Annotated in this window: 207 protein-coding genes, 3 tRNA genes and 3 pseudogenes; 128 read left to right on the top strand and 85 right to left on the bottom strand. The window is 41.0% G+C overall.

Annotated features, from left to right (window positions below):
* Positions 1–147 precede the first annotated feature (147 nt).
* Complete coding sequence (locus AC570I_RS13085) at positions 148–840, top strand: hypothetical protein (RefSeq protein WP_497405766.1); 693 nt, start codon at positions 148–150, stop codon at positions 838–840.
* Positions 841–924: 84 nt separating this feature from the next.
* Here the strand turns inward: AC570I_RS13085 and AC570I_RS13090 are convergent, their stop codons facing one another.
* A complete protein-coding gene (locus tag AC570I_RS13090) occupies positions 925–1,515 on the bottom strand; it encodes a GIN domain-containing protein (RefSeq protein ID WP_497405767.1) in 591 nt (196 codons plus the stop codon).
* A gap of 302 nt (positions 1,516–1,817) precedes the next feature.
* Positions 1,818–1,967: a lmo0937 family membrane protein gene (locus tag AC570I_RS13095; protein WP_156166733.1), complete on the bottom strand. Its 150-nt coding sequence runs from the start codon at positions 1,965–1,967 to the stop codon at positions 1,818–1,820.
* A gap of 699 nt (positions 1,968–2,666) precedes the next feature.
* Between AC570I_RS13095 and AC570I_RS13100 the strand changes: the two genes are divergently transcribed.
* Entirely contained in the window at positions 2,667–3,695 is a 1,029-nt protein-coding gene (locus tag AC570I_RS13100; protein ID WP_047799437.1) for a LacI family DNA-binding transcriptional regulator, read from the top strand.
* A gap of 70 nt (positions 3,696–3,765) precedes the next feature.
* Positions 3,766–3,945 (top strand): hypothetical protein, encoded by a 180-nt coding sequence (locus AC570I_RS13105; protein ID WP_156166732.1) that lies wholly within the window; start codon positions 3,766–3,768, stop codon positions 3,943–3,945.
* An 89-nt stretch (positions 3,946–4,034) separates the two neighbouring features.
* Here AC570I_RS13105 and AC570I_RS13110 read toward each other — a convergent pair whose 3' ends face one another.
* On the bottom strand, positions 4,035–4,490 hold the full coding sequence (locus tag AC570I_RS13110; protein ID WP_497405768.1) for a GNAT family N-acetyltransferase: 456 nt from the start codon (positions 4,488–4,490) through the stop codon (positions 4,035–4,037).
* Between the two features lie 148 nt (positions 4,491–4,638).
* On the bottom strand, positions 4,639–6,504 hold the full coding sequence (locus tag AC570I_RS13115) for a TonB-dependent receptor plug domain-containing protein (RefSeq protein ID WP_497405769.1): 1,866 nt from the start codon (positions 6,502–6,504) through the stop codon (positions 4,639–4,641).
* A 12-nt stretch (positions 6,505–6,516) separates the two neighbouring features.
* On the opposite strand from AC570I_RS13115, the gene AC570I_RS13120 reads away from it, so the two are divergent.
* From AC570I_RS13120 to AC570I_RS13130, 3 genes are all read left to right on the top strand, one after another.
* Complete coding sequence (locus AC570I_RS13120) at positions 6,517–8,061, top strand: aminotransferase-like domain-containing protein (RefSeq protein ID WP_497405770.1); 1,545 nt, start codon at positions 6,517–6,519, stop codon at positions 8,059–8,061.
* A gap of 101 nt (positions 8,062–8,162) precedes the next feature.
* Complete coding sequence (locus tag AC570I_RS13125; protein ID WP_497405771.1) at positions 8,163–8,933, top strand: carbonic anhydrase family protein; 771 nt, start codon at positions 8,163–8,165, stop codon at positions 8,931–8,933.
* Between the two features lie 142 nt (positions 8,934–9,075).
* Positions 9,076–10,722 carry a sulfatase family protein gene (locus AC570I_RS13130; protein WP_497405772.1) on the top strand — a complete coding sequence of 549 codons (1,647 nt, stop codon included), beginning with the start codon at positions 9,076–9,078 and terminating at the stop codon, positions 10,720–10,722.
* A gap of 61 nt (positions 10,723–10,783) precedes the next feature.
* Here the strand turns inward: AC570I_RS13130 and AC570I_RS13135 are convergent, their stop codons facing one another.
* The 9 genes and pseudogenes from AC570I_RS13135 to AC570I_RS13175 form a co-directional block, all read right to left on the bottom strand.
* A complete protein-coding gene (locus AC570I_RS13135) occupies positions 10,784–11,512 on the bottom strand; it encodes an esterase family protein (protein WP_497405773.1) in 729 nt (242 codons plus the stop codon).
* A 51-nt stretch (positions 11,513–11,563) separates the two neighbouring features.
* Positions 11,564–12,169 (bottom strand): GDSL-type esterase/lipase family protein, encoded by a 606-nt coding sequence (locus tag AC570I_RS13140; protein WP_497405774.1) that lies wholly within the window; start codon positions 12,167–12,169, stop codon positions 11,564–11,566.
* Positions 12,170–12,307: 138 nt separating this feature from the next.
* Positions 12,308–13,165: a metallophosphoesterase family protein gene (locus AC570I_RS13145; protein ID WP_497406129.1), complete on the bottom strand. Its 858-nt coding sequence runs from the start codon at positions 13,163–13,165 to the stop codon at positions 12,308–12,310.
* 42 nt (positions 13,166–13,207) lie between these two features.
* A pseudogene (locus tag AC570I_RS13150) lies at positions 13,208–13,411 on the bottom strand (fibronectin type III domain-containing protein); the annotation flags it as partial.
* Positions 13,412–13,432: 21 nt separating this feature from the next.
* Positions 13,433–13,585 (bottom strand): hypothetical protein, encoded by a 153-nt coding sequence (locus AC570I_RS13155; RefSeq protein ID WP_497405775.1) that lies wholly within the window; start codon positions 13,583–13,585, stop codon positions 13,433–13,435.
* Between the two features lie 7 nt (positions 13,586–13,592).
* Entirely contained in the window at positions 13,593–13,847 is a 255-nt protein-coding gene (locus AC570I_RS13160) for a hypothetical protein (protein ID WP_497405776.1), read from the bottom strand.
* A gap of 21 nt (positions 13,848–13,868) precedes the next feature.
* Complete coding sequence (locus tag AC570I_RS13165) at positions 13,869–16,652, bottom strand: TonB-dependent receptor (RefSeq protein WP_497405777.1); 2,784 nt, start codon at positions 16,650–16,652, stop codon at positions 13,869–13,871.
* Positions 16,653–16,765: 113 nt separating this feature from the next.
* Positions 16,766–17,758 carry a FecR family protein gene (locus AC570I_RS13170; RefSeq protein ID WP_497405778.1) on the bottom strand — a complete coding sequence of 331 codons (993 nt, stop codon included), beginning with the start codon at positions 17,756–17,758 and terminating at the stop codon, positions 16,766–16,768.
* A 76-nt stretch (positions 17,759–17,834) separates the two neighbouring features.
* The gene (locus AC570I_RS13175; protein ID WP_497405779.1) at positions 17,835–18,380 is read right to left on the bottom strand and encodes a sigma-70 family RNA polymerase sigma factor; all 546 of its coding nucleotides are present in this window, start codon (positions 18,378–18,380) and stop codon (positions 17,835–17,837) included.
* A gap of 383 nt (positions 18,381–18,763) precedes the next feature.
* On the opposite strand from AC570I_RS13175, the gene AC570I_RS13180 reads away from it, so the two are divergent.
* From AC570I_RS13180 to AC570I_RS13200, 5 genes are all read left to right on the top strand, one after another.
* On the top strand, positions 18,764–19,324 hold the full coding sequence (locus AC570I_RS13180) for an RNA polymerase sigma-70 factor (RefSeq protein ID WP_497405780.1): 561 nt from the start codon (positions 18,764–18,766) through the stop codon (positions 19,322–19,324).
* Positions 19,325–19,392: 68 nt separating this feature from the next.
* Positions 19,393–20,328 (top strand): FecR family protein, encoded by a 936-nt coding sequence (locus tag AC570I_RS13185; RefSeq protein ID WP_497405781.1) that lies wholly within the window; start codon positions 19,393–19,395, stop codon positions 20,326–20,328.
* Between the two features lie 61 nt (positions 20,329–20,389).
* On the top strand, positions 20,390–23,737 hold the full coding sequence (locus AC570I_RS13190) for a SusC/RagA family TonB-linked outer membrane protein (protein ID WP_497405782.1): 3,348 nt from the start codon (positions 20,390–20,392) through the stop codon (positions 23,735–23,737).
* A gap of 14 nt (positions 23,738–23,751) precedes the next feature.
* Entirely contained in the window at positions 23,752–25,275 is a 1,524-nt protein-coding gene (locus tag AC570I_RS13195; protein ID WP_497405783.1) for a RagB/SusD family nutrient uptake outer membrane protein, read from the top strand.
* On the top strand, positions 25,269–27,122 hold the full coding sequence (locus AC570I_RS13200) for an alkaline phosphatase (protein ID WP_497405784.1): 1,854 nt from the start codon (positions 25,269–25,271) through the stop codon (positions 27,120–27,122). Before AC570I_RS13195 ends, AC570I_RS13200 begins: the two co-directional genes overlap by 7 nt.
* Positions 27,123–27,171: 49 nt before the next feature.
* Here the strand turns inward: AC570I_RS13200 and AC570I_RS13205 are convergent, their stop codons facing one another.
* Positions 27,172–27,996, bottom strand: coding sequence for a response regulator transcription factor (locus tag AC570I_RS13205; RefSeq protein WP_497405785.1), 825 nt, complete (start codon positions 27,994–27,996; stop codon positions 27,172–27,174).
* A complete protein-coding gene (locus tag AC570I_RS13210) occupies positions 27,981–31,154 on the bottom strand; it encodes a ligand-binding sensor domain-containing protein (RefSeq protein ID WP_497405786.1) in 3,174 nt (1,057 codons plus the stop codon). The genes AC570I_RS13205 and AC570I_RS13210 overlap by 16 nt, the downstream gene beginning before the upstream one ends.
* Before the next feature lie 230 nt (positions 31,155–31,384).
* Here AC570I_RS13210 and AC570I_RS13215 point away from each other — a divergent pair, with 230 nt between their 5' ends.
* From AC570I_RS13215 to AC570I_RS13265, 11 genes are all read left to right on the top strand, one after another.
* Positions 31,385–34,591 carry a SusC/RagA family TonB-linked outer membrane protein gene (locus tag AC570I_RS13215; protein WP_497405787.1) on the top strand — a complete coding sequence of 1,069 codons (3,207 nt, stop codon included), beginning with the start codon at positions 31,385–31,387 and terminating at the stop codon, positions 34,589–34,591.
* A 15-nt stretch (positions 34,592–34,606) separates the two neighbouring features.
* Positions 34,607–36,502, top strand: a complete 1,896-nt coding sequence (locus AC570I_RS13220) for a RagB/SusD family nutrient uptake outer membrane protein (protein ID WP_497405788.1) — start codon at positions 34,607–34,609, stop codon at positions 36,500–36,502.
* Positions 36,503–36,515: 13 nt separating this feature from the next.
* Positions 36,516–37,220 carry a DUF3823 domain-containing protein gene (locus AC570I_RS13225; RefSeq protein ID WP_497405789.1) on the top strand — a complete coding sequence of 235 codons (705 nt, stop codon included), beginning with the start codon at positions 36,516–36,518 and terminating at the stop codon, positions 37,218–37,220.
* Positions 37,221–37,271: 51 nt separating this feature from the next.
* Positions 37,272–38,294: a glycoside hydrolase family 43 protein gene (locus AC570I_RS13230; RefSeq protein ID WP_497405790.1), complete on the top strand. Its 1,023-nt coding sequence runs from the start codon at positions 37,272–37,274 to the stop codon at positions 38,292–38,294.
* Between the two features lie 16 nt (positions 38,295–38,310).
* Positions 38,311–39,390, top strand: a complete 1,080-nt coding sequence (locus AC570I_RS13235) for a cellulase family glycosylhydrolase (protein WP_497405791.1) — start codon at positions 38,311–38,313, stop codon at positions 39,388–39,390.
* 62 nt (positions 39,391–39,452) lie between these two features.
* Positions 39,453–41,306 (top strand): glycoside hydrolase family 2 TIM barrel-domain containing protein, encoded by a 1,854-nt coding sequence (locus AC570I_RS13240; RefSeq protein WP_497405792.1) that lies wholly within the window; start codon positions 39,453–39,455, stop codon positions 41,304–41,306.
* Positions 41,307–41,757: 451 nt separating this feature from the next.
* On the top strand, positions 41,758–42,294 hold the full coding sequence (locus AC570I_RS13245) for a hypothetical protein (RefSeq protein WP_497405793.1): 537 nt from the start codon (positions 41,758–41,760) through the stop codon (positions 42,292–42,294).
* On the top strand, positions 42,273–43,139 hold the full coding sequence (locus AC570I_RS13250; protein WP_497405794.1) for an ABC transporter ATP-binding protein: 867 nt from the start codon (positions 42,273–42,275) through the stop codon (positions 43,137–43,139). Before AC570I_RS13245 ends, AC570I_RS13250 begins: the two co-directional genes overlap by 22 nt.
* Positions 43,123–43,953 carry a DUF2705 family protein gene (locus AC570I_RS13255; protein ID WP_497405795.1) on the top strand — a complete coding sequence of 277 codons (831 nt, stop codon included), beginning with the start codon at positions 43,123–43,125 and terminating at the stop codon, positions 43,951–43,953. The genes AC570I_RS13250 and AC570I_RS13255 overlap by 17 nt, the downstream gene beginning before the upstream one ends.
* Positions 43,950–44,597, top strand: a complete 648-nt coding sequence (locus tag AC570I_RS13260) for a hypothetical protein (protein ID WP_497405796.1) — start codon at positions 43,950–43,952, stop codon at positions 44,595–44,597. Before AC570I_RS13255 ends, AC570I_RS13260 begins: the two co-directional genes overlap by 4 nt.
* Positions 44,598–44,676: 79 nt before the next feature.
* Positions 44,677–45,828 carry a sensor histidine kinase gene (locus AC570I_RS13265; protein ID WP_497405797.1) on the top strand — a complete coding sequence of 384 codons (1,152 nt, stop codon included), beginning with the start codon at positions 44,677–44,679 and terminating at the stop codon, positions 45,826–45,828.
* Between the two features lie 91 nt (positions 45,829–45,919).
* Here AC570I_RS13265 and AC570I_RS13270 read toward each other — a convergent pair whose 3' ends face one another.
* The 7 genes from AC570I_RS13270 to AC570I_RS13300 form a co-directional block, all read right to left on the bottom strand.
* Positions 45,920–46,924, bottom strand: a complete 1,005-nt coding sequence (locus AC570I_RS13270) for an SDR family oxidoreductase (RefSeq protein WP_497405798.1) — start codon at positions 46,922–46,924, stop codon at positions 45,920–45,922.
* A 130-nt stretch (positions 46,925–47,054) separates the two neighbouring features.
* Positions 47,055–47,897, bottom strand: coding sequence for an SDR family oxidoreductase (locus AC570I_RS13275; protein WP_497405799.1), 843 nt, complete (start codon positions 47,895–47,897; stop codon positions 47,055–47,057).
* A gap of 208 nt (positions 47,898–48,105) precedes the next feature.
* The gene (locus AC570I_RS13280) at positions 48,106–49,710 is read right to left on the bottom strand and encodes a hypothetical protein (protein WP_497405800.1); all 1,605 of its coding nucleotides are present in this window, start codon (positions 49,708–49,710) and stop codon (positions 48,106–48,108) included.
* On the bottom strand, positions 49,707–51,569 hold the full coding sequence (locus AC570I_RS13285) for a glycosyltransferase family 2 protein (protein ID WP_497405801.1): 1,863 nt from the start codon (positions 51,567–51,569) through the stop codon (positions 49,707–49,709). Before AC570I_RS13285 ends, AC570I_RS13280 begins: the two co-directional genes overlap by 4 nt.
* A 1-nt stretch (position 51,570) precedes the next feature.
* Complete coding sequence (locus tag AC570I_RS13290; RefSeq protein WP_497405802.1) at positions 51,571–52,407, bottom strand: hypothetical protein; 837 nt, start codon at positions 52,405–52,407, stop codon at positions 51,571–51,573.
* A gap of 7 nt (positions 52,408–52,414) precedes the next feature.
* Positions 52,415–54,403 carry a cellulose biosynthesis cyclic di-GMP-binding regulatory protein BcsB gene (locus AC570I_RS13295; RefSeq protein ID WP_497405803.1) on the bottom strand — a complete coding sequence of 663 codons (1,989 nt, stop codon included), beginning with the start codon at positions 54,401–54,403 and terminating at the stop codon, positions 52,415–52,417.
* A gap of 15 nt (positions 54,404–54,418) precedes the next feature.
* Complete coding sequence (locus tag AC570I_RS13300; RefSeq protein ID WP_497405804.1) at positions 54,419–55,786, bottom strand: histidine kinase; 1,368 nt, start codon at positions 55,784–55,786, stop codon at positions 54,419–54,421.
* Positions 55,787–55,832: 46 nt separating this feature from the next.
* Here AC570I_RS13300 and AC570I_RS13305 point away from each other — a divergent pair, with 46 nt between their 5' ends.
* The 6 genes from AC570I_RS13305 to AC570I_RS13330 all read left to right on the top strand — a co-directional run bounded on the left by AC570I_RS13305 (position 55,833) and on the right by AC570I_RS13330 (position 62,265).
* A complete protein-coding gene (locus AC570I_RS13305; protein WP_497405805.1) occupies positions 55,833–56,918 on the top strand; it encodes a glycoside hydrolase family 5 protein in 1,086 nt (361 codons plus the stop codon).
* A 196-nt stretch (positions 56,919–57,114) separates the two neighbouring features.
* Positions 57,115–58,101, top strand: coding sequence for a 2-hydroxyacid dehydrogenase (locus tag AC570I_RS13310; RefSeq protein ID WP_497405806.1), 987 nt, complete (start codon positions 57,115–57,117; stop codon positions 58,099–58,101).
* Positions 58,098–59,351 carry an MFS transporter gene (locus tag AC570I_RS13315; RefSeq protein WP_497405807.1) on the top strand — a complete coding sequence of 418 codons (1,254 nt, stop codon included), beginning with the start codon at positions 58,098–58,100 and terminating at the stop codon, positions 59,349–59,351. Before AC570I_RS13310 ends, AC570I_RS13315 begins: the two co-directional genes overlap by 4 nt.
* Before the next feature lie 206 nt (positions 59,352–59,557).
* Entirely contained in the window at positions 59,558–60,148 is a 591-nt protein-coding gene (locus AC570I_RS13320) for a Crp/Fnr family transcriptional regulator (RefSeq protein WP_497405808.1), read from the top strand.
* A 131-nt stretch (positions 60,149–60,279) separates the two neighbouring features.
* Positions 60,280–61,473 carry an MFS transporter gene (locus tag AC570I_RS13325; RefSeq protein ID WP_497405809.1) on the top strand — a complete coding sequence of 398 codons (1,194 nt, stop codon included), beginning with the start codon at positions 60,280–60,282 and terminating at the stop codon, positions 61,471–61,473.
* A 141-nt stretch (positions 61,474–61,614) separates the two neighbouring features.
* Entirely contained in the window at positions 61,615–62,265 is a 651-nt protein-coding gene (locus tag AC570I_RS13330; protein WP_497405810.1) for a hypothetical protein, read from the top strand.
* A 91-nt stretch (positions 62,266–62,356) separates the two neighbouring features.
* On the opposite strand, the gene AC570I_RS13335 is transcribed toward AC570I_RS13330, so the two are convergent.
* Positions 62,357–63,343: a gluconolaconase gene (locus AC570I_RS13335; RefSeq protein WP_497405811.1), complete on the bottom strand. Its 987-nt coding sequence runs from the start codon at positions 63,341–63,343 to the stop codon at positions 62,357–62,359.
* Between the two features lies 1 nt (position 63,344).
* Positions 63,345–64,535: a PQQ-dependent sugar dehydrogenase gene (locus AC570I_RS13340; RefSeq protein WP_497405812.1), complete on the bottom strand. Its 1,191-nt coding sequence runs from the start codon at positions 64,533–64,535 to the stop codon at positions 63,345–63,347.
* A 332-nt stretch (positions 64,536–64,867) separates the two neighbouring features.
* On the opposite strand from AC570I_RS13340, the gene AC570I_RS13345 reads away from it, so the two are divergent.
* The 13 genes and pseudogenes from AC570I_RS13345 to AC570I_RS13405 all read left to right on the top strand — a co-directional run bounded on the left by AC570I_RS13345 (position 64,868) and on the right by AC570I_RS13405 (position 78,137).
* A complete protein-coding gene (locus AC570I_RS13345; RefSeq protein WP_497405813.1) occupies positions 64,868–65,992 on the top strand; it encodes a hypothetical protein in 1,125 nt (374 codons plus the stop codon).
* Positions 65,993–66,591: 599 nt separating this feature from the next.
* A complete protein-coding gene (locus AC570I_RS13350) occupies positions 66,592–67,692 on the top strand; it encodes a phage late control D family protein (protein ID WP_497405814.1) in 1,101 nt (366 codons plus the stop codon).
* A gap of 12 nt (positions 67,693–67,704) precedes the next feature.
* Positions 67,705–68,262 (top strand): annotated as a pseudogene (locus AC570I_RS13355) (phage baseplate assembly protein V); the annotation flags it as partial.
* Positions 68,263–68,314: 52 nt separating this feature from the next.
* Positions 68,315–68,572 (top strand): PAAR domain-containing protein, encoded by a 258-nt coding sequence (locus AC570I_RS13360; protein ID WP_497405815.1) that lies wholly within the window; start codon positions 68,315–68,317, stop codon positions 68,570–68,572.
* Between the two features lie 186 nt (positions 68,573–68,758).
* Positions 68,759–69,523, top strand: a complete 765-nt coding sequence (locus AC570I_RS13365; RefSeq protein ID WP_497405816.1) for an SDR family NAD(P)-dependent oxidoreductase — start codon at positions 68,759–68,761, stop codon at positions 69,521–69,523.
* Positions 69,524–69,556: 33 nt separating this feature from the next.
* Entirely contained in the window at positions 69,557–70,468 is a 912-nt protein-coding gene (locus tag AC570I_RS13370) for a helix-turn-helix domain-containing protein (protein ID WP_497405817.1), read from the top strand.
* 196 nt (positions 70,469–70,664) lie between these two features.
* Complete coding sequence (locus AC570I_RS13375) at positions 70,665–71,177, top strand: hypothetical protein (protein WP_497405818.1); 513 nt, start codon at positions 70,665–70,667, stop codon at positions 71,175–71,177.
* 29 nt (positions 71,178–71,206) lie between these two features.
* A complete protein-coding gene (locus tag AC570I_RS13380) occupies positions 71,207–71,386 on the top strand; it encodes a helix-turn-helix domain-containing protein (RefSeq protein WP_497405819.1) in 180 nt (59 codons plus the stop codon).
* An 82-nt stretch (positions 71,387–71,468) separates the two neighbouring features.
* Positions 71,469–72,344, top strand: a complete 876-nt coding sequence (locus AC570I_RS13385; RefSeq protein ID WP_497405820.1) for an ABC transporter ATP-binding protein — start codon at positions 71,469–71,471, stop codon at positions 72,342–72,344.
* A 3-nt stretch (positions 72,345–72,347) separates the two neighbouring features.
* A complete protein-coding gene (locus AC570I_RS13390) occupies positions 72,348–75,527 on the top strand; it encodes a M1 family aminopeptidase (protein ID WP_497405821.1) in 3,180 nt (1,059 codons plus the stop codon).
* A gap of 106 nt (positions 75,528–75,633) precedes the next feature.
* Entirely contained in the window at positions 75,634–76,545 is a 912-nt protein-coding gene (locus AC570I_RS13395) for a helix-turn-helix domain-containing protein (RefSeq protein WP_497405822.1), read from the top strand.
* 81 nt (positions 76,546–76,626) lie between these two features.
* Complete coding sequence (locus AC570I_RS13400; protein WP_497405823.1) at positions 76,627–77,373, top strand: glucose 1-dehydrogenase; 747 nt, start codon at positions 76,627–76,629, stop codon at positions 77,371–77,373.
* A 74-nt stretch (positions 77,374–77,447) separates the two neighbouring features.
* On the top strand, positions 77,448–78,137 hold the full coding sequence (locus AC570I_RS13405) for a DUF429 domain-containing protein (RefSeq protein WP_497405824.1): 690 nt from the start codon (positions 77,448–77,450) through the stop codon (positions 78,135–78,137).
* A gap of 244 nt (positions 78,138–78,381) precedes the next feature.
* On the opposite strand, the gene AC570I_RS13410 is transcribed toward AC570I_RS13405, so the two are convergent.
* Positions 78,382–79,275, bottom strand: coding sequence for a helix-turn-helix domain-containing protein (locus AC570I_RS13410; RefSeq protein WP_497405825.1), 894 nt, complete (start codon positions 79,273–79,275; stop codon positions 78,382–78,384).
* A gap of 289 nt (positions 79,276–79,564) precedes the next feature.
* Between AC570I_RS13410 and AC570I_RS13415 the strand changes: the two genes are divergently transcribed.
* The 7 genes from AC570I_RS13415 (at position 79,565) to AC570I_RS13445 (ending at position 91,497) form a co-directional block, all read left to right on the top strand.
* Positions 79,565–80,155, top strand: a complete 591-nt coding sequence (locus AC570I_RS13415; protein ID WP_497405826.1) for an RNA polymerase sigma factor — start codon at positions 79,565–79,567, stop codon at positions 80,153–80,155.
* A 302-nt stretch (positions 80,156–80,457) separates the two neighbouring features.
* On the top strand, positions 80,458–81,564 hold the full coding sequence (locus tag AC570I_RS13420) for a FecR family protein (RefSeq protein ID WP_497405827.1): 1,107 nt from the start codon (positions 80,458–80,460) through the stop codon (positions 81,562–81,564).
* A gap of 105 nt (positions 81,565–81,669) precedes the next feature.
* The gene (locus AC570I_RS13425) at positions 81,670–84,990 is read left to right on the top strand and encodes a TonB-dependent receptor (RefSeq protein WP_497405828.1); all 3,321 of its coding nucleotides are present in this window, start codon (positions 81,670–81,672) and stop codon (positions 84,988–84,990) included.
* A gap of 9 nt (positions 84,991–84,999) precedes the next feature.
* Complete coding sequence (locus AC570I_RS13430) at positions 85,000–86,409, top strand: RagB/SusD family nutrient uptake outer membrane protein (RefSeq protein ID WP_497405829.1); 1,410 nt, start codon at positions 85,000–85,002, stop codon at positions 86,407–86,409.
* 7 nt (positions 86,410–86,416) lie between these two features.
* On the top strand, positions 86,417–88,984 hold the full coding sequence (locus AC570I_RS13435; protein WP_497405830.1) for a zinc-dependent metalloprotease: 2,568 nt from the start codon (positions 86,417–86,419) through the stop codon (positions 88,982–88,984).
* Between the two features lie 83 nt (positions 88,985–89,067).
* Positions 89,068–90,342: an amidohydrolase family protein gene (locus AC570I_RS13440; RefSeq protein ID WP_497405831.1), complete on the top strand. Its 1,275-nt coding sequence runs from the start codon at positions 89,068–89,070 to the stop codon at positions 90,340–90,342.
* A gap of 39 nt (positions 90,343–90,381) precedes the next feature.
* Positions 90,382–91,497 (top strand): TlpA family protein disulfide reductase, encoded by a 1,116-nt coding sequence (locus tag AC570I_RS13445; RefSeq protein WP_497405832.1) that lies wholly within the window; start codon positions 90,382–90,384, stop codon positions 91,495–91,497.
* Positions 91,498–91,806: 309 nt separating this feature from the next.
* On the opposite strand, the gene AC570I_RS13450 is transcribed toward AC570I_RS13445, so the two are convergent.
* Complete coding sequence (locus AC570I_RS13450) at positions 91,807–92,625, bottom strand: SDR family NAD(P)-dependent oxidoreductase (RefSeq protein ID WP_497405833.1); 819 nt, start codon at positions 92,623–92,625, stop codon at positions 91,807–91,809.
* Between the two features lie 170 nt (positions 92,626–92,795).
* Here AC570I_RS13450 and AC570I_RS13455 point away from each other — a divergent pair, with 170 nt between their 5' ends.
* The 3 genes from AC570I_RS13455 (at position 92,796) to AC570I_RS13465 (ending at position 95,953) form a co-directional block, all read left to right on the top strand.
* The gene (locus tag AC570I_RS13455) at positions 92,796–92,975 is read left to right on the top strand and encodes a hypothetical protein (RefSeq protein ID WP_497405834.1); all 180 of its coding nucleotides are present in this window, start codon (positions 92,796–92,798) and stop codon (positions 92,973–92,975) included.
* A 16-nt stretch (positions 92,976–92,991) separates the two neighbouring features.
* Positions 92,992–93,813 (top strand): transporter, encoded by an 822-nt coding sequence (locus AC570I_RS13460; protein ID WP_497405835.1) that lies wholly within the window; start codon positions 92,992–92,994, stop codon positions 93,811–93,813.
* Between the two features lie 196 nt (positions 93,814–94,009).
* Positions 94,010–95,953 carry an ATP-binding protein gene (locus tag AC570I_RS13465; RefSeq protein ID WP_497405836.1) on the top strand — a complete coding sequence of 648 codons (1,944 nt, stop codon included), beginning with the start codon at positions 94,010–94,012 and terminating at the stop codon, positions 95,951–95,953.
* A gap of 194 nt (positions 95,954–96,147) precedes the next feature.
* Here AC570I_RS13465 and AC570I_RS13470 read toward each other — a convergent pair whose 3' ends face one another.
* Positions 96,148–96,552 (bottom strand): GlcG/HbpS family heme-binding protein, encoded by a 405-nt coding sequence (locus AC570I_RS13470; RefSeq protein WP_497405837.1) that lies wholly within the window; start codon positions 96,550–96,552, stop codon positions 96,148–96,150.
* A 432-nt stretch (positions 96,553–96,984) separates the two neighbouring features.
* Between AC570I_RS13470 and AC570I_RS13475 the strand changes: the two genes are divergently transcribed.
* A tRNA-Arg gene (locus AC570I_RS13475) sits at positions 96,985–97,056 on the top strand.
* A gap of 470 nt (positions 97,057–97,526) precedes the next feature.
* Positions 97,527–98,858 carry a Gfo/Idh/MocA family protein gene (locus AC570I_RS13480; RefSeq protein WP_497405838.1) on the top strand — a complete coding sequence of 444 codons (1,332 nt, stop codon included), beginning with the start codon at positions 97,527–97,529 and terminating at the stop codon, positions 98,856–98,858.
* A 180-nt stretch (positions 98,859–99,038) separates the two neighbouring features.
* On the opposite strand, the gene AC570I_RS13485 is transcribed toward AC570I_RS13480, so the two are convergent.
* Genes AC570I_RS13485 through AC570I_RS13495 form a run of 3 tightly spaced genes read right to left on the bottom strand, consistent with a single transcriptional unit; the run spans position 99,039 to position 101,387 of the window.
* The gene (locus AC570I_RS13485; protein ID WP_497405839.1) at positions 99,039–99,809 is read right to left on the bottom strand and encodes an alpha/beta fold hydrolase; all 771 of its coding nucleotides are present in this window, start codon (positions 99,807–99,809) and stop codon (positions 99,039–99,041) included.
* Positions 99,809–100,618 (bottom strand): SDR family NAD(P)-dependent oxidoreductase, encoded by an 810-nt coding sequence (locus AC570I_RS13490; protein WP_497405840.1) that lies wholly within the window; start codon positions 100,616–100,618, stop codon positions 99,809–99,811. The genes AC570I_RS13485 and AC570I_RS13490 overlap by 1 nt, the downstream gene beginning before the upstream one ends.
* A 52-nt stretch (positions 100,619–100,670) precedes the next feature.
* Complete coding sequence (locus AC570I_RS13495) at positions 100,671–101,387, bottom strand: DUF3891 family protein (RefSeq protein WP_497405841.1); 717 nt, start codon at positions 101,385–101,387, stop codon at positions 100,671–100,673.
* A 218-nt stretch (positions 101,388–101,605) separates the two neighbouring features.
* Between AC570I_RS13495 and infC the strand changes: the two genes are divergently transcribed.
* Positions 101,606–102,175 (top strand): translation initiation factor IF-3, encoded by a 570-nt coding sequence (gene infC / locus AC570I_RS13500; protein WP_497406130.1) that lies wholly within the window; start codon positions 101,606–101,608, stop codon positions 102,173–102,175.
* 112 nt (positions 102,176–102,287) lie between these two features.
* On the opposite strand, the gene AC570I_RS13505 is transcribed toward infC, so the two are convergent.
* Entirely contained in the window at positions 102,288–102,749 is a 462-nt protein-coding gene (locus tag AC570I_RS13505) for a PA2169 family four-helix-bundle protein (RefSeq protein WP_047799391.1), read from the bottom strand.
* Between the two features lie 303 nt (positions 102,750–103,052).
* Here AC570I_RS13505 and AC570I_RS13510 point away from each other — a divergent pair, with 303 nt between their 5' ends.
* The 3 genes from AC570I_RS13510 (at position 103,053) to AC570I_RS13520 (ending at position 107,059) form a co-directional block, all read left to right on the top strand.
* Positions 103,053–104,879: an ABC transporter ATP-binding protein gene (locus AC570I_RS13510; protein ID WP_497405842.1), complete on the top strand. Its 1,827-nt coding sequence runs from the start codon at positions 103,053–103,055 to the stop codon at positions 104,877–104,879.
* Between the two features lie 186 nt (positions 104,880–105,065).
* On the top strand, positions 105,066–106,442 hold the full coding sequence (gene mgtE / locus AC570I_RS13515) for a magnesium transporter (RefSeq protein ID WP_497405843.1): 1,377 nt from the start codon (positions 105,066–105,068) through the stop codon (positions 106,440–106,442).
* 5 nt (positions 106,443–106,447) lie between these two features.
* A complete protein-coding gene (locus AC570I_RS13520; protein WP_316800635.1) occupies positions 106,448–107,059 on the top strand; it encodes an HAD hydrolase-like protein in 612 nt (203 codons plus the stop codon).
* Positions 107,060–107,113: 54 nt separating this feature from the next.
* Here AC570I_RS13520 and ychF read toward each other — a convergent pair whose 3' ends face one another.
* Positions 107,114–108,214: a redox-regulated ATPase YchF gene (ychF, locus tag AC570I_RS13525; RefSeq protein WP_497405844.1), complete on the bottom strand. Its 1,101-nt coding sequence runs from the start codon at positions 108,212–108,214 to the stop codon at positions 107,114–107,116.
* A 182-nt stretch (positions 108,215–108,396) separates the two neighbouring features.
* On the opposite strand from ychF, the gene AC570I_RS13530 reads away from it, so the two are divergent.
* Positions 108,397–108,858 carry a hypothetical protein gene (locus tag AC570I_RS13530; protein WP_497405845.1) on the top strand — a complete coding sequence of 154 codons (462 nt, stop codon included), beginning with the start codon at positions 108,397–108,399 and terminating at the stop codon, positions 108,856–108,858.
* A gap of 77 nt (positions 108,859–108,935) precedes the next feature.
* Here AC570I_RS13530 and AC570I_RS13535 read toward each other — a convergent pair whose 3' ends face one another.
* Together AC570I_RS13535 and AC570I_RS13540 are read right to left on the bottom strand one after the other, a co-directional pair.
* Positions 108,936–109,259, bottom strand: a complete 324-nt coding sequence (locus AC570I_RS13535; RefSeq protein ID WP_047799385.1) for a DUF3276 family protein — start codon at positions 109,257–109,259, stop codon at positions 108,936–108,938.
* 68 nt (positions 109,260–109,327) lie between these two features.
* Positions 109,328–111,118, bottom strand: coding sequence for an ABC transporter ATP-binding protein (locus AC570I_RS13540; RefSeq protein ID WP_497405846.1), 1,791 nt, complete (start codon positions 111,116–111,118; stop codon positions 109,328–109,330).
* Between the two features lie 108 nt (positions 111,119–111,226).
* On the opposite strand from AC570I_RS13540, the gene AC570I_RS13545 reads away from it, so the two are divergent.
* From AC570I_RS13545 to AC570I_RS13580, 8 genes are all read left to right on the top strand, one after another.
* Positions 111,227–112,315, top strand: coding sequence for a Glu/Leu/Phe/Val family dehydrogenase (locus AC570I_RS13545; RefSeq protein ID WP_497405847.1), 1,089 nt, complete (start codon positions 111,227–111,229; stop codon positions 112,313–112,315).
* 47 nt (positions 112,316–112,362) lie between these two features.
* Positions 112,363–113,313: a transcription antitermination factor NusB gene (nusB, locus tag AC570I_RS13550; RefSeq protein ID WP_047799382.1), complete on the top strand. Its 951-nt coding sequence runs from the start codon at positions 112,363–112,365 to the stop codon at positions 113,311–113,313.
* Between the two features lies 1 nt (position 113,314).
* The gene (locus AC570I_RS13555) at positions 113,315–113,761 is read left to right on the top strand and encodes a DUF1573 domain-containing protein (RefSeq protein WP_497405848.1); all 447 of its coding nucleotides are present in this window, start codon (positions 113,315–113,317) and stop codon (positions 113,759–113,761) included.
* 51 nt (positions 113,762–113,812) lie between these two features.
* Positions 113,813–114,133, top strand: coding sequence for a preprotein translocase subunit YajC (yajC, locus tag AC570I_RS13560; protein ID WP_047799380.1), 321 nt, complete (start codon positions 113,813–113,815; stop codon positions 114,131–114,133).
* A 115-nt stretch (positions 114,134–114,248) separates the two neighbouring features.
* Complete coding sequence (locus tag AC570I_RS13565) at positions 114,249–115,196, top strand: YbbR-like domain-containing protein (RefSeq protein WP_497405849.1); 948 nt, start codon at positions 114,249–114,251, stop codon at positions 115,194–115,196.
* A complete protein-coding gene (coaE, locus tag AC570I_RS13570; RefSeq protein WP_497405850.1) occupies positions 115,196–115,810 on the top strand; it encodes a dephospho-CoA kinase in 615 nt (204 codons plus the stop codon). Before AC570I_RS13565 ends, coaE begins: the two co-directional genes overlap by 1 nt.
* 68 nt (positions 115,811–115,878) lie before the next feature.
* A complete protein-coding gene (locus AC570I_RS13575) occupies positions 115,879–116,826 on the top strand; it encodes an exonuclease (protein ID WP_497405851.1) in 948 nt (315 codons plus the stop codon).
* Positions 116,827–116,909: 83 nt separating this feature from the next.
* Positions 116,910–117,053 (top strand): C1orf53 family protein, encoded by a 144-nt coding sequence (locus tag AC570I_RS13580; protein WP_197082394.1) that lies wholly within the window; start codon positions 116,910–116,912, stop codon positions 117,051–117,053.
* A gap of 5 nt (positions 117,054–117,058) precedes the next feature.
* On the opposite strand, the gene AC570I_RS13585 is transcribed toward AC570I_RS13580, so the two are convergent.
* From AC570I_RS13585 to AC570I_RS13595, 3 genes are read right to left on the bottom strand one after another with little or no spacing between them, the layout of a single operon-like run.
* Positions 117,059–117,775: a ZIP family metal transporter gene (locus AC570I_RS13585; protein WP_497405852.1), complete on the bottom strand. Its 717-nt coding sequence runs from the start codon at positions 117,773–117,775 to the stop codon at positions 117,059–117,061.
* Positions 117,775–118,338 carry a phosphatase PAP2 family protein gene (locus tag AC570I_RS13590; RefSeq protein WP_497405853.1) on the bottom strand — a complete coding sequence of 188 codons (564 nt, stop codon included), beginning with the start codon at positions 118,336–118,338 and terminating at the stop codon, positions 117,775–117,777. Before AC570I_RS13590 ends, AC570I_RS13585 begins: the two co-directional genes overlap by 1 nt.
* Entirely contained in the window at positions 118,335–119,066 is a 732-nt protein-coding gene (locus AC570I_RS13595) for a class I SAM-dependent methyltransferase (RefSeq protein WP_497405854.1), read from the bottom strand. Before AC570I_RS13595 ends, AC570I_RS13590 begins: the two co-directional genes overlap by 4 nt.
* Positions 119,067–119,227: 161 nt before the next feature.
* Here AC570I_RS13595 and AC570I_RS13600 point away from each other — a divergent pair, with 161 nt between their 5' ends.
* The 3 genes from AC570I_RS13600 (at position 119,228) to AC570I_RS13610 (ending at position 121,077) form a co-directional block, all read left to right on the top strand.
* Complete coding sequence (locus tag AC570I_RS13600; RefSeq protein ID WP_497405855.1) at positions 119,228–119,908, top strand: DNA alkylation repair protein; 681 nt, start codon at positions 119,228–119,230, stop codon at positions 119,906–119,908.
* A gap of 79 nt (positions 119,909–119,987) precedes the next feature.
* Entirely contained in the window at positions 119,988–120,710 is a 723-nt protein-coding gene (locus AC570I_RS13605) for a pirin family protein (protein WP_497405856.1), read from the top strand.
* A gap of 64 nt (positions 120,711–120,774) precedes the next feature.
* On the top strand, positions 120,775–121,077 hold the full coding sequence (locus AC570I_RS13610) for a hypothetical protein (RefSeq protein WP_497405857.1): 303 nt from the start codon (positions 120,775–120,777) through the stop codon (positions 121,075–121,077).
* A 14-nt stretch (positions 121,078–121,091) separates the two neighbouring features.
* Here AC570I_RS13610 and AC570I_RS13615 read toward each other — a convergent pair whose 3' ends face one another.
* The 5 genes from AC570I_RS13615 to tgt form a co-directional block, all read right to left on the bottom strand.
* Entirely contained in the window at positions 121,092–121,373 is a 282-nt protein-coding gene (locus tag AC570I_RS13615; RefSeq protein ID WP_047799370.1) for a LapA family protein, read from the bottom strand.
* 4 nt (positions 121,374–121,377) lie between these two features.
* Positions 121,378–124,182, bottom strand: coding sequence for a TolB-like translocation protein (locus tag AC570I_RS13620; RefSeq protein ID WP_497405858.1), 2,805 nt, complete (start codon positions 124,180–124,182; stop codon positions 121,378–121,380).
* Positions 124,183–125,464: 1,282 nt separating this feature from the next.
* Positions 125,465–126,343, bottom strand: a complete 879-nt coding sequence (locus tag AC570I_RS13625) for a DMT family transporter (protein WP_497405859.1) — start codon at positions 126,341–126,343, stop codon at positions 125,465–125,467.
* 3 nt (positions 126,344–126,346) lie between these two features.
* Positions 126,347–127,450 (bottom strand): LptF/LptG family permease, encoded by a 1,104-nt coding sequence (locus tag AC570I_RS13630; protein ID WP_497405860.1) that lies wholly within the window; start codon positions 127,448–127,450, stop codon positions 126,347–126,349.
* Positions 127,451–127,452: 2 nt separating this feature from the next.
* Positions 127,453–128,583, bottom strand: a complete 1,131-nt coding sequence (tgt, locus tag AC570I_RS13635; protein ID WP_497405861.1) for a tRNA guanosine(34) transglycosylase Tgt — start codon at positions 128,581–128,583, stop codon at positions 127,453–127,455.
* Positions 128,584–128,811: 228 nt separating this feature from the next.
* Between tgt and AC570I_RS13640 the strand changes: the two genes are divergently transcribed.
* Entirely contained in the window at positions 128,812–129,939 is a 1,128-nt protein-coding gene (locus AC570I_RS13640) for a glycosyltransferase (protein WP_497405862.1), read from the top strand.
* A 23-nt stretch (positions 129,940–129,962) separates the two neighbouring features.
* Positions 129,963–130,598: a 16S rRNA (guanine(527)-N(7))-methyltransferase RsmG gene (gene rsmG / locus AC570I_RS13645; RefSeq protein ID WP_497405863.1), complete on the top strand. Its 636-nt coding sequence runs from the start codon at positions 129,963–129,965 to the stop codon at positions 130,596–130,598.
* A 48-nt stretch (positions 130,599–130,646) separates the two neighbouring features.
* Here the strand turns inward: rsmG and AC570I_RS13650 are convergent, their stop codons facing one another.
* From AC570I_RS13650 to AC570I_RS13660, 3 genes are read right to left on the bottom strand one after another with little or no spacing between them, the layout of a single operon-like run.
* Positions 130,647–131,621, bottom strand: a complete 975-nt coding sequence (locus AC570I_RS13650) for a M28 family peptidase (RefSeq protein WP_497405864.1) — start codon at positions 131,619–131,621, stop codon at positions 130,647–130,649.
* A 41-nt stretch (positions 131,622–131,662) separates the two neighbouring features.
* Positions 131,663–135,202 (bottom strand): chromosome segregation protein SMC, encoded by a 3,540-nt coding sequence (gene smc / locus AC570I_RS13655; protein WP_497405865.1) that lies wholly within the window; start codon positions 135,200–135,202, stop codon positions 131,663–131,665.
* 44 nt (positions 135,203–135,246) lie between these two features.
* The gene (locus tag AC570I_RS13660; RefSeq protein ID WP_497405866.1) at positions 135,247–137,544 is read right to left on the bottom strand and encodes an ATP-dependent helicase; all 2,298 of its coding nucleotides are present in this window, start codon (positions 137,542–137,544) and stop codon (positions 135,247–135,249) included.
* 139 nt (positions 137,545–137,683) lie between these two features.
* On the opposite strand from AC570I_RS13660, the gene AC570I_RS13665 reads away from it, so the two are divergent.
* On the top strand, positions 137,684–138,007 hold the full coding sequence (locus AC570I_RS13665; protein WP_497405867.1) for a DUF493 domain-containing protein: 324 nt from the start codon (positions 137,684–137,686) through the stop codon (positions 138,005–138,007).
* Positions 138,008–138,031: 24 nt separating this feature from the next.
* On the opposite strand, the gene AC570I_RS13670 is transcribed toward AC570I_RS13665, so the two are convergent.
* The gene (locus AC570I_RS13670) at positions 138,032–139,006 is read right to left on the bottom strand and encodes an SGNH/GDSL hydrolase family protein (protein ID WP_497405868.1); all 975 of its coding nucleotides are present in this window, start codon (positions 139,004–139,006) and stop codon (positions 138,032–138,034) included.
* Positions 139,007–139,273: 267 nt separating this feature from the next.
* Here AC570I_RS13670 and AC570I_RS13675 point away from each other — a divergent pair, with 267 nt between their 5' ends.
* From AC570I_RS13675 to AC570I_RS13700, 6 genes are all read left to right on the top strand, one after another.
* Complete coding sequence (locus tag AC570I_RS13675; protein ID WP_497405869.1) at positions 139,274–140,644, top strand: dipeptidase; 1,371 nt, start codon at positions 139,274–139,276, stop codon at positions 140,642–140,644.
* Positions 140,645–140,871: 227 nt separating this feature from the next.
* Complete coding sequence (glmM, locus tag AC570I_RS13680; protein ID WP_497405870.1) at positions 140,872–142,260, top strand: phosphoglucosamine mutase; 1,389 nt, start codon at positions 140,872–140,874, stop codon at positions 142,258–142,260.
* 3 nt (positions 142,261–142,263) lie between these two features.
* Positions 142,264–143,412 (top strand): cysteine desulfurase family protein, encoded by a 1,149-nt coding sequence (locus tag AC570I_RS13685; protein WP_497405871.1) that lies wholly within the window; start codon positions 142,264–142,266, stop codon positions 143,410–143,412.
* Positions 143,413–143,967: 555 nt separating this feature from the next.
* Complete coding sequence (locus tag AC570I_RS13690; protein ID WP_047799358.1) at positions 143,968–144,171, top strand: hypothetical protein; 204 nt, start codon at positions 143,968–143,970, stop codon at positions 144,169–144,171.
* A gap of 208 nt (positions 144,172–144,379) precedes the next feature.
* Positions 144,380–145,702 (top strand): cytochrome ubiquinol oxidase subunit I, encoded by a 1,323-nt coding sequence (locus AC570I_RS13695; protein WP_497405872.1) that lies wholly within the window; start codon positions 144,380–144,382, stop codon positions 145,700–145,702.
* Between the two features lie 2 nt (positions 145,703–145,704).
* A complete protein-coding gene (locus AC570I_RS13700) occupies positions 145,705–146,709 on the top strand; it encodes a cytochrome d ubiquinol oxidase subunit II (RefSeq protein WP_047799356.1) in 1,005 nt (334 codons plus the stop codon).
* Positions 146,710–146,789: 80 nt separating this feature from the next.
* Here the strand turns inward: AC570I_RS13700 and AC570I_RS13705 are convergent, their stop codons facing one another.
* Entirely contained in the window at positions 146,790–148,337 is a 1,548-nt protein-coding gene (locus AC570I_RS13705) for a M20/M25/M40 family metallo-hydrolase (RefSeq protein WP_497405873.1), read from the bottom strand.
* 209 nt (positions 148,338–148,546) lie between these two features.
* Entirely contained in the window at positions 148,547–149,392 is an 846-nt protein-coding gene (gene accD, locus AC570I_RS13710) for an acetyl-CoA carboxylase, carboxyltransferase subunit beta (protein WP_497405874.1), read from the bottom strand.
* A gap of 308 nt (positions 149,393–149,700) precedes the next feature.
* Here accD and fbaA point away from each other — a divergent pair, with 308 nt between their 5' ends.
* The 3 genes from fbaA (at position 149,701) to AC570I_RS13725 (ending at position 151,825) form a co-directional block, all read left to right on the top strand.
* On the top strand, positions 149,701–150,780 hold the full coding sequence (gene fbaA / locus AC570I_RS13715) for a class II fructose-bisphosphate aldolase (RefSeq protein ID WP_047799353.1): 1,080 nt from the start codon (positions 149,701–149,703) through the stop codon (positions 150,778–150,780).
* Positions 150,781–150,920: 140 nt separating this feature from the next.
* Positions 150,921–151,403: a low affinity iron permease family protein gene (locus AC570I_RS13720; RefSeq protein ID WP_047799352.1), complete on the top strand. Its 483-nt coding sequence runs from the start codon at positions 150,921–150,923 to the stop codon at positions 151,401–151,403.
* The gene (locus AC570I_RS13725; RefSeq protein ID WP_497405875.1) at positions 151,403–151,825 is read left to right on the top strand and encodes a GNAT family N-acetyltransferase; all 423 of its coding nucleotides are present in this window, start codon (positions 151,403–151,405) and stop codon (positions 151,823–151,825) included. The genes AC570I_RS13720 and AC570I_RS13725 overlap by 1 nt, the downstream gene beginning before the upstream one ends.
* A gap of 21 nt (positions 151,826–151,846) precedes the next feature.
* On the opposite strand, the gene AC570I_RS13730 is transcribed toward AC570I_RS13725, so the two are convergent.
* The 5 genes from AC570I_RS13730 to AC570I_RS13750 form a co-directional block, all read right to left on the bottom strand.
* Positions 151,847–152,707: a hydroxymethylglutaryl-CoA lyase gene (locus AC570I_RS13730; protein ID WP_497405876.1), complete on the bottom strand. Its 861-nt coding sequence runs from the start codon at positions 152,705–152,707 to the stop codon at positions 151,847–151,849.
* A gap of 70 nt (positions 152,708–152,777) precedes the next feature.
* The gene (locus AC570I_RS13735) at positions 152,778–154,082 is read right to left on the bottom strand and encodes an NAD(P)/FAD-dependent oxidoreductase (RefSeq protein ID WP_497405877.1); all 1,305 of its coding nucleotides are present in this window, start codon (positions 154,080–154,082) and stop codon (positions 152,778–152,780) included.
* A 193-nt stretch (positions 154,083–154,275) separates the two neighbouring features.
* Entirely contained in the window at positions 154,276–157,257 is a 2,982-nt protein-coding gene (gene secDF / locus AC570I_RS13740; protein WP_497405878.1) for a protein translocase subunit SecDF, read from the bottom strand.
* 181 nt (positions 157,258–157,438) lie between these two features.
* Positions 157,439–157,954 (bottom strand): dihydrofolate reductase, encoded by a 516-nt coding sequence (locus tag AC570I_RS13745; protein WP_047799347.1) that lies wholly within the window; start codon positions 157,952–157,954, stop codon positions 157,439–157,441.
* A gap of 29 nt (positions 157,955–157,983) precedes the next feature.
* Entirely contained in the window at positions 157,984–158,778 is a 795-nt protein-coding gene (locus AC570I_RS13750; protein ID WP_497405879.1) for a thymidylate synthase, read from the bottom strand.
* Positions 158,779–158,971: 193 nt separating this feature from the next.
* On the opposite strand from AC570I_RS13750, the gene ispE reads away from it, so the two are divergent.
* From ispE to AC570I_RS13770, 4 genes are all read left to right on the top strand, one after another.
* Positions 158,972–159,775 carry a 4-(cytidine 5'-diphospho)-2-C-methyl-D-erythritol kinase gene (gene ispE, locus AC570I_RS13755; RefSeq protein WP_047799345.1) on the top strand — a complete coding sequence of 268 codons (804 nt, stop codon included), beginning with the start codon at positions 158,972–158,974 and terminating at the stop codon, positions 159,773–159,775.
* Between the two features lie 72 nt (positions 159,776–159,847).
* On the top strand, positions 159,848–160,270 hold the full coding sequence (locus AC570I_RS13760; RefSeq protein WP_047799344.1) for an OsmC family protein: 423 nt from the start codon (positions 159,848–159,850) through the stop codon (positions 160,268–160,270).
* A 93-nt stretch (positions 160,271–160,363) separates the two neighbouring features.
* Positions 160,364–161,530, top strand: a complete 1,167-nt coding sequence (locus AC570I_RS13765) for an O-succinylhomoserine sulfhydrylase (protein WP_047799343.1) — start codon at positions 160,364–160,366, stop codon at positions 161,528–161,530.
* Positions 161,531–161,662: 132 nt separating this feature from the next.
* Positions 161,663–162,643: a glycoside hydrolase family 43 protein gene (locus AC570I_RS13770; protein ID WP_497405880.1), complete on the top strand. Its 981-nt coding sequence runs from the start codon at positions 161,663–161,665 to the stop codon at positions 162,641–162,643.
* On the opposite strand, the gene AC570I_RS13775 is transcribed toward AC570I_RS13770, so the two are convergent.
* The gene (locus AC570I_RS13775; RefSeq protein ID WP_497405881.1) at positions 162,636–163,853 is read right to left on the bottom strand and encodes an MFS transporter; all 1,218 of its coding nucleotides are present in this window, start codon (positions 163,851–163,853) and stop codon (positions 162,636–162,638) included. The genes AC570I_RS13770 and AC570I_RS13775 overlap by 8 nt on opposite strands.
* Before the next feature lie 96 nt (positions 163,854–163,949).
* Here AC570I_RS13775 and AC570I_RS13780 point away from each other — a divergent pair, with 96 nt between their 5' ends.
* Positions 163,950–164,831 carry a glycoside hydrolase family 25 protein gene (locus AC570I_RS13780; protein ID WP_047799340.1) on the top strand — a complete coding sequence of 294 codons (882 nt, stop codon included), beginning with the start codon at positions 163,950–163,952 and terminating at the stop codon, positions 164,829–164,831.
* A gap of 31 nt (positions 164,832–164,862) precedes the next feature.
* Here the strand turns inward: AC570I_RS13780 and AC570I_RS13785 are convergent, their stop codons facing one another.
* The gene (locus AC570I_RS13785; RefSeq protein WP_497405882.1) at positions 164,863–165,960 is read right to left on the bottom strand and encodes a mandelate racemase/muconate lactonizing enzyme family protein; all 1,098 of its coding nucleotides are present in this window, start codon (positions 165,958–165,960) and stop codon (positions 164,863–164,865) included.
* 156 nt (positions 165,961–166,116) lie between these two features.
* Between AC570I_RS13785 and AC570I_RS13790 the strand changes: the two genes are divergently transcribed.
* Positions 166,117–168,126: a thioredoxin domain-containing protein gene (locus AC570I_RS13790; RefSeq protein ID WP_497405883.1), complete on the top strand. Its 2,010-nt coding sequence runs from the start codon at positions 166,117–166,119 to the stop codon at positions 168,124–168,126.
* 10 nt (positions 168,127–168,136) lie between these two features.
* Positions 168,137–168,643, top strand: a complete 507-nt coding sequence (locus tag AC570I_RS13795; protein ID WP_047799337.1) for an FKBP-type peptidyl-prolyl cis-trans isomerase — start codon at positions 168,137–168,139, stop codon at positions 168,641–168,643.
* 134 nt (positions 168,644–168,777) lie between these two features.
* Here the strand turns inward: AC570I_RS13795 and AC570I_RS13800 are convergent, their stop codons facing one another.
* From AC570I_RS13800 to AC570I_RS13815, 4 genes are all read right to left on the bottom strand, one after another.
* Positions 168,778–170,079 carry a hypothetical protein gene (locus AC570I_RS13800; protein ID WP_497405884.1) on the bottom strand — a complete coding sequence of 434 codons (1,302 nt, stop codon included), beginning with the start codon at positions 170,077–170,079 and terminating at the stop codon, positions 168,778–168,780.
* Positions 170,072–170,575 carry an RNA polymerase sigma factor gene (locus AC570I_RS13805; RefSeq protein WP_497405885.1) on the bottom strand — a complete coding sequence of 168 codons (504 nt, stop codon included), beginning with the start codon at positions 170,573–170,575 and terminating at the stop codon, positions 170,072–170,074. The genes AC570I_RS13800 and AC570I_RS13805 overlap by 8 nt, the downstream gene beginning before the upstream one ends.
* Before the next feature lie 176 nt (positions 170,576–170,751).
* Entirely contained in the window at positions 170,752–171,459 is a 708-nt protein-coding gene (locus AC570I_RS13810; protein ID WP_047799334.1) for a DUF4397 domain-containing protein, read from the bottom strand.
* Between the two features lie 167 nt (positions 171,460–171,626).
* Positions 171,627–173,249 carry an ABC-F family ATP-binding cassette domain-containing protein gene (locus tag AC570I_RS13815; RefSeq protein ID WP_047799333.1) on the bottom strand — a complete coding sequence of 541 codons (1,623 nt, stop codon included), beginning with the start codon at positions 173,247–173,249 and terminating at the stop codon, positions 171,627–171,629.
* 118 nt (positions 173,250–173,367) lie between these two features.
* Here AC570I_RS13815 and AC570I_RS13820 point away from each other — a divergent pair, with 118 nt between their 5' ends.
* The 7 genes from AC570I_RS13820 (at position 173,368) to AC570I_RS13850 (ending at position 179,208) form a co-directional block, all read left to right on the top strand.
* Complete coding sequence (locus tag AC570I_RS13820; protein ID WP_497405886.1) at positions 173,368–173,940, top strand: nitroreductase family protein; 573 nt, start codon at positions 173,368–173,370, stop codon at positions 173,938–173,940.
* A gap of 66 nt (positions 173,941–174,006) precedes the next feature.
* Positions 174,007–174,459, top strand: coding sequence for a 3-oxoacyl-ACP synthase (locus AC570I_RS13825; protein ID WP_497405887.1), 453 nt, complete (start codon positions 174,007–174,009; stop codon positions 174,457–174,459).
* A gap of 146 nt (positions 174,460–174,605) precedes the next feature.
* A tRNA-Leu gene (locus AC570I_RS13830) sits at positions 174,606–174,687 on the top strand.
* 71 nt (positions 174,688–174,758) lie between these two features.
* Entirely contained in the window at positions 174,759–176,105 is a 1,347-nt protein-coding gene (gene tig / locus AC570I_RS13835; protein WP_497405888.1) for a trigger factor, read from the top strand.
* Between the two features lie 219 nt (positions 176,106–176,324).
* Positions 176,325–177,032, top strand: a complete 708-nt coding sequence (gene clpP / locus AC570I_RS13840) for an ATP-dependent Clp endopeptidase proteolytic subunit ClpP (RefSeq protein WP_497405889.1) — start codon at positions 176,325–176,327, stop codon at positions 177,030–177,032.
* Positions 177,016–178,254, top strand: coding sequence for an ATP-dependent Clp protease ATP-binding subunit ClpX (gene clpX / locus AC570I_RS13845; protein WP_497405890.1), 1,239 nt, complete (start codon positions 177,016–177,018; stop codon positions 178,252–178,254). The genes clpP and clpX overlap by 17 nt, the downstream gene beginning before the upstream one ends.
* 93 nt (positions 178,255–178,347) lie before the next feature.
* A complete protein-coding gene (locus tag AC570I_RS13850; RefSeq protein WP_047799561.1) occupies positions 178,348–179,208 on the top strand; it encodes an AMP nucleosidase in 861 nt (286 codons plus the stop codon).
* Positions 179,209–179,620: 412 nt separating this feature from the next.
* On the opposite strand, the gene AC570I_RS13855 is transcribed toward AC570I_RS13850, so the two are convergent.
* Positions 179,621–180,481, bottom strand: coding sequence for a sigma-70 family RNA polymerase sigma factor (locus AC570I_RS13855; RefSeq protein ID WP_047799327.1), 861 nt, complete (start codon positions 180,479–180,481; stop codon positions 179,621–179,623).
* A gap of 442 nt (positions 180,482–180,923) precedes the next feature.
* On the opposite strand from AC570I_RS13855, the gene AC570I_RS13860 reads away from it, so the two are divergent.
* Together AC570I_RS13860 and AC570I_RS13865 are read left to right on the top strand one after the other, a co-directional pair.
* On the top strand, positions 180,924–181,511 hold the full coding sequence (locus tag AC570I_RS13860; RefSeq protein WP_497405891.1) for a hypothetical protein: 588 nt from the start codon (positions 180,924–180,926) through the stop codon (positions 181,509–181,511).
* A 12-nt stretch (positions 181,512–181,523) separates the two neighbouring features.
* Positions 181,524–181,736 (top strand): helix-turn-helix domain-containing protein, encoded by a 213-nt coding sequence (locus AC570I_RS13865; protein WP_497405892.1) that lies wholly within the window; start codon positions 181,524–181,526, stop codon positions 181,734–181,736.
* Between the two features lie 148 nt (positions 181,737–181,884).
* On the opposite strand, the gene sucC is transcribed toward AC570I_RS13865, so the two are convergent.
* The 5 genes from sucC to AC570I_RS13890 all read right to left on the bottom strand — a co-directional run bounded on the left by sucC (position 181,885) and on the right by AC570I_RS13890 (position 186,215).
* Positions 181,885–183,084, bottom strand: coding sequence for an ADP-forming succinate--CoA ligase subunit beta (gene sucC / locus AC570I_RS13870; RefSeq protein ID WP_047799323.1), 1,200 nt, complete (start codon positions 183,082–183,084; stop codon positions 181,885–181,887).
* Positions 183,085–183,193: 109 nt separating this feature from the next.
* Positions 183,194–183,502, bottom strand: coding sequence for a hypothetical protein (locus AC570I_RS13875; RefSeq protein ID WP_497405893.1), 309 nt, complete (start codon positions 183,500–183,502; stop codon positions 183,194–183,196).
* Between the two features lie 141 nt (positions 183,503–183,643).
* A complete protein-coding gene (locus AC570I_RS13880) occupies positions 183,644–185,203 on the bottom strand; it encodes a DUF4153 domain-containing protein (protein WP_497405894.1) in 1,560 nt (519 codons plus the stop codon).
* Between the two features lie 78 nt (positions 185,204–185,281).
* Complete coding sequence (locus AC570I_RS13885) at positions 185,282–185,578, bottom strand: winged helix-turn-helix domain-containing protein (RefSeq protein ID WP_047799320.1); 297 nt, start codon at positions 185,576–185,578, stop codon at positions 185,282–185,284.
* Between the two features lies 1 nt (position 185,579).
* A complete protein-coding gene (locus tag AC570I_RS13890) occupies positions 185,580–186,215 on the bottom strand; it encodes a hypothetical protein (RefSeq protein WP_047799319.1) in 636 nt (211 codons plus the stop codon).
* Positions 186,216–186,391: 176 nt separating this feature from the next.
* On the opposite strand from AC570I_RS13890, the gene AC570I_RS13895 reads away from it, so the two are divergent.
* From AC570I_RS13895 to AC570I_RS13925, 7 genes are all read left to right on the top strand, one after another.
* On the top strand, positions 186,392–187,042 hold the full coding sequence (locus tag AC570I_RS13895) for an ABC transporter ATP-binding protein (RefSeq protein ID WP_047799318.1): 651 nt from the start codon (positions 186,392–186,394) through the stop codon (positions 187,040–187,042).
* 60 nt (positions 187,043–187,102) lie between these two features.
* The gene (locus AC570I_RS13900; RefSeq protein ID WP_497405895.1) at positions 187,103–187,582 is read left to right on the top strand and encodes a hypothetical protein; all 480 of its coding nucleotides are present in this window, start codon (positions 187,103–187,105) and stop codon (positions 187,580–187,582) included.
* 1 nt (position 187,583) lies between these two features.
* Positions 187,584–188,189 (top strand): HAD hydrolase-like protein, encoded by a 606-nt coding sequence (locus AC570I_RS13905; protein WP_497405896.1) that lies wholly within the window; start codon positions 187,584–187,586, stop codon positions 188,187–188,189.
* A 5-nt stretch (positions 188,190–188,194) separates the two neighbouring features.
* On the top strand, positions 188,195–189,658 hold the full coding sequence (locus tag AC570I_RS13910) for a S41 family peptidase (RefSeq protein WP_497405897.1): 1,464 nt from the start codon (positions 188,195–188,197) through the stop codon (positions 189,656–189,658).
* Positions 189,659–189,794: 136 nt separating this feature from the next.
* A complete protein-coding gene (locus AC570I_RS13915; RefSeq protein WP_497405898.1) occupies positions 189,795–190,061 on the top strand; it encodes a hypothetical protein in 267 nt (88 codons plus the stop codon).
* 60 nt (positions 190,062–190,121) lie between these two features.
* Positions 190,122–191,216, top strand: coding sequence for a DNA-processing protein DprA (gene dprA / locus AC570I_RS13920; RefSeq protein ID WP_497405899.1), 1,095 nt, complete (start codon positions 190,122–190,124; stop codon positions 191,214–191,216).
* Positions 191,217–191,387: 171 nt separating this feature from the next.
* Complete coding sequence (locus AC570I_RS13925) at positions 191,388–192,749, top strand: pyridoxal-phosphate dependent enzyme (RefSeq protein ID WP_497405900.1); 1,362 nt, start codon at positions 191,388–191,390, stop codon at positions 192,747–192,749.
* Between the two features lie 95 nt (positions 192,750–192,844).
* Here the strand turns inward: AC570I_RS13925 and murA are convergent, their stop codons facing one another.
* From murA to AC570I_RS13955, 6 genes are all read right to left on the bottom strand, one after another.
* Complete coding sequence (gene murA, locus AC570I_RS13930; RefSeq protein WP_047799311.1) at positions 192,845–194,170, bottom strand: UDP-N-acetylglucosamine 1-carboxyvinyltransferase; 1,326 nt, start codon at positions 194,168–194,170, stop codon at positions 192,845–192,847.
* A gap of 93 nt (positions 194,171–194,263) precedes the next feature.
* Positions 194,264–194,956 (bottom strand): DUF4290 domain-containing protein, encoded by a 693-nt coding sequence (locus tag AC570I_RS13935; RefSeq protein ID WP_047799310.1) that lies wholly within the window; start codon positions 194,954–194,956, stop codon positions 194,264–194,266.
* Between the two features lie 184 nt (positions 194,957–195,140).
* The gene (locus AC570I_RS13940) at positions 195,141–195,638 is read right to left on the bottom strand and encodes a SixA phosphatase family protein (RefSeq protein ID WP_497405901.1); all 498 of its coding nucleotides are present in this window, start codon (positions 195,636–195,638) and stop codon (positions 195,141–195,143) included.
* Complete coding sequence (locus tag AC570I_RS13945; protein ID WP_497405902.1) at positions 195,631–196,662, bottom strand: glycosyltransferase family 9 protein; 1,032 nt, start codon at positions 196,660–196,662, stop codon at positions 195,631–195,633. Before AC570I_RS13945 ends, AC570I_RS13940 begins: the two co-directional genes overlap by 8 nt.
* Positions 196,663–196,684: 22 nt before the next feature.
* Positions 196,685–197,287, bottom strand: a complete 603-nt coding sequence (locus tag AC570I_RS13950; RefSeq protein WP_497405903.1) for a DUF4254 domain-containing protein — start codon at positions 197,285–197,287, stop codon at positions 196,685–196,687.
* A gap of 115 nt (positions 197,288–197,402) precedes the next feature.
* Positions 197,403–199,079 (bottom strand): helix-hairpin-helix domain-containing protein, encoded by a 1,677-nt coding sequence (locus AC570I_RS13955; RefSeq protein ID WP_497405904.1) that lies wholly within the window; start codon positions 199,077–199,079, stop codon positions 197,403–197,405.
* Positions 199,080–199,166: 87 nt separating this feature from the next.
* On the opposite strand from AC570I_RS13955, the gene AC570I_RS13960 reads away from it, so the two are divergent.
* On the top strand, positions 199,167–199,793 hold the full coding sequence (locus AC570I_RS13960; RefSeq protein WP_497405905.1) for a hypothetical protein: 627 nt from the start codon (positions 199,167–199,169) through the stop codon (positions 199,791–199,793).
* Between the two features lie 64 nt (positions 199,794–199,857).
* Here the strand turns inward: AC570I_RS13960 and sppA are convergent, their stop codons facing one another.
* Complete coding sequence (gene sppA, locus AC570I_RS13965; protein ID WP_497405906.1) at positions 199,858–201,624, bottom strand: signal peptide peptidase SppA; 1,767 nt, start codon at positions 201,622–201,624, stop codon at positions 199,858–199,860.
* A gap of 38 nt (positions 201,625–201,662) precedes the next feature.
* On the opposite strand from sppA, the gene folK reads away from it, so the two are divergent.
* A complete protein-coding gene (folK, locus tag AC570I_RS13970) occupies positions 201,663–202,169 on the top strand; it encodes a 2-amino-4-hydroxy-6-hydroxymethyldihydropteridine diphosphokinase (RefSeq protein WP_497405907.1) in 507 nt (168 codons plus the stop codon).
* Between the two features lie 92 nt (positions 202,170–202,261).
* Entirely contained in the window at positions 202,262–202,564 is a 303-nt protein-coding gene (locus AC570I_RS13975; protein WP_497405908.1) for an Hpt domain-containing protein, read from the top strand.
* Positions 202,565–202,603: 39 nt separating this feature from the next.
* On the opposite strand, the gene pssA is transcribed toward AC570I_RS13975, so the two are convergent.
* Positions 202,604–203,293 carry a CDP-diacylglycerol--serine O-phosphatidyltransferase gene (pssA, locus tag AC570I_RS13980; protein WP_497405909.1) on the bottom strand — a complete coding sequence of 230 codons (690 nt, stop codon included), beginning with the start codon at positions 203,291–203,293 and terminating at the stop codon, positions 202,604–202,606.
* 75 nt (positions 203,294–203,368) lie between these two features.
* Positions 203,369–205,072, bottom strand: a complete 1,704-nt coding sequence (gene rho / locus AC570I_RS13985; protein ID WP_497405910.1) for a transcription termination factor Rho — start codon at positions 205,070–205,072, stop codon at positions 203,369–203,371.
* A 422-nt stretch (positions 205,073–205,494) separates the two neighbouring features.
* On the opposite strand from rho, the gene pyrF reads away from it, so the two are divergent.
* The 5 genes from pyrF (at position 205,495) to AC570I_RS14010 (ending at position 209,273) form a co-directional block, all read left to right on the top strand.
* Complete coding sequence (pyrF, locus tag AC570I_RS13990; protein WP_047799298.1) at positions 205,495–206,325, top strand: orotidine-5'-phosphate decarboxylase; 831 nt, start codon at positions 205,495–205,497, stop codon at positions 206,323–206,325.
* An 83-nt stretch (positions 206,326–206,408) separates the two neighbouring features.
* The gene (locus AC570I_RS13995; protein ID WP_497405911.1) at positions 206,409–207,311 is read left to right on the top strand and encodes a DMT family transporter; all 903 of its coding nucleotides are present in this window, start codon (positions 206,409–206,411) and stop codon (positions 207,309–207,311) included.
* 97 nt (positions 207,312–207,408) lie between these two features.
* The gene (locus tag AC570I_RS14000) at positions 207,409–208,692 is read left to right on the top strand and encodes a DUF2851 family protein (protein ID WP_497405912.1); all 1,284 of its coding nucleotides are present in this window, start codon (positions 207,409–207,411) and stop codon (positions 208,690–208,692) included.
* 25 nt (positions 208,693–208,717) lie between these two features.
* Positions 208,718–208,939, top strand: a complete 222-nt coding sequence (locus AC570I_RS14005) for a hypothetical protein (RefSeq protein WP_156166729.1) — start codon at positions 208,718–208,720, stop codon at positions 208,937–208,939.
* A 115-nt stretch (positions 208,940–209,054) separates the two neighbouring features.
* Positions 209,055–209,273 (top strand): PspC domain-containing protein, encoded by a 219-nt coding sequence (locus AC570I_RS14010; protein ID WP_047799560.1) that lies wholly within the window; start codon positions 209,055–209,057, stop codon positions 209,271–209,273.
* Between the two features lie 3 nt (positions 209,274–209,276).
* Here AC570I_RS14010 and AC570I_RS14015 read toward each other — a convergent pair whose 3' ends face one another.
* Positions 209,277–209,930, bottom strand: coding sequence for an ankyrin repeat domain-containing protein (locus tag AC570I_RS14015; protein WP_047799294.1), 654 nt, complete (start codon positions 209,928–209,930; stop codon positions 209,277–209,279).
* Positions 209,931–210,331: 401 nt separating this feature from the next.
* Between AC570I_RS14015 and AC570I_RS14020 the strand changes: the two genes are divergently transcribed.
* From AC570I_RS14020 to AC570I_RS14040, 5 genes are all read left to right on the top strand, one after another.
* Positions 210,332–212,959 carry an FtsK/SpoIIIE family DNA translocase gene (locus tag AC570I_RS14020; protein WP_497405913.1) on the top strand — a complete coding sequence of 876 codons (2,628 nt, stop codon included), beginning with the start codon at positions 210,332–210,334 and terminating at the stop codon, positions 212,957–212,959.
* A gap of 58 nt (positions 212,960–213,017) precedes the next feature.
* On the top strand, positions 213,018–213,668 hold the full coding sequence (gene lolA1, locus AC570I_RS14025) for an outer membrane lipoprotein periplasmic chaperone LolA1 (protein WP_497405914.1): 651 nt from the start codon (positions 213,018–213,020) through the stop codon (positions 213,666–213,668).
* Between the two features lie 120 nt (positions 213,669–213,788).
* A complete protein-coding gene (locus AC570I_RS14030; RefSeq protein WP_047799291.1) occupies positions 213,789–214,061 on the top strand; it encodes a hypothetical protein in 273 nt (90 codons plus the stop codon).
* Positions 214,062–214,109: 48 nt separating this feature from the next.
* Positions 214,110–214,874 (top strand): MBL fold metallo-hydrolase, encoded by a 765-nt coding sequence (locus AC570I_RS14035; RefSeq protein ID WP_497405915.1) that lies wholly within the window; start codon positions 214,110–214,112, stop codon positions 214,872–214,874.
* 45 nt (positions 214,875–214,919) lie between these two features.
* A tRNA-Leu gene (locus AC570I_RS14040) sits at positions 214,920–215,003 on the top strand.
* Positions 215,004–215,066: 63 nt separating this feature from the next.
* Here AC570I_RS14040 and AC570I_RS14045 read toward each other — a convergent pair.
* The 5 genes and pseudogenes from AC570I_RS14045 to AC570I_RS14065 all read right to left on the bottom strand — a co-directional run bounded on the left by AC570I_RS14045 (position 215,067) and on the right by AC570I_RS14065 (position 217,293).
* The gene (locus AC570I_RS14045; RefSeq protein WP_497405916.1) at positions 215,067–215,252 is read right to left on the bottom strand and encodes a hypothetical protein; all 186 of its coding nucleotides are present in this window, start codon (positions 215,250–215,252) and stop codon (positions 215,067–215,069) included.
* 217 nt (positions 215,253–215,469) lie between these two features.
* Positions 215,470–216,135, bottom strand: coding sequence for a DUF429 domain-containing protein (locus AC570I_RS14050; RefSeq protein WP_497405917.1), 666 nt, complete (start codon positions 216,133–216,135; stop codon positions 215,470–215,472).
* A gap of 15 nt (positions 216,136–216,150) precedes the next feature.
* Positions 216,151–216,324, bottom strand: a pseudogene (locus AC570I_RS14055) (DUF2461 family protein); the annotation flags it as partial.
* Positions 216,325–216,367: 43 nt separating this feature from the next.
* The gene (locus AC570I_RS14060; RefSeq protein WP_497405918.1) at positions 216,368–216,838 is read right to left on the bottom strand and encodes a DUF1905 domain-containing protein; all 471 of its coding nucleotides are present in this window, start codon (positions 216,836–216,838) and stop codon (positions 216,368–216,370) included.
* A 41-nt stretch (positions 216,839–216,879) separates the two neighbouring features.
* Positions 216,880–217,293: a winged helix-turn-helix transcriptional regulator gene (locus AC570I_RS14065; protein WP_497405919.1), complete on the bottom strand. Its 414-nt coding sequence runs from the start codon at positions 217,291–217,293 to the stop codon at positions 216,880–216,882.
* A gap of 95 nt (positions 217,294–217,388) precedes the next feature.
* Here AC570I_RS14065 and AC570I_RS14070 point away from each other — a divergent pair, with 95 nt between their 5' ends.
* The 4 genes from AC570I_RS14070 to AC570I_RS14085 are packed head-to-tail and all read left to right on the top strand — an operon-like array spanning position 217,389 to position 221,028.
* Complete coding sequence (locus AC570I_RS14070; protein WP_497405920.1) at positions 217,389–218,483, top strand: alkene reductase; 1,095 nt, start codon at positions 217,389–217,391, stop codon at positions 218,481–218,483.
* 26 nt (positions 218,484–218,509) lie between these two features.
* On the top strand, positions 218,510–219,238 hold the full coding sequence (locus tag AC570I_RS14075) for an SDR family oxidoreductase (protein WP_497405921.1): 729 nt from the start codon (positions 218,510–218,512) through the stop codon (positions 219,236–219,238).
* Positions 219,239–219,250: 12 nt separating this feature from the next.
* Positions 219,251–220,018: an SDR family oxidoreductase gene (locus AC570I_RS14080; RefSeq protein ID WP_497405922.1), complete on the top strand. Its 768-nt coding sequence runs from the start codon at positions 219,251–219,253 to the stop codon at positions 220,016–220,018.
* Positions 220,019–220,026: 8 nt separating this feature from the next.
* The gene (locus AC570I_RS14085; protein ID WP_497405923.1) at positions 220,027–221,028 is read left to right on the top strand and encodes an NADP-dependent oxidoreductase; all 1,002 of its coding nucleotides are present in this window, start codon (positions 220,027–220,029) and stop codon (positions 221,026–221,028) included.
* A gap of 77 nt (positions 221,029–221,105) precedes the next feature.
* On the opposite strand, the gene AC570I_RS14090 is transcribed toward AC570I_RS14085, so the two are convergent.
* Positions 221,106–221,906: an SDR family NAD(P)-dependent oxidoreductase gene (locus tag AC570I_RS14090; RefSeq protein ID WP_497405924.1), complete on the bottom strand. Its 801-nt coding sequence runs from the start codon at positions 221,904–221,906 to the stop codon at positions 221,106–221,108.
* Positions 221,907–222,233: 327 nt separating this feature from the next.
* On the opposite strand from AC570I_RS14090, the gene AC570I_RS14095 reads away from it, so the two are divergent.
* Both AC570I_RS14095 and AC570I_RS14100 read left to right on the top strand, forming a co-directional pair.
* Positions 222,234–222,467: a hypothetical protein gene (locus tag AC570I_RS14095; RefSeq protein ID WP_497405925.1), complete on the top strand. Its 234-nt coding sequence runs from the start codon at positions 222,234–222,236 to the stop codon at positions 222,465–222,467.
* 235 nt (positions 222,468–222,702) lie between these two features.
* Complete coding sequence (locus tag AC570I_RS14100) at positions 222,703–223,539, top strand: alpha/beta fold hydrolase (RefSeq protein WP_497405926.1); 837 nt, start codon at positions 222,703–222,705, stop codon at positions 223,537–223,539.
* A 92-nt stretch (positions 223,540–223,631) separates the two neighbouring features.
* Here the strand turns inward: AC570I_RS14100 and AC570I_RS14105 are convergent, their stop codons facing one another.
* Entirely contained in the window at positions 223,632–224,339 is a 708-nt protein-coding gene (locus AC570I_RS14105) for a RibD family protein (protein WP_497405927.1), read from the bottom strand.
* 357 nt (positions 224,340–224,696) lie between these two features.
* Here AC570I_RS14105 and AC570I_RS14110 point away from each other — a divergent pair, with 357 nt between their 5' ends.
* From AC570I_RS14110 to AC570I_RS14120, 3 genes are all read left to right on the top strand, one after another.
* A complete protein-coding gene (locus AC570I_RS14110) occupies positions 224,697–225,164 on the top strand; it encodes a ferritin-like domain-containing protein (RefSeq protein ID WP_047799280.1) in 468 nt (155 codons plus the stop codon).
* Positions 225,165–225,406: 242 nt separating this feature from the next.
* A complete protein-coding gene (locus AC570I_RS14115; RefSeq protein WP_497405928.1) occupies positions 225,407–225,709 on the top strand; it encodes a hypothetical protein in 303 nt (100 codons plus the stop codon).
* Between the two features lie 131 nt (positions 225,710–225,840).
* The gene (locus tag AC570I_RS14120) at positions 225,841–226,155 is read left to right on the top strand and encodes a hypothetical protein (RefSeq protein WP_497405929.1); all 315 of its coding nucleotides are present in this window, start codon (positions 225,841–225,843) and stop codon (positions 226,153–226,155) included.
* A gap of 218 nt (positions 226,156–226,373) precedes the next feature.
* On the opposite strand, the gene AC570I_RS14125 is transcribed toward AC570I_RS14120, so the two are convergent.
* Together AC570I_RS14125 and AC570I_RS14130 are read right to left on the bottom strand one after the other, a co-directional pair.
* Entirely contained in the window at positions 226,374–227,195 is an 822-nt protein-coding gene (locus AC570I_RS14125) for an XAC2610-related protein (RefSeq protein WP_497405930.1), read from the bottom strand.
* 78 nt (positions 227,196–227,273) lie between these two features.
* Positions 227,274–227,804, bottom strand: coding sequence for an NAD(P)H-dependent oxidoreductase (locus tag AC570I_RS14130; RefSeq protein ID WP_497405931.1), 531 nt, complete (start codon positions 227,802–227,804; stop codon positions 227,274–227,276).
* A 92-nt stretch (positions 227,805–227,896) separates the two neighbouring features.
* On the opposite strand from AC570I_RS14130, the gene AC570I_RS14135 reads away from it, so the two are divergent.
* Both AC570I_RS14135 and AC570I_RS14140 read left to right on the top strand, forming a co-directional pair.
* Positions 227,897–228,262, top strand: a complete 366-nt coding sequence (locus AC570I_RS14135; RefSeq protein WP_047799276.1) for a winged helix-turn-helix transcriptional regulator — start codon at positions 227,897–227,899, stop codon at positions 228,260–228,262.
* 200 nt (positions 228,263–228,462) lie between these two features.
* Positions 228,463–230,103, top strand: a complete 1,641-nt coding sequence (locus AC570I_RS14140) for a beta-N-acetylhexosaminidase (protein ID WP_497405932.1) — start codon at positions 228,463–228,465, stop codon at positions 230,101–230,103.
* A 10-nt stretch (positions 230,104–230,113) separates the two neighbouring features.
* Here the strand turns inward: AC570I_RS14140 and AC570I_RS14145 are convergent, their stop codons facing one another.
* Positions 230,114–230,599 (bottom strand): cyclophilin-like fold protein, encoded by a 486-nt coding sequence (locus tag AC570I_RS14145; RefSeq protein WP_497405933.1) that lies wholly within the window; start codon positions 230,597–230,599, stop codon positions 230,114–230,116.
* Positions 230,600–230,686 lie beyond the last annotated feature (87 nt).

Raw genomic sequence — 230,686 nt, forward strand, 5'->3', positions numbered from 1 at the left:
CTCGCTTAAAAGATTTTCGGATGATCAATCTGGTTTTCAAAACTAGCTTTTTAATCGATTTTTTCAGCTATCGCTAAAATTATTTGTAAAAAATTAGAATTCAGATATCTTTGAAAAGGAAACTAATTTTAACTAACGCTCTAAAACATGAGGAAGATTTTATCCGCCTTGTTTGTAGTGGTTGTATGCCAATTTTCGAACCAGGCAAATGCCCAGCAAAACCAAACTACATCTAAATTCAGAATCGCCCTTAACGGCGGTTACAGCTACCGGTTAGGAAAGGTAGCCGATAATGTACCTGCATCGCTAAAACAATACATCAGGGGGCTGAAATCCGGATATCATTTCGGTGCTGATGTTCACTATTTTTTTGCCGAGTGGGGGGTAGGAGTCAGTTACAATGCCTTCAAGTCGTCTAACGAGATTGGAAATGTCACTACTCCAACTGCCAATGGGACAACCATTTCGGGTACACTTAAAGATAACATCACCATCAGTTTTATCGGTCCGAGCCTGGGCGGTCGCCACATCAGCCGGAACGGGAAGCACGTTCTTGTTGGAGACATTGCATTGGGTTATCTCAGCTATGAGGACGAGGCGAGCCTGTCAGGCAACTACCATACTTATGGTGCAACGTTAGGAAGTAACCTTGGATTTGCTTATGATTATCAGGTGGCAAAAAACATATATATAGGTGCTAAATTAGGCTTCGTAACCGGAACGATTAAAAAAATGAAGTATACCTCAGGAACTACAGAAACAACGTTAACGTTTAATGATGGAGAAGCAGAAAGCCTTGGCCATGTAGACATTTCTGCCGGAATAAAATTCAATTTATAGTGTTTAAACAGTATTGCAGAAAGCTTCATGCGAAAGAAAGGCGATCAATTGATCGCCTTTCTTTGCACTAATATTTTTTATTGCTTATTTACTCAACGCGGCTACGGCATTTTCAGCGCTGAAGCTTGTTTTTGTTTTTGCTGCCGTGAATTTATTCATGGTTAGTTTCTGGCTGGCGCCCATAACCAGATTGTGCTCACCAGTTGATCCGCTTAAGATCAAATCAGCATTGTCTTCAATCACAGTATATAAACCTTCTGAGCGTGAATTCAGCTCCAAAGCTGCATTTCCACTTAAGAAAACCTGAAGATATTTGGTGTTTAACATTCCTTCAGTTTTTACCTTTGCATTGTCACCTGCCTGGATTCTGAAGAGGTCGTTCACAAACACGGTTACTTTTGCCGGAGCATTATCAGTAGAAACAATTTCCAGTGCGTCGCCATTCTGCAATACCTTAACGCGGCCGCTATTGTCGTCGTTATAGCTTACACCTGTGCGTGTTCCCTGAACGATGGTTACTTCTACGTTGCCATTCACTTTAATGCGTTTAAAGTTTAACGATTTTGTTGCATGAACCGGTTTAATGGTTTCAGCTGCGCTGGTTGACAATACTGCTGAAGTTGATAATACTAAAGCTAAAGAAGAGGCGAATAATGTGTTGAAAAGAGTTTTCATATGCTTTTGATTTAAATTCTATATAATGTTTTTATTGATTGTTCTGATGATAAGACGTCATGAAGCGCAAAACGTTGCAGCAATAAATGCTGCATTATACCAGCCTTGCGCACTAATCGACGAACGCCCGATATTTGAAGACCAAAAGGAATTTAACGGATAAGCTGTTAGGGAGGATGCAATTACCCGGAGGAGATATGCAAAAAAAAAGTGCCCCATGCAGGGGCACTTAAAAATATGTTTCTGAAGATAACTCTCCGGATGCATGAATGCTGTTGCCGTTCATTCGGCCTGTTTCAGAACTATCTTCCTACTAGTAAACGCCAAACCACTGCGATAACAGCAATAACCAATAAAGAGTGAATAATTCCTCCGGTATAGTATCCGCCAAGGAAACTAATTAACCAGATGATAACCAATACTACTGCGATGATATAAAGTAAATTTCCCATAATTGCTTTCTTTTCTAGTTCTAACAGAACATGCCCTAAAATGTTTAGAAAATATGTTTTTAAAGCGGAAATGGAGTTTGCAGGCAGAGAGCAACTGGTTGTGCTATCCATACAAATTAAAGCCCTTGATGCGGCTTAAGAAGAAGATTTGAGGTAAACAAGCTAGTTAATCACATTGATCATGATAAACATTGCTCGTCTTTCTCATCCCCGCTAAGTTTCCATATGCACGCAAGCCAAACAAAAACAGCAGTGGAAATACCTAATTCAGGGTCAGCTAGTTTAAAGGAAGAAAAAAGAGCAACTGCTGATACTGCAGATGCGAAAAGATATGGGAGTAATTTTTTTATTTTCATAATAAGTGTAGTTAAATACCCTAAATCAAAAACTTGTCCATTTTTTAATAAAAACAGTATGAAACACTAATATTATATTAGTTTGACATTTTGACTAAAAAAGTCAGGAATGTACCCTTGGTAAGGCTGCAATATGAGGCGAAAATATGTCAGTAAATTCCTGAAAAAAGTGACAGTTTTACAAGACTGAACTAATTATTGGTCAGGTTTTTTCCTTTTTATTCTGCATGTGCGCCAAGAATACTTATTTTAGCGATATTCGCTATTTAACACACGGCCCTAGGCTTTCGCTATCGTACAGTGTCGTGGTTAAAACGGAATAAAGATTAGTTTAACGAGTTTAATGAGTAAAAGAATATCAATCAAAGACATTGCTGAAAAGGTAGGCGCTTCAGTAACAACAGTTTCCTTTGTGGTGAACGGAAAGGCAGCGGAGAAAAACATCAGCAAGGCTTTGACAGAAAAAATCAAGAAAGTTGTTGCTGAACTTGGCTATCAACCCAGTTCATTAGCCAGAAGTTTGCGTACCGGCAAATCAAAAATTATAGGCTTCCTGGTAGATGATATCTCGAAACCTTTCTTTTCGGAAATTGCCAAATTTATAGATGAGAAAGCTTCGGCCAGCGGCTATAAAATTATTTTTAGCAGTACAGGAAACGACCAGAACCGGGCAGCAGAAATTCTTAAAATATTTCAGGACAGGCATGTGGATGGTTATATTATTGCGCTGGCTGAGGGCATAGAGACAGAAGTGATCAACCTGATCAATTCCGGAGCTCCTGTGGTACTCTTTGACCGCTATCTGCCTGAATTAAATGTAGACTATGTGCTTACGGATAATTTCAGCTCAACTCAAAATGCGACCAGGCACTTGCTGGACAATAAATTTGATAAGATTGGCTTTATTACCATCGATACCGATCAGCGCCAGATGCTCGATCGATTGGCAGGTTATGAAGAAATGATTGCGCCTTTCCATGAGCCCAGGGTATTGAAGGTGAAATATGAAAACTCAGCATCTTCACAACAACAGATCAAAAACTTTATTTCAGAAAATCCCGATTTAAAGGCATTACTTTTCGCGGCTAACTACCTCACCATGGATGGATTGAAGTTATCGAAAAATGAAGAGGGAAACCCGTTGAATAATAAAGCTATCCTTTCATTTGATGATTTTGAGTTACTGGAGTACGTAAGTCCATCTATAACTGCCGTTGAACAGCCTATTCAGGATATTGCTGAATATATTATTAAGCTGCTCATTAAAAAAATGAATATTCAGTCTACCGACAGGAAGCCTGAACCTCAAATGGTTAAACTAGGTACAAAACTTAACATAAGACAGTCTACAGCAGCACTTCAGAATAAATAATTCATATTTAAGGTTTTTAGCAAGAAGCCAGGGTTATTGCGGTCAGCATGTTGACGCAATATCCCTGGCTTTGCTTTTTCTCACCATCCTGGAAACTATCGATGCCTCAAAGAGGCTAGGTATTCCTGATCAGTTGCTCAATGTAGGTACAGGGCTGGCTCCGGATTTGGTCACACTTTGGTCGGGTACAATTGTCACAAGCCCGACCAATCCCCGACTAAAGCCCGACCGAACAGTGACGCAGGGCTAAAGGATGGCAGAAAAATATACCCCCCTGAACAGGCTCTACCTGTATGGAAATGTTAAAATTTAATAAGCAGGTATGTTGGTGGCGTAAAATTAGTGCGCAGGCCTGAACACCATTTCAAGATGAGGGATGCCATCTTCCATAAACTCAATATCGGTTTCTTCAAAGCCCAGGCGGGCGTAAAACTCCTTTGCATAGGTTTGAGCGCCTATTCTGATGGCTGCAGCACCATAAATTTCCCGACTTTTATCAATGGCAGCCTGCATCAGCAGTTTTCCTGCGCCAGTTCCCCTTACGGATGAGTGGGTAATTACCCGGCCGATTGATACTTCATCGAAAGACAAGCCAGCAGGAACAAGACGTGCGTATGCTACCAGCATCTCATCTTTAAACATCATCAAATGGTGGCAATGCTGATCCTTACCATCTGCATCCTGATAGTTGCAGTTTTGTTCTACAACAAATACCTCATTTCTTAAACGTAAAATATGATAAAGTTCATTTACGCTCAGTGCTTCGAAAGCCTTGAAAATATTCCGGTAGCTCATTTAGGGTTAATTTTGTATTAAAAAAAAGCTGGATGTAATTATTACATCCAGCTCCAAAGATACTTTTATTCCTGATGCGTAAAAATGTTGTTTTTGCATCAACTAATGCTTTTACTTCATCACAATGGGCATGGAAGCAAGGCTTAAATTATAAAGTACTAAACTTAACACCCAAACTCCACCAGCGCGATGGCAGGGGTATAGTTCCGATTTCGAAATACTGGGTGTTGAAAATGTTTTGTGCATCTACGTAAACGGTAAACTTATCTATTGCCTGACTAATTCTGAAGTCGTTGATCCAGTAGGATGCACCCGACAGTCGCTGGTTTAATCTGGTGGCAAATAAAACCGATGAGCCTTTGTGTTTAAAATCAACCGTATTGGTAAGCTGGTGTTTTAAAGATGACAGCTGATATTTATAGGCCTGACCGGCCTGCATATCTTTAAACTCCGATTCCAGGTATGAGTAGGCCAATCCGATATTAAGTCTCGAACTGCCGCCGATTTCTTCGGCATGATTGGTCCGGATGTTTATGCCTTTTGTAACCATAAGTCCCACATTGTTCGCCTGCCATGGTTCGCTGGTGGTACTGCGAATCCAGTCGATAAACTGATCTATTCTTCTGTAAAAGAAGTTGGAATTGATGGTGAGTTTTTTCTCCAGGATTTTGAATCCTATTTCACTTTGAAAAGCGTTTTCCGGCCTCACATCGGGGTTTCCGATATTTCCGGGGCGCTGGCTTAAGTAAAGGTCGGTAAAGGAAGGTAGCCGCTGACTGGTTCCGAAGGCGCCCACAATTTTCAAAATATTGCTTAGTTCATAGCTTGCGTCCAATCCCGGATATACCTGCCATTTGTAAGAAGAATTGTAATTGATATAAGTACCTGCATTTACATTTAGTTTTTGCAGCAGATTGGTTTTGTACTGTGCGTAAAAACCCAGGTTCTCGCGGCGGTGTTTACCAATGTTTGAGGAATTAATGTCTTCATTTCTGAATTCTGTTCCAAAGGCCAGTTCACCGGTATTGGTTTTGTATGCACTGGATACTTCGGCCGCAAAGGTGTTTGTGCTATGTTTGCTCACGCCTGCATCAGGATTTATTTTTCCAAAATAGCGATAATCGTCGAAGTTGTAACGATAACTTAAACGTGAATTTAGTGACCACCGCGCAGACAAGAGGTGTGAAGATTGTATTGCTGCCAAAGTAGTTTGTACGGTTTCAATGGCATTTTTATCGCTTGGTGCCGCGTAAAAAGCATTTGCTCCGAATTCATTTTTTGTGTAGCCAAATGATGCATTGATTTCATTCAGGCTATCTATCTGAAAATTTCCCTGATAAAATAACCGGGTATTGTCGAACTGCGTATTGAAACGGTAGCCGTTGCTTTTATCCTGCGACCCGTAAAAAGAGTGTTGTTGCTGCTTTTTGCTGAGTACCGCCCCAAGCTGTATTCCGGCATTGTAAAAGGTTTTGCCTGTTCCTTCTGTATCTTTTTCGAAGTTGGTTCCGGCATGCGTATCAACCAGGACACCTGATTTAACCGGCTTTTTAGTGATGATGTTGATGGCTCCTGTGAGGCTGTTAATACCATAGATTCTTGCTGCCGGGCCTCTCACTACTTCGATACGTTCGATGGCCGCAACGGGGATAGGCAAATTGAGCATATTGTGTGCGGTTTGCGAATCGATAATTTTAGTGCCATTAAGCAACACAACGGTTTGCTCAAAACTTCCACCATCCACACTGATGTCGGCCTGCCCTCCGAAGGGTCCGCGCTGTCTTAAATCGATCCCGTTTGCGTATTGCAAAAGTTCTTGCAATGTACGGGCCGGTAATTTTGCAATCATAGCCTGATCGATGATATAAACATTTCTGTTTTGTTTGGAAACGGGGGTTTTAAATCCATTCTCATTAATCACTACATCGTTCATATTGATTACAGTGTCGCGCTTTTGTTGTGCGTAAACACTGATGGCCCAACTCAAAATTATAATCAGGTAAATTTTTTTCATTTCGTTATTTTTTTGCAAAAATACTACCTTGCCGTACCACTAAAGTATGCCAGTTTCAATAAAATGGATAGTCCGGTTCAAATTCCTTTTAAAAGTTTCATTCGACTTAATGCAGACGACGCTACTGCGATTTATCTACAAATCGTTTTTGGCTTCATTAAAGCCATCCAGCTGGGACAATTACCCGAGGGCACGAAACTGCCGGGAACCAGAGTACTGTGCAAGTTATTAGCCGTTAACCGGAATACGCTGATCAAAGCCTTCGGAGATTTAGAATCGCAGGGATTTATTGAAATTCTGCCCAATAAAGGGACATTCATTCTATCGAATCAGAAACAAGCGCTACCTAAACCAGAACATTCAGGAACGCCTGGGAATGAAAATACACCTGAAACCGGTTTTACATTCACACACTCATCCATTCTAGAGAGCCCCATCGAAATCAGTGAATTACCTCTTCAGTTTAATGATGGGTGGCCCGACCAGCGCCTGATCGATCATGGGGCTGTTGCGCGGATTTATGTTTCGAAGCTTAAAAGCCATAACAGAAAATTGCAGCTGGGCTATGTCGAAACTGAAGTTCAGCTGGCACTTAAAAAGCAAGTATCAAATTACCTGAATCTTACGCGTGGATTAAGGATTTCCGGCCTACAGTTAATCCACACAAGCAATCATGCAACCAGTCTTTTTCTGGTGATGAAACTGCTGATTGTTGCGGGAGATGTTGTGGTGGTGGCTTCGCCTGGCTACTATTCGGCAAATATGACCATAACAGACAGCGGAGCAGACGTTATTTCTATACCTGTTGATGAGGAGGGGATTGATACTTCCTATCTTCGAAAAATTTGTGATAACCAGAAGGTGCGGGTCGTTTACCTGAACTCAGTTTATCATTATCCAACTACTGTATCGCTGAGTGCAAAAAGGCGTATCGAAATACTGGAGCTTTCCAGCCTGTATGGTTTTGTGATCGTGGAAGATGATTATGATTTTGATTTTCATTTTGATAACAATCCCATCCTGCCTTTGGCAACTATGGATGCTGCAGCCCGGGTAGTTTATATTGGCTCATTCGACAGGTCGCTACCCGCTGGTTTTGGCTGTGGCTTTGTGTCCGGACCTGCTACCTTTATCTCCGAACTTGAAAAGCACCAGCGATTACTGGAGCCAAAGTTGGATATCATTAAAATGCTCGCATTAATCGATTGGATTAAGGAAGGGGACGTTTACCGGCTTTTGAAGAAAAACAAGCGTTTATACACAATACGGAGGGATCATTTAGCTGCACTACTGAATGATAAACTCGGTAAATATATTGATTTTACATTGCCATCACGGGGCCTGGCGCTCTGGGTGCAGTGGGTTGATGGGGTCAATCTGATTAAGTTGCGAAACAAATGTGCGGAGCAGGGATTATTTATGCCTAAAACTATTTTATATCAATCCAGAAATATTACTGCCACCAGGCTGGGCTTTGGAAGTATGAATGCACTGGAGCTTGCTCAGGCAGTAGATATACTTGCCCGGGCATTTGAGGACCTTCTAGATCAGAAATAACGGATTAACTTTATTGCATGTGTCTATAGTCCATATGTTTATGTTTTAATTGACGGAGATTTTTTTATACTTTTAGTTTAATAAACTTAATCAATATCACCATGAAAAAGATTTTTTCCACTTTTCCAGTGTTTATTATGCTGGTTTTCTTATTTGGGGCCTGTAATAATACCCCTGAACAGAAGTCTCAGGCAACAGCAAAAGAAATTTCTTCAGATGATTCGATAGAGATCGATAGTAGCGATGTATTGGAAAATAAGGTACTCAGTAAAGAGCAGCAGGCCCTGCTTAAACCGGAAGATGTACTTGCTTTGTTGAAAGATGGAAATGAGGATTTTGTGGAAGACAGGCTTACGGTGAGGAATACTTCAGAGCGTGTTCGTCAGGCTGCGTTAGGGCAATACCCAAAAGCTGTTATCCTTTCATGTATTGATTCGAGGGTGCCGGTTGAGGATGTTTTTCACCGCGGTATAGGTGATGTTTTTGTCGGCCGGGTTGCGGGAAATGTGCTCAATACCGATCAGCTGGCCAGTATGGAATATAGCTGTAAAGTATCCGGAGCAAAGCTGGTTCTCGTTTTAGGACATGAACATTGCGGTGCAGTTAAATCGGCTATAGATGATGTTAAACTTGGAAACATTACCAGTTTGCTGGCAAAAATAAAGCCTGCAGTGCTTGCGGCGAAGGCTGAAGGTGACAGGACATCAAAAAATGAAGCCTATGTACATGCTGTGTGCATCGAAAACGTGAAACAAATTACAGCAGATATACGGAAGCTGAGCCCTGTGCTTGCCGAAATGGAAAAGAATAAGGAGATCATTATTAAGGGAGCAGTATATGCGATGGATTCTGGGAAAGTTACCTACCTGTAAATTACAGATCAGTCGACAATAAATGGATGAATATCTGTAGCAACGGATATTCATCCTAGATCTTTAACGTTAAGTCTACTATTTTGGTAGTTTTTAAAATTCTTTTATATATTTGGCGCATAATGATAGCGGCATTTGGAATATGAAAAACTATCGTAATTTTCTAAGCACCCTGATTGGGTTCATCAGTGTATGTGGATCTGCTCAGCAACTAAAGGCTCAGCAAATCCCGAACAGGCCTAATATTATTTTTATCCTTTCTGATGATCATGCTTATCAAACCGTTGGAGCTTATGGTGCTAAAATCGCAAAGACGCCGAACATCGACCGGCTCGCGAAGCAAGGCGTCCGGTTCAATAATGCCGTCGTTACTAATGCCATTTGCGGACCGAGCCGTGCAACACTTTTAACAGGTAAGTATAGCCATAAAAATGGTTATCCGTTAAATGAGCAGAAGTTTGATACCAACCAGACATTATTTTCTGTTCTGCTTCAGCAGGCCAATTATCAAACTGCCTGGCTGGGTAAATGGCACCTGGGCAATCTGCCTAAAGGATTTGATTATTATAATATCCTGAACGGACAGGGGCAGTATTTCAATCCGGATTTCATTAGTTCGGCAGGGGATACAACACAAAAAGAAGGCTATGTAACCAATATCATTACCGATCTGACCAAACAATGGATTGAAAAGCGCGACCCCTCTAAACCATTTTTTTTGGTGGTTGGTGAAAAAGCGACTCACCGTTCGTGGGAGCCTGATCTTCAGGATCTGGGTGCCTATGATAAAATTAAGTTTCCGCTACCTTCTACTTTTTATGATCGCTATGAAACCCGTTTAGCGGCAAAAGATCAGGATATGACGATTGATAAAACCATGAACCTGACCAGCGATCTGAAAGTCCATGCAAGTTTCGACAAACCCGCAGCGAATGCGCCATCGCAAAAGGAATTGAATAAGCTTTTCCAGGCAGCCAAAACACCGGAAGAAAAAGCCGCACTGCAGAAGCAATTCGGATCGAGGCAGTTTGGCAGGTTGAACGATGAACAGCGCCAAGCTTACGCAGCTTATTATGGCAAGGTTACACGGGAGTTTGATTCATTGCAACTGGAGGGAAAAGCTTTGGTAGAATGGAAGTTTCAGCGGTATATGAAAGACTATCTTGCCACAGCCAATTCGCTCGACCGCAATATCGGTAAGATTCTGGATTATTTGGATGAGAGTGGATTAAGTGAAAATACGATTGTGATTTATGCTTCTGATAATGGTTTTTATATGGGAGAGCATGGCTGGTTCGACAAACGTTTCGTTTATGAAGAATCCATCCATGTACCCATGATTGTTCGTTACCCGAAACTTACCAAGGCAGGTACCACCACTGATAAAATTGTGCTGAATAACGACTGGGCTCCAACCATTTTAGATGCAGCGGGTATTAAAGTGCCTGCCGATATGCAAGGTAAATCTTTACTTCCTTTGCTAAAAAATGAAAAGGCAGTTACTAACTGGAGAAAAGATGCCTATTACCATTACTATGAATTTCCACAGCCTCACCATGTGCATCCGCATTTTGGAATCAGAAGCGACCGTTATACCCTTGCACGTTTTTATGGTGAGGTGAACAGCTGGGAGTTGTTTGACAATCAATCAGATCCAAAACAAGTTAAAAATATCTATGGACAAAAAGGACAGGAGAAATTAACGGCTGATCTGAAAGCAAAACTTAAAAAACTGATTGTCGAATTTGACGATCAGGAAGCACTAAAGATTTTTGATCAAAAGATTTAGTGATATTCCGCAGATTCTCGGATTGAAATAATATCATCTGAAAATCTGCGGCAAAAAGAAGTCAGATGTAAACGGGTGCCATTTTGCGCCAGAAATAAGGGCGGTGTGCATCACTCTCCCAGGTGTGGCACTCGTTTCTGATTCCCTTTTCCCAAAGCAGCGCGCTCAGCTGATGATTTTCCGGTAAAAACGGATCTGTTTCGCCAACAGCCAGAATAATCTCCATTTGTTTAAGCTGATTGAGCAGGAGGCTGTCGTTTAGATTGGCGAGATATTGTGTGGGCATATTGAAATATACCTTCTCGTTGTGAAAACCATTAAGCAAATCCTTATAATGTCCGGGGGTATGGGTAAGGTCGTAGCGGCCGCTGATGCCTACCGTTTTATTAAACAGGGTAGGGTATTTAAGCGCCAGGTTAACCGCATGATAAGCGCCCATGCTGAAACCCGCTGTGGCCATTGCGGCATTGCTGTTTTTCTGCTGAATAAGTGGAATAACTTCTCCGAGCAGGTATTGTTCATATTGCAGGTGGCGCTCAATTCTTACCGAGGGGAAAACATCATCGTTGTAAAAACTTTCGCGGTCAATGCTGTCTACGCAGAATACCTGAATAGTCCCGCTTTCAATTTTTGGACTTAAAGCAGCTATGATTCCCCAATTTTCATAATCGTAAAAGCGGGCCATACGGGTAGGGAAAAGTAATACAGGGCTACCTCCATGACCAAAAATGAGGAGCTCCATATCGCGTTGGAGATTTTGGCTAAACCATTTATGGTATTCCCTGTTCATGTTTGCCTATTGCTTTTGAGGGAAAATTAGTGACAACTTATTACCTGCGTGTTAATAAATTGGTAATGAATTATTTAGTTTCTGCGTAATGATTTCTTTCCACAACTGATATCCGGATGGCGTAAGGTGAAGTCCGTCGTCTTGAAAAAAGGAAGGTTCGGGGTTTCCAGCCTTGTTGAGCATTTTCGTAAACACATCAATAAAGGTCCAGTTGTTTTGCAGTTTAATAATCTCGCTCTCAATCAGGTTATTGGCATAACGAAACTGATCGGCCTGATGCCAGCGGCTCAGGCTAGGTTTCAGTGAAACAAAAAAGCAGGGGATGTCTCCGAATTTTAATGTGGCCATTACCATCAGCTGTTTAAAGAAAATAAAGACTTCTTCAGGATGACGGCCATCACCCAGGTCATTGTCGCCGGCATAAAATACAAATGCCTGCGGATTGAACTCCGTGAATATGCGATCGAAAAACCACACGCAGGCCGCGAGGGTAGAACCTCCGAAACCAAAGTTAGTAACCCTGCGATCGGGAAAATCAGATTTCAGGCTGTCCCACATGCGGATGGAAGAACTGCCATAAAATATAATACCCGGATCAGCCTTATTTCCACGTTGCCTGTTTTCAAGTTGCTTAACCTCATCTTCGTACCAATACATATCCTGCTAATATAAAAATTAGCAGAGCGTAAACGAAAATTTATATGTTAAGTTTATGTTGCTGCAGTAAAAAAAAGGGGCACCCTAAACATTGGTAATCCAACCAGCCGTATCAGATGCCCCGGGAGCGTAATTAATTTATTTCTTTTTTCTTAAATCGGTAAATTCTGCCGCCTGGTTTTTTGATTTCTTTTTGAGTTTAAACTCGTCGAAAACTTCTCCCGATGCTTTGTAAGCCGTATACTTCAGGTCTTCACCATCAACAGAAATGATCTGGAATAATTGTGTATCCTCAGCAAAAACATCCATCCATTTGGGGTTTACATCAACCTTATACATTTTTGGTCCGGCAACTGAAACCACATACATCGGTCCGCCTACCTTTCCCGATGTGCCAAAAGGAAGATTTTGTCCGCGGCTATAGGTATGGTCGTGTCCCTGCAATAGCAGGTCTACATGATATTTATCGAATAAGGGCTTGAACAGCTCCCTGAATTCTTTGTTATCACGCCCTTTTGCCGTTGAATAAATGGGATGGTGATAGGTGATCATGGTCCATTTTTGGGGATTGTTCTTCAATACCTCTTCCAGCCATTTTGCCTGTATTTTCATGGAGTTGGAATCCAGTACAATCATTTGAGAGTTGAGGGAAATGATGCGTACATTGGAATAATCAGTATAATAAACCGATTCTTTCAAGCCTTCCGGACCGTTTTGCGGCAGGGTATATTGCGCTTGCCAGTGTGGATCAAGGGTAAGTGCTTTTTGTTCGTCGCGAAAATATTCATGATTGCCTGATGAAGGAATACTGGGGATCATCCCGTTGATAAATCCGCCTCCAAAATGCCATTCGCCCCATTCGTTGTCATTGTTAGAACGGTTGATTAAATCTCCGGCATGTACAATGAAGCGGGCATCGCCGTGGGTAGCAAATGCTTTTCTGATTACCCTCGACCATTTGGATCTGATGTCATTCTGCGCATCACCGAGATAGATGAATGAAAAAGGCTGAACCTTTGCCGGTCCAGTTTTAAACTGGAACCATTCGCTCCAGTTTTGTCCGTCGCCCACACGGTAGGTGTATACCTGATCGGGCTGTAACTGATCGAAGGTTACACTGTGGTAATTTGCGGCTTCGTATTCTTTGCCTTTCAGCACGGTACCGCTTGCCGTATATTCTTTTGATGCGGGTTTTTCGAGCTTTGGCGAACTGTTTTCGGCCAGGATTTGTGCAAAGCTGGTTTTAACAGTTGAATCGGTTCTTCAGGTTACCGACTGTGTGGTTGCCGGATCGCCAGACCAGGTTAAGATAATCCGGTCGGGTATTGCTGTAGCTTTGAACGACTGTGCTGCACTTCGCTGATAAGTACTGCATAGGATAGCCAGAAGGCTTATTTTTAAGATAATTCTTTTCATTTGTAGTTTAATAAAACGGGGTATATTTAAAGCCGATGTTCGCCCATGATGAGTAATATTTATGGTCATTTGGCCTTCCGTCGCCATAATCAAGTATAATCTGGGCATTGTTGATGTTGCTGATACCCATAAAGATTGAAAAGTGTTTGTTGATTTTTTGCGATGCAGAGAAATCTAACTGAACTCTTCCTTTTTCCATTAAATCGTTGGCTTCTGTTTCGGCAAGCTCGGAGATAAATGTATCATAGAAATTAAGTGACAAACGACCTGAGAAACCATATTTCTAGTAAGACAGGGAAGCGTTTCCAACCTTCGGGCGCATAGACGGCAACCTTACGGTACGTTCACTCACCACACCCGGCACCTTAAACTTTGACTGGATCTGGGTGAAATTTCCATAAACCCCAAATCCGTTTAAAAAACCGGGAAGGAAGGTAAGTTGTTGTTGCCATGCAATCTCATAACCATATACATGGGCGTTGGCTCCATTTACCGTTTGGGTAACCTGATAACCATTGAAACTACCTCCCACCTGCGTATAAATGCTCTCATAGATATAGTTTTCAATGTTTTTATAGAACACTCCACCAGAGATCAGACCCAATGATTTTAAATAGTGCTCAAAAAGGAAGTCGACGTTGGTTGAAGTCGCCTGGTCGAGATCAGGGTTACCGATTTTCATTCGTTTACGGCGTGGTTCCACTTCCTGCCATGGCACTAAATCATAATAGCCCGGGCGTGATAGCGATCTTGTTACGGCTGCACGAAGGTTGGTGCGCTGACTGAGCGCATATTTTAAATTTAAACTTGGGAAAAAGCCGGCAAATGATGATGCCGTATTCACTTTGTTTGTGCTTACGTAATTTCCGGTATTATCAAAATTTACAATGTTACCATTGTAGTTAAACCCGGTGCGTTCATACCTTATACCAGTAATGATATCCAGTTTATCGAGCGTAAGTTTTCCCATACCGTAGCCGGCTGCCAGGTTTTCACTTCCGCTGTATGAATCCGGATCGGTATTCTGGCGGATGTAAGTCACATTTTCAACGAAAAGCGATTTGTTATTCTGGTAATATTGCTCCATCAGATAACCGTCTGAAATTGCTCCCGACAGGTTATAGTTTCCGTCGAAATACTGCTCACGTTCGTAGTTACCCAGGAAATTGGAGAGGGATAAGGTTCCGCTTTTTAAGGTGTACTGGTAATAGCTGCGGGTGTGATCATCTTCTTTATATTTATAGCGTCCGCCGAACTTAATGTTTAGCTTGTTTTTCGGACTTAAATCGAAGGTACGTTCAATATTTGCAGAGGCCTGTCCGTCTTTGTCGTGCGCAATCTGATGGCGGTTGGTATAGTAATTTGTGGTATACTTTGATGCGTCGTTTGGATTTACGTTTCCAAAATCGAATTGTAGCGCCCTTGGATTGGAAACGTCTAATGCTGCTGATAAACCGGAGTAGTTAAAATAACCATCAAAATAAAGTGGCTGATCGTATAGCCCTTCCGAATAGGTAAAATCCACATTGGCTTTCCAGTCATTGAAATCTGTTTTATAGCCCAGGGAGAAGGTGGTTAAATCGCGGTTGTAATTTCTGGGTGTACCGCTGGAGCCAATGCTTACACCTGTAACGTGGTTAAGGTCACTATAATCGCCTATGCTGTAGCTTTTTGTTCCCCTGGTTTGCAACTCGTAGAACTTATTATAGGATGCGCGTAAATAAATCTGGCTTTTTTCTGTAGGAAAGAAATCCAGTTCTGCCTGTAAACCCAGGTTTTCCCGTCGCAGGTCAGTTCCTTCCAGTTCCAGGTTAGAGAGCAATACTTTTTCTTCACCGTTAATTTCATAGGTATCATAATCTTTCTGCACGCGGTCTTCGCCACTGAAACTTTTGCTGTAATTGATTCCAGCCAGGTAAGCCCATTTATTACGGCGTTTGCCATAAGTTAATGAACCATCTATGTTTTGCTTATCCACAAGGAAGTTATGCCCGAATGATCCTTTAAGCTGAAGTTGCTCCTGACCTTGTTTAGGTGTTTTCGAAATGATATTTACAGATCCTGATGTTCCGTCTGCATCCATATCAGGTGTTAAGGTTTTGTTTACCTCTATAGCTTCTACAGTGGAGGATAAAATACCATTCAGGTCAATTTCTCTTGAACTGGTGGAGGTTGATGGCAATCTGTTTCCGTTCAGGGTTACCGAACCCATCGACTGATCGAGTCCTCTGATGATGATGTTTCTGGGTAAACCATAACTGTAATCCATGGCTATCCCCGGAACCCGCTGCATGGCTTCACCTACCGTGGCATCAGGAAAACGCTCAATCTGCTCTTCTGAGAGTACATATTTAATGTTATCGGCATTGCGCATATTGCTGAGCGCAACAGCCTCACCACGTCTGATCCCATTGATTGTAATCCCCTTCATTTCATTGCTTAAACCAGATATTTTAATTTCAACTGAAGTGGTTTTATTCTCTTCAATGCTGATGCTGTATTCGGTTGTATTGTATCCGATATAGGTAACAACAAGGGTAGCCTTTCCGGCAGTAACGTTGTCAATAATGAAGTAGCCATTCACATCGGTTGTAAATTTCCGGTTGGCGCCTTTTAAAATTACATTGGCATAGGGCAGGGTTTTGTCATTCTCCTTATCCTTGATGTAGCCTACAATGCTACCCGGTTTGGCAATTTTCGCTGCCACAGGTTTGTTTTTAAGGATCAGCATGCCGCTTTCTTCGATCATCATCAAATGGCTTTGCTGTAGCAATGTGGCTAAAATAAGTCGCGCCGATTGCTGATGATTATTGACTGAAACTTTCTGACTGGTATTTTCCGTATTGGTATAGATGAAATTAACACCTGTTTTCCGCTCTATTTGTTTAAGCACATCTTTAAGAGGCATGTTCCTGGCATTCAGGCTGATTTTGGTATCCAGACCGGTTTGCCCACTGGCTTCCGTTGCCTGTAGGAGATTAATAAAGAGGATAGATGTGATGATGTAAATCAGGCTTATTCGCATAATTATTTTCACAGGGCGGCTAGCCCCATTAAAATTTTTCATAAATTTGGGTGTGTTTAAATGTTCGTATTTATTCATATTTCTGATTGATCCTGGTTTGGTAGCTGGTGATCAATCTTTTTAAGGCCGTTTCCGTTTGCCGCGGGACCGGCTTTTTAGTTTTCGTTACATGTGTTTCCTCCTTTAAGATAAATAGTTTGATTGGTTTGTTTTATCTGAATGTTCATCACGGTATGAATCGTTTTTAGGATAGACTGAAGGTCTTTATTTTCGAAACGAGCGGTAAGCTTACAGTTTGAAACTTCAAGTGCCTTCAGGTTAAATGCTACATTGAATCTTCTGGATAATGAAGCGAATACCTCTTTAACAGGTGTTTGTTCAAAGGTTAACGTACCGTTTGTCCACTCATCAGCACGCTCCCTGATTGGCGTTACAGCCTGAAAGTGCTGAGAAAGGGTGTCGAAAGTCAGGCGCTGGTTCCTGGTTAGCAATACAGGTTCGGTTGCCTCAACAGCATTTTTTAATACACCTACTTTACCAGATTTCACACTTACTTTGATTTCCTTCTCGTTATGATAGGCCCGGATGTTAAAGCTGGTGCCGTAAACAACCGTTTTAATTTTTCCGGATTCAACTACAAAGGGATGTTTTTCCTGATGTTGAACATCAAAAAAAGCTTCTCCCGAGAGTTTGATCAACCTGTTTTTCTGCTGGTTAAATTCCCTGCTATAGCTGATCTGGCTCCCTGCATTTAGCACCACTACGGAGCTATCGGGCAGGGTGAAAGAAATGATTTTACCTTTAGGGGCAACTACGCTAACCCAGGCCGGGGATTCTCCAGTTGCTTTATTATTGACGGAGTATATTCCGAATACCAGTAATGCGGCAGCACACGCGGCCGCAATTCCATATCCCCATAATGCTTTCACTTTTCTCAGGGGCTTTACCTGCTTATTTTCCTGCACAGGAACAGAAAATGTTTCCTGAGGTTGGAGCTTACCGGTCATTTCCCAGAGTATCGCTACTTCTTCGTATTTTTTTTGATGTTCGGCGCCTTCGGCTAGCCAGGCATCAAGCTCTTGTTTAGAATGGTGGCTTTCCTGTCCGGTAAGCCGTTTAATGATATGATGCCAGATTTCGTCTTTCATTTGTAGATGGGTCTTCAGGGTTAAAGACAGATCTCGTTCAGGAAAATACGGGCTGGTCAGGTTAAGTTTCGGTTAACTAACCATTAAAAAAATGTTGGCAGTTTTCGTGGATAAATTTCATGCTTTTAGCCAGATGATCTTCAACAGTACGCGTGGAAATTTGAAGCAGCTCGGCAATTTCGGCATAGTTGAAACCTTCAATTCGATGCATTTTAAACACCAGCCGGCGCTTTTCGGGGAGTTCCTGAATCAGGTTTTGGAGGAAGAGCTGTTGCGGATGATCTTCTGTCGCAAACCCGGGAGGCTGAAGCTGATCAGAAAGCAGTGTCAATTCTTCGGTATCCAGGTAACTGACTGTTTTTTTATGCTGTCCGCCGAGATGGTTGAAAGAAGCATTTTTTACAGAGCGGAAAAGATAGGCTTTTGGATTTAATATCTCCTGGTCGGTATTCCATAGTTTAATAAAAATATCATTAACTATACTGGAAGATGCTTCGTTATCATTGAGGTAGTAGTTGGCATAATTTTTCAATATAGAGGCCCACCTTTTATAGAGCAACTCAATTTGCCGGGACAGATCTTCCTGACTTTTTTGGGGTTCGGTTTTTATTAGCGTTTCCACCTTGTGATATTCTTTTCAAAGAATGAAAGAAAATGTTAATCAGATGTTAACTGCAGGTTATGCTATCGAAATTCTTGTTTGAAAACGCATTTTGCAGGGTGTGAAACGCATTTTGACCCAATAAACAACCATTGAAGTTAAGAATATTACTTTTAATATTTTCTTAATACAGGCTTTATATAACGCCATTACTTTTGTGGCATAAAATATTTGGTTAGTATTTTAAAAGTTTAGGTTAGTTGATAAGAAAAGGTCACAATGGATGTTGTGACCTTTTTATTTTTAGTGTCAGTTCCGGTTCTGTTCATTTCCATTTTAAGCTTCACGATTAGTTAATGATAACTGAATATAGGCAAACTAGTTTTGCCGGCAGTAAGCTAATCATGTTGAACGAAACACTCATATCTTCACTTCGTAATCACGATCATAAAGCAATGGATCAGTTATTCAACCTCTACTGGGAGTTTGTATTTGATGCTGCCTTTAAGAAAACGGGTGATGAGGAGGTTGCACAGGATATCACTCAGGAGATTTTCATCTCCCTCTGGGAAAACAGGTCTTCCCTCGATATTGCTGGTAGTTTGCAGGGATATTTATACGGGGCAGTAAAATACAGGGTCATCAATTATTTCAGGTCTCAGGCGATTAGAAACGGGCATCAGGCAGAGCTAAGCTACCTGTTAAATCATCAGCAAATGCCCGATACTGATGCCAGACTTATTTTAAAAGACTTAAATCACGATGTTGAGCAGGCATTGGCCCGTTTACCCGAACGGATGCGACTGGTGGTTTCCATGAGCAGAAAGCAGGATCGTTCTGTAAAAGAAATTGCGCTCGAACTTGGCGTTTCGGCGCAAACGGTAAAAAACCAGATCACCGCTGCCATGAAAATCTTGCGCGAAAATCTTTCTTATATCCTGTTTATAGCTTTCCTGCTTTCTTAACCTAAACTTAACTTATCGATAACAAGTTTGGTTAGTACCATTCTGCATTTGAACTGACATCTATTCAAATGACACCAGACGAAGCAGCCCTATTGTTGCAAAAATATTTAGACGGAAATACCAGTGAAGAAGAAACCACTCTTGTAGAGGATTGGTACGGAATGCTTTCTTCAAACCAGAACATTTCCCAAGAACGTAAATTAATAGTTGCTGAAAATATGCGTGCGCATATCAGGGTTGCTATTCAGGTTCACGGGAGACGAAATCCTGCATTATTGTACAATATCTGGTTCAGGCTGGCTGCTATGTTGCTGGTTTTGGTATCTGTAGGATTAATCTTCCTGAACCTTCACCATTCAGCCTCATCTGAACTGACCGTTACCACGAAAGCCAACGAACGTAAAGAAGTTACCCTTCCTGACGGCTCGAAAGTAACCATGGAGGCTCTGTCTGAAATCAGCTATCCCGTTCATTTTTCTTCAGCAACAAGGGTGATGAAGCTGATAAAGGGTGATGCATTTTTTGCTATTCAGCATGATGAAAAAAGGCCATTTCGGGTTCAGCTGCAATCGAAAATGGAGATCAGGGTATTGGGAACCTCCTTCAGAATCAGGGATGTAAAACAAGACGATTTATTAAAGATCACGGTGGCCACGGGCAAGGTAGAGATTCGTAAAGATGCACTTGCGATAGATACCTTAATTAAAGGGGAAGAAATGGCTTTTCATAAAAAACTTGGCCAGGCATCAGTTTATCCCTCAAACGCACCGAACATTGTAGAACTGTCTTTCAACGGCAGCTCGCTCCAGGAAGTCATCCAGAAGCTGGAATACGTGTATAGCATCAGCATCCAGGTGAGTGATCCGAAGTTACTGAAGTTAAAATGTACTGCTCACTTCAACAGTTCGCAAACTGCAGATGAGATCCTGGAAATTCTCTGTAGCCTGCATCACCTCAAACTGAATACATCCAACAATCATAAAACATTTAAAATTCATAAATAAATGAACAGACAACCATAGTAGTATGCTAACAAATTTATTCATCCAAACAATAATCAAACAAATGAAAACAACCTCAGTCAAGAGGACAGAATCTCTCGATCACATCATGAAATACTCATGCATAACCTTTAGCATTCTCTGCATCTTCTGCAGCTCACTTTTTGCATCTGCCGGCATGGCGCAGCGGTTGGAGAAAAGCAAAATCAATATTCAAATCAACAGGGGTCGCCGGTTGATCGAAATCATCCGTCAGATCGAATCTGCATCCGGTTTGAGCTTTGTGTATAATCCGGATTTACTTCAGGAGAAAAATACTGCTGTAAGCGGTGAATTTAGAATGGAGCCGGTAAGGTCTTTACTGGATAAACTCGGATTAAGTGTAACAGAACGTGGCGAATATGTGATTCTAAACAATGTCACCTTTAACAAACCCGATCGTATTGTAAGTGGAACAGTAAGAGATTCTACAGGCCTGGCGCTCCCGGGCGTAACTGTAAAGGTTTTGGGCACGCAGGCCGGAACCATTACGGATGCCAACGGGGCTTACCGCATAGAAGTTGGTGCCGGAACGGTACTTTCTTTCTCCATGATTGGTTATACCACCAAAGAAGTAACGGTAGGAGATAACCAGAGCATTAATGTAACGCTGAGCGAGGAACGTTCGCGTTTAGCCGACCTTGTTGTGGTTGGTTACGGTACACAAAAGAAAGAAACCCTTACAGGAGCGGTAAGCATCGCTTCGCTGGATAAACTCTCTTCGCGATCGTTGAACAGTGTTGCCGAGGTTTTGGCTGGTAAAGCACCCGGGGTAATTGTAACCAATGAAGGGGGCGATCCAACATCAGCCCCACGGATCAATATCAGAGGTGGTGGTGGCATCAATGGCGAAAGTGTTTTGTATGTTATCGACGGATCCATCTTTCTGGGTACACCGCAACTTAATCCGAATGATATTGAGTCTATCTCGGTATTGAAAGATGGAGCGAGTGCAATATACGGTGCCAGGGCATCGGGCGGGGTAATTTTGATTACAACCAAAAAAGGCAAAAAAGGCAAAATGCAGATCAGCTTTGATGCAAAAGTTGGTCAGCAGAGTGCCTGGCGCAAGCTGGAACCTCTAAATGCCACACAACGTGCGCAGGTGGCGGCAACGGCTGCTAAAAATGGCGGAACAGCTATACTTCCGGCATTTGATCCTGCTAAATATCCTGATGGACAGGTAACCAGAACCAACTGGATGGACGAAGTTTTCAGGGACGCATTGCTACAGGATTATAGTGCTGCCATCAATGGCGGAAATGAGAAGTCGAACTTTTACATGAGCTTCAACTACCGCGATGCGGAAGGCATTGTGCTGAATACCCAGACCAAACGCTATAACTTCCGGATCAATTCGGAGCACGAACTTGCCTCATGGCTGAAAGTGGGTGAAAACCTTTCTTACAGCAGTACAAACGGCAACGGGGCAAATACAAGCAGCGATTATACAGGAGTACTGCTATCAGCAATTTATTATCCTACCAATGGTACCCCTTACAATGCGGATGGAAGCTTTGCCGGATTGCCAGGCGGACAGTATGCCGGTGACTATGGCGATATTGTGAATCCTGTTGCTGAATTACAGCGTATCGATATCAATAACCCGGTAAATGTATTGATGGTAAACCCTTATGCAACCCTTCAGCTGGCAAAAGGATTAAGCTTCAGGTCGAACCTGAGTATCACCAAAACCTTTTCCCAGTATAAAAGCTTTACACCAAAACGCCCGGAAGTGGGTAAGCCTGTGCTCAGCAACAGCCTTTCAGAAAGTTCAGGCCAGTCTAACGATTTCTTAACCGAACAGGTATTAAATTATAAAACTGATCTTGCTGCACATCATCTTGATTTCACGGCGGGATATTCGTTCCAGAAAACAAAAAGCAGCAGCTTATCGGCAAGCGGATCAGGATTTGATGATGAATCGGCACAATACAGGTACCTGGTGAATGCAACTGTCATTCAGCCATCTTACAGTGCTTTTGAGGCCACATCTTTACTTTCCTTATTTGCCAGAGCCAATTATAATTACAAGGAAAAATACCTGATATCCTTGATTGGACGCCGGGATGGTTCATCATTGTTGCCAAAAGAAAACAGGTTTAGGAACTACGGATCGATATCCGCAGGCTGGGCCGTAAACAAAGAAAATTTCCTGCAATCTGCTACCTGGTTATCTGAATTAAAACTAAGGGCCAGTTACGGCTTGCTGGGTAATCTGGCTGGATTGTCACCATCGGCGGTAAATCCCCTATTAAGCAGTACACAAGCTTATTTCGGACAAACGCCAACTTTGCAAAATGGTTACATCCAGACTATTCTGGCCAATAAAAACCAGGAGTGGGCACAGAGTAAACAAACCAATATCGGTATCGACGTGACGGTTTTCAACAGGTTAAGTCTGGTAGCAGATTATTTCGTGAAGGATATTGACAAGATGATTTTAACGCGGACGCTTCCGGGAACTGCAGGTTTGAATACGCAAACCATCAATGCAGGTTTATCGAGAGACAAAGGCTTTGAGCTCGGTCTGACCTACAACAGCGATAAAAACGCTGCGTTCAATTACTCTGTTAATGCTACTCTAACTAAAGTGAACAACAAGCTGGTTGAACTGACATCGGGTTTAGAAACTATCGCGCTTTCCACTACCTTCAGAAACGAACTGACCCCGTTAATGCATAAAGTTGGCCAGCCGTTGTATAGCTACTACGTATTGAAAACAGACGGTATATTTCAGAGCCAGGCTGAAGCAGATAATTACAAGGGTTCAAACGGACAAAAGATTCAGCCTAATGCCAAGGCGGGTGACTTCAAGTTCGTGGATATGAACGGTGACGGATCTATTGATGGAAAAGACCGTTATTTTGCGGGAAGTGCTTACCCTGATTTTTCTTACGGATTAAGCTTTAACGCAAACTATAAAAACTTCGATTTCAACATTATGGCCCAGGGTGTACAGGGCAATAAATTGTTCAATGCGGTGAAAAGGACAACTTATAGTGCAAGTGGTCCATCTTACAACAAACTGGTGGGTATTTTAGATGCCTGGAGCCCGGAGAATCCAAACGGTAAAGTGCCAATTATTTCTACCAGCGATGCCAATGGAAACTTCAATGCCTCAGATTTTTACATTGAGGACGGCTCTTATTTGCGTATCCGCAACGTAACGCTCGGTTACAGCTTACCCAAATCATTAACCAGTAAAATCAGAACCGGTGCGGTGAGGATATACGCTACGGGGAACAACCTGTTTACCATTACCGATTATTCGGGCTTCGATCCGGAGATTGGTCTTTCGAACAACGGGCTTGATGTGGGTAAATATCCGCAGGCCAGAAGTTTCATGCTTGGTTTAAGTGTTAACCTTTAATCGATTCAAAACATATGAAAACATCTTTAAAATATATAGCAGTACTGGCAGTAACTGTATTTGCGGCTTGTACAAAACAACTTGATATTGCACCTGAAGGTGCACCATCGGCACAGAATTTCTGGAAAACCAAAGAAGACGCGATCAAGGCAGAAGCGGGTATGTATGAAAATTACAATGCTGAAGATTTCTACGGGCGTGGCATGTTCTGGTTTATCAATGCGAGTGACGATATGGTTACCGGCCGGAACAAACCTGAGGGCGATAACATTAAGAATTTTAACCGCAGCTACATAGGTGGCGGATATACCGAAACGCAATGGAGTATGCGTTATGCCATTATTAAACGGGCAAATGATATCATCATCAATGTTCCTGCCATTAATATGGACGAAAGTTTAAAGAAGCAGATTATTGGCGATGCTTATTTCAATGCGGGGCTGGTTTATTTTCAGCTTGCAGCGAATTATGGCAATGATAAGGCCGGGGTACCAATTGTTACCCCTGAAGCTGACCCGGCTATACCGGTTGGGCGTGCTAAAAATGTGAACGAAAACTATGATTATATCATTTCCTTATTGCTTAAGGCAGCCGATAATCTTCCTTTGTTCACTACCATGAAAGCAACCGATTATGGTAAGGCGCACAAAACTGCAGCATGGGCCTATCTTTCTAAAGTTTATCTTTACAAGAAAGACTATGCAAACGCAGCAAAATATGCAGACATGGTGATTACCTCTGGTCAGCATGATTTAGTTACCACAGGTTTTTCCGATGTTTTCAAGGCCTCAAATAACTGGTCTAAAGAATATATCTGGTCGGTTGTATGTACACCTAACGGTGGTGGCACCGGTTGGGGAAGTAAATTGCCGGGTGTTATGCTAACGAATAAAGCCTGGGGCATTTATAATGGCTGGGGTTATTATTTGCCAACCAAAGAGCTTTATGATTCCTATGAGGCAGGCGACCAGCGTCGTGAAGCCACCATTTTAAAACCGGGCGATAAATTTATGTTTTTCGGTGCGGAGCGTAGTTTTACCAAAGATGCCGGAGCCACTTCAAATTATCAGTTTAAGAAATATATGGAGCCTTTTACCTATGCAAATCCGATTCCGACACACGTTAATCCTAACGGAGATAATGGAACTACTGATTTAAATGTACCGTTGATGCGCTATGCGGAAGTACTTTTGATCAAGGCAGAGGCCGCTATCAATGTAAGTGGTGCAGGTGCGGGAGATGCTGAGTTAAATAAAATCAGGATGAGAGCCGGATTACAACCTAAAACAGGAATGACGCTGGCGGATTTAAAACGCGAACGTAGAAATGAGCTGGCTGGTGAGTGGGCCGATCGCCACCGCGATTTAGTAAGATGGGGGGATGCACAAGCGGTTTATGCACAACCATTACACGATTTTGATGGCGCAGTGATCTGGCCTGCAAGGGCTTTCAATCCCCAGGTACATGATGTTTGGGCAGTTCCGCAAAGGGAAATAGATAACAGTTCGGGCTTGATTAAACAAAACATAGGATGGTAAGGACGAAAAAACTTATTTGTCTGTTATTATTCGGTTTTGGCGTACATTCAGTTTCTGCGCAGCAGAAACTGAATGTGATAAACGGACATAGCCACAACGATTACAAGCAGCAGATCCCGCTGCTGGGCGCTTACTATGCAGGGATGGGATCTATAGAAGCAGATGTTTTTTATCGTAAAGGTGAATTGTATGTGGCGCACGACAGTACTGAAATCAGGCCAGGGAAAACGCTCAGGAAACTTTATATAGACCCCCTGGTGGCTTTCTTTAAGGAGAATGGCCAGCATCCTTATCCGGATGCCAGTTTGAAATTACAACTGGTGGTGGATATCAAAGAAGATTATGAGCATGTGATCCCCACGTTACTGGCGGATTTGAAAGGTAAGGAGTCTGTGTTCGATACTGCATTAAACCCTTCTGCTATCAGGATCGTACTGAGTGGAAATGTACCACCGGTAGAAAAGTTCAAAGATTATCCACAGCAGATTAGTTTCGACGGCAGGCCGGCAATAAACTATACTGCGGAACAGCTTAAACGTGTGGCGATGATCAGCGACGATATCACACATTATTCGGTATGGAATGGAAAGGGTACACCAACCCCCGGCGACCTGCAAAAAATGAAATCAGTGGTTTCCAAAGTACATGCTTTGGGTAAACACTTCCGTTTCTGGGGTACAAAAGATAATCCCAATAGCTGGAAAGAGCTGGAGCATATGGGCGTAGACTGGATTGGCACAGATCATCCCGCGTTGCTGAAAGATTTTTATCAGAATAGAACCAAGCTGGAGTACATCAACCCTAAAGGACATATTCCCTATCAGCCCACCTATAAAAGTGATGGAATTGATAAAAAGGTGAAGAATGTGATTTTGCTGATTGGCGATGGAATGGGGCTGGCGCAAATCCAGGCTGGGCTGAGTGCTAACTTTGGGCAGTTGAATATGATTCAGATGAAGCGCATTGGTTTTTCACGTACCGAAGCTTCGAACTCTGACTTTACAGATTCTGCTGCTGGCGCTACAGCAATGGCCACCGGCAGTAAAACCAATAACCGCTACATTAGTATGGATCCGGCAGGGAAACCGCTTCAGGCCATTCCAGATCTGCTGGCTCCGCTGGGTGTGAAAAGCGGGATTATCAGCAGCGGCGACATTACCGATGCTACACCGGCGGCATTTTATGCCCATCAAACTGAGCGGTCGATGACCAGGGAAATTGCCGCAGATTTTGTAAATGGCCATGTTGACGTATTGGTAGGCTCTAAACGCAGCAGCTTTTCTGATCAACCCAATCAGCAACTGATGGCAAAGCTGATGGAAAAAGGCTATGTGTACCAGAAGGACCTGAGAAGTTTCGTAGCATCTGATGCTGGTAAGCAGGTGGTGCTATTGGATGATTCGGTGACCAGAAGGGTACTGGATGGCAGGGGAGAGATGCTAAAAACTTCGTTCCTGAAAAGCATTGAGATACTTTCTAAGAACAAGAATGGATTTTTTATTATGGCAGAAGGCGCACAAATTGACCATGGCGGACATGCAAACGATCTTCCCTTTGCCGTGACCGAGCAACATGATTTCGACCGTTTAGTGGGCGAAGCCTTAAAGTTTGCAGATGAAAACGGCGAAACATTGATCATTGTAACTGCCGATCATGAAACCGGAGGCTTGTCGCTTTTGGATGCTTCATACAAAAAAGGAACAGTACGCGGGAATTTCAGTACAGATGACCATACCAATATCATGGTTCCTGTATTTGCTTACGGACCAGGTTCGGATGCCTTTATCGGCGTTTACCCAAATACACAGATTTTCAAAAAAATAATCAGTGCATATGGACTGAAATAATTATTTGTTTCCCGCAGATCAGACAAGTTTTTGAATCTGCGGGAACAAATTATGGCTTTCGTTTATCCTGGCTGATGCTGAGCACATAATCGGTTGGCGACATGCCGAATTGCTTCGAGAAATTACGGCCGAAGTGCGATTGGGAACTATATCCTACCACTTCAGAGATCTCGTAAATCTTCATCATCCCTTCGCTTAACAATTCTGCGGCTTTCTTTAACCGTGCGAGGTTAATGAGTTCGTTGGGACTCAGATCGGATATGGATTTAATTTTTCTGTATAAGGTGGGGCGGCTCATGTTCATCTTCTCCGCCAGTAATTCTACGTCCAGATTCAGGTTACTGATGTTCTTGTTAATGGTTTCATGCAGCTTTTCGAGAAATATTTCGTCGGCTTTGGATGAACCCATTGTTTTCATGTGAAGCAGGGGTGAACTGGAGAAATAGGCCTTTATTTTATTTCTGTTTTTAATGAGGCTGGATACCTGTACCTGGAGAAACTCAGGCGAGAAGGGTTTTTCTACATAGGCGTCGGCACCAAGTTCCAGGCCTTCTATTTTTGATTGCAGGGTGTTTTTAGCAGTTAATAAGATTACCGGAATGTGGCTGAATTCGGGTGTCGACTTTACTTTGGCGCAGAAGTCGAAACCATTCATTTCCGGCATCATCACATCGCTGATGATCAGGTGTACGATCTCCTTTTCCAAAACGGCCAGGGCTTCAATTCCGTTTCTGGCCTGAAGCACTTTGTATTTTTCTTCCAGGTCATCAGAAATGAAATCTAAAATATCCTGATGGTCATCTACCAGCAAAATCACAGATCGCTGTGCTGTGGTATGCCCTGGTATGTTCGTTCTATCTAAAGTTTCTCCCATTGTCCGTTCAAATTAAATTCAATAAGCTGGTGTACAGGTAATTCCAATACGAATATATTAACAGCTTCCGGATTTTGATTAAGGTAAAGTTTTCCGTTGTGCAACTGTGCAAGCGACCGTGAAATCGACAATCCAATTCCGGTACCTGTTTTGATATCTGTTTCCCTGGCCCTGAAGAATGGTTCGAAAATCTTGTTTTCCAGTGCTACAGGTATTTTATTTCCATCGCTTTGAACCCATACATAGAATTTTTCGTTTTTATCGTCTGTTTCAAGTGCAAGTTCTACCTGGCTTTTTCCATACTTTATGGCATTATCTACCAGGTTACTCATCATTTTATAAAATGCTTCTACATCGATATAGGCCATTAATTGCTGTTCAGGAAGCTGTAAGTTGCAGTTCATCTGGTTTTGCTCTGCAGCGGGGTGAAACTGTAATACCACATCTTTTAATATTTCTGAAATATTTGCCTGTACAAAATTCAGCGAGAATCCGCTCGTTTCTGTTTTTCTGAAGTCGAGCAACTGATTGGTGAGTTTGAGCAGCCGGTCGGTGTTTCTGTCCATAATCCGCAGGTTCTTTTCAATGGCGGGCACATCTTTCGCCTGTTTGATCAGTTTTTCCATCGGGCCTATGATCAGGGTTAACGGCGTTCTGATTTCATGGGCAACATTGGTAAAAAACTCAATCTTGGCCTGATAAACCTCTTTTTGTTTTTCATGTTCGAATGCTTCCATTCTTCTGCTGTTCTTCAGCTGTATTTTCCGGTGGTATCTTCTCACCAGAATCAGCATTATTGCTGCGATTAAAGCGATATATAGCAGGTAGGCCCATGTGCTAAGGTAAAAAGGGGGCAATACCCTGATCAGGAGTTTCACATTTTTTGTACTCCAGGTGCTGCTCCCTTCCAGTAGCGCTTTTACCTCGAGTGTATAGTTGCCCGGGGCGAGTTTGGTGAAGTATATCTTCCTGTTGGTTTTCAGGTATTCCCAATCTTTGTACAAGCCTTTCATCTTGTAGGCATATTCGGTCATTTCGGGCGACTGGTAATTCAAGGCTGCGAAGTCGACGCTGAAAGAGGATTGGTCAAAGCTGAGGGTAATGGTATCGGTATCAATAATTGACTTTCTCAATACCTGTGCTTTTGCGTCCCTGGACGTTTCCTGGCCGTTGATCTGAAAGCCGGTTAAAAACACTTGTGTTTCTATCGTGTTTGGTGCAAAGGCGTGGGGATCAAAACTGACCAGTCCTTTTACACTTCCAAAGTACATCCGGCCGTTGATGTCTTTGTAAGCCGAACTATAATTAAACTGGTCGGTAAGTAGCCCGTTGGTTTTGGAATAAGTTTTATTCAGACCTGACTTTGGATCGAAGTGGATGAGTCCACGTGTGCTGCTGATCCAGAATTTGCCTTTTTGATCTTCTTCAATTTTGAAGAGGTAATTACTTGGGAAACCATTTTTAAGGCCATAGCGGCTAAAATGGTTTGTTTTTGGATAATAGCGGCACAGGCCTCCACCATCGGTGGTTACCCAGATATTGTTCTGGCTATCCACAAAAATGCTGTTTATCGTATTGTGGCTGATGGAGCCTTGATCGCCCCGATCGTTTCTAAAGTTTGTAAAACCCTTCCGGGTCAGGTTGAACCTAAAAACCCCATCATTAAAGCTACCCGCCCAGATGTTTCCTGCAGAATCTTCGGTTAAGGAATCATAAAACAGAAAAGGCAAACCGGGGATGGGTTCGAAGTCGTCGGTTTTACGGTTGTACTGATAAATTCCGTTAATGGTGGCAACAATAATTTCACCTTTCCTGGTTTTGCAAAAGGTTACGATAAAGTTGGTGCGCAGCATATTTCCTACACCCGCCTGGTAATGTTTAATTACCCGTTCCGTTTTCAGGTCGAACAGGTCGAGGCCATGTTCAAATGTTCCTACCCAGAGTCGATCACCGTCCACGAGCAAGCCATGGATATTGGCATAAGAGATACTTCCTTTTTTACCGTCGGGTAGAAAATGTTTGAACATACCGGTTCTGGGATTTAGTTTGTTCAATCCGGCATCTTCAGTGCCAATCCAGAAGTTGCCGTTTTGGTCTTTAGTGATTTCTCTGACATCATTTCCACTGATGGAGTTACTGGCCTTTTGAGGAAAATACTTGGTAAACAGGGAGGTATGTGTGGAGTAATAATTAACGCCGCCAAAGTAGGAGCCGGTCCATACGCCACCATCCCGATCTTTGAATATCGTATAAATGGCGTTATCGCTCAATGCGTAATCATTATTATACTGCTTCCTGAGGTTGATGATTTTTTGCAAGGAATCATTATAGATGTATATGCCCGATTCTGTGCCGATCCAGAATTCGTGGGCTGCGGTTTGCTTGATATCCCGAACAAAAACGGGGGTTTTATCGTCGTTAAGGGTGATGATGTTCCTGGATTTCTGTGTGATGGGATCCAGTAATTTAAGCCCCTGGTTGGTGGTTCCGATCAAGAGCAATCCGCCGGTGGTCTCAACCATCTTGGATACCCACCCATATTCCGGTTTTTGGTTGATGCCGTTTACGCTGAAGCTTTCAAATCTATTGGTTTTGACATCATAACGTTCTACGGTTCCACGTCCGGTACTTACCCACACCTGCCCGCTTGCCGAAAGCATCAGCGCAGAGGCATCAAAATTTACTTCTTTGCTGAAAGTGTACAGTTTTCGGGATGATTTATGGTAGCGGTAGAGCTTAAATGACGACGTAAACCACAGGTTGCCGGCGAGGTCACTAATCAGGTCGATGATCCGCATTCCTTTTGTTTCCGCTAAAAGCAGGAAACTTTCCGTTGCAGGCTGGTATTCAAATATACCATCGTTGGTACCTGTCCATAAAGTATTTTGTTTATCCACGTGAACGGCATAAATCAAATCGTTGCCTAAGCTGCCTTTGTGTTCCTGATCATGGCGGTAGGTTTTGAAGGAATAGCCATCAAAGCGGTTCAGTCCGTCTTTGGTGCCAAACCACATAAAGCCCTTTTCATCCTGCGCGATGCAAAAAACGGTATTGTTTGATAAGCCGTTTTCGACCTGATAGCGCCTGAAATAATAGGGCTGTGCCACCAGTATTCTGGCAAAACACATAAGAACGAAGAGGATGACTGGCTTTTTCAATGGGTACTTTGGTCAGGCTTCAAATATATTAAACATCTGCAAGGCGAGCAACCTAAAACGATTTTATTGTACCAAGATGTTTAGCTAGAGGTTATTGATAAAACGAGACAATTTGGAGAAATTATGATACAAATCAGCAATCACTCTAGCTGTTAAAAGCACAATCTTTGAATAAGATTTAAATGAACTAAAACAATTTACTTCTAAAACTAACCAAATCACTAACCTATATGAAAAGAAGTGTATACTCCTATGGCGTAGACTCAGGCACCTTTAGGGATTTCTTTAAGAAATTCCATCTCAGAAGCAGATTACTCCCTTTTATTTTAAGCTCATTTGCTTTAGTGCTATTGTCGCTTCAGCTCAGTGCGCAAGAACCTGGAACGGTTACCGGTACCGTTACCGACGAGACCGGGGCAACGGTTGTTGGCGCCAGTATCAAAGTTAAAGGCACCACTGTTGGAACAACGACCGACGGAAGTGGTAAATTCAGAATTCAGGTAGCAGATAAAAATGCTACGCTGGTATTTATTTATGTGGGTTACGACAGTCAGGAAGTACTGCTCAATGGCCGATCTACCTTAAGTGTAAAACTGGTACCTACCAAAAATGATTTAACTGAAGTAGTGGTAGTGGGTTACAACACCCAAAAGAAAGAAGCCATTACCGGATCAATTGCGACGATTACCAGCAAGGACTTTGAAAAAGTACATGGTGGTTCTACGGTGAGCACCGGTTTAGCAGGCAAGCTACCTGGTGTTTCATTTAGAATGCCAGATGGAAGACCCGGTGCTTCGGCAAACATCCAGATCCGTAATATGGGAAATCCATTGTATGTAATTGATGGGATTCAGCAGGATGCCGGTCAGTTCAATAACATCTCGCCGAACGATATCGAAAGTATCAGTGTACTTAAAGATGCTTCGGCCGCTATCTACGGTAGCCGGGCTTCCAATGGGGTGGTTTTAGTGACCACTAAGAGAGGAAAGACTAACAGCCGGAACACCTTTGTTGTCGACGCGTATACAGGATGGCAAAACTGGTCACGTTTCCCGGAAACATCTGATGCTTATCAATGGATTCTGGGTAAAGCCATTGCAGAGCTTAACCAGAGTGGTACAACGGGCGTAACCCAGAAAGAAATTGAGCAATGGCGTGTGGGTACCGATCCGGGCTTTCAAAGCCAGAACTGGAAAGATATTATTATTGCGCCAAATGCACCTCAGTACTCCGTTAACCTGAATGCATCGGGAGGTACAGATAAGCTAAACTACTATTTTTCTGCCACCCGCCTTGATCAAAAAGGGGTTTTCGGAACTTCACGTGAATTCGACTTTAACAGAACCAATATTCAAAGTAATATTGAGGCTAAAATTACCGACCGGTTCAAGGTCGGGATGTTGATTAATGGCAGGATTGAAACCCGCGACCAGCCTGGTGTACCGGGAGGTGATGATTATTTCGCTGCGAGATTTGCGTTATTCAGAAATACACCGCTTGAACAGGCTTATGCTAACGGAAACCCTAATTACCCGAACGATATCGGGCACAATACAGAACAATTTGCTGTACAAAGCAAAGCTTTGAGTGGCTACTGGAGATCTGACTGGAGGGTACTTCAAACCAACCTTACGGCATCCTATGATACGCCGATAAAAGGTCTGGAGATTAAAGGTTTGTATTCTTATTACATTGCCGATAACCTGATTAACGGACATGAATATACCTATGATGTTTACCATTATAATTCTACAACCGGTATATATGAAAAAAGAGTAGGAAGTTCAAACCCTTACCGTGAGCGGAGAACAGAGAAAATTTATACCAACACCTATCAGATTCAGGCCAACTATAACCGCACTTTCGGTAAACACACTGTAGGCGGCGTATTGGTAGCAGAACGTCTGGACCGGTTTAGAACGTATACTTTCCAGCATGCTGTACCACAAACCAATGTGTTGCCGGTATTGCAGTTTGCCGATCTTGATGGACAAGATTATACTGATCAGCAAAATGAGGAAGCCAGATTGGGTTACGTGGCCAGACTAAATTATAACTACGACAACAGGTATTATTTAGAATTATCTGGTCGTAGAGATGCCTCCTGGAAATTTGCACCAGACAGACGTGTAGGTTATTTCCCATCTGCATCAATAGGCTGGAGAATTACGCAGGAGCAATTTATGAAGAACCTGTTAGGCGAATCTACTGTTTTAAACGATTTGAAACTCCGTGCATCTTATGGTGTTCTGGGTGATGATAATATTGACGGACTTGATCCTTTTGCTTACATACCTGGCTATAATTATAATCAGGGCAGTGTGATTCTGGACGGGCGTAACATCACCACCTCACGCGACAAGGGACCGATTATTAATAATTTATCGTGGTTTGAAAGCCGTATTACTGACATCGGGCTTGATTTCAGTATGTTTAACAGCAAACTGTCGGGAACAGCAGATTATTTTTATAGAAAGAGAACAGGGCTTCCAGCCAGAAAAAATGATGTGGTCGTTCCTATAGAACTGGGATATGGTCTGAACTCGGAAAATCTTGAAAGCGATGCACAATACGGAGCTGAATTTTCCTTAAACTACCGGGATAAGATTGGCGAGTTTAATTATAATGTAGGGGGAAATATTTCCATCAGCAGGAGAAAGTTTCTTGAACAATATAAGCCTCGTTTTGGAAACTCATGGGATCAGTACCGGAATAGCATGACCAACCGTTACACTGACATTTTCTGGGGATACGAAGTAACCGGACAGTTCCAGAATATCGACGAAATTAATAACTATAAGGTGAATATTGATGGAAAAGGTAACAGGACACTTTTACCTGGCGATTTAATTTACAAGGATCAGAATGGTGACGGCGTAATCGATCCGCTTGATGAGCGTCCAATTGGCTACACTACCACAGGTCAGCCTAACATGGGATTTGGCTTCACTTTAGGTGGCTCGTATAAAAACTTTGATTTTACAGCCGACTTTTCGGGAGGTTCAATGTACTCGTGGAACCAGAACTGGGAACAGCGCTGGGCTTTTCAGAATAATGGCGCCTTGTTGCAAAACTTTGCTGATGACAGCTGGCATCGTACGGATCCGTTTAATTTGAACAGTCCATGGGTTGCCGGAAAATATCCTGCATTGCGTTTTAATGATGGTGGCCATAGCAACTATAATAAAAATTCAACCTTCTGGTTGCACAATGTTAAATATTTACGTGCCCGCACCCTGGAAATTGGTTACACTTTGCCTAAGAAATGGTTAGAGAAGGTGAAAATTCAAAACGCAAGGATTTATGTAAACGGATACAATCTGTTTTCTATCGATAACTTAAAGGAATATGGTGTTGATCCTGAAATTGCAGATGATAATGGATTACAGTATCCTCAAAATAAATTTGTAAACATCGGGGCGAAAATTACGCTGTAATAAAACGTTAATCACATGAAAAAATACATATATACATTAGCGGCAGTAGCAGTATTAAGCTTTGCGCAGTCATGTAAAAAAGATTCAGAATTTTTAGATAAAAAACCCACCAGTACCCTGGCTGTTGATGCAGTCTGGAAGGATCCAAACCTGGTATTGTCGGTACTTGGTGACCTTTACGACACCTTCCCTGATTTTCAGCGCACCGAATCATGGTGGTTGTTTGCCGATTTCGATGAAGGCTTTGCCTCTGCAGGCGGCGATTATTTCCGTCACCAGAACATCGATTACAACTATGATAGCTGGAACTATTGGGATTATGGCTATATCCGTCAGTTGAATCTGTTTCTAAAGCGTGGGGAAGAAGCCACTGAACTGGCGGCAGCCGACAAAGCAAGATTCATTGCCGAGGCAAGGTTCATCAGGGCAGGCGTGTACTTTGAAATGGTGAAAAGAATGGGCGGTGTGCCTATTATTACCGTTCCCCTGGAGTATGACTATAGTGGTAACCCTCAATACCTTCAGTCTCCCAGAGCTAAAGAGTCGGAGGTTTACGATTTTGTGATTGCTGAGCTGGAAGCCATCAAGGGAATTCTGCCTGATGACGCAAGTGTGAAAAGCAGGGCCACTAAAGCAGCAGTTTTAGCGATGGAAACCAGAGCAGCACTATATGCAGCATCATCTGCAAAATATGGCTATTCACAGCTCAGCTTACCTGGAGGCGAGGTAGGTATTCCTGCATCTGCTGCCAACGGCTACTATACGAAAGCACTTAATGCAGCGAAGGAACTGATCAATGGCGGTAAATATTCGCTGTATGCCAAAAACCCAAATTTATCAGAAAACTTTGCTTCCTTATTTACCGATAAAGGCAGTAACCCTGAAGTAATTTTTGTTAAAGACTATAAGTTGAAAACCAACAAGATACATGGTTTTACCATCGATAATCAACCCAGATCTTCTGCTGAAGAGGCTCAGGGAGGACGTTTAAATCCGTCACTTAACCTGGTACAGTCTTTCGAGAAATTAGATAATACCTATGCCTCACTGGCATCGGTTGATGGGTCGGGGAACACGGTTTACTATACCAATATCGGCGATATTTTTGCCGGAAGAGATGCCCGTTTAGCGGGTACAATAATTCTTCCAGGCAGTCAGTTTAAAGGTAAAACGGTAGACATCTGGGCAGGCTATCAACTTGGAGACGGGTCCATTATTACTGGTAATGCTTTTGCACAAACCAGAGATAATGTTTTGCCTGGCATCACTGGTTCAGTGCAGGTAGTTGGAGGGGACGGCCCGGTAGATGGCCTGGAGTTCAGTGCACAATCGGGTTTTTATGTACGTAAATATCTTGATCCGGCACCAGGTTCCGGCCAGATTGGTACAAGGAGTGAAGTATGGTGGGTTCGCTATCGTTATGCAGAAGTTTTACTGAATGCAGCTGAAGCAGCCTTCGAATTGGGTGATGCCGCTACAGCAGCTCAATATATGAAGCCTGTGCGCGATCGTGCCGGGTTAACAACTGCCTTAACGGCCGCCAATATCAGTTTCGACCGTATCGTGCATGAACGCAAGGTAGAACTGGCTTTTGAAGGGCATGAACTATGGGATATGAAACGCTGGAGAATTGCTGATAAAGTTTGGAATGGAAATAATATGTCGACTACAGATTTTATCAATGCTACAAATATCGGAAGCGCTACGAGAACCAGTACACAGGTTTTTGGTCTGTGGCCATACAAATATTATAATCCGGGAAATGTAAACAACGGTAAGTATATTTTCAAGGTAATCAAACCAAGTAGGGTAACAGCTGCACATCGTTTCAGATTAGGTAACTATTACTCTTTGATTCCACAAGATGTGTTAAACGGTAACCCTAAAATTGTCAGAAATCCTAACCAGTAATCAGATATTAAACATGAAAAACAGTAAATATTTCATCATAGCTGCTTTTGTTGTGCTTTTTCTTTCTTCTTGTAAAAAAGATAATTTCGATGCACCAGCAGCAGACTTTACCGGGCGTATTGTATATCGCGGAGAAGCAATCCCTGTTGAATTTAATCAGGTGCCTTTTGAACTCTGGCAGTCAGGCTTTGGAAATAACTCCGCTATCAGGGTTTCCGTGGCTCAGGATGGCAGTTTCTCCGCTAAACTATTCGACGGCAATTACCGTCTGGTATTTTCAGAAAACCAGGGTCCGTTTTTATGGAAGAAAAATGCTGCCGGCAGGCAGGATAGTATTGCGTTAAACATCAGTGGGAGCAAGGTAATGGATATTGAAGTTACACCTTACTATATGATCCGTACGCCGGTGTTTGCGGTGTCGGCCGGTAAAGTCAATGCAAGCTGTAAACTGGAAAAAATCATTACAGATGCCGCTAACGGCAAGAGTGTTGAAAAAGTAATACTTTATACGAATAAAACACAGTTTGTAGATGGCAGTAATAACAATGGTATCCAGGAGTTATCAGGTGCCGCAATTGCAGACCTGAATAATTTAAACATGTCAGTTAACATTCCTGCAATGGTTCCTGCACAAAACTATCTGTTTGCGAGAATAGGCGTTAAAATAGCTGGGGTAGATGATCTGCTATTCACACAGGTAAACAAATTATCGTTCTAATCTGACTGTTGGGCGTGGCCAGCTGCGCTCAACAGTTAATACCCATTAATTATGAGGATGAAGTATATCCTGATTTGTTTATTGGCCTTTGGTTCCCACTTATCATGGGCCCAGACCTTTACCAATCCCTTGCTGCCTTCGGGAGCTGATCCTTACAGTTTCTACAAGGACGGTTTTTACTATTATACGCATACTACCGGAAACAGGATCGATCTCTGGAAGAGCAAAACCATCGATGGATTAAAAACTGCCGAGCGTAAAACCATCTGGAAAGCACCTGCCAATACCTTGTACTCAAAGGAGATCTGGGCGCCGGAGGTGATGTTTCTCCGGGGAAAATGGTATGCCTATTTTGCAGCTGATGATGGCAGGAATGAGAATCACCGCATGTATGTGCTTGAAAACAGTTCCGCTAATCCCATGGAAGGTGAATGGGTTTTTAAAGGCAAAGTTGCCGATTCAACCGATAAGTGGGCCATAGATGCTGATATCATTGATTTCAAAGGTCAGTTATATATGGTTTGGTCGGGCTGGGAAGGGGACCAGAATGGAAAACAGGAAATTTTTATTGCAAAACTTAAAAACCCCTGGACGGTAGATGGATCACGGGTGAAGATTTCAAGTCCAAAATATGAATGGGAAAAGAATGGCGACCTGGGACATGGCGAACATGTTGATGTAAATGAGGGGCCGCAGTTTTTAACCCATGGGGATAAGATTTTGATTGTATACTCGGCGAGTGGTTGCTGGACAGATTTTTACGCGCTGGGTACGATTAGCGCTTCGGCGTCAGCCAACCTGCTCAATCCCGCTTCATGGACAAAATCTACTCAACCTGTATTTCAGCGTTCCGTAGCAAACGGTGTATATGCACCCGGACACAACTCTTTCTTTAAATCGCCAGATGGCAAGGAAGAATGGATTTTATATCATGCCAATGACCAGCCCGGGCAAGGATGCGGTGGTTTCCGTTCTCCGAGGGCACAGAAATTTACGTGGAACGCAGATGGAACGCCAAACTTCGGTATTCCGGTAAAAAAGGGTGAAGCGATCAACGCTCCATCAACAAACTAAAAAACAGATAAGTGATATGAAATTAAAAAACTACGCGATTATTTTATGCCTTGCACTGGCTTTTAGTACAAGCTTTGCGCAAAAGAACGAAAAGGTGGGAGAGCCGGGGAAAGTATGGTCGGTTGAGAAGGCCAGTGCCTGGTACGCGCAGCACAGGTGGCTCTCGGGTGCAAATTATATTCCTTCAAATGCCATTAATCAACTGGAGATGTGGCAGGCCGACACCTTTTCTCCCGACTTAATTGACAAGGAACTGGGCTGGGCAGAGGGTATTGGTTTTAATACGATGCGAGTGTTCCTGTACAGCAAGGCCTGGAGTCAGGATCCTGCCGGGTTTAAAAAGAGAGTAGATCAGTTCCTGAGTATTTCTGCAAAGCATGGGATTACCCCGATGTTTGTGTTTTTCGACGATTGCTGGAACAAGACATCAGCCATTGGCAAACAACCGGAACCTAAAACGGGCATTCATAATTCAGGCTGGCTTCAGGATCCCGGAGATCCCGATTTTAAAGAAGAAGCTAAATTCGTGGAATATGAAAAATATGTAAAGGATGTATTAAGGTCGTTTAAAAATGACAAACGCATTTTGCTTTGGGACTTATACAATGAGCCGGGTAACAGCGGTAAAAAAGAGGCGACCATTCCGCTACTCACCAAAGTGATTGAGTGGGCGAGAGCTGTCAATCCCGATCAGCCTGTTTCCATTGGTTTGTGGGATTGGGGTTTTAACAAGCTAAATGCATTGCAACTATTAAACTCTGATATCATTACTTATCATAACTATGAAGCGCCGGAATGGCATCAAAGAACAATTGATCTGTTAAAGGCGAGTGGACGCCCGTTAATTTGCACTGAATACATGGCCAGATCGAGAAACAGTCGTTTTGCAAACGTAATGCCTTTGCTTAAAAAGGAAAATGTTGGTGCCATTAACTGGGGTTTTGCTGCGGGTAAAACCAATACTAAATATGCATGGGATACTCCACTGGCAGACGGTTCTGATCCGATCGAATGGTTCCATGAGATTTTCCAGACTGATGGTACACCATACCGGTTAGATGAGGTGAATGTTATTAAGAAGATGAATGGCAAATAATCTTTGCCATCCGACCGGATCTGAAGATTAGCCAAAGCTAAAACACACAAATGAAACCATATATGAAAAAAACAGCATTATTTTTACCGCTGATTGGGCTTACCCTGTCCCTTTCGGCACAGCAGAAAAATCCGGCGTCCTGGAGTCCTGTAGAAGGGAAAATATCTTCTTCCTGGGCCAATGAAGTGAATCCGAAAAGCGTATTGCCTGAATACCCCCGGCCACAATTCGAGCGTACAGGGAACTGGAAAAGCTTAAACGGATTATGGGATTATGCCATTGCAGAGAAGTCGCAGAAGCCTGCTATCAATCAGGGAAAAATACTGGTTCCTTTTGCTGTGGAATCTTCACTTTCGGGTGTGGGTAAAACGGTAGGCAAAGACAGTTTGCTATGGTACAAAACAACCTTTACAGTACCTTCAAATATGAGGGGTAAAGATATTCTGCTGCATTTTGGTGCGGTAGACTGGAGAACCACCGTAAGTATCAATGGCCAAGTGGCCGGAAAACATGAAGGTGGATTCGATCCTTTTTATTTCAACATTACGCCTTTTTTGAAAGGCAGTGGCGCACAGACTTTAACCGTTGAAGTATGGGACCCTACTGACGACGGGCCGCAACCCCGTGGCAAGCAGGTGAAAAAGCCTGAAGGTATCTGGTATACCCCGGTAACCGGGATCTGGCAAACGGTATGGATTGAAGGGGTGAACAAGGCACACCTGGATCATGTGAAAATTACACCTGATATTGATCAGCAAATGGTAGAAGTGATTCCTTTTGTGGAAAACGGAACCGCTGCCGATCAGGTGAAGATTACGGCCTGGGATGGAGCAACCAAAGTTGCCGAACAAACCGGTGATGGTAAGTCGCCTGTTAAGCTGACGATCAGCAATCCGAAATTATGGAGTCCCGCATCGCCATTTTTATACCACCTTAAAATTGAGCTGATCTCCAAAAATAAAAAAGTTGATGAGGTGAAAAGTTATTTTGCCATGCGTAAAATATCAATGGGGAAAGATGCACAGGGAATTGAGCGCATGCTGCTTAACAATGCCTTTGTATTTCAGTATGGGCCTTTAGACCAGGGTTGGTGGCCAGATGGTTTGTACACTGCTCCAACGGATAAAGCTTTAAAGTTCGACATCGACAAAACCAAAGAGATGGGTTTCAATATGATCCGTAAGCACATTAAGGTAGAGCCGGCGCGCTGGTATTACTATTGTGATGTGGAGGGTATGCTGGTATGGCAGGATATGCCGAGTGGTGATTTAGGGAACCGTTGGGAAAACCGTCCGGGGGTACTTGATCACCAGACTGAACAGAACAGAAGTCCTGAATCGGAAGGCTACTATAGAAAAGAGTGGAACGAGATTATCGAAAAGTTACATAATGCTCCGTCGATAGTGGTATGGACGCCGTTTAATGAGGCCTGGGGTCAGTTTAAAACGGTGGAGATTGCTAAGTGGACAAAAGAAAAAGACCCTTCCCGTTTGGTAAATACGGCCAGCGGTGGTAACTTTTTTCCGGTTGGCGATATCATCGATTTGCATAATTATCCTCATCCTGCAATGCCGAGTCCGGATTATTTTGGTAAAGACTATACATTGGTATTGGGTGAATTCGGCGGATTGGGGCTTCCTGTTGATGGGCATGTATGGCAGCAGAAGAATAACTGGGGCTATCAGAGTTTTCAGAATACCACCGATCTTTTTAATAAGTATTCGGAATTTGTAAACCGTTTACAGGATTTAATTAAAGTTGGATTGTCGGCAGGGGTTTACACGCAAACTACTGATGTTGAAGTGGAAACCAATGGGTTTATGACTTACGATAGAAAAGTAATTAAGTTTCCGGAAGCGAAAATGAAAGAAATCCATAGCAAACTTTATCAGGTTCCGGTGGAACTGAAGAAGTAATTTTGGTTTAGTTGTTAGGCCGTTACACTTTGGTGTAGCGGTTTTTTGTTAAAAAAAATGGGCAGCTACATAGTAGCTACCCAAATCTAAATTAACGCTCTCAACTTTTGTTGATGTAAGGCTCTCACCCCTTACTTCTGTAAATATAGTATTATAAAATTCAGGACAGATCATTTTTACATCATTCATCGATAAACGGCTGTTATGTGACGATGAATATCCGGACGTAGGGGTAAATGTAACATGATGACGAGGATTCTGAATTAAATCTTGATAATCGCTATATTGGCCCTTAGTCAACATGATTCATGTATTTTACTTCAATTCCATGAAATATGGTGACCTATTTTTCAATTGATTAGTGGTAGAACAACATTATTTTCAGCACCGTATTCCAGCTGCTTTTGAGCATTCAGCTATAGATTTTTCAGCATTACCCAAACAGCGTCATATGTTGCGTTCCTACTGGAATGTCGGGTTTCTATTACACCTTTCCCTTATCATTTTTGTTTTCGAATCCTGGCTCTACTACACTAGCCTGCGCGATGCATTTAATGAAGGGCAGATTATGCTGAGCCTCTTTTGGGCCGGTTCGGTTCTCTTTGCCTTTAGCCACATCTTTCTGGTGGTAATGGATGGCTGGTCGCGGTTTCAGAATTATAAACGTATCAAAGACAATCTTTTCCTTCACGGGTTCAATCCCCGCATGGCCTATCCGTATATGGGGTCGAAATGTCAGCGTTCAGCATTTCTGGTCGCTGCTGCCGAACTGGGGCTTCAGCAACAGGTAAGGTCTTTTTACGAAAGGATGGGCATCAGGTGGTATCATTTTGTGCCCCGGTTTATGGTTCAGGATCCCTTATTTCTTTTCAAGCGGTCTTTTCTTTCCCGAACCTTTTTAGAGAAGTACTATGCACCTAAGTTTGATTTCCATCAGATGTATCAACATCATCAATATACAAGTACATGCTTAGCGGAAAAAAATTAAGTAAACGATATCCTTCTGCGGTTGCGCTTGAAGAAGTATCCATTGACATTGCTGCGGGACAGATTTGCGGTTTACTGGGTAGAAATGGCGCCGGTAAAACAACGCTTTTCAGAATTCTATGCGGGCTTATTAAACCTGACAGCGGATCTTTGGTTATAGATTCTACACGTAAAAAGCCTGTGGGCGGCATTATTGAAAGGCCAGGCTTGTATCCTTATCTGAATGCACAGGATAATATTCGCATTTTCGCCGGTATTCAGGGCGCTTCCACTTCGCCAGCCGCTGTTAATGAAATATTATTAAAGGTAGGTTTACCGGTCGACAGGAAAGATCCGGTGAGGAATTTTTCGCTGGGCATGAAACAGCGGTTGGGTATCGCGATCGCTTTGATCAATAATCCTGAATGTCTGGTATTGGATGAGCCATTTTCGGGACTTGATCCAGTGGGTGTATCTGACTTGATCAGCCTGATTGTTAGACTGGCCAGGGAAGAGCACATTGCTGTTTTACTTTCCTCGCACATGATGGGCGAAATTACGAGGTGCTGCGACACGCTATACATCATTGAGCAGGGAAGGATTGTCAATCACGGTCCCACGCAAGACCTTATTGAAGCACATATTACGAGTTTCAGTATTTCAGCCAGAAACATCGCGTCGTCTCATATCCTTCAAAACTTTACTGTTGAATTCGGTCCAAATGATGCGAAGGTTAATTGCCTGGCGGAAGATGTTCCGGCGCTGCTTCAAAACCTTTTAAATGAAGGCATCCAGGTCACGTCCTGTCTGCCGGTGATTACGCTTGAAGAACTTACCAAAACCAAATCAGATGCGATTACTGCTTAAAGCCGAATGGATCAAGCTCATCAGGCAGAGCAAAACCTATTATGCATTCGGTGCCATTCTTATTATCGAATCCCTCATTTTATTTACCGCATACTATCAGGGGAGTACCATTCTCGATTTGTTGCTCGATAACCTGAAACAGTCATTTTATTTTGAAGGCAGTTTGCTGAACGGGAACCTGATGATGTACATTGTACTGAATTCGTTATGGTTCAATTTACCGCTGATACTGATGATTGTAACATCGGGGCTGGTTACAGATGAGTATAAAGACGGTACCATACAAACGGTGATGTTACAGGCTGTTGATAAATGGAAATTTATGGCTGCGAAATACATTACTGCCATTGCATTTACTGTTTTTGTGATTTTATTTATGATGCTGAGCACTTTTGTGCTGGCTTATTCCATATTTGGTAATGGCGACCTGGTGGTGTATCTGGGTACCTTAAATTTTTTCACTGCTGCAGATGCATTTGACCGGATTTGCTGGGCATTTGCTTCGGGTGCGGTGTCAATGATTTTTTATGCCGTAGTGAGTCTCACTCTTGCGGTAATGATTAAAGAGTCATCAAAAACCTGGATTGCTTCAGCTCTTTTTCTAATCATCACTACCTTATTGCTTAAAGTAGACTTTGGTGCCGAGGTCATTAATCAGTTTTTCTTTCCAAAGTTAATCGACAGCTGGCAACAACTTTTTGCCTACGAGCCGGACTGGTATCAGGTGCTGGTTAACAATTTCATGCTGTTGCTTTACGCCCTTGGGTTCGGTGGTTTGGGCATTTATGTATTTCATAAAAACGATATCGGATGATGAGAAAGATTATATTATTGATATTGCTCATTCCTCAGCTGGTGGCTGCACAACAGATCGACTCAGATCTTCTGGCTATTAAAAAAAAGATGGACGCGGTGAAGAAGTTCTCTGCGAATATTGTTCTGGATCTTGATGTTCCTTTTATCAATATGCCAACAAAAAAAGCAAGGGTAGTATATGCTGTGGGCAAAAGGATGGAATTTACTTCAAAAGATTTTGTGATGCTGCCTAAACGAGGCCTCGATTTTTCGCTGGCAGAGATTTTTAAATATCCTTTTATTACGGTAGACAGGGGGGTGGAGCAAAGAAACGGACAGCGCCTAAAAGTAATCAATGTGATCCCGACTACACCTGCATCGGAAATGGCGCTGGTAACCATTTATATGGACAGCAAGGCTTTGCAGATTGCTGCGCTTGATATCAATACGAAGAAGGAAGGCTCATACAGTCTTTTGATGAGGTATATTACGCCAAAAGATGTGCTTCCAAATTATGTTGAAGCCAGTTTTGCCATAGAAAAACTGAAGATCCCGCTTAATTTCATGGGGAAGGGGACGACCATCGATCGCAAGAAAATGAAAAGTATGGAAACAAAAACCGGTAAGATTAAGATGCAGATTAGGGATTATGTTATCAATTAACCCCATGTATCATTGTAGCTAATGCGTGCCGTATTGCGAAAATCAGGTGATTATTCCTATATTGTTTGCAAATTAAACCATGAGCGGAACTAAAGATATCATAGAGAAGATTAAAGGGTACGAAAAGCGGGAAACCGAATTAAAGCTCGACAATGCGGAACTGAGGCAACTGATCCGTGCGCTCACACTGGTAGATGAGAAAAGTGCGGTACTCAATTCCATTATTGAATCTTCAGACGATGCCATCATCAGTAAAGATTTAAACAGTATCATTACCAGCTGGAATGCATCTGCAACGCGGATATTCGGGTATTTGCCAGATGAAATGATTGGAGAATCAATTCTTAAACTTATTCCCCTTGAGCGTCATGATGAAGAGCCTAAAATTCTTTCTCAACTACGGCAGGGTTTACGGGTGGATCATTTCGAAACGCAAAGACTCAGAAAAGATGGTACGCTGATTCACGTATCGCTAACCATTTCACCCATAAAAGATAATTACGGCAATGTGGTTGGTTTATCTAAAATAGCACGCGACATTAACGATAAAAAATTAATGCAGCAGAAGAAGGATGAGTTTGTAAGTTTTGTGAGTCACGAACTTAAAACACCGCTCACTTCGCTTAAATCGTATATTCAGGTTGCTGCTAAAAAAACTTCTGATGAGATTTTCCTGTTGAAAGCCTTGGGCAGGGCAGAAGTTCAGGCAAAAAAAATGGAGAACATGATCAGGGACTTTTTAAACCTATCCCGCTTTGAAGAAGGCAAAATCAGCATTGAGAATGCAGTATTCGACGTGGTAAATACCCTTGATGACTGTATAGCTGATGCATTGGTCATCAGTCATAAACATGCGATCAATTATCAGGGACTGGCTTCCTGTAAGGTAAATGCGGATCAGGAAAAAATTGCCATGGTGATCACCAACCTGATCAGTAATGCTCAGAAATATTCTCCAGACGGGGGTGACATCACGGTCAGTTGCGAACGTCACCACCAGATGGTAAACATTAAGGTAGCTGATAAAGGGCTGGGCATTTCTACAGAAAATCAAAAACTTTTGTTCCAGAAATTTCATAGAGTGGAAACCGAAAAAACCAAACTTATTCCCGGATTCGGAATTGGGCTTTACCTGGTATCTACCGTTTTAACGCTTCATGGTTCTCAGATTGTGCTTAAGAGCGAACTGGGAAGCGGATCGGAATTTTCGTTTGAACTGCCTGCCGGTTAAACGTCGTCGAAGTAATCGTAATGTTCGTTTTATAATATTGATCAGCCCAACACCGCATAATGCGGTACTGGACTGATGAGTTTGAGGAAGACTATGGCTGGCCGTTTCCACCAGCTGCCCCATAAATCTGGCCTGTTGAAAAGCTCGCATCATTGGAAGCGAGTTGTACATATATAGATGCCAGTTCAGCAGGTTGTCCAGGCCGGCCTAAAGGGGTGTCTTTACCAAATGCTTTAAGTTTTTCAGGTGTCGAGCCACCCCCCATTTGGAGTGGTGTCCATATTGGACCGGGTGCCACCCCATTTACGCGTATGCCTTTCGGACCTAATTGCTTTGCCAGTGACTTCACGAAATTTGTGGTCGCAGCTTTTGTTTGTGCATAATCATAAAGATCCGGGGAGGGATCGGTAGCCTGGACTGAAGTGGTACCGATGATCGATGAGCCCGGTTTCAGATAAGGTAATGCGGCTTTAATGATCCAGAACGGGGCGTAAATATTGGTTTTGATTGTCCAGTCAAACTGATCGCTGGTAATGTCGAGAATAGAAGGATTAGATTGTTGTCGGGCTGCATTGCTGACTAAGATATCTAATCCACCAAGCTGTTTGGCTGCTTCATCCACGAGTTTTTTACAAAAGCTTTCGTCGCGGATATCGCCTGGGATTGCGATTGCTTTTCTTCCGGCTTTTTTTATAAGTTCAATCACTTCCTTTGCATCGGGCTCTTCCTGAGGAAGGTAATTGATGGCTACATCTGCGCCTTCGCGGGCGTAGGCGATTGCTGCTGCTCTGCCCATCCCTGAGTCTCCACCAGTGATTAAAGCTTTTCTGCCTGATAAGCGACCTGAGCCCTTGTAAGTTGTTTCTCCATGATCCGGCCGGGGGTCCATTTTGCTTGCCAGGGCTGGCCAAGGCTGATTTTGATGGATAAAAGGTGGTCTCGGATATTTTGTAGTCGGATCCTGTAAATCTGCATCGCCCAAATGGAGGCCACCTGGCTCTCCGGCATTTGCTAATATAGGTGAGGCTGCTACTGCCGCCATCGCCAGGCTTAGGCCGCCCAGCGCTTTTCTTCTGGTAATTTTGTTATCATCCATTGGGTTGATTCTTTATCTGTTCTATTAAAGAACCCTCCGCTTTTTATTTTGGTTTGATATTTTTCAAAAAAGCTAAAACCTGCTTGTTTTTTTTGGTGGCTGACTAAAATTATAATGTAAAAATGTGCCGCTAGCCATTCACCACTTCCCCGCCATTAACATGGATCACCTGTCCGGTAATAAAAGAAGCATCTTCGCTGGCCAGAAAAACATAAGCGGGGGCAACTTCTGAGGGTTGTCCGGCACGTTCCATGGCAGTTTCAGAACCAAAAGACTTAATTTTTTCTTCGTCAAAGGTAGAAACAATCAGTGGTGTCCAAACCGGGCCTGGCGCCACCGCATTTACCCGAATCCCCGTTTTAGCCAGGTTCGTTGCCAGCGACCGCGTGAAGGAGGTAATTGCGCCTTTCGTTGAAGAATAATCAATCAGGTTTGGTGAAGAGCGATAGGCAGTCACTGAAGTGGTATTGATGATGCAATCGCCCGGCCCGAGGTGCGGCAATACTTCATCAGCAAAATAGAAGTAGCCAAAAATGTTCGTCCTGAAAGTATCCTCAAGCTGTTTATGATCTATTTTTTTCGGATCTTTCTGCGGTACCTGCATACCGGCGTTGTTCACCAGAATATTTAATTTGCCGAAATGCTGAACAACCTTTTCAACTGCTTTACTGCAAAAGGCAGGTTTTTTAACATCTCCTTTAATTAAAAGACAGGATTTGTCTTCAGCCTCAACCATTGTTTGCGTTTCTTTCGCATCGCCATCTTCGCTGAGATAAACGATGGCAACATGGGCACCTTCCCGTGCGTAATGTACGGCAACTGCGCGTCCTATCCCACTGTCGCCCCCCGTAATCAGCGCCACCTTTCCGGCAAGTTTACCACTTCCCTGATAGGTTTTTTTAATTACTTCAGGTCTTGGATCCATTCCGGATTCGATGCCAGGCTGGCTATGTTGTTTTTCAGGTGTTTTCATAATGGATTATTTATTAACATTTTCCATTGTGAATGGTTTGTGGATAAGGAAGAAAGAGATGGCTATTGACTAAATTTCAACCGGCAAACAAGATGTAAGTATCGAATGGGTCAGATGCGGTTCAGAGACGAATTTGAAGTTGGGTTGGCCTTTTAAGTATGAATTTGGCCGGTTTTCAGAGGGGATTGCAAATGGAGAAATGGAGTGATCATGGCTGTAAATGATGTCGATCAGACGGGGGTATACCATTCAGGCTATATAAAACCCAGTTTTTATTGGAAAAGGCTTTTTTCAAGACAAGGCCGTTCCTCGTCAGTCTTTCCAGTACACCGCTGTTTAAAAGGCTAAAATATCTACCTGGATTTGTGTCGCTGGGTATGAGAATATATTCAACATGTTTTTTTGGAACTTCAAGTGCGGCCAGAAAGGTTTTTTGGGACGGTACCAGGAATTGTTTTGCAGAACGCGACAGCGCAATGATGCGATAGGAGGTAGCATCATCAGTCAGTATTTTGTCCATCTCCGGAATCTGAGCAATTTTCTCAGCAAACAACTTATCTTCATCTGCAACTATTGCGTTTGGTTGAGAAACCATTTTTGCAAATTGAGCAATATAATTCCGCTCTTCAGGAATATTGGAATTTTTCATCATCAGATATCCACTTACCAATTGGAGTAAAGTTACTGCCAGATAGAACTGACCGGTAAAACGTAAGTTTTCTAAATGCCTGGCATTTAAAATAATTCCCCAGCACATGCAGATGAAGGCGGCATAAAATCCAACCTGTAGAAAAACGTCGGGATATTTGATTTTAAGGAATTCCATAAAAAGGAACATTGCAAATACGATAAAGGTATTACGCATATTACTTTTAAAAATAGACAGGCAAAGTAAAATCATTGGCGCATACAGCAAAATTCGTACTGTGGTCAAAAAGCTCATCTCAGGAAAGAAAAAAGTATGCTCAACAGGATTAAAGCTGTTAAAGTTTTCTGTTTGGTTAACTATAGCCAGGTAATTGGCATAAGGGCTGTCTAAAAAATAGTTAGGGTCGCCAGTATAAACCTGGTTTAAAAGCCTGAAAACAAAAACACCTGTTAATGGTAATGCAAATACAATCAAATAAACTGCAATGGTCTTATTGGTGAGCTTTCTTCTGATAGAGAGGCTATTAAATGCAAAGGCAATACGTTCAAGCGGGTCTGTTTTGGCAATCTGCATGGACTGCAGCGCCGCAATAAAAATAACCGGCAGTATAAAGAGGGCTAGCCATATAAACTTAAAATTTGAGAAAACCAGCATGGTAAAATATATACTGGCCACCGATATGTGATAAGAGGTATTATATTTAAAATATTTGTAAAAGGCAGAAATAAAAAGATAAAAGAAAATCAGGGTCATATAATCACTTTTACCTGATACGGCGATGAACAAGAAAGCCGGGTGAAACAAAAAGGTCATTATTATTCCTGCAAAAAGCCAGTGCCTGTGCTGGTGCGTTTCAATTGAATTAGCAATAACAAAAAACAAGACCGAAGTGCCCGCTGCTGAAGTGATGTAGGGTGCGAAAGCAATATCAAAAATGGAAAATAACCAGGTGGAAAGAAAAGAAAGCTGGGGGAATGTTAATCCAACCAATGTAATTTTATCTACATTACCACCCCTGAATAAAATAGATTTCTCTGCGAAAAATAAGCCTTCGTTGCTGTAGATACCCTTATAAAATAATAAATAAGCCAGGGTAAGATAATAGCCGAAAAGCAGGAAAGAGATAGGGTATAAACGGTATTTAGATTGGATTAAAGTTTTCATTGTTCGGTTTTTTTTCCCTGCTGGGCACTTACTTTACTTAGGCCATGATTTGTTTTTTCCCAATAAAATGGTTTTGTAACTAGTTGCCATAGACCTTTATATGCTGAAATGGAATGCATAAGCCAATAGACAGGGTTAACAATGGCAAATAGAATCAGCTCGTAAAAGCGTCGCTTAAAAACTGCAATCATATTTACATAAATCATCAATATATTACCAACAACCAGGTTAAAAGTGGAGATATAAAGTACCCAGTCTGGAAAGATGGTTTTGATGTTTTTCAGGTCTAAAATAATGTAGCATAAAAAAAGGACAAGCAGTATCGGATAGACAAGAAATGTGAGTGGAGTAGCGCCAATAAAAAAATTAAATCCCCAAAAACCTTTCCATCCAATTTTCCTGATCAGCTCTGCAGGATTGCGCATATGTACCAGATAGGTTTGCATATAACCCTTAATCCAACGAGACCTTTGTCTGATCCAGTTGAAAGGTTCATTATTGGCTTCCTCGTAGGTGGTGGAATTTACGAGCGCTACCTTGTAACCCTTAGCGAAGGCACGAATGCCAAGATCAGCGTCTTCTGTTACATTAAAAGGATCCCAGCCCCCAAGCTCTATTAGCTTCTCCATTTTAAAATGATTGCTTGTACCGCCAAGTGGAATGGGAATGTCCAAAGTGCCCAAACCTGGCAGCATGTAATCAAACCAGTAAGAATATTCCAGTGTAAACATTTTGGTCAGGAAATTTTCGTTCCTGTTAAAATAATTTAAGGCACATTGGATACATATAAAATTCGAGGGTAGTTTGTTAAATAAAAGTACAACCTTTTTCAGCTGGTCCTGGTCTGGTACGTCTTCCGCATCATAAATGGTGAGATATTCGCCCCTGGAGAAATGTAAGCCATAGTTACAGGCCTTAGGCTTGGTTTTGGGCATGTGAAAAGGTACCACTACTACTTCGAATATGGCCGGGAAATCAAGATCCCTTACCGCATTGAGAGTCTTGTCGTCATCTTCCTCAATTAACAATTTAATGTCCAGTTTTTCTCTGGGATAGTCAAGAGATTGCAGATTCCAGATCAGTTTTCGAATCAGCTTATCTTCTTTGTAAACCGGTAACTGAATAGTGAAAACAGGCAATTCCTTAGTGTTCATTTGTTTTAGTTCTTTCTTGCTTACCGCTTGAAATAGTTCAAGTTTGGATCCGGTTAGGGCAAGGTAAAGTTTAAAAACAATAGCCACCAGGAAGAAGGTGCTCATTAAGATGTTGATGATGATGGTGGTATTGATAAAATTGAGAAATAAGGCAATTGCCACCAGCGCGCATACGCTGAACAGAACGATCAGCTGGTTGGGGGTAAAGGTAACCAACGCAGAACTATCTGGATCGCGGTTGAGCAAATCAAACACTGCAGACTTTACATATTCTCCGCCTAGTAATTTATGCGCTAACCATAGCATATCCAGATCTGAGCAGACGATTACTTCCGTTTCCATACCCCAGTTTTGCGATACCGATCCGATATCAGATAATGCGTAAGGATTGGCGACAGCAACGACGAGTCTGTTATCTTCAATCCTCAGGGGTAAAATTAGATTCCGGTCTACTTCTTTGAGATCGTTTTTGATCATGACCAGTTGATCAACAGTTTCCTGTCTTATATTATGAAAGAAATAGCCATAACCTTCAAGAAATTGCTTATAGCGCTTACGGCTGATATAGCCAAAATTAAGCGCAATCTTGATGAGGGATAGACCGCTGGATTGCTCGAAATCAATCATACGCTTCAGTTGCCGATGGTTAATCAATCCCTGATGGAGCAATAATTTTCCCAATTGATCTGTGGCTATGTCTGGCATGCTAAAAGCGGATAATTCCGGTTAACATTCCGCCTTCGCCTATTCCCGAGTTTCGGTTGAATACATCATGGAAAACCCCTGCGAAAATCCAGTCATTCCCTGTAATCCGCTGGCCAATACCCAAAGTTGCCTTTATATAAGTGAAGGCAGTATTTGAAGCTAAATTCTGAGGGTCAAATAAATTTGACCGGTAGGAGCTAACGCCGCTGAATTCGCCTGTAAGCTGATTGTTTTTCCCGATTTTTAGTCCCGAAGTGGCCAGGTAGGTAAATTGACCAACATTGCCTACCTTATCTCCCAGGTATTGGCGGTATCCGGCTTCTACGTTGAAATAAGTGCGTTCCGAAGCATTTCCACTAAACATGAGCTTTAGTTCTGTTCCGAACTGGCCATACCCTGCTACCGGATTTTTATTCGTTCCATATAGCGGAACACTGGCAAGGGCCTGCCCTGACAGATAATACTGATCTTTATTGAACTTCACGAAATTGTACTTTAGGCCTACCTCAAGGTCGGTTAATGTAGTATTGGTATTGCTTTGATAATCATTCGCAAATCTGGCAGAACTTAATGGTATTTTGGCGACAAGATCCAGCCGGTCTGTTATGCCATGCTCAAGGTATAGTTGTGCCGTAAGTGAGGTGTATTTTCCATTGTTGCCATAATCAAATTTGTTTCCATCTGCATCCCGGTAAGCTACCGCCTTAAAGTAACTTAGATAAGGGGAAAGAAGTGTTTTTCTTTTTCCAGTCGGGAAGCCGCTACCGAAGCATTCCTGTGTAAAACAGGCGCATACCAAAAGTATAAGTATTGATGTTTTAGGTTTAAGTTTCATCATTTAAGGATTAAGCGGTTACAATTTTTTGAGATTGTTTAACTTTTTTACGAACATACAGGTAGCTCAGGAAGATCAGGAACAAAGTGCCTGCCAGCAGGAGGAGTTTATATTTTCCCCAAAATAAGCTGAACGCCGTGTTTCCATTATCGGCATACCGTACATTATTGCTGTTTTGCGCCAGGTTAAAAATGAGGTGATCACTTTTATTGCTAATGAGCGTATTTCCTGAAAATTGGTTCAGTTGCTCGTTCATATTGCTGACTGTTTGTTGTAATGCTGCAGACGAAAAGCCTTCATCAGGAATGGTAATGGATAGCACCGCGGGGAACTGTTCATCTTCAAAAATTTGTGCTATAGCAGAACGATCTGGTGCCGACAGCTGGTAAATTACCTCATTGCTGGCATTATCATATATGGCAAAAGACTGGTTATATTTAAGCGGCATTTGCTTGAACTTCCCTAACAAGGCATCTTTTCTTCCGGAAATAACAATAATGTTTTTTCCTGCGTACTGTTCCGCATGGTCTGCAAAGTCAACCACCGGACGGTATCTGATTTCATTGCTGTAATGATCGTTAATTTCACTAACCAGTTTGGCTATTGCCTGTACTGATGACGACAAGGCATTCTTAGATACAAGTATTGCAGCCTCTTGCTGGAAAGCATCAGGATAACTAAAAAAAGTAAGGTTTTTCTCACTAAGTTTTGATTGAACAGTGAGATAAGAGTTTTTGGCATCGACCTGTCCGATAAAGTTGCGAAAGTTTCCTGCGCAAATTCCATCAGCAGCATGGAATACAAATTCCGTTCTTAAAGTGTTGAACTTTTTCAATTGATAACGGTTAACACTTGTGCTCACTCTTAACGATCCGGACTCATTCAATTGAGTGCTCGAGATGAGTGCATTATTAAGGTAAATGTTGAAATAACCTCTGTCTTGTTTCTCCAGCCCGGTATATTTGATGCTGAATTCGGCATTGATATCGGCCGGCAAGTCGGCAAAGGCCGAAGTTTTAAAGGCGAAATTGTGATATAAACTCCCGCTTCCAGTCATCAGGATATTATTGTCTTCCAGATCAGAAAGGTAAAGCCGGTTTGTTTTTGTATAGGGTTTATATGCCGATTTGTTAATCAGAAGATGATCCTGGAAGCAAGCCTCAAAAATTCCTTTAGTCAATACCGCATCCAGGGATTTTGATAAGCCCGGAATGTCTTTGGCTGTTAGAAACAACACCTGATCAACCTGATCGAGACCATTATTTTTATAAAGGTAAACCAAGCCCTGACCAGCTTTTGGACCTATCTTAATTTTTGATCTGAAAGCAGGTTTTATTTTGTGTAACAAGCCAATGTAAATAAAATCCTTTAGCTGTGCCGGCATTTCATCCTGTGAATACAATCTGATGTCATTTATACCTGCTTTTCGCAGTCTGGCATAGGTTAGGGCCACGGTTTGCAGCTCCCCCGAAGATATATTATTCGGGTACACGATCGCTTTCTTCGTAAACAGGGTATTAGAAAGATTAATTGCTGCCAGACCGTAATTTTTGTTTAAGGCCCAGTTAATTGCAGTAGACGGTAAAACCTTAAGCCAAAGAGAGGGATTGTTTTCATCCTGACAAGGATCATCGCCAACGAATAACTGCGCACGGATAGTTAATTTTAGGAAAACATCCTTCTGTCCGGAGTTTAACTGCATAGGAATTAATATCCTGTTTACCGAGTCTTTAATGATGGCGCCACTAAAGGTGGGCTCGTCGTTTATGGAAACATGTATGTAACTTTTATTGAAATTCAGCGTAGCCGGGATTTCATACTGCAGTGATAGCATACTGCCATTTATCTGCTGATTGGGCAATAAGCGGATGTAATAGCTGTAAGAGCCGCTGGTACCTTTTAGAATTTGGGTAGGAATACCGTAAGAACTAAAACTGCGCTGCGCAAAAAGGTGGAGACCAATTAATGCAAAAAAGACCAGAAGGTAAAGTTTTTTCATATTGGATTTGTGTTATTAGTATTCATCTGGTGATTGGGTATTAAATCTGATTTCATAGGCTGAATAGTTTGTGCTGCTATGGTAATGCAGATTTGCATTCATTTTATTTGCCAGCAACCTCGCGATATAAAACCCCGGGCCAAGGCCTTTCTGAAGGCTTTGTGGTGTTGGATGTGCAGGCATCCAGTTTTCTGAACGGAAAGGATTCAGGTTTACGTTGGCGTTAATGCAAGCAATTACAAGCACATCTTCTTTTTCGATAGTTCTGACGCTGGTTAAAAATGTGCAGCCGGGAGATGAAAATTTTAAACTGTTTGCAAACAAATTAAAAAGAAGCTGATCGAAATAAAGCTGATCAAGCTGTTGCCTGTATTTCGGTTGTTTGGCAACTTGCTGAAAGGAGACCTGATGGCTTGCGAACTGTAAGGTCATGCAAGCGGCAACCTCTTTAACAGACTGCAATACATCAACCGCTGAGTATTGCAACAGGATATCGCTTGCAGGTGCATCATCTTCCTCGGGTAACAGCTGTACGAGTTGCTCCAAACTGGCCACACTGTGCTGTATATCGGCAATCGCATTCAGATTAGTGTCTGTTTGGCGCATCTGTTTAGAGGTTCGGTTAATTTCATCGATAAATACATGAATATCCTGTTTTACCAACGAAAGAAAAGTATCTTGCTGCATCACCAGTTCTGTTAGTCTGGAGTTAGACTCTTCGATTTCAATATTTTTTTTAGACAGCTCTTGATGGAGCACATGGAGCTGAGCAGTTGAATATTTCACTTTCAGGTCATTCAGTGTATTTCTTTTGATGATGCTATGCCGGGCTACAGGTATAAAGCAGGAAAAGAACCCTGTCATAATAAACAATCCGGCCCCTTGAGTAATAAATAATGCCAGACTTCCATTGTTAATTGTGTGAAAACAAAGCACAATCATGAACAACGTGGAGAAAAAATGACCAAAAGAATTAGATGGATGCCAGAATACAGCTAGGTTAAACAGCATAAACAAACTTGCATAAACTAGAAAAAATATTGGTGCAACTTCAAACGACACCAGATTACAGAGTACGGCGGCATTACACGAAATGGTAAAAAAAGTAACATGCAGCGGGATCAGGGGCGATGCCCGTTTTGCCGAACAGATATCATATACTGCATAAATGACTAAAACCGTTATCACCTTGATAAGAAGGAGGGTTTGATATATTTCGTAGGCATAAATGTAATCCAATATACCTAACAAAGGGTAAAAGAAAATAACCGTCCAAATAATGATATTGGAGTAGTACAGGTATTTTTTTACCAGCTGCTTGTGCAGTGCATTATCATTTACTTGGATAGCATGGATTATGCTATCTTTGGAATGCAGGATCATAAACGACTAAGGATGAAGACTGCCTAAAAGTAACAAAATTTATACTATGAAACGTATACTTGTAGTGATTTTACTTGTATTATATGTTCAATTTAATGTTTTTGCGCAGAAAGACCGGTCGTTTGATAGAAACAGGCAATTATCCAGAGGGATTAATATATCCTGGCTTGAAAATTACTGGAATCCTAAAGTTTTACAATCAAAACCAATCAATTACAAAGATTTTGAGCTTATCCGAAAACTCGGCTTTAAAACCATAAGGTTACCCGTAGATTTTGAAAAGTTTTATCTGAATGGATCTAAGGCTGAGCGGGCCGCTTTGATGACCAATATTGAGGATGTGATTTCGAATTGCAGGCAGTTTCGACTTCATTTGATTTTGGTGAATCATTATGGTACTTTGAAAAAAGAAACTTATCTGCGTGACAGCGGCAGGCTTATACAGCTATGGGGTGTCATTGAAAAGAAGTTTAGAAAGATTAGTTCCGAAAACCTTTACTTTGAGATTCTTAACGAACCGACCATTAGTGACACCTTATGGTTGCCGCTGGCAGGGAAAGTAATTGCTGCCATCCGGAAATATTCTCCTGACCGAACGATTATTATAGGTGCATCTAATTACAACAGTATTTACGAGCTAAGCAGAATTAAACCATTATCTGCCAAAAACGTTATTTATACTTTCCATTTTTATGAACCTTTTATTTTTACTCATCAGGGTGCAGAGTGGGTGGGAAAGCAGGTGAGTACCAAAGGAATTCCCTTTCCATATACGGCCGGGACGATGCCTCCGATTAATCCTCTTGCACTAGGTACAGCAGGTGAGAAAAATTATAATAATTATAAAAATGAGGGGAAGCAAGGGGCAATCAGCGACAAACTTCAGATTGTGGCCAGCTGGTCATTGAAAAACCATGTGCCTGTGCTTTGCGGAGAATATGGAGCATACCGCAGGTATGTTCCTGATCATGAACTTGCAAAATACCTGTTAGCTGTGAGAAGCGAACTGGATGTACGCAAAATCCCAGGTATCATTTGGGACTACAATCAAAATTTCTCAATATTCAATCAGTCTGCAGATATTAATAACCTTTCTTCGCAAATGAAAAAGGCCATTGGGTACATGCCTTGACAAAAAGGTGTCCATTAGTTTTTAAAGTTGCTTTATAAAATCTATGATCTTGTATTGGTTATATAAAAAAAGATCAATACACTAATGTTCATTTTATAACCTATCGTATATCCGGGACGTGCATATCCCATGCAGAAGGTCATTAAAAAAAAGCATCACGTTTATTATGACTACCTTACAGCAAAACCATATCCATATGAAAATTGCTGTTTTTAGTACCTGCGATTACGATCAGGAATTTCTTGAAAAATACAATACCTCGCACCAGCTTGTCTTTTTTGAACAGACATTGAATCCTGACAGTGCTGGCCTTGCACAGGGTTTCGATGCAGTTTGTCTTTTTGTTAACGACAGGGGGGATGCCAAGGTCCTTTCAGCGCTGGCCGGGTACGGAATTAAGCTTATTCTTCTCCGCTGTGCTGGATTTAACAACATTGACCTTGATTTCGCGGAAGAAATGTGTATCAAAATTCTTCGTGTTCCGGCCTATTCACCCGAGGCTGTAGCTGAGCATACCATGGCAATGATGTTGACACTCAACCGTAAAACTCATAAGGCATATAACAGAATCAGGGAAGGAAATTTCTCTCTGACATCTTTAATGGGCTTCAATATGCATGGTTCGAAGGTTGCCCTGATCGGAACAGGTAACATCGGGAAGGCTTTGTATAAAATTCTCAAAGGATTTGGTTGCAGGATTACTGCCTATGATCCTTATCCCGATACCGAGCTTGTAGCCGACGGACTGGAATATATGGGATTGCATGAAGCATTAAGCAACGCTGAAATAGTATCGTTACACTGTCCCTTAACAGATGAGTCCTTCCATATGATTAACGAACAATCTTTAAAATACTTTAAAAAAGGATCGATGCTGATTAATACGAGCAGGGGGGCACTTATTGATACAGCGGCAGTAGTTGGATCACTAAAGTCTGGTCAGTTGGGTTATCTCGGCCTTGATGTTTATGAACAGGAGGCCGCACTTTTCTTTCAGGACTTGTCAGGAACGGTTATACAAGACGACCTGATTGCCCGATTGATCTCATTCCCCAATGTACTCATTACCTCACATCAGGGCTTTTTTACCCGTGAAGCCATGCAACAAATTGCCGAAACGACTTTTTTAAATGCAGATGCTTTCCTTGCAGGAAAGAATTTGGTTAATGAGATCAAGCCATGATTTCTCAGCCGCAATTGCCCGGAAGCGATAAATTAACACGCGGGTTCATTATTTCATGGATATTGGGCTGTATATTCTATTTATTGCAATATGCTATACGCTCCTCTCCTGCGGTAATGATCAATGAGCTATCGGATGCTTTCACCATGTCGCCCTTCGAAGTGAGCGCTATATTAGGATCCTACTATTATACCTATGCACTTTTGAGCCTGTTAGCGGGAGTGGCATATGACCGTTACGGGGCGAAATACCCGATAGCCATCGGGGCGGGGATTCTATGTGCCGGCTGTCTGATATTTTCAGGTTCAGGGGTTATTCAAGGTTATTCCGGACGTATGCTACAAGGTGCGGGCAGTGCATTTTCATTTACCGGATGCGTTTATCTTGCTTCACACGGATTCCGCGCAAAATATATTGCCACCGCTATTGGCGTTACTCAGTGTATGGGCATGTTAGGTGGGTCGTCCGGGCAGTTCCTTGTCGGTCCGATGATTGAGGCTGGATTTCCGGTCCATTTGTTCTGGGTGATTATTGGATCAGGCTGTGGCGTTATTTGTTTAATGCTGCTTATAACTACACCCAAAGAGCCAAAGACTTCAAATGGCCTAATTGCTACATCTATTATAGGTCCATATAAAATTGTGTTTACCAACCCGCAAACTTATCTGAGTGGGCTTATTTCCGGATTGCTTTTTGTTCCTACTACGGTTTTTGCCATGACCTGGGCAATATCATTTCTTGTACATGACAGAGGAGTTGACAGGCATGCAGCTGTCCTCATTAGCGCAATGGTTCCGCTGGGCTGGGTAATCGGCTGTCCATTAATGGGCTATATTTCCGATCGGATCGGCAGGCGAAAACCTGTATTAATTGCAGGATGTGTAATGATGATACTTTGCTTTGGACAATTGATTTTTTACCCTTTACTTATTCCAGCATTTCTTTCCATGTTGATATTTGGTATAGCCTCAGGTGTAGCGATGATTCCATATACCATAATCAAAGAGGCTAACCCCGATAAGGTTAAGGGCAGCGCAACAGGAGGAATCAACTTTATCACATTTGGCGTTACTTCATGTTTGGGACCTGTATTTTCTTTTTATTTTGGAAAAACGCTTAATTCTGCAATGGATGCGGAACAGCATTTCCGGTCAGCAGGCTTCTTTATTTTAGCTGTTATTTCGCTTTCGTTAATCTTAAGCTTTGTTATCCGGGAAACCGGCAAGGGGAGGGATCAAAAGTCCGTTTAAAACAGCCATCCATATTTACGTAGCCAACGATTATTCTCTGTTCTTCAACGATTCGTTTCCTTATTTCGCAGAATGCCTATTCGCCTTTAAGGGGTGCAGTGGTACATTTATGTCGATAAATAAGAAAAACACTAAACTTTCAGACATGAACAATTATTATCTTAGCTAACTCAATTAACCCCGTATCAAAACAAATCATCGAGCTTATGTCAGACTTCAGCAAACTTAAGGAACACATTCAAAAGCGTCATCCTTTCACAGATAACGAGGCAGATGACTTTTGCGAAAATTTTAAGCTGATCCGGGTGAAGAAAAGACAGTTTATCGTTCAGCCCGAGTTTGTTGCGAAAAACAGATTTTTTGTGTTAGAGGGTAGCTTCCGGGCTTATGTGATTGGAGATGAAGGGCATGAGCATACTATACAATTTGCAATTGAAGACTGGTGGATTACAGATTACAACAGTTACATTTTTCAGCGCCCTGCTTCTATGTTTGTAATGGCACTGGAAGACAGCCTTGTTCTACAAATTAGTTACGAAACGGAACAGGAACTGAAAAAAAGGGCACACGTGTATGAGACTTTCTTCAGGATACTTGCCGAGCATACGGCTGCACATATGGCCAGGCGGGTAATTCTTAATTTAACCAAAACTGCAGAACAGCGTTTCGAATTCATTCAGGAGAAATATCCGGCAATCGTAAACAGAGTGCCGCAGTATGCTTTAGCTTCTTACCTCGGAATCACTACGGAATATCTGTCAAAGCTTAGGAATAGGCGTGTTTCGCAAAAAAGTTAATCTACTTCAACTTTTTTAGTTGAACCAGTTCGTGTTCATTTCCTAAACCAGTTCATCGTTAGATTGATATCAACCCGCCAAATTTGTAGTGTCACTGAAAGACATTTTTTACTAAAAATAATTATACGAAAATGGCAAATCTAACGAAAACCCAGGTTTTAATCATGGCAGCAACAGCAGGTATTGCGGTTGCCAATGTATACTACAGTCAACCCATTCTACAGGCCATGGCTACGCAGTTTCATATCAGTATAGAAAAAGCAGGTAATATCTCTGTACTTTCTCAAATTGGTTATGGGCTGGGGCTTTTCCTGCTAACGCCTATTGGAGACATGATTGAGCGGAAGAAGCTGATCCTTTATCTCCAGGTCGGGTTGATTTTATCTCTGCTCCTTATTGCCTTTTCTCCAAGCTTAATACTTTTATATGCAGGAAGTCTGCTTATAGGCGTTTTTTCTGTGGTTGCTCAGGTCATTTTACCTATGGCTGCCAGTCTGGTAAAGGAAAATCGTGGTAAGATTGTAGGGCAGATCTTCACGGGTATTTTAATAGGAATCCTCGTCGCAAGAGTTTACAGTGGATTCATCACTGGCATTTTCGGATGGCAGTATGTTTACATTATTTCTGCACTTATGGTGCTGATCACTGCAGTATTAATGCAGCGTGATTTTCCAACAACTAACGAACGTTTTAGCGGAACTTACGGAGGCTTGTTTAAATCGACCCTTGCTCAATTAGGACGTTTTCCACTCTTAAGGCGAACAGCGCTGACTGGTATGCTTGCCTTTGGCACACTAAGTGCTTTTTGGGTAAGCCTAACATTTTACCTGAGTGGTGAGCCATTTAGCTATTCGTCTGCGAGCATTGGATTGTTTGGTCTGCTTGCCGCCGCCGGAGCATTGATTGCCCCCGTATTTGGCAAACTGGCCGATAAGGGTACGCCTTCCAGGTCGCTGCTATTTTCTACGGCAATCACGCTGATCAGCATTCTTCTGCTAAAACTTTTTCCAGGATCAATCGCTGCAATCTGGGTTACCGTTATGCTATTGGATATTGGTGTCCAGGCCACTCAAGTGACAAATATAGCAGTAATATACACTCTTGATCAGAAAGCGAACAGTCGCATCAATACAGTTTACATGACCAGCTATTTTATTGGAGGCGCTTTAGGATCTTACATTGCGATACAACTATACCAAGCCGGAGGGTGGGGTTTATCGACATCGTTTATGGGCGCAATGGCGCTGGCAGCCATCGCGAATGTAGTGCTCACTAAACGTTTATCTAAACCAAAAACCATCATGCATAAAAGGATAATTGTATAAGCATGGGGCCTATTACCAATCGTTGTCAGCCATCACTTACAATATTTTTACATGGTGATGCAACCATCAGTCCTGCTATTTCGTCTTTCCAGCATACTCATTTAAAAAAATGCTCTTCGCATCAAAAACACTTTATAAAAGATGAAGAAATCAACTTACCTATTTATTCTTGCCCTTTGTGTATTCAGTAGTTCTTGCACAATGATGGTGAAAGGAATCGCCAAACTTTTAGTCAAAGACTACAATGATTATACTGACACCAATATATCTGATATTCAGATTATCGATACACATGGAAACAACAACTCATTTGGAAGCTTGTATAAGGGCAAAACCGTGTATCTATACGTCTGGGAAAATACAAATCCTTCGGTTCAGCAGGAAAAATCTTACCGCTTACTGCAGGAACGCTTTGCTAAATATCCCGATGTAGTTTTTGCGAGGCTATATGCAGGTTCTGATACTTCATCAGTCAATAAATTAGGTCGTGATGCGTCGTCTGATAAATTCCGTAACATTTTGAAAATTAGCAATCCTGCACCGTTTATCATCGGGAAGGATGGTTCGATACTGGCCTACAAAGGACCAAAGCCGGATGATAAAATCATTGTAGATTATGTGCTTTATCAGGCTATGGCAGGGGAGAACGGAACTAAATCTGCCAAACGTTTTATCCGGGGAGTAAATGGAAATAATCAGTTTAGATCGCGCGAGCTGACTGAATGGTATACTGTTCATTTTGGCAAAGCTCCGGAGGATAAGCTTAATATGTCTTTGTCGTCAACGAATTAGAAGCTATCGTTTATTCTCTCCTGCCCTGCAGGAGAGAATTATTACTAAGGGAATCAGCTCGGATGAAGCATCCCTAGATTTTAACGACTTATCATTTGTCTTTGGGTTTCGGAACTGGTTTGAATACCGCTTTCTGGATGGCAAACTGTTTTGCGGGGACCGAGTTGCTGTCTACCAGCTCATTGAAGCGGGCATTCATCACCCATACCTGAGCGCCATTGAGGGTTGCCGTGGCCGGATAGGTAAAACGGTCAGCAATCAGTGTGGTGGCCGAAAGTTTTGCAGTTTTCCATTCATCGGTGGAGGAAAGTTTAAATATTTTGTCGTTTCCGCCATTTACAACAACCGTCAATGAGTCTGGCGCATTCATGAGTAATCCATCGGCACCAAGAAAGAACTGGTCGGCTTTAATCATTTCCACATTTTTCGGGTTGCTCAATGGTACCTTATACAACATTCCGGTAGCGCTGTTATCCACAATAAGAAAACCTGCGGGGTGGAAGGCGATGCCATTAATACCAATGCCTTCAGTCACGAATTTTTCATCACTCACTAACAGGCTCGCTTTGCCTCCAGCATCAACCTTATAGATGGCATGTGCAAAACTGTCTGTGATATACGCATTCCCCGCATTATCAAAAGTCAGATCATTAGGAAAATGTTTGCCAGGCTTTAAATCTGCCAGGTTGATATCGGATAACTTCTTACCACTCTCCAGATCTAGAATTAATAAACGTGCCATTTTTGTTCTGGTATCAGCAGAAGTGAATTTACTGTAATTGGCATCTCCAGCACAAACAAACAGCCTTTTACCATCGGGATGCACTTTCATTCCGTAGGTGGATTTAAGGCTGTTGTCAGCATAAAGTGTGGAATAAACTCCTGCAGGAGATACCTTTCCGATTGTTCCGAGCCTGGCCGATGAGACATAGTAAAGATTTTTTTGTTTATCGTATGCTACACCCTCCGGATAGCTGTCTTCTGCGGCGAAACTGATCCGCTCGGTTGGGTTTGGTTGAAGTACCCTACAGCCTGTAACCAGGAGCGCTGCGATGGTTATATAATGATGTCTTTTCATGTTAGGATTTGTTTTGTTTGATTGAATAGATCACGCCATTGGCATCGTCCGAAATGTAGATTACGCCCTTCGGTGTAATGGTTATGCCCGCAGGCCTGCCGAAGCGGTTGTTGCCTTTTAAAAAGCCAGTGAGAAAATCCTCCGCACTTACGGCAGTTCCGTTATTGAACCTGATGCGCTGAACCTTGAAACCTACGGCTTTTTTGGCATTCCATGAACCATGCCAGGCCACAAGGCCATCTCCGTTATATCCAGCGGGAATATTTGGCTGATCCTTGAAAAACACAAAGGCGATAGGCGCCATGTGGGCGGTGAGTTCAAGTACAGAAGGTACGGTGGTTTTCACAACTGCTTCCTTAATATCGCCCGCAGGGTCCTCACGAGTTTGATCTACCTCCTGTTTTCCATACGCAAAGGGAAATCCGTAATTCCCACCTTTAACAATGCGGTTAACTTCTTCGGGCGGCCAGGTATTTCCCTTTGCATCTCCACCATTGTCTACTCCCCACATTTCACCAGTTTTGGGATGAAAATCAAACCCAATCGTATTTCTTAAGCCACTGGCAAATATGGTACGGTTCCAGGTTTTTGGGTCAATCTGCAACATCGTTGCTGCTTCTTTATCACTTTCTTTGCAGTCGTTACATAAAGTTCCTACCGATAGATACAGCATTCCGTCGGGGCCAAAAGTCATCGTACGGTTAGGATGCTGACCACCATTGGGCAAATCACTGATCAATAATTCCATTGCACCAAGTGTGCCATCAGGCTTCATCGGATATCTACGCAGCTGGGTGTTGTTGCATAAGTAGAGATAGTTATCTTTCATCGTGATTCCATGAACGCCTTTAAAATCATAAAGCACGGTTTTAACTTCATCAAACTTATCGTCGCCATCCTTGTCAATCAGCATCAGTACGTCTCCACCGTCGCGGCGTGTAACGTAGAGACTACCGTTTGGTCCGGGGTACAGCATTCTCGGCCGGCCCAGTCCCACAGCCGCTGCATTCACCTGCCATCCTTCAGGCACTTTCAACAGGTTTACCATTTCCGGAAGAAAATCGAGGTGTTGGGGATAATTGGTTACCATAGTGGTTTTGGTGCCCTGCTTTGGGGGCAATCCCCTCTGGGCACTCACATTTGAAAAGAGCGCAGAAAGCAGTGTAATCGATAGCAAAATTTTTGTTTTCATATTAGATCAGTTAACTTTTTTGATAACATGATCAGTTAAAAGATAGTTTACCGGATAAATACGTGTTTTCCTGCGGTAATCACCTGAAGTTTTATACGTTAATGAGCGTTTTGAGTGTTAACTACAGGGGTTAAATACCTACAATTTCAGCGATTTAGCCCCCGCCCTTCAAAATTTAGTTAATCATAGCGATATATTTAACGATTATTTAATCTTAAAGGCCTTGACTTCATAAGTTTTGATTACTATATTTAGCTTTCAACTCCTAAATCTATTTGCTGTAATTTATGAAGCCGTGTAACCTAATGCCAGCAGAGGCGTGCAAAATGAATATGGCTTTTGAATCCGATATTTCATCGTTTCTTAGTGCCTGGATGATTAAGCAATCTACGCCTGGGTTAATTCAGTTTGACCAGCGTAATGAAGCTTATCTGGAAAATGACGCCCTGCGTGATTTTTTTATTAGTTCGGAAAACCCCATGGGGGAACTATTGAGTGACGACAGTATCTTCTTTCACCTCAATCGCCCGGAACATATGGTACATTTCGATAGCATCAGTGGCGATCCTTTATTTTCGCGCTCTGAACAGCGCATCTATAATCTTGCCCGGCGAATGGAACAGGTAGCGGGACATATCCCTTTCCGGTCGGTGCAGCCAAACAAACAAACCGAAGCAGGTGATATTGCCGACATTAAAACGTATCCGGAAGGTTCTGAGGAATTACGCTATAACAGTGGTAATCACTTTACCAGCCGACCGGCAAATGCAAATGTGTTTACTCAAAACAGCCAGTACTCCACCTTGAAATCGGAGGGAAACCTTTACGTATTGTTTAAAGATGGATATCTGGCCGACCGGCTTCAGGAAATCAGGTCGTTCCAGGCTCCCCAGGACGATGTAAATCCAGGTCAGTTGTTGTTTTTTGTAATTTGTTCCCGTCATTCCATTACTGAAGGGCACTTTGGAACATCACTGGTGATAGTCGATCCCCAAACACCTGAATTTCCCAGGCGTATTTTGATATGTGATACCTTATTAAAACAACTTCCCCAGCATCCCCGTTGGTGGCATCACTTCGTAAATACTTATTCCAGTGTTTTTGGCAATGCAGCCATCGAACTGATTGAAGATGTTTCTCACCCCCTTCAAAAAGTGAACATAAAAGGTGATGATCCGTTCAGGCATGATTGGGATTGTCCTTATTATGCAGCTGCCTTAGCCGATGCATTTTCAGCACTTGTTAAAACAAACCCTGATTTGCTCCTTAATGGTTCAACGTTGGAGGTACATGAAGGCATGCGGCAGTTTATGCTGGAATACTACTATCCTTCAGGGGAAATCAAGCCGCGGTCTGAAATACAGCTGTCCAACCGGATAAAGAGATGGAATAGCGGACAACAGTTAATTGGCGAATTGAAAAACGGCCAGTATTACCGCATGGCGGGTAGTTTGTGATAAGCAATATATTAAGTCTCCCGATGATTTTTGCAGATCTGCACGGTGACATAAATTATTCATATTCTTTTCTTTTTTTCAAAGATAGATTCATCCAGTGACAACAGTTTGTCAGTTCAAGTAAGCGTATTTAAAAAAAAACGTGTATCAGATACTTTAGTTAAGGGTAAGTGTGATGTTCTTTTAAGAAAATTGCTAAATTTAAACTGAAAAATATCTGTAATGGCTTTAGATTCCTTTTGAATTATTTATCACAACATTGATTTCAAAATATCCTTGCCGTGGCTTTGCCGTAGTTCGACTTATCCAGTAGATTCATAGTACCGTCGCACTTAACTCGCTTGGGTTTTCCTTGTACTTTCCTTGGACATTCCTTGGGTCATGCTTGGGTAAATGCAGTGAAAACCCAGCTGAAATCCCTTTAAACCCGCTTTTTCTTAATAAAATCCCCTTAAACCCACCGGGAAGGTACTTTTTGAAATTGTAATTCTTAAATAATCATCAATATAACCAACAAAAAAACAGTCTGGCAAAACTAAAACGCCTAACTTTTACGCGATAAACCAATAGATCATCTTAATTTTTGATCACAATATAAAATGGCTGCTAAACCTTCATCTGAAATTTCCCCGCTCACGTTATCCGTGGTGTTAAAAATTAACGGATCTGTGTTACATGATCAGTATGCTCCGCTGGCTGTAGAAGTTTGCCATGCTTTCAATAGCATTTCTGATGCAGAAATTTCATTCGCTGGCCCTGCGCTGGATGCTCGAAACCCTGCATTTGGCGACAATGATATTTTTCTTCCGGGAAACGATATCGAAATCCTGGCAGGCTACGGGGAGAATGATATCACTTCGGTGTTCATGGGAGTAATCGTAAAACAGGGGATTGAGGTATCGGCTGAAATGGCCAGTACGTTCAGGCTGAGCTGCAAGCAAAGGGCGGTACGGATGAGCTTCAGTTCCAGGAATACGGAATTTGCGGGATTGGCTGACAGTAGCATCGTTTCGAAGGTGATTGAAAAAAATGGCCTGAAAGCAAGTGTTACGGAAACCGCTTTTAAGCTGGAAACTTTGCATCAGCGTGGGATGACAGACTGGGATTTTATATGCTCAAGTGCGTCAGCGTTAGGTTTTCTGGTATCCTGTGAAAGAGGTGATGAAGTAAGGGTTGCGCCCCCTGATCTGGCGGGAGAGCCTGTATTGCGGCTGGTGATGGGTGAATCGATTTTTAGCTTTACCGCTGAGCTGGATGCCGGGCTGCAGGATCCTGGAATAAAGGCCGCGGCATGGGACATCGGGGCGCTGGCCACTGTCAATGAAATTGCTGAAGAACCCGGGCTTAATCTCAGCCTTTTTGCAATGAAAGGGAAGGTGAGTTTTCAGGGGAGTAGTCTGGTGAGTCTGGGGAAACTGATTGAACTTTATGGTGTTGGCAAACATTATAGTGGCCAGGCTTTTGTGTCTTCGGTTACTCATTCCATCAGCGGTGGGAATTGGGTGACTAGTGTGGGATTTGGATTAGATATTTCTGATTTTGTTCACGGGAGGCATGTTAATGTTGAGTCTGCCGCGGAACCTAAAGGTATCAATGGACTGCAGCTTGCTACGGTAATGAAGCTGCATGAAGATCCCAGTTCATTATACCGGATTCAGCTAAGGCTGAACTCGGGCGTCGAAGTACAGCAAGGGACCTGAGCGAGGGTATCGAACTTTTATGCCACGGCGAGTGCAGGTGCCCGGTTTCTTCCTGAGGTGGGTGATGAGGTGGTGGTCGGATTTTTTGATGGTGATCCTGCTCATCCTGTTGTGCTGGGATCCCTGTACAGTCCCTCTAAAAAACCATATGCTGAGGCTGATGACGTCAACAATTCGGTAAAGTCGATCGTTACCCGGGCGCAGCTGGAAATTTCATTTGACGATAAGGAAAAGGTCATTACGATCCGTACCCCAGGAGGTAATTCGCTCAGGCTTGATGATGGGAATAAAAAAACGGAAATCAGGGATCAGCATGGCAATGTGATTTCAACCGGGACGGAGGGTATCGAGATATTGAGCGTGAAAGACCTACACTTATCGGCTAAGGGCAGCATTAAGATAGATGCTGGTGTGAATGTGATGCTGAATGCTGATGCAGATGTTGATATCGATGCGTTAAATATTCGTCAGCAGGCGGCCGTGGGTTTGCGGGCCTCAGGAAATGCGAGCGCGGAATTAAGTTCTTCTGGACAAATGGTATTGAAAGGCGCTTTAATTAATATTAACTGATCATATGATGGGAAAGCCTGCAGCTAGAATAACTGATTTGCATATATGTTCGATGGTAACACCGGGGGACGTCGCCGTTCCACATGTAGGCGGTCCGATAATTGGACCTGGCACGCCTGGAGTATTGATTGGTGGACTCCCTGCCGCAGTCGTAGGGGATGCTGCGGTTTGCGTCGGGCCACCGGATACGCTGGTTCAGGGATCTGCAACAGTATTGATTTGCGGAAAACCAGCGGTGAGGATGGGCGACAGCACTGCTCACGGTGGGACAGTAGCATTGGGTTTCCCTACAGTGTTGATTGGCGGTTAGTCGTTATGTTTTAATGAAGGAGATGCCGGAAACATAATGAGGCAGGTGAGGTTTACTTTCTCTCCAGTAAATGATAGTCAAAACAACCCTATTTCATGTGACCTTAGATATTGTCCTAACTATAGTAGATTTGAGCAAGTTTTTGCATTATAAGGGGAGTAGTTTTGCCCTTATAAAAACAAATAAATGAAACGGATAAAAATTGCATTGGTAACCGGTGGTAGCCGGGGTATAGGGAAAAACGCAGCTTTGAGACTAGCTGACAGAGGCTTGGATGTAATTCTGACTTACCGCACTAGCGAGAAAGAAGCTGAAGAAGTGGTCAGATTAATTGCAAGCAGGGGTCAAAAAGCCAGGGCGTTTCAGATGGATAGTAGCAAACCCGTGAATACATTAAATGGCTTTGCAGCGCAGGTTAGTGACTATCTGACGGCAACATACGGTCTGGCGAAGTTTGATTATCTAATTAATAATGCTGGCATTGGCGGCCATGGATCCCTGGAAACTACTACAGAGGAATCATTTGACAATATGTTCAATATGCAGTTTAAAAGTGTTTTTTTTCTTACACAGAAATTATTGCCATTTATTAATGATAATGGTGGTATCGTTAATATCTCCAGTGGATTAACTCGCGTCATATTTCCTAACACGGATGTTTATGCAAGTGCTAAGGGGGCTATTGAAGTGCTAAGTAAAGTTTGGGCAGCTGAACTTGCTGCTAAGAAAATACGTGTAAACATAGTCGCCCCTGGTGCTATTGCAACGGATTTTAATGGAGGCGTAACCAGAGATAATCCAGAAATGAATAAAATTGTTTCTTCCATCACTGCATTGGGTCGTGCTGGAATGCCGGAAGATTTAGGGGGTGTAATTGCTTTTCTGTGTACGGATGATGCTTTTTGGATCAATGCGCAACGCATAGAGGTCTCTGGTGGGATGCGCATCTAATTTTGTAACTTAGATTCAAGTCAAGGAGGTCAAATGGACGTGCACACAATCAAAACCATCAGCGATTATCATAAGGAACGAGGGTTGGCAAAACCTAAGCATCCCTTGTTAAGTTTGGTTGACTATAGTGAGGTACAACATCCTGATGTAGAAGAGATACATTCTACACAGGGTTTTTATTCTATTGCACTAAAACGGAACGTTCCTGGTAAATGGCGGTATGGACAATCATCTTACGACTTTGATGAAGGTGTAATGTCTTTTTTTGCCCCAAATCAGGTATTAAAAGTAAAAAATATTCAGCCAGTTACAGGCCAAATACCTCCGGGTGGCTGGATGCTTTTTATACATCCCGATTTTCTTTGGGATACTCATCTGGCAAAAACGATAGGGCACTACGACTTTTTTTTCTACGAAACAAAAGAAGCGCTATTCCTATCGGAAGATGAAGAGCAACTTGTTCTGCAGATTTTCGAGAATATTAATAAGGAATATCATGCTAATATTGATTCTTACAGTAAACACATCATCATTGCCCAAATCGAGCTACTGCTGAATTATGCAAAAAGGTTTTATGGCCGCCAGTTTATTACTCGGGAGGCACCCAGCCACACCATACTGGAAAAATTAGAATTAGAGCTGAATAGATGTTTCAATCAGCATGATTTGACTAAAGGTATTCCTACGGTGGTAGATGTTGCAGCATCCTTGAATGTGTCGCCGAACTATTTAAGTTCTTTATTAAAACAACTAACTGGTAAAAGTACTCAGGTTCATATTCACGGAAAACTTATTGAAAAAGCGAAAGAAAAACTCTCGCTGACTTCTCTCTCTATCAGTGAAATTGCTTACGAATTTGGCTTCGAACATCCGGAGTCTTTCAGCAAATTATTTAAGGCAAAGACCAATCAATCGCCTCAACAATTTAGAGCGTCTTTCCATTAATATCCTCATTTTTCCCTGGCGATTTCTAGGAGGCTAGATGGTCTTTTAAAATAGGAATATTTATTTGTGGAGCGGAGGCAGCTAAAATTTTGAATAATTTTCGGGCGAAATCTTCAAGATAATTTATGCTTATTATTTAATTAATTATTGTTTTACGATAATTAGTTGTATTATTGCAGTAATTAATATTCATTTTATGAAAACTGTTCGTTTTGTTGCGAGGTCTCTGCTGGCCTTTAGCAGGATCCTGGCTGTGGGATATGCACTTTCCTTTCTGCTTTCCCTGTTGGCGTTGTCTTCAGGCTGGTCGCTGAATGTATTTGCTGAAAACCAACGCTTCGAGATTCTATTTCCTTTTACCCGGGTTGCTTATCTCTTAGGTGAATACAATCAAGGTTATATCCTCATGTTTCTACTTTTACTGGGACTTTACACCCTGTTCTTCTTTCTGGTAGGGAATGTATTTAAAGTCTTTACCCAGCCAAAGCTTTTTACTGCCTATGGCGTTCGGCAGTTGAGAACTTTTTATCTTGGGAACCTTTTGATGCCGGTGTGTGCTGGTACTTTAATCGGGTTCTGCTACGGGATTGAATCGCCTATGGTCATTCTGATCATTCTGCATATGATCCTGGGCGTCTTTACTTATTTTATGGCAGTTATTTTTGAGCAGGGCTTAACGCTCCAAAGTGAAAACGACCTGATCCTTTAGTTATGGCAATTATTGTAAATGTGGATGTGATGCTCGCCAAACGGAAGATGCAGAGTAAAGAACTAGCGGAAATTCTGGGGATGACACAGGCGAATATGTCGGTATTAAAAACGGGGAAGGCGAAAGGCATTCGTTTCGACACCCTTCAGGCGATCTGTAAAGCGCTGGACTGCCAGCCTGGTGATGTACTGGAGTATGTAGCGGACTAACAATTTTTTTTTTAATTATTATCAATTTTTAAACCCTCGGACTGATGGGAGGGCTACTGCTTTGTCTAAAATTTTACCTGGTATGAATACACTTATCATTAATCATCTATCCAAGACCTATCAAAACGGAGCCAAAGCGTTGGATAATCTGTCTCTGGAAATCAGTAACGGAATGTTCGGACTCCTTGGACCCAATGGGGCAGGGAAGTCTTCGCTGATGAAAACACTTGCGGGTTTGCAGCAAGCGGACAGTGGGGAAATCTTATTTAACGGCCGGAATATTTTACAAAATCCACACGCTGTAAAGCAGCATCTTGGTTTTCTGCCCCAGGATTTCGGCGTGTATCCAAAAGTTTCGGCATATGATCTGTTAAACCATATCGCAACACTAAAAGGGATAGCCAATGGCTCTGAACGAAGGGAACAGGTGTTGGCGCTATTGCAGCAGGTAAATCTCTATGCGCAGCGGAAAAACGATGTCCATACTTTTTCTGGCGGGATGCGCCAGCGTTTTGGTGTGGCGCAGGCGTTGCTTGGAGATCCGCGGCTCATTATCGTAGACGAACCCACTGCTGGACTTGATCCAGAGGAGCGGAACCGTTTTAATAATTTGCTGAGTGAGATTGGAGAAGAAAAAATCATCATCCTCTCTACCCATCTGGTGGAAGATGTTAAAAACCTATGTACGCAAATGGCCGTGATGAAGAGCGGAAAGATAATAGCCCAGGGCAAACCTGACTATTTCATCTCTTTGATGAAGGGCCAGCTCTGGGAAAAAAGAATCTCCCGGTTGGACAGACCACAGTATGAACAGGATTTCAATGTGATTTCAGCTCACCTGAACATGGGGCAGCTTCTAATTCATGTTTATGCTGATCATGATCCCGGAGATGGATTCAGAGCGATAGAGCCAGGCCTGGAAGATGTTTATTTTCACTTGATTCATAATAAAAACTAACTGATGACCGCTTTATTAAAATTTGAACTTGGTACTTTTTTAAAGCGCCCGGGGATATATGTTCTCTTTTTTCTTTCATTACTTTTAGGCTTTTTTGTTGGACTGAAGTTATCATTTAATCCAGGAAATGAGATTTATCGTAATTCACCCTATTCAATAGCCAATATGGTAGGTTTGCTGAGTTTGTGCAACATCTTCACCACCACTTTTTTTGCTGCGAACATGATGCTAAGGGAGCATGATTCGACTTTCAGTCTGATTCTTTATGCTACGCCATTAAAGAAAATTGAATATCTGATGAGCCGTTTTTTGGCTTTGTTGATTTTAGCTTTATTATGCTTCTGCCTGCTGATTTTTGGATATCTTTCAGGTCACCTGACAGATACCGACAGAAGTACCTATGGGCCCCTTATGCTTTGGCATTATTTTCAGCCCTTCTTCTTACTGGGTATTCCCAATCTGGTGCTGTGTGCAGTTCTGGTTACTTCAGTAGCCTGGATTTACAAAAGTAAAATGATGATTTATATAACTGGTTTATTTATTTACATCATTTATCTGGTATTGCTAACCTATTCGGGATCGCCAATGATGGCTAGTGCGCTCCCGCAATCTGAGGAGGCTTTGAGAATTTCAGCACTCGTAGACCCTTTCGGTCTTTCAGCTTTTTATGAGCAAACCAATCTCTGGACGGTTGTTGAAAAGAATACCCAGACCCTTCATTTATCCGGCAATATCGTACTGAACAGGCTCGCCTTCTGTACGATGTCGTTATTAATCCTGTCATTAGTGTGTTATAAATTTAAGTATAGGCTGAAAGAGGATAGCAGAAGAAATAATGTAAAGAATATCACTGCTGACCAAACAATAAACAGGCCATTCCGGGCAATCAAAGGAAGGCCTGTTGGATTTCTTTATGTCTTACAAGTTCTGAAAAGTCTTGTTCGCCTCGATGTTGCCATAGTGATCAAAAGCATTCCTTTTTTGCTGATTTCGCTAAGCCTGATTTTCTATCTGTCAATGGAATTTTATGGAAGTATTGATCAGGGTATTCGCCTGCCACAGCAGTATGCGTCAAGCGCTTTGATGGCAAACCGTATTTTACATAATTTGCCGGGACTGCTGGTGATGATCATCATATTTTACGTTCATGACCTCTACTGGCGAAGCAATGAAAACAGGTTTGATCTGGTTGAATGCAGTACGCCTGCCGCGCCAACAGCTTTTGCGGTTTCAAAATGGATATCGGTTTCATTGCTGTTGATATTGCTAACAACCATCGTCATTTGTACAGGAATTGTCTTTCAATTTTTATATCGGTATCCTATAATTGAATGGAAGATATACTTTACTTTATACTGGCTTATTTGTGCACCACTGAGCATAGCTACTGGAGTTGTTCTGCTTTTGCAGCAAGCCATTCATCAAAAGTGGATTGGATTATTACTGAGTTGTTTATTTATGGTGGTTCTGTGTACCGCTCTTGGCAAATCACTTGGGATCACAAATCCGCTGCTGCGGTTTTCAGCTCCTTATTCTGCCCGTTACAGTGAGATGAATGGGTGGGATGATTACCTGCCTGCCTTTTCGTATAGAATGATTTTTGCTACAGCTTTGATTTCGTTTTTTTGGTTGCTTGCGGCCTATGGCATAACAAGATGGCCTTTGCAGAAAATTTTGGTTATGGTCATGGTGCTTATATTGATTTTGTTTAGCGGGGCTGATATTTTTATGCGCTGGGAAAGTAAGCCAGGTGCCCTGGAGCAGCTGGACCGTTCGGCGGCCTATGAGCGGAGCTATAGAAAATTACAAAACATGGCGCAGCCAGAAGTGGCAAGCGTAAGCACTTCTATTGATCTTTATCCGAATCAAAATGCTTATCGTGTTTCGGGGAGGTATAAGATTCTTAATCAAGGAAAGCGGCCCATCAGCAAATTACTGGTCAACTTTGATGATGCAGTCGAGGTAGACCAGGTAATCTATCAGACCCAAAATAAAAGGGAACTGTTAAAGCCGAAAACCGGAATTTACCATTTAAAAAATGCTTTACTGCCCGGCGATAGTGCCGTGTTTAGTTTCTCTTTTGCTTACCGTTGGAGCGGGTTTACTGGTCACGAACCTTTTAATGCCATCGTGAAAAACGGTAGTTTTTTGCGCATCAGTAATTATTTTCCACGGTTTGGTTATCAATCAGATGAAGAGATAGCGAACGCTTCGGAGCGGAAAAAAAGAAACCTGGGGGATCTTTCACCGCTAAAAAAGTTAAATGCGACCAGAGGCATTAATCATTTTATTGATCTGGATATGACGGTTTCTGTTCCGTTGGGGCAGCGTGTTATTGGGGTAGGAGAGCTTTTGAATGAGTGGAAAGCAAAAGGAAGGCATTATTTCAGGTATACCTCCGGAACACCAATCCCATTCCGGTTTGGACTGTCTGCTGCAACTTACCACGTAAAAAAAATGCGACTCAGGGACATTAATATAGAGGTTTATTATCATAAGAGTCATCAGGAAAATGTTGAGCATTTAATCAGGAACGCTGCCAGGACCCTTAACTATTGTGAGCAAAATTTTGGTCGATATCCCTATAAAACATTGCGCTTTGCAGAAGTTTCATCTTTTACCGATGGTTTTGCAGGTACAGCCTATCCTGCGACCATTTTCATGACCGAGCAACTGATATTTCACAATAACTTGCTTGCTGACCAAAATCAGGATGTGATCAACGAACTCGCTGCCCATGAGGTATCCCATCAATGGTGGGGAAATGCAATGCTCGCTCCGGATGAGCGGGAGGGATCAAAAGTGTTGACTGAGACGCTGGCGATGTACACCGAATTAATTCTGGCAGAGCGCTATCTGGGAGCTGAGGCTGTATATGCAAAAGTTAAGATGCACGAGCAGATTTATCACAATGATCAGGGTTTTAATATAGCGGTACCGCTATATCTTTCGAGGCCACAGGATGCTTATTTATACTATTCAAAGGGATTGGTTGTGATGTGGAAGCTAAAACAATTAATTGGTGAAAAGTGCATTAATAAAGCTTTACAGAGCCTGTTAAACAAGCATGCTTATCCTGAACAGCCACCCATTTCCAGTGACCTATTATTTGAGCTACATCAGGTTACTCCAGTATCCTTACATAAAAATATCGATAACCTGTTTGGTCGGTCAGATCGATAAATTTTAAGCTGCATTTAATCATGAAGTATGATACAATTGCGTTAAGCATTATGACAGATTTCTAAAAATGCGGTATCATTCCAATAAATTTTGATAACTTAAATCAATGGAAACAAAGGATGAAATCAAGCAGTATACCATCAGGAATATCATCAACTACAGAAAGCTTGACTGGAGTATTTCAGATGAGTTTCTGTATCTGATAGATGTACCGGAGATGTTCGAGCCTTTTGAAATGAAGCCGCGCTATTTTGCTTATGGAATTATCAATTCCGGTAGCATCACCATCGAAGTGGATTACCAGAAATTGCTGATAGATGAGCGTTCATTATTGATCTACCGTCCTGGACAAAATGTAAAGGTTACTGAAATAGAACCTGGCACAAAGGGGATGTTTGTGCTCTTTACCAAAAAGTTTATGGATTATCTTTTCGAGAGTTTCTTTTCCATTGCACCCAATTCTTTTTTGAAAACCAAATTCGGTTCACAGGTTGTTCTTTCCGGGGAAGATTACTCAAAAATGAATACATTGTTTTCACGTACATTGGATTTTTTAGTTGCTTCAGAGGCAGACGATGAACGATGGATCTATTCCGCTAAGAGTATTCTTCTGGCTTTGATAAATGAAAGTGATTTTTTAGTAAACAGGTATATCGAAAAGAGAAACAGCAACCACAAACCCCGCGAAGAACAGATAGGATATGATTTCAAAAAACTTGTCTCAAAGCATTACCTCACTTTTAGAAACATTGAATTTTATGCACAAGAGCTAAATATCACTACCAATTACCTTCATAAAATTATAAAAAACCAATTTTATCAGACTCCTGCAGAGATTATCAATATGGCGCTGCTTTCTGAATGCAAAGTGCGTTTGTCAGATTCCAGCGATTCCATCAGTCAGATCGCTGATGATCTCCGATTCACCAATCTTCAATCTTTCAGCCGTTATTTTAAAAAGCAGACCGGTAACACCCCCACTTCATTCCGGGAAAACAACATTTACATTAATCCATAAAATGATAAAGTTTGTCCATTTTCGGGTAAGCAATTGGAGATAATCAATCGCTAATTTTGTGTTAACAAATATCTAATTAGTATGGAACGATTAAAAGGAAAAATAGCCATTATTACAGGTGCATCCCAAGGAATGGGGGAGTCGCATGCAAGAAAATTCATTGCAGAAGGAGCAAAGGTAATACTTACGGATCTGAATGAAGAAAAGGGAAGAAAGATCGCAGATGAATTAGGTGAAAATGCTTTTTTTGTAAAACACGACGTTTCAGATACGCAGCAATGGAAGGATGTTGTAGCGAAAGGTGAGGAAAAATTTGGACCAATCAACGTTTTAGTTAATAATGCAGGAATTTTAGGGCCGATAAAAACGGTAACAGAAATTACCGAACAGGAATATCTGAAGGTAATCGAAATTAATCAAAATGCTGTTTTCTATGGTATGAAGTATACTATACCGTCGATGCAGAAGGCTGGTGTAGGATCAATTGTGAATATTTCCTCAGTTGCCGGAATAGTTGCAATTCCCGGATATCCGAGCCTGGCCTACACGGGCAGTAAATTTGCTGTCAGAGGTCTGACAAAGGCTGCGGCGGTAGAGTACGGTAAGGAAAATATCAGAGCGAATTCAGTGCATCCTGGATATATTAAAACCCCAATGATGGTTGAAGCTACCGGAGAAGATGGAAGCGGAGCAGCAGATGTTACGCCTCTGGGAAGAATGGCAGATGCCAGTGAGGTAAGTAATCTTGTGGTGTTTTTAGCATCTGACGAATCATCGTTTCTTACAGGAACAGAACAGGTAATAGATGGCGGAATGAGTATCCAATAGGTCTCTAAAATCATCTATCCATTAAGGGAAATTGGTTTTTAAAAAATAATAATTGCTAAATTGAAACTAAACCGATGGAATTTGATAAGCCCTTTCACGTAGGAATAGATGGTTGTAGAGGTGGATGGCTGGTTGCATACATTGATCCAAAAAACAAGCTTCACCACAGCCTTATTTCTAAGCTAAGTGAGCTAAAAACTGTGTTCATGACCAAAGTGTTCATTGACATACCACTGGCATTTGCATCAGATTCGTATAGGGTTTGTGAGATTGAAGCAAGAAAATTGCTTGGAACTCAAAAAGCTTCCTCCGTTTTTTTGACCCCTTGTCGCGAAGCGGCACTTGCTGAACACTATGAGGAGGCAAACAGACTAAATCGATTATACCTGGGTAAAGGGCTTTCTATACAAAGTTGGAATATAACAAAGAAAATGTTAGAAGCAATTGCCTTCAAAGATTTGAACCCTTCTCTGCCTTTGTTTGAAGCCCACCCTGAATTATCATTTTACCTGCTGAATGGAAAGCAAGCAATTCTCCAAAAAAAAGCAGGAACAGAAGGTATTGAGAAGAGGCTAACGGTAATTAACAAACAATCAGGTGATTATATAAAGGTAATCAGGCAGACCTTTGAACAAACAAAGAGAAAAGATTGTAACCTGGATGACATCGTTGATGCAACAATTCTTGCCATTCGGGCAGCATCAGATGATATTCAAAAGGTTCCGGAGACTTTTGATAGTGAAAATGGCAACATATTCTATTAAAAGCTGAAGTTTATTGCGGATGTACTCCATAATGAATGACGTATTCAGAGCTTAGAATCTTCGTTTCTATTTATAGCTATTCGACCCGTTGTTAAGCTGTCAGTGTGAAGGTCGAATTCTTCGGTTTTCCTGCAGCGGCGAAGATGCTGAAACAGACTGTAATGGTGCACCCCATACACAAGGAATAAATATATAGTGAAAGAAAGTAATATAATCTAAAAAATAATTTAAATAAAATATGAGATTAATTCAGAGAATTGATTCTGAATTCTCTAGGTGGAATGCCAACCTCTTTCTTGAACAATCTGGCAAAATAATTTGGATTTTCAAAGCCCAGCATGAAAGAGATCTCGGAAATGTTAAATTTTCCATTTGATAGGTGGTTTTTTGCTTCAGCAATTAAATAGAGGTGGATAAGTTCAATTGCAGTTTTCCCTGATTCCTGCTTTAAGAGGTCACTGAGGTAGCGTGACGATAAGTTCAACTGGTCGGCCATGTATGCCACAGTAGGCAGACTGAATAGCTGTACTTTGTTCTCAACAAAATATTGATTCAGAATTTGTTGAAACCTGCCCGTTACTGAACCAATAACTTCAATACGATTAATAAACTGCCGTCCGTAAAAGCGCTGCGAATAGGTGAACAATGTCCCGAGATGTGCCAGCATGATCGCTTTGCTATAGGTATCAGTGTTGTTATATATTTCCTGGTGCATCGTTCTAACAAGGTTCCAAATCGTTTCCTCCTCTTTTGGAGAAAGATACAATGCTTCATTGGTTTCGTAATCAAAAAAACCGTAGTGCTTTAACTCCTTATGTAAGGCAGTACCAGAAAAATAATCTTCTTTGATCATAATCAGAAAGCAATCATCCTCAGACTTTACATTTTTAAAAGTTACTGTCTGGTTTGGCTTAAAAAAAATCATTTTTCCACGACCATGGTCAAACTCTTTTTTGCCATAGGTTATGTTTCCTGATACAAACTTCTGAAAGGAAATGATGTAAAAGCCAGCAGTAAACACGATATCCTCAATGCTATTGCTGTTTTTGTGACCAAACGTGATATTAAACAGTGGATGTTCAGGTTTAGTTACCCCAATGTCATTGCTGAAAATACTGATATCTTGATAGTGTTGCATAAACGGTTCAAAGGATTTTTATGGATGGTTCGAAATTAGAATAATGTATGCGACTCTCAGGATACAAAAGTATTATATTCTAGCACAATTTTACACATGTCAAATGATGGATATACAGGGTTAAACATCATAGAAGTCCGATTTTAAAGGTAAAGTTTGCTTTTAATGATTACCATTCAATATATTTGGCGACTGATATTTCAGTCCTGCATCCATATTTCGTCACTATAGCTGATCAAACTATATTTGTTCAAGGTTTACCAATTTCAAAACTAAATAAGCTGTATCCATGTATCCGGAAACCGAGAAAGTCATTCTAGTTGCTTTACGTGCAGGGGATACAGGCGCTTTTGAAACATTATATGCAAATTACAGTAAAACCATTTTTAGAAAGCTAGGGAGGATGGTTAAAAACATTCCGCTCGCAGAAGAACTGACTCAGGACGTATTTGTTAAAGTATGGGATAAAAGGGCTATTATAGATATAGAGAAGCCATTTTCATTTTATCTCTTAACTATTGCGAACAATCTCGTAAGCGACTTTTACAGGAAAGCTGCCAGGGATCAGCAACTATTGAATGCAATTGTTGCATCCAGTGCTGAGGTATATAATCCTATCGAAGATGTATTGTTTTACCGGGAAAGTGAGGCCTTGTTAGCACGAGCGATCGAGGCTTTACCCCCTCAGCAGAAACAGGTTTTTATTTCGTGCAAACTGGAAGGGAAATCGTATGAGGAAGTTGCCAGGAATCTTGGAATTTCCACTTCAACAGTCAGTAATCATATTGTCAAAGCGACTAAATCAGTGAAGAAAGCTTTTTTTAGGTCTGAATCTGGTTTTCTGATGCTGGCACTCAGTTTAATGTCAGGTAGATTATAAATCCATTCATTTTCTTATTCTCGTTTTTGCCTTTAGGCGGGAATTTAGCTATGTATTGTTTGATTGTGATTATTTCTAAGTTAAACTAAGGATTTGTTTGATGCTTTGTGTTTATTTATCTCCAAAATATAGCCTTCTTAAATTATTTTTTTACTTCGGGTAGAGGATGTTCATTTTTGAAACGTATATCATTATAAAAGCCAACAACATTGATGTCGAACGATCAGAATTTAAATGAATTATATGGTAAATACTTGGCAAATATGCTCCCTGAGCAAGAGATTCGTCAATTATTTGCGATCATGTCAAGTCTTTCAGATGATGAAGCGAAATCTTTTGTCTCACAACATGTTTTTGCTGAATATGATGAGGTAGCCATCGAGGGTGAGGATGAACGTCTAGGACGGATTTTGGTAGAGTTGAAAAAGCACCAGCATGTAGATTCAAAGAAATCTTTTTTCAAGATAAAGCTAGTTCACAAAATGCTTGCTGCAGCAGCCATCCTTTTAATCTCATTGATTTCGGTTTATATATACCTGGAAGCTGACCGACTTTCATCGCTTCAGCTTAACACCCAAAATTCGCCAGATATTGCGCCGGGCAGTGAGCGGGCTATTTTGAAACTGGCAGATGGAAGAATAATTAATCTGGATTCGCTAAAGATAGGTGAAAATCGCCTGGAGCAAAACGGGGTTAAAATCTCAAGGGATATCCATGGGGAGTTGATCTATGAGCAAACAGAAAACACCACCTCACGAGAGCAAGTTGAATATAATACCGTCAGCACTCCCCGTGGCGGAAAATACAAAATTATCCTTCCTGATGGTACCCGGGTGTGGCTGAATGCTTCATCATCAATTAGCTATCCAACCTCATTTGCATCCACAGAAACCAGAAGTGTAACACTAAGCGGGGAAGCCTATTTCGAGGTGAAAAAAATAAAAAATGAATCAGGAGAGGCGCAGCCATTTATTGTAAATACCAACCGCCAGAAAATTGAGGTCCTGGGGACACATTTCAACGTTAATTCATATGCTGATGAGCAAACAGAAAAAACTACTCTACTGGAAGGAAGTGTCAGGCTGAATGATCAGATAGTACTGCGGCCGGGACAGCAAGGTATAAGCGGTGTAGGTAAACTCGATGTCAGAGCGGTAGATACAGAGGAATCTGTTGACTGGAAGAACGGTGAATTTAATCTTAAAAGTGTCGACTTCAGGTCTACTATGCGTAAGATAGCCCGCTGGTACGATGTTGAAGTGGTATATGAACCAGGTGTACCCAACAATGTCACGGTAGGCGGGTGGATGTCACGTGATAAAAATATTTCTTCGGTTTTGAACCTGATACAAAAAACCGGCAATGTTCACTTTAAGCTCGAAGGAAGGAGGGTGATCGTTAGCAGATAAAAAAAATGAGCTTAAATTAAAAAACCAGGGGGTGGTGGAACACACCCTGGCGAGATGATTTCAAGCTGTCAGAATTATTGAGACCTTTCAACTTAAACCAAATAAATGTACAAAATTTTTACTACCAAAATGGGTGGTCTTTATGGCCGTATCCCACTAATTCGCCGTATTATGCGCCTAGTCACTGTATTCGTATTTGGCATCATGATGCAAGTATCCGCATCCTCTCTGGCACAGAAAATTACTTTAAATAAGCGCAATGCAGATTTGGAATCGGTATTCAAATCCATCCATCAGCAAAGTGGTTACGATTTCGTATTTGATACGAGAGTGATAGAAAGCGCCAGACCAGTCAACCTTAATGTTAAAGATGTAAGTTTAGATGATGCCTTGAAAGCAATGCTGGCGGGCCAGAACCTGATGTATTCAATTGAGGACAAGACAATTATTGTTCAGGAACGCTCGCTGCTAACCAAAGTGCTGGATTACTTAAAGGATAATGAGGTAGTCGGCATCGTATTGGATGAACAGGGCAAGCCTTTACCTGGCGTGGTCATCAAAATAAAAGGAACCGATCGCGCGGTTATTTCAGGAAGCAACGGGAGATTCTATACCCATGTGAATGAGAAAAATCCGGTTTTGGTTTTATCATATATTGGCTATCGCACCAAAGAGGTGCTGGCTAAAAGCAGCCTGGAAGTTAGAATGGAGCTTGATCCTGCAAAATTGGATGAGGTGATGATTATTGGCTATGGAACGACCACGCGCCGGTTCAGTACAGGTTCACAGGCAGGCATAGGTGCCCAAGAGATCGAACGTCAACCTGTCACCAACGCACTTCAAACTTTACAGGGGCGTTTGCCGGGGGTCACTATTACACAAGCTAATGGTCTTCCTGGTGCTGGGATCAATGTGCAGATCAGGGGGGTTAATTCACTGGAAAAGGCTAACCGTCCTTTCTATGTGATAGATGGAGTTCCTTTTTTATCAGAGCCGATCAGCGGTGCTGTGAGCGGAACGGCGGCACAGTCTGCTGAGGGTCAAACCAGTCCAATGAATATCATTAACCCTTCCGACATAGAAAGCATTGAGGTACTTAAAGATGCAGATGCTACTGCCATTTACGGATCAAGAGGTGCCAATGGTGTTGTGCTGATCACCACCAAAAAAGGGAAAGCGGGAAAAACGGCTTTTTCCATAAATGCGAATACAGGCATGTCAAATGTTTCACACTTTATAGACCTCCTGAATACGGATGAATATCTTGCGCTAAGACGTAAGGCATTTGCCAACAATCCGGCGGCCGTGCCATCAGCGTTCGATGCCGATTTAACCTGGGATCCGAAAGCTTACACCAACTTTCCTAAATTGCTGCTGGGAAATACCGCTAAAACTTACGATGTTACATCAAGCATATCAGGTGGGGATGTACGAACAAATTTCTACCTTAGCGGTACCTTTCATAAGGAAACCAACATCTTTCCTGGTGAACAATCATATAACAGAGGTGGTGCGCACCTAAGTGTTAACCATTCTTCCCTGGATCAACGTTTTAATTTATCGGTCTCTTCAATTTATTCCGCCGATAAAAATGATATATCGATCACTGATCTGGGTACATACGCTTATAACCTGCCACCTCACTTTCCGCTATATAATCCCGACGGTTCATTGTATTGGTCGTCAGGATTCAATAATCCGCTGGGTTTTCTCAACCAAACGAACGATGCCCGGGGAAGCAATTTTTTAACCAATGTGAATCTCAGGTACAATATTCTAAAAGGTTTGGACTTCAAAACATCACTGGGCTACAGCAAAACGGATATGAGAACAACGGCGGTACGTCCTTTAAGTTCATTAAACACTTCAGGTTCAGTACCCCGGACGACAGGCTCGGTGAATGACTCATACGTGTATACCAACAATTATATCTTTGAGCCACAGCTAACCTATAGAACACAAATCTGGAAAGGTAATCTTGAAGCTTTATTGGGCGGGTCGTGGCAGTTTAAACAGTCAAAACAACCCTACAATGTGAATGCAACAGATTTTCTATCAGATGAATTTCTATCCAATATTGGATCTGCCGCAACAAGAAATATTACCAGTTCATCTTCTGAGTTTAAATATGCTTCGGTTTTCGGACGCTTGAATTATAATGTGTTGAGCAGGTACATTGCCAATCTATCATTCAGAAGAGACGGCTCTTCCAGATTCGGACCGGAGAGAAGATTCGGGAATTTTGGTTCTGCCGGCGCCGCCTGGATATTTTCTGAAGAGAACTTTATTAAAGATAAGCTAAGTTGGTTCAGCTTCGGGAAATTGAGGGGAAGTTACGGGGTAGTTGGAAATGACGAAATAGGTAACTATCAATTTTATGACAGTTATGCAACTTCTACCTATGCCTACAATGGTATAAACGGTTTACAGCCTACAAGGTTGGCAAATAATGAATTCCAATGGGAGGAAACCAAAAAACTTGAGTTAGGATTGGAACTTGGATTTTTTCACGACCGGTTATCCCTTACGGCAGCAGCCTACCGGAACCGCACCTCAAATCAACTATTGAATTTTTCGGTAAGTCCGCAGTCAGGATTTCCTAGTTACCAGGCCAACCTTCCGGCGCTGGTAGAGAACAGTGGTGTAGAATTATCTTTGAATAGCACGAATATTCAGCAAAAGGATTTTAAGTGGACATCGTCATTCAATATTTCAAAAAATAACAATAAACTGGCAGCTTATCCCGGCATTGAAAGAACAAGCTATTTTACCAGGTATGTAGTTGGCAGACCATTGGCCTCCATCTTTGCACTTCAGTTTACAGGCATTAACCCAGCAAACGGACTGCCTGCCTTTGCAGATTTAAATGGGAGTGGTGCAGTGTCAACTGGTTTTCTTGATACAGGCCGCGGAGATCAGTATTATATAGGAACTTCTTATCCGGATTTTTTTGGAGGCCTGACAAATTCATTTACATATAAGGGAATTAATCTTGACTTCACTTTCCAGTTTGTGAAACAGAAAGCTAAAAATATGTTTGCCTCCACCTTTTATCCTCCAGGGTATCCTTATAATGCTGCTGCATCTGTGTTTCAGGAATATCTGGCTTTGGGTTCTCCGGATCAGTTGGTTACGCAGGATGCCAGAAGTGTAAATGGCAGAGCTGCTTATCTCGCTTTCCTGGACTATTCCGGATCGGATGCAAATTTTGTGGATGCTTCGTTTATTCGCATGAAAAATGTGAGTTTATCATACTCATTTCCAACAAAAATTACTTCGGGAATTAAAGCACAGAACCTGAGAATTTATGTTCAGGGGCAAAACTTATTCACCATCACCAACTATGATGGATATGATCCGGAATCTCAAGGTGTATCGGCACCACCCCTTCGCACAATCACTGCAGGTTTACAATGTACCTTTTAACTTTTAGACATGAAAATTTTGAAATCCATTCCATATTTATTGCTCTTGATTGTTATTTCTCTGTCAAGCTGTGAGAAAATGATCGAAATTGAACCACCATTGAATGAAACGCCATCGGCAGCTGTATTTACATCCGATCGAACTGCAATAGCTGCCTTATCTGGCATGTATGGTCATTTTTCACAGATTCCCATGCAAACGATAGGGCTGCCTGTATATACTTCTCTGATGGCTGACGATTTAAGGTATCTTTCTACGGTATCTGCATCTCAGGAATATAACGCTAATTCTTACAGCGCGTTGACTGCATCTGTTGAACCTTTTACAAGTTTTTACCAGGTGATCTATAGGACCAATGCAATTGTTGAAGGACTTGCTCAGTATTCCGGTACCTCCGCCAGCGTAAATAAACAACTAACAGCTGAAGCTAAATTCATGAGGGCCTATTGTTATTTTATTTTGGTCAACTTTTATGGTGATGTGCCATTGGTTCTGCAAACCAATGTGAATGTTACGGCTTATCTTCCACGTGAATCAACGGCCAACATCTATAACCAGATTGTTGCTGATCTTAATGATGCTAAAGCGAACCTTTTGTCTGATTATTCTTTCACCTCGGGTAACAGGATCGGCGTAAACAGATTTGCGGCAGCAGCGCTTCTTGCAAGGGTATATCTTTATCTGGGAAATAATGAACTTGCTCAGCGCAATGCCACTGAAGTTATTCAGGCTACAAACCTGTATTCAATGATTCCGTCTGCTACCATGGGTACTGCGCTTTTCGTAAAAAATAGTGCTGAAAGTATCTGGCAATTGTCACCTGCGGTTTCCGGCACAAACCAGTATGTTACAGAAACAGCATCATTCATTCCTGCTACTAATAACATTGCTTCGCTGAGCCATGCATTCCGATCATCCTTTCTGGATTTGTTTAATGGTACTACTGATAGGAGAAGGACGCTATGGATGAGGGATCTGACCATTTCGGGCGCTCAATATGTGATTCCGCTTAAATTTAAATACCGCACTAATGCTGAAGCAGTAACGGCAAATGTTACAGAAGCACAGGTAATTCTACGCCTCGCCGAGCAGTACCTGATCAGGGCAGAAGCAAGGGCTAAAATCGGGACCGACATTAGCGGAGCCATCAGCGATCTCAACGTTACCAGGCAACGGGCAGGATTGCCGGCAGTTGGAGCATTACCTCCGGCCACACTTCTTACTGAAATTGCGCTTGAAAACCGCAAAGAGTTTTTTTGTGAGCAGGGTTTTAGGTGGTTTAACCTTAAGCGTACTGGTCAGGCTGACGCTGTTTTGGCAGCTATAAAGCCGACCTGGAGACCGGAAGCGAAACTTTACCCCATTGCCCAATCTATCATTAACAGTAATCCCAACTTAGTTCAGTCGCCTGGATATTAAAATCACTATGAAAACAAAATGTTTTAAGGTTAAGCTCAAGCCGCTAGGCTTGGGACTTACCTTCCTATGCCTCCTATCTGGGGTGAGTTCCTGTTCTCTTTTGAAGAACAAAAAGGTAAAGCGCGGTACAACAGCGGCCGTGAGTGCTTTGCCTCCAAAACCGAAAGCAGATAGCCTGAAAAATGGATTAAAGCCTTACAAGGAAGTAATTACCAGTAAGGCAGTTAGTCAATATGGATTGATGAACGTCCATAAGGTGGCTGAAAGGTATTATTTTGAAGTTCCAAAAAAGATTATTAAACGAGATATCCTGGTCGTGTCGAGGCTTAGTGGCTCTACACCGGGGGCGGGAAGTTTTGCTGGTGAAGAAATCGGAAGAAGGATGGTATATTGGGAACAAGGGCCAGAAAACAGGCTTTTCCTTAAAGTTTCGGCGCTAATAAATGTTGCTGATTCAGCTGATATGATTGCCAAAGCGGTAACCAATTCAAATATCAATCCAATTACTGCCTCGTTCCCTATAAAAGCACTGGCTAAAGATTCCACCGCATTTATCATTGATGTGACTGAATTCTTGCTAAGTGAAAACCCTTTGCTGGCATTTAATGGCGATAGCAAAAAAAGTTTCGGGTTGAATACGCTGGCAATCGACAGATCGTTCATTAAAACGGTAAAGACTTTCCCAACGAATACCGAAATCAAAACTGTGCGCACTTATAACTCGCTGGCAGGAACTCTTCCTGGTACTGCGCTTGCAGGTGCCGTGACCATAGAATTAAATAATTCATTTTTACTGCTGCCTGAAGTGCCCATGAGTAAAAGATATAACGATCCCAGGGTGGGCTACTTTGTCAACAACTATACGAAGTTTGGTGATGATCAGCAGGCTGTTAAAAGTGAATCCTTTGTTAACCGTTGGCGCCTGGAGGTTAAAGATGAAGACCTTGAGAAATATAAAAAAGGGGAGCTTGTTGAGCCGAAAAAACAAATCGTTTATTACATTGATCCTGCTACACCTAAAAAGTGGCGACCTTATTTAATAGCTGGCATTAACGACTGGCAAAAAGCATTTGAAGATGCGGGGTTTAAAAATGCTATTATTGGAAAAGAATGGCCGGAAAGTGATTCAACGATGAGCCTGGAGGATTCACGGTATTCTGTATTAAGGTATTTTGCCTCAGCAAATGCAAATGCCTATGGCCCTAATGTATCTGATCCACGCAGTGGAGAGATTTTAGAAAGCCACATCGGCTGGTATCACAATGTGATGACTCTGGTACATAACTGGTACATGATCCAATGTGGGGCAGTAGATCCCAGAGCCCGCAAAAATGTGTTTGATGATGAGCTAATGGGGCAACTCATCAGATTTGTTTCTTCTCATGAAATTGGCCACACGCTTGGACTTCGTCACAACATGGGGGCAAGCAGTACGGTTCCGGTAGAAAAATTGAGAGATAAGGCATGGGTGGAGAAACATGGCCATACGCCTTCCATCATGGATTACGCCAGATTCAATTATGTTGCCCAGCCTGAAGACGGCATTTCACAATCGGGTTTGTTCCCGAGAATAAATGATTACGATAAGTGGGCAATAAAATGGGGATACCAGGTATTTCCAGGTACAAGAGATGCATTAGAGGAAAAGAAAATATTAAATACGGTAACAAGAGATAGCCTGGCCAGAAATAACAGGTTGTGGTTTTCAGGCGAGGGTAGAGATTATGATCCGCGTTCCCAATCGGAGGATCTAGGAGATGACGCCGTGAAAGCAAGTTTATATGGCATTAAGAATCTAAAGCGCATCGTGCCGAACTTGATTGCCTGGACCAGTGAAGAAGGAACTGACTATTCCCAGCTTAATACCATGTATCGTGCTGCAGTGGGCCAGTTAAATACTTATGCAGTCCATGTGCTTAAAAGCATGGGCGGGGTGATGGTCAATACAAAGTTGTCTGATCAGAGCGGAGCGGTATATACACCAGTAAGCCTGAAAAAACAACAGGAGGCCATCAGGTTCTTCAATGAGCAGATATTTACAACGCCTAAATGGCTGTTGGATAAAAAAATCATGATCAGGATTGATCCGGGATATAGTGGAAACAGTGTGCAAAGAATCCAACAGGATATTGTAGCCGCTGTCACCGCCCAAAGCAGGCTGTACCGTATGATCGTAAATCAGCGAGACTATGGCAAGGGTGCTTATTCGCCTTCGCAGTGGCTTAATGACCTTAAGAAAGGTATATTTTCTGAAATCTATTCTGGTTCAAGCGCCGATGAATACCGCAGGGCATTACAGAAGATGTACGTAGGGAGTATTATCACCATGTATAACAAGCGTTTTGCCCTTCAGGGATCGGTTGACAACATTATTGCTGCACTGACCCCAACAGATGTATTGCTTTATTCAAATGTTAAAGCGCTTGCTTATGCACATCTTCAGGAGTTGAGGAACGATATTGGAAAGGGCATCCCCATGACAAAAGATCGTGATACAAAAGTTCATTTACAGTACCTGAAACACATGTTGGACAAAATAATTGACGAATCCCCTATACCTGGTCTGAATTATTAATAAGATTTTTTTGATTAAGTAAACAGTTAGTGATGACTGAAACGCAGTTGGCGGATGCCGCTGCGTTTTCAAAACTTTAAAACATGAATAATAAATTGAAAATTTGTTTAATTCTCTCCGGCTTATTCTTCAGTATGTTTCCAGCTATGGCCTTGAAGCTGATTGCAATCGATACGTCTTTGTTGGTGCTGAAAAATGTAAAGGTGCTGGATTTAAAAACGGGAAGATTTTCGAAAGAGAGAAATGTCGCCATTTCAAATGGAAAGATTGTCAGTATCAAATTTCCTGAGCGTAAAATTAAAGATGCAAGAATGCTGGATCTTAAAGGAAAGTACCTTATCCCGGGATTAATTGACGGACATGTCCATGTAAGTGCAATGATGCATAATGATATGGAGAAAACATTTGCAAACCTTAACTACTATCTGCAGCACGGTATTACTTCCGTCCGTGATGCTGCTGGTGATGGCGCAGCGCTGATGAAAGCTCAGCGGCAAATTCTCGATCACACTCGTCAGGGAGCGAAAGTATATTTCTCAGCTTTTATGGCCGGGGATTGGTATTATAACCGCGGTATAAATTTAAGAAAGGAGCCATACCAACCCTGGGAGCAACTGATCACTCCGGTCACTAATTTAGACAGCGCAATGAAAGCTGCTAAGCAATCTGGTGCGACAGGTGTGAAATTGTACCATTCATTTGATAAGGTACTATTGCCGAGCGTTGCAGAAGCTGCAAAAAGAAACGGATTAAAAGTATGGGGACACGCAATGATGTATCCGGCGAATCCGATCGAAGTGCTCAGCTCGGGAGTAGAGGTGCTTAGCCATGTATTTATGCTTGAAAATTTAATTGCTGATCAGGACTTCCATAAAAGAAAGATACCGTTTAACATAAAAGACAGCATTGCCAGGAATTTTAACATTACGCCTTTTTGTGAAGTCATGAAGTCGAAGCACGCTATACTCGATGCAACTTTAAGTGTTTCTGAAGTCAGGGATCCCTGGATATTCAGCCTGCTTAAAAAAATACACGCACAAGGGGTTCAGATCAGTGCGGGTACTGATGAAATTGTTGATCTCAACAGCGAACATCCACGGTTGTTGAACGAACTCAATTCCTTTGTGGACAAGTGTGGATTCAGTACTATCGATGCAATACGCTCGGCAACAATCATAACTGCAAAAGTAATCGGACAAGAAAATGTTGTGGGATCGATCGAAAAAGGCAAAGTAGCTGATCTTTTAGTTTTGAACAGTGATCCTTTGGTGGATATTAAAAGGCTTGGAGATATTCATATGGTCATTCAGTCCGGGAGAAACATACAAATCGAACGTCACATTCGAAATGAACATTAATAATACCTAAAAAAAACACACCAGTTATATCAATAGTATATGAATTTTAATCGACTATTTAAAAGTTTTAAAATAAAGACCTTAAAAGGCTGTTTTCTGCTGATTCTTTTTCATCTGTTTAGCTTCGCTTCAAGGGCTGACAGCTATCTTATCCGTGGAGATATATTAGCCCCGGAAGATTCAAAAATATCCATGAAATATGAGTACAATGGAAAGGAGATTGTGAACTTCGGTTCTGTGCATGACAACAAAGTTGACATTCATGGCTTTTTACCGGAAATCATGATTTGTACGCTCAGCAACTCTGTTAATGATCAGGTCAAGATTGTGGTCATGGGTAATGAGAACATTTATCTTAAAGGTACATTGGCTAGATTTCACAATCTTGAAGTAGCCGATGCGCCGGAAGATGTGTTGTTTAATACCTTCTTAAGCCAAAAAGTGGCGATTACCTCAGATTACAGAAAACAGCTCAGGCAAACCAATACTGATTTCTATGATAAAAACAGCAGTGTATACCTTAACTTTCACCGCCGGATTGATAGCCTCACCTTGTCTTTTGTAAAGCAATATCCAAATGCTACAGCATCCTCACTGGCAATAATCAACAGTCACCTCAATAGTACCGATGTACTTAAGGCCGAACAATGTTATCATTCATTATCTAATCAGGCCAGGAGCGGCTACTATGCGAAACGTTTGAAAGATTTTATTGACCGTTCAAAATCGCTGCAAGTAGGAAATGCTGCAACAGATTTTTCACTAACCAATTTAAAAGGAGAAAAAGTTAAGCTTAGCGATTTTAAGGGCAGCTACATACTGCTCGACTTCTGGGCAAGCTGGTGCAAGCCATGCCGGGAGGAGCACCCAATGCTCAGGAAACTCAAAGATCGCTATCAAAATGAAAATTTCAAAATTGTGAGTGTTTCGATGGATACCAATAACAAAAACTGGAAGCAGGCGGTAGCAGATGATGGTTTGAGTTGGACCCAGTTGAACGATTCTGATGCCTTGAAGGGGGCGGTAGCAAAATCATACGCCATACTTGCCCTACCTTTTAATTGTATAGTTGATCCTCAGGGGAAAATTATCGCAACAAAGATAAGAGGTGCAGCGCTTGAAGAATTTGTTTCAAAGCTTTTTGCAGGTCATTGAGCGGAAAGGCTACGCTAGCCATTCAATATGTCTCGTCAAAAGCAATTGAATCACACAGGTGATCAGGCTATTCCAGATCCTAAAAATATTCTTTATTCAAATGATTCAATTAAAAAAGATAGTGTATAACTATACTTGAGGTGGTGAACCACAATATTCATCATCGTGCACAGTTGGAGTTTATTTTTGCTTACTAAACATATCATTATCAATTGTCTGGTTTCCAACGACCGATGGTAAAATGTAATTTAAGTAGTCTATTACTTGTTGAAGAAAGCAGTATCCGCATAACGGATACTGCAAATTAAACTAATTTCCTTGTGCGGCATAGGAGACTTCCTGCCATTCCTCCCAGGTTTTCATACGTTGGTCATATACGTGTTTTATCCATTGGAAACCGACCCTGCCGAGGATTAATCTCAGTGGAGGATTCTCTGTATCAACAAGTTTAAGTACGGCATGTGCGGTTGCTTCAGGTACGCCCCAGTCCCCGGCGTTGTTACCTGCAGCGAGCTGTTCCCTAACTTGATCATAGTGAGCCAGTGGCTCACTTTGCATTCCAGAGGTTGTGGCGAATTCTGTCTTGAATCCGTTTGGTTCAAGTATGCTTACTTTTATTCCAAACGTGCTAACCTCTGCCGCCAGCGCCTCACTTATGCCTTCAACCGCAAACTTTGAAGCGCTGTATAGTCCTAAAGTGGGAAAGGCAAGCAGTCCTAATGCGCTTGAAACTTGAATGATATGACCGGCGCTTTGTTCGCGCATGATTGGAATGACTGCCTGGGTTACCCATAACAAACCGTAAACATTGGTTTCAAACTGTACTCGTATTTCGTCCTCTTCTAATTCTTCTATAGCTCCAGTGTGACCATATCCGGCATTATTTATGAGCACGTCGATAGTGCCAAAATGTTCTTTGGCTTTCTCAACAGCTTCAAAGCATGCAGATTTATCGGTGACATCCAACTTCAAGGCTAGTAAACTATTAGGATAATTTTTTAAAAGGCCTGTTAAGGTCTCGGGATTTCTAACTGCAACCACCACCTGATCGCCACGTTTTAAAAATGCTTCTGCCCATATACGCCCCAGGCCGCGAGACGCTCCTGTAATAAAAATTGTCTTTGTCATTATTTTTTTATTGATTTAAAATTCAATTACAAAGTTCACTGCTACATAGATCATTTTATGATACAAAAGTGGGTAATCATAGAACGATATTACGTTTTCATCGGTTTGGATTTTAAGTTGATGGAGTTTTGAAAGGGGATAACCAGAGGGTGTAAATCAAAACGACAGGAGTGGAGACTGTATCGCAAAAGCAACAGACACAGCAACACGTAAAGGAAAAGAAAGACGCGGTGAGTAAGGTAAGGGTTTGTTTGCCTGGTGGGAGGAGTGGTGTTGGCGGCTTGGTTATAGGGGAAGCGAACGAGGAATGCTTGTTTAACGTTAAACTTTTACATCAGTCAGCTGTTTAGATGGAAAACTAACCGGATGAAGAACTATTTGTTATGTACCATTTTCTGTTTATTCAACTTTCAAGCCCTGGCGCAAAGAGGCCATTATTCGCTATTTAAGCCTGTTCCGAAAGATAGCTTAAGGGAAATAGAAACTGACCGCCCTGATGTTACCGAAAGTCCGCAGACTGTGGATGCAGGTCATGTTCAGTTTGAAACCGACCTGTTCCGTTTCCAGCGACAAAAGAGTGAGGAGGGCAGAACGGATGAATATCTTTTTAACCAGATGAATATAAAGTTAGGATTGACAAGGTCAACAGCTGTGCAGCTGAATTTTGAGACCTATTCGGTAAAGAAAGATTTCGACAATGAAGGGCAGGGAGAACGTAGTGGCGGGTTCGGCGATGTTACCTTTCGGTTGAAACAAAACCTGATGGGCAATGATAAGGGAAAATTTGCCATTGCACTGCTTCCCTATCTTAAGTTTCCCACCTCAAAGGCAGATCCGGAAAGCCGGTATGAGGGTGGTTTCATTATCCCCATGGGTTTTAAATTCAATAAAGACTGGAAGCTGGGCATGCAGGTAGAAGCCGACCGGCTACAGGATGAGGTAGGTATGGGCCACCACAATGAGCTTCTGCAAACCCTCACCCTTGCGCATCATTTGAGCGAAAAAATGGAAGCGATTGCCGAGACATATTATACCTATGACATAAAGGCGGAGCACTTCAGGAACTTTCTAAATGCAGCCCTGCAGGTTGAAGTTTCCAGGGATCTGCTTATAGATGGCGGCTTGAACTACGGTCTTCAACATGATGCCCGGAAAAACTACTTCCTTGGATTATCCTTCCGGCTTTAAGTGACCCTTTCAGTTTCGAAACTTCTGATCATATACCGATTGTTATGACGGGTACCCATCAAAGGATCAACCAGATGATACTTGACTATACAGCCAACGATTTGTCGCTAAACCTTTTAATATTTATCAGCGGTTAAGCCGGATCAGTCACGCCCTCTTGTAAATTTGCCGCTTTAAAACCCGAAACAACTCCCAAATGATGCGTCCTGACAGAGAAATTCTTGCTGGCCTGGTAGAAGGCTCGCCGTACCCGGTCTATCTGATTATGGGAGATGATTTGCGGATTGCTGTTGCCAATAGTGCAACGCTCAAAGCCTGGGGGAAGGACCAGCGTGTGATAGGGATGCGATTTGGAGATGCTTTACCCGAGCTTGCGAATCAGCCTTTCGAAGCCTTGCTGAGGAGGGTAATGGCTACCGGAGAAGCATATCATGCCGTAAATGACAGGGCTGAGCTGATGATTAATGGGAAATTAACAGTTGCTTATTATACTTTCAGTTACCAGCCAATAGCTGAACCATCAGGGAAAATTGTTGGCGTAGCCTGTTACGCCACTGATGTGACGGAGCTGGTGAATAACCTGGCAACGATACAGGAGCTAAACGCCAAAGAGCTCGCTGCAAATTCTGCTCTTACCGCGGCAAATGAAAGGCTTGCCACAATTAATGAGGAATTAGCTTATACGAATGACGAGTTGATTAAATCCTACAATCACCTGGAAACAAGTGAGGAACGTTTCAGGAATCTGATTCAGCAGGCCCCGTTTGCCATTTGCGTAATCAGGGCAGGTGACCTGATCGTTACAGATGTTAATGAGCGGTACCTGGAGTTGGTTGGTAAAACCCGTAAGCAGGTTGACGGCAAAGTGATTTGGGATGGCGTACCGGAAGCCGCTGATTATTATGCTTCAATAATGAATGGTGTGATCGCCACCACTATCCCTTATGTTGCGAAGGAGGACGAATTAACCCTGATACGCGATGGCGTTGCGGAACAGGTATTTGTTGATTTTGTATATGAGCCTGTGTTGGGCTTTGATGGGGCTGTAACGGCGATAATGGTCGTGGTAATCGACGTATCTGAAAAGGTGAATGCACGCAAATCAATTGAGGAAATTGAGGAAAGGATGCGCCTGGCTACACAGGCTGCGGATATTGGTATTTATGAGTTGAACTATGCAACCAATGAACTGACCACCTCGGCACGATTCGATGAGATTCTGGGACTGGAGAAACCAACCAGAGAAGATATCCTTTCATTGTACCATCCTGATGATGTTCATTTGAGCGGGCAGGCCCATCAGGAGGCCAGAGAAACCGGTAACATTTTTTATGAAGCCAGGCTTTTTCCTCCTAACAATACAATGAGATGGGTGAGGTTCCAGGCGCGGATATTCTACGATTCCAATAATGAGCGTGAGCGGGTAATTGGTACCGCGGTCGACATTACCGAGTACAAAGGACTGCAGCAACAAAAGGATGATTTTATCTCCATTGCCAGTCATGAACTAAAAACCCCCATTACCACTTTGAAGGCTTCCCTGCAACTGCTGGAACGCATGAAAAATAATGTCAATCCGGCGATGTTTCCTAAACTCGTGGATCAATCATCGCGAAGCATCAATAAAATTACCAGTCTTGTAGATGATCTTCTTAATGTTTCCAGAATGAGCCAGGGCGAGGTACCACTCCAAAAGGATTGGTTTAATGCCGTAGCCTTGTTGGAGGGCTGCTGCAGCCACATCAGGGATGCAGGAACGCACAGGCTGGTTGTAACCGGTGATAAAAGTCTTACAGTGCATGCTGATGAGCACCGGATAGATCAGGTGGTGGTTAACCTGGTGAATAATGCCGCTAAATATGCGCCGGTGAATAGTAACATTTACCTGGATGTGGTTCAGGAAAATAGATTTGTCAAAATATCTGTTAGAGACAATGGTCCCGGTATACCGACCGAAAAACTCCCTTATCTCTTCGACCGCTATTTCAGAGCAGATGAAAGCGGAAGTCAGATCTCCGGACTGGGTTTAGGACTTTACATCAGTGCCGATATTGTTCGCCGACATGGTGGAGAAATTGGTGTAGATAGTAAGGTGGGCGAGGGCAGCAATTTTTGGTTTACGCTGCCCTGGTTAATATGAGTAGGGTACCTGGAAACAATTAATGATCCAAATAGTTACTCTCTTTTATTAAACCCTGTCGAATCTTTTTGTTTCAATTTAATAATTTGGCTACGCAAATTTCTCAACAGCGCCAACTATTGACGAATTCATTTGTCTAGATAGTTGTAGGAAATGACCATGTTTTTTAACCGCTTCTGACTATGGTAACCCTATTACACTTCAATTGCTACGGCACCTGCAGTAGCCACTTCGTGATCCTGATCAACAGTTCCTCCTGAGACACCAATGGCACCTATAATGGTTCCATTCACATCTTTTAGAACTACGCCGCCGGGGAAAGTAATTAAACCGCCGTTGGAATGTTCAATATTGTATAAAGGCTGCCCAGGCTGCGACAATTTCCCTATTTCACCTGAATTCATGTCGAAGAACCTCGCTGTTTTCGCTTTTTTTATAGAGATGTCAATCGATCCCAGCCAGGCGTTGTCCATTCTATGGAAGGCTTTTAAATTAGCCCCTTCATCTACTACAGCGATATTCATGGGTACTCCAATTTCGTTGGCTTTGGCTTTAGCTGCTGATGATAACTTTTCTACTAATTCTAATGTCAGACTCATAATTTTATATTGATTAATGTATAGAAGTAACATTGCCGACTGGTTATTGTTCTGGTATTCAGCTAAATTTGTTATTCTGCAGGGGAATGCCTGATCCAGAACAACGACCTAAGGTTAGGCTGACTTACTGGTCGAGATTCCCCAAGGTTTAGCGGATAACTTATCTGCATTTTCCTTGCACTTTGTATGCATTTTCCTTGCATATTGTTTGCCTAAATGCAAAAAAAACCCAGCTTAGGCTCATTTAAACCGCCTTATTTTTATTAAAATTCCCTTAAACCCACTAAGAAGGCACTTTTTTTATAATAGTGTCAATAGTTGTGACATAATTTTTTGATTTTACTTAATTTCCGATAGTTCCAATGTTCATATAGAAAATTAGCGGCAAAACATTAGTAATTGTAATCTAAAGTCATATATTTGCGGCTCTAAGTTCCCATAGTTCAATGGATAGAATTGTGGTTTCCGGTACCACCGATGGGGGTTCGAATCCCTCTGGGAACACTTGAAGGGACGATTGTTAAATCATCCCTTTTTTTATTGACAATCGTTACTCCTAAATTACTCATTTTAAGATAGTTGATTAATAGAAGAATTATCATCGCAGGTGTTCAACAGATGCTGTTTATAGTAGAGATCAGAGTTGAAGACCAAACTTTAAAACTCCCGCTTTTCAAGCATATCCAAGCTATGAAATATAGATTCCTCCGGATATGACCAATATGATCTTCAATTAGGTTAATCACAAACAGAAATAGCGTGCAGGAGTATTATAATTGAACAATTCGTTGCTTTCACTTCTTTTGCCTGATCATTTTTTTTCTTGTTTGCAAAAGTGCCGGACTTTCAATGTCTAAGGTCATGTTTTGGCTTTAGAAATGGGTAACATTCTTATTGATTTTAACGATATATCTTGGACGCTCCACTAATTATTTTGTAATTTACTTTCAGTATGAACCGTAAACCAGATATAAATGCTAAACCGTAGAAAATTCCTCAACTACGCTGCAACCGCAATGGGAACCACTGCCATGCTTTCTGCCTTAGACAATCCTGCCTATGCCCTTTTTAACAAGACTATTGGGGCAAACGACCAAATCAATATTGGTGTAATAGGAATCAAAGGCATGGGATGGTCTGACCTCAAAGCGGCCCTCAAAGTACCAGGCGTAAATCTGATCGCCCTGTGTGACAGTGATGCAAATGTACTTGATGAAAGGATCGCCGAATTAAAGTCGATGAATGTTGACGCCGCAAAAGTAAAACGATATAAAGATTATCGTGCGCTGCTTGATAATAAAGATGTTGATGCCGTAATTATCGGAACACCTGATCACTGGCATGCCCTGATGATGATTCATGCAGTACAGGCAGGTAAAGATGTATATGTTGAAAAGCCAGTCGGTAATTCTATTGTTGAATGCAGTACCATGGTTAAAGCACAGGAAAAATATAATAAGGTTGTACAGGCAGGCCAATGGCAGCGCAGTCAGCAACATTTTAAAGATGCTGTTGATTTTGTAAAGAGCGGCCAGCTTGGAAATATCAGAACGGTGAAAGTATGGTGTTACCAGGGCTGGATGAAACCTGCTCCGGTGGTACCGGATACCTTACCTCCTGCAGGCGTTGATTATGCCATGTGGCTTGGGCCGGCGAATAAAAGAGCCTACAATGCCAGCAGATATCATTTCAATTTCCGCTGGTTCTGGGATTATGCAGGTGGGTTAATGACCGACTGGGGAGTGCATTTATTGGATTATGGCTTGCTGGGCATGAATTCTCCTGTACCAAAAACCATATCTGCATTGGGTGGCCGCTTTGCTTATCCTGATCTGTATGAAGAGACGCCTGATACGCTGACCACCTTATATGAGTTTGACAAGTTTAACATGGTATGGGACTCTGCTATGGGCATTGATAATGGCTCTTATAACCGCAATCACGGGATTGCCTATATTGGTAACAACGGCACACTGATCCTCAACAGGCAAGGCTGGGAAGTTATTGAAGAAAAGGTAAGTGGGAATAAAGTGAGCAAGCCCTTTGTTAAATCATCAGATAATGGTTTGGACAATCATATGGTCAATTTCTTTAGTGTGGTCAGATCCAGAAAAAAAGAAGAGCTGAACTGCTCTATACAAGATGCTGCGCATGTAGCTACTGTTGCTCAAATGGGAAATCTTGCCTTCAGAAGCGGACAAAAATTATCATGGGACAATGCCAAACACGAGTTTACAGATAAACAGGTCAACCATAAATACCTGCTGGCCAAGTATCATAACGGTTACAGCTTACCCAAATTTTGATTCGACTAATCTATCAAAGTTGTTTCCTTGAATACAGGGAATGTTGAATTTTTAGCACACTTTTCTGGCTTCCTGGAGGTTCGGGGAGTTTGTAAACGAAAAAGGACCGCGAAAGCGATCCTTTATGATATAAACCAAACAAACTAAAATCCGGTAACCACTCCGGATAGATATGATCACTTAATAACAGATTTCTTTAAGAATTGTTTCAGCTAGCCATACGGTATCCTCCAGGGGAATCAGGTGTCCGCTGCGGTCTGTGAAAATAATTTCAGTAGTAGCAGGAAGATTTGGAATTGTTTCAGCTCTGGTCATGGCATCTGTGATTGCGGGATCGCTATGGGATACAATTAGTGAAACCGGAACGGAAAGTGTTTTGGTATATTCGGCAATTGAGTGATGTATTCCTTTATCTATCCACCATTTCCGGGTTTCAGGGTGAACCTGTTGAGTTGTGAGTATGGCGGTTTCAAGCTTTGCATCGCTAAGCTCAATATTGATACTGTCCCTAACACTCTTTTTTGCTGAAGGTTCATCGGGTGCTAATCGCATTTCTTTTTGTTGCGCTTCAGGCATTTTTTCTACGCCCGGAGGTGATGGTGCCACCAGTATCACCTGTTTGACTTTTCCGATATCCCGATCATCTACCGCACACTGCAGGGCCAGTTTACCGCCCATCGAATGGCCGATCAGTATGTAGCTTTCCAGTCGGAGTTGCCTTAATGCTCCTGTAATATAATCTGAATAGCCTTGAATTGAGGGTTGAGGCAGGGGAGGGGTATTCCCAAAACCGGGCAGATCAAGTGCTATGCAATTGAACTTTCCCCTAAGATTTTCGATCACCCATTTCCAGGTGATTGCTGCACCACCGAAGTAGTGTAAAAATACCAGTGCGGGACGGTCAGTTGTTGCACTGGTATTTTTGGTATAATGTTCGTGTTGTGTTGTCATTAAAATGCAGATTCGACAGCGCCACCGTCTACCCGATAGTTACTGCCATTTACAAAACTGGCCAGTTCAGATGACAGAAACGCAATGACGTTCGCCACTTCATTGGTTTTTCCCCTGCGGCCAACAGCAAGGTTTGGCCGTTTGTTTTTAAGAAACCATTTAATGGCTTCATTTTTATCTGTACCACGTTCTTCAGCCAGGTCTTCCATCATCGCATCTGTCATTGGTGTGGCAATGAACGCTGGTGATACACAATTGAAGAGTAATCCATCCTTAGAATAGGATCGTGAAAGGCATTTGGATAAGTTAATGATTCCTGCTTTACAGGCATTATATGGCGATTCTTCTTCGTAAGGCTGGTAGGCATTTTCTGAGGCCACCAGTACTACCCGTCCCCAGCCGTTTTGCTGCAGATGTGGAATAAACGCCCGGCACAAGCGTACGGCGCCAAGCAAATCCACCTCTATGGTTTCCTGCCAGTCGTGATCGCTTAGCGTAAGAAAATCGCCTGCTGCCCCACGTGCGCCGGCGCAGTTGATTAGGATATGCGCCAGTCCAAACTGCGCTTCAACCTCTTTGGCAAGATTCAATACGCTTTCGTTTTTCGACAGATCTACAGTGATTGCCTTTGCTTCAACACCATCCACCTCGCTTTTTAATTCTTCCAGGGCCTGGGCTAGTTTTTCTTCTTCAACATCCGCCAGAATAATTCTAGCGCCTGCTTTTGCCAGTAATTTTGCTGTTTCCAATCCTATTCCCGAATCTCCGCCGGTAATTACGGCTACTTTGTCTTTGATATTTAAATCCATCTATTTATTTTTTATGATTTGCTCATGTTAGTGTTGCTACATCCATTGTTCTTCAGGCCTTTTCGGCAATCCTGATTTCGGTTAATGCTATAGGTGCAGCCTTCAGTGCAGCTCTGAATGCCTCATTGTTTTTAAATTTTAATTGTTTAATGGTCCTGGTTTCATACCGAACGGTGAACTCATCTGCATCGAAGGGCCATGGCTTTACCACGATTGTCTTTTGTATTTCGCTCAAGCTATAAGCTACTCCGTCTGGTCCGGAGCTGATTTCGATATGGCGGTTTTCGGGTGGTATCTGGCCCTGACAAATCAAAAGCGAAAAGGCATCGCAAAATTCTAAAAGCTGATAAGCGCTGTCGGCTTCTGATGCAGACACGCCGGCTTCTTTCAGCCATTTTTTTTCCTGCTTTTTCAAGCTGGAAAGGAAAGACCTGGCCAGCGGATCTTCGCCATGGGTAAATGCGATGTGCCTGGAAAGAAGCAAGGCTACAAACCTGCTCTTGGTGAGGGCCATATCCATCAACCTGGATGTGGCATCCAGATCGAAACGGGTAGCCTTGAAATTTATTGGTGCGCCATTCTCGTCGATTAGCGGATCGCGTTCAAACTCGTTATAGATATCGTCGTGTTCAGCAGTTGCAGTTAATGTTTCCACCCAATGCGCTGGCTGGTTGGATAACTTCCACCTGGCGCAAACCTGACCTGCAAGAAGGCCGTGTGCCCGTTGGGTGATAATCTGCCAGCCAACACCATTATAATTAACAATCATACTATAGTAGAAATTTTATTTAGGCTTTTCATGGGAGTAAATTTGCGTTATAATAACAAGGCCAGTGGTAGCATTGTTCAGGAAAAATAAAAAGAGTATTAGAATTCTTGACTGAAAGTCATCATCTACAATGAGGCCCCCCTAATCCACGTAATTTTAGTATATTGAGGTTAACGCAATTGATCGGGTGATCAATGGTTAAACTAAAACATAAAGATTTGGCTTTAAAGAAATCAGGATTTTTCAGGGGTGCCCGCATGCCCTTCAAGAAAAAAGAAGCGGAACACAAAATCAATGACTTCATTTTATCAACTGAAGTACGCCTGATAGGCGAGAATGTAGAACCGGGAATTTATTCCCTGGGAAAGGCAAAGGAAACAGCAGCCACCTTAGGGTTGGATCTGGTTGAGATTACGCCAAATGCACAGCCTCCGGTTTGTCGCATTATTGAATACAGCAAATTTCTCTACGAACAGAAGAAAAAGCAAAAAGAGATTAAGTCGAAGGCAAAACAGACGATTATTAAAGATATCCGCTTTGGCCCGAATACCGATGATCATGACTTCCAGTTCAAACTAAAGCATGCCTTTTCATTTCTGGAAAGCGGTGAAAAAGTGCGCGCTTACGTACATTTTAAAGGAAGGGCGATTGTTTATAAGGAGCAAGGTGAGATTCTGTTACTTAAATTTGCGCAGGCACTGGAAGCTGTTGGTAAGGTGGAGCTTCTGCCTAAGCTGGAGGGAAAACGCATGTTTCTGACTGTCGGTCCCAGGAGTGCTAAAAAATAATCCACACCAATGTTATTCGAGCGACTGGTGTATGCTGAAACGATCATCAGTAAAGGATATAAACAAAAAAATCCCGTCCATTTGGGCGGGATTTTTATACTGAAGTGTATTATTAAATTGCTTCGTGAGCATCGCGTAATGCTTTGATTGAGTCATGGCTGGCGTTGATACCGTCTTGTTGTTTTAACAATACGGTTCTGATTTGCTCACCCAATTCATTTTCTGACAAAGCCTCTCTGTATGCTTTTTTGATGGCATCTTCACCACGCTCACATTCTTCAAGAATGCTATGGCGATCATCACCACCAAAGCTGGCTTTAATGTCAATCCATGCACGGTGAATGGTACCTAAAATGGTGTTGCCCACAGTTGGGTCTTCACCTTGTCTTCCAACTAAACCTGCAAGTTCAGTTACATTTTCACGGCTACCTGTTGCCAGTTTTTCGAAAACCGCTTTCAAATCGATGTTTTCTTCGCTTAGGTCTTTTGCAGCTTTTTCAAATCCGTCTGCACGATCGTTGTTAATCTGAATAAGGTCGTTTAAAACCTCTACAGTTTTTGGTGTATTTTCCATAGTTATAATTTTTAAATAGATATGCATTAGAACACAGCGGTAGCTTTAAAAGTTTTGTTAATTTTTCAAATAGCTCTTATAGCTATTGGATTTTAACCTGCCGGACGAGGGGCAAGGGTGGTGAAGAATGGCGGGACTAAATTTTTCTATAAGTTGTTCAGATTTCAGGTATTGTTAAATTATTTAAAGTATTTTCTATACCATTACGTCTAATACCATGATCGGCTTTGGCATGCTATGCCGGGATAAAAGATTACATACATGTTAAGGGACTGTTTACGCCCTACAGTTAAAATATAAATCATGGCACGGAGACTAAATAGTGGCGACGCAATTGGCGTTGAACTTTCAAAAGCGAAGATTAACAGGGAAACATTGGGTCATGTGGCGCGTTTGCTCAGTTATCTGAGACCTTATCGTTTACAGTTTATAGCTGCGCTGTTTTTTCTGTTTCTGTCGAGCCTGGTGGGTTTGGCCTTCCCCTCTTTTATAGGTGCATTGATTGACACCGCACAGGGAAAACGTACAGATGGCTTTTTACCTCATACCATACCCGGCATTCTGTTGCTGGCTTTCATCGTACTGGCTCTACAGGCTGTTGTGTCGTATTTCAGAATATTGTGGTTTGTAAATGTCGCAGAACGTTCGCTGGCTGACATTCGTCGTGATACTTATTTCAAACTGATTACGCTGCCCATGCGTTTCTTTTCCAGCAGGAGAGTTGGGGAGCTGAACAGCCGGATTTCAGCTGATTTATCACAGGTACAGGATACGCTTACCACTACAGTTGCCGAAATGCTGAGGCAGGTGGTGCTGCTGGTGGGCGGCATTACTTTTATGGCGGTAATTTCCAAAAAACTGGTTTTTGCATTGCTGTTGATTTTGCCGGTAATGGTGGTATTTGCCGTTCTATTCGGCCGTTTTATTAAAAAGATTTCGAGGCAGGCGCAGGATAAGATGGCTGAATCGAACACCATAGTGGAAGAAACCCTTATGGGTATTGCCAATGTAAAAGCCTTTGTAAATGAATGGTATGAGGCTACAAGATACAAGAAAGCAATCGGAGAAGTAGCAAGCATTGCGATTAAGGGGGCGAAGTACAGGGGAATGTTTGTTTCCTTTATCGTACTATGTGTTTTTGGCAGCGTATTGGCCGTTGTGGGTTATGGCTGTATCCTGGTGAGCCATAATGAAATTACCTTCGGTGAGCTATTGAAATTTTCGCTTTACGCCATGTTTCTGGGAAGTTCACTGGGCAGTTTTCCGGAGTTGTTTGCAAATTTACAAAAGGCTGTTGGGGCAAGTGAGAGGGTGTTGGAAATACTTGGAGAAGAGGGAGAGGCGGTATCAACCAGTGAAATGCTGGAAGTGACTGATCAAAAAATAAGTGGAAACCTTTCATTCAGTCAGGTTGGATTTGCTTATCCATCAAGGCCAGAAGTTGAGGTATTGAAGAATGTATCGTTCGAGGTGAGTGCCGGACAAAAAGTAGCGATAGTTGGTCCGAGTGGTTCGGGAAAATCGACAACTGCCGGTTTGATTTTACAATTCTATCATCCGCAAAGTGGTGAAATACTATTTGATGGAAAAGCGGCTCATGCTTATTCACTGGCGGATATAAGAGGACAGGTGGCCATTGTACCACAGGATGTGATGTTGTTTGGAGGTACGATAATGGAAAATATCGCTTATGGTAAGCTTTCTGCTACGCAGGAGGAAATTGTGCAGGCGGCTAAACGTGCAAATGCCCATCAGTTTATCAGTTCATTTCCGGAGGGTTATGATACGGTTGTAGGGGAACGGGGAGTTAAACTCTCAGGAGGACAAAGGCAGCGGATTGCCATTGCCCGGGCACTGTTAAAAAATCCGTCCATACTGATACTGGATGAAGCGACATCTTCCCTCGATTCGGAATCTGAACGATTGGTACAGGAAGCGCTGGAGGAACTGATGAAAGGCCGTACTTCCATTATTATTGCACACCGTTTGTCGACCATCAGGGAGGCGGATCTGATTATGGTAATGGAGAACGGACAGATCGTTGAATCGGGTACGCATAAAGAGTTGTTGAACAGTGAACAGGGCTTGTACAAGTATTTGAGCGGGCTACAGTTTCACATGAGCAATTAGCTGTTTTATTTCTGAAAAATACTTTAATGTAAACATTTGTGCCATGCCCGGGTTTCTCCTGTTGCGGATTTGCTTTACTCAAAATTAATGCATGCTTAATGCCAAAATTGGCATTTTAGAAAATAAAAGTGCACCTTTGCGAACCGCAATTAAAGGTTTAGGCATGTAAAATATTAAAGTTTATTTATGGAAGAAATGGTTGTAGAAGAGGTTCAGGAACTGCTTGATAAAGAGAATGATAAGGCGCTGAAGCAATATCTCGATGGACTGAATATCTCTGATGTGGAAGAATTGATAGATGAACTTCCACAGTATGCAGCCAGATTCATTGAAACCATTTCTCTAAACAGGGCGGTAAACGTTTTCAGAATTCTGGATTTTCCTACCCAGGAACGTATCATTAAAAAACTTTCGGGCAATAAACTCAATCAGATTATTAAGGATTTACCACCTGATGACCGTACAGCGCTTTTTAGCGAGCTGAAAGGGGATGTGGTGAAAAAAATGATTACGCTTTTGCCTCCGGAAGAGCGAAAAGAATCGCTGGCTTTATTGGGTTATAATGAGTACAGTATCGGGCGTTTGATGACTCCCGATTACATTGCCGTAAAACCCGAATGGTCGGTTGCGCGGGTATTGGCACACATCAGGCGTTATGGTAAAAACTCTGAAACAATTGATGTGGTTTATGTGATTGATCGCGATGGTGTACTGCTTGATGATATCAGAATCAGGGAAGTTTTACTTGCAGATCCTGAGGCAATTATCGGAGAGTTAACGGATAAACGTTTTATCGCCCTAAAGGCAAATGACCCCCAGGAGGATGCAATTAGCATTTTCAGGATGAATAACCGCGTGGCATTACCCGTGGTTGATGAAAATAATATTCTTTTAGGTATTGTTACTGTTGATGATATTCTTTGGATTGCCAATGAAGAATATACGGAAGACATGCATAAAATAGGGGGTACTGAGGCGCTGGACGAACCTTATCTGGATACTTCCATTTTTAATCTGGTTAAGAAAAGGGTGGGCTGGCTGGCCATTTTGATGATCGGGGAAATGCTCACGGCTACAGCAATGGGTTTCTTTGAGGGGCAAATACATAAGGCTACGGTGCTGGCTTTGTTTATTCCACTGATTATTTCGTGTGGAGGAAACAGCGGATCGCAGGCATCCACACTGATTATTCAGGCGATGGCCCTGGGCGAGGTAACGATTAAAGACTGGTGGCGGGTAATGAACAGGGAGATTACCTCGGGCTTTTTGCTGGGGCTATGTTTGGGTATTATTGGCTTTCTGCGGATTTTAGTATGGCATGTAGCCGCTCCGAATGTATACGGTGAACACTGGATTTTAATTGCGAATACCATTAGCGTTTCCCTGGTGTTCGTAGTATTGTGGGGATCTTTAAGCGGTTCCATGCTCCCAATTTTTCTCAAACGGCTGGGCGCCGATCCGGCAACCTCATCGGCTCCATTTGTGGCCACTTTGGTTGATGTTACGGGATTGATTATATATTTCAGTTTTGCAGTTTTATTTTTAAAAGGCGTTTTACTTTAAAACAGATGAAAAAAATTACCACATTATTTACTGATATTGGTGGGGTATTGCTCACTAACGGCTGGGACAGGCAGGCAAGGGGTGAAGCAGCAGTTTTGTTTAACCTGGATTCAGTTGATCTGGAAGAGCGCCATCATCTGACTTTTGATACTTATGAAGTAGGAAAGCTTACGCTTGATGAGTATCTGGAGCGGATTGTTTTCTTTGAAGACCGTAGCTTCTCTTACGACGATTTTAAAGAATTCATGTTCAAAAAATCGTTGCCATACCCTGAAATGATTGAACTGATCTGCGAACTGAAGAAAAAATATAATCTAAAGGTTGCGGTAATTAGCAATGAGGGGAGGGAGTTAAACCAATACCGGATCAATACTTTCAAACTGAATGAGTTTGTCGACTTCTTTGTATCGTCGAGCTTTGTTCATTTTCGTAAGCCTGATGCCGACATTTTTAAGGTTGCCATTGATATTTCACAAAGTGACGTGGAGACGAGTCTTTATATCGATGACCGGATGCTGTTTGTTCAGGTAGCTGAAGGGCTTGGCCTGAAAGGAATTCACCATAGCAGCTATGAGGATACTAAAGCGCAGCTTAGCGCATATGGTTTAGCGTTATAAAAAAAAGAGCTGCTTGGTGAAGCAGCTCTTTTTTTATGGAAATCGCTTTTAGGTCTATACATTAAACCTGAAGTGCATGATATCGCCATCTTCCACTATATAAGTTTTTCCTTCTACACCCAGTTTCCCGGCATCTTTGCAGGCATTCTCGGAACCCAGGGTTACAAAATCATTGTACTTAATCACCTCAGCACGGATAAAACCTTTTTCGAAATCGGTGTGTATTACACCGGCCGCCTGAGGAGCAGTGAAACCTTTTGTAATGGTCCATGCCCTTACTTCCTGCACACCAGCAGTGAAATAGGTGTATAAGTTTAACAATTTGTAAGCTGCGCGGATCAGTTTGTTAACACCAGACTCATCTAGTCCTAAATCGGCCAGGAACTCCTGACGTTCTTCATAACTTTCCAATTCGGCAATTTCAGATTCGATTTTGGCGGAAATAACTAACACTTCAGCTTTCTCATCTGCTACGCTTGCTTTTACCAGATCAACATACTTGTTTCCTGTAACCACTGAAGCCTCATCAACATTACAAACATACATTACTGGTTTCTGGGTAAGCAGACCTAAATCTTCAATGAAATCAAAATCTTCCTGTGCCAATGGCGCAGTACGGATTGATTTACCACTTTCCAGGTGCGCTTTAACAGCGGTTAGTATTTCATAGGTGCGTTTTGCATCTTTATCTCCACCGGTTTTAGCCATTTTTTCTACCTTCTGAATACGTTTATCTACAGTGTCCAGATCTTTAAGCTGTAATTCGGTATCGATGATTTCCCTGTCGCGGATTGGGTCTACTGAACCATCTACGTGGATCACGTTTCCGTCGTCGAAACAACGTAGAACGTGAATAATGGCATTGGTAGCACGGATATTTCCTAAAAACTGGTTGCCTAAGCCTTCACCTTTCGATGCACCTTTCACCAGACCAGCGATATCTACAATTTCGATGGTATTAGGCTGAACCTTATTGGGCTTCACCAATTCGGCCAGTTTAGTTAATCTGTCATCTGGTACAGTAATTACGCCAACGTTAGGCTCAATTGTACAGAAAGGGAAGTTAGCTGCCTGTGCCTTTGCATTGGATAAACAGTTAAAAAGTGTTGATTTTCCCACATTTGGTAAACCAACAATACCACATTGTAATGCCATTTATATTCTAGTCTTAAGTCTTTATTCAATCGTGTTCAGGCATACATGTCGTTGAACACAATGTGTTTCGCGACTTTCCTCCTAAAAATCCCGCAAAGATAATCTTTTAAACGTTTATTTAAAGCCGGCAATTTGTGTTGATCGATATTTTGTCTAAGTTTATCGAAAATTTAAAAAAGATAATGGAAGAATTTGAGCAAGAGAAGCCTGAAGAGGTGACATTGGTTGTTACCGAGGAAATGCGCAGTTATATTTACGACATCACCAAGTGGGCGAAATTTTTATCGATTGTTGGATTTGTGTTTGCTGCATTGCTGATTTTGATTTCGTTTAGTGTGCCTGCCATGTTATCTGGTAATCCGGCTTTAGCTAAACAACTGGGGCCTTTAGGTCAGGGTGGTTCTATTATCATCACTGTTTTGTATCTGGCCTTAGGCTTATTTTACTTTTATCCCAGTCTGCTGTTATCCAGAATTTCGGGTAAAGGAAAGCAGGGGGTGTTGTTTGGAGATCAGGAAAGTCTGGATACTGCGGTATCTAATTTAAAGTCGTTGTTTAAATTTTGGGGTATTGCCACAATAATGGTTATTGCCGGATATTTTTTGCTGGTATTTTTAGTAGGTGCCGGAATGGCTGCAGCCTAAGCCAGACATAGAACAGTTCGGATATTAAAAAAGCCTTTGTTACTGATAACAAAGGCTTTTTTTGAAACTATATATGTTTAAAAAGAAAAATCGTCTGATGCTCTTCCAACATGCTCGCCGTTTTCAGAGTATTCGTAGCGTTTTTCAACAACGTCCTGATGAGATTTAATGTAATCAACCGTTTCATTAAGACCTTCTGTAAATTTTTCGAAGTCTTCCTTATATAAGAAGATTTTATGTTTTACAAATACACCGTCTTCTAATCGTTTCTTGCTCTCGGTAACTGTTAAATAATAATCACCTGAGCGAGTAGCCTTCACGTCGAAGAAATAAGTTCTCTTACCTGCTCTAACTTTCTTTGAAAAAACTTCCTCTCTTTCCTTGTTGTCGAATTCTCCCATGGTTGGTATTGATGTTGGTTTTTGGTTTCGGTAAATATAAAGCAAATATTTAAAGTTCAAAGTACAATTTAAATACTTTTTGTTACTTCTTCTAAAAGTTGGTTATTGTAGAGCTCCGTATAGGTGCCGTTTAGCTTAAGTAATTCATTATGTGATCCTTGTTCGATGATTTTTCCATCGTCAAGCACCAGAATTTTATCTGCATTTTTTATGGTAGAAATCCTGTGCGCAATTAAAATACTGGTCTTATCTTTCATGATTTTGCCCAGATTATGAAGGATTTCTTCCTCGGTTTTGGTGTCAACGGCAGATAAACAGTCGTCAAATATTAAAATTTTTGGTGATTTAATTAAGGCACGCGAGATGGAAACCCGTTGCTTTTGCCCGCCTGATAGCGTGATACCCCTTTCGCCGAGCATGGTTTGGAACTGGTCTTCAAAATGCATGATGTTTTGATAAACGGATGCGTTTTTCGCGGCCTCATGTACCTCCTCATCGGTAACCTGATCAAGGCCGAATGCTATGTTGTTTTTAATGGTATCGGAGAAAAGGAAAACTTCCTGAGGTACAAAGCCAATCTGACCCCGATAGTTTTTAAGGTTCAGCGATTTAAGTTCTGTATTATCGATTTTAATTTTACCCTGCTCCACATCGTACATGCGCATAATCAGATTGGCGAGCGTAGATTTTCCTGAGCCTGTTTTACCAATGATGGCAACGAACTCGCCACTTTTAATATCGAAACTGATGTTTTTTAGCGCCTCTATGCCGGTATCCGGGTAGGTAAAGCTTACATTCTGAAAGCTGATGTTCCCTGCTAGATCCTGATCTGCAGAAGAATTTGATTGAATATCGGAAGGGATATCCAGAAATTCATTGATTCTTTTCTGGGACGCAGCTGCACGCTGAATCAATGAGGTTACCCAACCAAGCATGGTTACCGGAAAAGTAAGCTGATTAATATATATGATGAATTCGGCAATGTTGCCGGCGGTGATATTGCCATTCATCACCTGTTTGCCGCCAATAAAAATAGTTAGAATTGTACTTAGCCCAATTAGCAGCAGCATGGTTGGATAAAATAAAGCAGATACTTTTACCAGGCTCATGGAGTCCTTTTTATAGTTATTGCTCTGAATTTCGAACATGTTGCGGGTATAATCTTCGCGCACGTAAGATTTGATAATTCTGATCCCTGAAAATCGTTCCTGTACGAAACTTGATAACTCGGAGAGCCGTTCCTGAATCTGACCGCTCTTTTTGAAAATTAAAGTGTTTACATAATAGATGATAACCACCAGGAAAGGCAGTGGCAAAAGGCAGTAGATGGCCAGTTTGGAATTTACATCAAACATTGACCATATAATTAAAACCGATAGTACGAAAGTATTAATGGTATACATAATTGCAGGGCCAACATACATCCTTACGCGGTTTACATCTTCAGTAGCACGGTTCATCAGGTCGCCTGTATTGTTGCGGCGGTAAAAACCAAGGCTTAATTCCTGATAATGCTGATAAATTTCATTCTTCATGTCAAACTCAATGTGGCGCGACATGAGGATAATGGTTTGGCGCATGAAGAACAAAAACAAGCCGCGCAGAATATATAATCCAATTACGAGCAGACCGAAATAAAGCAGGTTACTGCTAAAGATGCTATATATCACTTCCTGGCGATCGAATCCGTTGAACAAATTGTAAATCTGAACATTTTCGGTAATGAGGTCGACTGCATATCCGATTACCTGCGCCGGCACAACGCCGAAGATATTGGAAATCACTACGAATATACTGCCTGGAATGATCCACCATTTATATTTCAGGAAGTACTTATTTAACCGGCTAAGATGTTTCATGTTTGGCAAATTTAGCCAATGCGGAAGTAATTTTGTTATAGTTTAGTTAAATAGGTGTAATAATGGTTTTTTATTTTAATTTTGCAGCAGGTTAGCCGAATGATCCATATGCCAGTTAATTCTTCGACAGATACTTCCATTTTAGAGCAATTAAGTGCTTACGGGCATAAAAAATTGGTCTTCTGTAATGATCCCGATACAGGTTTAAAAGCGATTATTGCGATACATGATACTACACTGGGACCTGCTTTGGGCGGAACGCGGATGTGGAGTTATGTTACAGAGGGGGAGGCGTTAGAAGATGCATTGCGTTTATCCAGAGGGATGACTTATAAAGCCGCGATTACGGGCCTGAATCTGGGAGGTGGTAAAGGCGTAATTATAGGCGATTCGAGAAAGGATAAAACGGAAACTTTAATGCGCAGCTACGGCAGGTTTATAAAGAACCTGAACGGTGAGTTCATTACAGCAGAAGAAATGGGCACCAATACACGGGATATGGAATACATCCGGATGGAAACCAATTACGTTACCGGCGTTCCGGAATCAATTGGTGGTGCCGGAAATCCTGCTCCGTTTACGGCGCAAGGGGTATATCTGGGTATTAAAGCAAGTGTTAAGGAGGTTTTTGGAACCGATATGCTTGCCGGAAGGACTGTGGTAGTGCAGGGCATTGGCAATGTAGGGGAACATCTGGTTGCTTTGCTGCGTAAAGAAAATGCCGAAGTACTGATTAGTGATATTAACCAGGAGCAGCTGACTTATGTGGCCCGGAAGTATAAGGCGAAGCCGATTGAAGCCGACAAGATATTTGGATGCGATGCGGATGTATATGCGCCATGTGCGATGGGGGCTACAGTGAACAATAAAACCATCGAACGCATGAAGTTTGCCATTATCGCAGGATCGGCAAACAACCAGCTTAAAGATGAGGTTGTTGATAGTGAACTTTTGTTAAAGAAGGGGATTCTTTTTGCGCCTGACTACTTAATTAATGCAGGCGGATTGATTTCTTGTTATTCGGAGCTGACGGGTTTTGGTAAAAAACGTACCGTTCAGTTGACTGAAAATATATACGATGCTACGCGTAGCGTGATTAAATTAAGCAAGGCTGAGCATATACCAACCAACATTGCAGCGAACCGGATTGCTGAGAAAAGAATAGCAGATATTAAAAAAATTAAATCGTCATATTAAATAATTATTAAAAAAAGGTTTTATAAACCGCACTCGTTCTTACATTCATGTTAAATAGAAGGCACTTAAGAATCAAAGCTTTGCAAAATATTTTTGCTTGGCAAATGGCAGACAAGAAAGACATTAAAGGTGATTTGAAAACTTTAATGCAGAGCATTGATAGCGTGTACGAAATGTACATCTGGATGTTATCACTAATGGTAGAGGTTACCGAGTTTACAGCAAACGACGCTGCTGAACGTGCAAACAAGTACCTGAAAACCGAAGCGGATTTAAATCCAAACATGAAATTGCTACACAACAAATTCAGCGTTATGCTTCAGCAAAACCCCGAGTATGTATCGGCAATCAAGAAATACAAGGTAGACTGGGGTTTCGATCCTGAAATCCGCAAAACAGTTTACAATTCATTAAAAGCTTCCAAAGAGTATGCAGATTATCTTGCAGATCCAAATGAAAGTTTAGAGTCATCTAAAGATATCATCAAATACATTTTCAGAAAGATCATTTTAAAAAACCAGGGTATTATCCAGGTTTTTGAAGAAAAATTCATCAACTGGCAGGTTGACCACGAAGTGATGAAAGGTATGGTTGCCAAAACTTTGAAGAACTTTACTTTTGATGATCCTTTCAAAAACAAGTTAACGGAAATAAGCGCCGACTGGATTGAAGACAGTAAGTTTGTACAGGATTTGTTTGTTTACACCTTACAGAATGATGCCAAATACCAGGAAATGATTGCCGACAGGACAAAAAACTGGGAATCGGAACGTATTGCTTTAATGGATACCATTTTGATGAAAATGGCCATTTGTGAGTTGTTGAATTTCCCATCTATTCCGGTTAAAGTAACCATAAACGAATATCTTGAGTTATCAAAAGATTACAGTACGCCGAAAAGTAATTCGTTTATAAACGGTATTTTGGACAAAATTTTAGGTGATCTTAAAAAGAACAACACGATTAAAAAAGTCGGTCGTGGATTAATTGAGGATTAACATGAAGAAACTATTCATACTGGCAATTGCCGCAATATCTTTTAGCGCTTGTCGCAATGCGAATAATACTGCAGACCAGCAAACTGTGGCTGGCGACACTACTAAAGGGTCGAAGATAGCACCTGCAGATGCGCCTGTAATCATATTTGAAAGAGATATTTTCGATTTCGGTAAAATTGAGCAGGGGGAAAAGGTAGTGCATGAGTTTAAATTTAAAAATACAGGTAAAAGCCCTTTAATTATTTCAAATGCTACAGCTACCTGTGGCTGTACCATTCCGCAGGTACCAGGGGAACCTATTTTACCAGGTAAGGATGGAAAGATTAACGTGGTTTTTAACAGTGAGGGTAAAATGGGCATGCAGGATAAGGTGATTACGGTTACCTCAAATGCCAATCCGAATATTACTATGGTACATTTAGTTGGTGAAGTTTTAGAGAAAAAATAATTCTTAAGCATTGCCATATTTAACTAATCAAAAAATAAAATAAATAGATAAATGACATCAACAATAATTTTACAAGCAACGGGAGGATTTGCACAATATGGTCAGTTGATCATGCTAGGTGCAGTGGCTGTAGTATTCTACTTTTTCATGATCCGTCCGCAAGTTAAAAAAGCAAAAGAACATAAGAAGTTAATTTCAGAATTAAAGAAAGGTGATAAAATTATCACTACTGCAGGTATTCACGGTCGTATTGCCGATATGAATGAAACTACTTTCCTTATTGAAGTAGAGGGTGGTACTAAAATCCGCTTCGATAAATCAGCAGTATCTCTGGATGCTACTAAAGCAGCTGCTCCTGCGGTTAAAGCATAATTGATTCTCATCAAAATATAAGCGCAGTCCCGAAAACTTTCGGGACTGTTTTTGTTTTATTACATTTGACTTTATGGTTAATGATATTTTTCATTAAGCGACAATTTATTGTGCTATGCCCTTTATCCGGTTAACTAAAATTGAGAGAAGACGTGTTTTAAGCCTTTTGGCTTGCCTGGCGCTGGCTATTGCAGCCTGGTTTTTCATGGCTTTAAACAATAAGTATATCTATAATGCGAAAACTGTGCTGGTGTTCAAAAACTCGCCTACGAAGCGGGCTTTTTATCCATTGCAGTCTGATACAGTTGATTTACAGGTGGAAGGTACAGGGTGGCAGTTGCTTTTTGCCCGTTTGAGGATCAGTCCTCCTTCTATTGCCGTAAACCTGAATCAATTAAACAGTAAAGATTTTATTGTCTGTTCTGATCAGCTTTTCAGTATCAACCAGCAGGTGGAAAGTGCACAGAAAGTGATTTCAATTAAACCTGATACCCTGTATTTTGATTTTACCAAGCGGGTGGTAAAGCGGGTTCCGATAAAGCTGATTCAAAAAGTCGAATTTGTGAAACAGTATGGAATAGCGAATGAGATTCTTCTGAACCCAAAATTTGTTAAAGTTGCCGGTCCTTTAGAGGAGCTCAATAAAATAACATCCTGGCCTACTGACACTTTAAAACTAAATAAAGTACAATCGAGCAGCACCATCAGGGTTGCCTTGCAGCATAGCATCCATAAAAACGTAAGCATTTATCCTTCATCGGTTGAGGTTAAACTGGGTGTCGATGAATTTACGGAGAAAACACTGGAGGTTCCATTGAAAATAATCAATAACAGGAATTACAACAGTATAAAACTTTATCCTAAAAAAGTAAAGGTTACGTTCTTAGTGGCTTTGGGCAACTTTAACCAGGTTGATGCTGATTTTATTACTGCCGTGGTTGATGCAGATGAATGGTCGAAACTCCATCATAATCAGTTTACGGTTAAATTAAGCGAATTTCCGGGTTACTGTAGACTGGTAAGTATTACTCCGGCTAAAGTAGATTTTGTAGTAGAAAAATAATGTATAAAGTAGGCATAACAGGCGGAATTGGTAGCGGAAAAACTACTGTATGTAAGGTTTTTGAAGTGTTGGGTATTCCGGTTTTTTACGCCGATACTGAAGCCAAAAACATCATGATTCACGATGCTGAGTTGATTGCAGGCTTAAAGCTGGCTTTTGGTGAGGAGAGTTATTTCGAGGATGGAAAGCTGAATAATAAGCATATTGCGGGAATTGTTTTCAACAACGAGGCTGAGTTAAACAAACTAAATGGATTGGTACATCCGGCCGTATTCCGTGCCTTTGATGCCTGGGAGGCCAATGTTAACCCCAACGTTCCTTATACCCTTAAGGAAGCAGCTCTGCTTTTTGAGAGTGGTTCGTATAAAATGTGCGATACCACCATTCTGGTTACTGCGCCGGCAGAAGTAAGGATACAAAGGGTAATGAACCGCGACCAGGTTACGGCTGAGCAGGTTAAGGCCCGGATGGATAAACAACTCAGTGATGAAGAAAAAGTGAAAATGGCCAATCATTTTCTGATTAACGATGAAAAGCATCCGGTTATTGAACAGGTGTTAGCCTTGCATCGACAGTTTTTGAAAGCAGCAGCAGATTTAAAGGTTTCTGAGTAAATGCACTGCCTGGCTCCGGGAAAATCATCAACTGAACCCCACAAATTATTATTCCCATAAATCCAGTCATGATTTTAGACGATTTTATTACGATTACCCCTGTAGGCTTGTATTGCACATACGGGGATTTTTACCTTGATCCTCAGCAGCCGGTAAAAGAAGCAGTAGTTTCTCATGCGCACGGCGACCACGCAATAGGTGGCAGCCAGAATGTTTACTGTACTGCAGCAACTGAAAGTTTCATGAAGCATCGTTACCGTAAGTTTGCAGCTGTCGATTTTCATGTTCAGCGTTACAATGAAATCTTCAGCATAGGTGGTGTGGAAATTTCATTTCATGCAGCCGGTCATATTCTGGGTTCTGCCCAGGTTTTAATGGTATACCAGGGGATAAGGTATCTGTATACGGGTGATTATAAACTGGAAGCTGATATTACCTGTGAACCATTTGAGTTCGTTCGGGCCGATGTACTGATTACAGAGAGTACTTTTGCTAATCCTGAGACGAAACATCCATCGGCGGTGGAGGAGATTAAAAAGCTTAACGATACAGATTCCAATATCATGCTGGGTGCCTATGCGCTGGGAAAGAGCCAGAGAATTATCCAGCTGCTCAATGATTTTTGTCCCGAGAAAAACATTATGGTACACCACAGCATTATGCCCTTTGTAAAGATATATGAGGATTATGGGATGAAATTGGGTGCGTATAAAATGTATGACCGGAAAGTGATGAAGAATAACCATCAGCATCAGGTATACATTGTGCCGCCTATGGTTTTTCACAGCTACCATAAAGCTATCAATGTAGTGAGGGCTTTTGCCTCGGGCTGGAAGAACCTGCAGCAGCAGAATGGGATATCACTTTATATTTCTGACCATGCAGACTGGGATGCCATACTGGAAACTATTGAAAAAGTAAAGCCAAGCCAGGTTTGGACGCTTCATGGTGATGGTAGCCAGCTAAAGGATTATTTTAGCAACGCCCTGGTTGTGAAGATACTTAATAGCAAATGATTGAATGAGTGGGGGAGCGCATGAGTGAATGGAAAGTCAGCTAAACCCAATCATTCAAAATTCACTGATTCAAAAATTAAGACATGAAAGAAGGCGAAGACTTTTATTTTAATGAAGAAGGATTTATGGTTTTTACGGAAGCTTATCATCTGAAGCGTGGCTATTGCTGTAAAAACAAGTGTAAGCACTGCCCCTGGGGTTTTGGTAAAAAGAAAGAAAAGAAGTAAATGAATTAATGTCCTCCAAAGAAACCAATCAATGCCACCCCTATGCCGAGCATAACTGCCACCATTTTGCGGGTGTTGATTTTATGGTCAGCACTCGATTCGAATAAAATTGTGGTGGAGATGTGTAGAAATATTCCAATCACGATTCCCATTATCTTATTGAAATAGGCATCTATTCCACCGATTGTACCATTGCTTAATCCTACGCTTACATAAAAGCCAAGAGGGGCCATTACAGCGAAAATGAAGAGGTATAATATGATGCTTCCTTTTTTGAAGTGATTTTGCATCAAAATGCTGGCCAGGGCGAAGGCAGCAGGAATGTGGTGCAGGGAAATGCCAAATATCAATTCATTGTGCTGATCTTTAGCCAACGGCATCCCTTCAAGAAAGGCATGCAGACAAAGGCTGATCATAATGCCGAAAGGAAACACATGACCATCGTGGTGTTTGTGAATATGTCCGTGTTCTACTCCCTCGGAGAATTGTTCAAGAAAAATCTGAAGCAGGAAGCCAATGAGAATGAAAATGCCTATTTCATTTTTATCTGTTCCGCTATATGCGTCAGGAATCAGGTGTAAAACGGTAACGGCAAAGAGATAGGAACCGCTGAATGATAAAATCAGTTTCAGTAATTTGGATTTGTCGCTCTTAACGAGGAAGATGGTAGACCCCCCAAAAAAAGCACAGCAAAAAAGTACAGCAAATTTCCAGGCTTCCATTAAAAATCGGGTTGTAATTTTTTAAATATTCGGGAACATGCAAAACCAATTACCGTTCCAAGTATTGCGCCTGTAGTCACATCAACAGGGTAGTGTACGCCGACGTATACCTGCGCAAAGCTAATAATTGCAGCCCAGGTAATGCCAAGCGGTAAAACCGGTTTCCAGCGGCTGTAAAACAGGCAGATCAAAAATACCGCAATGGCAAAATGATTGGTGGCATGTGATGATGGAAAGCTTAAGCCACTTCCACAGGGAACACGGTGGATGATATCGCCCGACAGGGTAAAGTCGTTGCAGGGCCTTACCCTGGCCACGAAGGGTTTGATGAGTCTGGCGGATATCAGATCGCCCAGTGCAAACGTGGCCAGCAACATTCCAATGATATAATAGCCTTGCTTTTTATACTGCTTAATGCAGAATATAATGATAAAAAGGTAAAGCGGTGACCAGAAAAACCGGTTTCGCATCAACGGCATCAGCCAATCGAAAAAGCTGTTTGAAAGCCCGCGGTGGATTTTCAAAAACAATTCAACATCAAATTGCTGTATGCTTTCTATCATGCTTTTTTGCAGATTAAAATTAAGCGATCAGATTCTGGCAAGTCAAAATCCTCAAGGGCATAATTTCCGAACGATTTCTGGATCACCAGGCCTGCCTTGGTTAACATCCGGGTGAAATCCTCAACACTAAACGCCTGTACCCGCTCTTCAAAATTATACACCTTTTGCTGATCTTGGAAATTTATTTTTTTGATGATCTTGCCATCTACCACATTTTTAGTGATGTTGAAATTAATTCCGTCGAGTGACTTTACTTCGCAAGAGTTTAAATTTCTGATGATTTTTTCAGTGTTGAAGTAATCAATGATCAGGACACCATCTGCTTTCAGGCATTTTCTGAAGGTTTTAAGTGCATTTACGTGCTCTTTTTCGGTTTCAAAATAACCAAAACTGGTGAACAGGTTTAAGGCAATGTCGAAATAATTGATGTAAAAAAGCTTTCTCATATCGTGAACGAGAAAGTGAAGCTTATTGTTTTCGAATTGCCTGGCGTATTTGATGCTTTGTTCAGATAAGTCTATTCCTGTTACATCAAACCCTTTTTTGTTGAGATAAATCGAGTGACGTCCTTTTCCGCAAGCGATGTCGAGCATTTTTGAGTCGGCCGGAGGATTAAGGAACTTGGTCAGGTTATCAATAAAAAACTCGGCTTCAGCATGGTTTCTTTGTTGGTACAGGATATGATAATATGGTGAATTAAACCAATATTGAAACCACTTGCGTTGCATAACTGAGCTTTTTGTTTTGGAAGGTGCAAACTTAGATAAAATTGCAGTAAACGCAGTAGACAAATTTCACGGTATCGCAATTTTATTGCTTTTAGTTCTGTGCGCGTGCTGATAAATAATAGTGAGAAACCGGAATACTAAAAAATCAATACATTAGTGTAATGAATGATGTGGACTTTATTCTTCATGAACTAAGCAAGCTGGGTGATCCTACTTATTTGATAAAAATGGCTCACTTCGGGATTGATGTGTCAAGGGCCTATGGTATCCGTGTGCCTCATATCAGGCAGCTGGCCAGGGAAATTGGTCGTAACCATGAACTATCGCTTTTGCTTTGGGAAACGGGTTATCATGAGGCCCGGCTTTTAGCGACCTTTATTGGTGAGTATAAAATGGTCGAAGAAGCGCAAATTGATGCGTGGGTAAGCGATTTTAGCTCGTGGGATATCTGTGACCAGGCTTGCGGCAATCTCTTCGTTAAAACGCCTTATTTTAAGTCGAAAGTTTTTGAGTTTGCCAAAGCAGAAAAAGAATTTGTAAAACGTGCGGGCTTTGTGCTCATGGCGGATGCCGCAGTACACCTTAAAAAAGAGCCTGACGAGACGTTCCTTAGTTTCTTGCCACTCATTGAAGTGCATGCCTGCGATCACCGCAATTTTGTAAAGAAGGCGATAAACTGGGCTTTGCGGCAGATTGGGAAACGAAATGCGTTTTTGCATGATTATGCCATTGCAACCGCCCGGCACATTCTCGAGGAGCAGAATAAGAAAGCAAACTGGATTGCACTGGATGCATTAAGGGAGCTGAACAGCGAAGCCGTGTTGAGAAGGGTGGGTAAGTGAATGAGCATTACTTATCCTACATCAATGTGCAGCGCTAAATGTTGCTGTAAATTTGTATCATAAACAAGAAAGGAAATTTATGTCACAGTTTATTTTGCACAAATCAAATACCAGAGGCCATGCCAATCACGGATGGTTAAACGCTCATCACTCGTTCAGTTTTGCAAATTATTACAATCCTGAAAGAATGCACTTTGGTGTTTTAAGGGTTTTAAATGATGACTTGATTGATGGCGGAATGGGTTTTGGTACTCACCCGCACGACAATATGGAAATTATCACCATTCCATTATCGGGTGCTATTGCGCACAAAGACAGTATGGGGAATTCAGCCGTGATTAAAAGCGGTGAAATTCAGGTGATGAGCGCAGGTACAGGGGTTAGCCATAGTGAGTTCAATGCATTGGAAGCGGAGAAGCTGAGCTTACTGCAGATCTGGTTGTTTCCAAATAAAAAGAATGTTACTCCACGTTATGACCAGATGACTTTAGACGGTGATGCACGTCATAATAACTTCCAGCAGATTTTATCGCCAAGTGCGGAAGATGCTGGTGTTTGGATCCATCAGGACGCCTGGTTTTCGTTAGGAAAGTTTGATGCCGGTTTCGAAACTGAGTATCAGATTAAAAGAAGTGAAAATGGAGTTTACGCATTTGTGATCAGCGGCGAAGTGACCATTAACGGACAAACTTTAAGTGCAAGAGATGGGTTTGGTATATGGGATACAGACCACATCAGTTTTAAAGCCAATACCGATGGTGCGGAAGTATTGTTGATGGATGTTCCAATGGAATTGAACTAATAAAACATTTTTATCATGCCTCGCAGATTTTACTTTCTGCGGGGTTTATTCGTTTTTAAAAAATATGCAAACTATCATACTTTACATCGGGAGAGATACAGAAATTACAGTGGTGATGAATCGTTTACTAAATGCCAGGCCGGAGTGGAAAGGCATTTGTGTGTGTTCAGATGAGGAAGCGGTTGCCATTTGTAAAGCACAGCACATTGATCTGGTTTTACTTGGTAACGGAATAGACCATGAAGCAGAAAAAGCTTTAAAGGTAAGTATGCTGGAATTGCGACCCGGTTTAAAAATTATTCAGCACTATGGTGGTGGAAGTGGTTTGCTTTACGGAGAAATTATGACCGCATTACATCAGGTGTAATGCGGTTTTTATTTCTAACTAATGTACTCTCTGTCTTCGTCGCTCAACTCCTTTTTGTTTGCAGGAGTCGATTGATTCCTTTCAATTTCATCGTCGTAGCTGCTGATTGTTTTGCGTGGACGACCAGCTACAAAGCCAATGATGAATCCGATTACAATACAGATGCCGATGACCAGAAGTTTAGATACTGGAACCGTTGCGACAAGAAAATCGAAATCAACGGGTTCGGTGTTCACCATCAGAAATACGGTAAGCAATACAGTTAAGATGATGATGAAAATGGTTTTTCCACTCATGGTGTTAAAAGCTATAATTAAATGAAAACTCTAATATCGGATTTTGATTGTATATCTTGTGAACAAAAACCAACCTCGCTCCAACATCTACAACAGGCTGATACCTCAAAATGTTTAAGCTACTGTTTAATTCTAATCCAAAAGTTTTAGGTTCCCCGATATTGGTATCAACACCGATGTTTTCATAGTGGCTAAAAAAACCTGCCCTGAAATTTCTTACATAGGCCAGTGGGCCAAGCTCCCAGTCAGGGAATGCAAATGGAAATCGGTAATTGAACAAAAGGGTGTTTTGTAATTTACTTTTTGCTAAAATATTATTGTAACCATAAACGGTAGATATTTCGGTAGAGTATTGGTTTACGCCAGTTGCTTTCTGGTAATTGAAGCTGGCCAGGAAGGAGTGATTTTTTGCCAGTCCCGGGAAATAAAAGAAACTTTCCAAAGCCATAATCTCTCCCCCTAAATTCTTATCGAAGGGTTGGTGATTGTAGGTAGCCCGTAAAACCTGCGCCCATTTTGGAGCGATATCCCGTTCAGTAGTTCTGGTGCTGTGATTTAAAGCAAAGCTGTACTCCATTGGGAATTTAAGTTCGCGAATAAAGTTGGCAGGCATGTTTTCGGGAAGGTAGCGTTGCGTAAAACTCGTTGCGGCATTTAGGGTAAATGCATAGGTGTTATTCCTTGCATTAAATGACAATGGGAGGGAAGCATTCAGCTTGGTATAGTTCTCCCGCCAGTCGCCTTGCTGAATCGCATTTTTAGCGCGATAGAACGTTCTTCTCGGTCGGTTGCGGTAAAGTACAGTCAATACAGGATAGAGTGCCTTATAGCTGATGTCTGCCGTGTATTCGAAGCGCTTCAAATCTCTATGGAATTTTGCACCTGTGTAAACGCTCATAGTATTGAGCAGATTGTTAGATTGAAGTTCCAGTCCGAATGTATATTCGTCATCAATGGTTGGGATAATGCTATGAAAACTAAAAAGGTTCAGCGCCTGATGATAGGGTTTAGACTTGAAAATACTGTCGGGAATATTGTTGAAAACGTTTCCCGTGTTTTCCTGTTTTTCTGCCGCTGAGGCGAAGTCCACAAAAGCATCTTCGCCTATTGGTTTTGGGCTAAGTATTTGCTCAGTAATTTCGTATCCGTTTAGCTTATAGTCATTGAAGATTAGCTTACCATCTTGACTTTCGCCAGGATTGAATGCGCCATATCTGGAGTTCGTTAGTGCTTCAATTTTTTTGGTCTGCGGATCGATCGCGTAAATATTATCGGTACCATTAAAGTGCGCGTTGAACAGAATTTGTTCGCCGATAAAAACCGGCCGGCTGAGTTGTTGTCTGCTGTTCGCGATGATTATTTTTTTTGTCCCGTTTTCAAGCATACTTAAATTTTTGCCCTGTTCGCTAACGCCGATATAAGCGATCTTTTTTCCGGCTTCATCAAAAGCCGGCGTTTGTAAAATTTCATTCTCAGGATTAGGATAAGTTTTTAAAATTCTTCCCGACGAGGTTTCTATTTCAACCAGATTAAACTGATTGTTAAGTTCTACTTTGGCCGCAATAATTTTTGTTGCATCGTTCGAAAGACTGGGGGAGAAGAGGCGGCTTCGGCTGCTTAATTTCCTGATTTTTTTTGTGATGAAATCGTAGGAGCAGATTACGCTATAGCTTCTTTGTTTGTATCTTGGATCGTATCTTATTTCATCCCAGATCAGGGTATTGTTTTTGTAGCTGAACCAGGGCTGCTCCTGATAACCAATCCCGAATAATTTTTGTTCTGATTTATCATCGTTGATGATCACAAAATATCTTGCTTCCTGTTTACTTTCTTTAAGTGCCAGGATCTGATTTTTATTCAACCTTACAGGCAAAAAATAGTTGGTTGCCAGAGTGGTTTTTTTGTTGGCGGACAGGTAGTTTTCTTTCTGGTCTTTTTTAAGCTGGTTCATCCATTCTTGCTTCAGTTTTTCCTGAGTAGAAAGATAGAAATCTTTTGTGTTTTGGTTGGTGATTTTTTTAAGGCTTTGGGAGAAGGGGTAAAGTCTTAGCGGTCTTTTTCTGATGTCGCCAAGTAGGCTGTCGGAAATGAATTGTCCGTGCTGTGCCTTCATGTTCGCGACCATCGTATACCCGGTTTGATAATAGCCGGGAGTGACATCTTTATTCGATCCGAAGTATGCTTTGCTATAAGAGAATTTTTCGCCTTCCAGAATGGAGGCTCTGAAGGGCATGATCCAATTGGGCTGTCTGCCTCTTCCTGATTTCGTTAGCGCAGTTTCATTTACCACTGCATCACCTTCGAAAAACCAGGTTGGTATCCCTGCTCCGAAGTAGGCGAAATAAACCAGTTCGGGGAAAGGATGTATTTGTGTACCTGTCAATTTGTCGAACTGAGCAATATGTCGGAGCTCGTGGACAGCCAGGTTATTTAGCCAATCCTGGCTATCGAAATATTGTGGTGGGGTAGTATAGAACTCAGACTTTCGCGGAGCAAGCTGAACAAATCCATTTGCTATGGTTCCCTGGTTCTGGAGGATAAGCGGAATAGAAATTTTTTGCTGGTGAAAGCCCAGCCCAATTCTGGGGTAGATGGAGGGTAGGGTATTGGCCATTCTTTGCGCCTCCTTTTCCAGTTCCCGCGGATAGATGATTTTAAAGCCACTGGCCGAAATATAGTTCCATTTTACACTAAGTGGGTTTTGAGCACTGCTGAAAATCTGTCCAAAAACAGATGATGAAATAAGACTTAATGTCAATGCTGTTAAATGCTTGATGAATAGTTTATTATTGTTGTTTTTTATCTTCATTTAAATAGTTTGCTAAAATATTTAGTTTTTCGTTTTTTTCGAATGTCAACCTTTATGGTTTTTTAATTTAGTTAATATTTGTTAAAGCATTGATTTTTAAATTATTATTTGTTTTGTAAAATTTCAGATAATGTGCGTTACTGCCGCTTTTATTTATCTCTAAATTACCTCTGCTTAGTAATATTATACATTTTTTGAAGGATGCCAATAACGATCTTAAATTACACTATTTAAATCATTTTCTTCGAAAAAAACATCAGCAATACTGGATTTAGGTTACCCATATTTCGGCTAGGTTGAAGAATACAACATTATAGTTATTAGGTATAGAATGCTGAATGTGTAGTCAAAGTTATCGGTTCTTTGGAATTGCTAATTCACTTTTTTTGAAACCGAAGAATTAAAGTAGTGTGTTTGCGTGGTGGTTTTGGAAGGGTTGGCGGATTTAGGCCACTTAGGCCAGGTTGGTTTTTGTACTACTCTTCAAGAATAAAGTCTGATAAACAACCACAAGATTTTTCAGCTGCTCTATATATTAGTGCCATTATGTCATGTTTCGAATTTCGTAACTGGCTTTCTAATTTTGTTTACTTCATATGGCTCTGGCCCTTGTGATCCTTTTTAGAATAATGGACCATCGCTATATAGCTGATAAGATTCGCTGATTGCCGGGTCGAATTGCCTAGATTGTGATCGGTTTGGAGTTAATATATTCTATATTTCAGATGTCTTGTTTGCCGAATTTGTATACAAATCATGCTGAATTAGTGCTGAAAACAGCCGCTTAATTGGGTTTCTTTGCGATATTCGCTCATTGACGACTTTAACCGTAATTTTATTGAAAATTATTAATAAATATTTAAATTACTGATTATTAGTGTTTTGTGTCTTTGTTTTGGCTTTTTGCTCAAAATGTGTTCCCGGCTTACTGTTTCCTCAAATACGGCCTCTTTGGCTCAATTCATTAGCCTTCACATGTTCTTTTTTGCCTGAAGTTCTAGTGTGATAGGCCGTGCTTTTGGATTCATAAATGTAAGCGCATCAGCTATATTTAGTTTCATGTTGAGCTTGCATTTACGCATTGTGCTTATGAAATTATACCTGTAGATTTTGTTGTTTTCTGGGTGTTTCCAAGGCTCTTGAAACTCACCGTAAGGTAGCTTTTAATCGTAAATTTTGATGCCTGGAATTGTTGTTGGAATATGTTTACTATTCCCAGATTAATGAATGTTTTCTATCTGTATAGAGGGGGGTATTTGAAGCCGCTTTTGGCAGTGCTTTTTTATAATTTATTTCTTCTTTTCTTATAGATTGGATATAAGAAAATCGACCCGATGATAATCGCTGCACCAGTGTAAAAACCAGTTGTCATTTGTTCATTATTTTTAAAGAAAATAAAGGCTAAAAACACGCCGTAAACAGGCTCCAGATTGGTGATTAAAGCCACTCTGAAAGCGGATAAAGTTCTCATTACAGATACGCCTGCTACATAGGCAACAGAGGTGCAAAAGGTTCCTAGAATTGTAATGTAAATCCAATCTGTGATGCTGAGATTAAACGGTGTATGCATTAAAGATCCGTCGTAAACCCTGTATAATGTGATCCAGCATAGCGCGCCCACCAGTTCGTAAAATCCGATGATTGAGGGTTCACTTTTTTGAACGAGTGTGGAATTAATGGTTGAAAATAAACTCGACGCAACAGCTGCAAGCAAACCGAAAATAATACCTAAAGTGTATTGTGTTTCAAATTTAAAGATCAGGTAAATACCAAGAATAATCAAAAGGCCGACAAAAATGTCGCCGATTTGCAAAGGCTGTTTTTTTATCAGCGGTTCAAAAATTGCCGTAAATAAAGTGAATGAAGAGAGGCATACCAGCGTAACCGAAACGGTGGAAACTTTGATGGCATAAAAGAAGAAAATCCAATGGATGGCAACAATTCCTCCAGTTAAAATAAACTGAATGAATTGTTTTTTTGTAACCTTAATATTCTTTTTTGATAACAAAAACCAGGCGAAAAGCGTGGCACTGGCGATCAAAACCCTATACCATACTAGTGGCACAGCATCAATGGAAATTAGCTTTCCAAGTACGCCCGTAAAGCCCCAAACCAGTACGGTGAGGTGTAGGATTAACAGGTTCTTTTTATTGTCGTCCATCGACTATTTTGGTGCTCTTTTAAGTAAGTAAAAGCCTAAGATGGCAAAGAAAATTGTGGGCATGATTACGGCTGCCAATGGAGGAAGTCCACCTTTGGTCGAGAACATTTGTGTGAACTGGTTGAATACAATATAGGCGAAGCTGATGAAGATTCCGATCCCCAGAGAAACACCTACTCCACCGCGAACTTTACGTGAAGAAAGGGCCACTCCGATAAGGGTAAGTACATAGGCGGAAAGGGGGTGAAAGAAGCGCTTGTAGCGCTCAAACTGCAGGTCGTTCATTACGCCTGTTCCCCTTGTTTTTTCCTTCCTGATTTTATCAGACAATTCCTTTGTAGTGAGGTTCTGAACCACGTTATCATAGGCTGAAAAATCATCCGGCCTCATATCAAGTATCGTATCTTTAAGCTTTCCGTTCCCGTAAATCATGGTTTCCTTTAAGCCATCTATTTTACGTATGGAGTAGTTGCTCAATTGCCACTTTCTCTTCAGTGAATCCCATTTAATACTTTCTGCAACGATCTTTTTAGTCAATACGTCGCCGTTAAAGTTGTCTAGTGAAAACCTGTACCCGTAATTGGTTTTGTTGTCAAAATTATCAATGTATATATAGGTCTTGTTATCCAGTTTCATGTGGATATTTGACTTCGTTGACGGATCATTTCTTTTAACAAAGGTGTTCTCAAAGTTATTTTTCAGGGTATTGGTATAAGGCAGAATATACAGATTGGAAACCAGGTTTGCTGAGAAAATCACGCTGGCGGAAATGAAGTAAGGAAATAGGAATCTGTTAAAGCTGACCCCCCCACTGAGTATGGGTACTATTTCAGTTTGATCGGCCATCTTTGCGGTAAAGAATATTACTGCAATGAAGTTGATCAATGGAGACAGCATGTTTACATAAAAGGGGATGGAGCCTGCGTAGTATTTGGAAAGAATGCCCCAAAGACTGAGTCCGCTTTTCATAAAATCATCCATCTTTTCAGATAGGTCAAATACCACGATGATGATCACAAAAATGGCAAGTGTGTAAACAAATGTACCCAGGTACTTCCCTATGATATATTGATCGATGATTTTAATTTTCCCTTTTAGTAGACTCATTTTTATAGTTTGTTACCTAAAACTTTAACCATTTTGTTTTTCCAGTCATAGAACTCTCCTGCTATAATTTTTTCACGTGCCTGTTTTACCAGCCAAAGATAAAAGTGAAGGTTGTGTAGTGTTGCGATTTGTGCACCAAGCATCTCATTACTGTGAACCAGATGGCGTAAATATGCTTTGCTGGTTACCTGATCTGCATGCAAATCACTTTCATCATCTAATGGAGAAAAATCGTTTTCCCATTTCTTGTTCCTGATATTTATGATCCCGTTTCTGGTGAAAAGCATTCCATTACGTGCATTTCTGGTTGGCATTACACAATCAAACATATCTACCCCCAGTGCAATGTTTTCGAGGATGTTGATTGGCGTGCCTACACCCATTAGATAACGCGGTTTTTCGTATGGTAATATGTCGCATACAATTTCCGTCATGGCATACATTTCTTCAGCAGGCTCGCCAACGGATAGCCCTCCGATAGCGTTACCATCGCGGTTCATACTTGCAATAAATTCGGCAGACTTAATTCTTAAATCTTTGTAAACTGATCCTTGCACGATGGGGAAAAGCGTTTGGTCGAAGCCGTATTTAGGTGATGTATTATCGAAATGTGTGCAGCAGCGTTGTAACCAGCGGTGTGTCATTTTGATTGACTCTGCTGCATAGGTATAATCGCAGGGGTACGGTGTGCATTCATCGAAGGCCATAATGATGTCTGCACCGATAGTACGTTGAATATCCATGGCGTATTCAGGTGTAAACAGGTGTTTAGAGCCATCAATGTGGGAGTGGAAAGTTACGCCTTCCTCCTTGATCTTACGTACTTTACTCAAGGAATAAACCTGATAACCGCCGCTATCTGTCAGGATCGGCCGATCCCATCCAATGAACTGATGTAAGCCCCCTGCTTTTTCCAGAATATCCAACCCTGGTCGCAGGTACAAATGATAGGTATTTCCGAGGATGATCTGAGCATCGATATCCTGCTTCAACTCGCGCTGGTGTACGGCCTTAACAGTTCCGGCGGTACCAACTGGCATAAAAATTGGTGTCTGTATTTCGCCGTGTGCAGTTGTAACTGTTCCGGCTCTGGCTTTAGACTGGGTGTCTTTAGCCTGTAAACTAAATTTCATCTGTATCTTTTTATTTTCTCCATGTCGAAATGGAGTTTCCTACATCAAAATACTTCTTAACCATAGCTAATTGGCGTTTTGATGCCGGACGGTTAACATGTATTTTTTCTCGTCAAAAATCTTTCAAAAATAGCAAAAATTGAGGGCATATTTTTCTTTAATTTTTTTCCACATAAAGGCGTATTACAGATTAAAAATGAGAAATTTGAACCTATTTATTTCATCATTGTGATATTAACCCCTATAGAAATTATTCTGCTCTCCACTCTGGTATTTTGCCTGCTAGTACAGTTATATTATGTATTGTTTGTTCACCTTAAACTGGCGAATGCTATAGTTGAAGACGTTCCGGTTGTTTCCCGAAAACCAGTTAGTGTTGTTGTTTGCGCACGGAACGAGGTTGCAAATTTAGGTACATACCTGCCAACACTAATGACTCAAAATTACCCGGAATATGAAGTTGTCGTTGTTAACGACCGTTCATGGGATGGAACGGAAGAGTTACTGGAGCAGATGGCTAAGAAATACGGTAATCTGAAGGTGGTAAAGGTGCTGGACAACGATAAGTTTTTAGCCGGTAAGAAATTCGCGGTTACCATGGGTATTAAAGCCGCAAAGTACGACTGGCTTGTATTTACAGATGCGGATTGTACTCCGGCTTCGGATAACTGGCTGATGGATATGCAACAGCCTGCGGATGAAAATACTGAAATTGTATTGGGTTATTCCCCATACCTTAAAAGGCGTACTTTGCTTAACGCCCTGATCCGTTTTGAGACTTTTTTCACTGCCGTTAACTATCTTGGATTTGCTTTAAAAGGGATGCCATACATGGGGGTGGGTAGAAATATGGCTTATAAAAAGTCTTTGTTTTTTAAAAACAAGGGTTTTGCTGCGCATATGCATATTCCTTCAGGCGATGATGATCTGTTTGTAAATGCTCACGCTACTAAATACAACACAGAAGTGAGGTTGAATAGTGAGAGTCATGTATGGAGCGAACCTAATCGCACCTGGGCTGGTTATCTGAGACAAAAGAAACGTCATTTTGGTGCCGGAAAATTGTATAAAGCAAAACATAAATTTATCCTGAGTCTACAAATCGTTATGCAGTTTATGTTTTACGGATTATTTGCTGCATGTATGTTTTTAAGCAGAGAAGCCCAGTATTTAGCTGGTGGAGTACTTTTGTTAAGTATCCTGATCCGATGCTTTGTATACCCAAAGTTGTTGAAAAGACTGAACTATGGAGATTTGCGTTGGTGGTTCCCAATTTTAGATATACTTTTGTTCCTGTTTCTAACCCTCAACGGATTTCTCGCCATGTTTGGCAAGAAAAAAGTTAACTGGAAATAAATTATACTTATAAGAATTACAATATGGCTGATGTAAAACCTGATATCATTTTAAAATATTTTCCTGATTTAACCTACAAACAGATCGATCAGTTTTCACAGTTGTTTGATTTATATGTGTTTTGGAATGCTCAGATTAATGTGATTTCGAGAAAAGATATCGAAGAGCTGTACGAGCGCCATGTGCTTCATTCTCTTGGAATTGCCAAAGTATGTACATTCAGAAAGGGTGAGTCTGTTTTAGATGTTGGAACGGGTGGTGGTTTTCCCGGTATTCCGCTGGCCATATTATTTCCTGATACGCAGTTTCATCTGGTTGATTCGATTGGTAAGAAGATCAAAGTGGTAAAGGAAGTGGCATCTGCACTGGGTTTGGATAACTTAAAAGCCGATCATTTAAGGGCAGAACAAATCAAAGATAAATTCAATTTTGTAGTTTCCCGGGCTGTAACCCGCTTGGGTGAGTTTTATCCCTGGATTCAGGGTAAGTTCAAGAAAGATAGCCTGAATGCCATTCCAAACGGTATTTTGTATCTTAAAGGCGGGGACTTGGCTGAGGAAATCAAAGAATCAAAACTGAAAGCAGAGTTGTATCCGCTTTCAGAATATTTTGAGGAGGAGTTTTTCGATACCAAATACGTGGTTTATGTACCGCAATAATTTTTGTTAAAGGCCTGTAACGGGCCTTTTTTTCTTTTAAATAATCGACTAGAATTTATTTACTTTTTGTGGATTATCCCTCATCAACATTTTATCTTTTAAAGTTTCCTGCAGTTGGGATTGCTTGTCGATGCTTTTTACAACGTTTAAAACCACGTTGGCAGCATCACTAAAAAATTGTCTGGTGATGGTACTGTATTCATCAGTTGCCTTGTGGTAATCTTTATGGTCTTCAACGCCAAAGTATAAAAAGGGAATGTTCTTAGCATTGAAGGCGCCCTGATCGCTTTGGTTAGTCCAGTCATCATGTCCAAGCTTTGGATCATCGTGCCCTAATATGACCTTGATTTCTTTTCTATTCGTATCTACATATTTTTTCAGTTCAGGATATTTGAACGTACCGCTAACATAAAGTTCGCCCTTATCGCTATGACTGATCATGTCCATGTTTAAATTAACTGCAATGGTATTGATGGCAACGGGAGGGTTGGCGACAAAGGCTTTGGCGCCCTGAAGTCCCATTTCCTCAGCATCGAAGGCGGCGAAAATAATGGTGTTCACAGGTTTATTCTTTGCAAAGTAGGCGGCAATTTTTAACAGGCCTGCTGATCCTGAAGCATTATCATCCGCTCCGTTGAAAACCTGGTCTTTAACCACTCCCAGGTGATCGTAGTGTGCAGAAACCACGATTATATTCGTAGTTTTGCCGGGAATATAGCCGATTAAGTTTGTCCCGTTCACTTTTGTTCCACCGCGTGAGTTGAATGTAAATTCCTGAGCATAGTTAACGTTTTGCGGGTATGACTTCAGGCCTAGCTTCTGAAACCTTTCCCTGATATAAGCACGGGCCATTTCTGCACCTTTAGTGCCCGTTTTTCGACCCTGGTAAGCATCAGAAGAAAGCACTTCTACATCTTTGAGCAATTGGGTGTCTAATTTACCTGTTCCTGATGCGGTTTGATTTTTAACTGATGAACAGCTGCTTAGCAAGATGGCTAAGGGAAGGATATATAGTATTTTCATTTTATTATTCATAACGCTGTCTGCGGGGGTTATATTGTCAATTATGCAGCGACCTCGCGCAAATCTACTGCAACCACTCTGGAAACACCTTGCTCTACCATCGTTACACCGTAAATGATATCTGTGCTGGCAATTGTGCGTTTATTGTGCGACACGATGATAAACTGCGACTGACCAGAAAACTTACGAATGATATTGTTAAACTTATCGATGTTTGTATCATCGAGCGGTGCATCAACCTCATCGAAAATACAGAAAGGAGCTGGTTTTAGTAAATACAGCGAAAATAAAAGGGCTGTGGCAGTAAGTGTTTTTTCGCCTCCGGATAACTGGTTGATGGAGAGTGGTCTTTTTCCCTTGGGACGTGCGATGATGTCGATATCTGCTTCTAAAGGATTAATGGTATCTGATAGAATCAGGTCGCAGCTATCTTCCTCATTAAATAAAGAGCGGAAAACCACGATAAAGTGTTCACGTGCCTGTGTGAAGGCCTGCATAAACTTATCTTTTGCGGTATCATCTATTTCCTTTATTGTTTGCAGCAGATCTGTTTTGGCGGCATTAAGGTCTTTTTTCTGGTTCTGAATGAACGCATAACGTTCTTCCATTTCTTTGAAAGCCTCCATGGCCATGGAATTTATTGCACCAAATTCATCCAGCTGGCGCTTCATTTTTTCTACCTTTTGCCTGATTTCGAACTCACTTTCCAAGGCTTCAATCTCGGTGTCGCTTTCCAGCAGGTCGTTTATATCAATGTTAAATTCGACAGCTAAGCGCTCTTTCAGGGAGTTTAAATCAATCTTGAGAGTGTTTTTCTTGTCCTTAATTTCCGTTAGGAGAAAATCTGTTTCTTCACGGTTTTTACGAATGTTGGAAAGGCTGGTTTCTACTTCGTTGATATTGCCTTTACTATCAAAATATTCCTTTTCTACATCTGCCAGGCCCTTTTCCATTTCCTCGCGCTGCTGATACATCTCCAGCAGTGTATCATCACTTAAATCAGTGTGTTGCAAGGTTTCAGTAATTTGTGCCAGGGTTTCCTGTAATTCTTTTTCGTTTTGGGCAACCCGCTTATTTAAAGCCTCTTCCTGCACAAAGCGGTAATCAAGATCTTTTTCAAGTCCTGATAATTTATTCTGCTGCTGGTGAAAACGAATATTGTCCTGATTGTATTTTCCTGCACTTTCGTTAACCTGATCGGCAAGTTCCTGATAATTGATTTGCTGTTCCTGCAGGTTTACATGGTATTGTTGCTGTTTTTGTTGCAGCGCTACCAAAGCCGGTAGTTTTTCTGACAGCGATTTTTCGATTGACACAATTTTTTGGGCAATGTCCGTTTTACGGTTTTCGCTGGTTGTGATAAACTCCTGGTATTGATCGCGACGGGTTTGAACGGAAATCTGTTCATTACTCAAGCGGTTCAGCTCTTGCTGAAGGGTGCTGATTTGGTTAACTTTTGAAGCCTCTTTCAGGTTAAAAATGTTTTCGGTTTCAGCTTTTATTGCTGCATTATATTGGTTGATCAGCGATTCTGATGCCTTGATCTCTTTAGCTAAGTTCTCCAGGTTTTTTGCCCGACCGATTCTTTTGCCTTCAAACAGTCCTACAGACCCACCGGCCAATGTAACCCGTGTTTGTGCGTACTTACCGTTCTTTGCTAAGACAGTAATGCTTTCTGTTGGTGTTTCCTTAAATAATTGTTCCTGTTCGTTAACAGCTATATTAACATTTTGGAGCAAGAGGTTACATAGATTTTGGTATTTTTTATCAACTTCTATTACGGATAAAGCAGGGATCAAGCCTTCGCGGTTAGCGGGTGCAGCATTTTTATCCGGAATATTCTCGAGTATAAAAAAGTTAGCGCGACCACGACTGGCGTCGGTAAGTAAATTGATGGCCTGAACGGCATCTGTATATTTCTCAACCACATAATGATTCATCACGGGTTCAAGATAGTTTTCTATAGCGATACGATAATCCTCGTTACAAAACAGGATATCGGAAAGGAGTAAGGCGCTTTTGGCAAATGAATTGTTCTTTTTTAAAAAACGTATCGATTCGGGAAAACCTTCCAGACTATCTACCAGGGATTTTGTGAGGTTGTATTCGTTTTGTTTCGCATCTTTTTTGCGGTTCTCTGAAGTCAGCTTTTCTTTGTCTGAGTTTAAATTAAGCTCTGATTCGGCAAGTTTAATTCTCAATATTTCTTCCGCTTCTTTAAGCTGCCTGATGTTATTTTGCTTCTCGGTAATCTGAATATCCAGTTCGGCCAAAGCATGGTCGAAGGCTTTCAGTTCCAGGGTTTTGGTTTCAGTGTCATCCACATTTCTGTTGGTTTCCTGCACCAGGGCATCCTTTTGAATATTGAGGATATCAATTTCTTTTTGAGCCTGATACACCTGATTTTGTAAATCGCTTACAGATTTAATCAGGTTATCGAGCCTGTTTTTTTCAGTTTGCTGTTGTTCACGGAATGTATCGAGTGATAATTTGAGGACTTTTAAATCAGATTCTACTTTGTTAAACACTTCAGTTTCTGTTAAAACTTCTTCGTTTAAACGCTTAATATTGTATTTAACGTGGTTAACCTGATTTTTATCTTTCTCCAGCTCGCCGGATACCCGGGTTTCCTTTTCCTGTAAAAAGCGCATTTGCTCATTTTTAACCTTTTTCTCACTTTCGTAGGCACGGATTTTAGAAACAAGTTCGTTCGTTGCCTTTTGCTGAATGGATAAGTTTTTCTCCTGATTGATGCTTGCCAGTTTGAGCTTTTGCAACTCCGCTTCCTGAGTATCTATTTTTGTGCTGAGCTCAGCCCTGGAAACCTGCTGGCTTTGTTCCTGGGTTTCGAGTGCATTTAAGTCGGTACGGAAGAAAGCAATCCTGTGAGTGGCCAGCTGCACACTCAGTTCACGGTATTGTTCTTTTAATTTATAGTAACGCTCTGCTTTACGGGCTTGGTTTTCGAGCGTTTTTAAGTTCTTTTCAATTTCGAAAAGCAAATCTTCAACCCGTTCCAGGTCGGCTTCAGTGTCTTTAAGCTTACTAAAAGTCTGTTTCTTACGAAGTTTGTATTTGGAAATGCCCGAGGCTTCTTCAAATAACGAACGGCGGCTATGCTCCTTGTTATTGATGATTTCGTCAACCATTTTAAGCTCAATGATAGAGTAGCTATCCGAACCAATACCAGTATCGAGAAATAAATCTGTAATGTCTTTTAAACGGCACTGAACATCATTTAAGCGGTACTCACTATCGCCATTACGGTAAAGTTTCCGGGTAACGGTAACCTGTGAGTAAGCGGTTGGTAGAATGTTTTTAGTGTTATCAAAGCTTAGCGAAACTTCTGCGAGCTGTGCCTGTTTCCGGTTTTTTGTGCCATTGAAAATGATGTTTTCCATTTTCTCAGAGCGCAATGCTTTGGTACTCTGTTCGCCCAAAACCCAGCGCATGGCATCAATCACATTCGATTTTCCACAACCATTCGGCCCCACAATAGCTGTAACTCCCTCATTAAAATTGATGGTCACTTTGTCGCCAAAGCTCTTAAATCCTTTAATTTCTAACTTAGTGAGTTGCATGGTTTGTAGTGGGGAGATAAATTTAATCTGTGGCCATTTATACTTTATTTCACAATCATCAACTTCGCAAATTTCAATAACAACTGTTTATTTCCTAAGCCCTGGAAAAACACTGTGGCTTTCACGTCAGGTAAATTTCCTTCCAGGCTTACAATTTTACCAAAACCGAACTTTTCGTGTTCCACTTCCATGCCGTTTTGAAATTCATTTGGCTGTGAGGGCGTGAAGCCGGCTGTAGGAATGTGTGCTTTTGCCAGCAAAGATGTTGTTTTAGGACGCGGAGGCGGGGCAGAAGTTGTTCCTGTTGGTTTTGGCTTGCTCATGAAATCACGAGGCTGAGATGTCCAGGTTTTGCGTTCATCGTCAAAATTACCTTCGAGCATATTGCTTTTTGCTGGCTTAACATCTAACTCTAAAAACCGTGGATTGATTTCATTGATGAAACGGCTTGGTTCGCAGTTGGTTAAGGTTCCCCAACGGTAACGTGAAGTTGCATAGGTAATGGTTAACTTAATTTCGGCCCTGGTGATGGCAACATAAAACAAGCGTCGTTCTTCTTCCAGATCGGCGCGAGAGTTTACGGACATTTGAGAAGGGAAGAGGTTTTCTTCCAGGCCGACAATAAATACGTTTTTAAATTCCAAACCCTTTGCAGAGTGAATGGTCATCAATGAAACGGTATCCTTGTTTTTGTCGCCGTCTTTGTCATCGTTGGTTAAAAGGGCCACATCCTGCATAAATACATCCAGACCCTTTTCTTCTATATCCTCGCGTTCGGCAAACTCTTTAATACCGTTTAACAGCTCCTGGATATTTTCATATCTGGCTCTGCCCTCTACACTATCATCAGTGTAGAGCTCTTTTAAAATACCTGCATGCTGGGCAATGAATAATGCTGAATCGTAGGCATCAAGCTTTTTAGCTTCGGCCTGAAAGCTTTGCACCATCATCGAAAAATCATTCAATTGATTTGCCAAACGGCCATCAACGTACATGTGGGCATTAGAAATGACATCCCACATGGTGATGTTGTGCTGATCGGCTGCAACAATAATTTTATCGACAGAGGTGTCTCCGATACCACGTTTAGGATAGTTGATTACGCGTTTTATGGCTTCCTCATCTTTTGGATTAAAGGTCAGGCGGAAGTAGGCAATTAAATCCTTTATCTCTTTACGTTGATAGAAAGAGGTGCCTCCGTATATTTTATATGGAATGTTGAGTTTGCGCAAACCTTCCTCCATCGCCCTGCTTTGGGCATTTGTTCGGTATAGGATGGCAAAATCATTGTACTGGTGACCTTTTAAGCCACGTTCCTGAATAATGGATTCAGCAACCAGTTTACCCTCTTCGTTATCGGTAAATGCGCGGGATACTTTTATTCTGTCGCCTTCAACATTTTCAGAGAACACATTCTTTTCCAGCTGATTTTTGTTATTGGCGATAATGCTACTGGCGGCATCTACAATATTCTGCGTTGAGCGGTAATTTTGCTCAAGCTTATAAACTTTTAAATCAGGGTAATCGCGTTCGAAGTTCAAAATGTTTTGAATATTCGCCCCGCGAAAGGCATAAATACTCTGCGCATCGTCGCCCACAACACAGATGTTCTGGTAGGCTGCGGCGAGTTTTTTTACAATGGTATATTGAGAAAAGTTGGTATCCTGATACTCATCGACCATCAGGTACCTGAACTTCTGCTGATATTTATTTAATACTTCAGGGTGCTCTTTCAGCAGGATATTGGTTTTAAACAGTAAATCGTCGAAATCCATAGCGCCTGCCCTGAAACATCTTTTGGCGTATTGCTCATAAATCTGACCGAGTAAAGGCCTTTTATTCTGGATATCTTCAGCCTGTATCTGATCGTTTGCCTGATACTCGCCCCAGGAAATCAGGTTGTTTTTAGCCGACGAGATTCTTCCATACACAAAATTGGGTGCATACAATTTATCATCCAACTGCATTTCTTTCAATATGGCACGGATAACACTTTTGGTATCGTCAGTATCATAAATGGTGAAGTTACTTGGGTAACCGATTTTCTCCGCTTCAACACGCAGAATCTTGGCAAAAACAGAGTGAAAGGTCCCCATCCATATGTTTTTTGCTTCAGCGCCTACCACTTTACTGATCCGCTCGCGCATATCCTTACTGGCTTTGTTGGTAAACGTTAAAACGAGAATATTAAAGGGATCGGTTCCGGTTTGGATCAGGTGCGCCACACGAAAGGTTATTACACGCGTTTTGCCCGAACCAGCACCTGCAACAATCATTACCGGTCCTTTTGTATTTTCTACTGCTGCTCTTTGTTGTGGATTCAATCCTTCTAAATAGTCCAAATCGGCTTCTGTTTTTTTGAGGTTCAAAAATAAGGATTCCCGGGCTTTTTATTGAATTTGTGGATAAATAGAAGTTAATCATGATTATGCCAAAATTGCATGGATCTTTTTTGGGAATAGAATTTGATATATCCGGGCTATGGAAGAGAAAAAAGTGAATAAAGACATTGAGCTTACTGACATACCTGAAGGGACTGGTACTGATGTTTACGCCAATTTAAAAGAGAAACTGGAAGGTGTTCAACAATTTCCGGGAGTTTACCATTTCAAGTTTATTATTACCGGCGGACTGGATAAAGTAGAAGAGTTGCGTAAAGTTTTACCGGATGATGAATTTATTGAACAGCCATCAAAAACAGGTAAATATGTCTCCATTACAGTAAAGAAGGAAGTTCAAAATGCTGACGAAGTGATCAAAATTTATCGGCAGACAGGCGAAATTAAAGGCATTATGATTCTTTAACCTTAGTGGGTTAAAGTTGCGCTTTTATCTGGCAACGATAAACTTCTTTGCCGTATTGTATTGGCCGGAATCTGAAGTGATTTTGAAGAAGTAAATTCCGGGAACAAATGTGGTAGTGTTAATCTCCAGTGTATGTTTTCCGGTATTCAGGTATTCGTTAACCACCGTTTTTACCAGCCTTCCCAATAAATCGAAAACCTGAATGTTTATTTTATCTGTTTCAGGTAATACAATATCAAGAAAAGTTTGGCTTGAAGCAGGGTTAGGGTAGTTTTGCGAGACAACAAACTTCAGGAATCTATCAAAAATTGCTTTGTTTATGGTGTCGAAGATCACGTAGCTGATTAACCGGTATCCACGTGCATTAGGGTGATAGGGGTCTTGATATAATGAAAAATCCCTTCTGATGGCGGCATTGATGTCGGCCAGGTATATTTTATATTCGGATGCCAATCGTCTGTAAACGGTATTAAGTGCCCTAATTGTGGCATTTGCCCTAACAAGTGTAGGGTTATTTCTATCGTCTACAAATTGCAGCGTACATATTATAGGTACTAATTTCTGTGCTACGCTGGAGTTAAGTAAAGAACGCATATTAGCTTCTGTTTCCGCAACGCTGCCTTTTCCATTAACAATTGCCAGGGCATCATTGATTCCCATATCAATAACGATAAAGCCTGTTCTGTCTTTTATCGCATTGTCAATTCTCAATAAACCCTGTGAGGTTGTTTGTCCGCCGATTCCAAAATTAGTGATGTCAACCACCTTATTCTGGTAGCATTGCAGGAAATTATTTTTAAGTGCATTCTGGAAGCCTAGACCCTGAACGCCTTCAACGGTACTTGCTCCGAAAGTTACGATATTGATACTGTCTTTAGAATAATACTGAGCTGCTTCAGGGCAACTTACATTTGCCGGAGTGGTATTCACCTGAGCAAAACTTTCAGGGCATATGAAACAAAGCAGCATAAAAGAGATTAATATCGCGCTAAATTTCATTTAGAATGTTCTTTCTTACAGGGTTTAAGGATATCCGTTAAAAGCCGCAATTTACATAAAAAATAGTATCATCAGCAATACATTTGCAGGCTTTTTAACAATATTGACATCCTGTTTCTTCAACACTTTACACCAGGGTTTGGTTTGTATTGACTTTAGGGTTTCTACTCTTTTAAAGCGATTCAATTATTACGTTTGTACTTTAAATTGCCATGCATTTACGACCTTTAAACCGTAACACCTATATTTGCCCAAATTCATTTTGTTATGCAAGAGATTAAAAATTATGTAGAAACGCACAAGCAACGCTTTTTAGATGAGTTGTTCGAGCTTTTGCGATTTCCTTCGGTTAGTGCTGACCCTAAATTCAAAGGTGATGTTTTAAAAACCGCTGATTACGTGGCTCAGAAGCTGAAAGATGCGGGTGCAGATAATGTAGAGATTTGCCAGACAGCCGGTTACCCGATTGTTTACGGCGAGAAAATTATAGATAGTGCATTACCAACTGTATTGGTATACGGTCATTATGATGTACAGCCTGCAGACCCGCTTGAGTTGTGGCACACACCGCCTTTTGAACCTACCGTACGCGATGGCAAGATATATGCCCGCGGTGCCTGTGATGATAAAGGACAATTCTATATGCATGTGAAAGCTTTTGAATTGATGAAAGAGACCAATACGCTTGCCTGCAACATCAAATTTATGATCGAAGGCGAGGAGGAGGTAGGATCGGCCAACCTGGGTATCTTTGTGAAAGATAATGCTGAACGTTTGAAAGCAGACGTGGTATTGATTTCGGATACTTCCATGATCAGTATGGAACATCCTTCTATCGAAACCGGTTTGCGTGGACTGGCTTACATGGAGGTAGAAGTTGTTGGTCCTAACCGCGATTTGCACTCAGGTGTTTATGGTGGGGCAGTTGCTAACCCAGCCACTATTTTATGTAAAATGATCGCTTCACTGCATGACGAGAATAATCATATTACAATTCCTGCCTTTTATGACAAAGTTATCGAGCTGACTGATGAGGAGAAAAAAGCTTTAAATTCGGCTCCTTACGATGAAGAAGAATATACAAAAGACCTTGATATAGAAGAAGTTTGGGGTGAAAAAGGGTATTCGACACTGGAACGTACCGGAACACGTCCGACATTGGAGGTAAATGGTATCTGGAGTGGCTATATTGGTGAAGGTGCAAAAACTGTTTTACCAAGTAAGGCAAATGCCAAAATTTCAATGCGTTTAGTACCTGATCAAAGTTCGGAAGAGATTGCAGAAATTTTTACCAAACATTTTGAAAGCATTGCACCAAAAAACGTAAAGGTTAAGGTTACTCCACATCATGGTGGCGAACCGGTGGTAACACCTACCGATAGTGTGGCTTACCGCGCCGCTGAAAAAGCCATTGAAGATAGCTTTGGGAAAAAAGCAATTCCAACACGCGGGGGCGGCAGTATTCCAATTGTTGCATTGTTTGAAGATGTGTTGGGTATTAAATCTGTACTGTTTGGATTTGGCTTAGATAGTGATGCACTGCATTCGCCAAACGAGAAATACGATATCTACAACTATTATAAAGGAATTGAAACTTTGCCTTTATTTCACAAATATTTCGCAGAATTCAGCAAATAGTTCAGATCTGAATGACTTATCCCTGCCTGTTTTAACCGGGCAGGGATTTTTTTATTTTCAATGCTGCATTTGCGCATACGTTTGATTATGCAACCCAGGTTAATATTCAAAGAACAGATGCCTTAAACTGATATAAAGACAATGTAAATTAATGGCGTTGGTTGCCTTGAAGTAGAAGCTGTCTTGTTTTTTTTCGTATTTTTGACACTCAAAAAAAACACAAAGGAGTGACATTAATAAAATCAATTTCAGGAATAAGAGGAACTATTGGCGGCCAGGCCGGAAACGGTTTAACCCCTTTAGATATCGTAAAATTTACTGCTGCATTTGGTAGCTGGGTAGTTCAAAAAACCAATAATAAACGAATTGTGATTGGCCGCGATGCCCGTATTTCTGGTGAAATGGTTAACAACCTGGTCATTGGAACCCTTCAGGGCCTTGGAATTGAAGTAATTGATCTGGGCCTTTCCACCACTCCAACAGTTGAGATCGCTGTTCCCAATGAACATGCAGGCGGGGGAATTATCCTCACTGCAAGCCATAATCCAAAACAATGGAATGCGCTGAAGCTGTTGAATGATAAAGGTGAATTTATCAGCGATGCCGATGGGAAGGATGTTCTGGATATTGCAGAAACCAGCGCTTTTGCTTTTGCAGAAGTAGATCAGTTGGGTAAAGTGATAAAAAATGATACCTATCTTCAAAAACATATTGATCAGGTATTGGCACTGCCATTGGTAGATGTTGAGGCGATTAAAAAAGCAGATTTCAAAATCGTTATTGATTGCGTAAATTCTACCGGAGGTATTTTTATCCCCGCTTTATTAAAAGCACTTGGGGTGACCCGAATTACTGAGCTTTATTGTACACCTGACGGGCATTTTCCACATAACCCGGAGCCACTTCCCGAAAACCTTACCGAGATTTCGAAAGAAGTACAAAAGCAAAATGCCGATCTGGGCATTGTTGTAGATCCTGATGTTGACCGCTTGTGTTTTGTAAATGAAGATGGAAGTATGTTTGGCGAAGAATATACTTTAGTTGCTGTTGCTGATTATGTTCTGAAAAATACACCTGGAAATACAGTTTCCAATCTTTCCTCAACCCGGGCATTGCGCGATGTGACCGAGCAGGCAGGTGCTGACTACAACGCATCGGCTGTTGGCGAGGTAAATGTGGTGAATAAGATCAAAGAAACCAATGCAGTTATCGGAGGTGAAGGGAATGGAGGAATTATCTACCCTGAATCGCATTATGGAAGAGATGCATTGGTTGGGATAGCATTGTTTTTGACTCATCTGGCCAAGTTTGGCAAGTCCATTTCAGTGTTAAGGGGCAGTTATCCTCAATACTATATTTCTAAAAACAAAATTACCCTTACGCCAGAGATGGATATTGACAACTTGCTTAAGCAGGTTGAAGAGAAATATAAAAAGCAGCCATACAGTACCATCGATGGATTAAAAATTGAGTTTGATAAAACATGGGTACATTTACGTCGTTCTAATACTGAGCCAATCATCCGGATTTACAGTGAAGCTGAAAATGAAACGGTTGCTGAAAGCCTGGCGAATAAGATCATTTCAGACATCAAAGAAATCCTTAAATTAAACTAATACATGAAAAAAGTTTATTTAGATAATGCCGCCACTACACCTTTGGATAAAGCTGTAATTGCTGAAATGACTAATGTGATGGAAAACTACTTTGGAAATCCATCAGCAATCCATGCGTTGGGAAGAGAAGTAAGGACGCTGGTAGAGAAGGCGCGTAAAACTGTTTCCGGACTACTTGGTGCGTCTCCATCAGAGATATTTTTTACTTCGGGTGGCACAGAGGCAGATAACACGGCTATACGCTGTGGGATTTCGGCATACGGTATCAAACATGCCATCACTTCTAAAATTGAACACCATGCGGTGGAGCACACTTTAAATATGATGCTTAAAAACGGTGAAATAGATAAACTCAGTTTTGTTAATATTGATACAAAAGGAAATATTGACTATGCCCATCTGGAAGAGTTACTCCAAAATAATGAGCGGTCATTTGTTTCTTTAATGCATGCCAATAATGAGTTAGGTACACTTACAGATATGATCAGAGTAGGGAATATCTGTGAGAAATATGACGCGATTTATCATGCCGACACTGTTCAGACAATGGGTCACTATGTGCACAATGTACGTGAACTGAAGGCCCACTTCATTGTGTGCGCAGCACATAAGTTACATGGACCCAAGGGTGTAGGTTTCTTATATGTAAATAGTAATATCAAGATACCGCCAATGATTTACGGCGGTGCACAGGAGCGTAATATGCGTGGTGGCACTGAGAATGTATATGGGATAGTTGGGCTGGCTAAAGCACTGGAAATCGCATATGCAGAGATGGCAGAACATCAGGCTCATATTCAGGGCTTGAAGGATTATTTAAGAGAACAGCTTATTTCCGAAATTCCGGGTATTGCTTTTAATGGTGAAACCGATGCTGATAAAAGCTTATACACCGTTTTAAATGTATCCTTTCCTGAAATGGACATGGCGGATATGTTACTGTTCAATCTCGATATAAACGGAATATGTGCCTCTGGCGGAAGTGCCTGCTCTTCGGGGTCTAACATTGGTTCGCATGTTTTGACAGGTATAAATGCAGATCCTAACCGTCCATCGGTACGGTTTTCTTTCAGCAAATTTACCACCAGAGAAGAATTGGACTACGTGGTAGAAAAAGTTAAAATGGTAGTAAAGCAAAATGCTTTGGCTTAAAACACAGGTAACCAAATAGGAAAAGTCCCGGAGCAATCCGGGACTTTTTTGTTTCCATGCCGGAATTACTGTGATCACTCATCACACCAGGTGAAATATTTGTTTATTTAATTTTAAAACCTTAAATTTAGTATAGTATTAGATAAGAGCAGTTTGAGCAGAAGCGTAGTGAAAATTTGAGCTGCCAATGTATTTCCTCCATATCACCTTATAGATATCTCATGAGTGTAAGGTTCAGCATCTTTTTAGAATTGTAACCTATTCAAAAAATAATAATGCTATGGAAACTAACCAGATTAACCCAGCCGGGGAGCAACACTCGTCGAACTTAAAATTAAGTGATGAAAGAAAACACATTTACAAATTAATCCTTGCCCCATTTTCATTTGAATCGTCAAATCATTTTACCAAAGTTCACAAAAGAAAATTCCTTTCATTTGGATCTATTCATGTATTCAGATAAAAGCAGCAGTCGTAAAGGCATTCTCTTTACGAGTATGTGAAAACAAAATTATTTCCTGCTTGTTCTTTTAGTACATCAAAATAGAAAATACCATGGGAACGAATAAAGAAAAAGGAAAAGTTATTGAGAATGACTTACTGGATAAAAAAGTTGAAGATGTAAGGGAACATGATTCGCTGGATAATAACAAGTCATCAAAGCAGTCGACAAATTTGTTTGACAAAGACAAAGGCAGAAAAAATAATGCTTTTGGTCCCGGACATGAACCAGGAACTACGCCAGGATCAGGAATCTAATGTGTGCCAGTAATTAAGGGCAATATGATTGAACTTAAGCCACGGCAATTGTCGTGGCTTTTTTATTTTGGTTATCGCTGCATCTATCCAAATCTATTTTCAATTTATAAACATTCTATATTTAAAATAATTCTAAACTAGGTATATGAATCTGGTACAGGTAAATCCATATCTGTTATATTTGCGTTACACCTAATCCAATTCAGATATGGATGATTTCTTAGCTGCCCGTTCGCAAATGGCCTTATCCTTAGGCTTTCACATCGTTTTTTCTTGTATCGGTATGGTTATGCCATTCTTTATGGCTCTATCTCACTACAAGTGGCTCAAAACAAATGATGAAGTTTATAAAAACCTGACAAAGGCCTGGAGTAAAGGCGTGGCGATTTTTTTTGCTACAGGAGCGGTATCGGGTACCATGTTATCTTTTGAGCTTGGCTTACTCTGGCCTAAATTTATGGAACATGCAGGTCCGATTTTTGGCATGCCATTTTCTTTGGAAGGTACGGCATTCTTTATTGAGGCCATTGCTTTAGGCTTTTTTCTTTACGGCTGGAATAAATTAAATAAGTGGTTTCATTGGTTTACGGGTATGGTGGTTGGTGTAAGCGGACTGGCTTCTGGAATTCTGGTTGTTGCTGCGAATGCCTGGATGAACAGCCCGGCTGGCTTTGATTTTGTTGGAGGAAAATACCTGAACATCGATCCTATCCAGGCAATGTTCAACAAAGCATGGTTTTCACAGGCCTTGCACATGTGTCTTGCAGCTTTTACAGCTACGGGATTTGCCGTAGCGGGGGTACATGCCTTAATGATACTCAGGAACCGAAACAAGTTATTTCATTTAAAGGCTTTCAAAATCGCGGCAACCTTTGCATGCATTGGTGCATTGCTCCAACCGCTGAGCGGAGACTTGTCTGCAAAAGACGTTGCCAAAAGGCAACCTGCAAAACTGGCAGCGATGGAAGCACTTTATCACACGGAGAAGCCCGCACCTTTATTAATAGGGGGGATTGTGAATGAGGAAGATAGAACAGTAAAAGGAGCAATCAAAATTCCAGGAGCATTGAGTTTTCTTGCGCACGGTGATTTCAAGGCCGAGGTTAAAGGTCTGGATCAGACTCCTAAGAATGAGCAGCCCCCTGTTGCGATAACCCATTATGCTTTTCAGATTATGGTAGGCCTGGGTACTTTTATGATGCTGATATCAGTACTCTATTTTTTTAATTTATTCAGAAAGAAATCTTTTGCAGATAAGCCCTGGCTGTTAAAACTTTTTGTGTTTGCCATTCCATTGGGCTACATTGCATTAGAAGCGGGTTGGGTAGTTACGGAAGTAGGCAGACAGCCATGGATCATCTACGGAATCATGAGGACCAAAGATGCAGTTACCCCAATGCCTGGAATTGCTTATTCATTTTACATTTTCTCTGCCATCTATTTCTCTTTGAGTATTGTGGTTACCTTTTTGCTTTACAGGCAAATTAAAATGGTGCCAGTTGTATATGATCAACCTGTTGAAGTAAAATAATTATGGAATACGTAGTCATTACTTTTTTATGTTTGGGTATTCTGCTTTACTTTCTTCTTGGAGGTGCAGACTTTGGAGCGGGTATTATTGAACTGTTCACGTCGACAAAGAACAGGAGTAGGACCCGAAAAACCATGTACCAGGCTATCGGGCCGGTTTGGGAGGCTAACCACATGTGGCTCATTATCGCAATCGTAATACTATTTGTTGGGTTTCCACATATTTATACCACCATGTCGGTGTATTTGCATATCCCATTGCTGATTATGCTCATCGGGATTATTGCCCGCGGAACAGCCTTTGTATTTCGCCATTACGATGCCATTAAAGATGATATGCAATGGCTGTATAACCGTATTTTCAGATATTCCAGCTTTGTTACCCCGTTTTTTCTGGGGATCATTGCAGGGAGCGTAATATCCGGGCACATTGATACAGAGGCAAAAGATTTCCTTTCTGCCTACGTTTATAGCTGGTTAAACTGGTTTTCGATAGCAGTTGGGCTTTTTACGGTGTCGTTATGCGGATTTTTGGCTGCGGTTTACCTGATTGGTGAAACCGATAATGAGGATGATAAGAGACGCTTCATTAAGAAAGCAGAATACATGAACATATCTGCTGTTGCTTTCGGGGCTATGGTTTTTATTGCAGCACAGTTCGATAATATTCCACTCATCGACTGGGTTTTTAAAAATACGGTTGGCTTAACGGCAATTATACTGGCCAGCTTGTCGTTATTTTTATTGTGGTACTTGCTGTTGAAAGGGAAAACAAAGGTATTAAGAATACTGGCCGGTTTTCAGGTGACGATGATCCTGGTTGCCATCAGCTATGCGCATTTTCCAAATTTTATCCGATTAAAAAATGGTGATGCCATTTCGCTTTTTGAAACAGTTGGTCCGCCTAAAACTATTTACAGTCTGGGCCTGGCGCTTTTGCTGGGAAGTGTGTTGATTCTGCCTTTCCTGGGCTATCTGTTTTATAAATTTCAAAAGAAAGAAGAATAAAAGCCGATTCAGGCCTGTTTAAGACGAGGTCAATTCATAAAAGAGAGCATTTGTTTTCAATTGCTCTCTTTTACTATCAATTACAAACCACCTTTCCTCGTGGCTTTTTTTACTTCAGGCCAAGTGGCTTGCTTACCTGTGCGTTCATTTACAGGTAAATCTGTAGCTTTTTCTGTAGACGTTTTTTCAGGATCTTCACAGGCCATATAAACCATAATGGCTGCCAAAATTACATTGCTGCGAATTTCGTCAAAAACAAGCTTGTCATAACTATCGCGGTTGGTATGCCAGGTATAAGTCCCGTAATCCCAGCTGGTAGCGCTTAGGGAATAACCGAGCGCACCAGCAGCAACGAAGGAGGCAAAATCAGAACCTCCGGCGCCTGGCGTTCCCGGGAAACTTGTCTTAATCTGGTTTTTTATGGTATCTGGTACTGCAGCTAACCAGCGCGTGATGTAATCTTTAGATTTTGCAAACCCTTGTCCACCGATATTAACTACGCGTCCGGTTCCATTATCCTGATTGAATAATGCCTGAAGGTTGCCCACAATCTCTGGATGATCTTCAACAAATGCCCGGGAACCATTTAAGCCCTGTTCTTCACTACACCAGTGCCCAACTAAAATGGTACGTTTTGGGTTAGGATAAAATTTCTTTAGAATACGCATCGCTTCCATCATCATGATAGTGCCCGATCCATTATCCGTTGCACCGCTTGCACCATCCCACGAGTCAAAATGAGCAGACAACATCACATATTCTTTTGGCTTTTGCTTTCCCTTAATTTCTGCAATGGTGTTGAACGTGGGCACCACACCAAGTTCTTTTGATTCTGATTCGATCCTGAGCATGGGTTTATTGCCACTCGTAGCTAAGCGGTAAACCAGGCCATAATCTTCAACTGATAAATCGAGTGTTGGGATTTTGGTGGTGTTTGCGCCAAAAATTTTATCCACTCCAAAGCCTTGCGACCAGTTGTTGATGATGATTCCGGCTGCGCCTGCACCTTCTATGGCCAGAGCCAGATTCTTCCCGGTTAGTCCCGTTTTGGCCATCCCGGCCGACCAGGCTTTACCAGCTTCGGTTTTTTCTTTTTTATATTTTTCAAACAGATCTTTAGTGGCAAACTCTTCCCAGTTTTTTTCTGGCCGGCCGGAAATCTGGTTCATCGAAATTAACACCATTTTACCTTTCACATTAGGCAACCACCGCTGAAAAGAAACAGAGTCGGTGATGGCAGGTAAAACAATGGCTTCTGCATTTATGGCTTTTCCATTTGTTGATGGGCTCCAGGCTAATTGAGTACCTTCAAGGGTTCTCAGCCTCGGACTAACGAGATCAATATGGCTTACACCTCTTTCCCAGCCCCGCCATTCGCCCCATTTCTCATTTTTTGCAGAAATACCCCAGTCACTGTATTTTTTCACTGCCCAGTCGTTGGCTTGCTTCATTTGCGGTGACCCCACTAAACGGGGTCCCACAACATCTAAAAGCTCGTGTGCCAGCTTCTCGAGCTGAGAGTTTTCATTTACTTCTTTCACAATATTGTCTATCAACTTGCTGTCTTGCCCAAAAGCGATGGATGATGTAAACAGCAAAAGGGTAGGGAGTAGTAGTTTTTTATTCATAATTAGTTGTGGTTAACGGATCAGGCTAATTTAACTATTTAGAGCTTGGATACGTGATGTTAATGGAAATGTTGCAGTCAACACTTTCATTATGGCAAAAAGACTCACAGTGCCGGCGCCACGGTTTAAGGGCAAAAAAAACAGGGCTGAAATAACCGAAGTTACCAAAGCCCTGCTTTTAAATATCTGGGAAATGTTATTCCTGAAATCTAGGTATTCATCATTTTAATGAAAGCACCCAATTTAGCTTTCATGGCACGTCTGTCTACAATGAAATCAAGAAAGCCATGTTCCAATACAAATTCTGAAGTTTGGAAGCCTTTTGGCAGGTCTTTTTTAATGGTTTCTTTGATTACCCTTGGGCCGGCGAAGCCGATCAAAGCACCCGGTTCAGCAATATTAATGTCGCCAAGCATTGCATAAGATGCAGTAACACCTCCTGTAGTAGGGTCGGTGAGTAAAGAAATATATGGTACTTTAGCCTGACTAAGCAAAGCAAGTTTTGCTGAAGTTTTAGCCATTTGCATCAATGAAAATGCAGCTTCCATCATACGAGCGCCGCCTGATTTAGAAATCATCAGGAATGGCACTTTATGTTTGATACTATAGTCAATTGAACGGGCTATTTTCTCCCCTACAACAGAACCCATTGAACCGCCAATAAAGGCAAAATCCATACAGGCAATCACAATATCCTGACCTTCGATTTTTCCTGCGCCCGCACGTATAGCATCTTTTAAGCCGGTTTTCGCCTGACTTTCCTTGATTCTATCCGTATAGGGTTTATTGTCGTTGAAATTTAGCGGGTCGCCAGATGTGAGGTTTGGAAAAAGTTCTTTAAATTCATTGTTGTCGAAAAGAACCTCGAAGTATTCTTTAGAACCCACTCTCAGGTGATAGTTGCAGTAGTGGCAAACGTATTTGTTTTCCTGTAATTCTGCCTGATGCAAGGGTTTTTTACAATTCGGACATTTATTCCACACGCCATCCGGTGCCTCTTTCTTCTCTTCGGTTGTGGTGATGATACCTTTATTTTCTCTTTTAAACCAAGCCATATAATTTTTTAAAGAATTGGATTGCAAAGAAACGAAAAATATACTCAAGTTTATAAATTACCATTGATCAAATTTCAATTATAAAAATGGTATCAGCGCCCGGTTGGTTTGGTAATTGATTTTTGCCAATGATTAATCTGAAGTTAAAAATAAGTTATTCCTGCTAATGTGTGTTTTTTACACTAAGGATAATGTGATTTTTACACTTAATGGCCTTTAGTTGGTTGTAAAGCAAATAATTCTGTTGTTACAAAAGCTTGGAATGTTATTTTTTTTTATAACTTCGAACAAATAAAAATTAACAAGAGATGAGTTTAAAAGGCTACAAAGGCGTAATTTACGGAGATGCCGTTCAAGAATTATTTGAGCAGGCTAAAAAACATCAGTTTGCTTTACCAGCAGTAAACATAACCGGAACAAATACGGTTAATGCGGTATTGGAAACTGCTAAGGCAGTAAATTCGCCTGTTATGATTCAGTTATCTAATGGTGGTGCACAGTTTTATGCTGGTAAATCTTTAGATAATGAGAAATTACAAGCGTGCATATTAGGTGCTGTATCTGCAGCGAAGCATGTACATTTATTGGCAGAACATTATGGTGTTGCTGTGGTTTTGCATACTGACCACGCTGCTAAAAAATTATTGCCATGGATTGATGGCCTTTTAGATCATGGCGAGAAATTCTTCGCAGAAACCGGAAAGCCTTTATTTTCTTCACACATGTTAGATTTGTCTGAAGAATCTATCGAGGAGAACATGGAGATTTCTGCTAAATACTTAGCACGCATGTCAAAGATGAACATGACTATCGAAATTGAACTTGGTGTAACAGGTGGCGAAGAAGATGGTGTAGACAACAGTGATGTAGATAGCTCAAAATTATATACTCAGCCTAGTGAAGTAGCTTATGCTTACGAAGAGTTAAGCAAAGTATCTCCTCGTTTCACAGTTGCTGCCGCTTTTGGTAATGTGCATGGTGTTTACAAACCAGGTAACGTTAAATTGCAGCCGGTAATTTTGAAAAACTCTCAGGACTTTATTAAAGAGAAATTTAGTTTAACTGAAGAAAAACCAATCAACTTTGTATTCCACGGTGGTTCAGGTTCTTCACAAGAAGAAATCAGAGAGGCAATTTCTTATGGGGCAATCAAGATGAATATCGACACGGATATGCAATGGGCATTCTGGGAAGGTATTCTAGAATACTACAAAAAGAACGAAGCTTATCTTCAAGGCCAGATCGGTAACCCTGAGGGCGACGATAAGCCAAACAAGAAATACTACGATCCACGTGTTTGGTTACGTAAAGCTGAAGAAGCATTTGTTAAACGTTTGACTGTTGCTTTTGAAGATTTGAATTGCGTTAATGCAAATGACAAATTATAATATGTGCGATTTTTGATGGTGAATTTTTTCATTCACTCATCTGGAAATCAGCCACTCGATAATTTAGAAAGCGCCATAGGTATAAAAACTTATGGCGTTTTTCTTTGTTTTATGGTTATATTTAAGCAAACCAAAATGTGATGACTAAATCTAAAACCGACATCAAAAAGAATAACTTTTTTGAGAAGTTTGCCAATGCCGCAACCAAATTTACAGGCAGTTCTGTAGCTTTTATTGCCGCAACTGCTATCGTAATTATCTGGGCAGTTACTGGTCCTGTTTTTAAATATTCGGAAACCTGGCAGCTCGTGATTAATACAGGTACCACTATCATCACCTTCCTGATGGTTTTTCTGATTCAGAAAGCGCAGAACAAGGATGGTAAAGCTATACAGTTAAAGTTAAATGAATTAATTGCTGCGCAACAGGGTGCAAGCAACCGCATGGTAGATATTGAGGATTTAAGTGAAAAGGAGTTGGATCAGTTACATAAATTTTACGTTACGATTGCTACGCTTGCCAAAAAAGAGGCCGATATTCACTGCTCTCATTCCATTGATGTTGCCAAGGAACTTAACGAAGAGAAAATAAAAACGAATAAACACTTTAAACACCAGAAATAATGAGTCTACAGGTTCAAAAAGTTATTCACCCAGAAGATTTAGATAAGGTATTTGCTATCCGTAAAAAAGTATTTGTAGAGGAACAAAATTGTCCGCCAGAGCTGGAGTGGGAAAACGAAGATGTTTCCACCCATTTTCTTGCCACTCAGAATGGGCAACCCTGCGGGGCCTGCCGCTGGCGTAAAACTGAACTGGGTTATAAGCTCGAACGTTTTGCCGTATTGAAAGAATTCAGGGGGCAGGGGGTAGGCAGAGCTCTAATTGCCGAAGCACTTTCAGATTTACCTGAAGATGCTCATTATATATACCTGAACTCGCAACTGGATGCCGTAAGCTTGTATGCTAAATTTGGCTTTGCTTCACAAGGTGACCAGTTTGAAGAGGCAGGAATTCAGCATTTTAAAATGGTAAAGAAAGTTTAAAGATTTTAAAGCGAACAACAATTATCCAAATATCTGAGCGGACAAAATCATTGCCTCGTGCCATTTTTCCATGTTGAGATTTAGATTTTCGCCTTTTGCAGTTAAAAAGGAAATTACATCTTCGGTAGCAATATTTCCCGTTAAGTCATCAGCTGCCATCGGACAACCACCAAAGCCTTTTAAAGCAGCATCAATGCGCTTCACTCCTGATTGATATGCAGCTTCAATCTTTTTGAGGCGGTCGGCAGGAGTGGAATGCAGGTGAATCCCGATTTCGGTATCCGGATATCCGGATATCAGTGTGGGTAGAATTTCCCTGATTTTTTCGGGAGTAGACACACCTACTGTGTCAGCAATCGAAAGAATTTTAACTCCTTTACTCACCAGAATTTCTGTCCACTTTTCTACAATTTCATAGTTCCAAACATCGCCATACGGGTTGCCGAAACCCATTGAAAGATACACAACGGCTGTTTTGTTTTTCTTTTGGCATAAAGATAACATCTGCTCAACCGTAGCTAACGATGCCGGTATACTCGAATTGGTATTGCGCTGCTGAAAGGTTTCTGAAACGGAAAATGGAAAGCCCAAAAAATCGATCTGTTCATAATCACCCGCCGTTTCTGCGCCCCTTATATTTGCTACTATGGCGAGCAGCTGGGTAGCAGTGTTGCTAAGATCCAGTTTTGCCAGCAATGCTGCGGTATCCGCCATCTGCGGAATAGCCTTTCGCGATACAAAACTACCAAAGTCCAGCGTGTCAAAACCAACCTGAAGCAATAAATTAATGTATTGCGCTTTTAAGGCTGTTGGAACAAAATCATGAAGGCCCTGCATGGCATCACGAGGACATTCAACCAGTTTAAATTTATTTTCACTCATATGCAATGGGCTCACTAAAATAGGTGATAGGCAAGGTTTTCAAGTCAATGTAAAACGGCCAGGTCATCAGTTAAATTTCCTTTCTATAGTCAACACTTCGGTCTTTGGCAAATGTCCTGATGATTAAACGTGTTCCCCTGTCGTAACTGAAGTAGCTCCAGAGCCAGTTGATAAACACGATAATTTTGTTTCTAAAGCCCACTAATGTCATCAGGTGCACAAACATCCAGGTGAACCACGCAAACACGCCCTGGAAGCGTATTTTGCCCATATCTACTACCGCTTTATTCCTTCCAACAGTAGCCATCGATCCTTTGTCAAAGTAGCTGAACTTTTCCAGAGGTTTTTTCTGGGCGATATTGATCAGGTTTTTGGCCAGGTGGTGCCCTTGCTGGATGGCTACTGGCGCTACCCCGGGATGTCCGTTAGGTGTTTCGTCATTGATTATCGCCGCAACATCCCCAATGGCATATATATTCTGGTATCCTGCAACGAGGTTTTCCGTATCGGTTTTTAATCTTCCGCCACGTACCACTTCTGCCTTTTCCATTCCTGCTAATACCTGCCCCTTAACGCCGGCACTCCAGATTACCGTAGCGCTTAATATTGGTGGCTTATCCTGAAGCGTAAGTATATGTCCGTCATAGCCGAGTACGCGGGTTTCATTCATCACCTGCACCCCCATTTCGATAAGGAATTTCTTGGCATGAACCTGAGCCTGTGGCGACATCGGGCCGAGTACTTCCGGAGAGTTTTCAACAAGGTAAATGTTTACCTTACTTAAATCCATTTCGGGGTAATCGTTAGGTATCACGTGCTTTTTAAGCTCCGCAATTGCTCCGGAAGTTTCTACTCCGGTTGGTCCGCCGCCTACGACAACAAAGTTTAAAAGGGCGCTTTTTTTATCTGAATCGCTTTGAATTAAAGACTTTTCGAAATTCTGTAGTATCAGGCTTCTTAAATCGAGAGCTTCGGGAATCGATTTCATTGGCATCGAATTTGCCTCGATCTCTTGATTACCAAAAAAGTTGCTGGTAGAGCCAGTAGCAATTACCAGGTAATCATAATGGATATCGCCAATATCGGTGCGTACATAATTTTCAGCCGCATTAACTTCATTCACCTTGGTTACCCTGAAGATCAGGTTTTTCTGACCTTTAAATATTTTTCGAAGTGGGAAGGCGATGGCTTCAGCCTCGAGTCCGCCCGTTGCTACCTGATAAAGTAGCGGTTGAAAAGTATGGTAGTTATGTTTATCCAACATCACCACCTGAAAAGGTTTATTCTTTAATCGTTTTGCTAATTCAATTCCTCCAAATCCACCTCCAACTATAAGTACTCTAGGGTATTCGCTTTTAGGAAGTTGTAAATCCATTTTCTATCGGTTTATCTGTTTGCTAAAGTAACAAAAAGATATACAAATGGTTTAAATACCGTGGATATTCAACCGTTATCACCTCATTCTGCCGGTAATTAATGTTGTTATGATCATTTCAATTTGTAGTTATGGCAAAAAAAAAACGCCCCGGTTTATCGGGGCGTTTCTGAATCTTAAAAAATGCTGATTCTTATTTTTTCTCTTCTGAACTACCAAGATCAATTACGATAGGAGTAGAGATACATAGTGATGAATAGGTACCAATGATACGGCCAATCAACAATGCGAAGATAAATCCACGTATACTGTCTCCGCCAAAGATGAAGATCACCAATAATACAAAGAATACCGAAAGTGAAGTTAAAATCGTACGACTTAATGTACTGTTCAATGCGAAGTTGATTAAGTTATTACGTTCTTCACCGTGTAAATCGCTTTTACCCGATTCTTTAAGACGTTCACGAATACGGTCGAATACGACTACTGTTTCCGTCATGGTGTAACCCATTACCGTTAAAATCGCTGCGATGAAATCCTGACCAATTTCTAAAGAGAATGGTAGTACGCCATCTAAAATTGTGTAGAATGATAATACCATTAAAACGTCGTGGAATAATGCGATAACTGCACCTAAACCATACTGCCATTTTTTGAACTGAATTACAATATACACGAACATAAACAAACATGATATTAATACAGCGTAAAATGCACCGTTAACGATATCGCTGGCGATAATAGGCGTTACTTTTTGCGAGCTTACAATTTCATATTTTGAACCTGCTAACCCTTTATTTAAAGCATCTTCAACAACTTTATCCGTTTTAACATCCTGATCTTCTATTTGATAAGTAGTTGTAATTTTCAACTGACTGTCTTCACCCGCAGTTTTAACCTCAGGTGTTTCGTTTCCAAAAGCAGGAGTTAGTTTAGCTCTTACTTCTTCAGTAGTAACAGGATTCTGGAAATGAACCAGATAAGTTCTTCCTCCTTTGAAATCTACACCAAGGTTTAAACCACCATTTTTAAAATACATACCAATACCGGCAATAATGATGATGCTGGAAATGATGTAGTAAATTTTACGGCGGCCAACGAAGTTGAAGGCCAGGTTTTTGAAAGCATTACGGGTTAAGCTGTTATCAAAAGAAATTTCAACCTTGCGATCTAACATCGATTGGAATACTACTCTTGAGATTAATACAGCTGCGAACAACGAAGAAAGGATACCGATACATAATGTAGTTGCGAAACCCTGAACCGGGCCACTTCCGAAAAAGTATAGAATTGCACCCAAAATGAATACCGTAACGTTTGAATCGATAATAGATGGCATCGCATGTTTGAAACCTTCTTTGATTGCAGCGGGAGTAGCCTTTCCTAAAGCGAGTTCTTCACGTACACGTTCAAAAATAAGGATGTTTGCATCTACCGATAAACCAATGGTTAATACGATACCTGCAATACCTGGTAAAGTTAATACAGCGCCAAGAGATACCAATATACCAATGATGAAGAATAAGTTAACCAATAAAGCGAAGTTTGCAACCCAACCTGCACGGTGATAATACAACGCCATGAAGATTAAGATTACAATAAATGCAATTACGAAAGAGATCAGACCATCGTGTATCGCCTGTGCGCCAAGGGTAGGACCTACAATGTAGCTACCTGCAATGCGTGCAGGAGCAGGTAATTTACCAGCCTTTAAGATGTTAGATAAATCTTTTGTATCAGTTTGTGTAAAGTTACCGGTAATTGAAGAAACACCACCAGCGATTTCATTCTGTACTGTAGGTGCAGAATAAACCATGTTATCTAATACAATTGCGATAGATTTTTTATTGTTTGCATCAGCTGCAGCTTCTGCGGTAATTTTTTTCCATTTTGCAGCGCCTTCGCTGGTCATGTACATGGTTACTTCTGGTTTACCTTTCTGATCGAAATCAGCACGGGAATCGCTGATTGCTTCACCACCTAAATCCGGTTTGCCATCTGCACTAAGTACTTTAATAGCATATAATTCGAAAATTTTAGAACCTTCTCTTGGTTTAACGCTCCACATAAATTTCATCGATGATGGAATAGATGCAGCAACTTCAGGCATTTTAAGGTAAGCATTAACTTTAGCAGTATCTTTCTGTAAAGACATCCCTACTACAGCGCCAGGAATCAACTGTTGCTGACCGTTTTCGCCCTGATAAATCGGTAAGTTAAGCACGGCGTATAGCGGATTGGATTTTGCCAGTTCGGCTCTAACCGCTGTAGAATCTTTTTTACCTAAATTAGCCAGTTTACCACCTTTAGCAGCAGAATCAGTTTTAGCTTTGCCTTCTAAACCGGCAAGCTTGCCACCAGCAGCAGGAGCTGCAGTAGTATCAGTGCTTGCAGGCGTATTTGATTTCAAAGTAGCCGCTAAAGTTTTATTGATATTTTCAAGCAAAGGAACAACTTCCTGAACCTGGTATACCTGCCAGAATTGTAATTCAGCAGAACCCTGTAATAATTTAGCCATACGTTCTTTATCCTGAACACCTGGCATTTCAATTAAGATCCGGTTACTTCCTTCTTGTTTTTGAATGTTTGGACTAACAACGCCTGAACCATCGATACGAGAACGTAAAACAGTTTCAGAACGATCAATCGCACTGGTTGCTTCTTTTTCTAAGAAAGACTCAACCTCGCTATTGCTTGCATTTGGTTTTAACTGCGAAGCATTATTCTGATTAGAGAAAAAATCTGCAAGTTTAACGCCCGGACTCAACTTTTCGAATTCATCAACAAAAATCTTGATGTAATCTTTTCCACCTGCGTTTAACTGGATCTGTGCATTTTGAACAGCTTTGTTGAAATTGGCATCTGTAGGGTTACCCGCTAAAGATTTAACCAGTTCAGCTAACGATATCTCCATCGTTACGTTCATACCGCCTTTTAAGTCGAGACCTAAGTTAATTTCTTTCGATTTTACCTCGCTGTAAGTAAATCCAACAACTGGATAAACTTTCTCGGTACTCATCGAATCTAAATAAGCCTTCTCTTTGGCTGCATCACCTTTCGCATAGTTTTTTGCGTCTTTCTCTATTTTGTTTGCTACCAAAGTAAAAGAAAGTGCATACGCACAAACGATAGCTAAAACTATCGCTATAAACTTAATAAAACCTTTTCCTTGCATTGTTTGTTTAAAATAATTTGTCTTTCGCTGTTTTTTAACAAGTCGGCAAATCTAATTAAATTTTTAAATTATAGAACCTCCTTATTGATAATTTATTAAGAATAATTTTTAAGAGAGAATTATCGGGTGAGAATTGTTGAGGTTATACTGTTTTTGAGCTGGCTTCGCCGCATAATACGATTTAGATGTTATTTCTCTTTAATACCTCAAAGGTGTAATCGTACTTATTTTTATCATCCGCATGATGAGTTTCACTACTAATGGTTTGCCATTCCGTTCTATCAACTTTCGGGAAAAATGTATCAGCCTCAAAGGTATGGTGAATGGTAGTCAGGTACAAAATGTCGGTTTTAGGTAACGCCTGACGGTAAATTTCGGCACCACCCACTACAAATACTGATTTTTCCTCGTCCGCGGTTAACTCAAGTGCTTCGTCGAGGCTGTTTACTACTTCTACATGGTCGATTTTCAATTGACGATCTCGTGTGATTACGATGTTTCTGCGGTTTGGCAATGGTCTTCCTACCGAATCGAAGGTTTTACGGCCCATGATCACCGTATGACCGGTAGTGGTTTGTTTGAAAAATTTCAAGTCGGCCGGCATATGCCAAAGTAGCTGATTGTTTTTCCCTATTTCAAAGTTTTCGCCCGTGGCAACGGCAATACAAAGCAAAGCGCTTTTTCCTTCATTAGTCATCAACTCTTATTTTATTTATATAAACTGTATTATACTGCCACTACGCCTTTTATATGTGGATGTGCTTCGTAATTTTCCAATGTAAAATCTTCAAATTTGAAATCAAAAATACTTTTCACATCTGGGTTAATCTTCATTATTGGTAGCGGCTTTGGCGCTCTGCTCAATTGTAAATGAGCCTGCTCAATGTGGTTATTGTATAGGTGGGCATCACCTAAGGTATGTACAAAATCACCGGCTTCAAGTCCGCATACCTGAGCAACCATCATTGTTAATAAAGCGTATGATGCAATGTTAAAAGGAACACCCAAAAAGATGTCTGCACTGCGCTGATACAGCTGGCAACTTAACTTTCCGTCAGCTACGTAAAACTGAAAAAACGCATGGCAGGGTGGAAGCGCCATATTTTCAATTTCAGCAACGTTCCATGCGGAAACGATAATTCTGCGTGAATCAGGATTGTTTTTAAGGGTATTGATGATATTGGTAATCTGATCAATATGCTGACCATCTGGCGTGGGCCAGCTTCTCCATTGTGATCCATATACCGGTCCCAGGTTTCCATCCTCATCAGCCCATTCATCCCAAATCCGTACACCATTATCTTTCAGGTATTTAATATTGGTGTCGCCTGTTAAAAACCAGATCAGTTCATGGATAATAGATTTTAAATGGAGCTTTTTAGTAGTAACCATAGGGAAGCCTTCCCGCAAATTAAACCGCATCTGGTAGCCAAAAACACTAATGGTTCCTGTCCCTGTGCGATCGTGTTTCTGTGCACCATTATCCAGCACTTGCTGCATTAAATCTAAGTATTGTTTCATATTTTCTTAACCCGTTCCGGGGCTTCCAGATCTTAAGTGGTATTGGCTACAAATATCTAAAATTAATCAAATTGAATAGTCATTAATTTTCTACAATTCAGTTTTTTAAACATTTTGTATGTTTGTATCAGTACTATGTTTGAATTTGAGCAATCTCAGATCTCAAATCACATATTTCAAATCTGAACTCTGAATGTTATCTTTTCCAAATGCAAAAATAAACCTCGGACTTAATATCACCGAAAAGCGGCCAGATGGTTACCACAACCTGGAAACGATCTTCTATCCGGTTAATATTAAAGATTCCGTTGAAATCACCGATGCGGAATTTACTTCATGCAAAATACATGGAATTGTTATCCCGGGTGATGCAAATGACAATTTATGTGTAAAAGCATACCATCTGATAAAGACGGACTTTAATATCCCCCCACAGGAAATTAATCTTTTAAAGAATATTCCGGTGGGAGCAGGTTTAGGGGGCGGCTCGGCCGACTGTGCCTTTCTCATAAAACTGTTAAATGATAAATTTGATTTGGGGTTATCTGTTCAACAAATGGAGAATTATGCACGACAGCTAGGGGCGGACTGTGCGTTCTTTATCGAGAATAAACCTGTATATGCTTTCAATAAAGGCGATGAATTCGAAAAGTGCGAAGTTGATTTGTCAGCTTACTTTAAAGTGCTGGTTAAACCGCCTGTGCATGTCAGTACAGCTGATGCCTATGCCCTGGTAAAACCACAAAAGCCTTTGCAATCCTTAAAAGAAATCATACATTTGCCATCAACAACATGGAAAAATAAGGTTATCAACGATTTCGAGCCATCGGTATTCGCGAAGTATCCCCAAATTCGTCAAATAAAAACCAGTTTATATGATGCAGGCGCAACCTTTGCTCTAATGAGCGGAAGTGGTTCGTCAGTATTTGCAATTTTCAATAATCCCGTAAAATTGCCTGAACTGGAATACGAAAATTTAGTTTATTACGATATTTAACAAAGGTAAAAGGTTGTTAGGTGTAAGACGTGACGTCTTAATGCCCTGAACCTCATACTTCATACTAACGAAATGAATATTAATCTCATCCGCAAAAGCGGAAAATTTAACTTTGAGGCAGAAAACGAGAGCGGTTTCACTGTCGAATTGGATGCAAAAGCTGCTATTGGCGGTGAAGGCAAAGGTTTCAGACCAATGGAGATGCTCCTGATTGGTCTTGGCGGATGTAGTGGAATCGATATGGTGAACATATTAACGAAGCAGAAGGAAGTAATTGATGATATCAGAATAGCAATCAAGGCTACACGCAAAGAAGAGGAGATGCCTCCAATTTTTGATGTAATTGATATCCAGTTTGACCTGGCTGGTGACCTGAGTACGACCAAGGTGGAACGTGCATTATCCATGACTTTTGATAAATATTGTTCGGTATCCAACATTCTCGGTCGCTCTGCAAAAATTAATTTTACTTATACAATAAACGGTAGCAAGTAGCAATGACAGCTATCAAGACATGACCTATATAAAATACCAGATCTTGATATCCGATACTTCGATCTTGATACTAAAATCCTGATAATAACAAAAATGAAATCTGAAAATTTTGAAACGATAGCTATACGCACTCAAACCGAACGTAGTTTACATAAAGAACATTCTGCACCAATTTATCTTACATCAAGTTATAAATTTGATGATGCTGAAGAAATGCGTGCACTTTTCGCCAATGAAAAAGAAGGAAATGTGTATAGTCGTTATGCAAATCCAAATACATCAGAATTTATCGAAAAAATGTGTTTGCTGGAAGGTGCTGAAGACGGTTTTGCTACGGCTACAGGAATGGCGGCTATTTTTACCACCTTTGCCGCATTTCTAAAGGCTGGCGATCATATTGTTTCAAGCCGTTCTGTTTTCGGATCAACGCACCAGCTACTAACTAATGTGTTTTCTAAATGGGGGGTTACTTTCGATTATGCAGATTTAGACAAACCCGAGGACTGGGAAGGCTTGGTTAAACCCAATACAAAAATGATTTTTGTAGAAACGCCATCAAACCCGGGTATAGATATCATTGACCTGGAATATTTAGGAAATCTGGCTAAAAAACACAATCAGCTTTTGGTAGTAGATAATTGTTTTGCAACGCCATACCTCCAGCAGCCACTTAAATTAGGTGCACACATCTCAATCCATTCGGCAACAAAGTATATTGATGGGCAGGGACGTGTACTTGGCGGTGTTATTCTAGGTAGTAAAGAATTGATTGCGGAGGTAGTGGCTTTTGCCCGTCACAGCGGACCGTCACTTTCGCCATTCAACGCCTGGATCCTATCAAAAAGTCTGGAAACGTTGGCTGTACGTATGGATCGCCACTGCGAGAGTGCTTTAAAAGTTGCAGAATATTTGGAGCAGCACCCAAAAATTAAGTTGGTGAAATACCCCTTTTTACCATCGCACCCGCAACATGAAATTGCTAAAAAGCAGATGAAACAAGGTGGCGGTATTGTTACCATCGTTGTTGAGGGCGGGGTAGAAGGCGCCAGCAAATTTATGGATGGGCTGAAGATGTTTTCAATTTCAGCCAACTTAGCTGATACCCGTTCTATTGCAACGCACCCGGCAACGAGTACTCACAGTAAGTTAAGTGAAGAAGAACGAAATGTTGTAGGTATTGAACAAGGTTCTATCCGTTTATCTATCGGACTGGAGCACATCAATGATATTCTTGCTGATATTGAGCAGGCGCTGGCTTAAAAATAAACGATGCGGTAAACGAACCTTGATTCGTTTACCGCATGATGCTTTTCTCCTCCGGCAAAGCAGCTGACTCGGTCTCCCGGAAAATATTCAGTTTTTTTAGCCCGGATTTTTTTCTAAATTGTGGGCATGAAATACATATTATCATCTCTTTTACTTTTGGCTGGAATTAATTCTTTTGCTCAAAGTACTAAAACGATTAATCAATCGGGTAATCCTATTTTTCAGGGCTGGTACGCTGATCCTGAAGCAGCGGTTTTTAATAACCAATACTGGGTTTATCCAACCTATTCTGCAAAGTATAAAGAGCAGGTGTTTATAGATGCTTTCTCATCTGACGACCTGGTGAAATGGAAAAAACATCCTCACGTGTTAGATACGGCGGCAGTTAAATGGGCAAATAAAGCCATGTGGGCCCCTGCGATTGTTCAGAAAGACAAAAAATACTATTTGTTTTTTGGAGCCAACGATATTCAAAGTGATAACGAAGTAGGAGGAATAGGGGTTGCAGTGGCTGATCGACCAGAGGGGCCTTACAAAGACCATTTGGGTAAGCCATTGGTAGATAAGTTTCACAATGGCGCGCAACCCATAGATCAGTTTGTTTTTAAAGATAAAGACGGACAATACTATCTGATTTATGGTGGCTGGAAACATTGCAACATCGCTAAACTAAATAACGATTTTAGCGGCTTTGTTCCATATCCTGACGGAACGATCTTTAAGGAAATTACACCCGACAATTATGTTGAAGGTCCATACATGTTTATCAAAAACGGTAAATATTACTTTATGTGGAGCGAAGGTGGTTGGACGGGTCCTGATTATTCAGTTGCTTATGCAGTGAGCGACTCGCCGTTCGGACCATTCAAAAGAGTGGGTAAAATTTTACAGCAAGATGCAACGATTGCACGGGGAGCCGGCCATCATTCACTTATCATAAATGAGAAAAAGAACAAATATTATATCGTCTATCACCGACGTCCGTTAACGGAGACCGACGGAAATCACCGTGAAACCTGTATTGACGAAATGAAATTCGACACAAATGGCAATATCCTTCCGGTTAAAATCACCAAGGAAGGTGTACCGGCGCAGAAATTTAAGTAGGTATTTCTGTATTTGATTTACCAAGAAGCCGGAAGCCAAAAGCACATAACAATAAAATACTGGCTACAACTGCCCATAAGCAGTTGTAGCCAAAATGTTTGGCAATAAAAAAGCCAGATACCGGGCCGGATACCTGCGCTATTGACCAGCTCAAAGTATAACCCGCTGCATAAAGACCCCGGTTGTGGACATTACTTCTGCTAATTACAACCGTATTGATAAAAGGAAGCACAAACATTTCACCAACGGTAAAAACAACAACCGTAAGAACGGCCATTGCAATATGCAAGCCGAAGGGAATGCTCAAAATCAAATAAGAAAAGGCAAATAAAACCGCGCCGATAATGATAAAAAATATAGCAGGTCTTTTATTTTCAATCTGATTAATCATCACCATCTCAAACAAGGCAATAATTGCGCCGTTAAGTCCCATTATCACGCCGATAGCGGCTTCATTGATTCCCCAATGATCCTTAAAAAACACAGGTACCACCCTAAACATCAAAAAAGCGGATGTGATAAATACAGTAGTAATCAAGATAAATTTAATGTAAAAAGCATCGTTCCAGGGCTTTTGCACCACCAGGCTGGCACGCTCTTCTTTCGCTTTTTTCAAAAACCCCTTCACCTGCGGTAAGGATAGCATTATGGATATCCCTACTAAAATGCTCACACTGCCTTCAACTACAAACAGAAGTTTATAATTGATAGAAGCAACGATTCCTGCCAGACTGATTCCAACCGACCAGCCGATATTTGTAGCCAGGCGGTTTAGAGAATAGGATCGTGTAGTTGTACCTTCCTTGGCATAATGGGCAACAGCAGTAAAGTTGGCAGGCCGGAAAGCTTCAGAGAAAAAACTGATGACAACCGATAAGATACATAACGTTGAAAAATCATTTATCGTGGAGAAAACAATAAAAAGTAATCCTCCGATTATTGACGATAGTATTTGTACTGGTCTGAATCCAATCATATCGGTCAGCTTTCCTCCGGTTAAGGAGCCCAGGATAGAGCCAATTCCAAACAGGGTAATGATTAATCCTGCATCTGTTTCGGAATGGTGCAGGCTTTGGGTAACATATAAACCCATAAAAGGTACGGCCATGCTGCCACAGCGGTTAAACATCATCACGATGCTCAACAGCCAGGTCTCTTTACTTAGGCCACTGAAAGAAGATTTATAGGTGTTAAGGATGAGTTTAAGCATGGTTTTATTAGGGGATGTAAAAATAAGGAAAGAGATGGATGATGAGAAGTTTTTATTTCCCTAGTTTTTCTCCAACTTTGCACCACCGAAAAAGATATGCCGCCAGAGAAAAGAAAACCAGTTGTTCGCAAACCTGTTGCCAGGAAACCCGCCCAAAGCAAATCACCGCAAAGGAAGAAGAAAGGCAAATCCATTTCTTTGGGCTTGAAAGTGGCAATTGCCGGCATGCTTCTTATTCTGCTATCTCCGTTTTACTACGGCTACATCTTGAATGGCTTCGTATCTACCTGGCGCTGGGTGCGGGACTGGGGGCAGGACCCAAACTACCGTACCTATGAAAGTTTCAATATTAAAATTCCTAAAAAGTATAGCGTTCACGGTATTGATGTATCCTATTATCAGGGAAAGATAAACTGGCCCCTGGTAAAGGAGATGAAGGAAGACGAAGTGAAGATCAGATTCGCCTTTATCAAAGCAACAGAAGGTTTGTTACAAGTCGATCCTTATTTTCAAAGAAACTGGCGCGAAGCGCCAAAAGCCGGTATTGTATGTGGTGCTTATCATTTCTTTCGCCCAAAAAAAAGCGGGAAAGCCCAGGCAAAGTTCTTTTTACAAGTGGTTAATATCGAGAAAGGCGACTTGCCTCCGGTGGTAGATATCGAAACGCTCGACGGCGTTTCACCCCTTAGAATGCGATTGGAACTATCTGATTTTCTAACCTATGTAGAGATGAAAACTAAGGTGAGACCAATTATATACACTGGTTTAAAGTTTTACGAAGATTACCTGGAAGATAAACTTGATAACTACCCACTTTGGATTGCGCATTATTACCAGCCTAAATTAAGACTGGCTGAGGGTAAATGGAAATTCTGGCAACATTCTGATAAAGCGAAAATAAATGGTATCGGGCATGTGGTAGATTTTAACGCCTTCAGTGGAGACAGCACGGCACTGGCTGGTATGTTGGTTAAATAATCCCCTTTGTTTCCCTTTTGGGCGCTGGAGCTTATATCGTCCAGCTTTCGCAGTTTTCTAAAAAGAATTCATCGGCTTCGGCACCAATTCCGGGTTCGTCGGGAACATCGAGGAAATAACCGTCGTAAGTAAGCCCCCCAACTGCAGGATCCACCAGATGACCTAACAGCGCCGTATCCAAGTCAAAAAACTCTACATTCGGACTAGCCAGTGCAAAGTGAAGGTTTGCACTCAATGCTATCCTGCTCTCCAGCATGCTGCCAATCATACATTTTATACCGGTTTGCAACGCTTCCTCATGTATTTTCTGTGCTTCTAAAATCCCTCCTGATTTAGAAAATTTAATGTTCAGGTAGGTTGTAGACTGACTGTTGATTAGTTTTCTTGCATCATGGTGGTTGTAACAACTTTCATCGGCCATTAGCTTAATGGGGGAGTTGACGTTCAGTTCCGGCAACTGATCATCGTACCAGGTGCGCATGGGCTGCTCGCAAAATTCGATATTGTATTTTTCGAGGGACCCAAGTGCAAACAAGGCACCGTCAAAACTCCAGCCCTGATTGGCATCAAGACGAAGTATAATTTCGTCACCAACGGCTTCCCTGATCTGTTTTACCCTTTCAATATCATCATGCACTTTTTTGCCCAGTTTAATTTTCAGAATCCTGCATCCTTGAGCTTTGTATTTTAATGCTGTTTGAGCCATCCCTTCCGGCGTATCAATGCCTATGGTCATGTCAGTTTCGATCGTTCTTTTAGTACCACCAAGAAATTTGTACAGTGGTAAACCAGCATGTTTAGCTGAAATATCAAACAGGGCCATATCGAAAGCACTTTTAATGGTGTTATTATGATCGGCATAGCCTAACAAGTCATTCATCCGCTCCGGAATTTCAAGCGGATTTTTACCTTTAATAATTGCTGCGAAATCTTTAGCCATGGCAATACAGGTTTCCTGCGTTTCGCCCACAATCATTGGAAAGGCAGAACATTCGCCAATGCCATGAATGCCGCTGTCGGTATAAATTCTTATTAATACGTTCTGAGCGAAATGCATGGTGCCAGTTGCAATTACAAAGGGTTCCATTGGTATACTGAAGCGGTATATTTCGGTGTGGGTAATTTTCATTTTCTAAGTTTGTAGATGGAAGATATGCTCGACATTCACGATTTGTATCTAAAGTATAAAAACAAAAACTAAATAGAAACAGCTTTGTAGATTATTAATAGATTTACAGTCTATAAAATTGCATCATACACTTTTTAAACATCCTACCACCTCACTATGTCCGAATCCAATAATCTCATCCATGCCTCATCACCATACCTCTTACAACATGCATACAATCCTGTAGAATGGTATGAGTGGGGACCTGCGGCACTGGAGAAGGCCAAAGCAGAAAACAAGCTCATTTTAGTGAGCATTGGATACTCGGCATGCCATTGGTGCCATGTAATGGAACGTGAAAGTTTCGAAAATCATGAGGTTGCAGAGGTGATGAACCGTAATTATGTATGCATAAAAGTAGACCGGGAAGAGCGTCCAGATATCGATCAGATTTATATGTATGCCATTCAGCTGATGACGGGAAGCGGGGGCTGGCCTTTAAACTGCATTTGCCTGCCCGACCAGCGGCCGGTTTATGGGGGGACCTACTTCAGAAAAAATGACTGGATTAATATACTGGAGAATGTGGCTAAACTTTGGTCGCATGAACCTGAAAAAGCGTTGCAATATGCTGACCGGCTTACTGCGGGGATTAAGGAGAGTGAAACACTTATCCCGTCGCAGGGAACGGCAACCTATACAGATTTAAATCTAACCGAAATTGTCGAACCCTGGAAACGGCACTTTGATATCGGACTGGGAGGTTACAACCGAGCTCCGAAGTTTCCCCTACCTAACAATTGGGTATTTCTGCTCCGATATGGGTTTTTAAAGGATCAGCAATCTGTGTTTACGGCTGTTTGCCATACCCTTGAAGAGATGAGCAGGGGAGGTATTTATGACCAGATAGGCGGTGGGTTTGCCCGATACTCGGTTGATGATCGCTGGCATGTTCCACATTTTGAGAAAATGCTATACGACAATGCTCAGCTAATCAGCCTTTACGCTGAAGCTTACCAGTGCACGCGTTTTGATTCTTTCAAACAAATAGTAACTGAAAGTATTTCATGGGTTTTTAATGAAATGACCTCGCCAGAGGGTTTATTTTATGCTGCGCTGGATGCTGATAGTGAAGGGGTGGAGGGTAAATTCTACATATGGAAAAAGGAAGAGTTTGATCGTATCCTGGGTGAAGATGCTCAACTGATTGGAGAGTATTATAACATTACTGAAGAGGGAAACTGGGAAGAAGAACAGGCTAATATTCTAAGAAAAACCATTGACGATGATTTGATTATAGCAAAATATGGTATTAGCCCTGAAGTTCTCTATGATAAAATTCAGGTAGCTAAGCTAAAATTACTTGAGGTTAGGAATAGGCGGGTACGGCCCGGGCTGGATGACAAATGTTTAACTGCCTGGAATGGCATGATGATCAAAGCATTGGCTGATGTTGCACAGATTTTAAATCATGGTGAGTACTATGAAAAAGCAAAAGTAGCAACTGATTTTATTTTAAGTAATTTAAAACAGCAAAATGGCGGTTTATACCGCAATTTCAAAAATGGCAAAGCTTCGATAACAGCATTTTTGGATGATTATGCCTTTTTAATAGAAGCTTTGATTGCACTCTACGAATACGATTTTGAAGAGGGATGGCTCGATGAAGCAAAGGCGTTAACAGATTATGTTCTCGGTAATTTTACTGATGCTAAGTCGCCAATGTTCTTTTACACCTCTGCAGAAAGTGAAAGTTTGATTGCCCGAAAGCATGAAATAATGGACAACGTTATTCCGGCTTCCAATTCTGTGATGGCAAGCAACTTAAATAAATTGGGATTGCTATTTGACGAGGAAAAATATACTGAAAAAGCTGCGCTGATGCTGGCTGCTGTTGAACCAAAGATAAAGAGTTATGGATCTGCCTATTCGAATTGGGCTATTCAGTTGCTGAATGAGATTTACGGCACAAACGAAATTGCAATAACAGGGATAGAAGCAGATGTGGTGAAAATGGAGTTAAGTAATCATTATATTCCAAATAAAATTACATTGGGTGGAACAAAAAGTAACCTGCCACTGTTAAAAGGTAAGGAAAGCAATGAAACAAAAGTTTATATTTGCCGAAATAAAGTGTGCCAGTTGCCGGTTAGAACTGTTGAGGAAGCATTAGCGTATTTACATTAAAACAATCTGAATGAATATTTCACCAAACTCAGTAGTTGCATTAACTTATGATTTGCATACTACTAACGAAGAAGGACAACAAGTTTTTGTTGAAAAAGCTGATGAGCAAAATCCTTTAGTATTTTTATATGGCGTAGGCATGATGTTGCCTAAATTCGAAGAGCATTTAGCTGGTTTAAAAACTGGTGATGAATATGGTTTTGAGTTATCTGCAGCTGATGGTTACGGAGAAATTGATCCAGGTGCTTTTGCTGATTTGCCAAAAACAATGTTTACCGAAGCAGGTGGCGAAGTTCCTGCTGTAGGTGATGTTATTCCATTGCAAGATAATAATGGTAACCAGTTCAGAGCTGGTGTTACCGCGGTTCACGAAGAAACTGTGGCTGTTGATTTAAATCACCCAATGGCAGGTAAAAACCTGTTGTTTAGCGGAACAATCCTGAACGTTCGCGAGGCTACTCAGGATGAATTGGCTCACGGACATGCTCATGGAGCGGATGGCCATTCAGGTCACTAGTTAATAAGCATTTTAAAATATTAGGTTTACAACCGTTGTAAACTATACAATAAAGGCCTCAAATGTAAATTTGGGGCCTTTATTTTTTCACTCATCTTTAAATAGATTTTGGCTCAATAATACTGCATTTAGTACTAAAAATCTAATTTTAACCTTAAGCCACCATTGGTCAGGTTTAAATTATCACTAGAAAAGGTTTTCATTGGTATACGTAAAAACGGCTCCACAGCAAAGTTTTTCTTTCCTGCAATTTTTTGCTTATATCCGAGTGAAAAATTATAAAAGCCAATGTATTTGTCTGTAACCGATGTCGATTCAGTCTGTTGCTCCGAAACACGTTCCGTTACGATAAGCATTTTTTGCTCTGAGTAGCCCAAGGTATTGGCAACTGTAGTATTTTGTGTACTACTCACCAGATAATTGTTATTTTGTTTGTTATTCAGTATGGCAAGTGCGGAAATACCAACACCCGTATAAATCTTTTTACTAATACTGTATTTCAGTTCCAATGGAATATTGATGCCATTTAAAACAGCATTTACAGATTCCAAATTTTTAGACGAAGTACTGTAGGCTGAAGATTTCGAACTTAAACTTGCACTTGCTTGAGCGTCGCTCATCATATTGCCGTTGGAGGTAGCACTACCACTGGTACTACTCAATGCCGCATAAGCAATTCCTGAGTTAAGTGATAGTTTATCGTTTACCCGATACGATAAAGAGAAACCATAATTCATATTTACTTTATTATCGTTTCCCATGGATGGAGCAACATATACGCCCGGTTGCCACTTGTCGGTAGATTTATTGCTTTCATTTTTGGCCAGCTTGTTATGATAGCTGTCCCGTTCCAACAGCTGCTCAAAAGTAACTTTTTTTGAAGCGGCTTGTGTCTTGCCATTTGAAATTTGCATATTCAAATCAGCAGGAGTTACCGCTACTCTGTTTGAATAGACGGTACCGGTGAGTTGGGAAGGATGAATTAAATCATCATTGCGGATGGTACCCGATAAGCTTGCTTGCTCAGTGACCCCTGTAAATAAATCATCGTCATTATTAGATAAAACCGGTTGTGAGGCGATCATTTTATCCTGCTCACTTGTTTGAGTATTAGTATGCTTCGGTGTACTGTGACCTAAAACGCCCTCGGGCTGGTTTAGTGTCTTGCTTTCGGTATAGTTAGGCTTATTGTTATCCGGCTTCTGGTTTTTTACAACACTATCTTGATGATTTTCTTTATTGTTTTGTAAGAAAAAGATACCAACCACTACTAAAATTATGGCCGCTGCAGACCATAGCGGCCAGTAAAAGAAACCTCTTCGCTTCTTTTCTTCCTGCGCGGCAAATCGCTCCCATGCCCCGGGAGTGTATGCCTCTTCATGCGAAGCAAGTTTATTTTTGATATGGTCAATTAACTCTTTATCCATTTTACTCATAGGAACTAACCAGTGTTTTTAAATATAGTGCCCGAAGTTTGTTTTTTGCCCTTGTTAAGTAGACCCTGCTTGAGCTCTCGGGTATATTCATCATTTTAGAAATCTCATCATGGGCAAATCCTTCGATTTCGTAAAGATTAAAAACGAGTCTGTGCGTGTCGGGCAAATCATTCAGTAATTTCAAAATATCCTGTACGTGCAAATCAGAAGCTATTGAAACCTGACTAACAGGATGTTCATCTTCAGAAAGGTCATCAACATACGACTGGTTTTTCAATGTTCGCAACTTGTCTATCGCAGTTCTAGATGCAATTTTCGCAATCCATCCTTTAAAAGTTTTCGATAGTTCTGTCGTTTCTTTTGGCGGCTGAAAGCTTTCGATATTTTTAAAAATCTTTATAAAACAGTCATTTACAAGCTCTTCTCCATCATAACTGTTGTTTACATAACGTAAAATAATGCCCATTAAATAGCCATAAAATGATTTATACATCATTTCTTTACAGCTGTTATCGTTGTTTTTGCAGCCCTTTATAATTTCCTCAACACTGAGTATTTTTTTTATCAACCTTCCGGACTTAGTAGAGATTAGTTTATTTGCGATGCAAATTTAATGAAAATGACACCATCTTGTTATCGAAGATGATGTCAGATTCGTTTCATATGTAGGTGTTATTTGTTCGTCAGTATCGATAACCCGAATTTTGTGCTATCTGTTTTGCTTTTCAGTCCTTTAGCCCACAATGTGTAAATTTTACCAGCCTCAATTTTAGTTGATGGCAGGGTAGCGGTAACATTATTACTTTCTTTTATTTGAAAAGTATAACCGGCAGAAGGATCAATTGAAATAAATGGTGATGCTTCTTTATATGCCTTTGCAGTAATCAGGGCTGTTGCTGTTCCTTCTACTGCCAAATCCAGGGCCGGTGCATCAGGACTTAAGTTAATAAAGCGAATTTTTGCTTTTCCGGTAGCCGGGGCAGTCAGATCATCTTGCACGATTAAGATTTTTGGAGCAGGCAGCACATCAACTACAAATGCAGAATAAAAAATTCCTGATTGCAGGGCGACATTAGCGGTAGTCAGGTATCTGGTAGAATCTTTCTTCGTAACACCAAACAGTCTGTTACCCGGGTAGGCACCAAAATAACCCAGGTCTTTGGTATAGGTAAAATCTTTACTGTTCGCTTTCTGATTGTCTACGATAAAATCAAGCGCACCGGTACCCGGCGAGGCATGTACAAATCCAATACCTGCAACTGTGACTGAATCTGAATAATCTCCCCAATCTTTTTTACATGCCGAAAGGAATAGTGTTATTGCAAAGAGGGCGCATATAATTTTCGTTGTCTTACTAAAGTTTTTCAGAGTAGTTTTCATTTTAATGTTTTAAATCAATTTTGTGATAAAATTGGTTAATGGCCATTAACGCTTTTTCTGATAAAACGATTAAGGTATTGGAAACGCTACAACATCCTCAGAATTTAATGGAAATAAAAAAGCCGCATGGTAAAATGCGGCTCTTCGATTTATTTCAATATCTAAATTTAAGCATACATTTCTTCCCGTAGCTTAGCTACATCTGCATTGTTAATGTATTCATCGTACGTCATCAGTTTATCAATCGTACCTTTAGGTGTAACTTCGATAATGCGGTTGGCAACAGTTTCGGTTAACTGATGATCTCGTGAGGTGAATAGAATTGCGCCTTTAAAATCTTTCATACCATTATTCAATGCCTCGATTGATTCAAGGTCAAGGTGATTGGTAGGTTCATCAAACATTAATAAGTTAGCTTGCTGAAGCATCATTCTGGAGAACATGCAGCGCATTTTTTCACCTCCTGAAAGTACTTTAACATTTTTCAATACTTCCTCTCCAGAGAATAACATACGGCCTAAAAAGCTGCGTACAAATTGTTCATCGGCATCAGTTCCGGAATACTCACGCAACCAATCAACCAGGTTTTCATCTTTGCCAGCGAAATATTCTGAGTTATCATTTGGAATATCAGCCGTGCTAATGGTAACACCCCACTTAAACTCACCTTTATCAGCCGGAGTTCTGCCGGTTAATACATCGTAAAATGCTGCGGTAGCTAAACTGTTTTGCGACAATATGGCAATTTTATCGCCCTTGTTTACCATAAAGGTAACCTTATCGAACAAAATGCCATCGTTACCGGATTTACCAAGATTTTCAACCTGAAGAATCTGATCACCAGCTTCACGACCGGTATTATTAAAAATAATAGCAGGATATTTACGGCTTGATGCTTTGATCTCTGTAATATCAATTTTATCCAAAGCTTTTTTACGCGAGGTAGCCTGCTTTGATTTAGAAGCGTTGGCACTAAACCTGCGGATAAACTCCTGCAGCTCCTTCACCTTATCTTCCATCTTTTTGTTCTGGTCGCTACGTTGTTTCAATGCCAGCTGGCTTGATTCATACCAGAAAGTGTAGTTACCCGTGTAGATGCTCATTTTCGCGAAATCGATATCTACGATATGCGTACAAACTGCATCTAAAAAGTGCCTGTCGTGAGATACAACCAATACAATGTTCTGATAATCTGCCAGGAAGTTTTCCAGCCAGGCAATGGTTTCGATATCCAGATCGTTGGTAGGCTCATCCAGTAGCAAAATATCAGGATTACCGAAAAGCGCTTGTGCAAGCAATACCCGTACTTTTTGTGTGTTATCAAGCTCCTTCAATAACTTATAGTGATTATCTTCAGTGATTCCCAAATTGCTAAGCATGGTAGCAGCATTGCTTTCCATGTTCCAGCCATCCATTTCCGCAAAAAGGTTTTCCAGTTCACCGGCACGTTCGCCGTCTTTCTCTGAGAAATCCTCTTTCATGTAAATGGCATCTTTCTCTTTCATGATGGCATAAAGTTCTTTATGACCGATCATCACAGTTTCCAACACCGAAAACTCATCAAATTCGTAATGGTTTTGTTTTAAAACAGCCATTCTCTCACCTGGAGTAAACGCTACGCTACCTGAAGTTTGATTTACTTCTCCCGAAAGAATTTTTAGGAAAGTAGATTTACCCGCGCCGTTCGCGCCAATTACGCCATAGCAATTGCCTTGCGTAAACTTTAGGTTAACATCTTCAAATAATGTGCGTTTGCCGTATCTTAACGATAAATTAGAAACTGAAATCATGCTTTTATTAAATAAGCCGCAAAGATAAGGTTTCTAATTCATCATTCGAAACGCTATTTCAACGTCAAATCTTTTTCATTTTCCTCTTAGTCTTTCCGCTTTTAGCTATTTTTACCAAATGAGTAAATACGAAATTGTATCACAGGTTATCAAAGAACGCCGTAGTATTTTTCCGGCAAGTTATATTAAGAAAGAAATTCCTGTAGAGGTAATCAATCAGATTTTAGAAACAGCTAATTACGCCCCTACACATAAATTAACGCAACCCTGGCGTTTTACAGTCATCAGAAAAGGAGGCTTGGCAAAATTGGGTGAAGAACTGGGGAAACTTTATAAAGAGCTGGTTTCTCCACAGAATTTTCTTCAAAAGAAGTACGATAGTTTTGCCGAAAAAACGAGTCAAGCGGATTGTATCATTGCAATAAACATGGCAGTAAGTGGTAAGATACCTGAATGGGAAGAACTTGCTGCAGTTTCATGTGCCGTGCAGAATATGGCCTTAACAGCAGAGAGCCTAAAAGTTGGTGCTTACTGGAGCACGCCGCCATTGATTGATGGATTGGGTGAATTTCTGGGATTGAAAGCAAATGAAAAATGCATAGGTTTATTTTATATGGGCTACCATAATGAAAAACCCTGGGCACCAAACCGTACTACAATTGAAGAAAAGGTAACTTGGATCGAAACATAAGGTCGTTCATATAGTCAGTATCGTAGTTTTCTATCTTCCATCACTCATTTCCTTACATTTATTAATATGTCTACCTTAAAATCTCATCTTTACGAGTTGTGTTTAACCTTTATTCAAAATCGCATTGAAAATATTGAGTATTCATTGCAGCAAGCCCGGCAGGCTTCAAACGACGATACCAAAAGCAGTGCGGGCGATAAGTATGAAACTACCCGGGAGATGATGCAACAGGAAATGGACCGGAACAACAAGCTGCTTTATGAGGCAGGCCAACAAAAAATTGCTTTGCAGCAAGTTGAAAAGGCGGAAGGAAATTTAATTGTCAAAAACGGTAGTTTAGTGATTACCTCTGAAGGCAGTTTTTACATTAGCATAAGCGCTGGTGAATTAAATGTTGAGGGTGACAAATTTTTTGCTATCTCGCAAGCATCCCCGATAGGGAGGGTGTTGATCGGTAAAGAAAAGGGCGATAGCTTTAAATTTAACGGGAAAAATTATCTGATTAAAACGGTGATGTAAACAAACGGGAAACGCAAGGTTAAGTTTTTCTGCTTAAAAATTAGATAGTTAGCCGGATTAATTGAAAATATTTGAAAAAATATTGCATATAGCTTTTGATTATTCAATCTGGTTTCTATCTTTGCAGTCCTTACAACATCCTAACTGCGGAAGTGGCGTAATTGGTAGCCGCACCAGACTTAGGATCTGGCGCTTCACGGCGTGGGGGTTCGAGTCCCTTCTTCCGCACAACAAGATAAAGGCCGTTTCGATTTAAAAATCGGAACGGTTTTGTTTTTAAAAACAACATTCACAAAGAAATGAATATTACACAGGAAAAAACCGGCAACTTAAATGCTGTTGTAAAAATCAAAATCGCACCTGCTGATTATAGTGCAAAAGTTGAAAAGGCTATTAAAGACCAGGCTAAAAAAGCACAATTACCTGGTTTCCGTAAAGGAATGGTTCCTGCTGGCCACATTAAAAAAATGTATGGTAAAAGTATCCTGGTAGAAGAGGTAAACAATTTATTAAACGATACTTTATCTAACTACATTGCCGAGCAAAAATTAGAAATCTTAGGCCAGCCATTGCCAGCAATGGATAACGAGCGTGAGTTTAACTGGGATTATACAGATGAGTTTGAGTTTGACTATGAGTTAGGTTTAGCACCTGCTTTTGATGTTAACGTTTCATCTAAAGATAAATTTACTGAATACGTTGTTAAAGCTGATGAAAAAACTTTAGAAGAGCGTGTTAAGAATATCCGCCGTAGCTATGGCAAAATGACAAATCCTGAAGTTGCGGCTGAAGGTGATGTTTTATACGCTGAACTGGTACAGTTAGCTGCTGACGGAACAGTTTTCGAAGGCGGAATTTCGAACACAGCTACCATTCGTTTAGACTTGATCAAAGACAAAAAAGTTCTTAAATCTTTAGTTGGTTTAAAAAAGGATGATGTAGTTACAATCGATGTTCAGAAAGCTTTTGAAGATGCTCCGGCTATCGCTAAAGCACTTAATATTTCTGAAGACGACGCTGCCGATTTGAAGTCTGAATTCCAGTTGACCGTTAAAAACGTTAACCGTTTAGAGGAATCTGATTTAAATCAGGAGTTTTTTGACAAATTATTTGGAGAAGGTACTGTAACTGACGAAGCTGGTTTCAGAGCCAAAATCCAGGAAGAAGTTGAAGGCATGTTTAAACAGGATGCTGAACGTAAATTATCTAATGATATTTATGAAGAACTTTTAAAGAAACATACTTTAGAATTACCTGATGAGTTTTTACGTCGCTGGTTAAAAGCAACTAATGAAAAACTCACTGATGAGGAATTAGCTGAAGGTTACGATGATTTTGCTAAAAATCTAAGATGGACTTTGATTGAAAATAAAATTATCAAAGACAATAGCATCGAAATCAAGTATGAAGATGTGGTTCAGGCTGCTAAAGCAAAGTTAGATGCACAGTTCAGAATGTATAGCCCAAGTCCGCTTCCTGAAGATCAGTTGGCTCAATACGCTGTACAGTTTTTACAGGAAAAAGAGAATGCTAACCGTACATTCGAAGAGGTGAAAGCTTTGAAAACTTTTGAGTATATCAAATCAATCGTGACTTTAGAGCCAAAAGACATCGACTACGATAAATTTGTGGAACTGGCGAAGTAAATTACATAGCTAGTTAATCAAAATATACAATAAGAGCAGTTCCACGGAGCTGCTCTTATTGTATATAACCATGCTATAATGTCAGTGAAATCTTCATGGTATGTTCTTTGATTAAACCATTATAATTAAAATATTATTTATATTTTGGTTTGATTATTATCCACGAAACTATGGGGACATTGCTTCAAATGCTATGCCCTCTACTAAAAAACTCATATAATGAACATAGATTCACAAGAATTCAGAAAATTTGCCGTCAAACATCAGGGGATTGGCGGTTTGCATGTAGATAAGTTTATTGCACAGGCTAATGTAAATCCTCAGAATATGACTCCATATATCATTGAGGAACGTCAGTTGAACGTGGCTCAAATGGATGTATTTTCAAGGTTAATGATGGACCGTATCATCTTTTTAGGTGATGCCATTTATGATCAGAATGCAAATATCATCCAGGCGCAATTGTTGTTTTTGCAATCAACAGATGCTGACAGGGATATTCAGATTTATATTAACTCACCAGGTGGCTCAGTATATGCAGGCTTAGGTATTTATGATACCATGCAGTATATTCAGCCAGATGTGGCTACAATTTGTACTGGTATGGCTGCATCAATGGGCGCAGTATTATTGGTAGCCGGCGCGAAAGGAAAGCGTGCAGCTTTACCTCACTCAAGGGTAATGATTCACCAACCATCAGGAGGCGCACAAGGTGTTGCATCTGATATGGAAATCAACTTGAGAGAGATGTTGAAATTGAAAAAGGAATTGTACGATATTATTTCTGAGCACTCGGGTCAAACTTACGACTGGGTGGAGAAAGCTTCAGACCGCGATTACTGGATGACTGCCGATGAGGCAAAAGGATTTGGTATGGTTGATGAAGTATTATCGAGAAACTCGAAAAAAGATGGCGAAACAAAATAAAGAATCCCGTTGCTCATTCTGCCATTCTGGCAAGCACGAAACGTTAATGTTAATTGAAGGCATGGATGCATTTATTTGCGATAAATGTGTTACTCAGGCCAATCAATTGCTTGCTCAGGAATTAGGAACCAAAGGGACAAAAAATATTCAGGAGGCGATAAATTTATTAAAGCCTCTTGAAATTAAACAACACCTTGATCAATATGTTATTGGTCAGGACGATGCCAAAAAGGTATTGTCGGTTGCTGTTTACAACCACTACAAGCGTTTGAATCAAAAAGTTGATAAAGACGAAATTGAGATCGAGAAATCGAACATTATGCTGGTAGGGGAAACAGGTACAGGTAAAACACTCCTGGCTAAAACAATAGCCAAAATTCTGCACGTGCCGTTTTGTATTTGCGATGCTACCGTGTTAACTGAGGCTGGTTACGTTGGAGAGGATGTTGAAAGTATTTTAACCCGTTTGTTGCAGGCGGCCGATTACGACGTTGCAGCTGCAGAACGTGGTATTGTGTATATCGATGAGGTTGATAAGGTTGCACGTAAGAGCGATAATCCTTCTATCACCCGCGATGTTTCAGGAGAGGGTGTTCAGCAGGCTTTGCTTAAAATTTTAGAAGGAACTGTTGTAAATGTACCTCCTCAGGGCGGGCGTAAACATCCTGATCAAAAAATGATCCCGGTAAACACAAACAATATCCTGTTTATTTGCGGAGGAGCTTTTGACGGGATTGAACGGAAAATTGCCAACCGTTTGCGTACGCAGGCTGTAGGGTATAAAGTAAAGAAAGATGAAACTGTTTTAGATCTTAAAAACCTTTACAAGTACATTACCCCTCAGGACCTGAAATCTTTTGGTTTAATTCCGGAACTAATTGGTCGTATTCCTGTTCTTTCTCACTTAAATCCCTTAGATAAAGAATCGCTAAGGAATATTTTAACTGCACCAAAAAACTCACTGATTAAGCAGTACGTTAAGCTTTTTGCTTATGAAGACGTTAAGCTGGTTTTTGAGGACGATGTGCTAGACTTTATTGTTGATAAGGCAATGGAGTATAAGCTTGGTGCCCGCGGTTTAAGATCCATTTGTGAGGCGATTATGCTGGATGCAATGTTCGATACGCCCACTCAGACGGATGTCAAGGAGCTGGTGATAAACCTCGATTACGCGATAGAAAAATTTGAGAAGGCAGACTTTAAAAAATTACAGGCTGCATAAAAAAAATCAAATCCTTCCCCACATCGGGAAGGATTTTTTGTAATATAGTATTTGTTAATGCTAAGCGCTCCGCAAAGCTCTAAACCTGAAATTATGAATGAAGAAAAAGATGTAAAAAAAGATGCCATAGTCGCCCAGACAAAAAAAGTAAAAGAAGTAGAAAGTCCGGTTAAGGCAGGACTGAAGTCGAAAGATGAGATTGTGAAAAACTGGCTTCCGCGTTATACCGGACGTCCGCTGGATCAGTTTGGTGATTATATCCTATTAACAAACTTCAGTAAATATGTAACCATGTTTTCTGAATGGAATGATAATGCGCCTATAATGGGATTGGATAAGCCCATGCAAAGTGTAACTGCAAATGGCATTACCATTATCAACTTCGGAATGGGGAGTCCGCTGGCGGCTACTATGATGGATTTACTAACAGCCATTAAACCCAAAGCAGTATTGTTTTTAGGAAAATGTGGAGGTTTAAAGAAGAAAAACCAGCTTGGAGATCTGATTCTGCCAATTGCTGCTATAAGAGGAGAAGGAACATCGAATGACTATTTGCCTGCTGAGGTTCCGGCATTGCCCGCCTTCGCGTTACAGAAAGCCATTTCGACCACTATTCGTGATCATGGACGCGATTACTGGACAGGAACATGTTATACTACCAACCGCAGGGTTTGGGAGCACGACAAAGAATTTAAAAAGTATTTGAAAACGTTGAGGGCCATGGCGGTTGATATGGAAACTGCTACGATTTTTACCACCTCATTCGCAAATAAAATTCCGGCAGGAGCTTTATTGCTGGTATCTGATCAGCCGATGATTCCCGAAGGTGTTAAAACTGCTGAGAGCGATAGTAGTGTAACTGAAAAATACGTGGAAACGCATTTAAGGATTGGTATCGATTCATTAAAACAGTTAATCAATAATGGATTAACGGTGAAGCACCTGTTGTTTTAGCACGTTAAATACGAAAGTATTTCTATCACAGATCAGCATTAGCTGGTCTTTTTTTTTGCCCCGAGCTTGTGTACGCAATGGTATTGTCTGTCTGATTGCTCGAAGAAAGTTTCTATCATCACTGAAAGCGGCATTTTTTCTTATTCATTCTGGGTGTAATATCAGGTTTTCTAACTAGAAATCACCGCGCACCAGCCATTTTGGTTGACAGGGGATTAATAGGGGCTTAGCAGGGGGGTAATAGGGGGTTAGTAGGGGCAAATCCCTGTTAACGGCCTGTCGATTCCCTTTCAAGCTTGTGTCAAACAGCCGCCACGGATGGGCCTAAACACATCAAATCTTCCAGGATGGCACAAAAAAAAAGGAATCAATATTCATTGATTCCTTTTTAAGTTTTTGCAGAAAGTTTATATTAACCTAAGTAAGATTTTAATATTTTACTTCTTGAAGTATGACGTAAGCGTTGAAGCGCTTTATCTTTTATCTGACGAACACGTTCACGTGTAAGATTGAATTTCTCTCCGATTTCCTCTAATGATAAAGGATGATTTGATCCCAGTCCAAAGAACAATACAATGATTTCTCTTTCTCTTTCTGTTAGGGTAGATAAAGAACGTTTAATCTCTTCTGATAACGATTCATTGATTAATGAACTATCTGTATTTGGCTCATGGTTTTCCAATACATCCAATAGTGTATTTTCTTCACCCTGAACAAACGGGGCATCCATTGATACGTGGCGGCCAGAGTTACTTAGCGTATCAGAGATCTTATCAACAGTTGTTTCTAAAATATCTGCCAGTTCTTCCGGAGACGGCTCACGCTCATATTCCTGCTCTAATTTAGAGAAAGCTTTACTGATTTTGCTTAATGAACCAACCTGGTTTAATGGTAAACGCACGATACGGCTTTGTTCTGCAATGGCCTGTAAAATAGACTGACGAATCCACCAAACAGCATATGATATGAATTTGAAACCTTTAGTCTCATCAAAACGACGCGCAGCCTTAATTAAACCTAAGTTACCTTCGTTAATTAAATCGCCTAACGTTAATCCCTGATTTTGATATTGTTTTGCAACAGATACAACGAAACGTAAGTTAGTTTTAGTTAATCGCTCTAATGCAGCCTGATCGCCTTCACGAATCTTTCTTGCTAAAATTACTTCCTCTTCTGCTGTTATTAAGTCTACTTTACCAATTTCGTGTAAGTATTTATCTAAAGATTGACTTTCGCGATTGGTAATGGATTGCGTTATCTTGAGTTGTCTCATTTATACGTTTTGTGTGCTCTTTAATTATTGAGTTTGCAAAGTTACGAAATTGTACACTAATCCGAAAGGATAAAATGCTGAAAATGTTACTGTTTGCACAACTTCTTTACAGTTTTACTTGTAACAAAAATCATTCCAATTTAGTTTTAATGAAATTTTGACGTGGGTCTACAGTAATTATTGCTTCGTACATAATATTTATTGTAATTCAATAAATATATTTTGATTATTAATATATTTTATTTTATGTTTGTTGTATAAATAATTATAGAATGATGACGTTTCTCAAAAATCAATACAGTGGTTCATTTTCTGATTTCGGTCGCTATCCAATAAAAACCAGAAACGCTTTTTGCTGGTGTTATGATTGTTGCTTGGTGTTTACAAAAGCAGTCAATTTGCAAAATGTATCTGTTCAAAATCCTTAATCCTACACGGCTATATGAATACAAATACTCGAATCATCCGCAATTCTGCAATCTGTTTGATTGCTTTCGGTATCATCTCTATAATTATTAATCTTGTAGGATCCTTTATAGATTACTCTGATCAGTCGCTTATATTTTCCGTGAGACTTGCTTCTTCGCCTCAGTCAGAAAATATTGGAGGTTTGGATTTTACTAATTCAGGTGTTGGTAAGATCGAGATCAAACCAACATTAGTTCAATCAATCGTTTTAGGTAATAGCATGTACGAAGATGGAGGAGGAACTATTATATTCTACATGATTTCATGCTTTTCAATACTTTGGGTTACCAAAAATAAAAATGTGGAGCTGGAAGATTTCACTGAAAAGAATCTCGGGCGATTGATTTTTATAGGAATGTTTTGTTTTTTAGTTCCTAAAGTCCTCATCAAACTATTACTTGACCGTTATGTTGGTGATTTAACCCAGGGTAGGTTTGTATTTTTTGATCAATCAGGACCTTTTTCAAATGGTGGTTATGGTGTTATAATTATCTTCAATATTATTTATGGCTTAATAGAGTACGCGCAGAAACTAAAAAAAGAAGTTGATTTAACCATTTAAACTAAAATACGAATGCCCATCATTATAAATTTAGATGTAATGCTTGCCCGAAGAAAAATGTCGCTTACTGAGTTAAGTGAGCGGGTAGGGATTACCATGTCTAATTTATCTATTTTAAAGACAGGTAAGGCTAAGGCAATAAGGCTGGAGACATTAGAATCCATCTGTCGGGTGCTCGACTGTCAGCCGGGCGATATTCTCGAATTCAGGGCTGATGAGCTTTAATGGCCTATAATAGGGTTTTTTCGGACAAGGCTTTCATCTTGCTTTATTCAAAAAGGTGCCAGCGTTAATATATTCACTTAGCATCTACAAAAAAAAGCCTTTCAGGTCATCTGAAAGGCTTTTCAATATATTTTATATTAGTTTTAGACTATGCTTGTTCAGCCAATACTTTAGTTACTAAATCAGCAGCTTCTTTTAAAGCGATTGCTGAGTAAACCTGAAGACCTGACTCGTCAATTAATGCTTTAGCTTCAGCAGCGTTAGTACCTTGTAAACGACAGATGATTGGCACAGGAATGTTTCCGATTTCTTTGTAAGCATCGATTACACCTTGAGCAACACGGTCGCAACGCACAATACCACCGAAGATGTTAATTAGTATTGCTTTTACATTCGGGTCTTTCAAAATGATATTGAAAGCCGCTTTAACTGTTTGTGCATTTGCAGTTCCACCTACGTCTAAGAAGTTTGCAGGCTCGCCACCAGCTAACTTTATAATATCCATAGTAGCCATCGCTAAACCAGCTCCGTTAACCATACAACCTACGTTACCGTCAAGGTTAACAAAGTTTAAGTTAGATGCGCTTGCTTCAACTTCCATTGGATCTTCCTCTGAAACATCACGCATTGCAGCGTAATCAGCATGACGATATAAAGCGTTTTCATCTAAATTTACTTTAGCATCAACCGCAATTACTTTATCATCAGATGTTTTCAATACAGGATTGATTTCAAACATTGAAGAATCTGTAGCTTCATAAGCTTTGTATAATGCTGAAACGAACTTCACCATTTCTTTGAAAGCATTTCCGCTAACACCTAAGTTAAAAGCTATTTTACGGGCCTGAAAACCTTGTAAGCCAACTTTAGGGTCAATTTCTTCTTTGAAGATTAAGTGAGGTGTATGCTCAGCAACTTCTTCGATATCCATACCACCTTCGGTACTGTACATGATGATGTTACGGCCAGCCGCACGATCCAGCAATACTGAAATGTAGAATTCTTTAGTTTCAGAAGCGCCTGGATAATAAACATCCTGAGCAACTAAAATTTTGTTCACCAATTTTCCTTCCGGACCAGTTTGAGGTGTAACCAATTGCATTCCGATAATATCAGTTGCACGCTGTTTAACTTCATCAAGGTTTTTGGCTAATTTAACACCACCACCTTTACCGCGGCCACCTGCATGGATTTGCGCTTTAATTACAACCCAGTCAGAGTTATAGTCAATTTTCAATTGCTTAGCAGCCTCAACAGCTTGCTCAGGCGTATCGGCAACGATTCCTTCTTGAACGTTAACACCGAAACTTTTTAATATTTGTTTACCCTGGTATTCGTGAATATTCATTTGCTACAAAATTTGCCCAAAGCTACAATTCTAAAGGCTTTAAACAAATAGTAATTTCCGATTTTTTCGATAAAATGAACGTTTTGTGTTAATCTTCGAATTGGGTTGTTTAACTTCCGGCAAAGGGTGTACCGAAGATACCCACAGCAAGTTCTGCCCAGATCAGGAACAGGGAGATCAGGATCACAATCAGCATAATTGTTCTGGTGGTGCCTGTTCTCAGGTTTCTGATAACCAGTTCTATGGCAATACCAGTACTCAAGAGCAGGATGGCAGCCACCGCAAAATCGGAAGGCGTCCATTTAACTTCATTTGTAAATTGCATGGCAATGAGAGGGATGCTTAGCAAAACTGCTGTTGTTGCCAGGATAATCGTAATCCTTAGCTTGCTTCCCTGAAGTGGTTGTTGATTTCTCATGATATTTAAATTTAATGTTTTGTCTTGAAATTATTGCTTACGCGTTAACCTTTGCCAGCCCCGGTGCACTGGGCCCCGGGACAAACTAAAACTATAGCAAAGGGGCAAAGGCGACAGATCATTGTATAGAAAGTGAAATAGCTATCGTTGTATTCCCTTTTGGTTTTTGTGAACACTGAAATATTTAGCCGTTCGCCAATCCGGTAAATTCCAGGATACCCAATTGACACTTTGGTAGCGTTCTTTGAAGTAGCCAATCCTTTCATCCAACTGGTTTGCATAAACAGCTTTGTTGCCATCTAATGAGATTAGTTTGGACCTGTTTTTATCCAATTCAGGCAATGTTTTGTCTGATAGTGAAAGCAGGTATCCGGCATCAAGGGTGATCGAATCGGCTCTTGACAGATTGTATTTTGCAATGAAAACATCCCAATTGATCGTGCTGAAAGCTAATAGCAGAATAAACCAGATGTAGCCGTTAATTTTCAGCAGATAGAAAAACGTTTTTTGGCGGGCAACTTTTACATATACGGTGATCAGGCCAATGCTACAAAGGAGTGCAAAAACCAATACTCCAATTCTTTTGTGGGTTAATCCATAGAATTCAATGTAATAACCATCCCTGATCAGTACAGAGACAATCAGTAAAGCGTTCTGAAATATCCAGATATAGGTAAGTAACCTAAGCGTTTTGCTTTTTTTATAGAAATTTAGATTTCCTCTAAAGAAATAAATGATGATGAGCATGGCAAGTAGAATGCTAAAAATCAGGGCATTGGTGCCGTCGTGCAAATCGGCAGAGAAATTTCCCGAAGGGGTATACCCAAACCAAAGCGTGGTAATATCAATGGCGTTTAAAAACAACAATAGCAGATTTAATACGCTAAATGAAATCAAGGCGGAGATAAACTCAGTTTTAAGCGCCAATTTGCGGGTGACCAGATTGCCACTGAATGTGCTAACTACTTCGAACCAGATTGTTTTTTGCCTGATATTCTTTCTCAGCCGTAACAGATCTTCTTTAAACGTCAATTCAAAAGTTTGAAGCCCCTTGTTGAAAAAAGTAAAAATGAAGGCACTGGTGAGCACTAATCCAAAGCAGAAATGCATAAACCTTGGAAAGCTCAGGTCGGTAAAAAGGAAACCAAAAATGTTTGTGAAGAAATCGCCGATGCTGATTAACAAAGCTTCGCCATAGTGGGCAAAAACACTATTTGCCGCGGAGTAAAGGCAAGCAAAAATAAAGAAGATAATAAAAGGGATAAACACATACTTGATGAGTTTGAAAAGCGGTTTCAGATTAAAACGACCTATGTTGATTTCACTAAGATTTCGAACCGTATTGAAAGGGACGGTAATCATTTGTAAAATTGTTGCCAAAAAAGCAGTGAACACGGTTCTGATTTGCTGGTTATGACTAAACCCAATAAAAATGACCAGACTGACGTAGCAGGCGGCTAAACTCAGGAAAGAGTTATTGATTACAACAAGGATAGCAGCCAGCAGATGTGCAGCTGCGAAGAAATAAAATTTGGGGGTTTTGGCTACGTCGGTATTGAGCCAGGTAACGGTAGTTAGAAAGGCAGTGTAGATAAGCAGGTTTAATGCCAGCCGCTCTTGCCAGAATATTAAGCTAAACAACAAAGCGCCAAACAAGGCAGATAGCAGTAAAAAGTTCGATTTATTTGTTATTGTATTCATATTAAGTTTATGAGGTATAAGGATTTGTGTTTATTAAAAGCGCTTTGTATTTCAAAGTAAATGGTCAAAAAAAATAGGTTATAGTTTCTTAATCATTTTTTCCAGGGCATCCAGGTGTGCTTTGAAGGCCTGTCTTCCCAGCATGGTAATAGAGTAGGTGGTACTGGTTTTTCTGCCAATAAATCCTTTGTGCACCTTGATAAATTCAGCCTGTTCAAGTGTCGTGAGGTGCGAAGCCAGATTGCCATCAGTAAGCTCGAGCATTTGCTTTAAGTCATTAAAGGCGAATTCATCATTCACCACCAAAATAGACATCACACCCAACCTGATCCGGCTGTCGAAAATCTTATTTAATTCTGCTATCGGATTTTTCATATCATTTGCCTTTCTCGTATTTAAAATACATTAAAAGACCGTAAACGATGTGTAATATACCAAAACCGAAAGCCCAGAAATACAAGCCATAACCTGTGTTAAACATGCATACAAGGCCTAACACAACCTCACAATAACCAAGATATTTAATATCGCTATAAGTATATTTACTGGCGTTGATAAGTGCAAGACCATAAAAAACCAGGCATGTTGGCGCTATAATGCTGTAGGTATTAGGGTGATTAATCAGTAGGGCAATGATAAACAGTCCACCTGCCGCCAGTGGCGTAAATAAGTTGATCAGTAAAGATTTAGAAGTCTTATCCCAGATGGGGAGGTTATTTTTCTGACTTTTTCTGTAGGTGAACAATATTCCCCCGGCCAAAGCAATGATTAAAACGAAAACACCTAGTTTGATGAGGTTGAACTCCAGATCCATTTCTCCGCTTATACCATAGCCATATCCACGGTTATTCACGAATTTATTAATTTCATCATTGGCGAAATAAGCACCAATTAAAGCTATAACACCGGCAAAAACACCTGATAAGCCGCTTAAAGAAATAAACCGGGATGACCTGTCCATCATTTGTCTGATGTCTTTCAACGCATTTAACTGTTCTTCTGAACTATTCATTTTAAAAGTGCTTTGTTTTTCAAAGTTAAATAAGAAATTGATAACTCCAAATTTTATTTTAACTTTTTCTGATGTCAGGGATTCAGCAATTTTGCGGCAATTTCAAGGTAGCACGAATATGCTGGTACTTTACTGTTTCTCCTTTAGTCTTTCAGCTTTTTTAGTAAATTTGAACCATGCTAAAAGCCAGTGGTATTACTAAATCGTATGGAAATCTCCAGATATTAAAAGGTGTGGATTTCGAAGTGCAAAAAGGGGAGATTGTAAGCATTATCGGGCCATCCGGTGCAGGAAAGAGCACACTCTTACATATATTGGGCACACTGGATAAACCTGATCAGGGTACCGTAGCGCTCAAAGGGACTGTAATTAATAAGCTTCATGGTGATTTACTTAGTGCTTTCAGGAATCAGAATATTGGCTTTGTTTTTCAGTTTCATCACCTCTTGCCCGAATTTAGTGCCATTGAAAATGTATGTATTCCGGCATTTATAGCCAAAACAAATAAAAAGCAGGCTGAAATCCGTGCGCTGGAATTATTGGATTTGTTTGGCCTTGCCGACCGGGCTCAGCATAAGCCTAATCAGCTTTCTGGTGGAGAACAGCAACGGGTAGCAATAGCACGGGCTTTAATTAACAATCCAACTATCGTTCTGGCCGATGAACCTTCAGGTAATCTGGATTCGGAAAATGCTGCTGCGCTGCATCAATTGTTCATCTCTCTGCGGGACAATTTCCAGCAAACTTTTGTTATTGTTACTCATAATGAACATTTGGCTAAAACCGGCGACCGGGTTGTGAGTATGAAAGACGGGTTAATTGTTTAAGCCTATTTACCCTCTTCGATATTCGGATACAAATCAGTCATTCATCAAAAATATTACGTTTTGAAAATATTAATTACTGGTGGCAATAATGCTAAAGCCTTAAAAATCATGAAGGCCTTTCCAAGTCACTTTGTTCTGTTAGCCGATTACGGCGAAGTAGCTGCTATCTCGACAGCACATTATGCTTTTAAATCCCTAGGTGCGCTGAATATGGATAGTATTGCTCATATTTTACTCAATTTCTGTATTACCGAAGCTATAGATGCTGTTCTGCCACTTCATCATTTTGAAGTAGAGCCTTTGGCGAAATCATCAGTTCTCTTTGATGAGTACGGCATTGGGGTGCTAACGCCCCCGGCTGAAGAGCTGAATCGATACCTTTTGGCAGAGAAAAACACCTTTCATAATTTCGGTATTTTCATCAGAGGAGAATGTATTTTTGCCAGTGGGAAGGAGATTTTTGTGATGCAAAGTGATGAAATTAATGGTGTTTTTGGCTATAACGATGCAAATGACCAGTTAACTTTATTGACCATATAACATGAAAAGCCATCCTCAATTAGCAGATAAAGGCCTCGTTATCTTTGAGCTCGATAATGTATTGTATCCGGAGAAAGATTATTTACTACAAATTTACTACCTGTTTACGCAATTTATAGAATATTCAGAACAAAAGCCGGCATCGCCCATACTGGATTTCATGCGTGCTGAATTTGAAAATAATGGACCTGTTGAACTTTTTGAAAAAACAGCGACAGCATTTGATATAGACCTGAAATACAGGCACAACTTTGAGCTGCTGCATGAAAATGCCAGATTGCCACTAAAGCTTTTGCTTTATCAGAATATCCTGCAATTTATGCAGGAACTGGTGGTAGACCGGAAGAAGATATTCATTGTTACCGCCGGAAACCCGGTTCAGCAATTGAATAAAATAAAGCAGACAGAGTGGAATGGGCTGGAGAAATACCTAACTGTTTATTTCGAAGATGAGCTTAAGATACCCAAGAGTGAAATATTTAATAAGATACTTTTAGCGAACGAGTTAGCCGCCGAAAGTGTGCTGGTTGTAGGTGCGAATAAATATGATGAAACACAATCTGAATTGAGTAATTTGGCGTATATTGTATCATCAGAAATATACTAAAACCTATGTCAAAAAAGTTTTTATCTCAGCATACGATCTGGAGTGTGATGCTGCTATTACTGGTTGCTGCTTCATCTTGTAAAAAATCGAAATCGGAAGGTCCCAGCCGCGAAGAGCTAACCAAAGATTCTATTTATCTGTATGCGCAGCAAACCTATTACTGGAATTCAGGAATGCCCAGTTATGCTGATTTCAATCCCCGGAAATATAGCTCAAATAGTGCTATCCTCACCGCAATAAAGGCCTTGCCAAGTACAGGCGGTAAAGATAAATATTCCTTTATTGATGATGGTACTGTTGCCAGTGAACTGGGAGGCGTTGCCGGTGATTTTGGCTTCTCCGTTTTTTTTAATGATGCAAATGACCTTCGAATAAAATATGTTTATGCCAGCTCTCCGGCAGCTGGACAGGGGCTGAAGAGGGGTTACCGGATAACCAAAATTAACGGAAGTACTGCGATCTCTACAAGTGATGCTAACATCAGTTATATTGTGAACGCAGTTTTTGGCACAGCAGCCTCAATTTCTTTAACCGTTACCAAGCCCGATGGTACCTCGCAGGATGTCACGTTGTCTAAAGCAAGTTACAATATTAATCCTGTGCTTTATAGTCACACCTATACCGTAGGGGCAAAAAAGGTTGGATATATCGTATTCAACAGCTTTACAACCAATTCAGCTACTTTGCTGGATGCTGCATTTGCTCAGTTTGCAAATGATGGCATCACTGAGCTGGTGGTGGATTTACGTTACAATGGCGGAGGTTCGGTAGCCACATCAGAGGCATTTACCAACCTCATTGCTCCGGCTTCGCAAAACGGAAAGGTGATGTACACGACATACTGGACTAAAACGATGCAGGATAAAGCCGCAACGATTCTTCAAAATCAGAAATTCTATGCCAAAGGTACCGATGGGGTGACCCGCTTGTACTCATACTTTGATTATGATTATCAACCGACAGCTGCTGCGGGAAATCAGGAAGTTTTTACTAAAAGAGGAACTTTAAATACGCTGAACCGGGTATACTTTCTGGTGTTGAACGGCACGGCTTCGGCCAGTGAGTTATTGATTAATAACCTGAAGCCTGTGATGGACGTGAAATTGATTGGTAAAACAACATATGGTAAACCTGTTGGTTTCTTTGCCATACACATTGATAAAAATGATTTGTACATCCCTCAGTTTGAAACTAAAAACCAAAACAATGAAGGCGGTTATTTTAACGGGATGACGGTCGACAAGGATATCGCAGATGATGTGACGAGAGATTTCGGCGATCCGGCTGAGCGGCTTTTAGCACAGGCCTTGAATTACTCTGCAAATGGCATTTTTACCTCTTATGTAAAAGATAATACGATCAGTAGTACTTCGGGTTTATCACGTGCTTTATCAGATAATGCGGCCGAAAAACTTGACCATGAATTTAAAGGGATGGTTGAAACGAGGAAATTAAAACTAAATAAGTAAATCAATAAACTTATTAAAGCCAGCGCAAAAAGCGCTGGTTTTTTTTTCTTTTTTGTAACAAAAAATGTGTTTCTAAAGGTTGCTTTTTAAGCAAAAATTTAATAAGCTTGTTTAACCTTAATCGTTAAAGAGAATTATGCCAATAGAAATTGTAGAAAAAGAACATATAGGCTACCTGAACATTGTAAATGCTACCGAAGATCACGGAACTGAACTTAAAAGCAAATTAAAAGAAGCACAACGGCTGGGAAACGAGTTTAAATCTAAAGCCATCATTACATTTAATACAACGATTGGTCCGAAAAAAGTTGATACAACTGTTTGGTCGGTAACAGAGAAATTTATTCAGTTAAAAAACAATATTCATATTCCAATAAAAAGCTTAATCGATATCGACTTTTAGGTAGCTCTTTAAGGAAAATAAATCATCCCGCATTTATTTAACCCTTAGCCTGAAATATTAATGAGCACCTTACATAAAATTGCTTTAACCTTTATTAAATTTATCGGACCCGTGAGCGCCAGGAGTTTACTGGTACACTGTGGTAGCGCAGAACAGGTTTTCTCTGCATCCAGAAAGCAGCTTTTAAAGATTCCTGGTATTGGCGAGAGAATGGTTGATGCCATTCTGAACACCGATGCCTTGAAAAGGGCAGAAAAGGAACTCGCTTTTGTTGAAAAGCACGGAATCGAAGTGCTTTTTTATACAGATTCAAACTATCCCCAAAGGTTGAAAAATTGTTCTGATGCCCCGGTTTTGCTTTATTTTAAAGGCACTGTAAATTTTAATCACTCCCGAATCATCAGCATCGTGGGCACCAGAAATGCTACAGACTACGGCAAAATGTTGTGTAAACAGTTATGTGAAGTGCTGGCTCCCTATAACGTCTTAATTATAAGTGGTCTGGCATACGGTGTTGATGTTGCTACACATAAAGAATGCCTTCGTCATCACATTTCCACAGTGGGTGTACTGGGGCATGGTCTGGACCGTTTGTATCCTCAGATTCATAAAAGTGTTTCACAGAAAATGGTTCTCAATGGAGGATTGTTATCTGAATTTCCGACCCAAACTAATCCCGACCGGCAGAACTTCCCTAAACGTAACCGCATCATTGCCGGCATTGCCGATGCAACCATCGTCGTGGAGGCTTCAATTAAAGGTGGTGCACTAATCACGGCAGAAATAGCCAATTCATATCACAAGGATGTATACGCTTTTCCGGGCAGAACAAATGATGTGTTTTCTGAAGGGTGTAACTTTCTGATTAAAACCAATAGAGCAGCGCTGATTAATCATGCGAAAGACCTGGTTTATTATCTCGGCTGGGATGACCAGTTGAATGAGACCACACAGCATACTCAGATGAGCCTGCAAATTAACCTTACTGCTAACGAACAGGCAGTTATCGCAGCATTGTCTAACGGACAGCTTGCAATAGATGAATTAGCACGCCTGTTAAATATTCAGCAAAGTAAACTGGCCATTGTTATCCTTACGCTGGAGATGCAGGGAATCATTGTATCCTTGCCAGGCAAGGTTTACAAGTTAGCTTAGTAGGTACAGGCTGGAAAAAATGATAATGCATTTTGCCCAATAATCAATCTATAATGCCTATTAAAATTGTAGTTTATGTAATAAAATTCTATATAATCGCAATTTTCAAAATTATGTTTTAAATAAAATATAGTTTATAAAATACTTAATGCCTTTGCTTAATTTTGTTGCATGTGGTACAATAATATTCTAGAAACCATTGGTAATACACCATTGGTGAAATTAAATACAATTACTAAAGGTGTTCCGGGAACTATCCTGGCAAAAATAGAAACTACGAATCCTGGTAACTCCATTAAGGACCGTATGGCGGTTAAGATGATTGAAGTTGCAGAGCGGAGCGGAAAGCTAAAACCCGGCGGAACAATTATCGAGGGAACATCGGGTAATACCGGAATGGGACTTGCTATGGCTGCTATTATTAAAGGCTATAAATGTATTTTTACCACAACTGATAAACAATCAAAAGAAAAAGTTGATGCTTTAAGGGCCTTTGGAGCCGAGGTAATTGTTTGTCCGACAAACGTTGAGCCTGAAGATCCACGTTCATACTATTCTGTTTCCTCTCGTTTAGAGCGGGAAGTTCCGAATTCATGGAAGCCCAATCAATATGATAACCTGGCCAATTCGCAGGCACACTATGAGCAAACGGGCCCTGAAATCTGGGCGCAAACGGAAGGTAAAATCACGCACCTGGTGGTAGGTGTAGGCACCGGAGGTACCATTTCTGGTACTGGAAAATATTTAAAAGAAAAAAATCCTGATATCAAGGTATGGGGTATCGACACCTACGGATCTGTCTTTAAAAAGTATAAGGAAACAGGAATCTTTGATAAGGATGAAATCTACCCATACATTACAGAAGGGATAGGAGAAGATTTTCTACCTGCAAACGTAAATTTCGATGTCATTGATTTATTTGAAAAGGTAACCGATAAGGACGCAGCCCTGATGACACGCGACATTGCACGCAAGGAAGGCATCTTTGTAGGGAATTCAGCTGGTGCGGCTATTGGAGGGCTAATTCAGTTGAAAGATAAGCTGAAACCTGAAGATGTGGTTGTAGTTATTTTCCATGATCATGGAAGTCGCTACATGGGGAAAATGTACAATGAAGACTGGCTGCGCGAGCGCGGGTTTTTGCAGGATGAGAAATTAACAGCCAAGTCGATTCTGGCGAAAAAAGAATCTACAGAAATTGTCACGCTGGATGCCACCAAATCTGTGTTGGAAGCCATCAATACCATTAAGTCGATGAATATTTCTCAGATTCCGGTTACACAACAAGGAATGATTGTAGGTAAAATTGCTGAAAGCGACATTTTATCGGCTTTGCTAGAAAACCCCGGACTAAAATCTGCACCGATCTCAGAGATTATGACCGCTACCTTTCCCTTTGTTGATTTGAACACTTCTATAGATAAGATTTCGTCGCTGATCAATAAGGAAAACTCAGCTGTACTGGTAGAGGATGAGGCAGGGAAAATAGAAATTATTACGCAGTATGATATTATCAATGCAATATCTGGTTAATGATTACTGGTGTACATTAACAGCCATAAAAAACGCCCAGGTGAATATTTCATCCGGGCGTTTTACGTTATAATCCTGCCTCTCAGCTTTTTTGATTAGTGGCTTGGTGCATCTGCATTTACACGCTTAATTTGCGCGCCAAGGGCACGTAGGCGTGTGTCGATATCCTGGTAACCACGCTCAATCTGTTCGATATTGTAGATGGTCGATTTACCTTCAGCAGATAAAGCAGCGATTAACAATGACACTCCGGCCCTGATATCAGGAGAGGTCATGCTGATTCCGCGAAGTTTATATTTTTTGTCAATACCATTTACCGTTGCACGATGCGGATCACAAAGGATAATTTGAGCGCCCATGTCGATCAATTTGTCGACGAAGAATAAACGGCTCTCAAACATTTTTTGATGGATTAGGACGTTTCCTTTGGCTTGTGTAGCCACAACCAGTACGATACTCAATAAGTCTGGTGTAAAACCTGGCCATGGTGCGTCAGCAATGGTTAATATTGATCCGTCGATAAAAGTGTCGATCTCATAATGTTTTTGTGAAGGAACAAAAATATCATCACCTCTGCGTTCCAGATGAATACCCAGTTTTTTAAATACTTCAGGAATTACGCCAAGTTCATCATAGCAAACATTTTTGATGGTAATTTCCGATTCAGTCATTGCGGCTAAACCGATAAATGAACCAATTTCGATCATATCTGGCAACATTCTGTGTTCTGTTCCGCCTAAAACTTTTACCCCCTCGATGGTAAGTAAGTTTGAGCCAATACCAGAGATTTTTGCACCCATGCGGTTGAGCATTTTGCAAAGTTGCTGTAAATAAGGTTCACAGGCCGCATTGTAAATGGTGGTTGTACCTTTTGCTAAAACTGCAGCCATAACAATATTTGCAGTTCCTGTAACTGAGGCTTCATCCAGTAATATGTATGCACCTTGCAAATTGGTGGCATCTACATTAAAAAATGCTTTCTTGCTGTCGTAAACAAATTTAGCGCCGAGCTTTTCGAAACCAATGAAGTGGGTATCCAACCTTCTACGCCCGATTTTATCACCACCAGGTTTAGGGATGGCCGCTTTACCAAAACGAGCCAATAGCGGACCAACGATCATGATCGAACCACGAAGACCTCCACCTTTAGCTTTAAAAGTTTCAGACTCGAAGAAATTCAGGTCAATGTTTTTTGCTTCGAAGGTATAGGTGTCTTTATTTATCCTTTCTACAATCACTCCTAAATCGCCAAGCAATTCAATAAGTTTGTTAACATCTTTAATATCGGGGATATTGCTGATGGTCACTTTCTCTTGGGTTAATAATACAGCCGATAAAATTTGTAAAGCTTCGTTTTTGGCGCCCTGAGGAGTGATTTCGCCTTTTAATTTAATTCCGCCTGTTATTTCAAATGCGTTCATATATCTTTTTAGTATTTAGTATAAAGTATCAAGTATTCAGATCGGGCGGGTACTCAACCTTCCGCCTTCCACCTTCTGCCATTTACCTTTCCTCTAATATTTGGGTTTGTTGTTATTTCTTCCGCGGTTATTATTATTGTTGTTGCTATTATTCTGGCGGTTTTTACCATTGTTGTTGTTATTATTATTCCGCCCGCGGTTATTGTTGTTGGTATTTTGACGTGGATTTTGAGCTCTGAACTCAACTTTGGCCAGGTTAACGCCTTCATCAAGCCTCAACATCCCGCCAGATAAATAACTTAAATCTTTTATGATTGTTTCATCCGATACATTGTCTTTGTTCCAGGTAACATAAGCCATTTTCATAAAATTGGCAATTCCCTGCACCATTACTTTCCTGCGTTCCATATCCTGTTCGGCCATGGCTTTTTCAATTAGTCCTTCAACAGTTTTACCATAATGTTTATAGGTAATCCTTCGCTGAGGATAGGGCAGAGGCTCCGGTCTTTTAAAAGCATTTTCGGGCAGGGGTTTAGGATAAGGGCTTTCCACATCAATCTGATAGCCTGAGATGATGTGCAAATGGTCCCAAAGCTTATGTTTAAAATCGGCAACATCTCTTAAATGTGGTTGTAAAAACCCCATTAAATCAATTACTGCCTGTGCATATTTATTTCGTTCTTCAATGGTGGGCAATTCGCAGATATACTTCACCATGTTTTGAACGTTGCGGCCGTATTCTGATAAAATCAGATGGCTTCGCGTAGTATTATAGTCGAAATTCATGTTCAAAATAAATTAATGGATAATATTCCGGCGATACGAATTATGAAATAACCAAAGGAGATGAGGTTATGAATTCACCGAAATGTCTAATTGCCGGACTTTCGTTTTATATAATCAAAGGTAAGAAAAAATATCTTTAGCCAAAGATTAATATTGATTGATAATGTGGCCTGTTCTGCATTGATTATATCTCATCACTGTTTTTCGGATAGTCAAAGAAAACAAGTGTCCCTGTTCCCTTGCTTACGATTTTCCAGGATTCGAAAGGGAACCGGATGGAAACAACCCCTGCCGTTGGAATATTATAGATGTCTGCATCACTCAGCTCGTTGGCAAAGTCTGTAAAACCCGGATTATGGCCAAACATAATCACGGTATCTGCCGAATCGTCGAGACCGTTTACCACCTTTAAAAGGGTAGCGGTATTGGCTTCGTAAATGGAATCTTCGTATTGTATATCTTCAAACTGATATGCTTCAGCAAAGAATTTTGCTGTGGATTTTGCACGTTTGGCAGGACTACTCACCATGAGGTCAAATTTAATTCCACGGTTTAGTAACCTTTCTGCCATTTCGGGCGCATTTTCTTTTCCGCGCTTATTTAGAGGCCTGTCGAAATCTTTTAAATCTAAGTTCCCCCAGTCCGACTTACCGTGCCGAACCAACAATAAATGCTTAGCCATTTAGTTTTTGCTTAATTTTGTTTACTATTGTTTCAGGATCAATTAAATCCATACTACTGTGAACACCACACATGCATGGTTTGTTTCCATAAATAGAATTTGGCCTTGCAGGATGTTCTACTTGTATGCAATCGCTTTCTGCTTGTCCGTAGCCCAGGAAACCTGCATAGGGGTGGGTGGGTCCCCAGATTGAAACCACGGGGATGCCAACTAGTGAAGCCATGTGCATTCCTGATGAATCCATGCTCACCATGAGGTCGAGGTTTGAAATGATGGCAAGTTCTTCACTTAGATTGAACGTTCCAATTAAATTGTAGGTATTAGAATAGGTTGAAGCCCATTCTTCAGCAACGCTTTTTTCAAACTTTCCACCACCAAAAATAAAGAGATCATAGCCCAATGCGCTAAGAGAAGCAATCACTTTTTCCATGCTATCCAGGGGATAGACTTTATAAATGTGCTGTGCGAAGGGGGCTATGCCTATCTTTTTTGTTTTGTTGTTTTCAAAGAATGCTTGTGCTTTTACCGAAAGCTGCTGCGGATCTATTTTAAGCTGATAATTGAGGCTGACATCAAATTTCAGTTCGCGGAATACATCGGCATAACGTTCTACCGTGTGTTTTAATGGCCTGAATATCTTGTTTTTGGTGCGGGTCAATGCTTTTTTTTCTGCCCTGCCTTTATTAATCCTTTTAATTCTGATACCAGTTAAACGAAAAAAAGTAGAAATGGCCCTGCTTCTTAAATTATCATGTAAATCAGCAACTGCCGTGGGTTTGTACTTTCTAAGTTCCTGGTACAGTTTAAATAATCCGTCAATTCCCTTATGTAGGGTTTTAGGCTGAATGGCATGGAATGTAAGGTTCTCGATGCCATCAAAAAAAGGCTTAAACCCCTCACGGCTAACCATTACTATTTCTACAGATGGGTTTTGTGCTGTGAAAGTTTTTAAAACAGAAGCTACCATAGCGACATCGCCCATGGCCGAAAAACGTAAAACGATAATTTTCTGGGGTGTTGCCATATTCACTTATATACCGATCAAATTAGCTTTTTTTATACAAAACCGGATTTAAACTCGGATCGTTGTACATCTTCATTTGTTTGTAAACCTTCATGTACTTTTTTCCAGCTTCAATATCTTTTAGCAATTCGTCGATACTGGTCGATAAATCATCGCGCTGCGATAATAATATGTTGAGTTTGTTTTGGCATTGTGCCCGATGTTCAGCAGAGGCGCTTTCTCGTTCCGCTTCTTCCTGCATGTGGTATATTTTTAGAGCGAGTATGGAAAGCCTGTCGATTGCCCACGCAGGGCTTTCGGTGTTGATTGTTGCATCTGGCAAAGCCTCAATTCCCTGATAAAGATGTAAGAAATAGCCATCAATAAATTCAACCATATCTGTGCGTACCTGGTTTTGAGCATCAATGCGCCGTTTCCAGCTTAAACCTTCTACCGGGTCGATGGTGGGATTGCGTACTACATCTTCCATATGCCATTGCGCTGTATCTATCCAGTTTTTAATATAGAACAGATGCTCCAGACTTTCCGCATCGTAGGGGTTTTCTACCGGATGGTCGATATCATCAAACCGGTGGTAATCTGAAATAACTTGATTGAATATATGGTTGGCAATTTCACTTATCATGGGGCAAAGTTATATTTTTTATAACAGATTGAACTGATGTTATACTGCAGATTCACAAATTTCTCTATAGCGCGTAATTATGATTACAATGTTCCATTATTCTGCACATCTGCTGTTAAACTTTCTTTTGTTTAAAATACTTCGTAATCTCCTCCAGCGAAAAAGCGTTCAGACATTTATCGGCGCTTAAACCTCCTTTTCGTGCCACTAAAGTTCCGTAATGCATATCTTGGAATCCTTCGGTACGGTGGGCATCTGGATTGATCGACAGTAATACGCCTTTCTCCAGAGCATAACGATGCCAACGCCAGTCAAGGTCCAGTCTTAACGGGTTGGCGTTAATTTCAATCACAACTTTGTTTGCCGCGCAGGCATCGATTATTTTTTTATAGTCTATCGGATAACCAGCCCTGCTGAGCAGCAGGCGGCCTGTTGGATGGCCTAATATTGTCGTATATGGATTTTCAATGGCTTTAAGTAAACGCGAGGTTGCCTTTTCTTCATCCATTCTTAGATTGCTGTGCACAGAGGCAACGACAAAATCAAAGGTTTTGAGTACCTCATCCGCGTAATCCAAAGAACCATCGCTCAGGATATCACTCTCGATGCCTTTAAATATTTTGAAAGGAGCAAGCTTTTCATTTAACTGATCAATTTCCTGTTGTTGGGCAAAAACGCCTTGTTCATTTAATCCTTTGGCATATACAGCAGTTTTTGAATGGTCGCAGATACCCAGGTACTGCAAGTTTAACTCATTTTTACAGTACAACGCCATTTGCTCCAGTGTATGCACCCCGTCACTCCAGGTTGAGTGATTGTGAAGCGTGCCTTTCAAATCTTTATAGGTAATTAAGTCTGGGAGTTTGTGTTCTTTCGCCAAAACTAATTCATCAAAATCTTCCCTTAGCTCGGGCTCAATATAACTCAAACCTGCTGCGGTATAAATCTCCAGTTCGCTTTGAAAAGGGCCATTTCCGGCTTGCGCCAGTACTTTTTCTACATGTTCCGAATTTCCCGTTTGTTTAAACCACGCTAAATGGAATCCGGCACTATCTGCAAGCGTAAGCTTGATTCTCAGCCCGGCTTCAGTAGTAGTAATAAAAGCATCTTCGGCGGCGATGAGCGATAACGGTGTAAATGAAGCGAAGCCTGCCTTTATTTCTGAAAGCTGGTCAGTCCCGATTACAAATTCCAGTTCGTCGATAATTTCGCAGGCACGGCGGTACTGGCCGGCAAAGCCAAGTGCATATTGGGCATCGTATGTTAATAACCATTCAGATAAGTCGGCAAATAATGAGTTGGCAAAGCGCTCAACCTGTGCATAAAGAAATCTGCCATTGGCTGCAAGTTTAAATTCTATCGCCTTTTTAATTTCCTCCTGGGTTTTTAAACCGAAACCTTTTGCTTCAATTAAACGGTTTTCGTTACAGGCATAATAGAGTTCTCCAATGCTTTCAATGGCAAGTGTACGCCATATAATAAGTATTTTTTTCGGGCCGATTCCTTTTATTCCCAGCATTTCGATAATGCCTTCCGGTGTTTGCTGAACAATATCTTTCAGTTCCTGAAGTTCGCCCGTTTGTAGCAGCTCTGTAATTTTTGCAGCAAGGCTTTTCCCGATTCCATCAATTTTATCGATCTCATCAATGGCTTTATCTTTCAATTGGAAAGGTAGTTTATCTACCTTGAAATAGGCATTTGCAATCGATTTTATTTTAAAAGGATTCTCTTCGTGCAACTCCATTAGCTGAGACAACAAGCGCAGCGTACGGGCGATGGTTTTATTTTCCATAAGCTGTAAAATTATAAAATAAAGCGCTAAAATATTCTTGAGTACTATTTTTTCAAACAGAATTTGCTAAAGTGTTGTTCTGCAATTATGAAATTGATAAAAACTTTCCTGCTGAGTGTATGCGCGATTTTTACTGCCTGTCAGTCTGGTAAAAATGCTGAGCATAAACAGGATTCGATTGCCAGCATTGAATCGGGTCCGGGCAAAATAGTCGATGAAAGGTTTTTAATAGTTCCGGGGCGCTCCGTGGGTGAGATTTCTTTAGGGGAGGATGTGGAAAGCGTAGGAAAGATTTTAGGTAAACCGGATGCGGGCGATGCTGCTATGGGTAAGGCCTGGGGCATCTGGTACAGCAACGATTCTACCGGTGGTATGAGAGACGAAATTGCTGTGTACTCTTCTTATAAAGATACCACCATGCGAATCAAAGATGTAAAGCAGGTGCGGATCACATCGGGAAAGTTTAAAACCCAGGATGGATTTACTACGGGGCAATCGGAGGCTGATACAAAGCTGAAGTTTCCGGGAATGGAAAAACTATCGGTTTATTTAAATCAGAATAATGACACAGTGACCGTTTATGATGCCAAACAGGATGGAATTGGTTTTGAGTTTTTGAAAGGAAAGAGTATTGCCTTAACCGTTCATCCAATGAATCAGTCTGTGAACGCATCCTATCTCACACTACACCCTGAATGGAAGAGTGTGGAATAGGGTTCAATTGGAAGATGTGAGATGGTGCGCCTGTATGGCATCATCTCACATCTTTCATCTCAAATTATTTAATTATGGCTTCAAATGGCATTCTTGCCTGAATCCCTGAGCTGGCCATCACTTTCTTCATTTGTTGATAGAGCATATAATTATCTCCTAGTTCCTGTTTGGTGTAGAAGGTTTTAATACGGTCTGTACCTTCATCCATTAATGATTTCAAAGGATCAACTACATCAGGATATTCAACTACTTTATATTCCTTAAGTTTTGCTTTTTTAGCGGCTGATTTAATTGCGTCATTAAAGCTTCCGATTCTGTCTGCCAGACCAATTTGAACAGCATCAGTGCCAATCCAAACGTGTCCGCCTCCAATGCTATCAATATAGGCTTTGGTTTTCTTTCTTCCGTTTGCTACCCTGGTGATGAATCCATCATAAACCCTGTTTAACTGGTTTTGAATGATGAACCTTTCGCCTGCTGTCATTGGGCGGTTGGTGGCCATAATATCTGCGTATTTACCAGTCTTCACACCGTCGAAAGTAATTCCAAGTTTATTGGTCATCAGGTTCTGGAAATTTGGAATAATGCCAAATACCCCAATGGAACCCGTAATGGTATTCGGTTGAACAAAAATACTGTCAGCTGCGCAGCCAATGTAATACCCGCCTGATGCGGCAACATCACCAAAGGATGCAATAACCGGTTTTTCTTTCCTGGTCAATACAATTTCTCTCCAGATCACGTCTGATGCCAGCGCACTACCACCTGGTGAATTCACGCGAAGCACAACGGCTTTGATATCTTCATCTAAACGCGCTTTTCTGATGGCTCTGGAAATGCGTTCAGAACCGATCTGGTTGTCGTTCCCTTCACCTCCGTTAATTTCGCCATTGGCATATATTACGGCCACTTTATCTTTCCCCGAACCTGTATCGGTATTGTTCTTTGCATAATCATTGATTGAAACCGAACGGATATTCTCACCCCTTGTTGTTCCGGATAATCCTTTCAGTTCTTCTATAATCTGGTCTTTATATTTCAATGCGTCGATCATTTTGAAATTTACTGCATCCTGAGGCTGTTGTACCCTATAATCATCAGCAATTTTATTTAAGCTATCTTTTTCTATGCTTCTGCTCTGTGCGATATCCGTTAAGAAGGTATTGTATAATCCACCCACATAAGCGGTTACCTGTTTACGGTTATAATCGCTCATTTTGTCTAAAATAAAGGGCTCTACAGCGCTTTTGTAATTTCCCACACGAATCACCTGCATTTCAACACCCACCTTTTCCAGCGTGCCTTTAAAGAATGTAAGTTCAGAACTAAAACCTTTAAATTCTAAAGCACCTTCCGGGTTTAAGTAAATTTTATCCGCAGCAGAAGCTAAATAATAAGCACCCTGAGTATATACTTCGCTATAAGCGATAATTTTTTTGTGCGATTTTTTGAAATCTATAAGTGCATTTCGCACTTCGCGCATGGTGGCAAAGCCTGCATTCGGACTGCTTACATTCAGGTAAATACATTTGATGTTATCATCTGTTTTTGCCCTTTTGATGGCTTTTAACAAATCATTCAAACCAATTCCTTCTTTCTCATCGCCACCAACAATTGGCAGGTTGCCAAAAGGGTTTTTGGGTGTACGTTCAGTCACGGCCTGGTCAAGGTTTAAAAACAGTACCGAGTTGTTTGAAACCGTTGTGGTTTTGTCGTTGTCGATCGAAGAAATTGCTCCAACAATGATTACGAAAATGATAATGAAAATAATTACCGTAGACAGGAAAAAACCCAGCATGGACGCAAATAGATACTTGAAGAAATCTTTCATTTAAATGTTAATTTTGTGCAGTAAAGATATAAAAATACATGATGCTTAATACGGATTTAGAGTCCACAATTGCTTATTTGTTACTGGGAGGAAATTTAGGTAATAGAGAAGGAAATCTGGACCAGGCGATAGATTTGATCGGAAAAGGTATCGGGGAAATTGAGGTGCTTTCTTCCCGTTACGAAACCGCTGCCTGGGGCAAAACCGATCAGCCCTCTTTTCTTAATCAGGCTGTGGCAGTTAAAACACGGCTCAGTGCCATTCAGGTTTTAGAGAAAGCTTTGGAAATAGAACAAGTTTTGGGACGGGTGAGAAAGGATAAGTGGGGCGAAAGGCTAATTGATATCGATCTGATTTTATTTGGAAACGAAGTTATTGATATTGCTGATAAACTCCAGGTTCCGCACCCTCATATGCAGAGCCGTAAGTTTGTGATGATGCCCCTTGCGGAAATTGCACCAGATATTGTACATCCGGTATTGGGCAAAACTATTTTGGAGATTAGCGAAAATATATCTGACCAGTTAGACGTTAACAAATTGTAATTGATTAGATTTGTAATATGCAGGATAACTATGATAATCATCCCTTAGATTTATCATATCTCACAGAAATGGTTGGTCACAATCCAGCTTTTATGATTGAAGTTTTCGACACATTTATGGAGCAAACTCCCATTTATTTGGCGGAGCTTGAACAAGCCTTGCTGGTTGGTAACTGGATTAAGTTGAGTAATGGCGCCCATAAAATTAAGCCCACATTTAGCTATATCGGAAGAAATGATGTAAAGGATTTTGTAAGTGCCATTGAAGACAATGCACGACACCAGCTTGCCATAGAACAGATTCCCGCAGATGTTGAGCGGCTCAAAAAACTGCTGAACGGGATTTACATCCAGCTTGAGGTGGCGAAAACCGAGATGCAGTCGAAAATGCTTTAAAATTGTTTTACAGAGATCTTTTGTCGTGAGTTTCCTTTACTATTCAGCAGGTATTTTGCTTCCTCTGAAATGTAAAAATGAAAAGCAAATGTAGATTACCAGAATAAAAGGCACAGCCACAAATTTTAGCACAGCAATTAAAATGGCCGATAGGATTAAAAAGATAAATTTAATTTTATTTTTCTCCCAGCTCAGGTTTGAAAATTTTAAGGAGAAAATCCTGATCTCACTGATCAGCAAAAAGCTTGTTATGGCCGTGATGGCGAGGAGTAATAACGAAGAACTGACAATCTGTGGATAATCATCTGCAATGAACGACAATGAGCTGATAAATAAAGTATTCATAGGCGTATTCAAACCGATGAAGTCTTCCGATTGTCTGGAATCGTTATTAAACTTGGCTAATCTTAAAGCTGAAAAAATGGTAATTACAAATCCTAGATAGGGTAGGAATGTTGATGAATAATCACTTGACTTCATTAGCTGGAACATCAGTACCCCTGGCAAAAAACCGAAACTTACCATATCGGCAAGGGAGTCGAGATCTTTTCCTATTGCCGATTTTACGTTCAGCAGGCGGGCTACCATTCCGTCGAAAAAATCAAAAATCCCCGAAAGGATTACAAAGTAGGCTGCGGCTTGTAGTTCACCTTTAAATGCAAGAACGATTCCGATGCAACCAGAAAACAGGTTTGCACAGGTAATTGCGTTAGGAAGATGCTTTTTCATAAAAACGGAAGATCGAATATGGAAGATGGGGACAGAAGAAAAACTTTCTATTCCCATCTTCCATTCTACATAATATTAACTGTTCATCGAAATTAAGAATTCTTCGTTGCTCTTTGTACCTTTTATTTGAGCTTGTACGAATTCCATGGCTTCCTGACTGTTCATATCCGCAAGGTGATTGCGTAAGATCCAAACACGTTGTAAAATATCTCTATCCAATAATAAGTCGTCACGGCGTGTGCTCGAAGCAGTAATGTCAATAGCAGGGAAGATACGTTTGTTCGATAATTTACGGTCTAATTGTAACTCCATGTTACCTGTACCTTTAAATTCTTCGAAAATTACCTCATCCATTTTAGAACCGGTGTCGGTTAATGCTGTCGCCAATATGGTTAACGAGCCACCATTTTCAATGTTACGTGCCGCTCCGAAGAAACGTTTCGGTTTATGTAATGCATTCGCATCCACACCACCAGATAATATCTTACCTGATGCAGGAGCAGTAGTATTGTAAGCCCTTGCTAAACGGGTAATTGAATCCAGCAGGATAACCACATCATGTCCGCTTTCCACTAAACGCTTAGATTTCTCCAGCACAATGTTGGCAATTTTAACGTGACGTTCTGCCGGCTCATCGAAAGTAGAGGCAATTACCTCTGCTCTTACACTACGGGCCATATCAGTAACCTCTTCCGGACGCTCGTCGATTAACAGGATAATCAGATAAACCTCAGGATGGTTTTTAGCGATTGCATTGGCAACTTCTTTAAGCAGGTTGGTTTTACCCGTTTTAGGTTGTGCCACAATCAAACCACGTTGTCCTTTACCAATTGGTGTAAACAAATCCATGATACGGGTAGAGTAGTTACTGTTGTCCGTAAACAGGTTTAATTTTTCAGTTGGGAAAAGTGGTGTCAGGTAATCAAAAGGAACACGGTCGCGAACTTCTGCAGGGATTCTGCCATTGATTGTTTCAACACGAACCAGTGGGAAATATTTTTCACCTTCTTTCGGAGGACGGATACTTCCTTTTACAGTATCGCCTGTTTTTAAACCAAAAAGTTTAATCTGAGATTGAGATACGTAAATATCATCCGGGGAGGTCAGGTAGTTATAATCTGCCGAGCGAAGGAAACCATATCCATCGGGCATGATCTCTAAAACACCCTCGTTGGTGATTACATTGTCAAAATCAAGGTTAGAGTAGCTGTTTTCAGTTTTATGATGATTGCCACCTCCGGGTTGTTTTTGCTGGCGGTTATCCTCACGGGGCGCTTTATCCTGTTTTTCTTTTTGCTCAGGTTTTTGTTTCGGAGCGGGAGGCAAAACTTCTGCCGATTCCTCGATCAGTGCTGAAATTGGTTTGCTGCTTACTTCTTCCTGTTCAACAACCCGTTCCGGCTGGCGGTGTGGCTCGTCGAACAATGTAATCGAGTCGCCTTTTCTTTCCACTGGGGCAGGCGAATCGCTTTTAGTAAGTCTGGCTCGTTTTTTTACAGGCTTTTCGTCTGTAGCAGCGGCTGCAACTTTCTGGGTTTTGTCGGCCTTAACAGATTTTGTTTTTGCTATTGGTGCTGCTTCCGTTTCAGTTGGCGTAGCATCCGAATAGGGATCGGCACCTGCTCCGGCACCGGCAGCACTTATAATTTCCTGCTGGTGCAAAAGTACTTCAACAAGGTCTATTTTTCTTAGGGAGTCGGCACCCTCGATGCCATAGTTTTTTGCTAGCTCGCGTAACTCTGGAGTAAGCTTATCATTTAATTCTGTTTTGCTAAACATTCTAAATATATATGTTTCAAGAAATTTTTCATTTGCTATGGCGGATATTTCCTGCCATAAATGCATAGACCTAAAATATTTGTGTTGGTGTAGGCTCTGCGGTTTCGTTGTCTATAAAATCTTTAGGTTTATAAAACTAGCTGAGTTTGTTAATTCGTGTACTCAAAATGGTTTCATAATTGTTTACGTGCTGAATGAAAACGATAAAATCGTTTTAAAAAATGGTAACAAAAAACAAGTCTTGATAAAATTTTTCTGGGATATTCAGATAAACGGTTGAGAAATTATGTTGCAATTGTATGTATTTGAAACGTAATCCGCAAGAAAAAGTTTAAATTGTTTATAAAAATAATTCGAGTGAGGATAATTTACTCGTTCAAAAAACTTTAAAAACCTCATATTTGCAGCAAATAAGCCGTTATATGACCAAACAACAACTTTTCGAGCAGATTCAAAAAAAACGTTCTTTTTTATGTGTTGGACTAGATTCATCGCTTGATAAAATCCCTCAGCACCTGTTGAAGTACGAAAATCCGATTTTGGAATTCAATAAACAAATTATTGATGCAACAAAAGATTTGTGTGTGGCGTATAAACCGAACACTGCATTTTATGAGTGTTACGGGAAAAAGGGTTGGGAAACATTGATTGAAACCTGGAAATATATTCCACAGGATACCTTTTCTATTGCCGATGCCAAGCGTGGAGATATTGGAAACACTTCGGCCATGTATGCTGAAACTTTTTTCAACGAAAAATCATCTGAAATGAGCTTCGATTCAGTAACCGTTGCGCCGTACATGGGCAGCGATTCGGTCACTCCATTTTTAACTTTTAATGATAAATGGGTAATTCTTTTAGCGCTTACTTCCAACACCGGCCACGCTGACTTCCAGTTACAGGAAATAGAAGGTGACAAACTTTTTGAAAAGGTGTTAAAAACATCACAACAGTGGGCTACCAATGAGCAAATGATGTACGTGGTAGGCGCCACCCGCGGGGCGGCTTTCGCTGATGTGCGTAAACTTGCCCCTGATCATTTTTTGCTTGTACCTGGCGTAGGTGCACAGGGAGGCGACTTGCAGGAGGTTTGTAAATACGGACTTAATGCCCAATGCGGATTATTGATCAACTCCTCCCGAGGAATTATTTATGCGGGTAAAGGTGAAGACTTTGCCGAAAAGGCAAGAGAAGAGGCATTGAAGCTGCAGAAAGAAATGGAAACGATATTGTCAGCGGCAGGACTTTTATAAATTTTATGCAAATCTGATCTTAAAGGGCGGGCTCTTTAGGATGAGATACCTTGTCAGCTAAGCTGGTTTTAATCCTCCCGAATATGAAACCCAAAATAGACCTAAAACTTATACTTGCCTTAACCGGTGTTGCGCTGATTTGGGGAACAACTTACCTGGGCATTCGGGTGGCCGTCGAAAGCATTCCAGCATGGTATGTTACCGCCATACGCCAAACCATTGCTTCAATAATCATTCTGATTATTTTGATTAAGCAAAAAGAATTAAAATGGATCGGGTGGCCTGCCTTTAAAAGACAGGTTTTACTGTCGCTGCTAATGGTTGTTGTTGCCAACGGCATGACCACGGTAGCAGAGAAAACCATTCCAAGCGGTTTAACATCGCTAATCAATGCCACCTCACCCTTGATGGTATTTTTAGGATGTGTATTCCTTGGAATTCAAAAATCAAGTTTAAAAGGGTTTATCGGCGTATTCATTGGCTTTCTTGGGATAGTTTTTATATTCAGGGACGGTATCAACGATCTGTTAGAGCCTAATTACCGCAATGGTATTTTATCTTTGGTTGTGGCAGTTTCAGGGTGGACCATTGGTACCATTTATTCAAAAAAACACAGCGGAAAGCCTCAATACATATTTTTAAATCTGTTCTATCAGTTTGTATTTTCTGCAATTGTGCAGTTTGGACTTGCGTTAATCTTTTCCGGAAATGCCGATGTGGCATCCTGGAAAACATCAAGCATTTTTGCTGCAGTTTACCTCGCCATTTTTGGTTCAGTTCTGGGCTATTTCTGTTATCATTATGCATTGAAAAAGGTATCGGCATCAGAGGTGTCAATTCTGACTTACTTCAATACGGTTATTGCTATATTTTTGGGTTGGCTCATCCTCGATGAACACGTTGATATGGATTTAATTGTAGCAACGGTTTTGATTATTGCAGGTGTTTTTATCACCAATTATAAAAAGAAATCTCAAATCGCATAAATCAGATATATCGTTGATTGCCCTTTCTTCAACCACTATTCCAAGCTGGTAATAGATTTTTTTTTAAAACTAATGGGAATAATTTTTATCTTCAGTAATGGATTTTACGGAAGACTTTCTTCATTATGTATGGCAGTTCAGGTCGTTCAACAACCGGGATTTACAAACATGTGCCGGAGAGTCGCTGAACATCATTTACCAGGGTTTGTTGAATCGGAATGCAGGTCCTGATTTTGGCCATGCCAAGGTTCAGATTGGCAATACGCTTTGGGCCGGGAATGTTGAAATTCATATCAAATCGTCAGATTGGCTAAAGCACAACCATCAAAGCGATTTTGCCTATGAGAATGTCATTCTTCATGTGGTGTACGAGAATGACGTTGTGATCAAACGGATGGACGGGACAGTTTTGCCTGTTCTGGAATTAAAATACCTGATCGATGCTTCGCTTATTTCAAGATATGAAAGTCTTTTTCTAAACCTTACTGATTTTCCTTGCATTGCACAGATCAAAAATGTAGATCAACTGGTGATCAATTCGTTTTTGTCGCGTACCTTAATCGAGCGCTTTGAGAACAAAACAGCCGCTGTAATGGAAACTGTGGCGGCATTGAACGGAAACTGGGATGAAACATTTTACAGGTTTTTAGCCCGTAATTTTGGCTTCAAAGTAAACGCAGTTCCTTTCGAGCTTTTTGCAAAAGCACTGCCGCAACAAATTTTAGGTAAACATAAAAATAGCCCAATGCAGATTGAGGCACTGGTTTTTGGTACATCTGGATTTTTGGAGAATGATTATGAGGACGAATATCCTAAGCGTTTGAAATGTGAATTTCGTTTTTTGCAAAACAAATACGGTATAAAGCCTATTGAAGTTTCCATGTGGAAATTTTTAAGGATGCGTCCGCAGAATTTTCCCTCCCTTCGCCTCGCTCAGTTCGCAGCACTGATTATTAAAGCAAACCATCTTTTTTCGAAAGTGATGGAGATGGAGGACGTGACTGAACTGCGTGCCTTATTTGAGTTGTTGCCTGTAAATGAATATTGGCTTACGCACTATCATTTCAGGAAAGAAACAGCACGGGTAGGGATACAGATTGGTAAAGCCTCAGTCGACAATCTATTGTTGAATACAGTTGCGTTGTTTTTATTCGCTTATGGTAAGCACACCGGAACGGATCGCTATGTTGCCAGGGCAATAATACTCCTGGAAAGTCTCCCGGCCGAACACAATGCAATTACCGATAAATTTGCAGAAGCAGGTGTTAAAATTGAACACGCATTTGCTTCTCAGGGAATTTTGCAGCTTAAAAAATACTTTTGCGACAACAAGAAATGCATGTCTTGCGGGATTGGTATTAAAATATTGAAGCAAGCGTAAAACTTTCTAACCTCTAATCGGTTTGATGAATATGGAATTCCCACACGAACTTAAAGAACATTACCCTGATAAAATTATCGAAGTACGAGGAAATGCAGATGCATTGACTGTAATTCTGAACGCAGGTGTAGACATTGAGAAGTTCAAAAATGAACTGAAGAGGAAATACACAGGTTTAGAAGAGCAACAGATTTTGTTCATTAAACATGAGGACAGGCAAGATTTTGAAAAATTGATTTTAGAATAATTTCTTATCTCTTTGCACGTTTTACTCAAATAATATTGCTAAATTAGTTATTATAAATAACCAGTTATTTTGCTTCCGATAGTTTTGTTTTTTAGTGAAATTTAATAAGCTTAAAATGTTTCAGAGAATTATAACTTATTTTGAGCAACAGAGCTTTGGCGTATCTACGTATTTGGCTAATAAGTTAAATATGAGTACCGCAAAAGTTCGCCTCTTTTTTATCTATTCGTCATTTTTGGCAGTAGGTTTTCCTATATTATTTTATTTTCTCGCCGCAGTTGTGCTGGATATCAGGACTTATATGAAGCGGATGAGGTCGAGGATCTGGGAGTAACATTTAATCTTCCCGCAAAATTTCTGCGATTTCATTATAGCCTTTTTCTGCTGCCAGATCTGCAGGTAATTTTCCACCTTCCATGCGCAGGCCAACTTCTGCACCATGCTCGAGCAGTAGTATAATCAGTTCGATATTTCCGAGTTGCGCGGCGCTGTGTAGCGGAGCAAGGCCCGCCTTCTGGCAAACATTAGGGTAGGCGCCCGCATCTAATAACATCTTAGTAATATTGATGTTGTTTGCTGCTACAGCTGAATGAATAGGGAACACATTAAAGCCATTTTTTGAGGCCAGGTTTACGTCGGCGCCTTTTAGTACCAGAAACCTCGCAAGGTCTTCGTGACCAAAGTAACAAGCCAACCCAAGAGGAGTAAAACCATCTTCCGAAAATTCATTCAGGCTATCTGGTTTCTGAAATATGAGCAGGGTAGCCGCATCAAATTTGCCAACTGCACAAGCTTCAAATAATGTTAAATCATCAGTAAATTCGGCAATCACGTCAGCAATAGCCTGTTTCTTATAATAACACGCTAAAAGCAACGGTGATATGTTGTGTGATGTATTTGTATTGGCTAACCGCGGGTTTTGAACCAAGATTGCTTTTACTGCTTGTAAATTACCTGTTTCAATGTACTCTTCGAGTTGGGTTATACTCATATATCAAGTTTTTTCTTCAAATGAAAGATTTAAATTAATAAAAAATTAACAAAGCGAAGAAAAACGTAAATAATTGAGATGTTCGGGGTGAAAAATTAAAGGTAGGATTTGAGGTGTTTGGTATAAATGCCATTTTCGGATGGATTAACAATTGGCAAGTAATCATCATCAATGAATCAGTGACCCTGTTTGAACAAGAATCCCGTTTTATCCTCTCGCAGGATAAAACGGGATAAACCTAAAACAAAATCCGTTTCATTTGACAAAACGTACAACTTGTGTGTTGTATCTAAATAGACTGATTTTCTTCATTAAGGTTTAATATCCGTGGAATATATTATTTATGGTACTAATAAAACTATATCTTTTATATTTGTTAAATATTAATTTCAGTACAGAAAATGGCGATAAGGGGAAACCAGTTTAAAACCAATACGTTCAAAGAAAAAGGTGCCGAAAATGCATCCGGGAGGTCGTCTTCTAGTCGCCAGCCTAAAGAGAAAAGGGAATTCCTGCCAAATTTTGACTTGCAGGATGGGCGTGCAGTAAAAATAGTGGGTTTATTTTTTGTTATCCTTTCTCTTTATTTTTTAATTGCCTTTACCTCTTATTTGTTCACGTGGCAGGATGATCAAAGTTATGTTATTGATGCCAACGGGGGCTGGGGTAATCTTTTCAAAACCGCGGAAGAATTAAAAAATTCTGGGGTAATTATTCCTGTTGTTCAAAACTGGTTAGGGAAATTTGGAGCGCTGTTGTCTCACCAGTTTATTTACGAGTGGTTTGGAATTGCCTCTTTCTTATTTGTGCTGGCATTTTTTATTATTGGCTACCGCCTTCTTTTTAAAGTTAAAATTCTTTCCATATCAAAAACACTAGGATATAGCTTTTTCTTTTTATTATTTATTTCATTAACATTAGGATTTGCCCATAGCTTCTGGTCAGAATCGCCGCATTATGTTGAAGGAGAGTTTGGCTTTTGGAGCAATAGATTATTAGCTGCACAGGTAGGTGCTGCAGGCGTTGCTGGCTTAATCGCGTTTGCAGGTTTAACCATCCTTATCATTGCCTATAATATCGACTTCAAGCTACCAGAGCGTAAGGAAAAAGAAGTTTATCTTGATAATGATACGCCGGATTACGTAAATGAAGTGAGGGAGAAATTTGCGCGTAATAAGGAAGTGGAAGAACCTTCCGAATCTATAGAATTTCCGGTTAGGGATAAGCCCAATTTAAATAACGATCGTAAACAACAAAACGTGGTGCTCAAGCCTGGCAGATTCGAAGATCGAGAAGAACCTGAGGATGACGTCATTGCTCCTGTGGTTTTATCTCCGTTGGCTACTAATTTACCTTTACCCACTCCTCCGGCATCCATACCAGTTGCAGCTGCCGTAGCGGCTTCGATGCCACTGACTGTTGAGCCTGCAATAGAAGAAGAGCGGGAACCTGATTTTACGATCGAGAAAACCGAAGAAGAGAAAAAATCTGATGATCTGGTTGAACAGTTTGGTAATTACGATGAAAAACTGGATTTATCCGGTTATAAATATCCTACAATTGATTTACTTGAAAATTACGGTACCAATAAAATTTCTGTAAATGCAGAGGAACTGGAGGCCAATAAAAATAAAATTGTAGAAACGCTTAATCACTACAATATCGAAATCGATAAGATTAAAGCAACGATAGGTCCCACCGTTACCCTTTACGAAATTATCCCTGCACCCGGAGTAAGGATTTCAAAAATCAAAAACCTGGAAGACGATATTGCACTTTCACTGGCGGCGTTGGGGATTCGTATTATTGCGCCAATGCCAGGAAAAGGTACTATAGGTATTGAGGTGCCTAATCAGCATCCGGAAATGGTGCCAATGCGCAGTATTTTAAATACAGAAAAATGGACCAGCAATACGATGGATTTACCGATTGCCTTGGGTAAAACTATCAGCAATGAGGTTTTCATTGCCGATTTGGCCAAAATGCCCCACTTACTGGTAGCAGGTGCTACAGGCCAGGGTAAATCGGTTGGTATCAATTCTATTCTGGTATCGTTACTGTTTAAAAAGCACCCCGCCCAGTTAAAGTTTGTACTGGTAGATCCGAAAAAAGTGGAGTTAACCCTGTTCAACAGAATAGAGCGCCATTTTCTGGCCAAACTACCGGGAGAAGCTGATGCAATTATTACCGACACCAAAAAAGTTGTCAATACTTTGAACTCTTTGTGTATTGAAATGGATCAACGGTATGATTTATTAAAAGATGCTCAGGTAAGGAATTTAAAGGAGTACAATGATAAATTCATCAAGCGTAAACTTAATCCGAACAACGGTCACAGGTTTTTACCTTTTATTGTACTGGTGGTAGATGAGTTTGCGGATCTGATGATGACTGCCGGCAAAGAGGTGGAGGCGCCAATTGCCCGATTGGCACAGCTGGCACGTGCTATTGGTATCCATTTGGTTCTGGCTACCCAGCGTCCTTCGGTGAATATTATTACAGGAACAATCAAAGCCAACTTCCCTGCAAGGTTAGCCTTCAGGGTACTATCTAAAATTGATTCACGGACCATTCTTGATAGTGGTGGTGCGGATCAGCTGATTGGACGGGGAGATATGCTTTTGTCTACGGGAAGCGACTTAATCAGGCTACAGTGTGCGTTTGTCGATACACCAGAGGTAGACAGGATTTCCGAATTTATCGGTAATCAGCGCGGTTATGCGGATGCTTATCAGCTTCCAGAATATATCGATGAAGCAGGAGAGGGAAGCAAAGCTGATTTTGATCCTAATGAACGCGATAAGTTTTTTGAAGATGCTGCACGCCTCATCGTAATGCACCAGCAAGGTTCTACTTCACTTATACAACGTAAGCTGAAACTTGGTTATAACCGTGCCGGGCGTATTATTGATCAGCTGGAGGCTGCGGGCATTGTAGGCCCTTTTGAAGGAAGTAAGGCCAGAGAAGTTTTATATCCCGATGAATATTCTTTGGAACAATTCTTGAACGGTATGGATGACAAAGATTAGATTAAACCAATACTAATTAATCTGCTCTAACGTTTCAACAAAAAATTAAATATACAAGATGAAAAAACTAATTTCGGCATTAATGGTTGTGGTTGCCTTTGCTACCTCAGCTTATGCTCAAACCGATGCGAAGGCTAAAGCTATTTTGGCAGAGGTAAGTAAAAAATACAAATCCTATAATATCGTAAAGACTGATTTTACCTTTACTTTAGATAATCCGAAAGCCAAAGTGAAAGAGACTCAGCAGGGTACACTGTATGTGAAGGCAAATTCCAACAAATATAAAGTTGCAATGACTAACCAGGAGTTATTTAGTGATGGTAAAAGCCAGTGGACCTACCTAAAAAAAGATAAAGAAGTTCAGGTGAGCAGCATCGACCCTAATAGTGATGCAATTAATCCGGCCAAAATCTTTACTGTTTATGAAAAAGGCTTTAAATACATCTACACTGGTGACGAGAAAGTGGGTGGCAAAACATATCAAATGATCGATCTTACGCCCGTAGATGCAAAAAAATCGATCTTTAAAGTGAGATTAAGTATAGACAAAACAGCCAAGCAAATTGCAAACGTAGTTTTGTTTGATAAAAACGGAAATAAATACACTTATAATGTGAAAACCTTTTCATCTAACGTGAACGTTCCTGAAACTACTTTTGCTTTTGATGCCAAAAAATATCCTGGTGTTGAGGTTGTTGATTTAAGATAATATTCTTTTCCTTTTTCGGAATGAGATTAAAAGGTTCAGGTATCGTTACCTGAACCTTTTTTTATATCTTTTCGTCGCTGTCTTTATGAATGCTGCTCATATTTCTCTAAGTTTGTTCCAATGTCATTGCCACTAACAAACCATACTTTAGAAAAACTCGAACTGTTGCTTTTTGCGATGGGTTATAAGGTACGTTATGAGAAAGGGAATTTTAAAACAGGATCTTGCCTGCTGGAGCATAACAAAGTTATTGTGGTTAACAAATTTTCTAACCTTGAAGGCAAAATAGCTGCGCTGGTTACACTGGTTAAACAAACCAACGCTGACGAAAATCTTTTGGATGAAAAGCAACGTCAGTTTTACCATTCACTACAGCAAACGGAATTATTTTAATGCACACAGAACAAACAATTTTATGCGTAGAGAGGAGCGTTTTTTAGGATGAAGATTACTTTTTTAGGCACCGGGACCTCGCAGGGAGTTCCAGTAATTGCATGTAATTGTGCTGTGTGTACTTCTACAGATAAAAAAAATAACCGGTTACGGACATCAGTTCTAGTTGAAACAGACGATAAAACCATAGTGGTAGATAGCGGCCCTGATTTTCGTTACCAGCTCTTGCGTGAAGGGGTAAAGGATTTAGATGCTGTATTATTCACTCATGAACATAAGGATCATATCGCGGGCTTGGATGATATCCGTCCCTTTAATTACCTTTTGCACAAGGTTATTGATGTGTATGCTACAGAGCGCGTTCAAAATGCTTTAAAAAGGGAATTTTATTACATATTTGCAGACACTAAATACCACGGATTGCCACAGATTAATCTGCATACTGTGGTTAATGGTGAGGAATTCAAGATTGGCAAAAACACCATAAAACCTATTGAAGTGATGCATCATTTGTTGCCAATCACTGGTTATCGTATTGGCGATTTTACATACATAACTGATGCAAAAACCATAACACCAGAAAGTGTGGAAACAATCCGTGGAACAAAAGTCCTTGTAATTAACGCATTGCAGAAGGAAGCCCATATTTCGCACTTCACCCTGAATGAAGCTATTAATTTTGCACAAATGATTGGTGCTGAAATAACTTACCTTACGCATATCAGTCATAATTTAGGACTACATGAACAAGTAGAGCAGGAGTTGCCTGCGAATATCAGACTGGCTTATGACGGTTTAAAAATAGAATTGTAATTCGCTGTTCCGAAAATCTAAAATTAATTTATATTTGCAGCACAAACCCAGGTGGCGAAATTGGTAGACGCACCATCTTGAGGGGGTGGCGCTGGCAACGGCGTGGCAGTTCGAATCTGCTTCTGGGTACAACCGGACTTTGAACATTTCAAAGTCCGGTTTTTTTATGTTAAATTGGCGTTTTTTGCCATGTTAGATAGGAGCAATGTCTTTTGTCTTTCCAAAAATACTCAATAGATCGCATGTTCGTGATATGCCCAGTGGGTTGGCTTCCAGTACAATAAAGTCAGCCTTTTTACCAATTTGTAAAGCAGCCTGTTTATCACTGATGCCCGATATTTTCGCCCCGTTCTGTGTTGTGGGAACAATCGCATCCATCGGGCTCAACACTGCTTTCAGTTAAAGCTCAATTTCCATGTATTTGGAAAACCCCTGTGGCCTGATGGACTTGACAAAAGCAAGTACTTTTTTGTTTATCGTTTATACACTTATAAGCATTCCAAACCCATAAAATAGCATCCTCGTCCTTGAAATAAACTACGATGTAGTTTTGCGTTTGCCCACCATAAATACATATTTAGGTCAATACATACATTCATTTGGGAAGGATCAGGTAACCTTCCTCCAAGGTTCCGATAGCCTCATACTTATTGTCGCTGAAGAAATGGCCTACCAGTGCGGCGGTTATCGCATCAATCTCATCATGGCTGGTCAGTTCAGAGCTAAAATTGCCCTTTAAACCAAATTGCTGTAAACCGTTGATTAGTTGAGGTAAGTCTTTCTGTTTTCTTGGTATGCCCAGAATATCTTGTGCAGCCCCAGGAAAGCTTTCTATCACCGTGTAGCCCAAGGATCGAAAAATGTGGGCCAGCTTAATCCCCCTTAAGGTCAGCTGCTGCATACTCCTGATCAATGGAGGATAAGATCTGATCCCTCTTTTGGACATCATTCGTTCGCAAGTTCTGGTTATTCCAAAGGCTGCCCTGCCTGGGTCGTCGTCAAACACCGACAATCGACCAAATGGGAGCGAAAGGGGAGAATCAATTGAAACAACGGCCGGATTTGCCGAGACTGTTTGATTGATAAGATCCTCATTGGTAAACAATCTTGAGGTACTGGCCAAATCGCTACGTAATGCGCACCAGCCCGAAGCTTTTTTCTCACTACCGGTAAGGTCAATGCCCACCGAATTAAGGAATGTTCCAGATGTAAAATCAGAAAAACTGAATGGCAATTTTTTATTGCGGTCAATATCTATCATAAGGCTCCTATTTAGACGTGGTATGCAATCTTTAGCTAGCAGATGAGAGCATGCGATTGACGGGTCAAACTTGCTGATCGAATTAATAAGATCTTGAGTGAACCCTTCGAAATTTTCATAGACTTCGCGAAATTCATCTCGATGACTAGCAAACCATTCTTTGGTATTGTATTTCTTCAGTCCCTTAAGAAAGGTGAAGGTTGTTTTTTAGCATATTTTTTTCAGTTAAAGTCTACCGCTCAGTTTTGCTGCTCAATTTTTTTATTACTAGGAGTATCTTTTTTTCCTGACTGTTCTCATCATTTTGTGAGAGGATATCTTTGATGATGCTCGTTCTTTCCTCTTCGTTTAGGGATTTGAATTTTGTAAAAATTTCAGCATCCCTAAAACACTCAATGATATCATCTTCATCGGTAAGCTTATTGTCAGCTTCCTTTTGCATGGTAACCACCACTAAATCACCACCTTTTTTATTGATTGCTTTCCTGATATCTGCATTGACTGACATATACATATCCAACCCTTTACGTGGTGCTAAATTCATGTTCTTAAATACGTAACCATCTATTGTGCCAGAAACTTTGATATCTCCCCATTTACCTTTAATGTCCTTCGAATCGGGGATGACAATGTTATAGGTCCATGCACCATGATTTGGGATATGATTTAATGTCAGTTCTTTGTTTTTTAATAGTTCTTTCATACCCTTTTATATTCAAAAAACCAATGAGTTTAAGTAATCTTCTAACTATTATTTAACAGCGCAATTGTTTTTTCTCTGATAAAACCTTCCTTGTCTTTTTTTACTTCTTCGAGCATTGCTTTTCTTTCTTTTGGAAGTGCAAAATATTTATCAGCCCATAAGTTGATTTCCATCATCAAGGGAAGTAGGTCAACGCCTTTTGAGGTTAGCTTGTATAAAACTTTCGCTTTGCTTTCCGGGTGGCCATGCTTCGTGATTATTCCATTTGTTTCGAGGGTCAGCAATCTGGAAGCCAAAATATTGGTCGCTATTTTTTCATCCGACTTCAAGAAGTCGCCATACGTGCATTCTTTGGCAAACATCAGGTCCCTAACGATCAGCAAAGACCATTTGTCTCCCCAAATATCCAATGAGCTGCTAATAGGGCAGTCAGACCGTTTTTTTATATCCTTCATAAAATAAATTATAAAATCACTTGCAAATTAAAAGTTGTTTATATATTTACACTTGCAAAACGCAAGCAAAATTACTTAATTAAACTATAGATGCAATGGAAAAAGCAATAATTTTTGAACCTTATAGCCTAAGCGGCCTAATGCTGAGCAACCGTCTGGTTATGGCACCAATGACACGTTCCCGTGCCAATAACGAAGGTAATGTAGCTACAGAATTAATAGCAGAGTATTATGCCCAACGAGCCGCGGCAGGACTTATCATTACGGAAGGAACTTTTGTTAATGAAGAGGCTATAGGTGTGGTAAATGTACCCGGAATTTATACAGATGAACAGGTGAAGGGGTGGAAACTAACTACAGAGGCCGTACACCAAAAAGGCGGAAGAATATTCGCACAATTATGGCACACTGGTGCTTATTCGCATCCAGACCTCCACAATGGTAAAAAACCCTTAGCACCATCCCACGTAGACCCGGAACAACAGGTATTTACTGCTGAAGGTTTTAAAGTATCAGAAACACCCCAGCCCATGACGATCGAGGATATCAAAAGTACAATTAACGCATTTAAGCAAGCTGCTCTTAATGCTTTTGAAGCAGGTTTTGATGGTGTAGAATTGCACGGCGCCAATGGTTATCTGTTACAACAATTTTTCAGCAAAAACACTAACCTACGTACAGATGAATATGGTGGTTCGGTAGAAAACCGGGCAAGGATCCTGTTTGATATTTTGGATGAACTGAAACGATCGGTTGACATTACAAAAGTTGGTGTTCGTTTAAATCCTTCGCTAAATGGCATTATGGGCATTCTTGTAGATGATGAAACCATAGCTCTTTATGATTATATCGTAAACAGATTAAATGACTACGGACTGGCGTACCTGCACCTGATAGAACCTTTTACCGATGTGTCTGCAATCCCAGATGCGGTACAGGAGGTAGCCAAACATTTCCGTCAGATTTACAAAGGTACCATTATCATCAACCGCGGTTTTAACAAGGAAACAGCAACCAAAGTATTAAATAATGGGGATGCGGATCTGGTGTCCTTTGGTGTTCCATTTTTAGCAAATCCTGATCTAGTTGAAAGATTTAGAGCAAATGCTGCCCTTAACATACCTGACCAGAATACTTTTTATACACCAGGCGAAAAAGGGTACACCGATTATCCAACGTTGGATAAATAACATATAAGTTCTTAAACTCAACAATCATGAAAACAACAGGAAATACAATATTCATCAGCGGAGGAAGTGCTGGTATTGGTTTGGCGATTGCTAAAAAATTTAGTGGGGCAGGTAATCATATAATCATCAATGGACGTGATGAAGCGCGTCTTCAGCACGCCTTAAAAGAATTGAATAGTGCAGTAGCAATTCAGGGCGATTTATCTATAAAAGCAGATAGAGTTCGGATCGCAGAAGATCTGAGAACCAACCATCCAGAGGTTAACATCGTCATTAATAATGCTGGTGCTGCTTTTATGAATGATTTAAGCGATACCAACAATGATGCTGCTGAAAAAGCATACCATGAAATGAATACCAATTACATCAGTGTAATTGATTTCACTGCCTTAACTTTGCCCTTACTTTTAAAACACGAAGAGGCAGCAATTGTAAATGTTTCCTCCATCGCTGTATTCAGGTCAAATAAATATCTGCCAACCTACTCGGCAAGTAAAGCGGCACTGCACAGCTACACGCAGGGATTGAGAGATACATTTTCAGATAACGAAAATTTAAATATTTATGAGCTTTATCCGCCTTTGGTAAATACCGGGTTTTCTGCAGAAATTGGTGGAGCGAATGGAATTCCGGCGTCGGAAGTGGCAGATGAACTGTTCATCGCATTGGAAAAAGATCAATTTGAGGTTCCGGTTGGCGACACAAAGAAAATCCACGAATTGGTTGTTCCAGTTACAGAAAATGTTCCTCACTAATTTCAACAGGTAATGGATTTAATAGGAAAAACAATACTTATCACTGGTGGTGGTTCGGGTATAGGATTGGAAGCGGCAAAGCAATTTTTGGAAATTGGGGCAAGGGTAATCATTACGGGCAGAAATCAGGACAAATTAAATGCCGCAAAGAAACTGTATCCCAGTTTAATTGCTATACAAAGTGATGCAGGTAATGAAGCAGATGCCCAATTCCTTTTTGACAAAGTTAAAGAACTTGGCGGGATTGATATACTGTACAACAATGCCGGTGTTGGTGTTCCGCCTACCAATTTCGGTATAGCAAACGACAAGCATCTCAAAGGTGCTATTTACGAAATGGAGGTCAATTATTTTGGTGTTATCCGCCTGAACAATCTTTTTATGGAAATGCTCAAATCAAGAAAGGAAGCGGCCATCATCAATACCACTTCCATCTTAAGTATTGTGCCATCAATGATAGAAGCTACCTACTCGGCATCAAAATCTGCACTGGCCTTCTATACTAAGTCTTTAAGGGGGCATCTACAAATTTTGAACAGCAATTTAAAAGTTTTCGAACTGCTGCCGCCACTGGTAGATACGGAAATGGTTGCAACCCGCGATGATAAAAAAATAAGTCCCAAAACGTTGGTGAAAGAACTGATAGGAGGATTGGAAAAAGACCAATTTACCATTCGTGTTGGCGATGCGAAGTTGATCTATGCATTGAACCGACTTTTCCCGAAATCGACCTTTGGATTGATCAATCCAAAGAAATCGGAAGTAATATTAAAATCATAACCGTCAGAATGAAAGCATATACCATTAATAAATACGGAAAAAAGGAAACGTTACATGTTAACGATGTGCCAGTTCCGCAGGTAAAAGACAACGATGTGTTGATAGAGATTCATGCAGCAGGCTTAAACCTATTGGACGCTAAGATAAAATCGGGAGAGTTTAAAATGATTTTACCTTATAGGCTTCCGCTAGTGTTGGGACATGATGTTGCAGGTGTGGTAACCAAGGTGGGGAAAAATGTGAAAAAATTCAATGTCGGCGATGAAGTTTATTCACGACCTGCCGATTTTCAGATTGGTACATTCGCAGAATTTATTGCCATAGACGAAAAGGACGTTGCGTTTAAACCCAAAAACCTGACGATGGAGCAAGCCGCATCAATTCCATTGGTAGGGCTGACCGCATGGCAGGCGCTGATAGAAAAAGCAAATCTTAGAAAAGGGCAAAAAGTATTCATCCAGGCAGGTTCCGGTGGTGTAGGTACCATTGCCATTCAATTGGCAAAACACTTGGGTGCAACGGTTGCCACAACGGCCAGCGAAAAAAGTTTTGGCCTGCTTAAGGAACTTGGTGCAGATGTGTTGATTGATTATAAAACACAGGACTTCGAAGATATACTAAAAGACTATGATGCCGTACTGAACAGTCAGGATACGAAAACCCTTGAAAAATCAATCCGCATCCTAAAACCTGAAGGAAAGGCAGTTTCCATTTCTGGTCCGCCAACACCAGAATTTGCAGAAGAAGCAGAAGTACCGTGGTTTGTAAAAATCATTCTTAGACTTATTAGCAGCAGAATCCGCAGGAAAGCAAAAAAACAAAGTGTCAACTATACTTTCTTATTTATGAGGGCAGAGGGCGAGCAGTTAAATAAAATCACTGAGCTTATAGAGGCAGGTGCCATACAACCGATTATAGACAAGGTATTTCCATTTGAGCAAACCAACGAAGCTTTAACTTATGTTGAAAGTGGACGTGCCAAAGGGAAAGTTGTGTTGAAAGTGAAGTAAAGCCATAGCTTCTATCCTGGAATTCTCAGCTCAGATTTCCCAGTATTTCTACGAAAGGAATAAATTTTAGCTGTAGCTTATTTCTTTTTTTCCTGTACCGGCTCCTGCACTTTTTCCATTTGCGCCGCCTGGATACTATCTGGCGTGATATTACCCATAGCTACTTGAACCTTGTTTTTAAAGCCTGATACCACCATGTCTTTTCCCGCTAGTAAAGCATCATAACCGTCTTTGGCGACAATGGCCGGATCAGCAAGTTCACCCTCCTGAACAATTTTAGAATCCAGCATTTCAGCTTTATTGAAAAAGTCAGTATTGGTAGCACCTGGTAATAATGAAGTAACACTGACCCCCGTATCTTTAAGCTCATTTCTGATCGCCTCATTAAAAGAATGTACAAAAGCCTTAGTGCCATGATACACTGCCTGATACGGTCCCGGCGCTTTACCCGCCACCGATGCCACATTCAAGATTTTGCCTGACCCCCGGGCAACCATATCTTGTACAAACAATTTAGTCAAGGTGATCAGAGAAGCAATGTTAAGCTGAATGATGTTGAGTTCCCTTTCCAGATCATTTTCTATAAACTTTCCATATACACCCTGTCCGGCATCATTCACCAGAACATCCACCTGCAAACCGAGGCCTTTAACATGGTTGTAAAGCTGTTCTGCATTTCCTGGCACGAAAAGGTCAGTACTCACAGTAACCACATCAATACCCTCATTTTTTAATTCGTGTGCAGTAGAGTCGAGTTTCTGCTCATTCCTGGCTACAATAATCAGGTTGGTTTGATCTTTAGCGAAAAGCTTGGCGAGTTCCAGCCCGATTCCACTTGTTGCGCCGGTGATTAGCGCAAATTTTTGTCCCTTGTTCATCTTTCTAATATTAGGTGCATCAAGAGAACATGGTTATGAACAAATTGGTTTGTTATTTTTTAGGATAGGCCGTGGTGATTAAAAATGAGTATGTCCATCAATTCCCGCCGGAAATTGTGGTGTCGCAAAACCATTTATATCCTTTAAAGTTTAAAAAGCATCACAACTCATCGCTTTAACCTATTCGATCTTGTTGTTGGTTTGATGAGGATTCAAACATCCTTTGGCTTAGCCTTTGCGTTTATAATATCAAACGACGGTTAAAAACCGGAAACAGAATCAGCTGAAAATCTATAACAGAGTAGGCAACATTTAAAACTTGAAATTATGAAAATGCAAGAATTGAATTTAAACGAAATGCAAGAAATTAACGGTGGTGGAATTTTTGGTAACAATGACTCCGCAAGTTCTGGTGGTTTGGGCGGTGCGCTGAATATCGGCAATCTGTTATCATTTTCTAATTCCACACAGGATGGAGATGAGTCCAGCAGTACCTCGTTCTCATTAGGTAATAACATTGGTGGCAGCTTAGCTGGTATCTTTGATAGCCTTAATTCATAATCCATAATGGGTCATGATAGGATGGGAAGCACTGTATAGTGCTTCCTTTTTACTTTTAGCGAAATGCCCATCTAACTGCATCTACCTACTTATTAAGTAGTGCCACAAGGCCTCGAACTTAATGAGGTCTTTTTCGTTTTTAGCGGTCCCTTAAAACCAACAGAAGTGTTTTTTCAGAGAACATCTCCCTCAGTAAGCTTGTTTTAAGGAAACATTAACATCAAAATAAAAACCTATGAAATTTATCAAAACCGCATCCGCTAGCGGAGAAGAAGTCAGTATCCATTACCAGGACCTTGGAAAAGGCCGTCCAGTGATTCTCGTCCATGGCTGGCCGTTGGACCACCAGATGTGGGACTACCAGTCTGCTGCCTTGACTGATGCAGGCTTTCGCGTAATCAGTTACGACCGCAGAGGATTCGGTAAATCCGATAAACCCCTGGATGGTTACGATTATGATACCCTTGCCGATGATCTCAAAGCGGTAATTGAAGAGTTAAAGCTGGAAGATGCGGTATTGGCCGGATTTTCGATGGGCGGAGGGGAAGTGGTGCGTTACTTTAGCCGTCATGGCGGAAAGGGTATTGCCAAAGCGATCCTGATCAGCTCCATTGCGCCATACATGCTACAGACCGCAGACAATCCGGACGGAGTGCCCCAGGAAAAGATTGATGAGATCGCCGCTGGCCTCATAGCAGATCGTCCGGGATTTCTGGGCACGTTTACCAAACAGTTTTATGGACAGGGACTGCTTAATAAACCGGTAAGCAGTGAAAGACTGGCTACCGATCTGAATATTGCCATGCAGGCAACGCTGAAATCGACTCTTGGCTGCGCGGCAGCTTTTTCTTCGACGGATTTACGGGGGGAAATGAAAACGATCAATGTACCAACCCTCATCATTCACGGCGATGAAGACCAGACCGTGCCGATCAAAGCGACCGGTGAACAAGCGGCCCAGTTACTCCCTGAAGCAGAGTTTATCGTTTATGAAGGGGAACCGCATGGACTTTTCATTACTGCAAAAGACCGTTTAAATGCTGATCTGATAGATTTTATTTCCCGGAGCTAAAACATCGCATGCTAAAAATTAAATAGCAGCGCCAATCGGCGCTGCTCTTAAGTTAAAAACAACCTGTTATTGATAACGCGCAAAAAGGGTTTTTACTTCTTTCTCATATACTTTATCCAGAGCACATCATGTTCAATCTTTTTGACCTGAGTGAGCTTGAACAAAGTGGATTTGGCTTTCTTTACTTTTTCGTCTATCTCAAATACCGAAGAATTTTCGGTGCTACCGTCGGCAAGGGGCAGGAGCAACTGATGGAATTCATCGATCAGCCCTTCATTTAAAAAGCTGCCGTTGAGGTGGCCGCCACCTTCCAGCATAAGCTTTTTGATGCCGAACAGGCTGCGCAGTTTCTCCAGAGCAGTTTCCAGGTTAACCTGCTTCTTCCCGGCAAAAATATAAGATACGCCGATTTTCTGTAGCTGTGCAAGATAGCCATCTTTGACCTGTTCGGTCAGGATTGTAATGACATGATCGCCCTGCATGTCCGGTTTTATCCACCCTAGCTTCCCCTTTCCGTCCAGGGCAATAGCAAAGGTGTTAGCGTTTTTGCGGGCCACAAAATCGGTCCTGGGAATACTTTCCTTGGTTTTGCGGATCACCGGTCTGGCGTAATTTGTAAAATCCTTTTCCATGGTTTTGCGCCCCACAATCCATGCGCCGATACCGACGCGCTCATGTACCTTTTCAAAACTTTCTTTGAGCAGTTCCACGGGTTTGCTTTTGCCCCATTTCTCTCCCAGTATCTTTCCATCCAAAGAAGTCATCATCAGGCAGATTACTTTTGGTGTTTTATTTTTCATCTTTTTTAAATCTTATTTTTATTTATTTATCTGCTACATATTTCAACAGGTGCTCAAGTCACACCTTAGGCCTGTAAGTTGCTTATTGCAATCCCCAGTTGGCTTGTTTTCGTCGTTTTCTTCCCGCTCCTGCGGCTGTTTATCTTTTGCATCGCTCATCATATCGCTTTGATCCCTGGAAAACAACTTAAAAGGCCAATGGTTCAATAGATGTTAATTTAGGCACAAGACTGATATCTCATCTGGAAATTTGCACCTGCGACTAAAGCTGACCTACGAAACCGTCACTTCAAAGCTTAACTCCCAAACCTTTTACCTGTTTGCCTGGTTAGTAAAGAAATAAATTTATGATATACCATGGAAAATAATAATGAAATCATCAGTGACCTGAAAGGATTAATCAATATTTTAAATGACGGTAAAGAAGGCTACTATTCTGCCGCTGAAACTACAGATAGCCCAGAACTAAAAAGCCTGTTTACCGGTTTTGCCACACAGCGCGAGGCCTATGCAAACGAATTAACGGCTCACATTACCCAGCATGGCGGACATTCAGAAAATGAGAGTGGTGGCATACTGGGCGCACTACACCGCACCTGGATAGACATCAAGCAGGCATTAAGCAGCAAGGATGACATCGCCATTTTAAGCGCCATAGAAACCGGAGAAAAAGCAGCAATTGAAAAATTCGACGCCGCACTCGATGACCAGGCTATTCATGCCGATCACATAGAACTGCTACAAAAACAAAGAACCGCCATCCGCGAAGCGTTAAATGAAATTGAAACTTACCGCGGGCGCCTCGAAGGCCTTAACAATTTGTAAAAACCTGTCTTCCATACTCCATCAGCTATGGCAGTAAGGACATGATTGCCAACAGGGATAAACCGGATCAGGAAAAAATTCCTGATCCCCGGGAAATCGGGGAACACTTTACCAATCAAAAAAAGCGGTAGAGAATGGTCTGTTTTGCATGCTTTGACCGGTGTGCAAAACTATTGATTCTCTTTAGCAGCCACTTAAAAAAAGTAGCTTGCAGATGGAATTAAAGATGGTAATTTTGTTACATGAAGGTTACGGTAAAAGCTATAGAAGAGACAGATTTCTTGCAGGATCAGGCACTCGCAAAGATCATGAACAGCCGGCTGAAGCGTGCTGCAACCGAACTTCAGGATTTTCATCTGGTCCTTCTCTCTCAAAAAAGGTTTGCCATTGACGAACTGCTCATCCACATCAGTTATGATTCAAAATATAAAATCCGCTATCATATTTTAACGGCCGTGCCAGCCAATATTGAAAGTTTTGTTGCAGAACGATGTGGCAGACTAGGTTATATTTTATGGAAGTCGATGGTTCCTGCCCATTACTAGAGAATCTCAATTAGCGTATTTGGGCGCAGTTTTAGATTGGAGGTGTTGTATTGCTGAAATTATTTTCGCTCATTTCCAATCGCTTAAGGAAATGCACTTGTTAGTGTCCGATATCCTGATATTTTTGCTGCATGACAGTAACAGTTCTTCCCATCTTCGAAACTGATTTTAAGCCTGAAAAAGCCCTTGCCAAAGTGATGAACGACCGTTTGAAGCGTGCAGCAACTGAATTACAGGATGTACATTTAAAGACATTGTCGGGCAGAGGATTTTCTTCTGATGATCTGGTAATCTACCTGAGTTATAATCCTAAGTTTAAAATTCGCTTCCGCATTGTAAATGATGTTCCAGCTGATATAGAATATCATGTGGCTGAACTATGCGGCCGTCTTGGATATATACTTTGGAAAGCAAATGCAATAGGGGTAAGTCAGGAAAGGGGATAGATAAGCAAAAGTTAATTAAAAAATAAAGACCGTACCCTCCGGATACGGTCTCTAATCTAAATTAACGCTCTCAATCTTATGATTGATGCAAGGCTCTCACCCCTTGCGGTATCAAAGGTATAACTTAAACTCTGAAAAATAAAATAGCTGTAGTCATTTTTTTGTTTAATTCTATACTTTAACCCGCTATACCTAATCGTTCCAGATTTTAAAAGTTTTTAATTTAACTTTTCTGACTTTAACCATATTAGGGTATTATGATCTGAATACCGGTAAACATCTTTCCACCAGTTTGCACCGCCGCGGCAGGAGGTATACAGTAATTTGTTTTTTTGATTTAAGGTTACGTCACACAAACCAGCGCAACTGGCTTTAGGATGATCAGGATCAGTCAGGGCCTCAAACCTTTTCGATGAAGGATGGTACAGATAAATACTGAATATTCTGTACACACCCATTCCTGAATCGGGAATGGAAAATGCCACATCATCATAGCCATCAAAATTATAATCGGCTATAGTACCCATGCGAAGCGGATCTGGTTGATCAAAGTCGGGCAGCTGCTTAAGTTTTGAACTGCCATCTGGATAGCTAAAAAGCAACGGCTTATTTGTGCTATGACTGAATGAGATCAATGTGCCATGAAGCAGGTATTTATCCAGTGTGGTAGTAATATTCCTATTTGTAGCTGTCTCAAGCTTAAAAATTTTGTTATCCTTATTACGCTTATACCATGCCTTTGATGAACTTCCAGCCTCCATACTCAATCCATAGCTGCCGGTCGCCTTCCCATCAATTACCTCGTCCCAAACGTAAACTACTTTTGATACGTCACCTTTTGCCACTCTGCTTTTTAACTTCAAAGGTATAAAACCATGTTGGCCAAGGTATTGCACAAAAGCCCCTTTGCCATCGGCGCCGGGGTAAATAGAGAGCTGAAAAGCTTTATGGATCCCGGTAGACCGGAGTACGATAGGCTGTGCACCGGCAAAGGAAAATAGCATTGAAAATAGGATTATGATCGTGAATTTCTTGGACATACTTTTCAGTTTGAGTTACCACTTGTGAACATAAATAATGGCTCCGCCGTAAATATCGTAAAGTTTGCCAGTACTTATCTACAGCGCATTTAAGAATTCTATATATAATTTTACACTTTTTTCTATGCTTTCTTTCGATGAATTATATTCAATTCCATAGTAAGCAAATATCGGGCGATAGTCTGCCCTGACATATTCGAAACTAAGTTCAAATGGCCGCGTAAGTTCTGTTAAAGGGTATCTATATTTTCCTGTGTTGCTCAACTCCTCTTCATCAACCCCTAATGATATAGCAAGCGTAACCTTCTTTCCTGATATTGGGTAGCCACTCTTACTTCCATATGCCCATCCATGGGTTAATACCTCATCAAGCCATTTCTTCAGGAACCACGGACTGTTAAACCAATAATAGGGAAACTGAAAAACGATTTTATCATATTGCTCAATGAGCTTTTGTTCAGCCAGAACATCTATCTTTCCATTCGGATAAGCCTCGTGAAGCTGGTGAACAACGTATCGATCAGGAAATTTATTGAGCTCCTGAATCCACCTTTTATTAACCAGTGAATTTTCGATATCTGGATGGGTAACAATGACTAGTGTTTGCATTTTTTCAAAATTATTTTATACAAAAGTACTGTCCCTTACCGAGCTTTTGTATATTAACAGCCCGTTGTAATGTACTATATAAAATGTAAGTAATGACAGATATTAAAACAGCATCGACCAATTTTGCTAATAAACAGGCGCTTGCAGAGGAATGTCCGGAAGCTTACGCTTCGAATATACTAGGTGGACAGTGGACGTTGGTGATATGTTCGTGGCTATTGGAAGGAAAACTGAGATTTAGTGAATTGAAAAAGCGTTTGCCCAATATCACTGAACGAATGTTAAGTCTGCAATTACGCAAGCTGGAAGATAACAAAATGATTAGCCGGACAGTCTATCCGGAAGTTCCCCCAAGAGTAGAATATGAACTGACGACGATCGGATATGAATTAAAGCCTATCATTAAAGCGCTGGAGGATTGGGGAAGCCGGCACAAGGCCACGATGGAGGAGGCTTAGATACAAGTAGCCTTAAAGTTAAATTTTTCTGAAACGAAAGGTAAGCAAGCGCAAGCTTGATTGCTGAAGCAGTGACTTGTGGAAAACAGGCAGGCATGTTGGTACTTGGGACGGGAGGAAAAATTTTCCTTTGGCCTATAGTACATTGTTTAATGCTAAGGGATATTAGTAGTGATGACCATTAATTGATACCATATTAAATGAAACACTTATTTTTATTCTTTGCGCTGCTTACAGCAAGCCAGTTTACTAAGGCCCAGGTTCAAATACCGCTAATCCCAAAACCGGTTGAAGCCGTTCAGCTGGGTTCAACATTTATTCTTGATCAGCACACGCAGATTTTCGGCGATGAAAATACGACTGATATAGCCCACTATCTTCAAGCAGAGTTATTGAAATATAGTGCCGTAAGTTTGCGTACAGGTAATCAGGAAAGCGCAAATCATATCCATTTGAAGCTTACGCCCAAAGTGAAACAACCCGCTGAGGCTTATCAGCTTTCGGTTTTGGAAAATAAGATCGAAATTGAGGCATCATACCCTCAGGGTTTGTTTGCAGGTGTTTCTTCCCTGCTCCAACTCATCCGCCAACAAGATGTCGTTAAAGGTCGCATCAGCCTTTCAGGCTGGCAAATAAAAGATCAGCCCCGTTACGCCTGGCGTGGAATCATGCTGGATGAATCCCGTCATTTTTTCGGTAAGGAAAAAGTAAAGCAGCTATTAGACTGGATGGCTTTTTATAAGCTGAACAAGTTTCACTGGCATTTGACTGATCAACCAGGCTGGCGGATTGAAATTAAAGCTTATCCGAAGTTAACCCTGGTGGGTGGAATTGGCAATCACACAGACTCTTTGGCCAAGGCTCAGTATTACACACAGGAAGAAATAAAAGAAATAGTCAGGTATGCTGCTGAACGTTATATTGACATAATCCCGGAAATTGATATGCCTGGTCATGCCACAGCTGCCAACAGGGCTTATCCGGCATTCAGTGGCGGTGGCTCACCCAAATATCCGGAGTTTACTTTTAATCCGGGTAAAGAGGAAACATATGCGTACCTGTCAAGTATTCTGAAGGAAGTCGATGTGCTTTTCCCATCACAGATGATTCATATAGGTGCGGATGAAGTTCATTTTGGTAACGCACACTGGAATAAGGATGAGGCTGTGCAGCAACTGATAAAAAAGCAGAATTTTAAAGACCTGCCAGAGGTTGAAGCTTATTTTGTTAAAAGAATGGCAGATAGTATCAAAAATATGAACAATGAAGTATTGGCATGGGATGAGATTGTTAGTGGAAGGTTAAGTACTGATAAAACCACTGTTTTCTGGTGGAGGCATGACAAACCGGAGGTTTTAAAACAGGCCCTGCAAAAAGGGTTTAAGGTTGTACTTTGCCCACGTTTGCCACTATACTTCGATTTTGTTCAGGATTCATCTCAAGTGCTGGGCCGTAAATGGTCGGGCAGTTTTGTTCCGGTACAAAATGTTTATAATTTTCCGGGAGCGGCCGTAACAGATTTGCCAAATGCCGGTAATTTAATACGGGGAATGCAAGCCAATTTATGGACAGAAGCTTTTGTAGAAAACCAACAACTGGATTATATGCTTTTTCCACGTATGGCGGCACTCGCCGAAGCAGCGTGGACAAATCCAGCTGGCAAAAACTACGAAGGATTCAGCGATCGATTAAAAAAACACTTCAGGTTATACAGTCTAGACGGACTTTACTTTTTTAATCCCTTTAGACCTAAAACTTCACCCGAATGGCTTACTCCCCTACAGCGAAAAGGGCTTGTTCCAAATAATGAAGCTCAAACAAAGCAGGAAAAAGGAGGTTAATAAAGCGCGGTTAATCGTGGTTTTTAATGAGTTCAAAGCTGATTTCTGAAAGGCTTTCCAGACTTAACGCATTAACAGTGGCGCCGATACTGGCAAGTTTTATGAATTTCAGGTTAGTCGGTTTGTTGTCCTGATGGTAAATGATCGAGATCCGGCCATCAGGCAGATAGGAGACATCGCCAATAACATGCTGCTTTTCAACCAGACTCTTAACAGGAAGTTTGGTGCTTAGCAGGGCATACTTTTCACGGTGGTCGATGTCCTTCATTTTAAGCGTCATAGGCAATCTGGTGATAAATGCTCTGGTGGTAGCATTTTCAGTCAGTACAGCCTCTACGCTACGGCCTCCGCTGCTGATTTTTAGTTTTTTACCACTTATATTTTGCTGGCGGCTGGCGATAGGTCCCTTATCGTTTTCGCCCTGGATCAATATTGCAGGAATACCAATCAATAAAACAAGAATAAGAATAGCAATTAAATTGAGTCTCTTCATCATAAAATACCGTACGGTTCTTATTGCTTTCATATTTATACAGGAAATTGAAATGGTTTTTATCCTCCTGGTTAGGAAAGGGCTCGTTTT

The organism is Pedobacter sp. A2324 (genome assembly GCF_059693705.1).

What these genes read in the sequence shown, in the direction of transcription:
- AC570I_RS13445 (WP_497405832.1), top strand. Translation starts at nt 90,382, where the DNA reads ATGAATTTTAATCGACTATTTAAAAGTTTTAAAATAAAGACCTTAAAA.
- AC570I_RS13170 (WP_497405778.1), bottom strand. Translation starts at nt 17,758, where the DNA reads ATGAAAGACGAAATCTGGCATCATATCATTAAACGGCTTACCGGACAG.
- AC570I_RS13520 (WP_316800635.1), top strand. Translation starts at nt 106,448, where the DNA reads ATGAAAAAAATTACCACATTATTTACTGATATTGGTGGGGTATTGCTC.
- AC570I_RS13605 (WP_497405856.1), top strand. Translation starts at nt 119,988, where the DNA reads ATGTCACAGTTTATTTTGCACAAATCAAATACCAGAGGCCATGCCAAT.
- AC570I_RS13585 (WP_497405852.1), bottom strand. Translation starts at nt 117,775, where the DNA reads ATGGAAGCCTGGAAATTTGCTGTACTTTTTTGCTGTGCTTTTTTTGGG.
- AC570I_RS13665 (WP_497405867.1), top strand. Translation starts at nt 137,684, where the DNA reads ATGGAAGAGAAAAAAGTGAATAAAGACATTGAGCTTACTGACATACCT.
- AC570I_RS13440 (WP_497405831.1), top strand. Translation starts at nt 89,068, where the DNA reads ATGAATAATAAATTGAAAATTTGTTTAATTCTCTCCGGCTTATTCTTC.
- AC570I_RS13125 (WP_497405771.1), top strand. Translation starts at nt 8,163, where the DNA reads ATGAAAAAGATTTTTTCCACTTTTCCAGTGTTTATTATGCTGGTTTTC.
- AC570I_RS13730 (WP_497405876.1), bottom strand. Translation starts at nt 152,707, where the DNA reads ATGAGTGAAAATAAATTTAAACTGGTTGAATGTCCTCGTGATGCCATG.
- AC570I_RS13860 (WP_497405891.1), top strand. Translation starts at nt 180,924, where the DNA reads ATGAATACAAATACTCGAATCATCCGCAATTCTGCAATCTGTTTGATT.
- accD (WP_497405874.1), bottom strand. Translation starts at nt 149,392, where the DNA reads ATGGCTTGGTTTAAAAGAGAAAATAAAGGTATCATCACCACAACCGAA.
- AC570I_RS13400 (WP_497405823.1), top strand. Translation starts at nt 76,627, where the DNA reads ATGGAACGATTAAAAGGAAAAATAGCCATTATTACAGGTGCATCCCAA.
- AC570I_RS13825 (WP_497405887.1), top strand. Translation starts at nt 174,007, where the DNA reads ATGTCTACCTTAAAATCTCATCTTTACGAGTTGTGTTTAACCTTTATT.
- AC570I_RS13555 (WP_497405848.1), top strand. Translation starts at nt 113,315, where the DNA reads ATGAAGAAACTATTCATACTGGCAATTGCCGCAATATCTTTTAGCGCT.
- AC570I_RS13305 (WP_497405805.1), top strand. Translation starts at nt 55,833, where the DNA reads ATGAAACGTATACTTGTAGTGATTTTACTTGTATTATATGTTCAATTT.
- AC570I_RS13490 (WP_497405840.1), bottom strand. Translation starts at nt 100,618, where the DNA reads ATGGATTTAAATATCAAAGACAAAGTAGCCGTAATTACCGGCGGAGAT.
- AC570I_RS13495 (WP_497405841.1), bottom strand. Translation starts at nt 101,387, where the DNA reads ATGATTGTTAATTATAATGGTGTTGGCTGGCAGATTATCACCCAACGG.
- AC570I_RS13320 (WP_497405808.1), top strand. Translation starts at nt 59,558, where the DNA reads ATGTCAGACTTCAGCAAACTTAAGGAACACATTCAAAAGCGTCATCCT.
- AC570I_RS13350 (WP_497405814.1), top strand. Translation starts at nt 66,592, where the DNA reads ATGGCTGCTAAACCTTCATCTGAAATTTCCCCGCTCACGTTATCCGTG.
- AC570I_RS13315 (WP_497405807.1), top strand. Translation starts at nt 58,098, where the DNA reads ATGATTTCTCAGCCGCAATTGCCCGGAAGCGATAAATTAACACGCGGG.
- AC570I_RS13580 (WP_197082394.1), top strand. Translation starts at nt 116,910, where the DNA reads ATGAAAGAAGGCGAAGACTTTTATTTTAATGAAGAAGGATTTATGGTT.
- AC570I_RS13190 (WP_497405782.1), top strand. Translation starts at nt 20,390, where the DNA reads ATGAAAACAACCTCAGTCAAGAGGACAGAATCTCTCGATCACATCATG.
- mgtE (WP_497405843.1), top strand. Translation starts at nt 105,066, where the DNA reads ATGGAAGAAATGGTTGTAGAAGAGGTTCAGGAACTGCTTGATAAAGAG.
- AC570I_RS14035 (WP_497405915.1), top strand. Translation starts at nt 214,110, where the DNA reads ATGAAGATTACTTTTTTAGGCACCGGGACCTCGCAGGGAGTTCCAGTA.
- AC570I_RS13535 (WP_047799385.1), bottom strand. Translation starts at nt 109,259, where the DNA reads ATGGGAGAATTCGACAACAAGGAAAGAGAGGAAGTTTTTTCAAAGAAA.
- AC570I_RS13450 (WP_497405833.1), bottom strand. Translation starts at nt 92,625, where the DNA reads ATGACAAAGACAATTTTTATTACAGGAGCGTCTCGCGGCCTGGGGCGT.
- AC570I_RS13110 (WP_497405768.1), bottom strand. Translation starts at nt 4,490, where the DNA reads ATGAGCTACCGGAATATTTTCAAGGCTTTCGAAGCACTGAGCGTAAAT.
- AC570I_RS13795 (WP_047799337.1), top strand. Translation starts at nt 168,137, where the DNA reads ATGAATATTTCACCAAACTCAGTAGTTGCATTAACTTATGATTTGCAT.
- AC570I_RS13135 (WP_497405773.1), bottom strand. Translation starts at nt 11,512, where the DNA reads ATGAACAGGGAATACCATAAATGGTTTAGCCAAAATCTCCAACGCGAT.
- AC570I_RS14070 (WP_497405920.1), top strand. Translation starts at nt 217,389, where the DNA reads ATGGAAAAAGCAATAATTTTTGAACCTTATAGCCTAAGCGGCCTAATG.
- yajC (WP_047799380.1), top strand. Translation starts at nt 113,813, where the DNA reads ATGACATCAACAATAATTTTACAAGCAACGGGAGGATTTGCACAATAT.
- AC570I_RS13890 (WP_047799319.1), bottom strand. Translation starts at nt 186,215, where the DNA reads ATGAATAGTTCAGAAGAACAGTTAAATGCGTTGAAAGACATCAGACAA.
- AC570I_RS13805 (WP_497405885.1), bottom strand. Translation starts at nt 170,575, where the DNA reads ATGATGTATAAATCATTTTATGGCTATTTAATGGGCATTATTTTACGT.
- AC570I_RS13910 (WP_497405897.1), top strand. Translation starts at nt 188,195, where the DNA reads ATGTCAAAAAAGTTTTTATCTCAGCATACGATCTGGAGTGTGATGCTG.
- AC570I_RS14060 (WP_497405918.1), bottom strand. Translation starts at nt 216,838, where the DNA reads ATGAAAGAACTATTAAAAAACAAAGAACTGACATTAAATCATATCCCA.
- AC570I_RS13815 (WP_047799333.1), bottom strand. Translation starts at nt 173,249, where the DNA reads ATGATTTCAGTTTCTAATTTATCGTTAAGATACGGCAAACGCACATTA.
- AC570I_RS13760 (WP_047799344.1), top strand. Translation starts at nt 159,848, where the DNA reads ATGAATATTAATCTCATCCGCAAAAGCGGAAAATTTAACTTTGAGGCA.
- AC570I_RS13670 (WP_497405868.1), bottom strand. Translation starts at nt 139,006, where the DNA reads ATGAAATTTAGCGCGATATTAATCTCTTTTATGCTGCTTTGTTTCATA.
- AC570I_RS13880 (WP_497405894.1), bottom strand. Translation starts at nt 185,203, where the DNA reads ATGAATACAATAACAAATAAATCGAACTTTTTACTGCTATCTGCCTTG.
- AC570I_RS13940 (WP_497405901.1), bottom strand. Translation starts at nt 195,638, where the DNA reads ATGGCTAAGCATTTATTGTTGGTTCGGCACGGTAAGTCGGACTGGGGG.
- AC570I_RS13330 (WP_497405810.1), top strand. Translation starts at nt 61,615, where the DNA reads ATGAAGAAATCAACTTACCTATTTATTCTTGCCCTTTGTGTATTCAGT.
- AC570I_RS13800 (WP_497405884.1), bottom strand. Translation starts at nt 170,079, where the DNA reads ATGAGTAAAATGGATAAAGAGTTAATTGACCATATCAAAAATAAACTT.
- nusB (WP_047799382.1), top strand. Translation starts at nt 112,363, where the DNA reads ATGTTAAATAGAAGGCACTTAAGAATCAAAGCTTTGCAAAATATTTTT.
- AC570I_RS13765 (WP_047799343.1), top strand. Translation starts at nt 160,364, where the DNA reads ATGAAATCTGAAAATTTTGAAACGATAGCTATACGCACTCAAACCGAA.
- AC570I_RS13590 (WP_497405853.1), bottom strand. Translation starts at nt 118,338, where the DNA reads ATGATAGAAAGCATACAGCAATTTGATGTTGAATTGTTTTTGAAAATC.
- AC570I_RS13600 (WP_497405855.1), top strand. Translation starts at nt 119,228, where the DNA reads ATGAATGATGTGGACTTTATTCTTCATGAACTAAGCAAGCTGGGTGAT.
- AC570I_RS13345 (WP_497405813.1), top strand. Translation starts at nt 64,868, where the DNA reads ATGGCTTTTGAATCCGATATTTCATCGTTTCTTAGTGCCTGGATGATT.
- AC570I_RS13945 (WP_497405902.1), bottom strand. Translation starts at nt 196,662, where the DNA reads ATGGCAACACCCCAGAAAATTATCGTTTTACGTTTTTCGGCCATGGGC.
- AC570I_RS13960 (WP_497405905.1), top strand. Translation starts at nt 199,167, where the DNA reads ATGAAATTGATAAAAACTTTCCTGCTGAGTGTATGCGCGATTTTTACT.
- AC570I_RS13650 (WP_497405864.1), bottom strand. Translation starts at nt 131,621, where the DNA reads ATGAAAATACTATATATCCTTCCCTTAGCCATCTTGCTAAGCAGCTGT.
- AC570I_RS13785 (WP_497405882.1), bottom strand. Translation starts at nt 165,960, where the DNA reads ATGAAAATTACCCACACCGAAATATACCGCTTCAGTATACCAATGGAA.
- AC570I_RS14115 (WP_497405928.1), top strand. Translation starts at nt 225,407, where the DNA reads ATGAAGGTTACGGTAAAAGCTATAGAAGAGACAGATTTCTTGCAGGAT.
- AC570I_RS14030 (WP_047799291.1), top strand. Translation starts at nt 213,789, where the DNA reads ATGTCATTGCCACTAACAAACCATACTTTAGAAAAACTCGAACTGTTG.
- AC570I_RS13885 (WP_047799320.1), bottom strand. Translation starts at nt 185,578, where the DNA reads ATGAAAAATCCGATAGCAGAATTAAATAAGATTTTCGACAGCCGGATC.
- AC570I_RS14085 (WP_497405923.1), top strand. Translation starts at nt 220,027, where the DNA reads ATGAAAGCATATACCATTAATAAATACGGAAAAAAGGAAACGTTACAT.
- AC570I_RS13280 (WP_497405800.1), bottom strand. Translation starts at nt 49,710, where the DNA reads ATGAAAACTTTAATCCAATCTAAATACCGTTTATACCCTATCTCTTTC.
- AC570I_RS14105 (WP_497405927.1), bottom strand. Translation starts at nt 224,339, where the DNA reads ATGAAAAATAAAACACCAAAAGTAATCTGCCTGATGATGACTTCTTTG.
- AC570I_RS13955 (WP_497405904.1), bottom strand. Translation starts at nt 199,079, where the DNA reads ATGGAAAATAAAACCATCGCCCGTACGCTGCGCTTGTTGTCTCAGCTA.
- AC570I_RS13615 (WP_047799370.1), bottom strand. Translation starts at nt 121,373, where the DNA reads ATGAGTGGAAAAACCATTTTCATCATCATCTTAACTGTATTGCTTACC.
- AC570I_RS13155 (WP_497405775.1), bottom strand. Translation starts at nt 13,585, where the DNA reads ATGAAAAGAATTATCTTAAAAATAAGCCTTCTGGCTATCCTATGCAGT.
- AC570I_RS13370 (WP_497405817.1), top strand. Translation starts at nt 69,557, where the DNA reads ATGGACGTGCACACAATCAAAACCATCAGCGATTATCATAAGGAACGA.
- AC570I_RS13285 (WP_497405801.1), bottom strand. Translation starts at nt 51,569, where the DNA reads ATGCCAGACATAGCCACAGATCAATTGGGAAAATTATTGCTCCATCAG.
- AC570I_RS13295 (WP_497405803.1), bottom strand. Translation starts at nt 54,403, where the DNA reads ATGAAAAAACTTTACCTTCTGGTCTTTTTTGCATTAATTGGTCTCCAC.
- AC570I_RS13415 (WP_497405826.1), top strand. Translation starts at nt 79,565, where the DNA reads ATGTATCCGGAAACCGAGAAAGTCATTCTAGTTGCTTTACGTGCAGGG.
- AC570I_RS14140 (WP_497405932.1), top strand. Translation starts at nt 228,463, where the DNA reads ATGAAACACTTATTTTTATTCTTTGCGCTGCTTACAGCAAGCCAGTTT.
- AC570I_RS13895 (WP_047799318.1), top strand. Translation starts at nt 186,392, where the DNA reads ATGCTAAAAGCCAGTGGTATTACTAAATCGTATGGAAATCTCCAGATA.
- AC570I_RS13380 (WP_497405819.1), top strand. Translation starts at nt 71,207, where the DNA reads ATGCTCGCCAAACGGAAGATGCAGAGTAAAGAACTAGCGGAAATTCTG.
- folK (WP_497405907.1), top strand. Translation starts at nt 201,663, where the DNA reads ATGATGCTTAATACGGATTTAGAGTCCACAATTGCTTATTTGTTACTG.
- AC570I_RS14020 (WP_497405913.1), top strand. Translation starts at nt 210,332, where the DNA reads ATGGCGATAAGGGGAAACCAGTTTAAAACCAATACGTTCAAAGAAAAA.
- AC570I_RS13220 (WP_497405788.1), top strand. Translation starts at nt 34,607, where the DNA reads ATGAAAAAATACATATATACATTAGCGGCAGTAGCAGTATTAAGCTTT.
- AC570I_RS13780 (WP_047799340.1), top strand. Translation starts at nt 163,950, where the DNA reads ATGCCGCCAGAGAAAAGAAAACCAGTTGTTCGCAAACCTGTTGCCAGG.
- fbaA (WP_047799353.1), top strand. Translation starts at nt 149,701, where the DNA reads ATGAGTTTAAAAGGCTACAAAGGCGTAATTTACGGAGATGCCGTTCAA.
- AC570I_RS13575 (WP_497405851.1), top strand. Translation starts at nt 115,879, where the DNA reads ATGATTTTAGACGATTTTATTACGATTACCCCTGTAGGCTTGTATTGC.
- AC570I_RS13790 (WP_497405883.1), top strand. Translation starts at nt 166,117, where the DNA reads ATGTCCGAATCCAATAATCTCATCCATGCCTCATCACCATACCTCTTA.
- AC570I_RS13470 (WP_497405837.1), bottom strand. Translation starts at nt 96,552, where the DNA reads ATGAGTCTGACATTAGAATTAGTAGAAAAGTTATCATCAGCAGCTAAA.
- coaE (WP_497405850.1), top strand. Translation starts at nt 115,196, where the DNA reads ATGTATAAAGTAGGCATAACAGGCGGAATTGGTAGCGGAAAAACTACT.
- AC570I_RS13540 (WP_497405846.1), bottom strand. Translation starts at nt 111,118, where the DNA reads ATGAAACATCTTAGCCGGTTAAATAAGTACTTCCTGAAATATAAATGG.
- AC570I_RS13950 (WP_497405903.1), bottom strand. Translation starts at nt 197,287, where the DNA reads ATGATAAGTGAAATTGCCAACCATATATTCAATCAAGTTATTTCAGAT.
- AC570I_RS14080 (WP_497405922.1), top strand. Translation starts at nt 219,251, where the DNA reads ATGGATTTAATAGGAAAAACAATACTTATCACTGGTGGTGGTTCGGGT.
- AC570I_RS13735 (WP_497405877.1), bottom strand. Translation starts at nt 154,082, where the DNA reads ATGGATTTACAACTTCCTAAAAGCGAATACCCTAGAGTACTTATAGTT.
- AC570I_RS13165 (WP_497405777.1), bottom strand. Translation starts at nt 16,652, where the DNA reads ATGAAAAATTTTAATGGGGCTAGCCGCCCTGTGAAAATAATTATGCGA.
- AC570I_RS13775 (WP_497405881.1), bottom strand. Translation starts at nt 163,853, where the DNA reads ATGCTTAAACTCATCCTTAACACCTATAAATCTTCTTTCAGTGGCCTA.
- AC570I_RS13725 (WP_497405875.1), top strand. Translation starts at nt 151,403, where the DNA reads ATGAGTCTACAGGTTCAAAAAGTTATTCACCCAGAAGATTTAGATAAG.
- AC570I_RS13130 (WP_497405772.1), top strand. Translation starts at nt 9,076, where the DNA reads ATGAAAAACTATCGTAATTTTCTAAGCACCCTGATTGGGTTCATCAGT.
- AC570I_RS14015 (WP_047799294.1), bottom strand. Translation starts at nt 209,930, where the DNA reads ATGAGTATAACCCAACTCGAAGAGTACATTGAAACAGGTAATTTACAA.
- AC570I_RS13410 (WP_497405825.1), bottom strand. Translation starts at nt 79,275, where the DNA reads ATGCAACACTATCAAGATATCAGTATTTTCAGCAATGACATTGGGGTA.
- AC570I_RS14090 (WP_497405924.1), bottom strand. Translation starts at nt 221,906, where the DNA reads ATGAACAAGGGACAAAAATTTGCGCTAATCACCGGCGCAACAAGTGGA.
- AC570I_RS13750 (WP_497405879.1), bottom strand. Translation starts at nt 158,778, where the DNA reads ATGAAACAATACTTAGATTTAATGCAGCAAGTGCTGGATAATGGTGCA.
- AC570I_RS13505 (WP_047799391.1), bottom strand. Translation starts at nt 102,749, where the DNA reads ATGGAAAATACACCAAAAACTGTAGAGGTTTTAAACGACCTTATTCAG.
- AC570I_RS13530 (WP_497405845.1), top strand. Translation starts at nt 108,397, where the DNA reads ATGGAAGAATTTGAGCAAGAGAAGCCTGAAGAGGTGACATTGGTTGTT.
- AC570I_RS13690 (WP_047799358.1), top strand. Translation starts at nt 143,968, where the DNA reads ATGGGAACGAATAAAGAAAAAGGAAAAGTTATTGAGAATGACTTACTG.
- AC570I_RS13265 (WP_497405797.1), top strand. Translation starts at nt 44,677, where the DNA reads ATGAGCGGAACTAAAGATATCATAGAGAAGATTAAAGGGTACGAAAAG.
- AC570I_RS14065 (WP_497405919.1), bottom strand. Translation starts at nt 217,293, where the DNA reads ATGAAGGATATAAAAAAACGGTCTGACTGCCCTATTAGCAGCTCATTG.
- sppA (WP_497405906.1), bottom strand. Translation starts at nt 201,624, where the DNA reads ATGAAAGATTTCTTCAAGTATCTATTTGCGTCCATGCTGGGTTTTTTC.
- clpX (WP_497405890.1), top strand. Translation starts at nt 177,016, where the DNA reads ATGGCGAAACAAAATAAAGAATCCCGTTGCTCATTCTGCCATTCTGGC.
- AC570I_RS13510 (WP_497405842.1), top strand. Translation starts at nt 103,053, where the DNA reads ATGGCACGGAGACTAAATAGTGGCGACGCAATTGGCGTTGAACTTTCA.
- AC570I_RS14120 (WP_497405929.1), top strand. Translation starts at nt 225,841, where the DNA reads ATGACAGTAACAGTTCTTCCCATCTTCGAAACTGATTTTAAGCCTGAA.
- sucC (WP_047799323.1), bottom strand. Translation starts at nt 183,084, where the DNA reads ATGAATATTCACGAATACCAGGGTAAACAAATATTAAAAAGTTTCGGT.
- AC570I_RS13195 (WP_497405783.1), top strand. Translation starts at nt 23,752, where the DNA reads ATGAAAACATCTTTAAAATATATAGCAGTACTGGCAGTAACTGTATTT.
- AC570I_RS13230 (WP_497405790.1), top strand. Translation starts at nt 37,272, where the DNA reads ATGAGGATGAAGTATATCCTGATTTGTTTATTGGCCTTTGGTTCCCAC.
- AC570I_RS14005 (WP_156166729.1), top strand. Translation starts at nt 208,718, where the DNA reads ATGAATATGGAATTCCCACACGAACTTAAAGAACATTACCCTGATAAA.
- AC570I_RS13365 (WP_497405816.1), top strand. Translation starts at nt 68,759, where the DNA reads ATGAAACGGATAAAAATTGCATTGGTAACCGGTGGTAGCCGGGGTATA.
- AC570I_RS13390 (WP_497405821.1), top strand. Translation starts at nt 72,348, where the DNA reads ATGACCGCTTTATTAAAATTTGAACTTGGTACTTTTTTAAAGCGCCCG.
- AC570I_RS13430 (WP_497405829.1), top strand. Translation starts at nt 85,000, where the DNA reads ATGAAAATTTTGAAATCCATTCCATATTTATTGCTCTTGATTGTTATT.
- AC570I_RS13610 (WP_497405857.1), top strand. Translation starts at nt 120,775, where the DNA reads ATGCAAACTATCATACTTTACATCGGGAGAGATACAGAAATTACAGTG.
- AC570I_RS14000 (WP_497405912.1), top strand. Translation starts at nt 207,409, where the DNA reads ATGGATTTTACGGAAGACTTTCTTCATTATGTATGGCAGTTCAGGTCG.
- AC570I_RS13435 (WP_497405830.1), top strand. Translation starts at nt 86,417, where the DNA reads ATGAAAACAAAATGTTTTAAGGTTAAGCTCAAGCCGCTAGGCTTGGGA.
- AC570I_RS13875 (WP_497405893.1), bottom strand. Translation starts at nt 183,502, where the DNA reads ATGAGAAATCAACAACCACTTCAGGGAAGCAAGCTAAGGATTACGATT.
- AC570I_RS13810 (WP_047799334.1), bottom strand. Translation starts at nt 171,459, where the DNA reads ATGAAAACTACTCTGAAAAACTTTAGTAAGACAACGAAAATTATATGC.
- AC570I_RS14010 (WP_047799560.1), top strand. Translation starts at nt 209,055, where the DNA reads ATGTTTCAGAGAATTATAACTTATTTTGAGCAACAGAGCTTTGGCGTA.
- AC570I_RS14100 (WP_497405926.1), top strand. Translation starts at nt 222,703, where the DNA reads ATGAAATTTATCAAAACCGCATCCGCTAGCGGAGAAGAAGTCAGTATC.
- AC570I_RS13250 (WP_497405794.1), top strand. Translation starts at nt 42,273, where the DNA reads ATGCTTAGCGGAAAAAAATTAAGTAAACGATATCCTTCTGCGGTTGCG.
- AC570I_RS13100 (WP_047799437.1), top strand. Translation starts at nt 2,667, where the DNA reads ATGAGTAAAAGAATATCAATCAAAGACATTGCTGAAAAGGTAGGCGCT.
- AC570I_RS14095 (WP_497405925.1), top strand. Translation starts at nt 222,234, where the DNA reads ATGAAAATGCAAGAATTGAATTTAAACGAAATGCAAGAAATTAACGGT.
- AC570I_RS14130 (WP_497405931.1), bottom strand. Translation starts at nt 227,804, where the DNA reads ATGCAAACACTAGTCATTGTTACCCATCCAGATATCGAAAATTCACTG.
- AC570I_RS13290 (WP_497405802.1), bottom strand. Translation starts at nt 52,407, where the DNA reads ATGATGAAACTTAAACCTAAAACATCAATACTTATACTTTTGGTATGC.
- AC570I_RS13820 (WP_497405886.1), top strand. Translation starts at nt 173,368, where the DNA reads ATGAGTAAATACGAAATTGTATCACAGGTTATCAAAGAACGCCGTAGT.
- AC570I_RS13300 (WP_497405804.1), bottom strand. Translation starts at nt 55,786, where the DNA reads ATGATCCTGCATTCCAAAGATAGCATAATCCATGCTATCCAAGTAAAT.
- rsmG (WP_497405863.1), top strand. Translation starts at nt 129,963, where the DNA reads ATGGCTGATGTAAAACCTGATATCATTTTAAAATATTTTCCTGATTTA.
- AC570I_RS13395 (WP_497405822.1), top strand. Translation starts at nt 75,634, where the DNA reads ATGGAAACAAAGGATGAAATCAAGCAGTATACCATCAGGAATATCATC.
- AC570I_RS13385 (WP_497405820.1), top strand. Translation starts at nt 71,469, where the DNA reads ATGAATACACTTATCATTAATCATCTATCCAAGACCTATCAAAACGGA.
- AC570I_RS14125 (WP_497405930.1), bottom strand. Translation starts at nt 227,195, where the DNA reads ATGTCCAAGAAATTCACGATCATAATCCTATTTTCAATGCTATTTTCC.
- AC570I_RS13705 (WP_497405873.1), bottom strand. Translation starts at nt 148,337, where the DNA reads ATGAATAAAAAACTACTACTCCCTACCCTTTTGCTGTTTACATCATCC.
- AC570I_RS13975 (WP_497405908.1), top strand. Translation starts at nt 202,262, where the DNA reads ATGATTGAAGTTTTCGACACATTTATGGAGCAAACTCCCATTTATTTG.
- ychF (WP_497405844.1), bottom strand. Translation starts at nt 108,214, where the DNA reads ATGGCATTACAATGTGGTATTGTTGGTTTACCAAATGTGGGAAAATCA.
- AC570I_RS13745 (WP_047799347.1), bottom strand. Translation starts at nt 157,954, where the DNA reads ATGACTAATGAAGGAAAAAGCGCTTTGCTTTGTATTGCCGTTGCCACG.
- AC570I_RS13200 (WP_497405784.1), top strand. Translation starts at nt 25,269, where the DNA reads ATGGTAAGGACGAAAAAACTTATTTGTCTGTTATTATTCGGTTTTGGC.
- AC570I_RS13185 (WP_497405781.1), top strand. Translation starts at nt 19,393, where the DNA reads ATGACACCAGACGAAGCAGCCCTATTGTTGCAAAAATATTTAGACGGA.
- AC570I_RS13310 (WP_497405806.1), top strand. Translation starts at nt 57,115, where the DNA reads ATGAAAATTGCTGTTTTTAGTACCTGCGATTACGATCAGGAATTTCTT.
- AC570I_RS13720 (WP_047799352.1), top strand. Translation starts at nt 150,921, where the DNA reads ATGACTAAATCTAAAACCGACATCAAAAAGAATAACTTTTTTGAGAAG.
- AC570I_RS13095 (WP_156166733.1), bottom strand. Translation starts at nt 1,967, where the DNA reads ATGGGAAATTTACTTTATATCATCGCAGTAGTATTGGTTATCATCTGG.
- AC570I_RS13465 (WP_497405836.1), top strand. Translation starts at nt 94,010, where the DNA reads ATGATGCGTCCTGACAGAGAAATTCTTGCTGGCCTGGTAGAAGGCTCG.
- AC570I_RS13140 (WP_497405774.1), bottom strand. Translation starts at nt 12,169, where the DNA reads ATGTATTGGTACGAAGATGAGGTTAAGCAACTTGAAAACAGGCAACGT.
- AC570I_RS13995 (WP_497405911.1), top strand. Translation starts at nt 206,409, where the DNA reads ATGAAACCCAAAATAGACCTAAAACTTATACTTGCCTTAACCGGTGTT.
- AC570I_RS13215 (WP_497405787.1), top strand. Translation starts at nt 31,385, where the DNA reads ATGAAAAGAAGTGTATACTCCTATGGCGTAGACTCAGGCACCTTTAGG.
- AC570I_RS13545 (WP_497405847.1), top strand. Translation starts at nt 111,227, where the DNA reads ATGCCAGTTAATTCTTCGACAGATACTTCCATTTTAGAGCAATTAAGT.
- lolA1 (WP_497405914.1), top strand. Translation starts at nt 213,018, where the DNA reads ATGAAAAAACTAATTTCGGCATTAATGGTTGTGGTTGCCTTTGCTACC.
- AC570I_RS13085 (WP_497405766.1), top strand. Translation starts at nt 148, where the DNA reads ATGAGGAAGATTTTATCCGCCTTGTTTGTAGTGGTTGTATGCCAATTT.
- AC570I_RS13245 (WP_497405793.1), top strand. Translation starts at nt 41,758, where the DNA reads ATGTTGCGTTCCTACTGGAATGTCGGGTTTCTATTACACCTTTCCCTT.
- AC570I_RS13240 (WP_497405792.1), top strand. Translation starts at nt 39,453, where the DNA reads ATGAAAAAAACAGCATTATTTTTACCGCTGATTGGGCTTACCCTGTCC.
- AC570I_RS14045 (WP_497405916.1), bottom strand. Translation starts at nt 215,252, where the DNA reads ATGGATGCGATTGTTCCCACAACACAGAACGGGGCGAAAATATCGGGC.
- ispE (WP_047799345.1), top strand. Translation starts at nt 158,972, where the DNA reads ATGTTATCTTTTCCAAATGCAAAAATAAACCTCGGACTTAATATCACC.
- AC570I_RS13275 (WP_497405799.1), bottom strand. Translation starts at nt 47,897, where the DNA reads ATGAAAACACCTGAAAAACAACATAGCCAGCCTGGCATCGAATCCGGA.
- AC570I_RS13260 (WP_497405796.1), top strand. Translation starts at nt 43,950, where the DNA reads ATGATGAGAAAGATTATATTATTGATATTGCTCATTCCTCAGCTGGTG.
- AC570I_RS13925 (WP_497405900.1), top strand. Translation starts at nt 191,388, where the DNA reads ATGTGGTACAATAATATTCTAGAAACCATTGGTAATACACCATTGGTG.
- AC570I_RS13405 (WP_497405824.1), top strand. Translation starts at nt 77,448, where the DNA reads ATGGAATTTGATAAGCCCTTTCACGTAGGAATAGATGGTTGTAGAGGT.
- AC570I_RS13675 (WP_497405869.1), top strand. Translation starts at nt 139,274, where the DNA reads ATGCAAGAGATTAAAAATTATGTAGAAACGCACAAGCAACGCTTTTTA.
- dprA (WP_497405899.1), top strand. Translation starts at nt 190,122, where the DNA reads ATGAGCACCTTACATAAAATTGCTTTAACCTTTATTAAATTTATCGGA.
- AC570I_RS13865 (WP_497405892.1), top strand. Translation starts at nt 181,524, where the DNA reads ATGCCCATCATTATAAATTTAGATGTAATGCTTGCCCGAAGAAAAATG.
- AC570I_RS13340 (WP_497405812.1), bottom strand. Translation starts at nt 64,535, where the DNA reads ATGAAAACAAAAATTTTGCTATCGATTACACTGCTTTCTGCGCTCTTT.
- AC570I_RS13625 (WP_497405859.1), bottom strand. Translation starts at nt 126,343, where the DNA reads ATGGACGACAATAAAAAGAACCTGTTAATCCTACACCTCACCGTACTG.
- AC570I_RS13235 (WP_497405791.1), top strand. Translation starts at nt 38,311, where the DNA reads ATGAAATTAAAAAACTACGCGATTATTTTATGCCTTGCACTGGCTTTT.
- tig (WP_497405888.1), top strand. Translation starts at nt 174,759, where the DNA reads ATGAATATTACACAGGAAAAAACCGGCAACTTAAATGCTGTTGTAAAA.
- AC570I_RS13180 (WP_497405780.1), top strand. Translation starts at nt 18,764, where the DNA reads ATGTTGAACGAAACACTCATATCTTCACTTCGTAATCACGATCATAAA.
- AC570I_RS13700 (WP_047799356.1), top strand. Translation starts at nt 145,705, where the DNA reads ATGGAATACGTAGTCATTACTTTTTTATGTTTGGGTATTCTGCTTTAC.
- secDF (WP_497405878.1), bottom strand. Translation starts at nt 157,257, where the DNA reads ATGCAAGGAAAAGGTTTTATTAAGTTTATAGCGATAGTTTTAGCTATC.
- AC570I_RS13425 (WP_497405828.1), top strand. Translation starts at nt 81,670, where the DNA reads ATGTACAAAATTTTTACTACCAAAATGGGTGGTCTTTATGGCCGTATC.
- AC570I_RS14110 (WP_047799280.1), top strand. Translation starts at nt 224,697, where the DNA reads ATGGAAAATAATAATGAAATCATCAGTGACCTGAAAGGATTAATCAAT.
- AC570I_RS13225 (WP_497405789.1), top strand. Translation starts at nt 36,516, where the DNA reads ATGAAAAACAGTAAATATTTCATCATAGCTGCTTTTGTTGTGCTTTTT.
- AC570I_RS13630 (WP_497405860.1), bottom strand. Translation starts at nt 127,450, where the DNA reads ATGAGTCTACTAAAAGGGAAAATTAAAATCATCGATCAATATATCATA.
- AC570I_RS13855 (WP_047799327.1), bottom strand. Translation starts at nt 180,481, where the DNA reads ATGAGACAACTCAAGATAACGCAATCCATTACCAATCGCGAAAGTCAA.
- AC570I_RS13270 (WP_497405798.1), bottom strand. Translation starts at nt 46,924, where the DNA reads ATGGATGATAACAAAATTACCAGAAGAAAAGCGCTGGGCGGCCTAAGC.
- AC570I_RS13905 (WP_497405896.1), top strand. Translation starts at nt 187,584, where the DNA reads ATGAAAAGCCATCCTCAATTAGCAGATAAAGGCCTCGTTATCTTTGAG.
- AC570I_RS13090 (WP_497405767.1), bottom strand. Translation starts at nt 1,515, where the DNA reads ATGAAAACTCTTTTCAACACATTATTCGCCTCTTCTTTAGCTTTAGTA.
- AC570I_RS13480 (WP_497405838.1), top strand. Translation starts at nt 97,527, where the DNA reads ATGCTAAACCGTAGAAAATTCCTCAACTACGCTGCAACCGCAATGGGA.
- AC570I_RS13850 (WP_047799561.1), top strand. Translation starts at nt 178,348, where the DNA reads ATGAATGAAGAAAAAGATGTAAAAAAAGATGCCATAGTCGCCCAGACA.
- AC570I_RS14145 (WP_497405933.1), bottom strand. Translation starts at nt 230,599, where the DNA reads ATGATGAAGAGACTCAATTTAATTGCTATTCTTATTCTTGTTTTATTG.
- AC570I_RS13335 (WP_497405811.1), bottom strand. Translation starts at nt 63,343, where the DNA reads ATGAAAAGACATCATTATATAACCATCGCAGCGCTCCTGGTTACAGGC.
- AC570I_RS13685 (WP_497405871.1), top strand. Translation starts at nt 142,264, where the DNA reads ATGAAAAAAGTTTATTTAGATAATGCCGCCACTACACCTTTGGATAAA.
- pssA (WP_497405909.1), bottom strand. Translation starts at nt 203,293, where the DNA reads ATGAAAAAGCATCTTCCTAACGCAATTACCTGTGCAAACCTGTTTTCT.
- AC570I_RS13695 (WP_497405872.1), top strand. Translation starts at nt 144,380, where the DNA reads ATGGATGATTTCTTAGCTGCCCGTTCGCAAATGGCCTTATCCTTAGGC.
- AC570I_RS13325 (WP_497405809.1), top strand. Translation starts at nt 60,280, where the DNA reads ATGGCAAATCTAACGAAAACCCAGGTTTTAATCATGGCAGCAACAGCA.
- AC570I_RS14135 (WP_047799276.1), top strand. Translation starts at nt 227,897, where the DNA reads ATGACAGATATTAAAACAGCATCGACCAATTTTGCTAATAAACAGGCG.
- AC570I_RS13485 (WP_497405839.1), bottom strand. Translation starts at nt 99,809, where the DNA reads ATGACAACACAACACGAACATTATACCAAAAATACCAGTGCAACAACT.
- AC570I_RS13205 (WP_497405785.1), bottom strand. Translation starts at nt 27,996, where the DNA reads ATGGGAGAAACTTTAGATAGAACGAACATACCAGGGCATACCACAGCA.
- clpP (WP_497405889.1), top strand. Translation starts at nt 176,325, where the DNA reads ATGAACATAGATTCACAAGAATTCAGAAAATTTGCCGTCAAACATCAG.
- AC570I_RS13375 (WP_497405818.1), top strand. Translation starts at nt 70,665, where the DNA reads ATGAAAACTGTTCGTTTTGTTGCGAGGTCTCTGCTGGCCTTTAGCAGG.
- AC570I_RS13935 (WP_047799310.1), bottom strand. Translation starts at nt 194,956, where the DNA reads ATGAATTTCGACTATAATACTACGCGAAGCCATCTGATTTTATCAGAA.
- AC570I_RS13620 (WP_497405858.1), bottom strand. Translation starts at nt 124,182, where the DNA reads ATGAAGATAAAAAACAACAATAATAAACTATTCATCAAGCATTTAACA.
- pyrF (WP_047799298.1), top strand. Translation starts at nt 205,495, where the DNA reads ATGACCAAACAACAACTTTTCGAGCAGATTCAAAAAAAACGTTCTTTT.
- smc (WP_497405865.1), bottom strand. Translation starts at nt 135,202, where the DNA reads ATGCAACTCACTAAGTTAGAAATTAAAGGATTTAAGAGCTTTGGCGAC.
- AC570I_RS13565 (WP_497405849.1), top strand. Translation starts at nt 114,249, where the DNA reads ATGCCCTTTATCCGGTTAACTAAAATTGAGAGAAGACGTGTTTTAAGC.
- AC570I_RS13255 (WP_497405795.1), top strand. Translation starts at nt 43,123, where the DNA reads ATGCGATTACTGCTTAAAGCCGAATGGATCAAGCTCATCAGGCAGAGC.
- AC570I_RS13360 (WP_497405815.1), top strand. Translation starts at nt 68,315, where the DNA reads ATGGTAACACCGGGGGACGTCGCCGTTCCACATGTAGGCGGTCCGATA.
- tgt (WP_497405861.1), bottom strand. Translation starts at nt 128,583, where the DNA reads ATGAAATTTAGTTTACAGGCTAAAGACACCCAGTCTAAAGCCAGAGCC.
- AC570I_RS14075 (WP_497405921.1), top strand. Translation starts at nt 218,510, where the DNA reads ATGAAAACAACAGGAAATACAATATTCATCAGCGGAGGAAGTGCTGGT.
- AC570I_RS14050 (WP_497405917.1), bottom strand. Translation starts at nt 216,135, where the DNA reads ATGATAGATATTGACCGCAATAAAAAATTGCCATTCAGTTTTTCTGAT.
- AC570I_RS13460 (WP_497405835.1), top strand. Translation starts at nt 92,992, where the DNA reads ATGAAGAACTATTTGTTATGTACCATTTTCTGTTTATTCAACTTTCAA.
- AC570I_RS13420 (WP_497405827.1), top strand. Translation starts at nt 80,458, where the DNA reads ATGTCAAGTCTTTCAGATGATGAAGCGAAATCTTTTGTCTCACAACAT.
- AC570I_RS13115 (WP_497405769.1), bottom strand. Translation starts at nt 6,504, where the DNA reads ATGAAAAAAATTTACCTGATTATAATTTTGAGTTGGGCCATCAGTGTT.
- AC570I_RS13915 (WP_497405898.1), top strand. Translation starts at nt 189,795, where the DNA reads ATGCCAATAGAAATTGTAGAAAAAGAACATATAGGCTACCTGAACATT.
- murA (WP_047799311.1), bottom strand. Translation starts at nt 194,170, where the DNA reads ATGAACGCATTTGAAATAACAGGCGGAATTAAATTAAAAGGCGAAATC.
- AC570I_RS13595 (WP_497405854.1), bottom strand. Translation starts at nt 119,066, where the DNA reads ATGCAACGCAAGTGGTTTCAATATTGGTTTAATTCACCATATTATCAT.
- AC570I_RS13770 (WP_497405880.1), top strand. Translation starts at nt 161,663, where the DNA reads ATGAAATACATATTATCATCTCTTTTACTTTTGGCTGGAATTAATTCT.
- rho (WP_497405910.1), bottom strand. Translation starts at nt 205,072, where the DNA reads ATGTTTAGCAAAACAGAATTAAATGATAAGCTTACTCCAGAGTTACGC.